The sequence below is a fragment of the Nocardia sp. NPDC056000 genome (assembly GCF_042269265.1).
Lineage (GTDB): Bacteria > Actinomycetota > Actinomycetes > Mycobacteriales > Mycobacteriaceae > Nocardia.
The window spans coordinates 459829-684912 of sequence record NZ_JBHJXS010000003.1 but is presented as its reverse complement, the minus strand read 5'-3'; the positions used below and the strand labels follow the sequence as shown (position 1 = coordinate 684912).

Below are 225084 nucleotides of genomic sequence, written 5' to 3'. Positions count from 1 at the left end.
AGCAGCCCGGCGGGTGAATCGGCGATCGCCGGGGCCAGCGTCTGCGGACGGGTGGAATGGATGCCCGCGTAACCGGAGGTCTCCTGACTGCTCCAATCCCGCATGGCGGCCAACTTCTCCTGATCGGCCGCACTGTAGGCGGAGCCGTCATCGCCCCAGGCCGGAATGGTGATCGGGTCATTGAGATGGATGCCCGCGACATGTTCGGTGTCGATGCGACCCAGCTGCGGTGCGATGAAGGAACCCGCGTCGCCACCCTGCGCGCCGTAGCGGGTATAGCCCAGTGCCGCCATGAGTTTCGCGATCAGTTCGGCGCTGCGCTCGGTGGCGGCCTGACCGGGCTCCCGGGTGGGACCGGAGAACGCGAAACCGGGCAACGTCGGAATGACGAGGTGGAAGGCGTCTTCCGGACTGCCGCCGTGCGCGACCGGATCGGTGAGCGGGCCGATCACCTCGGTGAAATCCTCGAACGGCCAGCCGTGCACCAGCACCAGCGGCAGTGCGTTCTCGTACTTCGAGCGAATGTGCAGGAAGTGCACACGCTGCCCGTCGATCTCGGTGACGAACTGCGGCAGGCGATTCCGGGCCGCCTCGTGGACGCGCCAGTCGTATTCGGTGCGCCAGTACTCGGCGATTTCGCGAACGTAGGCGGTGGGGATGCCGTAGTTCCAGCCCACACCGGGCAGCTCATCCGGCCAGCGGGTGGCGGCGAGGCGGGCATTGAGATCGTCGATGTCGGCGGCCGGGATATCGATGCGGAAGGGCTCGAAAGTGGTCATGACTCAACGATAGAAATCGGTTAGGTCAGGATCGGTCCTAAGCGCGTGCGAATCTGTAGGCATGCTCGAAACCTCGGCCAGGCTGCTGCGCCTGCTGTCCCTGCTGCAAACCCACCGTGACTGGTCGGGCGCGGAGCTCGCCGAACGGCTCGGCGTCAGCTCGCGCACGGTGCGCCGCGATGTCGATCGGCTGCGCGAGCTGGGCTATCCGGTCGACGCCATGCAGGGCACGGCCGGCTACCGGCTCGCCGCGGGCAGTCACTTGCCACCGCTGCTGCTCGACGACGAGGAAGCTCTCGCCGTCGCGGTCGGATTGCGCACCACCACCGGCGGCACGGTCACGGGGATCGAGGAGGCGTCGCTGCGGGCGCTCAGCAAGCTCGAACAGGTGCTGCCGTCGCGATTGCGGCATCGTTTGCAGGGACTGCAACGATCGGTGGTGCGGGTGGAACCCGGTGCGCCACGAGTGGAACCGGAGACGCTCATCGCGCTGTCCGACGCATGCCATCGCCATGAACGGCTGCGCTTCGACTACACCAATCACGCGGGCGGACAATCGATCAAGGAGGTCGAACCGCACGCGGTGGTGAACTTCAACCGGCACTGGTATCTGGTGGCGTGGGATACCGGGAGCGGGAGCTGGCGCACCTATCGGGTCGATCGGCTGCGGCCGCGCATTCCGACCGGGCCGCGCTTCGCACCCCGCGATCCACCGGACGGTGATGTGGTGGCCTTCCTATCGCACCGATTGTCCTCCGCCAGTTGGCCGTATCGGGCCACCGTCACCCTGCATCGTTCGGCCGCCGAGCTCGAGGACCGAATCTGGAGCGGTATGGGTGTTTTGGAGGCCGTCGACGATTCGAGTTGTCTGCTGCACGTCGGCGCGGATTCACCGTGGGCGCTGTCCTGGATGATCACCTCGATCGATACCGATTTCACGGTCGTCGAGCCGCCGGAATTGGTCGAGCAGATCGAGATATTGGCCCGCCGCTGCGCGAATGCGGTGGGGTCGAGGTCGAACCCTGCTGCGTCACAGTGACGTTCGAGGAATAGGTATCGGCGCGTCGGGGTGCGAAGTTGCTTGCCCACTGCCGCCGGTCCGCGCGGAGCTCTAGGCTGTAATGAGCGTCTCCGGCGGCCGCATCGCAGCGGCCCCAGCGAAGGGATCGGCATTGTGACCACCGCGTATCCACCGGGCCCCCGGTTGCCGAGGATCGTCCAGACGACAGTGTACGCAAAGTGGCGCGGTGCGCTTTTGCAGTCGGCGGCCCGCAAATACGGGGATACCTTCTCGCTGAAGTTGATTCCGCCGTACTCCGAGCACGTGGTGGTGTTCTCCCGGCCCGAACATATTCGCGAGATCTTCGCCGCCGATCCGGCCGATCTGCATGCGGGCGAAGGCAATCGGCTGCTGGTGCACATCATGGGCGAGCATTCGCTACTGCTCACCGATGAGGCCGAACACGCTCGCGCCCGGCGGCTGCTCATGCCGGCCTTCGCCGGATCCTCGTTGCGCGGCTATCGCACCCTGGTGGAATCGATCGCGAAATCGCATATCGATCGATGGGCGAACGGCACGACCGTCCCCACCCTGGACAGCATGAACGAGCTCACCCTCGACGTCATCATGCAGGTGGTCTTCGGGATGACCGATGAGCGCCGCCGCGGTGAGCTCGCACCGCGCCTGCGCCGGATCGTGAATATCAATCCGATCATCTTCTTCGGCTGGAAATATCCGTGGCTGGACCGGCGCGGGCCGTGGAAGCGCTTCCGCGAGAACCAGCACGCCATCAACGAACTGCTGTACGGCGAGATCGCCCAGCGTCGCGCACATCCCGATCTCGAACACCGCGCCGATGTGCTGTCCCGGCTGCTCGCGGTCGGATCCGGGGAGAACCCCTCGGACACACCGCTTTCCGATGCCGAACTGCGGGATCAGCTCATCACCCTGCTGCTCGCCGGACATGAGACCACGGCCTCGGCACTGTCCTGGGCCTGCCATGAGCTCGCGATGCATCCCGAGGTGCAGGACGCCGCGCGGCGGGCCGCGCACGACGGTGATGAGAAGTATCTGGAGGCGGTACTCAAGGAGTCCATGCGCCTGCGCACGATAATCGCGGGGACCGGTCGGCGGCTCACCCGCGATATGACCATCGGCGGGCAGACCCTGCCCAAGGGCACGGTGGTGTCCACTTCGATTCTGCTGGCGCACAGTCGCACCGAGAACTTCCCGGACGCCGCCGCATTCCGGCCCGAGCGGTTCCTGGACGGTTCGGTCACGCCCAATACCTGGTTGCCGTTCGGCGGTGGGGTGCGGCGCTGCATCGGTGCGGGTTTCTCGCTGATGGAGGGCACGGCCGTACTGCGCGAGATCCTCACCCGCTATCGCCTATCGCTGCCCGAGGGAGTCACCGGCGAGCGGTCCCGGATCCGGAATATCACCCATGTTCCGGCACACGGTGCACCGGTTCGGGTCACCCTGCTCTGAGCTGGCGCGGGAGTTCCGAATCCGCCCTGGTGAATTCGGAACACTCGGGACATTCGGCGATGACCGGATGACTGCACTCGGTCAGGTGCGCGAGAAAACGCTCGGTGGCCTGCAATAGCAGGACCTGCCGCTGGATTTCGGCGCGCTTGCCCGCGATCAGGTCCTGTCTGTCATCGCAGGCGCCGACACCCAGTTGGCGGATCTGGCTCAGTGACAGCCCGGTTCGCTGGAGCAGTCGGATGAGCCGAGCCACGTCCAGGGTGTTGGAGTCGTAGCTGCGGTGTCCCGACGGGCTGCGCGGTGGATACAGCAGACCCACCGACTCCCAGTGCCGCAGCACATGCGCCTCGATCCCGAGTGCGGCCGCCGCATCGCCGATCCGCAGGTCCTGCGCGGTAGTCATCATTCGCCTCTTTACTTCATGTCGACGTGAAGTTTTAGCCTCTCGGCACTCCCGGCGACCGACCAAGGTTTCCGGGCACCGAACAGAGAGTGCAACCAATGTCGGATCCCGTGCGTTCCCCCAGTTTCGCCCAATGCTGCGCCGCGGCAACCGGTCTGCTGCGCGGTATGGTCCGTCCGCGCCCGGTCGACGAGCGTTTCCTGCGCTCGATCACCGATGCGGGCCTGCCCACCCCGAGTCGCACGGTCAAGGTCACCGCACTGGCGCAGGCACCGCGTTCGGTGCCGACGGTCATGGTGGTGGAGGGTTCCTTCCGGCCGCGCCGGATCGCCAATTCGCTGACCACCTTCGTGGTCCAGCATCCGGATGCGACCTTCCTGGTCGATCCGAGCGTCTGCCTGGACGCCGAACACCGGGCCATCGCACAATTGCCCGCGACACTGCGCGGCATCGTGCGCCCGCCCGCCGAAACCCTGGCGACCGTCACCGCGCTGGGCCTGGAACCCGATCTGCCCGCACCGGATTTCGCATTGCCGACGCATGCGCACTGGGATCACGTCTGCGGTCTGCTCGATCTTCCCGGGCTGCCCGTCCACCTGCATCGTCCCGAATACGAGTGGATCAGTTCCGGTCCGGTCGCACCGGTGGGCGGTGTCCGCGACTCGCTAGCGGACCGTCCCGTCAGCCAATTCGAACTGGACGGCCCGCCCGTGCTCACCTTCACCCGCAGTCGTGATTTCTTCGGTGACGGCAGCATCGTGCTGGTCGATCTCCCCGGCCACACCCCCGGGAGCATCGGAATCCTCGCCTTCACCGAACGCGGCTGGATTCTGCTGGCCGGTGATGCCGCCTGGCATGAGCTGCAGGTCCAGCAGATTCGCCAAAAGTCGGCGTTCCCAGGCAATTTCGTGGACACCGACCGCGATCTGGCCTTCAAGACCCTGCATCGACTACATCTGGCGCGCGAGTTCGCCGCCGTGATCCCGACCCACGACCACGACGCCACCCGCACGCTGGCTACCGCATCGGATTCGGCTACTGCGGGGCGGTGACCGGATGGACCTGTAGGTGGCAGGTGTCGATCCGCGCGGCGACGGTCACCGTATCGGTGGTGTTCGGTGCGGTGACCCGCAGATCGGTGTAGGTGGCGCACTGGGTGCCGCTGTCGTCGAACGCGACGCCCTCGACAACGGCCTGTGCGCCGTGAGCGGCATCGAGGACCACCGTCGGTGGAGTGTCGGTACCGGAGGGGAGCCCGCCCATATATCCGCGCGGGGTGCGTTCGGCATGCAGTAGCGGGCCACCGGCACCCGTATCGACCCCGGGATATCCGGTCAATGTGCACGCCTGGCTGTCCCGGGCGGCCGAGAAGTTCAGGCGCACACCGCGATGCCCCATACCGGGCGACATGATCGTCGCGTCCACCACGACCTGGCCGTTGCCACACGGCGCGGGTGCGGTGGAGGTCGTCGGCGGGGAGGTGGGCAGGACAGATGGCGCGCCGCCGGTGCTCGGCGAGGGCGATACCCGGGCGGCGACCCCGGTGTCAGTCGGCGGTGTCGCGGACGACTGCCCGGAATCTGTCGAGTTGCTCGCGCATCCGGACAATCCCAGTGCCACGCAGCAGACGGCCATTCCCGCGTATCGTGCTGTCCTCGTACCCATTCCACTCCCCTGCCGTGTAGCGGTCGATGGTCATATTGTCGCGTGCCGTGCACCCGGTGTTGCGGGCGCGAATCGGACACCGCCAGTACGGTGAGGAAATGGAGATCACCGTGCGTCAGGCCCAGCGTTCGGATATTCCCACTCTTGCCCGGGTACTCGGGATCGCCTTCGCCGATGATCCGATCTTCTCCTGGCTGCTGCCCGATGAAGCGTCCCGGACGCGGCGCGCCGCCATCATGTTCGCCGCCCTGGCCAGATATGACCGCATCGACCACGGCGGTGTCGATATCGCGATCGACGACTCCGGGACCGTGGTCGGCGCGGCCATCTGGGAGCCGCCGGGTTACTCCGAAGGTCGCAATAGTCTGCGCGCCCTGCCCGGCTTCCTTCGCGCCTTCCGGACGCGGCTCGGCATGGCGGGGCGCATGGCGGAGAAGATGGCCGCGGTGCATCCGCACGATCCGGCGCACTGGTACCTGGCCGCCATCGGCACGCTGCCCGCCGGGCGCGGCAAAGGTTATGGCAAGGCGTTGCTGGCATCGCGATTGGATCGCTGTGATGCCGAAGGACTTCCGGCATACCTGGAATCAAGCAAGGACTCGAACGTTCCCTACTACGAGCGCTTCGGTTTCGAGGTGACCGGCGAGATCGATGCCACCGACGGCGGCCCGCTGCTGTGGCCGATGTGGCGTGAGCCCCGCACCTGACACACCGTCCGCTCAACCGTTCGGTGCGCAAACCGGGCGTTACGATCTGCGACATCGGCCGATCCGGCCACCACGAAGGAGTTGGTCATGAGTCTCATCGGCGGAGTGCTCGGATGGCTGTTGACGGCATTCATCGTGCTGATGCTCGCGCGCATGGTGCTGGATTGGATCGCGGTGGCGGGCAGCCCGCCGGACTGGGCGTACAAGGCACGGACCTTCACCCACAAGTGGACCGAACCGGTGATCGCGCCCGTGCGCAAGGTGCTGCCGCCGCTGCGCGCGGGCGGACTGGCCATCGATCTCGCGTTCACGATCGTTTTCATTGTCGCGCTGGTGCTGCGTTCGGTGGCGTTCAGCCTGTAGTGCGCCCGGAAGCGGTGCGCTTCCGGGCGCACCGCTTCAGCGGGTCGCCCGTCCGGCGCGCAGGAGCGCCGCCGCGAAACATCCCAGCGCCGCCGTATTCACCAGTGCGCGAGCGATATTCCAGGCCACCCACGGCCCTTCGAACTTCTCCCGCACCGCGGCCGGATCCGCGATGGTAGCGGGATCGCCCGCCGCGGCCAGCTGATCATTGAGCGGCACATTCGCCCCCGTGGTGATCGCGAACATCACGACGTAGCAGGCGAACGCGGCGAGCGTCCAATACCGCACGGCGGGATCACCGGTGCGCCAATTGGTCACCACCGCAGCCAATCCCACCGCGAGCCCGCCCATGAACAGCGTCATGAACAGCGGATTCAGAATCGCCGCATTGATGTTCTGCATGACCTCGATGAACGCCGCGTCGCCGCTGCGCTTCAGGCCCGGCATCACCGCGTAGGCGAACCCCGCGAACAGGCCCGCCATCAGCCCGGTGACTATCGCGGCGGTGACGAGGCTGATGGTGCGAATGGATCTCATCGCGGCGACTCGTCCCACATGCCAGCGGCCGCGGCGGCGCGGGCGAAATCACCGAAATCGCGTGCGCCCCAGCCGAGTGCCTCCCGCACGCCGTCATCGATGCGCGCATTGCGGCCGTCCAGCACCGTGGTGAACAGGTAGAGCAGGAACTCCACCAGATCCGCGGGCAGACCGTCGGCGGTCAGCGCGGCACCGTACTCGTCCGGGGTCACCTCCACGTAGTCGATGGAACGTCCGGTGGCAGCGGAGATTTCGGCAACCGCCTCGGCGAAGGTGAGCAGGCGCGGCCCCGTCACCTCGTAGATCTTGCCGCCGTGCCCGTCCTCGGTGAGCGCGGCGACCGCCACGTCGGCGATATCCTCGATATCGATGAACGGTTCGGGCACCGCGCCGACCGGCAGGATCAACTGACCGTCCCGAATCCCCTGTGCGAATTGACCTTCGGTGAAGTTCTGCGCGAAGAAGCTGGAGCGCACCACCGTCAGTTCCGGGCCGGTGTCGGCCAGCAGTTTCTCGGCCTGCTGCGCCTCCTCCTCACCACGACCCGAGAGCAGTACCAGCCGCTGCACTCCAGCCGTCGCCGCCATCTCACCGAAGGCCCGCACCGCCTGCGGGGCACCGGGCACCGCGAGATCGGGCTGGAAGCTCACGTACGCGGCCCGCACATCCTCTAGCGCGGGTGCCCAACCAGCCGGATTCTCCCAGTCGAAAGGTGGTGTGGCGGTGCGAGATCCGATCCGGACGGGCACACCCAGCGCCTCGAGTCGCTGCGCCACCCGGCGGCCGGTCTTCCCGGTGCCGCCGAGCACCAGAACGGTCTGCTTGTCATTCACGGCAATCCCTCGTTTCATTCGGCCATCTGCCTGATTCGAGGATCAGCGCCGCGGCCGACGGGAACAACGACTCATGTGTCAACGGTTGTACTGCTGCGCTCAACGATCGACTTGGAGGGTTCGTGGAACGGTACGAGATCGAGGCATTCCTCGCGGTAGCCGAGGAGTTGCACTTCGGCCGGGCCGCCGGACGCCTGCGGGTCTCCACCGGCCGCATCAGCCAGACCATCAAGGCCATCGAACGTCGTTTCGGCGCACCGCTTTTCGAACGCACCAGCCGCCGAGTGGCCCTCACCCCGATCGGTCGCCAACTGTATGAGGACCTGGCTCCCGGTCTCCGTCAGGTGCAGCTGGCGCTGGACCGCGCAGCCTCCTCCGGCCGCGGCACCGACGGCATCCTCGATGTCGGCTTCGTCGGCGCGGCCGCGGTCTGCCCGCTCATCATGGACACCATCAAGGAGTTCCGCGCCGAACATCCCGGTGCCGAAGTCCGCTTCCGCGAAGTCCAGCACACCGACGGCCTGGAGGGCTGGCGGAGCGAGGAATACGACATGGTGTTGATCAGTCGCCCTGTCAGTGAACCCGATCTGGTGACCGGGCCCACCCTGGTCAGCGAACAACGCATGCTGGCGCTGCCCCGAACGCACCCGCTGGCCGCCAAAACCGCACTCTCCCAAGAAGACCTGGCAGAGATAACTCTGCTGCGCATGCCCGGCACAATCCCCGCTTCGGTCCGCGACGACCGAACCCCGGCCCGTACCCCGAGCGGCCGTCCGATCGCCCACGGGCCCATCGCCTACACCTTCCAGGAACTGCTGGCCCTGATCGGCGCGGGCGAAGGCGCTTTCGTCGTGGGAGCTCGAACCGCGCACTTCTATCTCCGCCCTGACATCAGCTACCTTCCGATCGACGACGCGCTACCCATCGAATGGGGTTTCGTCTGGCGGGTATCCCGCGAAACCGCTCGCGTCCGAGCCTTCAACGACACCGCGCTGCGGGTAAGCAAGATCGCGGACGATCGGTGATCGCACAGCCTCGACAGACGAGCGCCCGGACCGGTGATTTCACCGGTCCGGGCGCTCAAATGCCTTATGCCAAGGCCGAATACGGCGTCAGGGCTTACGTGCGAGCCCGGAGACGACCATCTCTTCCCAATCGCTGAGCTGATGTTCACCCTTACCGGGTTCCGGACGCCACTGGGCGCACGGGACGATACCCGGTTCGAGAATGTCGAGATCGCCGTAGAAGGCGCGGATCTCGTCATCGGTGCGCCAGCGGCCACGGCCGAAGGCTTCCAGGATCTTGCGTTCGGTGGCCTGGGCCTCGCGGGTACGACCGGTGCGGAAGTGCGCGATGTAGACCTGGCTCCGAGACGGGACCTGATCGGTCCAGAACTTCACGACGCCCGCCGGATCTTCCTCGTCCTCCAGGAAGCTCAGCGTTGCCGCGTAAAGCACACCGACCGGCTGGTCGAAATCGATGAGCCGCTCGACCGCCGGATGTTCACGAATCCACGCGGCCTTGCCCACATCGCCCTCGACCACATCGATGCCCTCGTCGACGGCGAGCAGTGCGCGGCCATGGGCGACCACGAACGGATCATTGTCCACGTAGACGACCCGGGCATCGGGATGCTGCCGGCGCGCGACCTCGTGGACATTCTCGGTGGCGGGCAAACCGCAACCCATATCGATGAATTGGCGAATGCCATCGGAGGCCATGCTGTGTACAGCGCGGAGGACGGCTTCGCGGTTGGTGATCGCGAGTTGTTCGGAACCGGCCAGATCACTCATGAAGTAGTCGCCGACGCTCTTGTCCACGCCGTAGTTGTCTCGTCCACCGAGTACGTAGCTGTACACACGCGCCACACTCGGCCGGGATTGCCGTGCTCGCATGGCGTTGATATTCAAGTGACACCCCTTTACCTTCCGTGCCCCGGCGGTCTCCGACACACGGTAGTCCTGACGGCCAGAACCGTTGATTGAAGATCATTCCAGATAGGGTCTGCGCCCGAGCGCTGTTTTCCCCCTGACGATACCGCCGCTGTGCCCTTCAAATCACCGGCATCGCTGCACGTTCCGATGTCATTTCACTTGTTGCGAACGGCGGTGCGTGCATCGATCCGTGACGAACCGGTCGGTCAATCGCCAACTGTGCTCTTCTCGGCCACCGGGCGGCGTGTCGCGATCATTGCGTCCAATTGCTGTTCGGCGCGTTCGGCGCGGGCCGAGATCTGCTGGCGGGCATCGTCGAGGGCGGCGATGCGGGCGGCCGACTCCTGGCGCGCTCGATCCAGTGTCGCCGCGGCTTCGGCGCGCAGGGCCGATATATCGTCGGCGGCGCGCTGCCGGGTGGCGGCGGCCTCGGTGCGGACGCGTTCCAGTTCTGCTCGCACCCGCGTCAATTCGTCCCGGGTCTCGGCGACCACCTGATTGCGTTCGGCCGCAGCCTGTTCCGCGCGTTCGATGGCGCGGTCGGCATCGGCGGCCCGCTGGACGGCCAGATCCCGCTCGGCAGCGGCCGCCGTGATCTTCTGACCGCTCTCGCGGCGCACCTGCTCCACCTCGGCGGCGGCCTTCGATCGGGCCAGTTCGATCTCCTCGCTCGCCTGCTGACGCGCCCGCTCCACATCCTCGGCGGCCTCGCCCCGCACCGTGCGAACTTCCTGCTCCGCTTCGGTGCGCGCGGCGAACACATCATCGCCCGCCTGCTTGGTGATTCGCTCCACCTCGCGCAGCGCGTCATCGCGCGAACTCATCGCCTCGGCGATCCGGGCCTCGGCCTGCTCGGCGGCACCTGCCGCGTCCTCGGCCGCCGATTCCGCTGCCGCCCTGGACTCTTCGGCGTCCCGCCGTGCCTTCTCGGCCGCCACCGCGGCCATCTCGGCCTCGGCGATCCGGCGAGCCGCATCCGCCTGCACGGCCTGGACCTGCGCCTCCGCAATGGAAGGGTCTGCCAGCGTGGACAATTCGGCGACCGCCCCCGAGAGCGTATTCCCCAGCTGATCAGCCAGCGCCCGGAACTGAATCAGCAACTCATCGGCCCGCATTCGAGCCACGGTCACCGGCCCCTGTTGTGTCACAGTGACGTTCGCGGCCGGTACCTCGGCCTCCTCCTGTAACCGCCGCTGCCGTTCCCGCCAGGCCCTCCATCGCGTGTGATCCGGGTGCCCACAGTATTCCGACGGCCGCCCCGGCCCTCCGCCCTTGGTAATCGGCTTGCTGCATCCCGGGTAGTTACACACGCTCGACATGGCCAAATCGTAGCGTTGGTTCCGTCATTTCCAACGCAACAACACGAAACGAATCCTTTTGCGCCCCAATCAGAACCCAGCCGTCCTGACCACCGATAAGTGAACGTTATCGGATGTCAGGCTCCCCGATTCCCTCAATCTACCTGCAATTTCAATACGTTTAGTTTGGTCGCACCAAACGAAACGTAACTCCAACAGAACTCATCAAAAACTGTGCACCCTTCGAACATCGTTCGATTCGGACGATGCCCGCACCGCCGCGCAAGCGGTTGGCTGGAGGTCGATACGCCCCGCTCGAGGTGAGGGAGGATCGAGATGACGCCAGCTGCTCCGCGCGGGGTGCTGCTTCCGCTCGCGTTGGCGCAGTTCATCTGTAGCTTCGCGGGCTCGAATATGAATGTGATGATCAACGACATCAGCGTGGATCTGGGCACCACCGTCCAGGGTGTGCAGGTGGCGATCACACTGTTTCTGCTGGTCATGGCCGCGCTGATGATCCCCGGGGGCAAACTCGCCGACCGGTATGGGCGTAAGCGCTGCTTCCTGGCGGGTCTGTTGGTGTACGGCGTCGGTGCGGTGGCGAGTGCGATCGCACCGGGGCTGGGCGTGCTGATACTGGGCAATTCGATACTCGAGGGCATCGGCACGGCGCTGCTGATTCCACCGGTCTACATTCTGACGACGTTGCTGTTCACCGAAACCGTCGCGCGAGCAAAGGCGTTCGGGGTCATCATGGCGATGGGCGGGGTCGGCGCGGCTGCCGGACCGCTGATCGGCGGGCTCATCACCACGGCGCTGACCTGGCGCGCGGCGTTTCTGTTCCAGGCTGTGGTCGTCCTCTTGATCGCGCTATTGGGCAGGCGGATCGAGGATCCGTTGCCGCCGGATCCCAGCGCGCCGTTCGATATCAGCGGGGCAGTGCTCTCGGCCGCGGGCCTGATTCTGATCGTGTCGGGAATTCAAGCCGCTGACAACGATATTCGGCTGATGGCCCTACTGCTCGGGCTCGGGGCGGTGCTGTTGACCGCGTTCGTGCTCGGTGTCCGCGCCAAGGAACGCCGCGGTGTGGAGCCGCTGATCACGACCGCGATGTTCGCCTCGCGCACGGCCAATCTCGGCTTGATCACCCAACTGCTGCAGTGGTTGCTGCTCATCGGCACGTCCTTCGTGGTCGCCACCTACCTGCAGGTCGTGCGCGGGTACAACGCCGTCCAGACCGGCGTAATCTTCACCGCGGCAACGGCGGGACTGCTCGTATCCTCGCTGGCCGCAGCACGACTGGCACGCAGAAGATCGCAGCGCACCCTGATCAGAACCGGATTCCTCACCAGTGTGCTCGGGCTCGGCGTACTCATCGCGCTGGCCGACCGTTCACTGAATCCTTGGACCTTCGCACCCGGACTTCTGCTGGTGGGCTTGGGAATCGGAGCCATGCTCACCCCGTCGGTCACCGTCGTGCAATCCGCTTTCGGCGCGGACGACCAGGGTGAGATCTCCGGCCTGTCCCGCAGCGCCTCCAATCTCGGTTCGGCGCTCGGCACCGCGGTGGCGGGAACGATTCTCGTCGCCGATCTCACCGGGCACGCCTACGCCATGGCGACCATCGCGCTGGCCGGTATCGGACTCGCGGGCTTCGTCGTCGCCTCACTGCTGCCCGATCAAGCGGGCGATACCAGCAGATCCACCCGGTAGGTGGTGGGCGGAATCTGCTGGTTGGTGTGGCGGCCCGGGCGGACGGCCTGTAGTTCGATGCGATAGCCGTTGGTCGACGCGCTGCTCTCGCGCGGATTGGGGTGCAGGCCGTAGCGGGTTTCCGTCGCATCGACGGTCGCCGTCACGGTGACGGTGATATCGCCGGCCCAGGCACAGGTGACATCCTCGGGACAGCGGCTGTCACCGGAGACATCGGTGAGGGTTACCACCAGACGACCGGTGTCGAGCCGGGCGGTATCGCCGATGGCCAGGGTGAAGGTGGTGCCGGAGGTGGCGGTCACGGTGGTCGGCGGTGCGGTGGTGAGCTCATCCTCACCGCACCCCGCCGTACTGAGCAGGGCGGTCGCCGCCATCCCCCACTGGGCAAAACGCAAGGCTCTCATGGCAATCCATCCTTGCAGCGAGTCACGCCAGGCACCACGAGGTTATGAACACGCAGAAGGCGGTGAGCACGAGAGCGATCGCCAGCGCCTTGGCGAGCCAGGGACGCCAGGTGTGCAGGGCTTCCACCGCGATGTACAGCCAGCCGACGAGGATGATCGGGATTACGGCCGGGATGACCAGGGCCACCAGCGGACCGATTATCCAGCCCGCGATGCGGAATCTGCCCCAGGTGAGGCCGAGGAGCAGCGGTATGACAATGGCTCCGGAAACGCCGCCGATCAGTTTGTGCAGTGGGCCGTCGCCCATCCAGGGCAGCCCGACACCCGGAATGTCGAACAGATCCAGGGTGCCGAGGACACCGAGCAGCAGAATCAGCAGCAGGGTGCCCCAGAGCGCGATTCGATAGTGCCACTTCTGGATTGGGGACCAGTCGACCTGACGACCCTCGTGCATGGTGGCGACCGTGACCGCGGACCAGACCAGCCACCGGCGGATCAGCCCGGTGCCGGTCTTGGCCATGGCATCGCGAAAGATGCGATCGGCTTCATCGCGGTGGATTTCGCGTTCGGCGATGTAGCTGGCGGGTTCGCCCTTGGCAAGGACCAGGCCGTCGTGCAGGATCGCGGCGGGCAGGTGCGCGCCGGTTTTGGGGACCAGCCAGGTCAGAAACGGCGGGACCGAGGTCAGATCGGTGGTCCAGTGTTCGAGATCGGCGGGGACCTGGATGATGCCGACGCCGCCGGGAGCGTCGTCGACATAGCCGATGCGGCGCAATAGGCGGAATTCCTCACGGCCGCTGGCGGTGTCGTAGAGGCGCGCCAATTCGATGGTGAGATCGGGGGTGGGTTCCGCTTCGGGAGCCGGAGGGGCGGGCGGTGGTGGCGGTGCGGGTTCGGAGTTGACCACCACGGCCTCGGGGGAAATCGCGTCGGCGGCGACTTCGGCGGGGGCTTTACCCGCGTCGTAGAAGGATCCGCCGTTCTGCTCAACGCTGAGCTTCATACCCTCAGGATGACAGGAACATGCAGTACAGACGGGGTGCGGCGGGGTGACGATTTGGCATATCAACCAAAAGACTTCGTACATATGCACATTGACTGTTAGTGACCGATCGGTTGCAATCATGGGGTGAGCTACGACACGATCATCAAAAGCGGCCGCTGGTTCGACGGCACCGGCGCGCCCTCCGCTATCCGCCATCTCGGACTGCGCGGTGATCGCGTCGTCGCGGTCTCGGCGCAACCGCTCGATGAAACCGGCTGCGATAACGTCATCGACGCCACGGGCAAATGGGTGACACCCGGCATGGTCGACATCCATACCCACTACGACGTCGAAGTGCTGAAGGCTCCGGCGCTCACCGAATCCGTGCGGCACGGGATCACGACCATCATGCTCGGGTCCTGTTCGCTCTCGACCGTGCATGTGCAGCCCACCGATGCCGGTGACCTCTTCGGCCGCGTCGAGGCGATCCCGCGCCAGCACGTGATCGAAGCTGTCACCGGGCAGAACTGGGGGTCGGCGCGCGAGTACGTGGCCGCACTCGAGGAACTCCCCCTCGGCCCGAATATCGCCGCGATGCTGGGACATTCGGATATTCGCACCGCGTTGCTGGGCCTGGATCGAGCCACCCGCAAGAAGGTGCGCCCCACCGCCGCCGAACAATCGGCCATGGAGGCCGCCCTGCACGAGGCGCTCGATGCCGGATTCGTCGGCATGTCCGCGCAGCAGCTGCTCTTCGACAAGCTCGACGGCGATGTCTGCCGCTCCCGCACCCTGCCCTCGACCTACGCCCGGGCGAAGGAACGCCGACGCCTCAATGCGATTCTGCGGCAACGGGATCGCATCCTGCAGGCGGGGCCGGACATCACCTCGCCGCGCAGTATCGCGGCCATGACCTTCAGCAGCGCGGGCCTGTTCCGCCGCAAGCTCAAGACCACCCTGCTCTCGGCGGCGGATCTGAAGGCCAACCCGTTCCTGGTGTACATCATGGGTCCGCTCGCGCGGCTGGTGAACGCCCTGGGCGGTGATTTCCGCTGGCAGCATCTGCCGGTCCCGTTCGAGGTGTATGCCGACGGCATCGATCTGGTCATCTTCGAGGAATTCGGATCCGGCGCCGCCGCACTGCATCTGGCCGATCAGGTGCAGCGCAATGCCCTGCTCCAGGATGAGAGCTACCGCAGGCGTTTCCGCAAGGAGTACGACGCGAAGTTCGGTATGCGCGTGTGGCATCGCGATTTCTTCGATGCCGAAATCGTCGACTGCCCGGACGACTCCGTCATCGGCAAGACGTTCGGCCAGGTCGGGGTGAGCCGCGGCGGCCTGCATCCGGTCGACGCCTTCCTCGATCTGGTGGTCGAGCACGGCACCAAACTGCGCTGGCGCACCACCATCTCCAATCACCGGCCCGAATTCCTCGACAAACTGAGCGCGAATCCCGGTGTGCAACTGGGCTTCTCCGATGCGGGCGCACACCTGCGCAATATGGCCTTCTACAACTTCGGCCTGCGCTTCCTGCGCCGCGTGCATCGCGCGGAGCAGGCCGGACGCCCATTCCTGACCCTGGAGCACGCGGTGCACCGCATGACCGGCGAGCTGGCCGACTGGTACGGCATCGACGCCGGCCGCCTGCGCGAGGGCGACCGCGCGGATCTGGTCATCATCGATCCGGCGCACCTGGATGAGTCCCTGGACACATACGCCGAACAGGTGGTGCCCGAGTATGACAACCTGTCTCGCATGGTGAATCGCAATGACGCCGCGGTATCGGCCGTCTTCATCGGCGGCGAATTCGTCTTCGGCGACGGTGTTTCCGCACCCGTGCTCGGCACCCGCCGCACCGGCCGCTTCCTGCGGGCGGGAGGCCGATGACGGCCGTCACCGGTCGCCGCACACAAGCCGAACGCAGTGCCGCCACCCGGGCGGCACTGGTCGACGCCACCATCGAGACGATCGCCGAGATCGGCTATCACAATGCCTCGCTCGGCGAGATCAGCCGCCGCGCGGGCATTTCCAAGGGCGCGATCTTCCGGCACTTCGATTCCCGCACCGAATTGGTGGTGGCGGCCGCCGATGAGGTCAGTCACCGGCATATCGAGGCGGTGCAGATACTGCGCCGCACCGAGGCCACCGATCAGCCGATCGATCTGGCCGACATCATGCTCCGGGTGCGCGGTCAGATTCGCGATAAGACCAATACGGTCTGGTTCGAACTGCTGGTGGCCGCCCGCACCGAACCGGAATTGCGTGAACGCCTCGAACCCGTCGCCCGCGCGCTGCTCGACGCGGTGGAGGAGTTGGCGGTCGCCGCCCTCACCCCGATGGTCTCCCCCGAGACCGGCAAACTGCTCGCGACCTCGCTCATTCACATGTTCGACGGCGAGGCCATCTTCCGGTCCACCTATCCGCGCCCCGAACTGGAGGATTCGCGAATCGAGCGCCTGGTCGCGGTCTTCCCGCAGGTGCGCACCGCTTCCGAGCCGGGGTGATTCGGACCCATAATCTGGATGCCATGCCGCCGGATCAGCATCTCAGCCTCGACTACGCGGACTATCCGAGCATTGTCATTCCGCTCGATTCCGCGACCGGTCTGCTGGCGCATAGCCATCCGCAGCATCAACTGACCTGGGTGCCCGACGGCGTGCTCACCATGGAGACCCGGGATTCCCGGTGGGTGGTGCAGCGCGCGCGAGCGCTCTGGATTCCCGGCGGCACACCGCATTCGGTGATGCCGAGCTCATCGTGCGAGATGCTGTCGCTGTACTTCGAACCCGGGGATTCCCCGCTGGATTGGAAACAGCCGACCGTGGTGGACGCTTCCGGATTGATCGGCCCGCTGCTGCGGTACCTGTCGGATCTGCCCAATGCGCAGTCGGAGCAGCGAGCGCGCGGGAACGCGGTGCTGTGGGATCTGATGATCCCGATGGCGGTGACGATGATGCCGGTGGTGCTGCCGACCGATCCGGGTGCGCGGCGGGTTGCGCTCGCGCTCAAGGAGAATCCCGCCGATGCGCGCGGACTCGATGCCTGGGCCCGCGAGCTCTCGGTATCCACCCGCACGCTCTCGCGGCGCTTCCGAGCCGAGACCGGAACCAGTTTCGAACGCTGGCGCGCACTGGAGCGGTTGAACTCCGCACTGCCGCTACTCGCTGCGGGACAACCGATTTCGAGGGTCGCGCGGACCGTCGGTTACACCACCGCGAGTTCGTTCATCACCGCGTTCCGCCGCGAGATCGGCACCACCCCGGCCGTATTCTTCGGCGGGAGCGGTACCGATCTCGGCCGGGCTAGCGACGGATAGCGCGCCACTTCTCGGCCGCGAAGGCGAGCGCCGCCACCAGGGTGGCGGCCAGGCCGACGACCGTACCCAGCGTGAACAGCGCGTTCAGCCCCTCGATCGAGGCCGTATGCGCGGTCTCGGTCAATAGCGGTGTTGCCGAGGCGAATTCCGGTGGCACCGCTCCCGCCAGGTCGGTGCCCGCTCCGGCGGCGACCCCGTCGAGGAATTGGGTGCGCAATTCCGGCGTCACAGTGACATTGTGCGCGGCAAGGAGATCCAGGCCCCGACCCGCCTCCGCACGCGCGCTGTGGCTGAAAATCGCGCCGAGTCCCGCCACACCGATCGCCATGCCGACCTGCCGCAGCGTGCCGAAGGTCGCGCTGGCCATACCCGCGTTCGCATCCGAGGCGAAGGTCAGCGCGGCAGCCTGATTCACCGTGGTGATCGCGCCGAGCCCGATACCGCCGACGATCATGCCCGGCACGAAATGCGTCCAGGCATCGGCGCTTTCGACATTGCCCAGCAACCACATACCGAGCACGACCAGCCCCATGGTGAGCGGCAGCGACACCGCGGTCGGCACCCGCTTGGCCAGCACCGCGCCGAGCGGTGCGGCGACCAGCGCCGCGATGCTGATCGGCACCAGCCGCAGGCCCATCTGGAGCGGAGTGAATCCCATGGTGTTGATCAGGAAGATGGCCAGATAGTTGGAGGCGGCCATGAGCGTGGCCATATGCGCGACCGCGATGATCGCGATACCGGCGAATCCCGGCTTGCGCAGCATGGAGACATCGAAAAGCGCATGGGGAGTGCGGAATTGCCACGCCATGAACAGCGTCAGCAGCATTGCTGCGGCGATGCCGAGTGCGATGATCGTCCCCGAGGTCCAGCCCAGGGCATTGCCGCGGGTCAGGCCGAGTACGCCCGCCAGCAGTCCGCCCGAGAGCAGCACCGAACCGAGCCAATCCGTGCGGCGATCGAGATGCCTTGTGGTCTCGGGCATCCGGAGCAGCGCCAGCGCGAAGATCAGCACACCGATCGGCACATTGATGGTGAAGATGGACCGCCACCCGAACGCGGTGACCAGCGCACCGCCCAGGACCGGACCGGCAACGGTCGCACCCGCCATCACCGCGCCGTAGACACCGATCGCCCTGGCCCGGGCATGCGATTCGGGATAGGCCACCGCGAGCAGCGGCAGTGCCGTCGCGAAAAGCATTGCCGCGCCGATACCCTGCACCGCACGCAGCACATTGAGTTGCAGAATGCTGCCCGCGAGCACCAGCGCCAGCGAGGATGCGGTGAACACCGCCATACCGCTGAGGAATACCCGCTTGCGCCCGAACCTGTCACCGGCCGAGCCGAGGGTCAGCAGCAATCCGGCCAGCGGCAGCGCGTAGGCGTCGATCACCCATTGCAGGCCGTCGATGGAGGAGTCGAAGTCATCGCGAATATCCGCCAGCGCGGCGGAGACCACGGTCGCGTCGAGCATCAGCATGAAGATCGCGGTGCACACCATGAACAGCACCAGCCCCGGACGGGCGGTCGCGCCGACTGTTCGCCTCGATGGCTCGAGACCCGCGCCGGCAGTCGTCGTAGTCATTTGAAAACCTCTGATCTGGTCGGACGCGCAGCGCATCGAGCTGCCGCGTCCCTGGCGATTCGGTGGACGCACCCCGCCGGCCAGGGTGCGCCACCAACGCTAATGACGTCCCGACCTGTCGGAAAGACAGAATCGAGACAGCCGATTGCGCGTATCGGACACCGTTCGTGACCCGGGTCCGGGGAACCGCCTGCACCGCCCCGACCTCCGGCGGGATAGATTGCCCGGGAGCTCGCGGTAAACCAGCAGTCAACCCATCGACCCTTCAGGGACGGAGTCCGGACGTGTCCGACGCAGCACCGATCAGCTGGGACCACCTCAAATCCCGGCAGCCCACCGACGCCGACCGCGCCGCGCTGCAAACAGAACTCGTCACCCGCGCCCGCGCCGTGCGCCAGGACGGCTGGGCCGACCACCGCACCGAATGGTCTCCGAGCGAGGTCGCCGGGGTCGCCTACCTGCTCCAGGACACAGAGGTGCTGGAGGAACTCGGCGAACAGGAAGGCTCGGTGCTGACCGTGTTCGCGGGAAACCTGTACGGCTTCAACGGAGCTCGCAAGGACATCGAGGCCGGATTGGTCGGCACCCAGGCCTGGTTCGACGCCGCCCGCGCGGCGCTGGGTTCCTGAACTACCCCTCCTTCACGCGTGGCGGGGCACCGCGTCGGAGATCCGGGCGACCAGCTGCCACGGCCGGGAGGTGTCCGCCGTGGCCTTACCGCTGGTGAGGATTGCGCCCGACAGGCCCCGTGCGGGATCGGACCAGCCGTACTGGGTGGTCAAACCGCTTCGGCCGAAATGGGATTCGGTGTGGCGGCCGAATTTGGAGCGGCGTGCGCCCAGTTCGTATCCGGCCACCGATACTCGGCCCGCCGCGCCGGGAATCCAGCGGGCGGGCTGGACGGCCTGCCGCACGGTTTCCGGGCGCATGATTCGGACGCCGTCCAGTTCACCTCCGCGCGTGAGGATTTCGTAGAACCTGGAGAGTTCATACGCGGTGGTGACCAGGTTGCCCGAGGGGAGTTCGGCGGTGAGGAAGGCTCGGGTATCGGCCTCGGGGTTGGGGCCGGTGAGACCACCGCCGAGGGCTCTCCCCGCCAGATGACGCCAGATCCGGGAGGGGCCGGGGCCCACCTTGACGCTCGGGACGACCGCGTCCACATCGGCGGGATCGACGCCGAAGTTGTTCCAGCGGAAGCCCAATGGATCCAGGACCTGTTCGCGCAGATGGTCGCGCATGGGCTTGCCGGTGGCGCGGCGCACCAGCAGGCGCTGGATCAAACCGCTGGTGAGCGCGTGATAGACGCGGAATCGGCCGGGCTTCCAACTGGGGACCAGATCGGCGAGACCCCGCACCGCCAGCTCTTCGTCGAGGACCATCGCGGTGCCGGAGTAGGGCGCGGAGATGAAGGGGACGCCCGCGGAATGCGAGAGCACATCGGCGATGGTGATGCGTTGCTTACCGTTGGCCGCGAACTCCGGAATGTACTGGCTGACCGGATCATTCAGCGCGAACGCGCCCTGTTCGATGAGCATGAACATGAGTGCGGCGGCGACGCCCTTGGCGGTGGAGAAGCCGCAGAACGGCATATCGGGGGTGATGAGCTGTTTGGGTGTCTCGGCGGTGTCGGCGGGGCCATTGCCCCAGCCGTGCCCGATGGCCCGATTCAACAGGATCTTGCCGTCGCGGCGCAGACAGATCTGAATGGCCGGGGTGGTGCCCATGCGGTACCAGTCGCACACCGATTCCCAGATCGCCTCGACCGCGCGCGGATCCACCCCGAGCGCGGCGGCATCGTCCTCCGGTCTGGTGGTGGTCACCGTCTCGAGTTCGGGGTCGATCGGCACCATCGCTATCGCACCTGTGCTCATCCGACCAGGATAGTGAGGACCATTCGGTAGTTTCTGTGACGCGTCTGGCCGGAGTGTGGCAGCGCTAATCGGAACTGCTGCTCGAACTGCTGGAACCCGAATCGCTCGAACTGGAACCGGAATCGCTGGAACCGCTGCTGCCGCTGTCGTAGCTGGAGCCACCGCTGTCGTGACTCGAGCCGTGACCGCCGTGATCGTGGGACCAGCTGTGGCCGTGATGGCTCTGGTCCGAACCGCCGTGGTGACCGGAATCCCAGTCGCGATGGTGGTGACCGTGTTGCTGGTGGCCGTAGCCGTCCGAACCTTCCCAGGACGGATCGCCGGGCTGCCAGGGCGCGTTATTCGAGCTGTCATCGAAGAACGCGTGGGTCCAATGCTGATCGGAGTTCCGCCCCGGCCCCTGACCCGGAATCGGCAGTCGACGGGGTGAGCTACGGGTGACGAGCACGATCACGATCACCACCGGCACGACGATCACGCACAGCACCGCCGGGATCAGTACGAGCAGAATCTCCATGCCCGGATTATCGATGCTGGAAGCGGGTTTCGTGCGCCGAGCCCGCGACGCTCAGAACGACCAGATCAGCGGCACGACGCCGAGTGCGACCACGAGGTACAGCGCCAGCACCGGGAGCCCGAACCGCCAGTAGTCGCCGAAGCGATAACCGCCCGGACCCAGGATCATCAGATTCGCGGGTGTGGCGATCGGTGTCAGCACGGCAGCCGCGGCCGCGATCGCCACGCACATGAGCACCGGGCGCAGGGAGATCCCGGCATCGGCGGCCGCGGATACCGCGACCGGGACGATGACCAGTGCGGTGGCGGTATTACTGATGAATTGCCCCAGCAGCGCGGTGATTACGAATAAACCGAGCAGCAGCAGGATGCCATTGCCGCCCGCCGCGGACACGACCGTATGCGCGACCTGATCCGCGGCGCCGGAATGCTGCATGGCGATCGAGAGCGGGAACATGCCGCCGATGAGAACGACCGTGGTCCAGGAGATACTGCGATACGCGCCACCGGGATCGAGGACGCGCAACACCACCATGGCGCAGGCCGCGAGCAGGACCGCCACCGCCGCCGGAACCACTCCGGTCGCCATCAACAACACCATCACCGCGACGACCCCCAGCGCCCGCCACGCGCGCGGACCAGGCGGCACCAGTTGGCTGCGCAGCGCACCGGGCGACTCCACGCTGAGCACATCCGCGCGGCGATCGGCCTTGCGCGCCAATGCATCCCACGAACCGTGCAGCAGCAGGGTGTCCCCCGCCGCCATGCGAATGTTGCCCGATTCGCGGTCCCGCCCGTCCCGGCGCACACCGAGCACGACAACATCACCCACATCCGAGGACATGCCCGGGAACACCCGCTGCCCCACCAGCCGCGAGCGCGGGCTCACCACGACTTCGAGCAGACCCGTCTCGGCATTGAGCAGCAGCGGAATCAGTTGATCATCGTCGGGTGCGGTGCGCCGCTCCAGATGCTGTTGCCGCGCAAAGCTGTTCACGGCATCCGGTGCACCGCGCACGACGAGCAGGTCGCCGCGCTCGACGGGGTCTTGGCCGCGGGTCTGTTCGTCCGCCGTCAGCACGGTCACCGGGAACACCCCGGGCGGCTTGTGATCGATCAAGGTGTCGGCGGGCAGACCGACCAGCGGCGAGTCCCCGCGCACGCGCAAAAGCGCTGCGCCGCCGGTGAGTTGGTAGTCATAGACCAGGGTCCGCGCGTGTTCGCTCAGATCGGCGGGCAGGGTTTCGGGATCGCGGTCGGGCAGCAGCCGTTCGAGGAGCAGCGCCAGCGCGATGGTCCCCGCGACGAGTGGAATACCGGCGACCGCGAAGTCGAAGAACCCGAACTTCGGCACGCCCGCGGCTTCGGCGGCCTCGTTCACGAGCACATTGACCGGGGTTCCGGTCAGCACCAACAGGGTTCCGGCGTGTGCGGCGTAGGCCAGCGGCACCAGGAACTTCGACGGTCGCGCACCGAGTGTGATGGCCAGCGACACCGTCACCGGCAGCAGCGCGGCCACCGCACCGTTCTGGGTCAGCAGTGCGGCCAGCGCGGCGGAGACCAGCATGGCCAGCACCAGCGCCCGACGCTGCCGCCCACCCGAGAGCGCGACGATCCGGCGGCCCGCCCAGCCGGTGATACCGCTGGCCTCGAGCGCACCGCTGACCACGAACATGGCGGCGATGAACACCACCACCGGATCACCGAATCCGGCGAACACCTGATCGGAATCGATGAGCCCGAGCGCGTAGACCAGCAGCGCCGAACCCAGGGCCACGATCTCCACCGGGAGCCGGTTCCACAGGAACAGGGCGATCACCACGCCCAGCACGATCAGGCACTGCGTCGCCTGGCTCACGGCGTCATCCCTTCCGTCGGCAGGGAATCTCTTTCGGTGTCAGGCGATTTCGCCGATATTGCCGATGACGCGGTGCAGATTGATGCGGCCGTCGGCGAGTTGGTAGGTGACGCAGGCGATGGCGCATTCGCCGGCCGCGACGCGTTCGGAGATGATGATCGAGCGCTGCATGAGCACCCGTGCGGTCTCCACCACGTGCCGGGCTTCTAGATCGTCGACCTCTTCCAGGCCCTCGCGGCGGCCGATGAGGATGGAGGGCGTCACGCGTTCGACGACGCTGCGAATGAATCCGCCTGGGACATCGCCATTGTCGAGGGCATCGATGGTGGCGCGCACCGCCCCGCAGCTGTCATGCCCGAGCACCACGATGAGCGGGACGTTGAGCACGTGCACGCCGTATTCGATGGATCCGAGCACCGAACTGTCGATGACGTGTCCGGCGGTGCGCACCACGAACATATCGCCGAGGCCCTGATCGAAGATGATCTCGGCCGCCACCCGGGAGTCACCGCAGCCGAACAGGATCGCGTGCGGTTGCTGTCCGCCGACGAGTTTGGCGCGGGCGGCAGCGCCCTGACTGGGGTGCTGGAGTGTGCCTTTGACGAAGCGCTCATTGCCTTCACGCAGCGACTTCCAGGCACCGATCGGATTGGAGTGCGGCATGCGCCCTAATCTTCCACAGTCGCCCCGGGCCGATGGCCGCAATTCAGTTACGGTCTAGCAAATCAGTGCGTGTGGAAGCGGCCCGCGCGGCCCGATATTCGATGAGCGCGCATGGTTGCCACCGGAATGATCGACGTGGGCGCTACACTCTTGGCGCTATGGAACATATGTTCGAGTCGAGTGCGGACGGCCGCCCGGGGAATCGCCCCGAACGGGCGGCGATTCTGCACGCCGACCTGGACTCCTTCTACGCCTCGGTGGAACAGCGCGATGATCCGCGGCTGCGCGGGAAACCGGTGCTCGTGGGGTCGGGGGTGGTGCTGGCGGCGAGCTATGAGGCCAAGGCGTTCGGTGTTCGGACGCCGATGAATTCGCGGCAGGCGCTGCGATTGTGCCCGCATGCCATCGTGGTGCCGCCGCGCATGTCCGCGTACGCGCAGGCGAGCAAGCTGGTGTTCGAGATCTTCCGGGATACCACGCCCGAGGTGGAGGGCATCTCGATCGATGAGGCGTTCCTGGATGTGAGCGGGCTGTGGCGGATCGCCGGGACGCCGGTGGAGATCGCGCGGGGTTTGCGGGAGCGCGTTCGGCGCGAGGTGGGGCTGCCGATTTCGGTGGGGGTGGCGCGCACCAAGTTTCTGGCGAAGGTCGCCAGCGCCGTTTCCAAACCCGATGGGCTGCTGGAGGTTCCGCCGGATGGGGAGCTGGAATTCCTGCATCCGCTGCCGGTGGAACGGCTCTGGGGTGTGGGCGAGGTGACCGCACGAGAACTGCGTGAGCGCGGAATCACGAAGGTCGGGCAGTTGGCCGAAATGGGTGAGGGGCCGCTGGCCGGGGTGCTCGGATCGGCGGCCGGACGGCATCTGCACGCACTGTCGTGGGCGCGCGATCCGCGGCGGGTCGAGACCGGGCGCAGGCGGCGATCGATCGGCGCGCAGCGCGCGCTGGGCCGTCGTACCCGCACCGATGATGAGATCGAGGCGTATCTGTTCGGCCTGGCCGATCGGCTGGGGCACCGGCTGCGCAAGGCGCGCCGAGTATGCCGAACCGTGGTGCTGCGCTTGCGATTCGACGATTTCGGCCGCGCCACCCGCTCGCATACGCTGGCCGAGGCCACCGATAACGGCGAGGTCATTCTGCATGCGGCGCGCACGTTGCTGGCCGCGGCGCTGCCCATGATTCACGAGCGCGGGCTGACGCTGGTCGGTCTGGCGCTGACCAATCTCGATGACGCGGACACCATGCAGTTGTCGCTGCCGCTGGAGCATCGCGCGGAATCGACCCTCGATTCGACGCTGGACGAGCTCCGCAATCGATTCGGCGCGGGCACGGTCACGCGCGCCGCCCTGCTGGGTCGTGGAGAGGGACTGTCGGTTCCGATTCTGCCGGATTGAGCAACCGATGGTTGCGCGTTCGCCGATCGAGGACTACCGTCATACGCAACCAAACGTTGCACATGGAGGCCGGTATGACGAGTCTGGAATTCGGAAGCATTGAACGGGAGATCCACGTCGACGCCCCGCCCGAGGTGGTGTTCGAGGTGGTCAGCAGCCCTGAGCACATTTCGGAGTGGTGGACCGACGATGCCTCCTACGAGGTGAAACAGGGTGCGGTCGGCGAATTCGTCTGGGGTGATCGGGTCGATGTACTGGCGATGACGGTGGTCACCGTGGAGCCGCCGCGCCTGTTCGCGTTCCGGTGGTGCTATCCGGACAACGAGGTCGACGATGCGGTGAATTCGATGCTGGTCACCTTCGAGCTGACGCCCACCGATACCGGCACCACCATCCGCATGGTCGAGACCGGATTCCGCGAAATGGGCTGGGAGGTGGCCAAGTTGGAGGCGCAGTACAACGATCACGTCTCCGGTTGGGATACCTATATTCCGCGCCTGGGCGAATACATCGGGAAGCTGGTGTCCGCGCTATGACCACCGTGGTCGACGACGACCTGTGGTCGGCCATCGGCGATCCGACCCGTCGGCGCATGCTCGACCTTTTGCTGGTCGACGGTGATGGCACGGCCACCAGTCTCAGTGAACGACTACCCGTCACCCGGCAGGCCATCGCCAAACATCTCGGCGTCCTCGACCGCGTCGGCCTGGTGCACGGCACACCCGCCGGGCGCGAACGTCGCTATCGCGTCGATGAGGCCCAATTGGCCCGCGCCGTAGCGCAATTGGCCCAGGTCGGGTCGGAATGGGATGCCCGATTGCGGCGCATCAAACGGCTCGCCGAAGCGATTCAGCGCGCCAAGGAAAAGCACGACGCACAGCAGTGACCGAACACGGCAAGATCAAGCACAGAAGGAAGAACGACAATGGTGGACATCCTGCACCAGGTAGGAATCAAATCGCCCAAGGCCGAGGTCTATTCGGCGCTGACCAGCGTCGAGGGCCTATCGGGCTGGTGGGCCAGCAATACCTCCGGCAAGGGCAATGACGTCGGCGGTGTACTCGAATTCCGTTTCGGCCCCGGCGGAATCGATATGAAGGTCGTCGACCTCGTCTCGGACAAGCGGGTGCTCTGGGAGGTCGTCGACGGTCCGGAGGAATGGATCGGCACCCATGTCGAGTTCGAGCTCGAACAGGCCGACGAGTACGCCAATGTGATGTTCCGGCATCTGGGCTGGAAGGAGCCCGTACCGTTCATGCACCATTGCAGCACGAAGTGGGCGGTATTCCTGGTCAGCCTGAAGCAGCTGATCGAAACGGGTACGGGCGCACCGGATCCGCGCGATATCAAGATCGACAGCTGGAACTGATCCGCCCGATCCCCCGCGGCTAGTTGCCGGTGGTCAGCGATCGTTCGATACCCGGCCAGGCTTGATGCAGCGCGTCCTGCCAGTACGGCCACGAATGCTGACCGCCGGGGACATAGGTGTAGGTCGCGGGTATGCCCAGTTGCGTTGTGCGCTTATCCAATTCGTGCGTACAGGTGTCGACGACCGATTCGAGCGCTCCGCCGCCGGCGGCGGTATGCGCGCGCCCGGTGGGGTCCGCCGCTCCGCCGTCACCGGCGGAGATGTGCAGATCGATCCCGCGCAATTTCTCCAGATTCTCCGGGGTGGACGGATCGTTGGCGACCCAGCCCGGCGCTCCGTCCACGCCCCACATATTCCACGGGTTGCCGCCGCCGGAGAGCACCACCGCCTGCACATACCGTCGGCCCGGATCGGTACTGGTTTCGGCGCAGCCGCTGAACGAGCCGACGCTGCGGTACAGCTCGGGCGCGGATTCGGCCAGGGAAAGCGCGGCGGTGCCCGACATCGACACTCCCACAATGGCATTGCGGCCGGAACCGTTCAGTTCCGCATCGAGCAACGGCGGCAGTTCTCGCGTCAGGAAGGTGGTCCATTTATTGCGACCCAGGTTCGGATCGTCGGCGATCCAATCGGTGTAGTAGGTGTAGCGGCCGTCCAGGACCGTCACGGTATTGACGTTCTTATCGGCCATGAAGTCGGCCAGATCGGTATTGGTCTCCCAGGAGGATTCGACGCCACTCGCGTCGACACCGTCCTCCGCGCCATTGAGTAGATAGAGCGTCGGTTGCGGGCGACTGGAATCGGCGGCCCGGATGATGCGCAAGCCGATCACCCGGTTCATGGCGGCCGAGTACACGTAGATGGTTTCGCGCCGCTCATCGGTGCGCACCACATGATCGATATGCGAGCCGTCCCCCGCTTCGGCCGGGGCGGCCGCCCCGGCGGGCGCCGCCACCAATGCCGCCGAGGCGGCGCATACCGAAACCACGACCCATCTACCGATCTTGCGACGCTGCACACTCATCCGATCACCTGACGTCCACTGCCGAATCACTGGGCCAACGCCCAAGATCGTTCCCGCGTTCCCCACTCGAAAAATTGCCCCGCATAACCCGATTCACAGCGTTTTCCCAGCTAGAGGCCAGTCTCCTCACCGGCTCGGCGGCGAGACTCCCGCGGTGACCGTCACCACCGCCGAGTCCGCGCCGCCCGTATCGACGCCGCCCGCCGAGACCGCAACGGCCCTGCTGCCACCCGCCCGCAGATGGGAGCGGCTGGGGTTGGCCGCGCTTCTGCTGGGCACCGCCGTGGCCTACCTCTGGAATATCACCGTCAATGGGATGGGCAATGGGTTCTATGCCGCCGCGGTGTGGTCGGGCTCGGACGATTGGAAGGCACTGCTGTTCGGGTCCCTGGATCCGGGCAATTTCATCACCGTCGACAAGCCGCCGGTGTCGCAATGGGTGATGGCGCTCTCGGGTCAGATCTTCGGCTTCAGCAGTGCCAGCATGCTCGCGCCGCAGGCGCTCATGGCGGTGGCCGCTGTCGCGCTCATGTACGGCGCGGTCACCCGGGTCACCGCGAATCGCGGAGCCGGATTGCTCGCAGGCGCGGTCCTGGCCGTGACACCCGTGGTGGCGCTGATGTTCCGTTTCAACAATCCCGACGCGGTCATGGTGCTGCTCATGACCGCGGCCGCCTACTGCACGATTCGGGCGCTGCCCAGGGCGAGCCTGCGCTGGCTGCTACTGGCCGGAGTCGCACTGGGTTTCGCGTTCCTGGCCAAGATGCTCGAAGGTTTGATGGTGCTGCCCGCGCTCGGGCTGGCCTATCTGGTGGTCGCGCCGACCTCCCTGCGTAATCGATTCCTGCACCTGCTCGCCGCCGCGGGCGCACTGCTGGTCTCCTCGGGCTGGTATGTGCTGCTGACCATCCTGTGGCCGGAGTCCTCACGGCCGTATCTGGCGGGGTCCAAGGACAACACGTTCATGGATCTGGTGCTGGGCTACAACGGATTCGCGCGCTATCTGGGCCACAACCATATGGGCGGACGCAATCCGTTCCAATTGCCCGAGGGCTATCAGATCCCGCACAGCGTCGAACAGCATTTCGGGCCGGGCGGATTCGGGTCGGGACGCACCCGCATGTTCACCGGTGAGATCGGCTTCGAGATCTCGTGGCTGCTGCCTGCGGCGCTGCTGGCGTTCGTGCTCGTCCTCATTGCCCGCCGCAAGGAGCCCCGCACCGACCTGATCCGTGGGGCCGCACTGGTTTTCGGGCTGTGGCTGATCATCGACGGTGTCGCGTTCTCGGGCATGCAGGGCGGTATGCACGCCTATTACACCCTCGCCGTGGCACCGGCCATCGCCGGGGTGTTCGCGCTCGGCGCGCATGAACTGTGGCAGCGGCGCACGACGGCCTTCGGCCGAATCGGCGGGGCCGCACTGATTCTCAGCATGGGCGGCTGGGCCTTCGTGCTGTTGCAGCGCAATCACGCGTGGCAGCCGTGGCTGCGCTGGACGATTTTCACGCTCACCGCGGTGACGGTGCTCGGCTTGATTCTGGCGGCGCTGCCGCCCGCCGCGAAACGCGCCCGCACCCGCGATCGCGCCACCTCGCTGCTGCTCATCGCGGGCATTCTCGCCGGGCTCGCGGGCTCGGTCGCCTATACCGCCGCGACCCTGCCGCAGTCGCATACCGGCGGCGGACCGAGCGTCGGCCCACCGGCCCCGCCCCGAGACTTGGGTGCGCTCAGCGCTTTCCGCAGTCAGATGAGCATGATGATGGGAAACGGTGACGTCGATCCGCAATTGGTCGCCCTGCTGAAGGCCACCGATACGAAATGGTCCGCCGCCATCGACCGGTCCGGTCCGGCGGCCGGGCTCGAATTGGCCACTCGCACCTCGGTGATCGCCATCGGCGGGTTCACCTCCGAGGATCCGGTGCCGACGCTGCCGCAATTCCAGCAGTATGTGCGCGATCGCCAGATCGGCTACTACATCGTCCCCGAGGTGAAACTGCCCGACTCCTGGCGCACCGATAAGAAGCCCGCCGATCCGACAGCGCCTGCGGCACAGCCGAATCCGGCGCAGCCCAACTCCGAGGCCGGGGTGTGGCGGCCCGCCGGGAACAAGCAGATTCTGGACTGGGTGATGGCCCACTACACCGAACAGCACGTCGGCAATCTCGCGGTCTTCGACCTCACCGCACCGGCGCACTGACTGTCGCGGCCCTACTGCCCGGTCTGCGAGGCCGCGGCGGTGGGGTCGAGATCGGCCAGTGAGAGTGGGTGGCGGGGTGCGGAATTCATGATGATGTGGGACGTCACCCGCAGCGCACCATCGACATGCAGGAGTTCCCCGGGCGCGAGCGCACGCCAGCCCGGGTCGGGATCCATGCGCTCGGTCGCGATAACCACGGCCGGATGATCGGTGAGTTGTGCACTGGCCGCGTGGATTCCGGTGCGCCCGCCATGCTCGAGATGGTGAGTGCCGTCCGGGCCGCCGGGATCTCGCTCCAGTACGAACAGATCGTGGGTGTCGGGATAGCGCAGCGCCCACAGGTCGGTGGCGGTGGTCAGGATGATATTGAGCGCGTAGACGGGCAGGTTGTCCGCGATCCAGCGCACCGCGTCGGCGATGCCCGCGCTCACGTCTCCCCCGTGCCGATCCGTGCGCTGGGTGATGAGCGCGAAGAACCGTTCGGAATCGGTGTCGCCATGGACCAGAGCGCGGTAGTCACCGAGTTCCGCCTCCAATTCGGGCAGGCCCTGCAATACACCGTTGTGCGCGAACAATCGATCGTGCTGTTCGAATGGATGCGTATTGTTCGGTTGCAAACCGCCGGTGGACGCGAAGCGGACGTGGGCGATGAATGTGGCCGATTCCCGCTCCCGCGCTTCCCTGGTGAAGTCCGCGTCCCGATACGCCGCGATCGGCTGCTTCTCCACCACGGGTTTCCCATCCGCGGTGAAGGTGCCCAGCCCGACCCCGTCCGGTTCCCGATGGCTCTGCTGCTCCAGACTGTCCGGGGCGTTCACCAACCAGAATGTGGCTTTGACCCGCTGCGGTGCGGCCGAAAGTCCGAACAGCCTGCACATGGCGTCCTCCTCGAAAGTCGACGACCCTCCGAAATATTCTGCATCGCGGCCAAGTTGGTAGAACGCATGGCCGATGAAGCACGTCAGCAGCTCAACCAGAAGATCATCGACGAATTCCGCGCGAATTCGGGGAAGCTCGGGGGTCAGTTCGCCGGAATGGACCTGCTGTTGCTGACCACGATAGGCGCGCACAGCGGCGAAGCGCGCACCTGGCCGCTCGGTTTCCATCGCGACGGCGAGGACATCGTCATCTTCGCGGCCAATGGCGGTCGCCCCAATCGGCCGGGCTGGTACTACAACCTGCTGGCGCATCCGGACGCCACCATCGAGGTCGGTGCGGAAACCCTCCCCGTCCGGGCGGCCGTGGCCAGTGGCGACGAACGCCAGCGCCTGTGGGACACCGTGCTCACCCCCTTCCCCTTTCTGGCCGACTTCCAGGCCAAGGTCTCCTGGGAAATCCCCGTGATCACGCTGTCCCGCAACGAGAACTGATCGCGGCTACCGTGGCGGTGTGACTATCACCGCAGGGGAAAGTGTGATCGATCGCCGCGCCCTCACCGGCTGGAGCCGCACGGCTTCCACAGTGGCGCAGGTACTTTCGACCGACGATATCGATCGGGTGGCGCGCGCGGTCCGGGAGGCGGGCCCGCGCGGCGTTATCGCCCGGGGCCTGGGCCGCAGCTACGGCGATCCGGCGCAGAACGGCGGCGGCCTGGTCGTCGATATGACGGCGTTCGCCCGAATCCACAGCGTCGACCCCGAGTCCGGCGTCGTCGATGTGGATGCCGGGGTGAGCCTGGACGCGCTCATGCGCACGGTGCTGCCGCACGGCCTGTGGGTTCCGGTGCTGCCGGGCACGCGGCAGGTCACCGTGGGCGGGGCCATCGCCTCCGATATCCATGGCAAGAACCATCATTCGCACGGCAGCTTCGGCAATCACGTGCTCTCGATCGAATTGCTGACCGCCGACGGAACGGTGCGCACACTCGAACCCGAAGGGCCCGAATCGGAACTGTTCTGGGCGACCGTCGGCGGTATGGGCCTGACCGGCATCGTGGTGCGCGCGCGAGTGCGTTGCAAGCACACCGAAACCGCGTATTTCATCGTCGACAATGACCGCACCACATCCCTCGCCGAGACCATGGAATTACTGACCGGTGGATCCGATGACGGCTACGACTATTCGATGTCGGTGCCGGACACCATCAGCACCGGTGCAAGACTCGGGCGGGCCGCGTTCAGTCGCGGGTCCCTGGCCAAACTTGACGAGCTGCCGATGAAGTTGCGTGGGAATCCGTTGAAATTCGATGCGCCGCAGCTGTTCACCGTGCCGGATATCTTCCCGAACGGGATGGTCAACAAGGTGACCGCGCGGGTGCTCGCCGAGGTGGCGTATCGGGCGTTCCCGAAGCGGGCGCGCGGGCGGATTCAGAATTTGACGCAGTTCTATCACCCGCTGGATCTGCTCGGGGAATGGAATCGGGCCTATGGGCGGCGCGGGTTCCTGCAGTATCAGCTGTCCATGCCGTTCGGGGCGGAGGATCAGCTTGCCGATGCGGTGCGTGCGATCGCGCACTCCGGGCATCCTTCGTTCCTGAATGTATTCAAACGGATGGGGCCGGGTAATCGTGCGCCGCTGTCGTGGCCGCATCCGGGTTTCATGTTGAGCCTGGACTTTCCGATCGCGCCCGGACTGGATCGATTGTGCGCGGAATTGGATGAGCGGGTGCTTGCCGCGGGTGGACGGCTGTACTTCGCGAAGGATTCGCGGACCACTCCGGAGATGGTGCGGGCGATGTATCCGCGGCTCGCGGAATGGCAGCGGGTGCGGGATGCGGCTGATCCGGAGCGGGTGTTCGTGTCCGATCTGGCTCGGCGCGTCCGGCTCGTCGAGGGCGAACCGGTGAGTGCGCGCCGCTAGTCTCGCCGAAGGCATACCTAGACGCAGGTAGTACCGGTCCGCAGGCATGGCAGGCCGAGCGGGCCGGCCGGAAACGCAGGGGAGATTTCATGCTGGAAGTCGCGCATCTGGTGCGCCGATTCGGCGAGAACATCGCCGTGGATGATGTGTCGTTCACCGTCCAGCCGGGCGCGCTGACCGGATTCGTCGGCGGTAATGGCGCGGGTAAGACCACGACCATGCGAATGATCATGGGTGTCTTGGCCACTCACGACGGTGAGGTGCGGTGGCAGGGGCATGCGGTGACGGCGGCGGATCGGCGGTCGTTCGGATATATGCCCGAGGAACGCGGTCTGTATCCGAAACAGCCGGTGTTGGATCAGCTGGTGTATTTGGCGCGATTGCGGGGGTTGACCGCGGTCGCGGCGAGAAAGCAGGCGCAGGAATTGCTGGAACGGTTTCAGCTCGGCGATCGCGGTAAGGACAAACTCGAATCGCTGTCGCTGGGCAATCAGCAGCGGGTGCAGATCGCGGCGGCGGTGATCACCCATCCGACGGCGTTGATTCTCGATGAACCGTTCTCGGGGCTGGATCCGATCGCGATCGATTCGATGGCCGAATTGCTGGGTGAGTATGCGGCCCAGGGGGTTCCGGTGCTGTTCTCCTCGCATCAGCTCGATCTGGTGGAGCGGCTGTGCGATCACCTGGTAATTCTCGCCAAGGGGCATGTGGTGGCGCAGGGCGCGGCCGCCGAATTGCGGAGTTCGGGTCCGGCGCGGTATCGGCTCGGATTCACCGGTGACACCGACTGGCTCGGCACGCTGTCCGGGGTGCGGATCGTGGAGAACAATGGAGCGGGCCTGCTGCTGGAATTGACCGGTGTGACCACCGATGAATTGCTCACTGCCGCACTGGCGCACGGTTCGGTGCGGGAATTGGCCGAGGTGCGGCCGTCGGTGTCGGAGATCTATCGAGAGGTGACAGCATGAGCACCGAAACCGACCGCACCGCAGCCGATTCCGCGCCGTCGGGGGTGTGGCGGATTGTCGCCGCACGGGAGATCGCGGTGAAACTGCGGGACCGGAATTTCCTGGTCTCCACGATTCTGACCGTGCTGGTGATCGTCGCATCACTGGGTATCAGCGCATTCGTGGGCAGCCGCGCCACCACCGTGGATGTCGCCATTGTCAGCGCGGACGCAGCGCCGATCGTCGCGGCCGCGAATGCGCTGGCGGACAATGCGAACAAGAACGTCACCTTCACCGCGCACCAGGTCGCCGATACGGCGACCGCCGATCAGCAGGTGAAGGATGAGAAGGTCACCGTCGGCCTGCTGCCGGACGCGAACGGTTGGCGACTCATCGGAAAGTCCGCCAAGAACGACGACGCCTCCACCTATCTGACCGCGGCGGTGCAGCAGATCACGTTGCAGCGCAATGCCGCCGCGGCGGGCACATCCATCGAGCAACTGTCCCGGGGCAGCGCCGTGGGTTACGAGCTCATCGACAAGGCGGCGGTCGATCCGGCACTGGCCAAAGTGGTGACCATCGTCTTCGCGTTCCTGTTCTACCTCTCGTCCATCCTGTTCGGTATGGCCATCGCGCAGAGCGTGGTCGAGGAGAAGCAGAACCGCATCGTGGAAATCCTCGCCAGCGCGATCCCGCTGCGCCAGTTGCTGATCGGCAAGGTGGCCGGCAATACCGTGATGGCGTTCGGGCAGCTGGTGCTGTTCGGCGGGGCCGGGCTGATCGGCTTGGCCGCGATCGGCAAGGGCGATCAGGTCACCCAGATCGCCGGGGCCGCAGGCTGGTTCATCATCTTCTTCGTGGTCAGCTTCCTGGCGCTGGCCAGCCTGTGGGCGGTCGCGGGCGCGCTCGCCACGCGCAACGAGGACCTGCAATCCACCTCGACGCCGCTGTCGATGTGCATCATGCTGGTGCTGTTCGCGGGCATCTTCCTCACCGGTACCGGCCGCGTCATCGCCTCGTACATCCCGATTGTCAGCGTCGTGGCCATGCCCGGCCGCCTGGCCGACGGTTCCGCCGCCTGGTGGGAACCGTTCATCGCACTCGCCATCACCGCGGTCGCCACCTACGCCATCGTGCTCATGGCCGAGAAGCTCTACCGACGCTCGCTCATGCAGACCCAGGGCCGCCTCACCATCCGCCAGGCCCTCAAGGTGGAGGATTGACCGCTAGCCGGTCGGGCGGCTGACGTCGTAATTGCCGGACTGGTCGGTGATTTGGACGGAGACGTGTTTGGGTTCGCCGCCCACCTTGAGGGTGCAGGTGTAGACGGCGTTGAGACGTACGGGCATGGAGTTGGGACAGCGGACGGTGGTGATGTCGTCGATGCCGTAGTCGCTCTGCAGGACGGAGACGATCTCCGAGGCGACTTCGGTGTGGTCGAGCGTGCTGGCCGATGCGGTGGTCGTCGGCACGACCGTCACGGGCGGGGGCGGCGCGACGGGTACGACGGGAACTACGGGTGCGATGGCCGCCGGAGTCGGGGTCTTCGACGTGGTCTTGGTGGCCGCTGCGGCATCTTTGCTCGGGCCTATCGTGCTCACGACCACCACCAGCATGAGACCGGACACGGCTATCGCGCAGACAGCCAGGGTGATCAGGAGGACATTCGGTCTTGGACGCGGCTCGGTCATGCCCGCGATCTTTCCCCGAAGTGCCGTGCTCCGGAAGTGATTCGGTGGTTCGTCCCGATTTCGGTGGCCGGAATGGCGGCCCGGGTGTTCCCTGTCGGCACGCATCCGGTGCCCTAGACTCGGCGGCGTGACCAGTGCCGAACCCGCCGCCGCCATCGGTGGACGGCAGGCGCGCTGGCAACCGCACAATGACGAGCGGCGTGAGCGGATTATCACCGCCGCCATCGAGTTGCTCGATGAGAACGCGCCCGGGGTCGAAGCGCCGATGCAGCAGATCGCCGAACGGGCCGGGCTCGCCAAATCGGTGGTGTATCGCCAGTTCTCCGGTCGGGACGAATTGGATCGGCAGGTGCGCACCGCCATCTGCGTCGAATTCGCCGCCACCGTGGATACGGCGCTCGATATCGGGGCCGGATCGATTCGCGAGATCCTCGCGCGCGCGGTCGGAGCGGTTGTCGACTGGATCGCCGAACATCCGCGCCGCGATGAATTCGTCCGCCGCGGACCGGGGGTCGGGGATCCCGACAATATTTCCGCCATGGTGGGGCTGCAGGCCGAGATCGCGAGCCGCGCACGGCGATTGGTGTCCGGGCTGGCCGGGGTGATCGGCGTCGCCGACGAACCGGCGATCGACACCATGACCTTCGCCATCGTCACCATGACCGAATCGACGGTGAGCCGCTGGACGCGCGATCCCGAACCCGCGCTGACCCGCGCGAAACTCGTTGCGGCCGTTGCCGGTTACGCCTGGAGCGTGCTCGACGGGGTGGCCCGCGAACACGGACTCACCCTCGATCCGGAGCGCCCGCTGCTGACCGTCCTGAACGAGCTGGCGGCGAACACCCCGGAATGAGTCAGGCGACCCGGCGTTCGGGTTCGCTGCGGTAGCGCGAGGCCGGGCCGTCGATCTTCATCAGCGACCACAGCTGCCGCGCCACCGGATTCATCAGTCCGAGATCGCGTGCGAGTGAACGCATATCGCCGAAGTAGCCGGACAGGATCTGCCGCGAATGCGGACCCTGCCAGAACGCCTCGCGCATGACCTCGTCCGGGATATCGAACCGGCGCGCGAACGACTTCGACGGTGCCATGATCTCGCCCGCGAGCCAGCGCATCGCCAGCGGGAACGCCACCGAGCACACCGCACGCCCGGCGGTGCTCATCCGGGACAGGTGCGCGGCCAGGAATTCACCCGCGAAGGAGATGTGCCGGGCTTCCTCGGCGATGTGAATCTCCATGGTGCGCAGGACCGCCGGGGGCACATTGCCGCCGTGCCGGATGAGCGCCTTCTGATAGTGGTCGATCGGCTCCTCGCCGCCGAGCACCCCGATCAGCAGAATCACGTGCGCGTAGCCGCCCGCCACCCCGATGAACGGGGACAGCATCCGGAACAGCGGCCGCATACCGGGCACATCCACCCCGATGCGGTTCACCAGCTCCTGGAACATCTGAATGTGGTTGCACTCCTCGGTCATTTCGTGGAGGCAGTAGCGGAACTCCGGCGACCCGTTGGGCAGCTTCATGATGTACTGCATCATCCCGCGGATCAGCACGCTCTCGAAAGCCGCGCCGACCTTGATGACGTTCGCGATCCGCCAGCGCCCGATCTCGATCTGCCTTTCCAGCGGCAGATCGCGGTACCACTGCGTGGCGCCCAGCGGATCGTATTCCGGGGCCAGCACCCAGCGCGGATCATTCGGATCCAACTGGAAATCCGGTGCATCCCAATCGATATCGAGATAGGGGTCGAACTTGCGGTGCACCGAGCCCTCGGACAGGGTGGCCAGCGCCGCGCGGTAGTCGGCGTCGAAGAAGTCGGTGCGAACCGAATCTGACAGCGTCATCGATGTCTCCTCGTGCAGGCGGGCGGCGTGTGACCGCCCGCACTCTTTCGAGGATATATGGGACTCTCGGTCCCACACAATAGTTCGACGACTCCAATCACCGATCACGGAAGGTGCGGCGCAGGTCAGCGACCCATTCGTCGGGGATTTCCCAGGGGATGAAGTGGCCGCCGTAGTCGTGGGCGGTGAGGTTGACGTGGTTGTACCAGGGGGCGCGGTCGGTGGTGAGGAAGTGGGCGACGCGGTTGTCGGTGGTGATGCCGGGTGGGTTCTCGTGGGCTACGAAGGTGATTCCGGTGGGGGCTTCTATCGCCGGTTCGCGGTTGTGGGAGGGGGTCCATGGGTAGCGGTTGTGATTGGCGTAGATGCGCATCGAGGAACCTATGGAGTTGGTGACCCAGTAGATGGTGGCGTGGGTGAGCAATTCGTCCTTGGTGAAGACGGTTTCGATATCGCCGTGGTTATCGCTCCAGGAGGTCCAGCGCTCCATAATCCAGGACAGCATGCCCGCGGGTGAATCGGACAGGGCGTGGGCCAGGGTGCTCGGGGCGAGCATATGGGCGGCGAGGTGGACGGCGAAACGGTGGTCCAGCTCCACGATTCGGGCGTGCACATCGGCGGGGAGGCCCTCGGGGATCGGGCGGCCGCCGCTGAGGTCCCAGGCGCGATCGCCGGTGAACATATCGAGTTTCTGGCCCGAGCCGATGTGGATGCCGTACAGCTCATCGGCGTATTTGTGGCCGAGTTGGCCGGTGACCAGCGCGCCCACATCGCATCCGGCGGCCGCGTACTTCTCGTGGCCGAGCACCTCGGTCATGAGGGTGTGCCAGATATCGGCGACCTTCCAGAAATTGAGGTCGGGGCGATCCTGGACGGGCGTGGAGAAGCCGAAACCGGGGAAGGACGGGACGATTACATCGAACGCCTCGGCCGGATCACCGCCGTGCGCGCCCGGATCGGCGAGCGGATCGATGACCTTGGACCAGTGCCAGAAGGTCCAGGGCCAGCCGTGTGTGAGGATCAGCGGCTTCGGATTCGGGCCCACGCCGGGTTTGCGCATGAAATGCACCGGCACACCGTCGATTTCGACTCGATAGTGTTCATAGGCGTTGATCTCGGCTTCGGCGGCGCGCCAATCGAAACCGGTCTGCCAGTACTCGACCAATTCCTGCAGATAGGCGCGCGGGACGCCGTACGAGCCGTCGGCGTTGCCCGCGTCATCGGACCAGCGGGTCAGCGCCAGTCGCTGCCGCAGATCGTCGAGGGTGTCATCCGGGACGTGAATCGGTGGCTGCCGCAACGGAAATGAACGATCCGGGCGGGTGGTTTCGATACTCACACTGGCCTCCTGCATCGGCACGAATACGCGCGCCCGACCTTACTGTCGCGCGTTCGGACGCGGACACGGACCGGTGCCGTAGGGTCGATTCATGGCCGAAGGGCGGGAAGCGCAGACCGAACAGCACGGTGGGGTGATCGCCGTACCCGATGCGGTGCGCACCGAACTGCGGCGCGGGGTGCGCAGCGTGCTGGTGGATACCGCTGCGCTGCACCTGGTTCGGGAACGCTTCGACGATGAGCAGGCCGGATCGCTGCGGCGGTATCTCGAGGCGTCACAGTCCGCGAATACGCTGCGGGCGTATCGCACCGACTGGATCGCGTGGGCGGCCTGGTGTGTGGCCGAATCGCGGCAGGCGCTGCCCGCCGATGCGCTGGATGTGGCGGTGTATCTCGCTGCCGCCGCCGACGCACGCCGTCCGAATGGTGAATGGGCTTTCAGCGCAGCCACTCTCGAACGCAAGTCGGCGGCGCTGGCGGCGGTGCATGCCGCGAATGGCCTGCCCTCCCCCACGCGCGCCGATGTCGTGCGCCTGACCCTGCGCGGTATCCGCCGTACTCGGCGCACGCAGCCCAAACGTAAACGGCCGGTACTGCTGCACACCCTCGATCAGCTGCTGGCCGAGCTGCCCGAACCCGGGTGGCCCACCGAACCCGCCCGCCGTCGCGACACCCTGCTGCTGCTCGTCGGATTCGCGGGAGCGCTGCGCCGCAGCGAGATCGCGGGCATGGCGATCACCGATGTGCGGGTCGACACCGATCACGCCAGCGGTGAACCACTGCTGCTGATTCATCTGCCCACCACCAAGACCGACCCCACCGGTATCGCCGGACAGCGGGTGGTGCTGCCGCGCGGGCAGCGGCCGCACACCTGCCCGGTCTGCGCGTTCGCTGATTGGATTCGACTGCGCGAAAAGCACCTCGCCGATCCGGCCGCGCTGCCCGCATGGCTTGCCGAGCAACCCGCGGACTCGCGTATCCATCGCTGTCACGGGTTCACCGGGACCACCCTGGTCGAACCGAATGTGCCGCTCTTCCCGTCCATCTCGCGGCACGGCGGCATTTCCGACTCCCCCATGTCCGGGCGTGCGGTGGCCGAACTCGTCAAGCGTTATGCCGCACGCGCGGGATTGGACCCGGATCTGTTCTCCGGACACTCCTTGCGTGCTGGTTTCGCCACCCAGGCCGCATTGGGCGGGGCGAGCGATCGCGAGATCATGCGGCAGGGCCGCTGGTCCAACCCGCGCACCGTGCACGGTTACATCCGCACCGCGAACCCGTTGGAAGACAACGCCGTAACCAAACTCGGTCTCTGAGCAGGGTGCGCGGCGCTATTTCGTGCGCACGATTCGGCTGACGCCATTGTCGAATTCGGCGACTATCCGCGAGATATCGCCGGGGCGTTCCGGATCGAACCACACCACGACTTCGGTATCGATCGCGATCGGTTTGGCCGGAACCTGGTAGGCGGTCGGGGTCAGCCATCGCTCGGTGCCGTTGTCATCGATGAATCGGACGGTCAATGTGGCGATCTTCGGGTTGGGGGTGGCCGGGAAGTCTTCCAGCCCAGTGGAAGTCACCACGCCGCGGGTGCGGGTTCCGCGCTCCCGAACCCCCGCCGCAACGGTGCGGCGGTGCGTCCGGTGCAGTTGGGCGAACACCGCCACGGTCAACAGCAATACGGCGAAGGCCAGCAATCCCGTACCCAACCGATGGGATAGGCGCGTACCGCCCGGATCGGACAGTACGAGGCCGGACACTGCCGACACCGCGAACAGGTATTCCACCGGACCGACGGTGCGCGCGAATCCCGCTACCGCCGTGCGCGTTCGCCACGCGCTCACGACGATCAGGCCGATCATCAGCACCCACAGGGACGGGATCAGCGCGGCCAGCCACACCGGTTCCGGCCCGATGCGCGGGGCCGAATAGGCCAGCAGGCCACCGGAGAGCATGCCGGCGGCCATGAAGATCGCCTGCTTCACCACCGATGGCCCGGTGCGCGCGCCACGCCGCTCGGCGAGAGACCGGGGCGGGACTGTGCTCATCCGCCCGAGACTAGCCGACCGTCCGGTTCAGCAGTCCCGCCATGTCAGTCCCGCCCATGGGGGCACCGGCTAACTGGTGAGGATCACCAACTGCCGGGTGGCCCTGGTCATCGCGACATAGCGGTCGACCGCGCCTTCGATGCCCTGTCCGAAGCGCTCCGGATCGATGAGCACGACCAGATCGAACTCCAGGCCCTTGGCCAGCTCCGGGGTCAGTGAACGAACCCGGGCCGAGCCCTCGAACGCCGGATCGCCTATGACACAGGCGATTCCCTCATCGTGTTCGGTGAGCCAGTCGGACAGGATCGCATCCAGATCCGCGGTGGAGCCGTGCACGACCGGCAGACCGCTGCTGCGAATCGAGGTGGGGACGTTCGCATCGGGCAGTGCGGCGCGAATGACCGGGGCGGCCTCGGCCATGACCTCCTCGGGGGTGCGGTAGTTGATGCTCAACGGCGATACGGTGATTCGGTCGAGGCCGACACGTTCCAGACGTTCCTGCCAGGTTTCGGTGAAACCGTGGCGGGCCTGGGCGCGGTCGCCGACGATGGTGAAACTGCGAGAAGGGCAGCGCTGCAACAGCATCTGCCATTCGGCATCGGTCAACTCCTGCGCCTCGTCCACCACGACGTGGGCGAACGGGCCCGCCAGCACGTCCGGATCGGTGGTGGGCAGGGCGCTGCCGTCGACCAGATTGTCCTTGAGATCCTGCTGGCGCAGCATGGTCATCAGGCCCTCGCCGTCATCGTGGACGGCGGAGGCGATCAGGTCGCCGATGACATCGTCCATGCGCGCCCGCTCCGCGGCGACGGTCGCCGCGTACTGGCGTTTGCGGCGGGCCGCGTCCGGATCGCCGAGGCGCTGCCGGGCGGCGTCGAGCAGCGGCAGATCGGAGACGGTCCAGTTCTTGGCGTCCGCGCGCTGAAGTGTCCGGACCTCGTCGGCGGTGAGCCACGGTGCGCATTTGCGCAGGTACGCGGGGACGGACCAGAGGTCACCGACCAGATCGGCGGCTTCGATGATGGTCCACGAGTTATTGAGGGCGGTGCGCAATTCACGGTTGCGCCACAATGACTCTCGCAGCGCGCCCGCCGGAATGTCGTCGTCGTGTTTATCTTTCAGGATCGCGCACAGCACATCCCAGATCTGCTCGTGCGCTTCATTGTGCGGGGTGCCGGGTTCGGGGGCCTCGAACGCTTCGGCCCAATCGTCGGTGCTGAGCCAGACATCGGCCCAGTCGGTCGAGACCGTCATGCCCTTCTTCGGCGGTTGTTCGTAGAACTCGACGGCGGTCTCGATGGCGCGCACCAGGTTCGCGGAGGACTTCAGGCGGGCAACCTCGGGATTCGATTCCGCGGCTGCGGTCGCGCCCTCGGTGACCAGGTCGCGAAGCGTGCAGGATTGCACGCCTTCCTCACCGAGGTTGGGCAGGATGTCGGCGACATACGAGAGGTAGGGACGGGACGGGCCGACGAACAGCACGCCACCCCGGCGATGCTGCAAACGCGGATCGGCATACAGCAGATACGCCGAACGGTGCAGGGCCACAACGGTTTTACCGGTACCGGGACCGCCGTCGACCACCAGCGCGCCACGTGAGCCCGCACGGATGATCGCGTCCTGATCGGCCTGGATGGTGCCGAGCACATCGCGCATGCGCGCCGAACGGTTGCTGCCCAGGCTGGCGATGAACGCGGACTGGTCATCGAGGGTGGCGTTGCTCTCCAGGCCGTCGGCGGTGAAGACCTCATCCCAGTAGTCGCTGATGCGGCCCAGGGTCCAGCGGTAGCGGCGTCGGCGGGTCAGGCCCATCGGGCGGCCGTGGGTCGCGGCGAAGAACGGTTCGGCGGCCGGGGAACGCCAGTCCACCAGCAGGCGCTCACCGGCGCTGTCGGTCAGGCCGAGGCGGCCAACGTAGACGGGTTCGGGATCGCCCTCGCGGACGAAGTGCCCGAGGCACAGGTCCAGGCCGAAACGGCTCAGGCCGCGCAGGCGGCCGGTGAGCTGGCGCACTTCCTGATCGCGCTCGACCGCCTCCTGGCCCAGTGAGACCGGGGCCTTGCGGATGGTGTCGAGACGATTGGTCAGGTCCGTGATCGATTGCTCGAGGCTGTCGGCGATGGCGGCGAAGTGCCGCCGGTCCTCGGCGATCAGGACCGGGTCGGCTTTGGCGGCCAGCCGCTCGGGCAGGTTGAACGCATCGACGGTCAGCGGATTCACGTCAGTCGCACCCATTCACAACTCCTCATATCCGCAGGTTCTGACTTCGATGAGCGATTCTGCGGCATCACCGGGGTCTTGCCGCAAGCCCCGGGGTGCGATATAAGTTGAGAGTGGGAGGGGACTTACGCTCGTGCTTCAGCGTGTTCTTTGAGGGCTCTGAGTGTCTCCGGGATGCCGTGGAGAGCGTGATTGTCCCGAGTCTGACCGAGAGGTCCGGACCAGCGCAATAGCCGGTTGAATGCGGACGTGTAGGACCAATCTCGGTATTCGGTGACGAGTGTGCCCTCGGGGACCGGCGCGAGGCGGTAGCCCCAGCGCGGGCCGACGATGTGCACCTGGAACTCGAAGTGTGTGAGCGGTTCGGCGACCGTGATCTCACACGGGGTTGCCCACAGCACCGGTCCGATGCGGTTGAGGCCGACGAACCACGCACCCACTCGCGGTCCCGAACCGCGGATGTAGCGGCCGCGCCGATTCTCCGTGCTCCACCGGCCCATGCCGGTGATATCGGTGACCAGGTCCCAAAGTTGTTGTGCCGGTGCGTCGATGCGGATCGTCATCGCATCGGTCATGCCGTGATCGGTGCGGGTGCGGATCACGCCTTCCGGTGGTCGCAGAAATCGCTGAACCGTTGCTCGTGTCTCGCCGGGCATAGCCACCCCTCACTGTCTGGGACAAATCTCAGGCTAGCCCTGAATCCCGCACGGACGCAATGCCACTCACCGTGACGTGCCATCCGGTGCCGTCGCGCCCGCCGCTATGCTCTCCGCCATGGGGAGAAATTCCGCAATATGCACTGTTTTCGCCGCCACCATGATCGTCGCGGGTTGTGACAACGTCAGTGGTCTCGACACCGACCCGCCGAAACCGGCTCCGAAGACGACGACCAGCACCGCGGCTCCGGCGACGACTCCCCCGGCCGCTCCCACCACCACGGTGACCCCCGCCACCGCGCTGTTGCCCTGCCCCGATAAGGATTCGGGCAAGCCGCTGCCGGACTGCACACTGCAATCGTCCGACTCCGCCGATCTCACGTTCACCGTGCGGCGCACCGGAGCGGGCGATAACGGCACCCTCACCGTGGCCATCACCACCCCCAATGGCGTTGCCGCGCAGACGATCACCGAAAAGGGTGTGGACGCCGCCCGCTCCCGCCCCGAACTGATCGACACCGACGCCGACGGCCGCGAAGAGCTCATCATTCCCCTCGCCACGACCCCGTCCGGCACCCGCTACGCCGTCTACCACGCCACCGGCACCGCCACCGAATTCACCCGCAGCGGCGAATTCACCGGCACCGCAATCGATTACTCCCCCGACGGCTTCACCGTGACCTCGGCCGACCTCCCCGCCAACAAGGGCCGCACCCACACCTTCTGGACCTACGAATCCGACAAACTCGTCCCCGCCGCCACCGTAGAAGTCCACACCACCCCCAAGGAATGCATCCTCTCCACCCCCACCACCCTCTCCCTCACCCCCTACGCCACCAACTCCGCCGCCCGCACTCACTTCTGCGCCCAACCCGCCGCCACCAACTGATCAGCCCCACCACCGAATGGCCAAACTCCTCGTCCTGATCAACGGGCTGCCCGGCTCCGGCAAGACCACCCTGGGCGGCCCCCTGGCGAAGGCCCTGAACGCCCACTTCCTCTCCAAAGACGCCGCCAAAGAAGCCTTTTCACCCCACATGGCCGATCACTCGACCCTGGGCAGCACGGCCATGACGGCGGTCTGGGCCCTGGCCCGCGCAATCCCCACCACCGTCGTCATCGACTCCTGGTGGTTCAAGCCCAGAGACCTGGCCTTCGCCCAAGCAGGCATCGAGCACTCCCACGCAACCCACGCGATCGAAGTCTGGTGCGATATCCCACCCGCCCTCGCCAGACGACGCTACGAAAACCGCCACCGCCCAGCCTTCTACCAGGACGCCGAGCGCCTCGCCCAGGACTGGGATCTCTGGGCCGCTCAGGCAACCCCCTTGGGCCTCACCCCAACCGTGCTCGTAGACACGACAACCCCGGTGAACCACCCCGACCTCGCCGAACGAATCCGCGAGGCGGCCGCCCGGTGAAATGAGCTCGGGTGAGCAGTCCTCGCGCGCGACGTTGCGCTACATCGAGGACTGCCGACCCTCCCCGGGTGCTGTCCGGCATGCCAGCTGCCGACAGTGGACCAATCCTCCAGCAGGCGAGCGGGTCACGACCAGAGCTCTACCTATGGCTCTACCCATACGCCGCGGCAGGAAGATGGGGGTATGACCGATTGGGCGTGGGGTGTTGATCGGATCGGCTGGGACGAGATTCCCGCTCGGGTGCGTGCGGAGATCGAGGCGCGTTTGGGTGCTCGAGTGGTAGGAGTTCGCGTACCTGCGGGCGGGTTCAGTCACGGGATGGCGGCGGTGCTCGAACTCGATGATGGGCGAAGGGTTTTCGCCAAGGCCATCGCGGGCGGGGATCGCCTGGCCGGGCACTATCGGACCGAGAGCGCGACGGCGGGACGGCTGCCGAAGGGGGTGCCGACGCCGCGGATGCTGTTCGCTCTCGAAGCGGAATCGTGGATCGTTACCGTATTCGAGGAGGTGGTGGGGCGACATCCGCAGCTGAATCGGCCTTCGGAGTTGGCCGCGGTGGTGCGAGCCGTCGAGCAGCTCGCGGAGATGCTCACGCCGAACCCGCTCGATGGGGTTCCGACCATTGCCGAGTCTTTCGGGGAAGACCTGACGGGGTGGCGGCATTTCGCTCGCGACGGGGTTCCGAGTGACCTGGATGGGTGGAGTCGGCGCAATGTACGGGCGCTGGCCGAGCTGGAATCCACCTGGGTTTCGACATCCGTCGGCAATACGTTGCTACACACCGATATTCGGCCGGACAATATGATGCTGCGCGCCGATGGGACGGTCCTCGTGGTGGACTGGGCATGGCCGTGCGTGGGTGCCGCATGGGTGGATGTGGTGACGCTGGTGCCGTCGATGCTCGGTGCGGGGGTCGATCCCGGGCCGCTGCTGGCGACGAATCCGCTTACCGCCCACATCGATTCGGCGGTTGTCGATGCGTTCGTATGCGCACTGGCCGGGTATTGGGCACGGAACAGCAGGCTGCCCGCACCACCTCGATCGCCGATGCTGCGCACACATCAGGCGGAGAAGGCTCGCGTCACCATCGCATGGTTGGCCGAAAGATTGGGATGGCGGTAAGGCTCGGGAGCACCGGGCCACCCGCATTCCCATAGGCCGCCGATCCTTCCAGCGCTTCGCCGCGACCGGGCGACCGCCGCGAAGCGCCGAGGTGGAGGCTATTTGGCGGGGACGAAGGGGGTGTTGATGGTGGTGAAGTATTGGGCGGCGGCGAGGATGGCTACCGGGGCGGTGATGAAGAGTTGGCCTACGAGGGTGCCGAGGAAGCCGATTACCGAGAGGCCGGCTATGCAGCCGACGATGGCGCCGGGGAGGGCGCCGAACATGGCGGAGAGGGCGCCGGTGAGGGTTGCGCCGGTGGCGCCGCCGATTAGGCAGCCTATGGCTGCGCCGGCGATGCCGCCTACGGCGGTGCCGATGGTGGCTCCCGCGCTGATGGTGGAGGCGAGGCGGTTCCAGGCGGCCTGTTCGCGGTCGTATTCGGTTTTCCAGGGGGCCTGGCTCTCATATGGGAGGGCCACGGGCTGGTAGGTGGCGTGGTCGAGGTCGAAGCGGGGGGTGAGGGTGGCGCGGTGGTCGGCGATTTCGGCGGTGATGGGGAAGGTGAAATCGTCTACGCGGAAGGACAATTCGGTGCCGCCGAGGACGGTGCCGTCGGTGGCCTTGATCTTGAAGACGCCGTTGTCTGCGGTCATGGTGCCCGCGTCGGTGCGGATTACGGTGGCGGTTTCGGTGTTGGTGGCGGTGAAGTTGACGGGGGTGGCAGGGTCGGCCTGGGCGGTCGCGGACGCGTCCAGGATTGCCAGGGTGGTGGCCAGTACGGTCACGGTGGCGGCGAGGGTTCTCATCTGTGGCTTTCTGCTGCGGGATCCGATGCGGCGCTGTCGGTTCGCGCCGGGATTACCGTCGCCGAGGCGCGGGGGCGGCAGGCGGTGAGGTAGCAACTGCTTTCGGGCGATCGTCGTTTTCTATCGCCCGGGTCGGCGGTGGTACGGCGCATCGAGACTGAGCGCATGGCTCGAGTACAGATCGACGCGGTATCGAAAGAATTCGGTGCGCACCAGGCGGTGCGGGAGGTGACCCTCGATATCGCCGACGGCGAATTCCTGGTGCTGCTCGGACCCAGCGGATGCGGTAAATCCACGCTGCTGCGCCTGCTCGCCGGACTCGAATCCCCCACCGCCGGAAGGATTCTGCTCGACGAACGGGATATCACCGAGATGTCCCCGCAGCGCCGCGATCTGGCCATGGTGTTCCAGAGCTATGCGCTCTACCCGCATTTGACGGCGGCCGGGAATATCGGGTTTCCGCTCAAGTCGCGGCGCGAGTCCAAGGCGCGTATCGCCCAGCGCGTCGAGGAGGTGGCGGTGGTACTCGAACTCGGCGCACTGCTCGATCGCCGCCCGGCCGCGCTCTCTGGCGGGCAACGCCAGCGAGTAGCTCTGGCGCGCGCCATGGTTCGCGATCCCGGGGCGTTCCTGATGGATGAGCCGCTCTCGAACCTGGATGCCGCGCTGCGCAGCGCCACCCGCGCGGAATTGATCGCACTGCATCAGCGCCTGGGCGCGACCTTCGTCTACGTCACCCACGATCAGGTCGAGGCCATGACCATGGCCTCCCGGATCGCGCTGATGAACGCCGGTCGCATCGAACAGGTCGGCACTCCCGAGGAGCTCTACGATCGCCCGCGCTCCACGTTCGTCGCCGGATTCCTCGGCTCACCCCCGATGAATCTGTTTCCCGCCGAAGCGATCTCGCGCGACGGTGAACTGCACGTGCAGGCCGACGGCATCACCGCGCCGCTGGGTCTCGAGGCCGACACCCACGCCGGCGTCACCGCCGTCACCGCGGGCATCCGCCCCGAACGCCTGCGCATCGACCCCACCGGCCGCATCCACGGCCGGGTCCGCATGGTCGAGAACCTCGGCAGCGAGGAACTCGTGCACATCGACGTCGGCGCGCACAGCCTGTGCGCCCGCCTCCCCCGCCCCGCCGGGGTGCGCCGCGGCGAACAGCTCACCCTGCGCGCCGATCCGGCCGATATCCATCTCTTCCACCCCGATTCCGGTCTGCGCCTGCGCTGGCAGTCCGACGCCCTCTCGGCACCGGCCGCCGTGCCGGTGTCCTGACACCTCTCATCGAACCCAGGAGAATCATCGTGAAACGCACTCTGCCCCGGCTGGGCCTGATGTGCGCCGCCGCCGTCACGCTCAGCGCGTGCGGACTGGGCGGCAGCACCTCCGGCGACTCGACCGTCGCGCAAATCCCGGAATTGCGCTCCGATCAACAGGTTTCGATCGTCTTCGAGTCGTACAACTACGGTCTCGCCGGACCGTGGACCGATACCTTAAACACCCTCATCACCGATTTCGGCCGCAAATTCCCGAATATCAAGGTGACCGCGCAGAAGCCGCAGGGCAATAGCCCCAACCCGGCCAGCGACACCATCTCCAGCATTCAGAATCAGCTGGTGGCGGGTTCACCGCCGGATGTGGCCCAATTGGGTTTCAGCGACCTGGATTTCACCGTTCATCAGTTGCAGGCCAAGCCTCTGGACGTGCTGGTCGGCAAGGATGAGGTGAAGAACAATTTCGAGGGCACACTGCCGTTCGCACCGCGCGCCCGCACCCTCGACGATTGGGACGGCCACACCTACGGCGTCCCGTTCGTGTTCTCCACCCCGGTGCTGTACTACAACGCGAACCTGTTCGCCCAGGCCGGACTCGATGCGAGCAAACCCCCTGCCACCTGGGCCGAGGTCGGTGACGCGGCCCGCGCCATCGCGACCCGCACCGGTCAGGGCGGTGCGTACATCGACTGCCTGACCAAGAGCGCCAAGGACTGGTGCTTCCAATCCATGGTGCGCTCCAACGGCGGTCGCGTGGTCTCCGACGATAGGCGCACGCTCGGTTTCGCCGATGACGCCGCGGTCCAGGTCACCAAGATGGCACAGGATCTGGTGAACACCGGAGCCATGCCGAAGCTGAATCAGAAGCAGGGTTACGAGGCGTTCGCGCGCGGCGAGATCGGCATGATTCTCGAAACCAGCGCCATTCAGGGCACCTTCGTCGCCGGTGCCAAGGATAAGTGGGATCTGCGCTCGGCCACCATGCCGCGCTTCGGCGATAAGCCGGTCGTCCCCACCAATTCCGGTGCGGGACTGCACATTCTGTCGTCGGATCCGGCCAAGCAGCGCGCCTCGTGGGAACTCATCAAATTCCTGACCAGCGCCTCGGCCTACACCACCATTTCGCAGAACATCGGCTACCTGCCGCTGCGCACCGGCCTGCTGGACAAGAACAATGCCCTGTACGACTGGTCGCAGAAGAATCCGCTGCTGGCCCCGAATGTCGCGCAGTTGGCGGCGATGGAGCCGTGGGTGTCGCTGCCCGGCAATAACTATCTGCAGATCCGCGACGGCATGATGGACGCCGTCGAATCGATCGTCTTCCAGGGCAAGGATCCGCAGTCCACGCTCACCGCCGCCCGCACCGAGGGCGCCAAACTGCTGCCCGCCTCATGAGCGATCTCACCGTAATCCAGCTCTCCGACACCCATATTCGCCCGGCGGGCGAACCGATTCCCAACGGCGTGGACAGCTACGCCAATCTCACCCGGGTCCTGGATCGGCTGCGCGCGGCGGGCGGGCGCATCGACGCGCTCGTACTGTCCGGCGATCTCACCGATACCGGGGACGCGGCGTCCTACCGCCGCCTGCGCGAGGCGATCGAACCGGCCGCAGCGGAATTGGGCGCGCAGATCGTCTATGTCATGGGCAATCACGATGAGCGCGGCGCGTTCGGCACCGAACTGCTGGGCCTGGGGCTCTCCCCGGACCGACCGCACGATTGTGTGCGCGAAGTGGCGGGCCTGCGCATCATTGCCCTCGACAGCACCATTCCCGGCCGCCACGACGGCCGCCTGGAGCCGTCCCAATTGCAGTGGCTGGCAGACGAACTCAGAACACCCGCACCGCGCGGGACCCTGCTGGCCGTGCACCATCCGCCGTTGCGCTCGGCATTGGCGGCCGCGCGCATCCTGAAACTGCACAACACCGATGACCTCGCCGAGGTGGTCGCGGGCACCGATGTGCGGATGATCGTCAGCGGGCACCATCACCTGACCAGTGCGGGTTCGCTCGCGGGCATTCCGGTGTGGATCGGACCCGCGGTGGCCTATCGCATCGACGCCATGGCCGCCGCCGGACGCCAGCAGGCCACCGACGGTTTCGGTTTCACCCGGATCGACATCATCGGCGACGCCTTCGTGGCCACGGCGGTGGAGGTCACGCCCGCCACCCAGCTCTACGACCGCGACGAGGCGGCGGAGCTGGCCCGCCTGGCCGTCCTGACCCCGAACCATCGGTGACTCGTGTTCGTCATCGATACCCGCGCCGAGATCGGCCCGGTCGAACCCGACAGCACGGCGGGGAGCATCGAATCCAGTGCAACGAAGCATGATTCGACGCCTGCTGGTTCACCGGGCCGCGGCGAGGGCGGTGGGGGGGGGGGGGGGACCCTCCCGCCCCGCTCCACCCCCCCCCCCGGGGGGGCCCAATCTAAACCTGCCAACCCACGCCGCATCGGCCGCGTGGGGGTCCCGGGGGCGGGGGGGGGGGGGGGGGGGGCGCGGGCCCCCCCCCCCCGCCACCGTGGCGGCAGCGAATCCGGCGGCGCCTCGGCCGCACGGTGGTGCCGTACCTCTACCTCGCCCCGGCGCTGATCCTGCTCGTGGTGTGGACCTATCGGCCGCTGGTGCAGGCGGTGCAGCTGTCCACCTATTCGTGGAACCTGCTGCCGACCGCGCCGATGAAGCCGGTCGGCACCGCGAATTACGAACGCCTGGTGGAACTTCCGGCCTTCTGGGATTCGGTCGGGCGCACCGGGGTGATGATTCTCGGGCTGCTGCCGTTCACGGTCGTGCTGCCGGTGCTGCTGACCTTCGCGGGCCGGCGCATCGGCAGGCGCGCGCGGGCGGTGTATCAGGCCATGGTGTTCGCGCCGTTCCTGGTCGCCCCGGTGGCCGCGGCGGCGGTATGGCGCTGGCTGCTGCATCCGGGCAGCGGATTCGTCGACCGGATGCTGGGGTCGGACCGGAACTGGGTATATGACTCGGCAACAGCGCATTTGGTGATCATCGGGATCACCGGATGGCAGTTGCTCGGGTTCGCGCAATTGGTGGTCTCGGCGGGCGTGGCCGCGATCAGCGGCGATTACGAGGAGGCCGCGCGCGTCGACGGCGCGAGCAGCGGGCAGATCCGGCGCTGGATCACATTGCCGCTGCTTTCACCCACCCTGGTCTTCCTGGTGCTGACCACGGTGCTGTTGAGTCCCACGCTCACCTTCCCGCTCATCGATTCCATGACCCAGGGCGGGCCCGCGCAATCCACCACGAATATCTACTACCTGTTGTGGGAGTACGCGTTCCACAGCTTCGACGCCGGGCTCAGCGCCGCGGCGGGTGTGCTGCTGTTCGTCGGCTTCGCCGCCGTCGCCGGGGTACTGGTGTGGCTCTCGGAAAAGGTGACCTTCCATGATGATTGACCGAATCCAGCGGGTCGGCGGGCATCTGCTGCTGGGTGCGACGGCGCTGGTGTGCGCGTTCCCGATCTACTGGTTGTTCGCCACCAGCCTGCGCCGCCCGCAGGACGTGTCCTCGCTGGCTCCGCTGCCGTGGCCGCTGTCCACGGCCAGTTACGCCGATGCGGTGGACAAGGTGGATCTGCCTCGGCTGCTGTGGAATACGTTCCTGATGGCGGCGGGTTCGGCGGCCGGGCAGCTGCTCATCGCACTGCTGGCCTCGTACGCGTTCGCCATGTACACCTTCCCGTTCCAGCGGCTGCTGTACCTGGCGTTCGTGGGCACCTGGCTGGTGCCGTTCCAGGTGTCGATGCTGCCGAACTACCTGCTGCTCAGCAGGTTGGGGCTATTGGACACGCTGGTCGGGACGGTGCTGCCGACGCTGTGCTCGGCGCTGGCGATTCTGCTGCTGCGCCAGCATATGGCCGCATTCCCCAAGGAATTGGTGGCTGCGGCGCGGGTGGACGGTCGCTCGTCCTGGTCCATTCTGTGGACGGTGGTGGTGCCCAATCTGCGGCCCGCGCTCGCGGCGCTGGGCATTCTGCTGTTCATCAATGCCTGGAACGAGTACTTCTGGCCCGCGATCGTACTGCGGCGCTCCAATGCCGTTGTGCAGCTGGGGCTTCGGAGTTTCATGGGCACCGAGGGCGAACAGTGGGGTCCGCTCATGGCGGTGGCCGGTGCGGCGTGTCTGCCGGTGCTGCTGCTGTATCTGGTGTTGCAGCGTCAGATCGTGGACGGATTCGTGCGATCGGGATTGAAGTGAGTCAGGCCGGAATACGGGCGGGCTCGGGGGCTTCCAGACAATCCAGGAACAGCGAGACCGCCGGATTGTCCTCCTCGGCCCGCCACACCGCGTACAGATCCAGGGTCGGCACCGGGTCCACCAGTTTCACCGCGATCGAGCTACTGCCGGGCGTACCCATACCCATGGAGATCGCGCGCGGCAGTGAGGCGAATCCGACCATCGGCCGCACCGACACCATATGCGCGGTCGCACCCGGATCGTCGGCGTAATGCCCGACGGTCAGACTGATCCGGGTCTGGGCGGCCGCGCGGAAGATCACGTCGTACATGGCGGGGCACTGCTCGCGCGCGAACAGCACGCACTCCTGCCCCGCCAATTCCGCGAACGGCACCCCGGCGCGCTCGGCCCAGCGATGCCCGCGACCCACCACCGCCACCAGCGGAACCCGGTGCAGCATACGGCGATACCGGAATTCAGCGGTGCTGGGATGGCCGTACACCAGCGCGACATCGAGGGTGCCGTCGGACAGTCCGTCCAATTGCGGCCCGGTGCGCTTCTCCCACAGCGATACCGCGATATCGGGATGGCGTTCGGTCATGCGCACCAGTGCGTCGGGAAGCACATGACGGCTGGCGGGCACGTTGTAGCCGACGTTCACCGTTCCGGAGCGCCCCTCGGCGGTGGCGCGCGCGGCGCGGGCGGCCCGCTCCACCTGGGCCACGATCTGCCGGGCCTGGATCTCGAATTCGCGCCCGGCGGCGGTGAGGCGAACCTCGTGCGAATTACGGGCTACCAGTTGCGCTCCCACCGATTTCTCCAGTTTGCGCAATTGCGCGCTGAGACTGGGCTGGGTGATGTGCAGGCGCAGCGCGGCCCGGCCGAAATGCAATTCCTCGGCCAGCGCGATGTACGACACCAGATGTCGCAGCTCCATGGCGACGACTCCTTCCCTCTCGGGGGTCACGCTAGCCCCGGCGGATAACCGCCGATGAATCTCATCCGCACATCGGTGGCCGATCCCATTGCGGGCGGGTGAACGCTGGTACCCGGCTGCCCGATCGAGGTCGGCGCGGCAACCGAAGTGCCTGTCACACGGCAAACTTCGGGCCGTTTCGTGATGTAAAGCTTTCCTTGACAAGGCTATTCATGTAAAGGCAGCATTTACATATGAACGATCCGCAGCACCGAGACCCCGCCGACGAACGCGCGGTCCTCGCGAAACTCCTGTCCACCAATGCCGCCTTCCTGGCCGAGGTCCTGCACCCCGCCGAAGGTGCGCCCACCCCCTCGGTCATGGCCGCCCTGCGCGCGGCCCGCTCCCTCGACAGTGTCGTGGACGATGTCCTGCGCTCACTGGTGCAGCAGGCCCGCGATGAAGGCCGCACCTGGGCCGAGGTCGGCGAGGTCTTCGGCACCTCGCGCCAGGCCGCCTTCCAGCGCTTCGGCACCGGAGGTATGCCCATACCTCCCGCGCCGCCCGCGCCCCACTTCCCGAAGATGCCCGATATGCCGCCCATGCCAGAAATGCCGAAAGTGCCGCCGATGCCGCACATTCCGGGCTGGCCGCCCACCCCGCCGACACATCAGCACCCCGGCCCCTGATCGCCCCGCGCCGAATCCCCGTGATGGATACCGCCGACCCGGTCCCGCGCACGGCGACCCACCGCCGACTCCTGGCCGCGGCCCGCTGCCGATTCGCCGAGGATCGCCTCGCGGACGCCGTGAGCGCGGGCATCGGCCAGCTGATCCTGCTCGGGCCCGCCCTGGACACCTTCGCCCGCCACAACCCCTATCCAGGACTCCGCGTCTTCGAGGTGAGATCCGATCTCTTCACGCGGACAACAGTTTTCAACCCGCCGGGCGCTCTCACCCCGCCTGACCTCGAATTCACGCTCCCGGCAACGGATTTCGATCTCCGAGCACCGGTTTTCATAGTCGGGTTGGGAGCTCGGTCCCGATCCGGGGACTTCGCGCCCTGCGATTTCGGTTCACTCGCTCGCAGCGCAGCTTCCCTCGGCACCTTTGCGACCGGGTCGGAGGTTGTTCTCGACTACCTGCCCGGAGGCCGTCCGCCCGTCGCCCAACTGCTGTGCGACACGGGGTTCGAGGTGCTGGAGGATCTCGGTGCGACGGCATTAGCCTGCCGCTATCTCGATCGCCCGATCGAGCCGGGGCATTCGGGCGAACCCCGTGTGATTCGGGCACGGGTCCGCAATAATGCTGGACGCCCGCTCAGTTCGATTGCTCTCGCCTGAGGAGATCCATGCGCCAGTACACGCGCCGTCACGCACTCGCCACCCTGGCCGCCGTCGCGACCGCACTGGTGGCGACCGGCGCACCGGCGCAGGCGAGCCCGGCGGGTGTGCCGGGTATGGGCGACGGGTTCTACTGGGGTGTGGCCTCGGCCGGATTCCAATCCGAAGGGCATGCGCCGGACAGTAATTGGCTGCGCTACGCCAACTCCCATGCCGACTATGACCGATACGGGGACAGCGTCGATTTCTACACGCGCTACGCCTCCGATATCGCGCTGGCCAAGAGCCTCGGGGTGAACGTCTACCGGATCAGCGTCGAATGGGCGCGGGTGCAGCCGCAGCCCGGGGTGTGGGACGAGGCCGGATTCGCGTTCTACGACAGCGTGATCGCGGCCATCCGCGCGGCCGGAATGCGGCCGATGCTCACGCTGGACCACTGGGTGTATCCCGGCTGGGAGGCCGATCGCGGCGGCTGGGCCAACCCGGGCATGGTCGATGACTGGCTCACCAATATGCGCAAGGTGGTGGATCGGTACGCGAGCGCCGATCCGCTGTGGGTCACCATCAACGAGCCCGCCGCCTACATGATGAACGAGGTCCGCAATGGCGGATTGCCGGTCACCGACATCCCCGTCATGCAGGATCGACTCGCCCTGGCGCACAACAGCATCTACGACCATATCCATCAGGTACAGCCGGGTGCGATGGTGACCAGCAATGTCGCCTACATTCCCGCCGTCGATCCGGCGGTGAACGGGGAGATGCTCGACAAGATCGGGGCCAAGCTCGATTTCGTGGGCATCGACTACTACTACGGCATGTCTCCCGAGGTGGCGGCGCAGTTCACCGCGTACGCGCAATCGGCGCTGTGGAGCCTGCCCTTGCAGGCCGACGGCATCTACTACACACTGCGGCATTTCGCGCGGCTGTTCCCGGGCAAACCGCTCTACATCATCGAGAACGGTATGCCCACCGAGAACGGGCTGCCGCGATCGGATGGCTACACGCGCGCGGACGATCTGCGCGACACCATGTATTGGCTGCAGCGCGCCAAGGCCGACGGTATGAACATCATGGGCTACAACTACTGGAGTCTGACCGACAATTACGAATGGGGTTCCTACACACCCCGTTTCGGGATCTACACGGTGGACGTGCTGACCGATCCCACCCTGACCCGCCGTCCCACCGATGCCGTGGATGCCTACCGGCTGATCACCCGCGACGGCGGGGTCGCGCCCACCTATCTGCCGACGCGTGCGCCCGCGGCCTGCTCACTGGTCGACGCGCTCGACAGCTGCGCGGATCCGGTGACACTGCCGCGCTGATTCCCGCCCGGCACGGCTCCGGGGCCGCATTCAGGTCGCGCGCCCGGTGTGCGCTGTCGTAACACACGTCACATCCGCATCATGCGACACGCAAGTCGTGAGCGAATTTTCAGCTATCCGCCGGTTAGGCTCCGAATCGGGACATTCCGACCACGGGTCCCGGAGGAGGAGCTTCGATGCGCACACGGCTGCACCGTCTCGTCCTGGCCGGGATCGCCACGGCCTCGACACTGCTGCCGGTCGCCGCGGTGGGATCCGCGACACCGCCCGCACCGACGGCCACCGCGCACGGATCGCTCGGGGAGAACTTCATGTGGGGCGTGGCCGCATCGGGCTTCCAGTCCGAAGGTCATGCGCCGGACAGCAATTGGGAACGGTACATCCAGAACAACCCCGATTGGGACCGGTACCGCAACTCCATCGACTTCCGCTCCCGCTACCCCAATGACATCGCCCTCGCGGCCGGACTGGGCGTGAAGGTCTTCCGCATCGGCATCGAATGGGCGCGCCTGCAACCCACCCCGGACACCTGGGACGAGAACGGCTTCGCCTTCTACGACTCGGTCATCGACACCATTCTCGAGAACGGCATGCAACCCATGCTGACCCTGGATCACTGGGTGTATCCGGGCTGGGCGCTCGATCGTGGCGGCTGGAACAACCCGGGCATGGTGCAGGACTGGCTCACCAATATGCGCAAGGTCGTGGACCGGTACGCGTCGCGAAATCCGGTGTGGGTCACCGTCAATGAGCCCGTGGCGTACATCATGCACGAGGTGCGGCAGAACGACACCGTCGCCGATCACATGCTCGACGAGGTCGCCCAGGCGCATAACGAGATCTACGACTACATCCATCAGGTGCAGCGCGGGGCGCTGGTGACCAGCAATGTCGGCTATGTCGCGGGCGCGGAGAACAAGGTCAACGGCCCGCTCATGGAGCGCATCGGCGCCAAACTCGATTTCATCGGCGTCGACTACTACTTCGGGTACGAGCCGCCCTCGAACTCGGTGTCCCAGCCCGACGGTTCGGCCGCGGCGCCCAAGGGCATGTGGGAGCTGCCGGTGCGGCCCGAGGGCATCTACTATGCGCTGCAACATTATTCGGAGAAGTTCCCGGGTAAGCCGCTGTGGGTGGTGGAGAACGGTATGCCCACCGAGGACGGTAAACCGCGCGCGGACGGCTACACCCGCTCCGATCACCTGCGCGACACTGTGTACTGGTTGCAGCGCGCCAAGGCCGACGGCATGAACGTGGTCGGCTACAACTACTGGAGCCTGACCGACAATTACGAATGGAGTTCGTACACACCGCGATTCGGGCTCTTCACGGTGGATGCGAAATCCGATCCGAATCTGAAGCGCACGCCGACCGACGCGGTGGACTCCTATCGCCGCATCGTCGCCGCCAACGGGGTGCCCTCCACCTACGTTCCGGTGCGACTGCCCTCGGAGTGCGGGCTGGTCGATCCCCCGGCCAGTTGCGATGATCCGGTCACGGTTCCGTAGGTCAGTCCTCGAGTTCGCGCACCGCGCGCTCGATCTCGGCCGCCAGGGTCGCCCCGCCCACCTCGCGCGCGGCGGCCCGGTAGCGCTCCTGGAAGCGAATCAGGTCCGGGCGCACGCCTTCTCCGCCGTAACTGGTGCCGACAGCGTCACGGAAGGCACGCACCATCTCATCGGCCAGATCGGCGATACGGGTGCGGATCAGCGTGCGCAGGGTGCCCGACAGCGAAATATCGGTGCCCACGTCATAGAGGACCAGGGCGCCGGTGAGCATGGCGGGCTCGGGAATTCGCCAGCGCTGACCGTGCGGTTGCACATAGCCCGCGCTCACCAGTTCCTCGAGAATTTCCGGGCGGCGATCGCCGAGTACTTCGCTGAGTTGGTCGTCATCGATGACCGATCCGGGTTCGGTATCGGGATTGCGCGGGTCGAACAGTTCACGCCAATCCCCGTCCGCAGAGACCTCGGCATCGAGCACCTCGCGAATGGCGTCCAGGCGCAGGCCGCGCGCCTGCATGGCCGCGATCGCCTGCAACCGTTCCAGATGATCGTCCCCGTAGACCGCTTCCTTACCCGCCCGGCCGGGCTTGGGCAGCACACCGAGCGAGTGGTAGTAGCGGATGGTGCGTGCGGGCACCCCGCTGAGTTCGGCGAGCTGGGAGCGGCTGTATCGATCCACGCGATCAGCATAGAGTCCGCAACCCGCCTACGTTGACAGTGGAAACTGTCCGCGTTAGCGTAACCGCCGCCACACTGTCGACGACGACAAGGGAGTTTGCGATGAACCGACGCGAGACCGATTTCGATGTACTCATCGTCGGATCCGGATTCGGCGGCAGCGTCACCGCGCTGCGCCTTACCGAAAAGGGTTACCGCGTCGGGGTACTGGAAGCCGGTCAGCGTTATGCCGATGACGAGCTGCCCGATACCAGCTGGGATCTGCGCAAATTCCTGTGGGCGCCCAAGCTCGGCTGCTACGGCATCCAGCGCATTCATCCGCTGCGCGATGTGCTGATTCTCGCGGGCGCGGGCGTCGGCGGTGGGTCACTGAACTACGCGAACACCCTGTACGTGCCACCGACGCCGTTCTTCGAGGACGCGCAGTGGCGCGATATCACCGACTGGCGCGCGGAACTGCTGCCGTACTACGAGCAGGCCAAGAAGATGCTCGGGGTGGTGCAGAACCCGCACATGACTCCGGCCGATGAGGTGTTCAAACAGGTCGCCGAGGATATGGGCGTGGGCGACACCTTCGTGCAAACTCCCGTCGGTGTGTTCTTCGGCGAACCGGGCAAGAAGGTCGCCGACCCGTATTTCGGCGGCGCGGGGCCCGAGCGCACCGGTTGCATCGAATGCGGCGAGTGCATGACCGGCTGCCGCCACAACGCCAAGAACACCCTGGTCAAGAACTACCTATATCTCGCGGAAAAGGCGGGGGCACAGGTGGTTCCGATGACCACCGTCTCGGCGCTGCGCCCGCTGCCCGACGGCACCTGGGATGTGGACACCGTGCGCACCGGCAGCTGGTTCCGTAAACAGCCCAAGACCTACACCGCCGCGCACGTGGTGCTGGCCGCCGGAACACGCGGCACACAGAAGTTGCTGTTCGCCATGCGCGACAAGGGAACTCTGCCGAATCTGTCCGAGCGCCTGGGTGTGCTGACCCGCACCAATTCCGAATCGATCGTCGGCGCGGCCACTCGCAAGGTGAATCCGGATCGCGATTTCACCCGCGGTGTCGCCATCACCTCCTCGATCCACCCCACGCCGGACACCCATATCGAACCGGTTCGCTATGGCAAGGGTTCCAATGCGATGGGCCTGCTGCAAACCCTCATGGTCGACGGCGGCGGGCGGATGCCGCGCTGGCTGCGGTTCCTGTGGACGGTGATTCTGCATCCGTTGACGCTGTTGCAGTTCATGTCCGTCAAGGACTGGAGTGAGCGCACCGTCATCTCGCTGGTGATGCAGAACCTCGACAATTCGATCACCACGTTCACCAAGCGCGGACTGTTCGGGCGCACGCTGAGCTCCAAACAGGGCCACGGCGAACCGAATCCGACCTGGATTCCGGCAGGCAACGAGGTCACCCGCGCGGTGGCCGACAAGATCGGCGGCGTCGCGGGCGGCTCCTGGGGTGAGGTCTTCAATATCCCGCTGACCGCCCATTTCCTCGGCGGTGCGGTAATCGGCGCGGATGCGAGCAGCGGTGTCATCGACCCGTACCATCGCGTCTACGGCTACCCGACTTTGAGCGTGGTCGACGGTGCGGCGGTCTCGGCGAACCTGGGTGTGAACCCGTCGCTGACCATCACCGCGCAGGCCGAGCGAGCGGCGGCCATGTGGCCGAACAAGGGTGAGGTCGATACCCGTCCCGAGCCCGGCACCGGCTATCAGCGCATCGCACCGGTGACCCCGAAGCAGCCCGTGGTCCCGGCCTCGGCTCCGGCCGCGCTGGTGCTGCCGATCGTGGAGATCCGCACCGGTTCCTCCGAATCGGCCTGATTTCCGCCCGCTTTCCGCGAAGCCCCGATCCCATCTCGGTATCGGGGCTTCTATCTGCGGAGATGCTCCCTGTATTCTCGAAGTGTGGGTTACGAGTGGCTGCTCTCGGCAGCGATGAACCTCAGCGGCGGTCTCACCACCGATGAGGTGCTCCGGGCACTAGCCGACGCGGAACACCGCTGGGTGCAATCGGTCTTCACCAAAACCGGTGCCCCCGGCCTGTCCGTGTGGACTCGTACCGCCACCGGGAAGCCCATCCTGGTGGTGTTGCGCCCACTCGGCGGTTTCGATCATCAGATCGTCTTCGCCGCACCGATGACACCCCACCAGGTGACCGCTTTCGAGGAATGGGAGGCGAACCAATGAGCAAGCGCAACAATGAGTTCCGCGACCTGGCCGAAGCAGAGGATCTCGCCGCGGCCGCGGCCGCCGGCGAATTGATCTACGGCGCGAGCGTGGACGCCGACGACGTACTCCCCCCGCCCGCCAAAGTCCCCGACAGCGCCGAGGACACCCTCGTGGTCACCACGGTCCGCCTCACCGTCCGCCAGCGCCGCCGCGCCGAGGAAATCGCCCGCAAACGCGGCACCGACCTCACCGCCCTCATCCGCGCCTGGGTCGACGAAGGCATAGCCGAGGACAGCGACGACTACAACGTCTCCGCCGCCGAGGTCAAACGCCTCCTCGCCGGCCTGCGCCGCATCGCCTGACAGCGCAGTGCGGTGCCCGGATCGCCCGCGCACCGATCGCGATCTCACGCGGTGCGAAACGCGCTCGGCGCGGTTCCCGTCTCGCGCTGGAACATGACCGAGAACGCGGCCGGAGTGTCGTAGCCGAGGTCCATGGCGACCGAAGTCACCGTGGCCCCGCCCATCAGCGCGTGCATGGCATGCGCGACACACGCCCGCTGCCGCCACTGCTGAAAGGTCAGCCCGGTCTCGGCCCGGAACCGCCGATTGAATGTCCGTGTGCTGACCCGCATCTGCCCCGCCCAGTCATCGGGCGTGGACCTGATCGTCGGGGCATGCTGGAACCCCGCACACAATGCCCGCAACTCGGCCGATACCGGCAGTGGAATCTCGAACGGCACCGGCGTCAGCGTCCGCAACTCGTAGAGAATGAGATCGCTCAGCGTGCCGTCCCGGCCGCGAATGTTGTACTCGGGCACCATATCCACCGCCGCGAAGATCAATTCGCGCAGCATCGCCGACACCTCGACCACCTGACAGCGCGCCGGAAACCACGGCACCGCGGCGGGTTCCAGATACAGGCTGCGAGTGCTGACACCCTCCATCAGCACCTCGTGATCGACGCCGGGCGGAATCAGCACCGCGCGCCGGGTCGGCACGGTCCAGGTGCCGTGCGCGGTATCGACCCGCATGATGCCGGTCGCGGCGTACAGCACCTGCGCGCGTCGATGCCGATGCGCGGGCAGCAGATGCCGCGCCGGGTAGTCGGTGCCGATGGCCAGAATGGCGCGCTCGATCGAATCGACCTCGGCCACCGGCACATTCCGCACGCCCGCCACCCTAGCCGGTGTCGGATTCTCTAAAGATGGTGGCGATTCCTCGAATGCACGTCACCGTGCTCTGGCCATACGGTGCCAAGGTGTCGACGATCTTGATCTTGCTGCTGGCCGGGTGTGTCATCGGGGCCACCACCGTGCTGTTCGGATTCGGCGGTGGATTCGTCACCGTTCCGGTCGTTTACGCGGTCTCGGCCACCACCGGCACCGCCGAGGCCATGCACGTGGCGGTCGCGACTTCGACGGCCGTCATGATCGTGAACGCCGTGATCGCGACCCTCGCGCACGCCCGTTCGGGACTGCTGCGCCGCGAATACCTCTGTCCGCTGGCGGGATTCATCGCGATCGGCGCGGTCATCGGGGTACTGGCCGCGAATCTCGTGTCCGATCAGGTGCTGCGGCTGCTGTTCGTGGCGTATCTGGTGGTCGCTATCGCGGATATCTGTCTGCGCCGCGGATTTCTCACTCGGGCGGTGCCTGCCGATATTCCGCCCATGCCCGTCGGCAATGCGATGTCGATATTCGGTGGTATCGGCATCGGGGCGGTCGCGGCATTTCTCGGGGTGGGTGGCAGCGTTTTGACGGTGCCGCTGTTGCGGCGGCGCGGGCTGGCGATGGCCGAGGCGACCGCGCTGGCGAATCCGCTCAGCGTGCCCGTGGCCGTCGTGGCCACCGTCATGTATTCCCTTGCCGCGCCCGCGACTTCGCGCACCGGGCTGGTCGGGCACGTCGATGTCGTGGCGGCGGTCGCACTGCTGGCGGGGTCACTGCCGACCATCGCGGCGACCAAGCGGTCGCTCGTCAAGATTCCCGATCACGCGCATGCGATCGGGTACCCCCTGCTGCTGACCGTCGTGCTGATCGCGATGGGCGCGACCATCATCGGGTGATCGGTCAGCGGGCGTGGATGTGGGCTATGCCCATCGGGGAGGTTGGGGGTGGGACGTCGCCCGCGGGGGCGCGGAATTCCTGGAGGGCGGGCAGGACGTCTATGTGGCGGGCCGCGTAGCAGCGGACCTGTGGGAGGGCGTAGCCCACTTCGGTGCGTTCGAGGGGTTCGGCGTCGATGTAGCCGACCTGGTCGAGGTTCACGCCGAGGGTTTGGGCGATGCGGGTGATGGCGGCGGATTTCTTGCCCCAGCCGACCTCCACGGCGGCGAAGCGGTCGTGCAGGCCGTGTTTGCGTAGTTGCGCGACCGTCCAGGAGAGTTCGCCGCGGCTCGCGACGGCGTGCATGACGCCGCGTTCACGCAGGATGCGCAGCGCGCGCACCGCTTCGGCGCGCAGCGCGCCATCGGTGGAATCGCAGACCACGCCGTCCCACAGGGAGTTGTCCACCTCCCACACAAGACATTTCACCGTCGGTGTGTTCATCGTGCCCCTACAGTCGTCCCAGCCTCAGCCACATCCGGTTCCCATGTGCAGGGCGGCCCCCACTTTCGAGAACCGCCCGGCCGTGACATCGTAGGGTCCGTCTGGGCCAATACACCAGCGCTGGCAAATCCGAGACGATGTCCCCGGAGTGCCGACGCGGTGGGCGTGAGCGTTCGATAATGGGCGCTGACGTGGTCCGATACGATCGCGAGTAAGGGAAAGGGGCGTGGCCGATGCGGCAGCGCTGGAAGCTCACCGGTGGCCTGCTCGCGCTGGCGGTCTCGCTGAGTGGTTGCGGAGCGGCCGAGGAATCCTCCCCCGTGATCGTCGGATCGCTCAGCACCACCGTGCCCATCCCGGCGGCCGCACCGCCGCCGGCCGCCGCCACCGGACGCCCCATCGCCGATCCCACGGTGTCCCAACTGCCCGCCGTCGACGCGTACGCCGACCGGAATCTCATCGACCGCACCGAATGGACCGATGCGGTCGACGGCCGCCGACTACTGGTGTACCCCACCGACGCCGGACGCAAGGACACCTTCCCGACCGCGGGCGAGCGCGCCTGGCAGGAAGTGCTCACCGACTCCCCCGATGCCGACACACCCGGTATGCGTGATCAATTCATCTGCCACTGGGAGTGGGCGCGCCTGGTCGCACCCGATAAGCCGAGCTGGAATCTGGAGCCGTGGCGGCCCGCCGTCGGCTATCAGGCCACGGTGAACGCCATGTGCAATCCGGGCGGACCCGAACGCTGACGCCTCCTTCGCGGCGGTAACGAGTATTTTCCGCGAAACCGCTTGCCCGCGAGAACCTTCGAGCCGATCTGAAAAATTGCGTATCGTTGGTGGCGTCCAGCGCCAACTCCTCGGAGGGAGCGGCACGGTGCGGTCCTGTGCGCATTCGTCCACCGCCGGGCCCCCCGCCCGGGAACCGGCGCTGTCGCGCCGCATGTTCCCCGCGCTGCGCGAAAGCGGTGAGGTGTATCTGGATTCGGCGTCCACCACGCAGAAACCGGAATCGGTGATCGCGGCGATCAGCGAGTATCACAGCGCGCGCACCGCCAATGCCGGGCGCGGTGCGTACGCGTGGTCGACCAGTCTGACGCGCGAGATCGAAGGTGTGCGCGAGCGCATGGCGGGATTCATCGGCGCGCACACCGACGAGGTGGTGTTCACCGGCGGATCCACCGCGGGATTGAACGCGATCGCGCTGTCGTGGGGGCTGACCAACCTGCGCGACGGCGATGAAATCCTGTACAGCCCACGCGATCACGCCTCGAACGTGTATCCGTGGGTGCAGTTGCGCCAACTCCTGGCCGGATTCGGTCGCACGATCACTTTGGTGCCGTATCGGATGAACGCGCTCGGCGAAGCCGATATCGAGGACATTGCCGCGAAGGTCGGCCCACGCACCCGGATGATCACCGTCGGGCACCTGCATCACGTGTTCGGGGCGCTCAGCACGCTCGAGGAATTGCGCGGGCGCATCGATCCGTCCATCGCACTGTGTTTCGACTGCAGCCAGTCCGGCGGGCATCTGCCGGTGCGGGTCGGCGATCTCGACGCCGATTTCGCGGTCTTCGCCGGACACAAGATGTTCGGTGCGCCCGGCACCGGGGTACTGTACTGCCGCCGTCGTCGCCATGGCGAGCTGTCCCCGTTCCTGCCGGGCGGCAATTCCGGTGTCACCCTGGATGATTCGGGTCTGCGCGCGGGCCCGATGCCGCAGCGCATGGAGGGCGGCACCCCGAATATTCCGGGCATCCTGGCGCTCGGCGCGGCCCTGGACGTGCTGGACAATATCGGCCTGGACACCATCCACACCCATAACCGGGCGCTCACCCAGCGGCTCATCGCGGGCCTGCGCCCCGTCCCGGGCCTGGAGTTCGCGCCCGGCCCCGCCTATGCCCCGTGCGAAACCGGTTACGGCATAGTGTCTTTCACGCTCGCCGGGATCAGTGTCAACGATCTCGGCTTCGTCCTGGGTGAACTCGGTTTCCTGGTGCGCTCGGGCGCACACTGCGTGCCCGCGAACAACGCACCGGGAGAAGAGGATTCGGTGCGGGTCAGCACCCACATCTACAACACCCTCGACGAGATCGACCGCTTCACCCACAGTGTCGCCACGATTGCCGAGGAGGTCTCCTCATGACGACCAATGGTCACGAACCACGCTACGACCGGCGCGCGGCCTCGCGTGTACTGGCCGTGCTGGCCCGGCCGGGCCTGTTGGCGGGGGTCACCACCCCGGCGGGCGGGCGCATCGAATACACCTGCGCGCCACTGCGTCCGGAGCCGGGATCGCATCTGACGCTGTCGCAGCGGTTGTATCTGGAGCGCTTCATGCGCCCGTGCCGGGCCGATCAGGTCACCAGCGCCACCCACCGCATCGCCTGGACCGACAGCGACGGGATCCCCAATACCGGGCACTTCCACTCCGGCGGACTGGGGCCGATCGTGCCGATCGCCATGCGCGAGACGGTGCTGACGCTGTGGCACGCGCTCAATGCCGATACCGCGCTGGCGCACCGCATTTCCGACCTCACCGAGCGCGAGCGCGATGTGCTCGAGGGCACCACCACCGATCATGAACCCCTCGATATCTTCCGGGTCGGTATCGAGGCGTGCGGGCGCGCGCTGGCACAGCACGCCCTGCTGGCACGCTGGACCCCGTACCGCACCCCGGTCGAATTCGCGCTCGGCATGCGCGATTCCGGCATCTACAGTGCGGTCGCGACCCGCTGGTTCTGGGAGCTGCAAGCCTCGAGCTATCGGCGCGGCATGATCGCGGTCACCCTGACCACCCAGCCCGATGGCACGGTGCGCTATTCGGCCGAATCGGTGGCGACCCTGCGCGCGATGAAGGATATGACCATCGAGGACGCGCACCGGGTCATGCGGCGCGCCACCCACACCGAGGGATTGAGCGTCGGCGAGGCCATCGCCAAGTACCACGATGAACTGGATCTGATCTCGCGCCAGTACGCGCTGCTGCCGCCCGGCACCCGCCCCGCCTGTCTGGCCGCCATGCCGCATCAGCTCGACGGCGCGCACTACAGTCTGCTGCCGCTGGTGGTGGACCGGTTCACCGAGGTGTTCACCGCACTGGCCGATCGGCTCACCGTGGCCGAGGAACCCGTCGAAACCGCGTCGGACAGCGCCGAACTCGCCGCCGAGGAGCAGATCTTCTACGTCCCCGATATGACCTGCAAGCACTGTGTGCGCACCATTACCGGGGTGCTGGAGTCGATGGATATCGGGGTGCACGATATCGACCTGATCTCCAAGCGGGTGCGCGCGGAATTCCGCAGTCCGCGCAATCGTCAGCGCGCGTTCGACGCGCTGCGTGACAGCGGCTACAACCCCTCCACCGCTCGCCCCGCGACCGCGGAACCCGTATCCGCCACCGAAACCGCGGTATGACCGCTCGGACTCCGCCGCGCTTGCCGGCGAAGATCGATCCGCTGGTGCGCGCCTTCCTGGCTGCCCCCGGCGCGGCCCAGGCCGCCCTGGACACGTACTCCTCTCCCGCGCATCTGGTGTTCCCGCAGGTGTTCGCCGAGAATTTGGGGCGTTTGCGGGCGGTGCTCGACCGCGGGATGCCCTATCGGATCTGCTACGCGCACAAGGTGAATCACTCGCGGGCGTTCGCCCGCACCGCCGAGCGGGCCGGGATCGCGATCGATGTGGCCTCGCGCGCCGAACTGGCCGGGGCGCTCGGGGCGGGCTTCGATCCGTCACGTGTCGAGGTGACCGGACCCAAGGGTGAGGGTTTCCTGCGCGATCTCATCGGCACCGGGGTGACCGTCAATGCCGACAATATCTGGGAGTTGACGCGGATCGCCGAACTCGCGGACGCCGGTGCGAGAGTGCCGGTGCTGGTGCGGCTCTCGGGTTTCGCAGGCACCCCGGTGAGCCGATTCGGTATCCCACTGCGCCAGGTCGACGAAGTGTTCGAGGTGCTCACCGCCCGGCGCGACCGGATCGCGTTCCGCGGCTTCGCCTTCCATATCGACTCCGGCGAACCGGGTGAACGCCTGCGCGCGGTGGAGGCGTGCCTGGAACTGACCGAACGCGCTTACGCGCACGGCCTGGCCCCGACGGTGATCGATATCGGCGGCGGTTTCCGGCAGGTGTTCACCGATGACGCCGACGCCTTCGACGCCTATGTGCTGGCCCTGCGCGAATCACTGCTCGGACGCGGCGAGCCGATGGCGTGGGGCGGCAATACCTTCGGCTTCCATCTCGACGGCGGCGCGGTGCACGGCACACCGGTGTTCCACAAGTACGCCAATACCGTGCCCGCCGATCGCATGCTCGCCGATCTGCTCGATGCCGGACTCGACGCACACGGCGGGCGCAGCTTCGCGCAGCTCGCCGCGGAGAATCTGCTCGAGGTCTGGCTCGAACCGGGTAAGGCGCTGGTCGATCATGCGGGAATCACCCTCGCCCGTGTCGAGTTCGTCAAGGAGACGGCCGACGGCAGCGTCCTGGTCAATCTCGATATCAGCCGCGATACCGTCACGCCCGCCGATCAGGAGGTGATGGTGGATCCGCTGCTGCTGCCGGAGAACCCGCACGCGAATTCCGGTGCGACGGGAGTGTTCCTGGCCGGACGGTTATGCCTGGAACGCGATCTGATCACCAATCACAAGGTGTGGTTCGCCCAGCGCCCGCAATCCGGCGATATCGTCGCCTTCCCCAATACCGCTGCCTACCATATGGATTTATCGGCAGCGCGTGCGTCGATGCATACCCTGCCACCCAAACTCGCCGTGGTGCATCGGCCGGGGAAATCCGCCGGTCCGGGCGGTTTCGAGATCTGCCACGATACGGAATACGAGCCCGAAAACCTTGCGGTGCCGCAGCCGTCGAGTCCGGAATGGCACGGGGTGCGGTAATGCGCTACGACCACATCACCGAACTCATCGGCAATACTCCACTGCTGCGGCTGGATCCAGCCGTACACGGACTCGGCAATGTCGAGCTGTACGCGAAACTGGAGTTCTACAACCCCTTCGGCTCGGTGAAGGACCGCGTCGCCTGGGGCATGATCCGCGATGAACTCGATGCGATCATCGCGGGCGGGCAGACTCTCATCGAAGCCTCGAGCGGCAATACCGCCAAGGCGCTGCGCATTCTTGGCGCCATGCACGGAATCGGGTTGCGCGCGGTCACCAATCGCATTCGGGTGAACGAAGTCCGCGATCTGCTCCAGCTTTTCGGCACCGATATCGAGGAACTCCCGGGGTTGTCCGAATGCCCGGACCCGACCGCGCCCAATGACGTGTACTCGGTCATCGAATCGACGATGGCGAAAACGCCGGGGGCGTGGCATCACCCGTCGCAGTACACGAGTGAGAAGAATATCGAGGCCCACTACGAGGGCACCGGCCGGGAAATCCACGAGGACCTGTCACGTGACGGGATCACCCGCGTCGACTTTCTCATCGGCGGTTTGGGCACCACCGGCTCCACCCGCGGCGCGGCAACGTTTCTGCGCAAACACAATCCGGAGTTGAAGGCCATCGCGGTGGTCTCCGAGCGCAGCGATTTCATTCCCGGCATCCGCTCGGAAACCGAGATGTGGGATGTGGGCCTGTTCCAGCCCGACTTCTACGATCGCATCATCGCGGTGGAAGCCGGAATGGCAGTCGATGCAACGGTCGAACTGGCCACCCGGCACGGCGTTCTCGCCGGTCCCACCAGCGGAGCCACCTACGCGGCGGCACTGGAACATTTGCGCGCACTGCCACTTTCGACCGATCAGCCGTATACGGCGGTGTTCATCGTCTGCGATCGCATCGAGCCGTATCTGTCCTACATTCGCAAACGCCGACCCGAACTGTTCGGCCGCAGCAGTCGGCCCGCCGCACCCGATGTCGCCGAACTGGCTGCCACACCGACTCTTTCCCCCGAGGCATTGGAAACCCTCGACCGCGACGCACGTCCCACCATTGTCGACACTCGCGGCGCGATGGCCTATCGCATCGCCCATGTGCCGGGCGCGATCAATATTCGCGATGACCAACTCGACGACATGCTCGTGCAGGGTGTGCCGTTCCCGCGCTCGCGTCCGGTGGTATTCGTCTGTCCCGTCGGCGAATTGTCCTTGCGGTTCGCGGCCCTGGCCCGTCGCGCGGGCTACGAAGCCTTCAGCCTCGCGGGCGGAATCGCGGCCTGGCGCGATAGCGGTAAACCCATGGAGTCCGCACCGCGCGCCCGGACCTGACCGGCATCCGATGATCGGCCGCGCCCGCAAGTGCCTGGTCAATCGATCAGCACGGTCGGACACACCCCGCCGATGCGCGAATCGGACACTCGCCCTGGCACGATAAGCCTCGTGGAGTTGGCGTTCGGGCTCGTCGTGCTGGTGGCGGTAGCGGTCGCGTTGGCGGCGCTGGCCCGTCGCATGGGTATGGGTGAGCCCTTCGTGCTGACCATCGCCGGGGTGGCGGCCTCCTATCTGCCGTTCGTGCCCGAGTTCGATATCGAACCCGAACTCGTGTTGCTGGGTCTGCTGCCGCCGCTGCTCTATACGACCGCGATCCGGACCTCGCTGGTGGACTTCCGGCCCAAGAAGGTCTCGATCACCATGCTCTCGGTCGGATTGGTGCTGTTCACCGCGTTCGCGGTGGGCGGGGTCGTGTATTGGCTGCTGCCGGTGCCGTTCTCGGCCGCGATCGCCATCGGCGCGGTGGTGGCTCCACCCGATGCGGTCGCGGCGACCGCGGTCGCGCGCCGGGTGGGTATGCCGCGACGGCTGGTGACCCTGCTCGAGGGTGAATCGCTGTTCAATGACGCGACCGCGCTGGTGACCCTGCGCACCGCGATCGCGGCCATGGCGGGCGCGATCACCATGTGGGAGGCGGGCGCGGATTTCCTGGGCGCGGCCGGCGGCGGTGCGCTGTTCGGTGTGCTCGCCGCGCTGGTGCTGGCATTCCTGCGCCGCCGCATCAACGATCCGGTGCTGGACACCAGTGTGTCGCTGCTCGCGCCGTGGATCGCGTATCTGCCCGCGGAATCGCTGCACGCCTCCGGGGTGATCGCGGTGGTCACCTGCGGGTTGATCCTGGGTCACGGTGCGCCGCACTGGCAGTCCGCGGCCTCGCGCATCGCCGAGCACACCAATTGGAGCACCATCCAGTTCCTGCTGGAGAGTTCGGTCTTCCTGATCATCGGTTTGCAGGTGCGCCATATCGTCGAGGCGGCCTGGAACAGCGATCTGCCGCATTCGACCCTGTTGATCTCCTGTGTCGCGGTCCTCGCGACGGTGATTGTGGCGCGGCCGATCTGGATGTTCCCGGCCACCTACTTCTCGTGGTCGGTGGAGGGTCGACGCCAGGGCAAGGACAAACCGGCCTGGACCGGGCCCGCGGTGCTGTCCTGGGCGGGTATGCGCGGCGTGGTCACGCTGGCCGCCGCGCTGCTGCTCCCTGCCGACACGCCGGAGCGCGCCACGCTGATTCTGCTCGCGGTCGTGGTGGTGGCCGGAACATTGCTGCTGCAAGGGCTCTCACTACCGCTGCTGGTGCGCACCCTGCGCCTGCGCGGACCCAGCCATGCCGAGGATCTGCTGCAGGAGGCGAACCTGCTGCAGCAGGCCACCGCCGCCGGGCTCGAGGCCTTGGAAGCCAATATCGGTGAGGAGACCCCGCCCGATATCGTCGATCAGCTGCGCTCGCTCGCCGTGGCCCGATCCCAATCGGCGTGGGAATTGCTGGGGCGCTCCGAATCCCAGCGCATCACCCCGAGCGGCGAATACCGGCGGCTGCGCCTTGCCATGCTGGCCGCCGAACGCGAAACCGTGCTGCGCGTGCGCGATGCGGGACTGGTCGAACATGAGATCCTGCAGGCGGTGATGGCCACCCTGGACCTGGAGGAATCGACCATCGAGCGGGTCGCCGAGGCCGATGACGACGGCCGCGAATTGCTCATGATCGCACCGGCTTCCGGCGGTTGCGAACATCTGCGCGAGGCCCCGCACACCAAGGTCCCCGACACCCCCGACGCCTGCGCCGAATGCCTGGACGAGGGTCTGGTGTGGGTGCATTTGCGCATGTGCCTGACCTGCGGGCATGTGGCCTGCTGTGATTCCTCGCAGGGCAATCACGCCACCAAGCATTTCAACAACACCGGACATCCGGTGATGCGCAGCGTGGAGCCGGGCGAATCCTGGCGCTGGTGCTATATCGACGAACTGCTCGGATAGCGACCGATTCGCAAGAGATCGCGCGGGTCGTTGGGCCGCAACGCAATTCAGAACGAGTAGTCCGATACGCGCGTGTCGCGACCCCTGAATGCCGACACTTCATATATGCGCCGGATCGCGGCGCACGTAGTATTTCACCCTTCCTCAGGGGAGATGATCGATATGATCCGATCTCGAAAACCAGTTCTGGCCGCGAGCGCGGTCGCCGCCTCGGCGCTGGCACTGGTGCTGGCCGCACCCGATGCGTCGGCGTACGTCACCAGCGTCTCGATCTCGTCCGGCTCGCTGGGCAATGGTTACGGCACCAACTGCTCGTACACCGTCACCGTGAACGGCAGTCCGAACGAGTACATCTGGCTGTATGACAGCAGCTCCTCGACGTTCAGCCCGCAGCAGGTGAGCCTGGGCAGTGGCGGCACCGCGACCTCGAGCTGGACTCCCACCTCCACTGGCACGCATTATGTGCAGGCCTGGAGCTACAACGGTTCCCAGTGGGCCACGGTGCAGGTCGGCACCGGTATCAACCTGGGCAGCGCCTGCCTGGTCAGCTGATCGGTTGCGCGGATGCTCGGCGGCGTCCGCGCTGCGTACCGGGGCACTCCGGCGCCGGGTGCGCACACGTGCCCGGCGCCGGGCACTACCCTTGACCCGGTGCAGACAGGCCAACCACCCTCCGACGCCGAACCTCGTATCTGGGGCGGAACCACCCTCACCGAACGCCGTGAGGCCCGGCGCGCCACGCTGCTGGACGCCGCCCTGGATCTGATCGGCGAGTCCGGGGCGGGCGCGGTCACCATGCGCGCGGTATGCCGCACGGCCAATCTCACCGACCGGTATTTCTACGAAAGCTTCACCAGCCGAGACGAATTGCTCGATGTGCTGTACCGGCAGATCGCTGAGGAGTTCCTCGAGCCGATGACCGCCTTCGCGGTGGCCGATGGTCCGGACCGCGATCGCGCGCTGTCCGAGGTGCTGGTCGACAAGGTGCTCGAGGATCCCCGCAAATCGCGACTGTTCCTGGTCGAGCCGTATTCCTCGACCGGACTGGGCCAGACCACCATCGCGGTGATGCCCGCCTTCACCCGGTTGATTCAGGATCACCTGTTCGCCCATATCGACGATCCGGTGCGACGGCGGCTGGCGGCGGTCACCATGGCCAGCGGTAACGCGGGCATGTTCTCGGCCTGGTTGAACGGGACACTGCGCGCTTCACGCGATCAGATCGTGGATCACCTGGTGCAGACGATCGCGGCGTACCGCTCCATGTATCGCTGATCGCGCCGATTTCGACGGCATTCCCGCACGTCATCATCATGGTACGGACATATCACTTATGTGGTACGTTTCTACCATCAACGGTGATAAGGGGAGGCCATGGCCAAGATCGGACGATTCAAGAACGACGCCGCGCGCGAGAACTTCCTGCGTGCCTACACCGAGGCGGAAGCACTGTGGCCGCTGCCCGCGACCACCATGGATATCGCAACCTCCCTGGGCACCACACATATTCGCCGTTCCGGTGCGGGCGAAGGCACCCCGATCGTGCTGCTGCACAACTTCGGCGGCAACGGCCTGATGTGGCACGGGGTGATCGAGACCTTCGCCCGCGATCGAGTCGTGTACGCCCTGGACACGGTCGGGACCGCCGGTCGCAGCGTCCAAACCGCGCCGCTGACAAAGGAATCCGACTTCGCCACCTGGCTGTACGACGTCCTCGAAGCGCTGGATCTGGAGCGGGTGCACCTGGTCGGCTATTCGCATGGCGCGTGGCATGCCGCCGCGATCGCACTGCACGATTCGAGCCGGATTGCCAGCATCACCCTGATCGAACCCGGCGGCGTATTCACCAAACCGGCGTGGAAGATCCTGTTTCAGATGATCCGATTCGGCGTGGGTGGCAAGAGCGAGGAGAACCTGCGCAGGATGATGGAGTGGCTCTCCCCCGGGGTCACCCTCGATCCGCTGGAGCAGTCGCTGGTCGGACCGGCGATCGAATATCGCATGAAGATCGGCTGGGCGCGGGTGCTCACCGATGCCGAACTGCGAAGTCTCACCGTCCCGTCATTGACCATCTTCGGGGAGGATTCGCTGGTCGCCAATCTCGAGGCGACGTCCGCGCGTATCGGCGAACACCTGCCGAACGGGGAACTCGTGACCTATCCGAATACCGCGCACGGCATTCTGTTCCAGATTCCGGAGCGGATAGCCACTCGCACCATGGAATTCATCGCCCGGCACGATCGCGCATCCGCGGCGCGCTAGCTCATACCGCTTCGCCGAAAAGCTGTGCGGCCATAGCCAGGGAGCTGTCGATCGTCGCGAAACCCCTGGGGAGCATGACGGATTCGTAGGCGGCGACGGCTTCCCGTAGTGAGTGGTGACCGGCGGCGGCCGCCAGCAATTCGGTGGCAAGGGTTTGCGCATCGCACAGAGCGGTGTTCGCGCCCACCCCGCCGGTCGGGGGCATGGTGTGGATGGCGTCGCCGAGCAGGGTCACCGGGCCCGATTCCCAGGGCGGCACCGGTTCACCGGCGCGCAGGGCGATGGGGAAGAAGGATTCGGGATCGGCGTGGGCGAAGAGTGCGCCGAGGGCCGGATGCCAGTGGGCGGTGGCGGTATTCGCGAGTTTCCAGAGTTCGTGCGGGGCGAGGCGCTGGAGTTCGGCGTGCGGTACGCCGAGGTGTTCGGGGGTCGCGAGCAGGGTGATCATCAGGTAGTCGGCGGCATCCGAGGGTAGGTTGCGGAAGCGCAGGGGTGCGAAGCCCGCGCCGCAGCCGGTGCCGTCCGATACCCAGTTGAAGCCGTGTTCGAGCTCGGCGGGCAGCAGGGCCCGGGTGGTGTCGGTGAGGGTCATGCGGCCGTAGAGGCAGTGCACGCCGAGGTCGCGGATCGTGGCGTGCGGTAGGAGTTCGCGGCGTACGGCCGAGCCGACGCCGTCCGCTCCGATCAGCAGATCGCCCTCGGCGACAGCGCCTTCGGCGAACCGGACCTGTACCCGGCCGGAGTCGGTGATCTCGTAGCCGGTGAGGGTATGCCCGAAGTGGACGCGATCGCCGAGGCCGGTGAGCAGTGCGCGCCGGAAGGTGTTGCGGTCGACGTTGGTGATCAGCTCGTCGGTGATGCCCGGAAACTGTTGTCGCAGTGTCGGATCGAGCTGCTCGGTATACATCCCGAGCACATCGTCATTGGTTCCGCTGCTCGCGCGCACCAGGTCGAACACCGCCGGTTGCAGGCAGGTGCGCAGCGCGGTGTTGCCGTCGGCGTCGATGTGGATGCGGAAGCCCTGATTGCGGATTCGAGGTGTCGGGTCCTGTTCGTAGACGGCCACTTCCAGACCGCCGTGGTGCAGCGCCTGGGCGAGGGCGAGCCCGCCGATGCCCGCGCCCACGATGAGGATTTTCGGTGATTTCGCCATGTGCGTGCCCTTGTTCGGCCGGGTTCGGACCACCCGGCGAGGTGATTCCAGGGTCCGATCCGGCGAGCGAATCTGTCAAGTGTTTGTTTGATTAATGCATAATTCTGCTTGAATCAGCCAGGTGAATGTATGATCCGAGCGTGCCCGAACCGAAGCCCCGCAGGTCGCCCAAGCCGCAGGATCGTCAGCGCGATCCCGAACGCACCCGCGCGCTGATCCTGGACGCCGCCGCCGCCGAATTCGGCGCGCACGGGTACGCGGGCGCGCGGATCGCCGCCATCTCCGCGCGCGCCGGGGTGAACGTGCAGCTCATTTCGTATTATTTCGATGGCAAAGAGGGCCTCTACCAGGCTGTTTCAGAGCGATGGCAGCAACGCCAGGCTGAACTGGTTCCGCCCGGCACTCCCCTGCCCGAGCAGTTGCGCACCTATGCCCTCGAGGCCCTGCACAATCCCGACGGCGCACGGTTGCTGGCCTGGACCGGTCTGCAATACAGCGCACCCGCCGACGATCCCGATCATGAACCGCGCGCCCGCATGCTTACCGAGAGTGTCGAGGAGTTGCGGGTCATGCAGGCGGCGGGGCAGTTGCCCGCGGACCTGGATCCGGCCTACCTGCTGGTCATGCTCATGGGCGCGGCCATGGCACCGACCACGCTGCCGCACATCATCGAGGGTGTGTGCGGGCAGGATCCGCGCTCGCCCGAATTCCTGACCCGCTTCGCGGATCAGATCGCAGCGCTCGTGCGCCATCTCGGCGCGTCGGACACCGAGTAACAACCGACCGCGCGGAACCCGTTGCACACCTGAGGAATTACGCCGAATCCGTTGCTTCAGCACTATCTTAAGATATATCTTCAGCGGGTGGATCCGAGACGTTTGGCCGACTTCGCCGGTATCGGGCCCGGCAGTGGCCGGTTCTTCGGCACCGGTGAATTGCGGCTGGCGCTGCTGGCATTGATCGCCGAACAGCCGGGTCACGGATATGAGTTGATGTCCCGATTGGAGAAGCGCTGCGGTGGTGCGTACCGGCCCAGCGCGGGCGCGGTGTACCCGACCTTGCAGCAGCTCGATGACGAAGGTTTGGCCACGCTCGAAATCGACAGTGGCCGAAAGGTTTTCCATATCAGCCCGGCCGGGCGAACCGAGGTCGATCAGCATCGCGAGGCGATCGCGCGCATCTGGGCGCGCGCGGATGAGCGCGGTGAATGGGGCCTGTTCGGTGATCCCGACGCCGCCGAGATCATCAAACCGGTACTGCGCCTGTTCAAGGCGGCGGTATCGGTGGTGGTGCACGCGCACGGTGATCCCGCCGTGGTCGATCAGGTGCGCGCGATTCTCACCGATACCACTCGTGAACTGCAGCATCTCAAGACCGACGTGAAACGTCGGCAGCATCGCCGGCGGCGCGGCCGGCATATCGATTGACCCTTTCCGAATCGAAGGTATTGCCATGGCGCACAGTGACAATCAGGCGCGATCCCACACTGACGAACAATCGCGACCACCCGCTCCTCGCCGCTCGCGGGACCTCGGCGATCTGCTGCTGGACCGGTTCTTCAGCACCGGCCACATTCTGGAAACCGAACCGATCGCCGCCCGCATGATCCGGGTGCGCATCAGCGCACCCGCCCTGCGGAACACCCGATGCCTGCCCAGACAGCATGTGCGGATCGCCATCGGTGATGCCGCGGGCGGGCTGCTGGCGCGGGTCGGCGATCTGCGCACGTACACGGTGTGGCAGTTCGATCCCGAGCGAGGTGAGTTCGATCTGTGCGTCATGGACCACGGCGATGGACCGGGCTCACGCTGGGGCCGCGCCGCCGAACCGGGCGCACAGGTCATGTTCCGTGGACCGGAAGGCTCGTTCGTCGTGAACGATGACGCGCCGTATCACCTGTTCGCGGGTGAGGAGACCGCCTCGGTGGCGTTCGGGGCCATGCTCGCCGCGGTCCCGGACCATATCCCGGTTTACGGCGCGGTCGAAACGGCCACGCCCGAGGATCGGCTGCCCTTGCCACGGGCCGCGGCGCTGGCCGCACCGGTGCGCGGGGACGCCTCCGCCGCGCGGTCGCAGCTTCTGCTGGACGCGGTGCGCGAGCTGGAATTGCCGTCCACCCCGGGTGTGGCCTATCTCGCCGGTGAGGCCCGCACCATTCAGATGATCAGCAAACACCTTGTGCACGAGCGTGATTGGCCGCGTCGCGCGATTCGCACCAAACCGTTCTGGACTCCGGGTAAGCGCGGTATGGACTAGCGCGCCCGGCTGGTTTGCTCGTCGCATTCACGCCACTGCGATCCATGTCACAAACCTCTTGAACTCGCTGATGGCCGCCCCGCCGATCGGGGCGCGCCGTCGACGTTCAGGTTTGCTGGCCACACCATCGGGTAGCCGCAATGCGGGCGCGTCCTGATCTTTCGGGCCCGCGCGACGCATTTACGCGATGGAGAGGACCGGCATGACCAGCGGTGACCCGCACTCGACACAGCAGACTCGGTCGGTGGCCGCCGCTGCCATGGGCAATGCCACCGAATGGTTCGACTACGGCGTGTACGCCGCGGCCGCGACCTACATCACCGCCGCGTTCTTCCCCGGACATCTCGGTTCACTCGGCACCATGCTCGGTTTCGCGGTGTCATTCCTGCTGCGTCCGCTCGGTGGCATGGTGTGGGGTCCGCTCGGGGATCGCATCGGGCGCAAAGCGGTGCTCGCGACCACGATTCTGCTGATGGCGGGCGCGACCGGCGCGATCGGCCTGCTGCCCAGCCATGCCACCGCCGGGGTGCTGGCCCCGATCCTGCTGATCCTGCTGCGGGTGGTGCAGGGCTTCTCCACCGGCGGCGAATACGGCGGTGCGGCAACCTATCTCGCCGAAACCTGCAGTGATCGCAAGCGCGGCTTCCTGGGCAGCTTCCTGGAGTTCGGCACGCTCGGCGGTTTCGTCGGCGGTTCGGCGGTGGTGCTGGCTTGTCAGCTGCTGCTGGGTTCGGACGCCATGTACGAATGGGGTTGGCGGATCCCGTTCCTGCTAGCGGTCCCGCTGGGTCTGATCGGCTGGTATCTGCGCTCGCGCCTGGACGAATCGCCGGTGTTCACCGAGATGCAGGAGGAGGAGCAGCCCGCGGGTGGTTTGCGCGTACTGCTCACCGAATACCGGCGCGAGCTGCTCACCCTGGCCGGGCTGGTGGTGGCGCTCAATATCGTCAACTACACGCTGCTGACCTATCAGCCCACGTATCTGCAGCACACCCTCGGTGTCGCCGAATCCACGACCACGGCGATGATGCTGATCGGCCAGTTGGTGATGATGCTGACGCTGCCGTTCTTCGGCCGCCTGTCCGATCGGGTCGGCCGCCGCCCCATGTGGCGGTTCTCGCTGCTGGCCCTGGCCGCCCTGGCGGTGCCGATGTACTGGTTGATGGCGCGCGGAATCGTGTGGGCCGTAGTGGCTTTCATCGTGCTGGGCCTGCTGTATCTGCCGCAGCTGTCCACCATCACCGCGACGTTCCCGGCGATCTTCCCCACGCACGTGCGCTATGCCGGGTTCGCCCTGGGCTACAACGTGTCCACCGCGCTGTTCGGCGGCACCGCGCCGCTGGTGAACGAGGCGGTCATCGAATCCACCGGCTGGAGCTACTTCCCGGCGTTCTACATGGTCGGCGCGTGCGCCGTCGGCCTGGTGGCGTTGATGTTCCTGCGTGAAACCGTCGGCGCTTCACTGCGCGGCACCGAGGTCCCGGTGACCGATGAGATCCCGGTGCTGGCGAAGTAGCTACATCAGTTCGACCTCGTCGAACCGGACGGTCAGGGAGTGCCTCCGCTCGCGCAGGACGCCGCCTTCGCGATGCGTGAGCCCCTCCCCGAATTCGATCCGCAGTTCCGCGCGCCGGTCGAACACCTCGCGCACCACCGCGCAGACGCCGTAGAACGGCCCGTCGGGAAACCAGATGACATCTCCCGGCCCGAACTCTGTAATCCCCACGGCGACACAGTAATCCATATTCGCGGGGCCGGGGCGGGTCAGAGGCCGCCGATGCCTTTGCCGAGCACGACCGCGCCCATCACCAGCAGGACGAGCGCCATGACCGCGTGATTGTTGTCCTGCAACCATTTTCGGGCGTTGTCGAGGCCGGGGCGCACGCGGTCGGCGGCGATCGCGTAGCCGAGCACCACCGCCGCCACGCTCGCCGAGGCCAGGAGGGTGAACACGATCAGGGCGGTGATCTTGCCGCCGGCGGTGATCGTGCTCGATCCGATCGCCACGCCCGCGGACACGCACAGCAGCAGGTTCTTCGGATTCACCGCCGACAGCAGGACGCCCAATCCGGCGGCTCGGACCGGGGTCAGCCGATCGAGGGCGTTCATCCAGTCCGGCGGGGTGGTGTCGGTGCGCTCATGCCATTGATTGGCGGCCAAGACGACCAGGCCGAGCCCGAGTACAACCTTGATCCAGGATCCGGTCGTCGAGGGTTCCCGACCGTCGGTGATGCCCACCGAACCGGCGATCACGCAGATGAGAGCGGTCGCCGTCACGACGCCGAGCACCCAGCCCGCGAGGAAGCCGTTACCCGCCCCGGAGGCGTTTCTGGACAGGATCATGAGGATGGCGGCCACGATGGGAATCGGCGATATCGCTACACCGACACCGAGCGGCAATAGGTCTCCGATGACTGCGCCCATCCATTCAAGCTATTTGCTGGCAACCATAATTCGGGCAGCGACACGGATAAGACCGACCGGCGAATCATCGGCCGCGCCGGATGCGCTCGAGGTGGGTAGCGGCCCGGACCGCGCGGCGCGGGCAGGAAGTTGCGCTCGTCACATGGGTTGCCCGCGACCCGTGCCGGGGTGTTTACTCGCTGACACAAGGTGCCGTCGTTAGCTGAGGCTCCTCTGCGGATATAGGCCGGCGACCCCGAACGTCGAGAGACGCCCCGGGTCAGGACAGGTCTCCCCGGATTAAGGGGTGATCCCGACCGGCTCCCACACCCGATGTGGGTTACGCCGTGGAGTGCTGAAGGTCTTACGAGGGGTGGTTACCGTTTCCGGCCGTCCAATGCCGGATCCACTCCCTGGTGGCGCGTTCGCGTAGTGGGTGTGGAGGTGATCGTCGTGCCCGATGGATCGGACAGAGTTCCGTTAGCCAATCGTTCACCAGGCGACACTTCTTTTCTCCGCTGCGGGCTGGTTTCCTGCCTGTAGCGTGCCTTGACGAGTGCGCCGACCTCTTAGTTGGAGGGCGTCATGACCACGTGGGAAATGTTGCTGCGGCTCGGCGCGGGTGTCGGGCTCGGCGCGGTGATCGGGTTCGAGCGCCAGTACCGGGCACGTATGGCCGGACTGCGCACGAACGCGCTTGTCGCGGCCGGGGCCACCCTGTTCGTGCTGTTGTCCGCGCACGGGTTCAGCGGTAAGGACGCTGACCCGACTCGTGTTGCGGCACAGATTGTTTCGGGTATCGGCTTCCTGGGCGCGGGTGTGATCCTGCGCGACGGGTTCAATATCCGCGGACTCAATACCGCGGCCACGCTGTGGTGCGCGGCCGCGGTCGGCGCACTGGCCGGTGCCGGGATGTACAGCACCGCCGCGGCGGGCACGGTGGCGGTGGTGGTGGTCAATACCGCGCTGCGGACCGCGGCGCGCGCGGTGGATCGCCCGGCCGAGGGTGTGGTGGAGGCGCTGTACGCGTTCACCGCACGCACCGATGACGATCACGAGGCCGCTGTGCGTTCGCTGCTGGTGCAGTCACTGGCCCGCACCGATTTCCGGCTGGTGTCGATCTCGAGCCACAACATCGAACCCAATCGGGTCGAGGTGCGCGCGGAGCTGACCGGGGATCGCCGCGATGATCGGCAAATGGAGTCCGCGGTGAGCCGGTTGAGCCTGGAGCCGTCGGTGACCAGCGTGGGCTGGCGCACGGTGCCGCAGACCGAGGTGGAGGCGTGAGCACCACCTACCCCAGCCGGGGTGTGCTGGATCGTCCGCGTTCGCGCTGGGCCGATATCGCGGTGTTTGCGGGCGCGGCGGTGCTGATCTGGCTGGCGGTGCGGGTGTCGGCGGGCATGGATGTGCCGTTCAACGATGCCAGCGCACCGTCCAGCATTTCCACCGATCCGGCCGAGCTGCCGTACTACGCGGCGCGTTCGCTGCTGCGCATGTTCCTGGCGCTGGGTCTCTCGATCGCGTTCACCTTCGTCTTCGCCACCGCGGCCGCGCGACTGCCGCGCGCGGAGAAGGTGCTGCTGCCGCTGCTCGACATCTTGCAATCGGTGCCGATTCTGGGTTTCCTGTCGGTGACGGTGACCGGGTTCATCGCCTTGTTCCCAGGATCATCGCTGGGGTTGGAGGCGGCCTCGATTTTCGCGATCTTCACCTCCCAGGCGTGGAATATGGCGTTCGCGTTCCATCATTCGCTGGTGTCGCAGCCGCGCGAACTCGATGAGGCCGCCCGGAATCTGAGATTGTCACGCTGGCAACGGTTCTGGCGACTCGATGTGCCCAGCGGCATGTTCCCGCTGGTGTGGAACGCGATGATGAGTTTCGGTGGCGGCTGGTTCTTCCTGACCGCGGCCGAGGCGATCAGCGTGAACAATCGCCAGTACGCGCTGCCGGGCATCGGCTCCTATGTGGCCTCGGCCGCCGCCGAAAGCGATACGCCCCGAATCCTTTTGGCGATCGTGACGATGGTGGTCATGGTGATCGGGTTGAATATCGCGTTCTGGCGTCCGATCACGGTGTGGGCCGAGCGTTTCCGCAATGAGGAGACCGAGGCCGCGAACGCGCCGCGCAGTCTGGTGCTGGATCTGTTGCGCCGCTCGCATATTCCGCCGCTGCTTGGCAAGGTGTTCGGGCCGCTGGTATATCCGATGGACCGCATCATGCGGGTGTTCGGGCTGGCCGAGCATCAGCTGTATGTGCCCGAAAAGCGCCGTCGCGCAAACGATGTGCTGTTCACCGCGGTGGTCGCGGTCGCGCTGGCGGTGGGCTGTTTCTACATGCTGCGCTATATCGACACCACCGTCGGCTTCGGTGAGGTCGCGCACGCGGGGTATCTGGGCGTGATCACCCTGGGCCGGGTCATCGTGCTGCTGATCTTCGCGACCGCGATCTGGGTGCCGATCGGGGTGTGGATCGGGTTGAACCCCAAGGTGTCCCGGATCGCGCAGCCGATCGTGCAGGTGCTGGCGAGTTTTCCGGCGAACTTCCTGTTCCCGCTGGTGACCGCGGTGCTGGTGGCCACGGGTGCGAGCCTGCAGTGGGCGGGCATCCTGCTCATGGCCCTGGGTGCGCAGTGGTACATCCTGTTCAATGTGATCGCGGGCGCGGCGGCGGTCCCGAACGATCTGCGCGAGGCGGCGGCGAGCCTGCGACTGCCGCGAAAGCTGTGGTGGCGCAAGCTGATTCTGCCCGCCATCTTCCCCAGCTATGTCACCGGTGCGATCACCGCGGCGGGCGGGGCGTGGAATGCCTCGATCGTCGCCGAGATCGTCCCGTACGGGGACACCACGCTGGTGGCGACCGGTTTGGGCGCGTACATCGCCGAGGCCACCCGTGACGGTGACAGTCCCCGCATTCTGGTGGGCGTGCTCGTGATGAGCGCCTACGTGGTCGGCATCAACCGCCTGTTCTGGCGTCGCCTCTACGCCCTGGCCCAGCGCCGCTATTCGCTCTGACCGAAAGGAACTCTCATGACGACCGCAACCACCGGAGAGGTCCTGATCGACATCGACGATGTCGGCATGTCCTTCACCGGCGCCGCCGGGGAGCGCCTCAATGTGCTCGAACATGTGAATCTGCAGGTGCGCGACGGGGAGATCGTGGCGCTGCTGGGCCGTTCGGGCTCGGGCAAATCGACGCTGCTGCGCACGGTGGCGGGGCTGCTGGCTCCCACCAGCGGGCAGGTTCGCTATCGCGGTAAGCCGCTCACGGGCGCGAATCCCGGTGCGGCCCTGGTGTTCCAGTCGTTCGCGCTGATGCCGTGGCTGACCGTGCAGGACAATGTGGAGCTCGGTTTGGCCGCGCGCGGTATCGCCCCCGAACGCCGCCGCCAGCTCGCCCTGGACGCCATCGACCGGATCGGCCTCGATGGTTTCGAATCGGCCTATCCGAAGGAGCTGTCCGGCGGTATGCGCCAGCGCGTGGGTTTCGCGCGCGCCCTGGTGCTCGAACCGGACCTGCTGCTCATGGATGAACCGTTCTCGGCGCTGGATGTGCTGACCGCGGAGAATCTGCGCACCGAACTGGTGAATTTGTGGGCCACAGACGATTTCCCTACCCGCGCGGTCTGCATCGTCACCCACAATATCGAGGAGGCGGTGCAGCTGGCCGACCGCGTGGTGGTGCTCGGCGCGAATCCGGGTCACATCATCGCCGAGGTCACCGTGGAGTTGCCCCGCCCGCGCAATCGCCGCGCCCCCGGTTTCATCGCCCTGGTCGATCAGATCTACGGTCTGCTCACCGGCCGCGATACCGAAATCGCCGCCACCGCAACCGATAACGGCACCCCCTTCGTCACTCCCCTGCCCGATGCCTCGGTCGGCGGTATCGCCGGTCTGCTGGAATTGGTCTATGCCCAGGACGGCCGCGCGGACCTGCCGGTCATCGCCGACGAACTCAATTTCGAACTCGATGATCTGCTGCCCCTGGTCGATGCCGCGGCCCTGCTGGGTTTCCTGATCGCCGATTCCGGCGATGTCATCCTCACCAATGTCGGCGCGAACTTCACCACCGCCGATATCCAAACCAGCAAACACGTTTTCGCCACCCAGGCCCGCCGCCGCGCACCCTTGGTCCGCACCATCTGCAGTGCCTTGGTCGGCAGCAGCGACGGCAGCGCCCGCGCCGATTTCTTCGCCGATCTACTGCGCCGCGGCTTCTCCGACGAGGATGCCCGCCGACAACTCGAACTGGCCATCGACTGGGGCCGCTACGGCGAGTTGTACGACTACGACACCGATTCGGGCCGCATCACCGCCGACCCCGCCGGGCTGGCCGCGACCTCCTGAGTGCTCGGCTGCCGCCGATCCGGCTCGGCGGCAGTCCCTTTCACGCTGTGACCGGAACGGGTGCGGGGGCTCGGGTCACCTGCTAGCGTGCGGCGGCGGTGCACGTTAGGAGAGATCATCATGGCCATTCTCGGCAAACTGCTCGCGAATCGCAGGGCCGGTGAGCGCACGCTGGCCTGGCATCGGCCGAATCTGGCCGGGGACGGCGTATTCGAGCTCACCAGCCCCGATTTCGAGCACGAGTCGTTCCTGACCACGCCACACGCCGGGAAACGGGTGGGCGGACAGGATCGCTCGCCCGCGCTGGCCTGGTCGGCTCCCCCGGCCGGGACCGCCCAGTTGCTGCTGGTGGTCGAGGATCCCGATGCGCCGATGTCCAAGCCGTTCGTGCACGCGGTCGCACTCCTGGATCCCGCGCGCACGGAGCTGGCGCAGGGTGCCCTCGACGGCGCGGAAACGGTTGCGGGCGTACAGGTGCTGCGCTCGGGATTCGGGCGCGGCTACATGGGCCCGTCTCCGATCAAGGGCCACGGCCCGCACCGGTATGCCTTCCAGCTCTTCGCCCTGGCCGAGCCGATCACCACCGTGAACGGGGCTCCGGTGGCGAAAGCGAAGCCGCCCGCGGTGCTCTCGGCCGCCCGCGCACTGGGTCGTGCCCGTATCGACGGCTTCTACGAACGTTCTTGAACAGCACAGCGCCCCCGCCGAATGGTTCGGCGGGGGCGCTGTGTGTGGTGCGAAAACCTCAGTGCGCGACGACGACCGGGGTTTCGGCGAGTTCCGGGTTCTTGGGTTTGGTGCGGGGTAGGAAGAACGCCGGGATGAGGGTGACGGCCAGGAGCACCAGGGCGACCACGAAGGTGTGGGCGAAGGCGGTGGCCGCTTCGTCGAAACCGGTGGACAGTGCGCCCGGGGGCAACTTTTCGGCGATCTCCGGGTTGGAGCGCGAGCCGATGGCGGCTCCGGCGAGGGGGCGGTTGTTGAGCAGATTCGTCAGGACCACGGAAATGGTTGCGGTGCCGATGGATCCGGCGGTCTGGTTGACGATGTTCATCAGGGTGGAGCCGCGCGCCACCTGGGCGTGGGTGAGGGTTTGAATGGCGGCGGTCATGGTCGGCATCATGGTGCAGCCCATGCCCAGACCCATTACGAACAGCGCCCCGCACAGTGCCACGTAGGAGGTGTCCGCGCTGACCTGGGTCAGGAACGCCATGCCCAGCACCATGATCGAAATACCGGTGAGCACGATCTTGCCCGGGCCGATCTTGTCGACCAGGCGGCCCGCGACCGGCATGGTGAGCATCGCGCCCAGGCCCTGCGGTGCGATGAGCAGACCGGCCATCAGGGTCGATTCACCGCGCACCTGCTGCAGATAACTCGGCAGCAGCAGACCCGAACCGAAGAACGCCATGGCGAACAGGGTCATGGTGAGCACCGCGTAGCGCAGCGACGGGTTCTTGAACAGGCGCAGATCGATGAGCGGATGTTCGGTGTGCAGCGCCCGGTACACGAACGCCACCAGCAGGATCGCGCCGATGATCGCCGGGATCAGCACCTTGGCCGAGGCGACGGTGCCCTCCCCGGGAATCGAGGAGACACCGAACAGGAACAGCGCCAAACCCGGTGAGGCCAGCAGCATTCCGATGAAGTCGAAGGACTCCGAGGGTTCGGGCCGGTCCGCGGGGAACACGATGAACGCCAGCGCCAGGGCGATGATGCCGATGGGCAGGTTGATCAGGAAGATCCAGTGCCAGGAGAAGCTGTCGATGAGCCAGCCGCCCAGGATCGGGCCCATGATGGGGCCCAGCAGCATCGGCACGCCGAGTACGGCCATGACGCGGCCGATCCGCTGCGGTCCGGCGGCGTGGGTCATGATCGTCATGCCCAGCGGCATGAGCATGCCGCCGCCCAGGCCCTGGATGACGCGGAAGGCGATGAGCGACTCGATATTCCAGGCCGTGCTGCACAGGATCGAGCCGAGTACGAAGAAGATCAGCGCCGCCATGTAGAGGCGTTTGGTGCCGAATCGGTCGGCGGCCCAACCGGTCAGCGGGATGACGGTGGCCAGCGCCAGGGTGTAGCCGGTCATCGTCCACGCCGCGATGGCGTAGGTGGTGTCGAAGGTCTGCTGGAATGTAGGGATGGCTACGGTCACGACTGTCACGTCGAGGATCGACATGATGGCGCCGAGCACGACGACGCCGGCGATTTTGAGGACGCCGGCGTCCAGTTTGTCGTCGGCCGTATTCGTGGCCGGTATATCCGGAGGGGTGGTCACCGCTTAAGCCTGCCAGCTCGGGGGCCCGGGAACCAGTATTTTCTCACCTCGACGCGCACGGGCATATTCTCGGCACCTTTCACGAGTGCGGAAGCGGCCGACGCGAACTCGGGCCGCGCTGCGGCATCGGAAATGATACCGATGGGTAGCAAAAATGTAGTTATCAATTTGGTCGCGAAATCCGACCGCGCGGTCCAACTATTGCCGGATTACGCAACTACCCTGGCAATTCACCGCGAATGCGAGGAGTTGCCCGAGATGTCCGACCCGGTGCTGGGACTGACCGGTACGCTGACCACGCCGATCCGGGGCGCACACAAACTCGGAGAGGTTCTGGTCGCCATCAGAGGGGGAACCGAGCTCTACATCGCGCGCGCCGACCAAGCACTCGACACCGGCACCCCCGTGCTGATCGTGGCGGTGCATCCGGGCCGGATCGTGGATGTGGTGCCGTGGATACCGCTCCCGGGCGACCATCGTGGGGAAATCTGAGACATCAGAAGTCTGAGACATCAAGGGAGGCAACAGTGCTCGGATACCATGTGCCCGATCCGGACGAGGCCATGCTGGTCAGCGGCGGGGGCACCAAGGACAATGCGCCGTTCCGCGTGGTCATCGGCCACGGCGCCTGGGTGATGCCGTTCTTCCGCAAGGTCAGCTATCTGTCACTGGCCATGTACGAGGCCGAGATCCAGGAACGCTGTGTCACCAAACAGGCCATCCAGCTCGATGTGCGCGCGGTCATCGCGTTCAAGGTCGCCAATGACACCGCCTCGATAGTCAATGCGGCACAACGGTTCCTGTCCGAACAGGAGCGTGAGATGTCGGTGCTGACCGGTCGCATCTTCTCCGGGCATCTGCGCTCGATCGTGGGCTCGATGACGGTCGAGGAGATCATTCGCGAACGCCAGAAACTGGCCGATGAGGTTTTAGTCGCCTCGAAGGTCGAGATGAGCAATATCGGACTGTGGGTGGATTCGCTGCAGATCCAGTCCATCGATGACGGCAACCTCGGCTACATCACCGCCCTGGCCGCCCCGCACAATGCCGCCATCCAGCGCGACGCGCAGATCGCGCAGGCCAGCGCCGCGCAGCTGGCCGCGCAGGCCGAACAGGAATCCCAGCGCCGCCAGGCCGAATACCAGCGCGAGACCGCACTGCTGCGCGCGCAGTATCAGCGCGATATCGACAAGGCCAATGCCGAAGCGGCACAGGCGGGTCCGCTCGCCCAGGCCACCGCGCTGCAGGAGGTGCTCACCGCGCAGGCCATCCAGGCGCGCAAACAGGCCGAGTTGCGCGAACAGCAGTTGCAGACCGAGGTGGTCAAACCCGCGCTCGCCGAGGCCGAACGGGTGCGCATCCTGGCCGTGGCCGAGGCCGATCGCACCCGCATCCAGGCCGAGGCCGCGGCGTCCAATAACCGCATCGCGCTGGATCAGCTTCTGATAGAACAGCTTCCGGAGATCGTGAAGCAGGCCGCCGCGGGGTTGTCCAATGCCAATCTGACGGTGCTCAACGGTCCCGAGGGCGTGAGCGAGATCGTCAATGGCATGGTGGGACAGGGATTGACGGTGTTCAATTCGTTGCAAAAGGCACTTTCTTCCAACAATGATCGTGCCGCGGACTAGAGTTACCGCAGAGGGACGCGGCGTACGAGGAGCGGGTGTTTAGGTGTCCATCGGGAAATTGGTGTCGTTCGACAGCTCGCGGGGTTTCGGTTTCATCCGTCCGGAAGACGGTGGGCCGGACGTGTTCGTCCATGTCAACGACATCGGGCTGGACGAGGATGAGCTGCGACAGGGGCGGGTGTTCGAATTCGATGTGACCGAGGGGGATCGCGGGCCCAAGGCCATCAATCTGGCCCTGGTCGCCGGCGCTCCGCCACCGGTGCGCGCGCATAAGGCCAAGGATCGCGCGCCGGGCGGGCAAATGAGCGCGGGCGAGCATCGCCGCCTGATCACCGAACTGCTCCTCGATGCCAGCCCCGCGCTCACGGCCGGGGAAATACTGACCATCCGGGACAGGCTGACCGCGTTCGCCGATCAGCATGGCTGGCTGGAAAACTGAGCAGTACCGCAAAACCGACCAGTACGGCATTACGATCTTCTCTGGACGCGGACCGGTGAATTCTCACCGGTCACGTCGTCTACCTGGGTGAACCAACCCGAGGAGGTCGTGTGGAGCTGCCCGTCATGCCGCCCGTGAAACCGATGCTGGCCAAATCGGTCTCCGAACTTCCCCGCGAGCCGGGGCTGCGCTATGAACCCAAATGGGATGGGTTCCGGTGCATCGTGTTTCGCGATGGGGACGAGATCGAACTCGGATCCCGCAATGATCGCCCCCTGACCCGGTATTTTCCCGAACTGGTCGAGCTGTTCGCCAAATCTCTGCCCGAGAAATGTGTGATCGACGGGGAGATCGTGGTCGTCACCGAGAACGGCCTGGACTTCGACACCCTGCAGCAGCGCCTGCATCCGGCGGCCTCGCGGGTGAACAAGCTCGCGGTGGAGACACCGGCCAGTTTCGTCGGATTCGATCTGCTCGCCCTCGGTGATCAGGATCTGACCGGGGAACCGTTCGCCGAACGCCGCCGCCTGCTGGAAACGATCCTGGACAAGAACACCGGCGGCGCGTCCGACAGCGGTGTCACCCGCATTCACCTCACCCCGCTCAGCGATGACCCCGACGTCGCGCAGGACTGGTTCACCCGGTTCGAGGGCGCGGGCTTCGACGGGGTGATGGTCAAGGCCGCGGATCTGCCGTATCTGCAGGACAAGCGGGTGATGTTCAAGGTCAAACATGAGCGCACCGCGGACTGCGTGATCGCCGGATTCCGCTGGCACAAGGACGGTGAAGGCGTCGGATCGCTGCTGCTGGGCTTGTTCGACGCCGACGGCAACCTGCATCACGTCGGGGTGGCGAGCAGTTTCACCGCCAAACGACGCAAAGAACTCGTCGAGGAGCTCGCGCCGCTGCGGGTGAACGCGCTGGAGAACCATCCGTGGCGCGAATGGGCCGATGCCGCCGCGCAGGCGCGCGCGGACGGGAAAATGCCGGGCGGAGTGAGTCGTTGGACCGGCGGTAAGGATCTGTCGTGGGAGCCGCTGCGCACCGAATTGGTGGCCGAGGTCCGCTATGAGCATGTGATGGCGGGACGATTGCGCCATGGCGGTCGCCTGGTGCGCTTCCGCACCGACCGCACCCCCGAATCGTGTACGTACGCGCAGCTGGACGAGGTCGCGCCAGCCGAACTGTCGGCCATTTTCGATGAGGCGAAAGGGACCGCGCGGTGAGCGATTCGGTCGAACTCGAGGTCGACGGGCGCACCGTCACCCTCTCCAATCCGGACAAGATCTACTTCAACAAGCGCGGGGAAACCAAACTCGGTCTGGCCAACTACTACCTGTCGGTGGCCGGGCCGATCATGAACACCATCGGCAACCGGCCGGTACTGCTCGAACGCTATCCCGATGGGGCCTCGGGCAAATCCTGGTTCCAGAAACGCGTCCCCAAATCGGTGCCGGACTGGTTACAGACCACCGTGGTCACCACCCCCAACGGCACCACCAGCGATGCCCTGGTCGCCGCCGATATGGCGCACATCCTGTGGGCGGTCAACCTGGGCTGCTTGGGTTTTCACGTCTGGCCCACGCACGCGGGCGCCGAACTCGAGGCCGCCACCCCGCAGGTCGAGGACGCCAACGGGGATCTGCTGCCCCCGACCGGCATCACCGACGAACTGCGCATCGACCTCGATCCCTCCCCCGGTATCGGATTCGATGATCTGCGCGAAGCCGCAAGGCGCACAAGGGATCTGTGCACCGAACTCGGTATCGACGTGCGCGTGAAAACCTCGGGCTCACGCGGCCTGCACCTGTACGCGCTGCTGGAACCGAACTGGGACGGCTACCAGGTCCGCGCCGCGGCGGTGGCATTGGCGCGCGAACTCGAACGCCGCCACCCCGACACCATCACCGCGGCCTGGTGGAAAGAGGAACGCGGCTCCCGCGTCTTCGTCGACTTCAACCAGAACGCCCCGCACAAAACGGTTTTCGGCGCGTGGTGCGTACGCCCCAAGGTCGGCGCACAGGTCTCCACCCCCATCGATTGGGACGTACTGGACACGGTCACCAACGACCAGATGACCATCGCGACGGTCCCGGCGTGGGTGGCTGAACACGGCGACGCGTGGGCGAACCGCATCCCACAATCGCTGACTCCCCTGCTGGAGATGTCGGAAAAAGATCTCGCCTCGGGATTGCTGGACGCCCCGTGGCCGCCGCAATATCCGAAAATGCCGAACGAACCCCCGCGCGTGCAACCCTCGCGCGCACGTAAGGAGAACGATCCGGGTGAGGGTTGAGCACGACCCGGCATGATCGGTGCGCGCGGCCGCCCGCAGGGGTGATGATGGCAGGGTGGGAAGCGAACGGATCCAGGTGCGCTGCGTTTTGGTGTTCGGGGACGCCGATTCCGCGGTCGCCTACCTCGAAACACCCTGGCATCCGGCGCGATCGCCGATGTCGTGGGCGGCGAAGGAGATAGCGACCCAGGCCGGACTGCCCGCCAATGAGCTGCCAGGCCGCGAATTCTGGGCCTACGCCGAACGACAACCCGACGGCACCACCCGACTGTCGGGATTCCAGCTGGTCTTCGATCCGCGCCTCTAGCCGAGAGATTCGGCCCGTCGCCGCTATTCGGGCCGACGCACCGTATCGCCGAATACTGGTGGCCGTCATGCGAGGGCGCGGTAGTGGATCATTCCCGGCACGGGCGGTGGCATCGCGGCAGGAATGATCCAGGCGCAAGCGCAGTGCCAGCGGCCGCAAGTGTGCGGTAAGGGACGCCAGTCACGATCGGTTGGTGTTGATTCGCGGTCGGTGGGGAGAGTCCGCCGCGTATCGACCGGCCGGACCGACTTCCGCATCCACGCATAAGGAGCGCCCATGGCGAGCATTCGAGCCGAACTGTTGACCGTAGTCGTGCGCGCGCTGCGGGTGCGGCGCAAATACGATGGGCCGCAACGGATTCGGGCAACCATCGCGGCCGATCGGGCGAAGGGTCCGGCGGTGCCGTCGGCGAAGATTCGGGGGCGGGTCTCGGTGCGGGAGATGGATTTTCGCGGGCGCAGGGTCTTCGTGTTGAGTCCGCGCACGGCGGTTTCGGGTCCGGTCGCGATCTATCTGCACGGGGGTGGATGGGTGGAGCCGATCGCGGATCCGCATTGGGAGTTGATCGAGGCGTTGGTGCGGCGGCTGGATCGGCCGATCGTGGTGCCGATGTATCCGCTGGCTCCCGAATGCACCGCCGATGAGGTTTTCGCCTGGCTGCTGCCGTTCTACGCCGATATCGCCGGAGGGGACGCGCCGGTGCTGCTGGGTGATTCGGCGGGTGCGAATCTTGCGCTGTCACTGACAATTCAGGCCATTGCCGACGGATTGACGGCGCCCTCGGCTCTGGTGCTGGTCTCGCCGTGTCTGGATGCCACGCTCAGTGATCCGCGGCTGGCCGAGATCGAACCCCGCGATCCGATTCTGCCGGTGCACGGGGTTGCCGAGCTCGCGCGACTCTACGCCGGGGAACGCGCGGTCACCGATCCGCTGATCAGTCCGTTGTTCGCGGATTTGACCGGGGTGCCGCCGATCGCGCTGTTCACCGGCACCCGCGATATCCTCAATGTCGACGCGCACCGATTCCGTTCCCGCGCAGCCGAATTCGGTATCGAACTGGACTGGCACGAATATCCCGGCATGCTGCACGCCTGGCCGTTGTTCCCGATCCCGGAGGCCGAGCGCGCGATCGGTGAGATGGTCGACTTCCTCACCGGCGCACTCGTGCGTTGAGGACACCATCGCCGATACGAACCTCACAGCGCCGCACGGCATCTCACCGTGCGGCGCGTCCCGAGGGGTTGCGGTCAGACGCGTGCGGTCAGTACCGGTGCGAGGGCGCGCAGGTCGCGCACGTAATCCTCGCCGAGTACCTGCAGCGCTACGTGATCCGCGCCCGCGCGCAGGTGTTCGGTGGCGGCGTCGGCGATCTGCTCGGCGGTGCCGTGCAGGACCAGCGCGTCGACGAGGCGATCGCTACCGGGCGGGGTGAGGTCGGCGTCGTGGAAACCGGAGCGGCGCAGGTTGTTCACGTAATTGCTCAGTGACAGGTAGAAGCTGGTGGAGTTGCGGCCGAGTTCGCGCGCTCGGTCGACGTCGGTGTCGAGTACGACCTTGTGTTCGGGCGCGATGAGGGTGTCCGGGCCGAGCAGCTTACGCAGGGATGCGGTGTGCGCGGGGGTGGACAGGTACGGCAGCGCTCCGGCGGTGCGGTCGCGCGCGAGTTCGGCGACCTTGGGGCCGAGCGCGGCGAGCGCACGCCGCTCCTTGGGTACCCCGGCGGCGTCGAGTTCGTCGAGGTACTGCACCAGTGCGTCATAGGGTTTGGTGTATTCGCCGGTGTGTTCGCGATGTCCGGCCCCGATTCCGAGCAGGAATCGCCCCGGGAACCGGGCGTCGAGGCGGTGGAAGGTTTCGGCGGCCTGTGCCGCCGGGGACGCCCACACGTTCACGATGCTGGTGCCGAGGGTGATCGTGTCCGATCCGGCCAGCAACGCCTCGTAGCCGTCCCAGTCCGCGGGCGGCGAACTGCCCAGCCAGACCGCGCCGTAACCGAGTTCCTCCAGCTCACGCACCTGTTCGGGGGTCACCATCGAATATGGCCGCCACACACCGAACTTCCCGAGTTGATCATTCGCCATACCTGCGGGCAACAGCCTCGATTCGGATCGCATTCCCCGGCCCAGCCCCGACTATTGCCGTCATGTTTCCGAACGGAAGCGTCCCTAGAGTGAGCCGGGATCGATATCAGCAGTTCCACGAGTTCGGCAATCGAGAGGGTACGACATGTCCTTCAGTTCTTTGTCGCGTGTTCTGATCTGTGGTTTCGCCGGTGCCGCAGCACTTTTCGCGTTCACTCCGGCCGCGCAGGCCGATCCGCCCGAATGGGAGGTCGCCAAGAGTTGCTCGGGGGTGTACCTGACCACCGACGGTGCGGCCGAGGTGCAGTCCTGCGTCTACCAGTACGAGGGCGTGCTCAAGGCGTACGGCAGCCTGACCTCCAAGACCGGCGGTTCGACGATCGATAATTGCACGATGGTCGTGAAGATCATCGACAAGGACGCCTACCGCACGCAGTCGAACGAGGAGGTCGCGGTCAGCAGGGATATGCCGTGTTTCAACGGCAGCTATCCCTCCCCGCCGCTGGCGACGAACACCGCGGCGGTGGTCGCGGGTCACCACTACGTCAGCTACACCGAGATCACCCATAACGGCCAGGGCGTGGCACGCATCTACAGTCCGGAACTGATCCCGTAAATCCGATACGCGGCTAGTTGACGGTGTCGAAGCTGGCACGGGCGGCGAACACCTCGTCCATGTTGGCTTCGGCCCATTCCTTGAGCATGGCCAGGATAGGCAGCAGACTGACCCCGAGCGGGGTGAGTGAATAGTCCACGCGCACCGGAACCTGCGGGGTCACCTGCCGGTCGAGCAGGCCGTCGCGTTCGAGGTTGCGCAGGGTTTGGGTGAGCATCTTATTGCTGATACCCGCGACGATCGCGGCGATCTCACCGTAACGGCGGGGTCCGTCGGACAGGCTCGCCAGCAGCAGGCCGGTCCATTTATCGCTGAGGGTGTCCAGGAGTTTATTGGTGGGACAGGCGGCGATGAACGCGTTGTACGCGGTTTTGCGTTCTTCGCGCTGCTGGGCGACGGTTCGGGTGGGCATCGGAACTCCTCGGTGGGCTAGGCACTTCCCGGTGCCTTCTTCTCACGGGATGGGGCCGGATCTACGTTGGTGATACGCCCCGCCGGTCATGATCCGGCGGATCGCGTTCCACCGGTGGATAGTCCAACCCTTCTCATACTCAGGAGCATTCCGATGCGTGCTGTGGCATTCCGCGAATTCGGCGGGCCGGATGTGGTGAACATTCTCGACCTGCCCGAACCCAAACCTCAGGCGGGACAGGTGCTGGTGAAAGTTGTTGCGGCCCCGGTGAATCCGATCGATACGGCGTCACGGGCCGGATATCTGGCCGCGATCCTGCCCGCGCGGGAGGTGTATGTGCCGGGGATCGAGTTCTCCGGTGCGGTGGCCGCGCTGGGTGCGGGGGTCACCGGATTCGAGGTGGGGCAGGCGGTGATCGGGTTGCTGCCGTGGCTGACCGATCCGGTCGGCGCGGCGGCCGAATACGTGGTGATCGCGGCGAACGCACTGGCGGCCGCGCCGAGTTCGGCCGATCCGATCGCGGCGTCCACATTGCCGTTGAACGGGATCACCGCGGATCTGGCGGTCGCGGCGGCCGATGTGTCGGCGGGGCGGACCGTCCTGGTCACCGGCGCGGCCGGTGGTGTGGGCGGTTATGTGACCCAGCTGGCGGCCGCACGTGGTGCGCGTGTGATCGCGGTGGCCGGTGCGGGTGATGCCGAACTCGTACGTTCTTTGGGCGCAACGGATTTCGTGGATCGCGAACGAGCGACGATCGAGTCGCTGCGCGCACTGGACCCCGATGCGATCATCGATGCCGCGGTGCGCGGACCGGAAGTGATCGGCGCGCTGCGCGATGGCGGCCGGTTCGTGGCGCTATTGCCCACCGGCGCACCGGATTCCGAACGCGGTATCACCGTACATACCGTGCAGCAGGCTCCGGACGGGGCGCGACTGGCAGCGCTCGCGGACCTGGTGGACGCCGGAACCCTGACGCTGCGGGTGGCCGAGACCTTCCCGCTCGAACAGGCTGCCGCCGCGCACACCCGCTTCGAGAAGGGCGGGGTGCGCGGGCGGCTGGTGTTGCTGCCCTAGGCCAGGGCGGCGGCCGGTGCGGGACGCGAATCCAGCACGGCCGCACGCATTTTCGCCAGTGACACGATGTGCAGGGTCAGCATGATCGGGACGATGACCGTCGGGATCAATACCAGCGGCAGCAGACCGTTGGCGGCGGTCGTCGGCGTCACAGTGATGATGCGGGTGGGACCGGGAGCCGCCAGGAAACCCAGCGTCATCGCGATAACGAGGTCCATCAGTCCCAGGATGTTGAACCAGAGCAGTGCGCGCCGCCCGACCGTGCCGCGGCGCAGCATGCGCGTCAGGACGATCGCCTCGAGGCCGATGCCCAGATCACCGATGCCGGCGGGGAGCGCGAAGATCGCCGGGAGCGAGCCCAGCGCGAACGCGGTCAGGAAAACGGTGCCGCCGGTGACGCGCAGAATATGCGGCGCGGTCAGTCGCCACGGTGCGGCCGGATCGGTGAGGATGCGGGTGATCGCGGGAATTCTGGTGCAGGCCACCGCGATCGCGGTGGCGGCCAGTGCGGCGACGCCGATCAGCGGGTTGGGAGTGTCCGGGGTCAATCGGTACGCGCCCGCGTCGGCGAGCAGCCCGCTCACCAGAGCCCAGGCGGCCCAACCGAATCCGGCGGCGACGCCGAGCCGGAGATTCCCGGCGCGCCGGAAGCCCTCGAACAGCAGTAGCGCCAGGCCGAGAACGCCCGCGATCACGATCAGCCATACGACAGTTGGGAAGGGGTACATGCCGCCCTCGTTTCCTACGAGATATTTCGAACAGCGAATCTGTTTCCGAACTCTGTGTTCGATTATGCTCGAGGGGCTCCGGTGCAGGTCAACAACCAAATCCGGGTACCTGTACGGTTCCGGACACCTCGCGCGAATTGTCCGGAAACAGCGAGGAGGCGGCTATGGGCGACCAGGACCGGCGAGTGCGGCGCACCCGCAGAACACTGCACGAGGCGTTCCTGTCACTGGTGCTCGAACAGGGGTATGAGCAGACCACCGTGCAGGACATCCTCGATCGCGCCGATATCGGCCGCTCCACCTTCTACGCGCACTACCGCGATAAAGAAGCGCTGCTGACAACGACTTTCGACGATATGCGCGCACAGCTGGAGACCGAATTCGATCGGATGAGTTCCGCGCATAAGCCGATCGAGGTGGACCGGCCCGCGGCGCTGATCTTCGAACACGCGCACCGCAATCAGCGCGTGTACCGAGCCATGTGCGGGCGTCCCGGCGGCAACCTCGTCCACCGGCATCTGCATCAGGTGATCGTGGAACTATTGCGGGATCGCTTGCCGCCGAACGTATTCGGTGACGGGCCATCCAATGAGGTGATCGCCCAGTTCTATGCCGCGGCCACGGTCGGCGTGCTGGCGTGGTGGATCGATGACGATTTCCGGGCCGACCCGGCGCGTTTGGCCGCGGACTTCCGGCAACTGGCGACCCGGGGCACCGGCGCGCTGACCTAGCATCCGCCGACTCTCCGGCACGGGTTCTCCGATGTCCGCGATTCCTTTGCGCCGCGACTCGGGTCTACCTGAGAGGAGCGGTCACCGAACCGTTCTCGATCATGACCTCGAGCAGGAATGGGACCGATGATGACTATCCCCGTGACGATGCGCGCGCTGGAGCAGACCTCCGGCGACGGCCCGCAGGATATGCGCCTGATCACCGATGCGCCGGTTCCGTCCCCGGGTCCGGGCGAGGTGTTGATCCGGGTGGAGGCGGCCGGGGTCAATTTCGCCGATATCTCGCGGGCGCACGGGACCTTCGGAAATGGTCCGCGGCCGCCCTATATCGCGGGTTTCGAGACTGCCGGGGAGATCGTGGCGGTGGGTGCGGAGGTGAGCGGGCATCAGCCGGGAACCCGGGTGGCCGGTATCGGGGACGGCGTGTTCGCCGAGTACGCGCTGCTGCGCGCGGCCGCGATGATTCCGGTGCCACCGGGGTGGACGTCGGCGCAGGCATTGGGGGTGATGGTGAACTGGCCGACCGCGCTGGCCGCGTTGAAACCGCTGGGCGAGCTCACCGCCGGGCAGACCGTGGTGATTCCGGCGGCGGCGGGCGCGACCGGTCAGGCCGCGGTGCGCATAGCCAAACACTATGGGGCCACGGTCATCGCCACCGCCGCAGCGGGCAAACACGACACGGTACGGGCACTGGGCGCAGACCATGTACTGGATTCGCGCGGCGGCGATTTCACAGCCGAGGTATTGCGCCTGACCGACGGCCTGGGCGCTGATCTGGTGCTCGAATGCGCGGGCGGAGCCGGTTTCGACGCGAGCCTGGCCGCCGCCAAACGCGTGACCGGCCGGGTGGTGGTCTACGGGGTGGCGGGCGGTACGGCCCCGCTCACCAATTGGGATCTGGTGTATCGGCACCAGATTCACCTCATCGGCCTCAATATCGGGGTGCTGGCACAAACCGCGCCCGATATCTTCGGCGCGGTGCTGACCGAACTGTTCGGCCTCATCGGCGCGGGCGTGCTCGTCCCCGCCGAACCGACCACCTACGATCTGGCCGATGGGCCGAAAGCGCTCGCGGAGTTGGAAACCCGGGCCACCGTCGGCAAACTCGCACTGCTGCCCTGAGCATCGGTATTCCCATGCGAACCCGTCCGCCTAGGCTCACGCTATGACCTCGCGGGTGCGCACCGCAGCGGATCGAGACGCGTTCGCCGCCGAGACCGCACCGTTTCGGCGCGAATTGCTCGCGCACTGCTATCGCATGGTCGGCTCGGCACACGATGCCGAGGATCTGGTGCAGGAAACCTATCTGCGGGCGTGGCGACACTATGACGGGTTCGACGGTCGCGCTTCGATTCGCACCTGGCTGTACACGATCGCCACCAATGTCTGTCTGAGCGCGGTGCGGCCGCGACCGATTCGGGTCCTGCCTTCGGGACTGGGCGGTCCCTGCGAGGATCCGGACCGGATACCGACTCCCGTTGCATCCGGCGAGGTTTCATGGCTGGAACCGCTGCCGGATCGCTGGCTCACCCCGGATGTCGATGATCCGGCGGCCGTGGTGATCGCGCGCGAGTCGGTGCGGTTGGCGCTCATCGCGAGTTTGCAGCGACTGCCCGCACGCCAGCGCGCGATCCTGCTGCTGCGCGAGGTGCTGGCGTTCTCCGCCAGCGATACCGCCGACATCCTCGATACCACCGTCGCGGCAGTCAAGAGCGGTCTGCAACGCGCCCGCGCGAAACTCGACGAATCCTCGCCCGAACCCGCGGGTCTGCTCGAACCTGCCGATGAGCGTGCCCGCGCACTCCTCGACGGCTATATCGCGGCCTTCGAGCACGCCGATGCCGCACTGCTGGAACAGGTGTTGCGCGCCGACGCCACCCTGGAAGCGACACCCTTCCGCGAATGGCGGGCCGGGCGCACCCTGTGCATTCAGCTCCTCGCCGCGTTCGTGTTCGGCGCACCGGGTCAGTGGCGACTGCTCCCCACCACCGCCAATGGCCGGCCCGCCGCCGCGGTCTACCGTCGGCACTCCGGCGGTGAATTGCGCGCCAACGGCATCGTGGTGCTCGCGGCGACCGACACCGGTGTTGCCCGCGTGATCGCCTTCGAAAATCCCACCCTGGTGCCGATATTCGGATTCCCGCCGGTGCTCACCGACTGACCGGCGATCGGTCCCGGTGCGCCGTCGATGTGTCGACCGCGCACCGGGACCGAAATCAGATCTCGCCGTTGACCTTCGGGAACGACTGCGTGATCAGCGTGGTGAGGGTATCGGCCAGCAGGTCGTGCACCTGCGGGCGATCCAGGGTGCCGCGCACGATCCACTCGCGGCCCGCGGCCTTGACCAGTCCGCCGTAACAGCGCACCAGGGCACGCAATTCGGCACTGTGCAGCGAATCGCTCAGGCCCACCATCTGTACGACGCGTTCGGCCGCGGCATTATCGGCCTCGTCCAGAATGCGTTGTACGTCCGGATCGTCGCCGATGCCTTCGAGCCCGGTGACCTTGACCCACGTGGTGCCGTGCTCACCGATGGTGTCCAGCAGCCATGCCACGCTCGCCTCCACCCGCTCCCGGATGGTCCCCTCGGGGGCGACCATGTAATCCGGGCGCGGCAGCGTCACCATGCGGCGCACGACCGCCAGATACAGATCGCGCTTATTGCCGAAGTAGTGATTGATCAGCCCGCGCGCCACACCGGCGCGCTGCGCCAACTCCGCGGTGGAGACAGCGGCGTACGGACGTTCGCCGAACATGTCGATGGCGCAGGACAGGATCTGCGCGCGGCGCTCGTCGGGCTCCAGTCGGCGCCGCCGGGACGTGGTGTCCTCGGCGGGTACCGGCCTGGAGTCGGTGTTACCGCCGGTCTTCGACGGTGCTGGGGTACTAGAGTGAGCGGGCAATGAGGTCCTTCATCACCTCGTTGGCGCCCGCGAGGATCCGCAGGATCCGGGCGCCGGTGTACAGCTGGGCAATCGGATATTCGGTCATGTAGCCATAGCCGCCGAAGAACTGCAGGCAGCGATCCACCACATTACCGAGTTGGTCGGTCAACCAGTACTTCGACATGGCAGCGGTGGGAATGTCCAACTCCCCGCGCAGGTGTTTGGCGATGCAGTCATCGAGGAACACCCGGCCCACCCTGGCGATGGTGGCGCATTCGGCGAGCTCGAATTTGGTGTTCTGCATGGCGAACAGCGGTTTGCCGAAAGCCTCACGGCCCTTGGTGTATTCGACGGTCAGCTCGACCGCCTTCTCCGTCATCGCCACCGCCAGAATCGCGGTGACCAGGCGTTCCTGGGCCAGCATCTGCATCATCTGATAGAAGCCCTGGCCCTCGGCCTGGCCCAGCAGATTCGAGGCGGGCACGCGCAGGCCGTCGAAGAACAGCTCGGCGGTGTCCTGACCCTTACCGCCGATCTTGGACAGGATGCGACCGCGGGTGAAGCCCGGGGTGTCGTCCCCGACCTCGGCGAAGATCAGCGAGACGCCCGCCGCGCCCTGGGTGGGATCGGTCTTGACCGCCAGGATGATGCCGTCGCACAGCCAGCCGTTGGAGATGAAGATCTTGGATCCGGTGATGATGTACTCATCGCCCTCGCGCACCGCGCGGGTCTTGATGTTCTGCAGATCCGAGCCGGTACCGGGTTCGGTCATACCGATGGACAGCAGCATCTCACCGCTGGCAGCCTTGGGCAGCACCCGCCGCTTGAGCTCTTCCGAGCCGAACTGGTGGATGTAGGGCGCGATGATCGAGGAGTGCACCGACATGCCCAGGGCTCCGTCGCCCAGGTGCGCCTGCGCCTCGATGATGGCGGCCTCGTGCGCGAATGTGCCGCCGCCACCACCGTATTCGGCCGGGATCGCCGCGCACAGCAGGCCGAGTTCACCGGCCCGGTTGTACAGGGCGCGGTCGGGATGGCCCTGTTCGATGAACTTCTCCTCGTGCGGGATCACCTCCTTCTCGAAGAAGGTGCTCGCCAGTCCTCGTACCGCTTCGACCTCGTCGTCGCTCCATGCGGGGCGTGCCATCGTCGTTCCTTCGCTTGTCCTGCGCGCACTCACGCGCGCCTCGAGACCAAGGGTGCACGGCTATTGGCAAAGTGTCAACAGTGTGTCAGGACTCGGCCGAGCGCGCCTGATTGACCTCGGCGAAAGTCGCGAAAATCGGCGTGTCCGGATCAGCGGCGATGCCCTGGCGGCGCAGGAAACCATCGATCAGACCCCACACCAATTCCGTCGCCTGATCGATGAATTCGGCCGTCTGCTCCGCCGACGGGCGATCCGAATCCGAGAGCCACAGATCGGTGATCGCCACCACCGCACCCACCAGCGCGCGCGAAAGATATTCCAGCCCCGAGGTTTCCAGCGGCACCGCCTCGGCCACCGAACGCGCCATCTTGGTCAGCTTGCCCGCCGCCTCGCGGCCCAGATCCAGTTGCAGCACACCCGAACCCGACTGCTGCGCGGGCGACTGGCCCAGAAAACGAAAAACGTTGGGATGCTCCAGAATTCCATTCGCGTAATCGGTGAACACACGCTGTAGCGCCGCACGCGGGGGCGCGAGCATGAGCGTCATATCCGAACCCGTGGCCGAAAAAGCGCGCCGCGTCATGCGATCCGCGATCTCGGTGAACAGATCACCCTTATCCGCGAACTGGCGGTACAGCCGCGGTTTGGTGATCCCGGCCTCGCGGGCGATGTCATCCATGCTGGGACGCGGACCGTCACGATCGATCACCCGCACCGCCGCATCCACGATGTCGTCACGGGTCACCTGCGGGGCGGATCCGGCACTGATTCGAGCCACGCGGGCAGTGTACACGTACCGGCGGTACGAGTGCTCGCAGTGAAATCTTCGCCGTTAACCGCGCTTGTTACCGGGTAGTCAAGTGATCGAAGCCACAACCCAGGTCAGCCCACCGGCATTGCTTTCACCCAGAACGTACTGCCAGTATCGAATCCCGTACCGGCAGTACGATCGACCCGGAAAGACACCCGATGTCCCACGCAGCACGCCAACTCGCCGACACCCTGCGCGCACCCCTGCCCGCGGACTTCGACCGGCTCCCCGAGACCGACCTCACCGAACTCGACCGACTCCTGCGCGCCGCCCTCACCCGCCGCGGCGACAACCTCGACGCCGCCATCGCCAGCTCGCTCGACTTCGTCCCGCGCCTCATGCGCCCCGCCGTCAAGAAAGCACTGGGACTATGAGCGAACACCTCGTCGCCGTCGCCGAAACCACCAAACTCGCGCGCCTGCTCGGCATCACCGACCCCACCGAACTCGACTTCCTCGTCGACCTGCCACCCGCCGCCATCCGCGAATTCCGCGAACGCGCCACCGACCTGCTCTTCGACCGCGACACCAAACGCCTCAAAGGCGTCGCCGCCGGAGCCAAACTCGTCCCCGTCACCATCAGCGCCAAAGTCGCCGAACGCGCCTTCGGACCCACCCTCTGCGCCGCCGTCGCCAGCGCCGTCGAACCCCACCGCGCCATCGACATCGCCAAATCCCTGCCCGCACCCTTCCTCGCCGACTGCGCCGTCCAACTCGACCCCCGCCGCACCGCCGCCATCATCGCCGCCGTCCCCGCCAAACTCGTCGTCGACGTCGCCCGCGAACTCCTCGCACACGGCGACCACATCACCATGGGCCGCTTCGTCCACGTCGTCCCCGAACCCGCACTGCGCGCCGCCGCACCCGTCATGAGCGACACCGACCTCCTGCGCATCGGCTTCCTACTCGAAGACAAAACCGCCATCGACAACGTCCTGCACATCGTCGCCGACCGCGTCCCCGGCGTAATTCGCGCCGCCGCAGCACAATCCATGTGGGCCGAAGGCATCGACCTGCTCGACTCCATCGCACCGCACAACCGCGCCTGGATCGGCAACATCACCGCAGGCCTCGGCGACGACGTCCTCGACGCCCTCATCAACGCCGTCTACGAACTCGACGCCTGGACCACCCTGCTGCCCATCACCAGCGCCATGAACCACGACAGCCTGCGACTGTTCGCCGAACGCCCCGCCGTCCACGCCGAACCCATCCTCGCCGCCATCATGGACACCGCCCTCGACGGCGGCCAATGGGTCAACCTGCTCCCCCTCGCCGCCCATCTGCCCGGCGCCCAAATCGAATTCATCGCCGCCCGCGTCGCCGCCGAAACCGACACCCGCCTCGGCGAACTCGTCCGCGAAGCCGACGCCGCCGGACTCTGGGACGCCCTCATCCCCATCGCCCTGGCCATGACCGACGACAACCGCCGCCGCATGGCAGCACTACCCGTCCTGTCCGAACCCGACGTCCTGCGCGCCGTCATCACCAGCACCGCCGAACACGACCTCTGGGCACAGGCCCTGCCACTGGTCGACGCACTCCCCGACACCGTCAAACCCATCCTCGCCACCTGCATCGGCGACCTCGACCGCGAACAACTCCTCGCCGCCGTACTCACCGCCTCACGCGGGGACAACATCCACACCCTCGTCGATATCGCCCTCGCCCAAGACCAGCAGGGCCGCGCCCGCATCCTGGAAATCATCGACGGCATGGACGACCTCGAAGAATTCCTCGCCGCCCTCACCGTCGAAACACCCGAAATCGTCTGGCACGCCCTCATCGAAGTCCGCGCCGAAATCCCCACCGGACTCCTGACCCAGCTCGCCGAACGCGCCCGCGAACTCGGCCGCGACCACGACGCCGCCGAACTCGAACCCCTCGGCGCCACAACCGAATAGCCACACCCCACCCGTGCCCCGCCACCACACCACGGCGGGGCACCGGCGTATCCCACTGTGCCGCGCGCCATATCCGCACGTGGCCGTGGCGAACCCACCCCGCCACCGATGCGACAATGGACGACGCCCACCCGCCCACCGCACGAAGGCAGCAACTCCCACCGATGGCCACCAACACCGCACCAGCGCACGACACCGAGACCACGGCCATCGACGCCGACGAACTCGCGATCTGCCTGCGGGTCCTCGAACAGGCAGCACAGCTGGACAAGGACCACCCCGACTCGGTGACCGTCCAGCACGCGGTCGGGCACATGTTCAAAAAACTCAAGCAGCGCCGGCGCATCGAAGCCCGCGACACCATCTCCGAAGCCGATAAAGCCGTCATCGCGGCCACCGCCACCGGCTCACCCAATCGCATCGACGACGAAACCGCGGGCATCCCCATCAGCTCCAGCACCACCGGCGTCGCCACCGCGGGCACCCTGCTGCGCGCCCGCCCCTGCTACATCTGCAAACAGAAATACACGCAGGTCGACGCGTTCTACCACCAGCTCTGCCCCGAATGCGCGGCGCGCAGCCACGCCAAACGCGACGCCCGCACCGACCTCACCGGCAAACGCGCACTCCTCACCGGCGGCCGCGCCAAAATCGGCATGTACATCGCGCTGCGCCTGCTCCGAGACGGCGCGCACACCACCGTCACCACGCGGTTCCCCAACGACGCCATCCGCCGCTTCGCCGCCCAGCCCGACAGCGCCGACTGGCTGCACCGCCTGCGCATCGTCGGCATCGACCTGCGCGACCCCGCCCAAGTCCTCGCACTCGCCGATGACGTTGCCGCACAAGGGCCCCTGGACATCCTGATCAACAATGCGGCCCAAACCGTGCGACGCTCCCCCGGCTCCTACAGCGCGCTCATCGAAGCGGAATCCGGGCCGCTGCCCGCGGGCGAACTCCCCGACGTGGTCACCTTCGGCAAAACCATGCAGGCGCACCCGACCGCGCTCACCGCGTCACTGACACCCAGCCTCACCGCGGCAGATATCACCGACCTCGCACTCATCGCGGGTTCCGCTACGCCCGAACGCATTTCGCAGGGCGTCGCCATCGACGCGGGCGGCCTGGTGCCCGACCTCGCGCACACCAACAGCTGGGTGCAGACCGTCGGCGAAGTCGACGCGACCGAACTCCTCGAAGTGCAGCTGTGCAATTCGACCGCGCCGTTCATTCTTATCTCGCGCCTGCGCCCCGCCATGGCCGCCGCGGCCGCCCGCCGCAAGTACGTCGTGAACGTCTCCGCCATGGAAGGCGTCTTCGGCCGGGCCTACAAGGGCGCGGGCCACCCGCACACCAATATGGCCAAGGCCGCGCTGAACATGCTCACCCGAACCAGCGCCCGCGAAATGTTCGAAGCCGACGGCATTCTCATGACCGCCGTCGACACCGGCTGGATCACCGACGAACGCCCGCACTACACCAAGATCCGCCTCGCCGAAGAGGGCTTCCACGCTCCCCTCGACCTGGTCGACGGCGCGGCCCGCGTCTATGACCCCATCGTCCGCGGCGAAGCCGGCGACGACGTACACGGAGTCTTCCTCAAGGACTACGAGTCCTCCGCCTGGTAACCGACACCAAATCGAAAGAGGGGCCGACCAGTTCGGCCCCTCTTTCATGGGCAGATCTTTTTTCCTTATGGCTTGTCGACTACCGCAGCTGGACAAATGAAGTGGAATACATGCGTAGATGCGCATAGTGCCGTATAGGTATGTAAATGGACCAGAGTTGCTGATCTGGGCCTTAACGAAGACGGCAGCCCGCTTACCCCACTCCGGCCTCTTGGCCTTGACCGAAAAGGTCACTTCCCCACCGCCTTCCGGGGTACACGACTCCCCCGACTTCACATGCGTTGATGCGCATATCGACGTGTTGATATGCGGCATACTCCCGCTCCCCTCCCCCGATACCGGCCCTATGCTGGGGGCATGCTGTATCGGCTGCTGGCCGACGTCACCGCGGTCGTGCACTTTCTGTTCGTCGCCTACGTGGTGGTCGGCGGTTTCATCGCGTGGCGCTGGCCGCGCACCGTCTGGCTGCATCTCGCCGCCGTGGCCTGGGGATTCAGCACCATCCTGTTCGGATTCGACTGCCCGCTCACCGATTTGGAGAACTGGGCCAGGCATAGGGCTGGCGACGCCGGCCTACCCTCCACCGGCTTCATCGATCACTACATCACCGGCGTCCTCTACCCGCGCGACGCCCTCGATCTGGTGCGAATCCTGGTGGCGCTGTGCGTGATCGGCTCGTGGGCGGGCCTGGTATGGCTCTCGCGCCGCCGCGGCACCGGAACCGCTGCCGCGAGATGACACGTATCCCGTGGTCGGACGATCGGCTGATGGTGATGCGGGTGTGCGAATGGATTCCCTTACATGAACGACGCGCACATTTCGCCGATGAGGTGGCTCGGGGCGTTGGTATTGCCGCCGGTGATGCTCGGCATGATCGAGGCGTCGGCGACCCGTAGGCTCTCGATGCCGAGGACCCGCAGCCGGGGGTCGACCACGGCACGTTCGTCGACTCCCATACGGCAGGTGCCGACCGGGTGATAGACCGAATGGATGCGGTGGGGCAGCTCGCGGCGCAGCGCCGCGGGATCGGCGAAATCGGAGCCGGGGTGCAGTTCACCGAGGCAGTCGTGCTCGAACTCCCGGTGCCGCATGATTTCCCGGACCATGGAGATTCCCTCCAGCAGTACTTCCGTATCGGTGGGATCCGACAGGTACGCGGGGTCGATGAGGGGAGCTTCAAGAGGGTCTGCGGAGGCCAGTCGCACGGTGCCCCGACTGCGGGGATAGATCATGGTCGGCATGACGGTGAACGCGGGCCGGGGGTCGACCCGGTGCACGACGTCACGGTCCTGATTGGGCGCGACGTAGCTCCACGGCAGCGTGTGCAGCTGCAGATCCGGGATCGTGTCGGCTCGGGAAGTCCGCACGAATCCGACTCCTTCGAGGAAGGTGCGGCCGAACCAACCCGATCCCGGACGCCGGGTCTCGGTAGCGAGGCCGCTCAGGAAGTGGCCGAGCGTGCCTCGATGCGGGGAGGTCTTCATGACGAAGGTCAGCGGCACGAACAGATGGTCATGCAGGTTGTCGCCGACCGGCAGATCGGCGATCACGTCGATGCCGTGCTCACGCAGGTGCGCGGCCGGGCCGATTCCGGAGAGCATGAGCAGTTGCGCCGAACCGATCACACCGGAGGACAGCACCACCTCGGCGTCGGCCCGGATGAGTCGAGTTCTCTTGTCGTCCAGCACTTCCACGCCGACCGCGCGGCCTTTGTCGATCACGACGCGCGCGACGTGGACTCCGGTCTCGATGTGCAGCTGCGACACATGGGGCCGGTCGGTCAGGTAGCCGCGGGCCGCGCTGTAGCGCACGCCACCGCGGGTGCTCTGCTGGAACAGCGATAACCCCTCCTGGGACTCGCCGTTGTAGTCGTCGATGATCGGCGTGCCCAGTGTGTCCGACGCGGCGGTGAGGAAATCGCGGGTGGCGGCGCTGATTTCGGTGGCACGGGTGACCGCGATCGGACCGCGCGCACCGCGCAGCCGACTCGATCCGCCCTCCCAGTCCTCCATGAGTTTGAAGGCGGGCAACACCTCCTCGAAGCTCCATCCCTGGCAGCCCTCGGCGGCCCAACCGTCATAGTTCGCACTGTTGCCGCGCACGAACACCATGCCGTTCACCGAGCTCGAACCGCCCAGCACCTTGCCGCGGGTCATCGGGATACGACGCCCTGCGGCGTGCCGTTGCGGCACCGAATACTGCTTCCAGCACAACCGGGCTTTGATCTGCGGCACCGTGTGCACCATGAAGGTCATTCCGGGGACTCGGACCAGCCGGGTGTCGTCCTTGCGTCCGGCCTCGAGCAGGACAACGCTGGCGCCCCGCTGTGCGAGTCTGCTCGCGACGATCGCGCCGGCGCTGCCCGCGCCGACGACGACATAGTCGTAGCTGTCGACGTCACCCATTGCGCCGCTCCGCTGGCAGCATGAGCAGATGCTCACGTCCGTGGATTGCGAATTCGACTGCCAGGCTGTGCTTGTCGGCCGCGGTGAGCGGCGTGTAGCAGACTGGTGGACGGCCCGACCATCGATGGACGGGGTCGTCGGTGTCCCAGCGGTGCTGCCGCAGTACGTGTTTCATGATCTTGTTCGATCCGGTTGTCGGCAATCGGGTCGATATCCGCAGCAAGCGCGGAATTCCCTTGCCGCCGATGTCGTCCTGCGTGCTCAGATAGCCTGCCAGGGCTTCGAGATCGAGGCACGCCGGGTCGCGCACCTCGATGGCGGCCATGAGCAGGTCCCCGGACCGTGGATCGGGCACCGCGTACGCGGCGGCGGCGAGAATCCCGGGGTAGCGGCGCAGCACCCGTTCGGTAACCAGGGTGGAGGTGTTCTCGCCGTCGACTCGCACCCAATCACCGTGTCGGCCTGCGAAATACAGAAAGCCGTCGGTGTCGATATAGCCGAGATCGCCCGACCAGTACCAGCCGTTCCGCAGGCGTTGCGAGTCGGCGGCATCGTTGTCGTAGTAGCCCTCGAAGCTCGGAGAGCCCGTCTTGTCGACGATCTCGCCGATCGCGAGGTCGGCATTGATCACATGCCCGCGCTCGTCGCGCACCGCGCGTGGACACTGCCGCAGATTCGCCGGGTCGACAATCGCCACACCCGCATGCGCGGGCCTCCCCAGCGCGGCGGCGGGCGCATCGGGATCCGGAACCGCGACGGCGCCGCCCTCACTGGAGCCGTACCCCTCGTACAGTGGCGCCCCGAAGCGGCGCAGGAACCGCGAACGGTCCTCGGGCGACGCCTCGGTCCCGAAGCCGCGAGTGAGACGGTTGTCGCCGTCACCGGGTTGGTCCGGGACAGCCAGAATGTAGGCGATGGCCTTGCCGACATAGGTGAAGTACGTCGCACCGAAGTACTTGATATCGGATACAAATCGAGAGGCGGAGAATTTCGGCGTCAGGCAGACGGTCGCACCGACCGCCAGGGCGGGAGCCCACAATGCCATCAGCGCATTACCGTGGAACAACGGCATGCAGCAATAGTCGACGTCCTCACGAACGTGCCCGAACTTCCCGACCGCCGTATAGGCGATGTTCGCCAGCCTGCGCTGCGTGCAGCGAACGGCCTTGGATCGACCGGTGGTGCCGGAGGTAAACAACAGCAGCATAAGCGAATTCGCGGCTCCGGCGGCTACCGGTGGGTGGGTACCGGGTGTTGCCGCGAGCAACTCGCGATAACCGTGCGACTCGATGTCGATGACGCGATCGGGCGGCAGCCCGATATCGAGACGCTGCAGCCGGGCCGCACCGTGGGTATCGGTGACGATCAGCCGGCAGTCGGTTTGGCGGATTTCGGCGGCCAGTGTGTCATCGTCCCGGGTGGGATTGATGCCAACGACGGTGGCGCCGGTGAGTGCCGCGCCGCCGAGCCAGAACACGAATTCCGGTACATTGCCGAGGAATACGCCGATGTGCTGCGGGTCGGGCAAGCCGAGGCGGGCGGCGAGCGCCCCGCGGCGGTTCGATTCGGTGACCACCTCATCCCACGTCCACTCCCGTTCGCGCGTTCGCAGTCCCGGATGGCTGTCGCCGATCCGGTCCAGCAGCATGGCCGCTATGTCGGGTCTGCGTCCGGAGTCGCTCACCGCACCCTCCGGACCTGCTCTGCCGATGCGACGGTCCGGTCCATCAGCAGATCGACTGTCGCGATGATGTGCTTGCCCAACGCGCAGGTACCGGTCACCGCCACTGACACCTGTTGTCCGGAAACAGTTTTCACCTCGCCGGTGATGACGAGCGTGTCGTAGGCGTACCAGGGAGCACCCAGACGCAGCTTGATGGCGAGTATCTGCGCCCGCCGCCCGGCCCAGTCGGTGACGAAGCGCTGCACCAGGCCGGTATCGGTGATGATGTTGGCGAAGGTGTCACGAGAGCCGCGGGCACGCGCGTAGTCACGGTCGTGGTGGACGGGCTGGAAATCGCGGGTCGCGAGGGCCGCCGACACGATGAATGTCGGGGTCGCCTCGAGTACCAGATCCGGCAGTCGATCGCCGACCCGCGCCACGGGCGGCCTCGCGGGCACCGGCCTTCGCGGAGCGCCTCCGTATCGAGCGTTCCCGGCGGTCGAAGACCCACGCGCAGAAGCGGTCTCGGCATCCGTGGCACGCGTCCGGGAATCGTCGGTCCGCTGCGCCGGACGGAATTTGAGCATCCGGAAGTCCATCTCGGCGACGATCTCCTCCCCCACCGTCCAGATGCTGCGCACGGTGCAGAACCACCCTTCGCCGAGGGCGGTCTGCTTGGGCCCGTCGAACCCCGCCAGCGTGGCATGCAGCGAAACCTGGTCGCCCAGCGCCAGATAGCGGTGGTAGACGGTGTCGCAGTCGGTGGCCAGCAGCGAGGTGTAGCCCGCCGCGTCGAGCAGTTCGAAGAGCCGTACCGTCGGATGATCGTCGCTGCGTTCGGCGCCGAGCGCGGGCATGGTCCAAGCCTGCGCCATCGCGGGCGGGACTGTCACGGAATCGAATCCGGCTTCCTTGGCGGCGATCTCGTCGACATAGATCGGATTCGCGTCCCCGAGGGCCTCGATCCAGGTGTTGATCATCGGCTGGTTGACGGGGTCGCGGCCGACGCGCGGGGCGCCGGCGTCCGCGCCCATCAGACGCTCCCCCGCAGCGCGCAGATCCGATGACGACAGTGCCGGTTCACTCATGATTTTCCTCGAGCAGGAGAGAATGCGATATCGGGTAGGCGAATCCGGGCGGCGGCTGAATGGATTTCACCTCGAGGAACTCCTCGAGACCCCACCGCCCGAACTCCCGTCCGATACCCGATTGTTTGAATCCGCCGAACGGCGCGGACCGATTCCCGTTAAGCCCGTTGATGTGCACGCTGCCCGAACGGATCCGCCGGGCCACCGCTACCGCACGGGCCTGGTCCGCGCCGAATACCGCGCCGCCCAACCCGTAGCACGTGTCGTTGGCCAACCGTACGGCGTCGTCGTCTCCGGAATGGGTCTGCACGACCAGCACCGGGCCGAAGATTTCCTCGCGCACGATCCGCATCGACGGCGTAACCCGGCCGAACACAACAGGATTCAGGTAGTAGCCGTGTGGCGGACGAGGCGGAGCGGGCTCCCCATGGATGACCTCCGCCCCCGCGTCCACGCCCTCGCGCAGGAACCCGGTCACCCGCTCCCAGTGCGTCGCCGAGACGAGCGGACCGAGATTCTCCCCCGGCACATAGGTCGCGGCGAGCTCACGCAGCAGCGCGGCCGCGTCCGCGTATCGCGTTGCGGGAACGATCATTCGGGTCCAGGCCGCACAGGTTTGCCCGGCGTTCATCAAGCAGAAGCGCAGACTGGTAGTGACGGCGGTCGCGAAGGCGTCGTCGTCGAGGTCGTCGAGCAGTACGCTCGGCGACTTGCCGCCGAGCTCGAGGGCGACCCGCGCCAGCCGGGCCCCCGCCGTGGCAGCGATGGACCGCCCCACCTCGGTCGAGCCGGTGAACGACACCACCTCGATGTCCGGATGTTCCACCAGGGCTCGGCCGGTCACCTCGCCCCGGCCGGCGAGCACCGACAACCACCCGGCAGGTACGCCCGCCTCGAGCGCCACCTCCGCCAGCAGGTACGACGAAAGTGGTGTCAGCTCGGAGGGTTTGAGCACGACCGGGCAACCGCACGCCAACGCGGCACCAACCTTGCCCAGCGCCTGATGCAGTGGGAAGTTCCACGGCGTGATCGCCGCGACCGGCCCCGCCGGCTCGGCGATCACGACCGAGTCGGCGACGGTCTCGGTGAACCGAAAGGTGGAGGCCGCCTCGACGATTCCGCGCAGGGTACTCACCGCGGTCCCGACCTGTCCCTGCCGCGCGAACGCGGGCGGGGCCCCCATCTCCTCGGAGATGATGTCCGCGAAATCCTCGACGCGACGCTCGATGATCTCCGCGAGGCGCGACAGCGCACGAAGGCGATCGGGCAGGGGCCACTGCGGCCCGTCGTCGAAGAGTCGCCGGGCCGTCGAGACGGCGGCATCGACATCCACCGCATCGGCGCAACGCACTACGGCACTGGGTTTTCCGTCGCGGGGATCGATCAAAGTGATGTGCTCGGTACCGTGTGGCTCGGTCCACACGCCCCCGATCCATATGTGCTCGAGAGATTTCAGCATCGGCGCTCCGGGAATTCGGTGTGACTGCAACCTGTCACGGCACACACGCCGTCACATCGAATTCGGCTAGCCAAATGCCCCTACCGCCGAGCCGGATGGACGGTTAGTGTCGCGCAACGACGTGAGGCAACCTCGGTGAGGAGGGCGTGGCGCATGACCGGCCTCGTAGCGGGCGACTCGGTGCCCGTGCACATCCTGCGATTCTTCGACGCACTCACCTGTGAACGCGCGTCCGCCGCCCATGTCGTGGCGGCCACCAGCCGCTGGCTGGGCCGTGCCGTCGCGGTGCGATACGCCGGGACGGTGCATGCCGCCGACGGCACCGGCAGCGCCGGACACAGCTGGCCCGAACACATTTCGGCGACGTCGTCGACCGCCGACGGTGTGGTCGTCGGATTGGGCGGAGCGGCCGATGATGAGGACTGGGCGGTGCTGCAACGACTCGCCCTGTGCGTGACGCTGGCGCTGGACGAGGCCGCCCGGCACGGATCGCTGATGTCCGAGCAACGCACGGTCGATGTGCTGACCACGGACACCGAATCCCGGGCCGCCCGCCGCAGCGCGGCGGCCCACCTCGGACTGAGTGCCGAGCAGCCCGCGCGGGTGCTGCTCGCGCACGGACCGGCGTCCCGCATCACCAGACTCGCCGAAGCGCTTCGGCGCGGCGGAGTGCGGGTGATGAGCGCGCCGCGACATCAGCTCACCGTGATGATCACGATCGGGCCCCGGGTCGCCACGCTGTTGCAGCAGGGTGTGCCGACCGGCGTGCAACTCGGTATCAGCAGGGAGCTGCCGGTGATCGACGCACCGACCGCAGTGGTCGAAGCCCTTGCGGCACTGCGGTTCAGCCAACCCAGCCCACGCGATCGGGGACCGTATCTGATCGAAGAGGGCGTGGCCTTCGAGTACTGGCGATTACGCGGATACGAGGCGCTCGCCGAGGGTATGACTCCCGAGCTCATCGACCGGATGCACGATGTGCGGGCGCTGGATCGGGTGCTGGCCGAGTCCGGGCCGGACATGCTGCGCACTCTCGACGTGGTGGTCGCCTCGACCTCGATCCGTCAGGCCGCACGCGCGCTGGACACCCACCACAACACCGTCGCGCACCGGGTCGCCGCCGCCGAGTCGGTGTTCGGGTTCTTCCTGACCGACTGCTACGGACGCGGACGCCTCTACCTGGCGATCGTGTTGCGGCGGCTGCGAGAGTCGCACCGTCTCACCCACTGACCGCCGCCTAGCCACCTGCCCGATCCAGCTGTCCGAATGGCCTGGCGACAACGGTCCGCATCCGTCGTGACTCTGCTGAAGTTGCCCTGTCAGCATGCAATTCCGACAGGAGGCGAGACAGCCGCATGGAACTGGATGCGTACACGACCGAATTCCTGCGACGACTCGAAGAGTCCGGGCGCACACCATTACACGAGTCCACGCCCGAACAGGCCCGCGCTCGCAATGCCGCACTCACCGCGCTGCTCGGCGAGGGGCCGCGCATGGCGACGGTGCGCGACACCCACATCGATGTGCAGGGCGGTTCGATCGCGGTCCGCATCCTGCGACCGGTCACCGATCCGGCCGGAGTGATCGTCTACTACCACGGCGGCGGTTGGGTCATCGGCGATCTCGACGGCTTCGACACCCTGGCCCGGCAGGTCGCGGCACGCACCGGGTGCACGGTCGTGCTGGTCGACTATCGACTCGCCCCCGAGTATCCGTATCCGATTCCGGTCGAGGACTCCTGGGCCGCGCTGCTGTGGGTGGAACGACACCGCGACGTCCTGGCCGTCGACCGGGCACCGCTGATCGTCATGGGCGACAGCGCCGGCGGGAATCTCGCCGCGGTGATGACCCAGCGGGCCCGTGACCGCGGCGGTCCGCACATCGACCATCAGGTGCTGATCTATCCGATCACGGACGCCGATTTCGATCGGGCCAGCTATACCGCCGCCGCCAATCAGCTCATGGTCGATCGTGCCGCCATGGCGTGGTTCTTCGATCATTACACCGGCGACCGCGAGGTCCGCTTCGACCCGGCCGTGAGTCCGCTTCGGGCGCAAGACTTTTCCGACCTCCCGTCCGCGACCGTACTGCTCGCATCCCACGATCCGCTGCACGACGAGGGGCGCGCCTACGCCGCCGCGTTGGCTGCGGCCGGGGTCGCGGTGCGGATCAAGACCGCCGAAGGTCAGATGCACGGCTTCTTCCACATGGTGGGGCTGCTGCCCGGGGCACAGAGCGGATTGGCGTTCGTAACCGAGCAGATCGCCGGTGTCGTCTCCGCGCGGGGCGCGGTCGATGCCGTCGTCATCGGCGCCGGATTCTCCGGGCTCTACATGCTCGAGCGGCTGCTGGATCTCGGTCTGCGCGTACGGGTTGTCGAGGCAAACGACGATGTGGGTGGCACCTGGTATCGGAATCGATATCCCGGGGCCCGTTGCGACGTCGAAAGCGTCTACTACTCATACGGTTTCGACGCCGAGCTCGAACAGGAGTGGACCTGGACCGAACGGTACGCCTCCCAGCCGGAGATCCACGCCTACCTCCGCCACGTCGCCGATCGATTCGCGCTGCGCGAACACATCACCTTCGGCACGACCGTCACCACGGCGACCTGGGATGAGCCATCCGGAGAGTGGATCGTTGTCTGCGACAGCGGCGAAGTCATCCGGTGCACCCATCTGATCTCGGCGGCGGGCTGCCTTTCCGCGGCGCGGATACCGGACCTGCCGGGGCTCGACGATTTCGAGGGCGATGTCGTGCACACCGCCGCCTGGCCCGCCGCGGACATCGCGTTGAGTGGACGCCGGGTCGGTGTGATCGGTACGGGATCGACCGGCATCCAGATCATCCCGCAGCTCGCCGCACGCGCGGAACGGGTCACGGTCTTCCAGCGGACCCCGCACTTCTCGGCTCCGGCGGGGAATCGACCGCTCGCCGCGGACGAAATCGCCAGGGTCAAACGCGAATACCGGGCGATCCGCGCCAAGTGTCGCGTCAATCCGGCCGGTACCGAGCTGGCCAAGTCCGACACGACCGCGGCGGCGCTGTCACCGGACGAACACGAGCGGCTGTTGGATCAGAAGTGGGACGCCGGTGGTCCCGGAATCATCGCCGTGTTCGCGGATGTGCTTCTCGACCACCGAGCCAATGATGTGGTGGCGTCGTACTTTCGGCAGCGGATCGCCGAGACCGTCACCGATCCGGCCGTCGCGGCGCTGCTCACGCCCTCCGGTTATCCCATCGGCACCAAGCGGATCTGCGTGGACACCGGCTATTACGAGACCTACAACCGCGACAATGTCGAGCTGGTGAGCGTGCGCGACACCCCCATCGAACGTGTCACCGCCTCGGCGGTGGTTGTCGACGGCGTCGACTATCCCGTCGACGCATTGGTTTTCGCGACCGGCTTCGACGCGATCACCGGCCCGCTCAACCGGATCGATATCCGCGGGCGCGCTGGGTCCGCGCTGCGAGACGAGTGGGCCGGCGGACCCCGGGCCTACCTCGGCGTGGGCGTGGCGGGGTTTCCGAACTTCTTCATGATCACCGGACCGGGCAGTCCCTCGGTGCTGGTCAACATGGTCACCGCGATCGAGCATCACGTCGAGTTCATCGCCGATATCGTGAAATACCAGCGAGACAAGGGTTTTCGCACGATCGAACCCACCACCGGCGCACAGGACGCCTGGGTCGAGCGCGTCGACGCCGCCGCGAACCTGACGCTGTATCCGCAGGCCGCCTCCTGGTACATGGGCGCGAACATCCCCGGCAAGCCCCGGACCTTCATGCCGTTCGTCGGCGGGATGGGTGCGTTTCGCGAAATCTGCGACGGTGTCGTCGCCGACGGATATCGCGGCTTCATCGCCGATCTCGAGCAGCCCGGAGAAAGCGAAACCACCGATGCCACAGCCTGATCCGACGCCGGTCCGCGCGGCCGTGCTGAGCAGCGCTCCCGGCGCACTCGCCCTGGAAACCCTGCTTCTGGACGACATTCTCGAACCCGACGAGATCCGACTACGCGTCAGCGCGTGCGGACTGTGCCACAGCGACCTGCACATGCTCGACGGTGATCTACCCACGGCCTTGCCCACCGTTCCCGGCCACGAGATCTCCGGCATCGTCGAGGCGGTCGGTGCGAACGTCCACGATCTGGACGAGGGCTCCCCCGTGGTCGCATGCCTGTCGATGTTCTGCGGCGAGTGCGCCTACTGCCGGGCGGGGCGATCGTGGCTGTGCGACAGGCGATCCGACCTCGGCCGCGCTGGGCGACCCCGGCCCCGATCGACCCGTGTGAGTGGCGAGCCGGTCGGTCAGGTCGCCGGTCTGGGTGGTCTGGCCGAGGCGATCATCGTGCACCGCAACGCGGTTGTCGAGGTTCCCGCCACCATGCCCCTGGATCTCGCCGCCCTGCTGGGGTGCGCGGTCCTGACCGGTGTCGGTTCGGCGATACGCGGCGCCGGTGTGCGCTTCGGCGAGACGGTGGCCGTGATCGGCGTCGGGGGTGTCGGCCTCAATGTCATCCAGGGTGCGAAGCTGGCCGGTGCGCGCACGATCATCGCCGTTGACACCCACCCCGCCAAACTCGAACTCGCCGCGTGCTTCGGCGCCACCGACCTCGTGGACGCCGCCACCGACCCTGTCGCAGCGGTCCTCGAGCTTACCGGCGGCGTGGACCACGCCTTCGACGTCGTCGGCCGCTCCTCGACCGCCACCCAGGCCGTGCAGATGCTGCGCCCCGGCCAGACCGCGTGGATCATCGGAATCCCGCCCGTCGGCGCACACCTCGAGGTGCCGGGCACGCACTTGGTGACCTCCGCCAAGGGAATTCGCGGCTTGCTCATGGGGAACAACCGCTTCACCGAGGACATCCCGCTCCTGGCCGAACTGTACCTACGAGGCCGCCTGGAACTCGACGCTCTGCTCTCGCAACGACTCACTCTCGACCACGTCAACGACGGATTCAGCCGAATGCGCACCGGAGCCACAGCGCGAACCGTGATCTGCCTCGACAACACCCGCACACTCCCGCCAACCGACTGAAACCCCGAACTCCGGCCGGTTCATGGTCGACCCGACCGCACAGCGCCCTGGATCTGGTGCGCTGGACGGGCCTGGCGCTGCGCAATCGCCCGCCGGTGCGGGCATAATCGCGCCGACTGTTCACCTCGACACAGGAGAAGGTATGGGCGGCAAGGGGATCGGCGCGGAGATTCGGGAGCGGGGCGGGCGGGCGTTGTCGATGGCGCGAATGGCGCTGGGGCTGCGCAGGTTCGAGCGGACCGGGCAGTTCGGGGATGGGCGGGAGGCGGCGGCGCGGGACTTCGTGCTGGCCAATGCCATTGCGGGGGATCCGGAGAGTGTGCTGGCCACCGCCGACGAATTCGCCCGTAAGCGGGACATGCTGGTGAATGTCGGGGATGAGAAGGGGCTGCTGCTGGATGCGGCCGTGACCAAGGCCGCGCCGAAGCTGGCGCTGGAGTTGGGGACCTACTGCGGTTACAGCGCGGTGCGGATCGGGCGGCTGTTGCCCGCGGGTGGGCGGCTGGTGTCGGTGGAGTTCAGTGCGGCCAATGCCGAAGTGGCGCGGGCGATCATCGCGCACGCGGGGCTGGCGGATCGGGTGAGCGTGGTCGTCGGGACCATCGGTGACGGCGGGGAGACCATGCACCGGCTCACCGGTGATCACGGATTCGATTCCGGCACGGTCGATTTGATCTTCCTCGATCACGCCAAGGAGGCGTATCTCGCGGATCTGCGATCGATCATGGCGGCGGGCTGGATCCATCCCGGCACCATCGCGGTCGCGGACAATGTGAAAGTGCCCGGCGTTCCGGACTATCTCGCCTACATGCGCGCGGAGCAGGGTACGACCTGGCGGACCGTCGAGCACGACACCCACGTGGAGTACCAGTCCATGTTGAAGGATCTCGTGCTCGAGTCCGAATACCTCGGCTGAGCCGGGGATCTATTTCAGCCGCGCGGTCACCAAATCCGCCAGGATGGACGTGTTTTCCGGTAGATCCAGGTAAAAATGCCCGCCCGGGAAGGTGTTTACCTCGAAGGAGCCCGAGGTGTGCGCGGCCCACTCCCCCGCCTGCGCCACCGTGGTGGTGGGGTCCGCATCGCTGATGAGCGCGGTGATCGGGCCGCGCAGCGGAGCACCCGGCTCATACCGGTAGGTCTCCACGGCCTGGTAGTCGCTGCGGAGGGCGGGCAGCACCAATTCGGCCAGACTCGGTTCCTCACGCAGGATGCGCACCGAGGCCGGATCATTGGACAGCAGTTCCAGCTGACCGATGAGATCGTCATCCGACCCCAGGTGCAGGCGGCCGGTCTCGGCCAGATCCGGTGCGGGACGCCCGGATACGAACAGCCGGGCGAGGGTACGGCCCGCCGCCTCCCAGCGCCGAGCCGCCTCGAAGGCCACGGTCGCGCCCATGCTGTGCCCGAAGATGGCGACGGGCGTATCGGCGGCCCAGCTCGACATATCCCGTACGGCCTGTTCGGCGAGCACGCCGAGGTCGGGAATCGGCTTCTCGCCCAGCCGATCCTGGCGGCCCGGATACTGCACCGCGTACACCGCGATGCCCGCGCCGAATCGCTGCGCCAGGCTCCGGTAGGCGGTGACCGATCCCCCGCCGGGCGGGAAGCACACCAGTACGGCGCGTGGATCGGTGTCGGCGCGCAGTACGCGCAACCAGTCGGTGCCGGTGAGATTTACCACCACGGGCGAGCTCCTTCGACGGCTAGTGTCGGACGGGTGAGTGGCTACGCAGCGCTGGTCCATGAGTACGAGTCCGGGGCCGGTATCACCGGGTCGAGTATGCCCGCCGTCGATCCGGGGGCGAATCTGGCTGCGACGCTGCCGGTGTGGGAACTGGCAGGTGGGTCGGTGGCGAGCTTCGCCGCGGCGGCCGATCGGCGACGGCGGGACCACGGTCTGACACCGTTGGACAGTGTGCTGGATCCAGCGCGTATCGCGGCGGCGTTCTCCAGTGAGCGGCTGTTCCGGATCGACGGCGCACCGGCCGACGCCTTCGCAGAGCTGTCGGGCTTCTTCAAGACCGCGGATGGCTGGGTGCGAACGCACGCCAACTATTCGCATCATCGCGTCCGGTTGCTGGCCGTGCTCGGACTGCCCGCCGATGCGGATCGAGCGGCCGCGGTGGCGCGGATCGCGGAGCTCAGCGCGGCCGAAATCGAGGACCGGGCGGGTGAATCCGGTGCGATCGCGGTGCGCGTGCGCACCGAACAGGAGTGGGCGGCGACCCCGCAGGGTAAGGCCGCGGCCGATGGCCCGCTGGTCGCGATCGAGCCGCGCGCGGATCGCGGCGTCGCCGAATCATCCGCCGCCGCAACACAGATGCTGCCGCTGCGGGGTGTCCGGGTGCTGGATATGACCCGTGTCATCGCCGGTCCGACGGCCACGCGCGCGCTGGCGCTGCTGGGCGCGGAGGTGCTGCGGATCGATCCGCCGCAGTTGCCCGAGATCGGCTGGCAGTTTCTCGATACCTGTCAGGGCAAGTACTCCACACTGCTTGATTTGCGTACCGAACTTCCCATTTTCCGGGAGCTGCTGCGCACCGCGGATGTGCTCGTAACAGGTTACCGACCGGGCGCTTTGGAAAGAATCGGTGTACATCCGGGAGAAATTCGGCCTGGAATTGTGCACGGACGGGTTTCGGCGTGGGGTGAGCGCGGTCCGTGGGGGGATCGGCGCGGTTTCGACAGTATTGTGCAGGCTGCATCCGGAATTTCGCTCATCGAAGGCGCGCACGGCAATTCGCAGGGTGCGTCCCCAGTGGGCGCACTGCCCGCACAGGCGCTCGATCACGGCAGCGGGTATCTGCTGGCGGCCGGTGTGCTGGACGCGCTCACCGCCCGCGAACGCGACGGGATCGGCCGGGATGTGCGAGTTGCGCTGGCGCGCACCGCATCCTGGTTGCTCGCAGCGCCGGGCCGTACCCCGGATCACGCACCGGCGAACTTCCCGGGATCGGAGTTCGCGGTGGAGCACGCGGGGGTCGTCACGGCCGCCCCGGTGCTCAGCGAATATCCCGATCATCCCTGGCCCGCTTCGCAGTACGGCACACATGCACCAAACTGGACACTCCGACCGGCCGGTATTTAGCTGTCCCGAGGCATCGCGACCGCCTGCACGCACACCCGCAAACACATCGGCGAATAGTGCGAATTCCCTTCGTACATATCGTTTTTGTGTCGTTAATAAGTGAGATGCTGGGACCGACATCGATATTGTCGGCAGTTGTGCCGGCGTGCGGATGGAGGACGTCATCGTGGACACACCAGGTCCCTTGCTGAGCACTACGGCAGCAGCTCGTTACGGCAGAGTGGGACGCCGGGAATGGGCGGGACTTGCGGTACTGGCACTGGCCTGTCTGGTGTACTCGATGGACCTGACCGTACTGCATTTAGCGGTGCCCCAGATCAGCATGGAGCTGAGACCTACCAGCTCCCAATTGCTCTGGATCATCGACGTTTACGGGTTCTTCGTGGCCGGGCTGCTGCTCACCATGGGCACCATCGGCGATCGGATCGGCCGGCGCCGACTACTCATGGCCGGGGCGGCGGCCTTCGCCGCGGTGTCCATCATCGCGGCGTTCGCCCCCTCGGCCCCGGTACTCATCGGCTGTCGCGCCGTGCTCGGCATAGCCGGGGCGACGCTGGCACCGTCCACACTCTCGTTGATTTTCACCATGTTTCCCGATCCCGGTCAGCGTTCGGTGGCCGTCGGGGTCTGGGTCGGGTCGTATTCGGTCGGCGGGTCCATCGGGCCGCTGGCGGGCGGGTTGATGCTGGAGCATTTCTGGTGGGGTTCGGTATTCCTGCTCGCGGTGCCGGTCATGGTGTTGCTGCTGATTCTCGCGCCCCGGGTGCTGCCCGAGTTCCGGGATCCCAACGCGGGCAAGATCGATCTGCTCAGTGCGCTGATGTGCACCAGCGCGGTGCTGCTGGTGGTCTTCGGCATGAAGAAGATCGCGCAGGACGGTCCGGTGCCGATCGCGGTGGGCGCCTTGGCCGCCGGGCTCACCGTAGGCGGGATCTTCGTGCGCCGTCAGCTCACTGCCGCCGAGCCCATGCTGGATCTGCGGCTGTTCCGGCTGGCCAGTTTCCGCACCGCGCTGACGATCAATATGGTCGCCATCTTCGCCGCGTTCGGATATTTCCTGTTCGTCGGCCAGTATTTCCAGCTGGTGCTGGGCATGTCGCCGCTGCGCGCCGGAATCGCCACCATCCCAGCGGGTTTGGGGTTCATGATCGGCTCGCAGCTCGGGCCGCGACTGAGCCGGGTGGTGCGGCCCGCCTACATGATCGGGGTGGGCATGACCATGGCGGCGGCCGGGCTGCTGCTGTTGACGCGCATCACCGAACAGGGCGGGGTGGGGCTGACCATCACCGCCTCGCTGCTCGTATCGTTCGGGCTCGCACCGGTATTCGGCATCACCACCGAATTGATCGTCGGCACCGCACCGCCGGAACAGGCCGGCGCGGCCTCCGGACTGGCCGAGACCGGCGCGGAATTCGGCGGGGCGCTGGGCATCTCGATGCTGGGCAGTCTGAGTATCGCCATCTATCGGGGTGAGCTGGCCGATACGCTCCCCTATGGATTGCGTGATGCCGATGTGCACAGTGCGCGCGATACGCTCGGCGCGGCCATGGAGGTGGCGAACGCGCTACCCGGCAAACTCGGTGCGGCCGTGGCGGAGGCGGCCAAGCACGCGTTCCTCATCGGCATGCACCTGACCTCCGCCATCGCGGCCGGAGTGGCATTACTGCTGGCGGTGATGGCCATGATCCGGTTGCGGCACATTCACACGAGCTGAGGACCGCATCCGCGCGACACCGGTCAGCGTCCGCGCATGGCCTCGACGGCGGTCGATAGATCGTCACCGTCGAGCAGGTCAGCGCCGGGCGCGATCATCCACTGCATGGCCATGCCCTGGAACAGTACGAAGAGCGTCTTCGCCACGGCGTGCGCCTGCGCGTCGGTGAGGTCGGGGTGCGCCTCGCGCACTCCCTGGGCTATATCGGCGTGGGCCTTGCCGGTCGCATCGGCCATATAGACCTGCATTTCCGGATCGCGGGCGATCTGGATGCCGTTCTCCAGGCTCAGTTGCAGATTGTCGCGGTTGCGCTGGATGACATCGACCAGGCCGTTCCAGGTGGGTCCGAGCGCGTCCCACAGTGACAGCCCCTGCCCCGCGTCCTTGATGGCGGAATCGATCTCATCGCCGAGTTCGGTGCCGACGCCCTCGGTGAGCGCCTGCATGACCAGGCGGTCCTTGGAGCCGAAGTGGTAGCCGATGGCGGCGAGGCTGACCCCGGCGGCGGCGGCGATATCGCGGGCGGTCACCTTGGCCATGCCCCGCTCGAGGATGGCCTTACGAGCCCCCGTCAGTAGATCTTCTCGGTTTCCCATAACCCCACCGTACCAGCGTTTTAGACATTTGTTCTAGACAAGCGTCTCAGGGTCTGTTAGACATATGTCTTAGACGGACGTACTTCACCACACCGGGAGTCACAATGAGCGCCACCACCAACCTCCGCATCCTCATCGCCGGCGGCGGCATCGCGGGCAATTCCGTTGCCCTGCAATTGCTTCGGGCCGGAATCGCGGTCACCATCGTCGAGCGCGCCGCTGCCCCGCGACCGGGCGGCCAGGCCGTCGACCTGCGCGGACCCTCCCGCGAGGTGGCCGAGCGCATGGGCTTGATGGAGGGCATTCGCAAGTACCTGCTGCACGAGAAGGGCATGCGGGTCGTCAACGCCGAGGGCGGCGACGTGTACCGCTGGTCCATGGAGATGTTCGACGGTAAGGGCCCGGTCGCCGATATCGAGATCAGCCGCGGCGATCTCAACGGTGTCCTGCTCACCGAACTCGCCGGTGTCGCAGGCGATCTCGACTATCGCTACGGCGAGTGGATCGAGACCATCGACCAGGACGCGGACGGTGTCACCGTCGGATTCCATTCCGGCGCGAGCGAACGGTACGACCTGGTGATCGGCGCGGACGGCGTGCACTCGCGCACCCGCAAACTGGTCTTCGGCCCCGAGGAGCAGTTCACCACGTTCCTCGGCGGATACATGTCCTTCTACACCGTCCCGACCCCGGCCGAGGCCGAGCAGGACTGGATGTCCATGCACGTGGTGCCGCGCGCCTCGATCGGCATCCGGCCCGATTTCGATCCGGCGACCGCCAAGGCCATCATCACCCTGCGCACCGACCAGAACCCGGCCCTGCGCGGCGATATCACGGCCCAGCGCAAGCTGATTCGCGACATGCTCACCGAGGCGGGCTGGCTGGCACCGCAGGTGCTGGCCGAACTGGAGCAGGCCACCGATTTCTACTTCGATGAACTGATTCGGGTGGATATGCCGACGCTGTCGGCGGGCCGGGTCACACTGCTGGGCGATTCGGCGTTCTGCGGTTCGCCGATGACCGGTATGGGCACGGCCATGGCCATTGTCGGCGCGTACCTGCTCGCCGGTGAAATCGCCGCCACGCCGGACGATCTCGCCGGTGCGCTGGCCCGGTACGAGGCGCAGGTGACGCCCTTCCTGGACAAGGCGAAGGAGCTGCCCGGCGGCGGTATCAAGATGATGCTGCCGACGTCCAAGTTCGGGCTCAAGGCGATGCAGCAGGTCGGCAAGCTCATGGCCACCCGGGCATTCCGTCCGGTCATGATGAAGATGCTCGATCAGACCGAGGACTACGTGCTGCCGACCTACTGAGCACGCGGGTCTAGGCTCGAACGGTGCGGCAGAAGATCATCATGGATAACGACACCGGTATCGATGATTCCCTGGGACTGCTCTACCTACTCGCCTCCCCCGAGGCCGAGATCATCGGAATCGCCTCCAGCGCGGGCAATGTGCCCGCGCCCCGGGTGGCGGCCAATAATCTCGCGCTCCTCGACCTGTGCCGGGCGCCCGAGCTGGAAGTCGCGCTCGGCGCGGCGGAACCGCTGGCGATTCCGCTGCGCACCACCGAGGACACACACGGGCCGCAGGGTGTGGGGTACGCGGAGCTACCGGTGTCAGAGCGCAGGCTCTCGGATCGGACCGCGGCGCACATGTGGGTCGATCTGGTGCGGGAGCATCCGGGTGAGGTGGTCGGACTGTGCACCGGTCCGCTGACCAATCTCGCGCTGGCGCTGCGCATCGAACCCGAACTCCCCCGGCTGTTGCGACGGCTGGTGATCATGGGCGGGGCGTTCAACCATCCCGGCAACACCACACCCACCAATGAGTGGAATGTGCACGTGGATCCGGAGGCCGCCAAGGAGGTCTTCGACGCCTTCTCGGCCGCGCCCGCGGATCGGCGGCCGATCGTGTGCGCCCTGGATATCACCGAGACCATCGAGATGCGGCCCAAACATCTTGCGCTGCTTGCCGAACGGGCCGGGAGCACCCCGGTGGAGCTGGTGCGCGAGAGCGATCCGCCGGAACAGCGGTCGGCGGCGAGCAATCCGCTGGTGCGGTTCCTGACCGATGCGATCCGGTTCTACTTCGATTTTCACAAGCTCTACGACCAGGGTTATCTGGCGCATATGCATGATCCGTTCGCGGCCGCCGTCGCATTGGACACCGCACTCGCGGTCACCAAGCCCGCGATCGTCGATGTCGAACTGGCGGGGACCATCACCCGCGCCACCACCGTCGCGGACTGGGCGGGGATGTGGGAGCGGGAACCCAACGCGGACATCGTGATCGGGACCGATCCGGAGCAGTTCTTCGAACGGCTGATCAGCCGGGTCGGGGATTACGCGCGCACGGTGTATCCGGAGGTGTCCGCGTGAACGATGCGTTCGTGACCGGCTTCCGGGAGCGACTGGGCCTGTCCTCGATCATCGACGTGCACACGCATTTCATGCCCGAACAGGTGCTGCGCAAGGTGTGGGGGTATTTCGACACCGCCGGGCCGCTGCTCGGACATCGCGAATGGCCGATCACCTATCGCGATGAGGAGCAGGTGCGGCTCAAGACGTTGCGCGGGTTCGGGGTCAGCGCGTTCACCTCGCTGGTGTATCCGCATCGGCCGGATATGGCGGCCTGGCTCAATGAATGGTCTGCGGATTTCGCCGCGCGGACCCCGGATTGCCTGCACACCGCGACGTTCTACCCCGAACACGGGGCGGACAGCTATGTGGAGGCGGCGCTGGACGCGGGGGCGCGGATTTTCAAGGTGCACGTGCAGGTCGGTCATTTCCATCCCGGTGATCCGCTGCTCAATCAGGTGTGGGGCATGCTGGAGGATTCCGGGACACCGATCGTCATCCACTGCGGATCCGGGCCCGCCGCCGGGGAATTCACCGGTCCGGAGCCGATTGCCGAACTGCTGCGGCGGTTTCCGCGGCTGCGGCTGGTGATCGCGCATATGGGCGCACCCGAGTACAGCGAATTCCTGGATCTGGCACAGGCTTACGACGAAGTGCTGTTCGACACCACCATGAACTTCACCGACTTCTTCGAAGCGGCCGATCCGTTTGCGGTGCATGAGCGGCCACGACTGCTGGACCTGGGCGATCGCATTCTGTTCGGTAGTGATTTCCCGAATATCCCGTACACGTACGGGCATGCGCTGGAGTCGCTCGAGCGGCTCGAACTCGGCGACGAGTGGCTGCGGCTCGTGTGCCATGACAATGCCGCACGCGTATTCGGGCTCGACTAGCGAACGTTCGACGCCGGATTCCAGCGATCCCGACCGACCGGTCGCCTACGCTCGCAAGGTATGAGCACCGCCGCTGACATCAATGCCGTGACCAATCTGATCGCCCGGTACGCCGAGTTGATCGATGCCGGAGATTTCGCCGGCGCGGGTGCGTTGTTCGCGGACGGCGTGTTCATCGGCAGCGGGGCGTCGGTGCGCGGCAGTGCGGCCGTCGAGCGGATGTTCGGCGCCATGGTGATTCGCTACGAGGACGGCACCCCGCGCACGCACCATGCCACCAGCAATATCGCCATCGACTTCGACGAGGCGACGGACACCGCGATCGCGCGTTCGTATTTCACCGTCTTCCAGGCTGTTTCGGACTTCCCATTGCAGCCGGTGGTGGCGGGGAACTACCGCGATCGCTTCGAGCGGCAGGACGGGCGGTGGCGATTCGCCGAACGCCAGGTCCGAATCACGCTCACGGGCGACCTCAGCCGTCATTTGCGGATGCCTGCCGCTGTCCGAGACTGACGGTCCGGCCACACAATTCGGGCATTCCGGCTCGATTAAGGGACTTTGGGCCATCCCCGGACGTCGTGCGCGAGGCTATGTTGATCGCAGGACCCCGAGAGATGGGACGGGCCATGATCAATGTGTTTCTGGTCGACGATCATGAGATCGTGCGACGCGGACTGATCGATCTGCTCGAAGGGGATCCCGAACTGACCGTCGTCGGCGAGGCGGGTGATGTGGCGCAGGCACTGGCCCGGATTCCCGCCCTGCGGCCCGATGTCGCGGTGCTCGATGTGCGACTACCCGACGGCAATGGCATCGAACTGTGCCGGGAACTGCTGGACAAACTCGATGATCTGCGCTGCCTCATCCTGACCTCGTTCACCGATGAGCAGGCCATGATGGACGCGATTCTGGCCGGGGCCAGCGGCTATGTGGTCAAGGACATCAAGGGAATGGAATTGGCCCGCGCCATAAAGGAAGTCGGTGCGGGGCGCTCACTGCTGGACAATCGCGCGGCCGCCGCGCTGATGGAGCGATTGCGCCGCAGCACCCAACCGGACGGCCCGCTGGCAGGACTCACCGATCAGGAGCGCCGACTGCTGGACCTGCTGGGCGACGGACTCACCAACCGGCAGATCGCCGAGCGCATGTTCCTGGCGGAGAAGACCGTGAAGAACTATGTGTCGCGACTGCTCGCCAAACTCGGTATGGAGCGGCGCACCCAGGCCGCAGTACTGGCCTCCCGATTGCGATCGGGTGCGCCGCACTCGAAGTGAGCGTCAGAGCCACTCCCGCGCGGCGTTCAGGAAGGCCGGGTAGTCGTCGTGGTGGATGACGTGGCCCGCACCCGGCACGGTGTGCACGTGGAAACCCTTGGCGGTCAATTCGACTGCCTGATCGGGGGTCACCACATTGCTGGGGTCGGCGAGCAGCAGCAGGGTGCGAGCCGACGGCGGAGCCGGAGTGAATCCGGTCAGCGCCGGGATGATTTCCAGGGTCGCCTCATCCCACAACGCCAGTGATTCGAGCTTGTTCACATGCGCTTCGGGGGTGAATCGCGGTGCGGCGCTTCGGACATCGTCCAGCGTCCAATGCTTCTGCGCACGGAATGCCTCGGCGATGGACGGATGTCCCGGGCCCCAGGCGGGATCGATGTAGATGACGCGCTCCGGTTTGATCTCCTCCACCGCGGTCGCAAGCAACAGCCCACCGAGCGAATGGCCGATCGCGAGTTCGGGCGGGTGCGGGATGCTGTCGGCGAGGGCGCGGGCCAGGGATTCGACCGAATAACCCGCGGCGCGTGCGCTTTTGCCGTGACCGGGCAGGTCGGGGGCGATGACGTGGTATCCGCGCTCGGCGAGTTCGGGACCGAGCCGGAGCCACGTGGTCGAATCGGTGGTGATGCCGTGTACGAGCAGGGCGATGCGGTCGCCCGCGCCCCATTCTCGCGTGTACAGGTCGGTCATACGGCCAGCCTAGCGAGATTGTTCAATAGTTGACCAACTATCGAATCATGCTGAGCAGAAAGGCGATTCAGCCCTCGTGCGCGGATTCCTGCGCCGCCTGACCTTCGGCGATATCGGCCGGTGTGAAGCGCATACCCAGTACTACCAGGCCGGTGGCGGCCGCGATACCGGCCGAGCAGAGGAAGGCGACGCCGTAACCCATGGCCAGGGCGTGCAATTGGGCATCCGATGCCACTGCGGCCGGATCGGTGGTGCCGCCCTCGGCGCGCACCCGGGTGGCGACTGCCGCGCCGACCGCCACCAAACCCAGTGCGCCGCCGAGACTCTGGGCAACCTGTGCCAGGGCGGTTAGCGGGCCGATATCGGCGGGGCGGACACCGGCGATCGAGGAGAGGGTTAGTGGGATCACCGCGAAACCGAATCCGAAACCGATGATGACTGCTGCCAGGACGATGACCGGGAAGTACGCGGGGTCGGTGTCCACGATCGTCGAGGCGTAGACGCAGCCGGTGAGGATGACCGCGCCCGCGATGATCACCAGCCAGCGCGGTTGCACGCGCAGCACCAGGCGCGAGGAGAGCGTCGCGCCTACGGCGAGGGATACGGCGAAGGGCAGCACGGCCATTCCGCTCTGCAATGGCGAATAGCGCAGTACGCCTTGCAGGAACATGGAGATGAAGACGGACAGGCACATCATGATCGCGCCGGACAGGCCGATGGCGATGAGTGCGGCGACGCGATTCGGGTTGTGGAACAGGCTGAATGGCAGTAGCGGATTGGGGGCGCGGCGTTCGACCATCACGAAGGCGGTGAGCAGGACGACCGCGACGATCGCCGGGATGTACACCAGCGGCCGGGTGACGCCGTTGCCTGCCTCGTTCAACGCGAAGACCGCGAGGGTGACGCCGCCGGTGGCCAGTATCGCGCCGGGGACATCGAGGGCGGTGCGCTCGCCGACCGATTCGCGCAGGCATACCAGTGCGCCCACGGTGACCAGCACACCGATCGGGACATTGATGAGAAAGACCAGCCGCCAGGAGATCTCGGTGAGCACACCGCCCGCGATGAGACCCGCCACCGAGCCGACGCCGGTGAGCGCGGCGAAAACCGCGAATGCCTGACTGCGCGCCTTACCGGGTGCGTAGGTGGTGGCGACAAGCGCCATTGACGTCGGAGCGGCGATCGCGGCCGCCATTCCCTGCAATGCTCGCGCGCCCACCAGAACCGCTGGGTCCCAGGCGATTCCGCACAGCAGCGAACTCAGCGTGAACATGGCGACGCCGAAGGTGAACACCCTTTTGCGCCCGAAGGTGTCCCCCAGTCGCCCGCACAGCAGCATCAGCCCGCCCAGTGCCAGCACATACGCGGTGACGATCCAACTGCCGCCCGCCTCGGACAAGCCGAGCGCCTGCCGAATATTGGGCAGTGCCAGCGCGACGACCGTTCCGTCCAGCACCACCAGCAGTTGTAGCCCGCCGAGCACGAATATGGGTGCGCCCCATACCCGTTCCTGTCCGATGGTCGCGGGCCCGGCCGCGGAGACGATCATGGGAGCCGACCCTACCCAGCGCGGGTCGGCGACGGCAGTGCCTGCGCGGGGTTCGTCCTGCATCCCGAGGGGGTCGTCGCACAGCCTGCGGCATTCGCCGTACGGCCCCGCCTACCCCGCAGGGGTCCTTCGCACAGCCTGTGCGGGTAGCCGAATCCACCCCTGGGGTGCGTAGTTGCCGCGGCGTGCCGGTCGCAGACTCGATGCAACGATCACGTCGAGGGAAAGCGAACCCGATCATGCTGGCAATTGTGCTTCCCGCACTGGTACTGCTGCCGATACTCGCGGTGCTCGCGGTATGGGTGCGGCGGGTGCGCAGTGGCGAATACCGGCGGCTGTGGCGGCCTTTCGAGACCGCGCTGCGGACCGGGGAGCGTCCGGCGTCCATCGCGCCCGCGGCATGGGCGGAATTCGTGGCCGCGCGCCGTACCGGGCATCGGCGCGCGATTTTCATTCTGGGTCCGGCGGTGCTGGTCTACGTGGTTTTCGTGGTCGCGAGCGGTGCGCTGCCCGCCGGGATTCCGCATCTGACCGCGGTGTCCGCCCTGATGTTCTATCTCGGCTACCGCCTGACCCGAATCGAGCGGCTGGCAATCGATTCCGTCGCGCCGGGGCATACCGCACCGCTCGCGGACTGATGATCGGTCTCAGTCGGCGCGGATTCGGGTCTGCCACCACAGGCTGTCGCAGGCTTTGAGCAGATGTTCGCGGATCGTGCCCGCGGCGGTGGTGTGGCCATCGCGCGGACCGGCGACGGTGGAGTCGTCGAGCAGGGAGCGCACGAAGCCGTCGCGGGTGTCGACGCCGAACGGGCGGACACCCAGGATCGCGAAGGGTACTGCGGGAATTCGGCCGATTCGCTGCAGGACCGGAGCCTTGGGTTCGGGGTCCGGATGGCCGCCCGCGCGCATGCCGTGCAATAGCATGCGGAACGCCTCATCCTCGGATTCCTGTGCGGCGACGAGTATTTCGCGCCAGCGGCCGCCGTCGAGCAGCTGGCCGGTGGACAGCACTTCGCCCAGGCCCCACGGTGAGGAGATCATGCCGTCGGTGATCGAGAGCAGTTCGCGGTGCTCGGGGTGCAGTGCGCCCGCGACGGCGCTGTCGAGTTCATCCAATTCCGCGTCGGAAGCGCCCATCTCGAGCACGACCGGATGTTCCGGGAAGGCCAGTGCGGATAGTTCGGCGATCTTGGCGACGATATCGGCCATCGAGGGCGGGTCCTTGCGGATATCGCGGCCCCAGGTGTCGGAATGCGGTCCGAGTTCGGCGGAGTCGGCGAAGGCGCGCAGCTGGGGTAGTTCATAGGACAGGTACGAGTACAGGTCCGGCCAGATGGTGTCCGATCCGATGTCGAGCGGGAAGACGCCACCGGCCGGGCCGCCCGGTGTGTCCTGGAGCAGCAGGTACAGATGTGAGGCGTAGCCGTTGTCGTTATCACCGATGGATTGGCAGACGGCCGGATCGTCGGGAATGCCGAGGTCCGCGGCCAGGACGCCCGAGCTGTTCTCCATGAAGATCTGCAGGGTCTCCTCGGCCGCGAACCAGCGGTCGCCGGTGCCGAGGTCGTCGGTGCCGAGTAGTCCGGAGCCGAGGAAGTATTCGTCCCAGCCATTGGCTACGGTCAGGAATTCGCGGTAGTGCGGATCGAGCGGGTGGCCGAGTCGTTCCTCCGCGGCGCGCAGTTCGGCTGCTGTCGCACCGGGTTTCGGCAGCGTCAATGGCCGGTAGAGGTCGTCGGCCGCGGCTAATCGGCGGCGCTGTTCGATCAGCTGGTCGATCAGTTCTCGCCATGCCTGCTGTCCCACGGGTGTCGCCATGACACTCCCTCCCGCCGACCCGTATCAGTGAGCTATTTCGTAGCTATCGTAATTGGCGGTCGGCGGTCTTGCGCGTTGAGCGCAGACCCGGGCGATATGTCCGAGTCTGAGGGTTTGGACTGAATTTGGCCGAGGCCGCCCACCGATGAGTCCATCCGGTTGACTGATCGGTAAGGTCGAGAATCGCGCGATGTCGCCGGTCGCCCGGCTGACACTGTGCGCGACAGATGTTTTCGACGATGAAGGATGAGCAGTTGACGTTTTCGAAGAGTGGACGCATCGCGATCGGCGCACTCGCCCTGGTTTCGGTGCTCGGACTGTCCGCGTGCGGCAGCGGCGACAAGCATGAAGGCAAGCACGCGGCCACCACCACCGCCGCGTCGAAGGCGACCACCGCCGCCGCTCAGACCAACTACCCGCCGGTGCCGACCGCCGATGACCTCAACGCCGCATTCCAGAAGGTCGTCGACCCGAGCACCCCCAATGAGGCCAAGCTCGAACTGATGCAGGGCGTCTCCTCGGACCCGTCCCTCCCGCAGCGCCTGAGCGACGTCTACACCCAGAACAACGTCTCGGTGAAGGTCACCAACGTGACCGACCTCGGCAACGGCACCCTCACCGCCGACGTGCAGCTGGCCCTCAACGGCGGCACTCCGCAGAACGCGGTCGTCCCGTTCATCGCCGAAGACGGCAAGTGGAAGGTCCAGAAGGAATGGATCTGCAACATGCTCTCACTCGGCAACCAGACCTCCCCCGCCTGCAGCTGATTCGGGAGTCGCATCCACCGGCCGGGGTGTCTGTTCGAGATACCCGGTCGGCTGGAATTCCAGCGCGGTACGGCCATCGGCCGCCTGCACCACCGCGCGGCAAGTGAGACCGCAATCGGCGGCCATTCGGGTCAGCTCGTCGATGCTGCGCTCGCGACCGGCGAAGCACATCAGCATGAACAGGTTGATCGCGGTATTCGCGCCTGCGCCGCGGATTGGTTCCAGTACCACGACAACACCATTCGGTCCGGCCGCACGAGCGCATTCGGTGAGGATGGCGCGAGCGTGTGTGTCGTCCCAGTCGTGCAGGATGTCGGACAGAATGTAGGCATCTGCCCCTTCGGGCAACGGTTCGAAGAAGTTGCCCGATATGACCGTGGCACGGTCGGTTAGCCCTGCGGCCGTTAAGGTTTCGATGGCTGTCGCCGCTGTCGGTGCCAAATCCAAGAGCTGTCCCCGCACGCCGGGATGCGCTCGGAGAATTGCCGAGAGCAAGGTTCCGTCACCGCCGCCCACGTCCAGGATGTGGGTGAAGCGACTCCAGTCGAAACGTTCGGCGATCTGGCCTGCCAATGTCCGGAATCGCCATGTCATCTGAGCGTCGAACGATTTCCGCAACGCGGGCTCGGCGTCCAGATCCGCCCAGAAGGATCGGCCGTACCGCTGCGGATACGCGGGCGCACCGGTGACTATCGTTCCCAGCAGTTCGACGAACGCCAATTCGGCTCGGCCACCGGCACTGTTGATATCCAGCAGAATCTTGAATCCTTCGGGAGCATCGGCCCGCATCTGATCGCCGAGACGCGTGGCTCGATAGCGACCCGACTGCCGATCGAAGTCGAAGACGCCGACGGTGACCAGGTGGTCGAGCAGCGGTTCGAGGGTAGGCACGAAAGTTCCTGAGCGAGCGGCCAGTTCAGCCACGCTCGCCCCTTCATCACCCGCCAGTTCCGCCAGATCGAGTGTTGCGGCGACCCGAACGGCCATCGGGGTGGCGAGATCGGCCAAAGCCATTATCGAAGGCGAATTCTCCGGCGCATTCACCCCCGAACTCTAACCACCTGTAATGCGGGCGGCCTCTTCCGCGATCTGCCCATGACCGCATTGGGGAGAGTGATGGTAGCGAAAAGTTCAGCACCGCAAGGCCGTCGGCGATTGAACTGGTTCAAAATCATCCGCCACACCGCCGGCGTAATCGCCGCCCTCACCCTGTTCATCGCCGGCCTCCTGGCAATGAAGGCAACCCCGGTCCCGTCCCCCACCACAAATCCGCCTGTAGTACAGCTCCCCGCGATCTCGGAGCCCCTACTCCCGAAGTGGCTGGAACCCTCCCCCACCTGACCCCTCCGCCATCACCCCCGCACACCACTCCCCGAGCACACCGAAATCACACCGCCGCAACCCCACCCGCGCATCCACCCGATACAACAACGCCCGCCCACCACAGTTCTCCGCCACCCACTCCACATCCCGCTCACCGATCTCATCATCAACCCAAATGAACGGTCTCCCCCGGGCCCACTCCACCAATGTCCGCGTCTTCCAATGCAACCCGAACCATTCATCAATCCCGTCCCCAGCGTCCTCCGGCCACTCGACAACCCCCAGCGCCCCCAACCCCAGCCGAGGACTGATGACCTCATTGGCCTCATGCATCCAGGTCGTGGCCCACACCAATTCACAAGGAAGCGCCTCGAGCAGCGGCCTAACACCCGGATCCAGCCGCGCCACAAGCGGATTCCCGAAATCGTCACTCTCCCCCACCGGCCCGGCGAACGGTATCAACGGCCCATCGACATCCAGAAAGACCAGCGGGCGGTACCGAGCCTCCGTCACATTCGCAGCGTAGCCGGTTCTCGGCCGATGGCCGACCTTCCAAACCAGCGGGATTGCTTGCGACTGTTCACGAAACGCCCCGGGATGCGCATCGGAATCAATGAACGACTTGATGCATTCCTCACTGACCACGAAACGTCGGCCTAGTACGGAGAGCTATAAGAACGACGGCTCGGAGTGGAACGGCAAACCATCAACTCAAAGCGCTTGCCACGTCCAGGGTTTCGGCACCAGTCCGCGAAGGCACGCTATCCGGTGCGACGCTTCGGCCGCAGCTGTCGAGCTCGCATCCGACCGGCTGACCGCGAAAGCGACCCATCGGAGCTCTTGGATATCCGCGAGTACCCGATAGCCCGCCCACCGGGTGATGTCGTAGCCGCCATAGGCGTCAACAAAGCTCTGATACTCGTCGTCGGTGATCCGTTGGAAGTCGGTGTAGTCGGCCGCCAGCTGAACGAGATCCCATTCACGCCATCCCACGGATACGCTGTCGAGGTCGAGCACTGTGGGATCACCGGCGCGGGGTACCACGAGATTTCCCTGCCAGGCGTCGCCGTGGATGACACACGGCGGCAACGGATTCCCTAGTTCGTCGTAACGTTGACGCAGCCGTAGGTACTGCGCCGAAAGCCATGCACGGTCGTCCTCATCGATCTTGGCTGCGGACTCGAGACGTTCTCGCAAGCCATCGAATGGCGCATAACTCGGAAGCTGGAATTCAGTTGGGGGTATCAACGTGTGCAACTCCCGGAGCACGCCACCCAACTCTCGAGGTGTGGATGGCCTATGGTCCGGTATCAGAGTCCACCAGGTCACAGGTCGGCCGTCCACGACGGTAGGCTGCGGAATCGATTCCACCGCACACACGGTCGTGATGCCATTTCGGTTGAGCCACTGCGAGATAAGCAGTTCCCGCTCGGCCGCCCCGAAGCTGCCCGGCTTGCCGATTCGTGCCACGATCCCGTTGGGTAACTCGAAGATCGCGTGGGAACCTTCTCGGATTTTCACCGCATCATGGATGTCGACATCAACGAGGGCCGCCGCTCGGCCCAACACATCGGCGGACGTGACCTGCCGGCTCACGAGGACACCCCGTGTTGCTGGCGGTTGTCGGTGAGCACCCCGTAGAGCTCGTTCACCTCAGGGATGTCGAGATGCTTGATGGATGCCCGGGCCAGCGCCTGCAATTCGTCGCGAATGCGTTGGGAATGAAGCTTTTTCGCTTGCCGCACAGCTTGTATTCCGAGGCCGGCCGCTTCCCGCGGATCGCCAATGCGCATGGTCAACATGGCCAGTCGTGTCAGCGAGAAGGTTTGGGACCGAGGATAGCTTCTGGATTGACGCCGGATGGCTTGGGCGATTCGAGGTGCGGCCAGCTCCTTCCGATTTCGCGCCAATGCAACCGGAATGAGAGCTTTTCCGGTGCTGCCCAGGTGCTCGGCTTCGTCGTAGTAGCACATCCAGGGTGCGTTTTCGCCGGGCGCACTGTCGGCGAAATAGTCGTCCGCGCGCGCTACCTCGTCCAATGTCTCGTCGGTACGACCCAGCACGGCCAAGAACTGCGCGCGTAGTGTGCTGAGCATCGCGCGCGTAGTAGCTGAGAGTCGGTCGGAGCGAACCTGTGCGAGTTCGATGAGGGACAGGGCATTGTCAGCGCCGCTGGTATAGGCCGACATTCGAGCCATGTCGGCGAGCACACTCGCCCGCAGTTCCCACGACCCTGCGGAGTCCGCACACCACAGGGCGAAGCGCGAGTGCTGTTCCGCGGTTACGAAGTCCGCGATATCAAACGCGGCAAACGCCGCGACGCTACTCAAGTTGCCGACAGCCTCGAACATCGCCCGACGCGTTTCGGGTGCGGTCTTTCCTCGCACGAGCGGCGCGAACGAGTACAGCTGCTGGCTTGCGATGGAATTGGCCGATCCACCTCCGTGCAGATTCTCCGTGTTCGCTGCGCGACGGGTGGCCTCTCGCACTTGTTCGACATCGGACCACGTGACAATTCCAGTGCGCCAGGGTTCTGGTGCGTATCGAGCGGGAACAGCCTCCAGATCGAAGGGGCTGAACACGTTGGCGGTGAGCGTCTTACCGGGCTCAACCGAACCATCGAGCGAACCCGTGTCGATACCCTGTCTGGTCTGCCGATCACTATCCGCCTGGGCCCGCAGGGCAACAAGGGTTCCGGCCGCTCCGAGGGCGCTGTCGATCGCCGCGACAATCTCATGTGAAGGAAGGCTGGAATCCTCCCACTCGGTCATGGTGACGTACTGGCGTGAGTAACCGATCCTTGATGCCAGTACGCGCTGCGAGATGTCCGCTTCTTTTCGGAGGCGTTTGATTTCGCGCGCCAACTGATCGGCTACCGATATCGGTTGCCCAGCAAGCTCGATCGTCGAGTCACCTTCACCCCTCACCATGGGTTCATTCTGGTCTACGGCAGTGGTGTGGCAAGTCCGCTTTCCGCGTGACTTGCCACCTTTCTTGCCCGCCGAGCGCCACGGTTTGCTCGTCGTGAACGACGCCGCGCACAGTGCGGCTCACACCGAGCAATGACGGAGTACTGATGAACCGCGGCAGCAGGGTCTTCAGATTCCCAGGCGGCGCATTCGAGCTCCGGACAGGAGTGGCGCCTGAGGACTGTCCGGGGTTCTACCTAGAGTTTTCCAAGTTCGACGAGGGTACCGACGACCGCTGGCCAACGCGAGAAGGGGCTGAAATGGACTATAAGCCAACATGTTTGGGCTATATCCGGACCGATGTGTCAGGAATGGCGCAACAGTGGGACCAGAGTCAGATCCGTAAGCTCGCCACACGCCTGGGGTACGACTTCGCCGATATGGTCATCTACGACCCGAGGTTCGGGCGGCCGCCGTTGGCGCGGCTGAGAGCTCAGGTGACCCGCTTGGATGCTGAAGCGGTGATTATCCCGAGCCTCGAACATTTGGAGCGTGGGGAGATTCCCGAGTCCCTGGTGCGGCAACTCGACGTGATCACCGTGAGCCCGGAAGCAACCTACGCCCGGCGAACAATGCCGCCACTGCCGTCAGGATCCGAACTCCCTGGGACGGAACGTCATTGAACAGACTGTGGTGTTGAGGAGGCAGCGACTCGAGCGAACTTCGCGACGGCTTGCTCGGTGATCGGGGTGAAGAGGTTGATCAGGTTGCCGTCGGGGTCGCGGAGGAGGAGGGAGCGGTTGCCCCAGGGCATTGTGGTGGGTTCGTTGACGAAATCGGTGAAGGTCTCGTGTAGGCGCGTGTAGGCGGCGTCTACGTCGGGGACCAGGAATTCGATGATCGCGGTTCGGTTGTCGGCTGGGCGGGCGCTGTTGGGGGCGAACAATGCGACGGTGCGGGTGGTGCCGATCGCCAGGGTGCCTGCCGGGGTGACGAATTCGGCGAAGTCCGGGGTGCTCCATGCGGCTTCGATGCCGGTCAGATGCTGGTAGAAGGCGACCATTCGCTGGATGTCATCGGTGATCAGTCGGATGGAAACGAGGTTCATCGTGTACTCCTCAGCTGGGATATGGGCGGCGGTTGCGCCGTCGAATGCCACGGTAGGAGCTATACCGGACAGTTTCCGCCCGGTATTGATGAGAGAATTTCCCGATGACGCGTCCTACCGCCCGAGTGCTCGCGCTGCTGGAGCTGTTGCAGACCGGCGGCACCCACACCGTCGGCGAGCTCGCCGGGCGGCTCGGCGTGGATGAACGCACCGTCAGGCGATACATCACCCATCTGACCGACCTGGATATCCCCATTCGATCGCTGCGCGGCCGCTACGGCGGCTACCAGCTCGCGCCCGGATATCGAATGCCACCGCTGATGCTGACCGATGACGAAGCGGTGGCCGTTCTGCTCGGGCTGCTCACCAGCCGCAACGGATCAACAGTCGCGCACGCGGTCGACAGCGCCACCGCAAAACTTCGCCGCGTCCTGCCCGCACGCCTGACCACCCGCTTGGAAGCGCTGATCCATACCGCCGAATTCACCGCCGCCGACCACCCCGAAGTCACCGTGGCGACCGCCGTTCTCCTCCGCGTCGCCGAGGCAACGCGCGAACACCGAACGCTCGCAATCACATACACCGACCGCAACGGGCGGCACAGCGAGCGAACCGTGCACCCTTACGGGCTGGTCGCACACTCCGACCGCTGGTACCTGACCGGCAGGGACAGTCGCAGTGATGAGGTGCGCCAGTTCCGGCTCGACCGCATCACCACCGCCACCGTGCTATCCGAAACCTTCACTCCCCCGGAAGAATTCGAGCCGAGCGCCCATCTACTGGCCGCCCTTGCGACAACGCCCTACCGGCATGAGGTATCGGTCCGCGTCCAGGGCACGGCCGCCCAGATCCGCTCGCTCATTCCGGAAGCGATCGCGACCCTGCATGACATCAACTCATCGCGCACCGATCCCGAACCGTGGGTGCGAGTGCGCATTCAAGCCGAACAACTCGAATGGATTCCCCCGCTCCTGGCTGGCCTGAACCGCCCATTCGTTATCGAGCACCCCGCCGAACTCAACGATGCCGTGCGCGCCCTCGCGAATCGGCTCACCGCAGCCGCCGATGGCCGCACCGAATCACCGAGGTAGTGAACCGAGTTCAGGGCTGGATCGTCAGCGGTTCAGGTTCGCCAGAGCACGTGCTACATGAAGGTTGTCGACATCCTGAAGATCGTTCACGGCGGCCGGTCGCACACCTGAGCTGCGGCACGCATCGAGTAGTCGGATGTGCACCGCCCAGGTCAGCAGTGGCGGTTCGGAAAGCAAGGGCAGTAGCGGTTCGACGCGGTCGCCGAGGAGGGTGACCGCCTCGGCGCGGATGCCCTCCCGAAGATCGTCGCGCGCCAACTCGATCAGACGGTCTTCGAGGTCGCCGGGTGGGGTGTGTGCGGCGCAGGCGACCAGCGTCTCCTGTCCACGGGTACCGGCCACCTCACCGGAGGCGATCAGATCCCATGTGAGCGTAGCGATCTCGTGCGAACGCGGCACGAATCGGAAGTTGAAAACCGCTGATTGCCGTACCCCCTCATCTGGATCATGAGCCAGTGCGAGCAACGAATCCACCTCGTACCAGCTCGACAATGCCCAGCAGCACAGCGCGCGCACCTGCGGGTCCGGATGGCCGGAGAGAAACGCGGCGAGGCCACGGCGGTCGCCGTCAGGCATGGCATCCCAGCCATTGCCGATGACGCGCCTTCGCATGACGGCCAGTTTCGGCTCCCACGGACCGTCCGGATCGGAGTACAGGGTGATCAGCTCCGACGCCGATGGAATTGGGAACCGCGACCGCAGTGGACCGGATTGCCTAGGCGCGGCGTCGATTTCGGTAGCGGCCCCGAGTTCGGGCGCGCCGAGCAGATCGGCGACCGGCGCGAGCCATTCACCGATGTGTGATCGCTCATCCTCGAAGTCGCTGAGCAATCCGGCAGCGGCGATGCGTGCTTCCGTCGCTCGCGCGTCATCGCCCCGGGCCAGGTCGTGTAGCAGCCGCAACGTGGCCCTGCTGCTGTAGTACCGCAGCGAATCGATTGCGGCACACGAGACATCGGCCGAGCTGTCGTTCGCCGCAACCCGGTGCAACCCAGGTTCAGCCGCTACCGGCTCATCCCATCCCAGCTGATAGGCGGCCGTCCGCCGCACCGCCGGGTCGGGGTTATCCAAAGCGGCGATCTTGAATCGCTGCCAGTGTGGTTCCTCGAACGTGGACCCGATTCCGACCAGCGCGTCCCGGTGCAGCGGATGGCGTGGATCGCTCAGAACCGGTTCGAGCAGATCCGCCTCGCGGCGTGTGGCCTGCCGCAGCACACAGCCGCGAACCAGGTCATCGCCGGTATCCCACCAGTTCCGCAGTCCCGGGCCCGCCGGAAAGATGTCAGAGCCCTCCAACGCCCACAGCGCGGCGCGGCGCACTTCGTCCGGCCGGTCGCGGTCACGCACAATTTCGGTCAGCGGCCCCACCGCACGGGGATCGGCGAGCCGTTGGAGCGCGTAACCGATCTGCTCCCGCTCCGCTTCTCCGACACCACGATCGTTCAGCATTCGAATCAATTCGAACGTCGCCGACCGATCCTGCTCCTCGGTAATCCGATCCAACTCCGCCAGCATCCGCACCGCCACATCCTTGCCGAGGCACTGCGCGGCTTCCACCGAGATTTCTCCGATGGAATCGCTTCCCTGACGCCGACGAAGTCCGGCGGTCTTATCCCTTCGTGCTGCCCGGCGCGCGGAGCAGCCAGCGCCAACGCGGAAGTTCGGCAACCACGGTGGCGCATGCCAGCACGGTCACGAGGACGGCGACCCACGGGTACCAGGCGATCCAAGCGCTGACCACTGCGGCGACGAGTTGGAGGACAACCAGGGCGATCGTCACGATGCCCGGAACCGGCAGGAGGGTCTGCTTCTTGTCCCCGGGTGTGGAGAACGCGGTTGGCAGGCCGATGAGCACAATCACCGAAAGAACCGCCAGCACTACCGAATGTTCGGCCAGAGCCCAAGGGGTTGCGATCCAGGCGATGAGTTCGGTGGTGAAGCGGAGGACCGAGGGGATGCGGCCGCGGTCGGTGAGGTTGGGCGAGACGGTTGCGGGGTCGAGCATGGCGGTCAGCTTAGGTGGGAAGCCAGGTGTATTCGAGTTCGGTGAGGGTGAAGCCCTGGGGGAAGTGGGCGGGGCGGCGGTCGGTGCGTTTGCCGCCGTGCCGTTCGTAGAACGCTATGGCCGGGGTGTTGGCTTCGAGGACTTCGAGGTAGAGGGTGCGGCCGGGGTGTTCGGTGCTGACCCAGGTTTGGGCGTGGGCCAGGAGGCGGGTGCCGGTGCCCGAGCGTTTGAGGGTGGGGCGGACGTGGAGGTTGTCCAGGAGGATGCGGCCGTCGGATTGTGGTGTGAGGTAGACGAATCCAGTCAAGGTGGCCGCGTCCGTGGCGACGAATAGGGCCGCGCCGGGGGTGGGGGTGGTCAGGCGGTGCTGCCACAGGGCCAGTCGTTCTTCGTAGAGCGGCCCGTTGAGGTAGTCGGCGGGCATGATGTCCGCGTAGGCGGTGCGCCAGCTCTCGGTGTGGAGGGTGGCGACCGCCTCGGCGTCGGCGAGAGTGCCGAGGGTGATGGTCATCGGCGCTCATTCGTGATGGTCATCGGCACTCCCGGTGCTGGTCATCAGTGCTCGTCGAAAGCTCGGAGGAGTTCTTCGGCGGCCAGTGCCGGGGTCAGCGAACCCGCGCGGACCTGCGATTCGACCTGGGCGCGAACGGATTTGACGTTCGGGTTGTCGGACAGGCGGCGCAGCAGGCTGTCGTTGACCATGGTCCAGGTCCAGTCGATTTGCTGGCGGCGGCGCTTCTCGGCGAATTCGCCCGCCTCGGTGAGGACCTTGCGGTGGGTCAGGACGGTGTCCCAGAACTTGTCCAGGCCAACGCCGTTCAGGCCGCTCATGGTGATTACCGGTGGGTGCCACAGGGAATCGCGGGGGTGGATGAGGCGCATGGCCCCGGCCAGTTCACGGGCGGCGGCCTTGGCTTCGAGTTCGTGTTTGCCGTCGGCCTTGTTGACCGCCACCAGGTCGGCCAGCTCCAGGACGCCCTTTTTGATGCCCTGCAACTGATCTCCGGTGCGAGCCAGGGTGAGGAAGCAGAAGACGTCGACCATATTGGCGACCGTCACCTCGGACTGGCCCACACCGACCGTCTCGACCAAAATCACGTCGTAGCCCGCCGCCTCCAGCAGCACGATCGTCTCGCGGGTCGCCTTGGCGACACCGCCGAGCGTGCCCGCGGTGGGCGACGGACGGATGAATGCGTTGCGCTCCACCGAAAGTCGCGCCATCCGAGTCTTATCGCCCAGGATCGAACCGCCGGTGCGGGTCGAGGACGGATCCACCGCCAGCACCGCCACCCGATGCCCCTGCTCGATCAGCGACATGCCCAGCGAGTCGATGAACGTCGACTTACCCACGCCCGGAACACCGGTGATACCAACACGATTGGATACCACCGCATCCGTCGCGGGCGTCAGGCGCAGCAGCAGCTGCTGCGCCAGTTCACGATGATCACTCCGGGTGGATTCGACGAGGGTGATGGCGCGCGCCAACCCGGCCCGCTCCCCCGCCCGCACCTGCTCCGCGAGCTGATCGACATCGACGGCCCGCTTCACACCGCGCGCCGCGGCCTGGGGCCCGCCCGCTGCGCGGACCCCGGCGGTGGTGCCCAGCCGCGGGTGAGGGTCACCCGCGGCCGCACGCACGGCGTCGCTCATTCGGCCGCGCCGGTGCCGATCTCATGGCCCAGTGAATCGGCCAATTTCTTGATCAGATCGATTGCGGCGTCGGCGATTACGGTGCCCGGCGCGAAGATCGCCGCCGCACCGGCCTCATACAGCTCGGCGAAGTCGCCGGGCGGGATGACGCCGCCGACCACGACCATGATGTCGGACCGGCCGACATCGGCCAGCGCCTGCCGCAGGGCGGGCACCAGCGTGAGATGGCCCGCCGCGAGCGAGGAGACGCCGACAATGTGCACGTCATTGTCGGCGGCCTGCTGGGCCACCTCTTCGGGGGTCTGGAACAGCGGGCCCACATCGACGTCCATGCCGAGGTCGGCGAACGCGGTGGCGATCACCTTCTGACCGCGGTCGTGCCCGTCCTGACCCATCTTGCAGACCAGGATGCGGGGACGGCGGCCCTCGGCCTCGGCGAACTCGTCGACGAGCTCAATCGCCTTACTGATGTTCGACACCTTGCCGGCCTCCTCGCGGTAAACACCGGAGAGCGTGCGGATTTCGGCCTGATGGCGGCCGTACACCTTCTCCAGCGCGTCGGAGATCTCACCGACGGTGGCCTTGGCGCGCGCCGCCGCGATCGCCAGCGCCATCAGGTTGTTCTCCATACCGCCCTCGGAAGAGGCTGCGGCACGGGTCAATTCGGCCAGCGCACGTTCACATTCGGCGGTATCGCGCTCGGCGCGCAGGCGCACCAGCTTCTCGTTCTGCTCGGCGCGCACGCGCGAGTTCTCGACCTTGAGGACCTCGATCTCCTGGTCCTCTTCGGCCTGGTACTTGTTCACGCCGATGACGGCCTGCTGGCCCGTATCGATGCGCGCCTGGGTACGGGCCGCGGCCTCTTCGATGCGCAGCTTCGGAATGCCTTCCGAAATCGCCTGCGCCATACCGCCGTGCGCCTCCACCTCGGCGATATGCGCCCGCGCGCGCTCGGCGAGCTGATGGGTCAGCCACTCCACGTAGTACGAGCCGCCCCACGGGTCGATCGGCCGCGTGGTGTTGGACTCCTGCTGGATCAGCAGCTGGGTATTGCGCGCGATACGAGCGGAGAAGTCCGTCGGCAGCGCCAGCGCCTCATCGAGTGCGTTGGTGTGCAACGACTGGGTGTGCCCCTGGGTGGCGGCCATGGCCTCGACACAGGTGCGCGCCACATTGTTGAACACGTCCTGCGCGGTGAGCGACCAGCCCGAGGTCTGCGAATGCGTGCGCAGTGACAGCGATTTCGCGCTCTTGGGCTCGAACTTGGCGACCAGCTCACTCCAGAGCAGCCGTCCCGCACGGAGTTTGGCGACCTCCATGAAGAAGTTCATGCCGATGGCCCAGAAGAACGACAGGCGCGGCGCGAACTTGTCGACCTCCATACCGGCTTCGATACCGGCCCGGATGTACTCCACGCCGTCGGCGAGGGTGTACGCCAGCTCCAGATCGGCCGTGGCCCCGGCTTCCTGAATGTGGTAGCCGGAGATGGAGATCGAGTTGAACTTGGGCATCTTGGCCGAGGTGTAGGCGAAGATATCGGAGATGATCCGCATCGACGGCTTCGGCGGATAGATGTAGGTGTTGCGGACCATGAACTCTTTCAGAATGTCGTTCTGAATGGTTCCGGCCAGCTGTTCGGGCTTGACGCCCTGCTCCTCGGCGGCAACGACGTACAGCGCCAGAATCGGCAGCACCGCGCCGTTCATGGTCATCGACACCGAAACCTGGTCCAGCGGAATCTGATCGAACAGTTCCCGCATATCCAGGATGGAGTCGATGGCCACACCGGCCATACCGACGTCACCGGTCACGCGCGGGTGATCGGAGTCGTACCCGCGGTGCGTGGCCAGGTCGAACGCGACCGACAGACCCTTCTGACCCGAGGCCAGGTTGCGGCGGTAGAAGGCGTTCGAGTCGGCGGCGGTGGAGAAGCCCGCGTACTGGCGAATCGTCCACGGCTGATTCACGTACATGGTCGGGTACGGACCGCGCAGGAACGGCGCGATACCCGGTACCGAGTCCAGCGGATACCCCTCGGCCACAATGGCATCGCGGTCCGCCTTGGTGAATACCGGTGGCACGTCGATGCCTTCGGGCGTCGCCCAGGTGAGCTGTTCGGGCGCATAGTGATTGGCGGCCGCGGCCGCGGCCACGAACTCCTCGACCTGCGCGGCCTCCACGGGGGCGCTATCGGGCTCCCCGAGCGGAACCTCGGCGAAATTGCCGATCAGATGCTTGATATCGCTCATCTCTATGCTCCCAGCTTCTCCAGCAGGCCGGACAGCGCCGTCACCGCATCCATCCGCGCCGTCAGGAATCCGTCCGGACGCTGTGCGCCGGTCAGGTCGGCCACCGCTTTCTCGGCTCCGGCCAGCAGCACGGTGGTGACACCGGCCGCGCGCAGGGCGTCGACCGCGGCGGCGGCATCGGTGCCGTAGCGCGGGTCCGAACCACACAGCACCGCGACCGAGACACCGGATTCGGTTGCCGCCGCGCCGATTCCGTCCGCGCTCAGCACGCCCGGGTTGATCGGTTCGATACCGCCCGAGGCCAGTACGTTCGCGCTGAAGGTGACGCGCACATTGTTCTCCGATACCGGGCCCAGCGGTACGAGCAGGGCCTTGGGCCGTGCGCCGTTCGCCGCCAGGTAGGCATCGGAGCGGTTGCGCAGCGCCTCGAAGGCCGCGCCGTAGCGGGCGATCGGGCTGGCCGCGCGCGCCGCCTCGGACAGCGGCTCCTCGTTCAGGTTCGGGAATTCATTGACGCCGGTGACGGCCGTCTTGCGGTGTGCCACATCGGAATCGCGCTCGGCGCGGGTCGCCTCGATGCGTTCGGCGAGCAGGCCCGCCTGCAATGCGGCGAGGTATCCGCCCGCGGCCTCGATCTCCTGCATGAACTCCCATGCCTTGGCGGCGAGTTCATCGGTGAGCGATTCGACGTACCAGGAGCCCGCGCCCGGGTCCTGCACATGTCCGAGATGCGATTCCTCGAGCAGCAGCAGCTGGGTGTTGCGCGCCATGCGCTCGGTGAATGCCTGCGAGACACGGAGTTCCCCGGCGGGCAGCGCGTCGTCGAAGGGCAGCACGGTGACGATATCCGCGCCGCCGACGCCCGCGCCGAACGCGGCGAGGGTGGTGCGCAGCATGTTCACCCAGGGATCACGCTGGGTCATCATGGCGGCGGAGGTGACGGCCTGCTGCGGGGCATTGCCGTAGTCGGGCGCGCCGACAACCTGCGCCACGCGCGCCCAAAGACGGCGGGCCGCACGGAATTTGGCGATGGACTCGAACTGGTCGTCGGTGGCCGCGAAGCGGAATCCGAGCTGATCCAGCGCATCGGCGATATCCGCGCCCGCATCGGTGAGCGCGCGCAGGTATTCGAGTCCGGCCGCCACGGCCGCACCGAGCTCCTGCGCGGCGGAAGCGCCCGCATTGTGGAATGCGATGCCGCATACGGTGATCGCGCGAATATTCTCCGGCCGCGCCACCGCCTGCTGCGCCAGGGTGATGGCCCCGTCCAGATCGATGGCGGAGGAACCGGCGAACAGGCTGGTCAGCGGAGTAGCGCCGAGCGAGACCTGAATTCCGGTGCGATCGGCCACTTCATAGCCGTCGAGCACCGAGAACAGTTGCGCCGCAGCCTCGGCGGCGGCCGGACCGGCGTCCAACGCGAGGGGTGCGAGCTCGAACAGCAGTCCGTTGAGCGCGGCGGGAATCTCCGCCACCGGAACACCGCGGTCCGCGACACCGAGCCATACCGCACTCACGCCGTTTTCCAGCGCGTCGAGTATCTGCCGGTTTACAGTGGCCCCGTCGGATCCCCCGAAGCGCTGGCTGACGAACCAGCCGCGATGCACATCGCGTGTGGCGTCACCGCCGCGCACGAACGGGAAGGCGCCCGGCAACGGCTGCTCGGGCAGCTCATCGCGACGGGTGTAGAGGGGGTTGACGGTAAGACCGTCATAGGTGGTGACCGCGAGCAGCTTCTCCGGCTCTTCCGGGAGTTCCGAGGCCTCGACCCTGCGGGCCTTGGCCAGCACTCCGGCAACACCCTTGCGCCAGGCGGCGTACCCGGGCACCGGATCGGTGTCCGGGTCTGAAGCAATCGGCATAGCTGCTGTTCCTTCTTCCACTCACTGACCAAACGACCGGTTTGTAATGCATCCGCACTGCTCAGAGGTCATTTCGGTTAACGAGCATTCCTCGTCTTTCCCCTGATGCTAGCGGGATGGCTGTGATTCCTGTCCACTGAGTCTCACTACCAGTGAGTAACCTGGCAAGTTGCCAATAACCCTTCCCGCCCGGGCGAGATCGGAATCCGAACTGTTCAGCATGGGTATCACCATCCTTGCGGAGCCAGCCACAGCCGCGCCGCGCGCGGTCGGTAAAGTCCGCATCCGACCCATGGTGCGCACGAGGAGGACGGCGGCATTCGCGAAGTAGTGAGCGGTATGGCCGGATTGCTCGGCCGACTGCGCCGGCCGCGCGTGTTGGCGACGCTGATCGGTATCGCCGTGCTGTTCGGATTGGCCGCCTTCGCACCGCATCCCGCACCGCAGCAGATTCGCGACTGGGCCGATTCGGTCGGGCCGCTGCTGCCGCTGGTGTTCTTCGTGGTCCACACTCTGGTCTGCGTCGCACCGTTCCCGCGCACCATTTTCACCCTCAGCGCGGGCATGCTGTTCGGGCCATGGGAGGGCCTGGCATTGGCGGTATCGGCCACCACGCTCAGCGCGGTGCTGGCATTGCTATTGGTGCGCGCGCTGGATCAGGATCGGGTGCGCGCGCGGCTGACCCATCCGGCGGTGCGGGCGGTGGACGCGCGCCTGGCGCGACGCGGCTGGCTGGCGATCGGCTCGCTGCGGCTCATCGCCTTCGCGCCTTTCTCGGTGGTGAATTACTGCGCGGGCCTGTCGTCGGTGCGGATGAAGCCGTATCTGGTCGCGACCGTGCTCGGGATTCTGCCCGGGACGGTCGGCACGGTGCTGCTCGGTGACGCGCTCACCAGTAAGACCTCGCCGGGGCAATTGATACTCACCGCAGCCTGTTTGGCGGTGGGCGTGCTCGGGCTCGTCATCGATGCGCGGGTCGCGGTGCCCGAGCCGGAGGTCATGCCGGAGTCGGTGTAGGCCCCGGGGTCTCGGCCGAACCGTCGGACTCGTCCGGACGCAGCGGCCAGCGATCGATGCGCCGCAGCGGGCGCACCCCACGGCGTACGGAGCCGGGAGCGGTACGCAGCGTATGCGCCGCGCGGTCCGAATAGGTCTGTGCGAAGCGCGCATCCGGATACAGTTCGCGGGCGTGCGCCAGCCATCCGGTGGCCTGGCGCAAAACCTCCGCCGCCTGGGCATCGCCCGCCGGATCGAGCAGATGCGCCCCGAGATCGGGATCCAGCACCGCCACCGAGCCCAGATGCTGCAGACAGCGCCCGACACCGAGACGATCATCGAGCACACGCCATTCGTTCAGCGCCTCCTGCCACGAGCGCAGCGCGCGACGGGGCGCGCCCACCGCCCAGTCGAGAATGCCGAGCACCTCGTGCGCATGCGCCAGCCCGGCCGGATCCCGGCCGTCCACCGCGAGGGATTCGGCGAGTTCGAGGCGATCGCGCGCGGCGTCGAGGCGGCCCTGGCGCAGATGCACCAGGGCCAGATTCACCAGCGCACAGACCTCACCGGCCACGTCCTCGCGCGGCAACCGCCACCAGGCGGCCTCCAGCGCGGTCGCGACGCGGTCCAGTTCCGGTGCGGTGGAATTCAATTCGGCCAGCGCCCAGCGGTGACCGGCGCGGGCGCGCAGGTTGGTCAGCAGCGGGCGCGGGCGGATACGGGACGGCGGGGTGTACGCGGGGTCCGCGCGGATTCGGGCCAGTTCCGCGATCGCGGGGAACCCGGCCCGCGCCGAACCGCCCACGGGCGATGGCGGACTCCCCGGCGGTGGCGGACCACCGCCTGGCGGTATCGGATCCCGGCGCGGGTCAGGTGCGATCCGGATCATCACCGTCGCGGTACCGGAATCATTCTCGCCCTTGCCGATTCGCGCGTACCAGGAGTCCAGCGCATCGGCGATGACGGCGAGTTGCGGCACCGTCATCCGCAGCCGCCGCAACTCCGGGGTGTCCGCGCACCGCTCCAGCAGGCGGCGCAATCTGGGCTCCTCGGTCCGGAACCAGCGCCGCGCCACCGCCGACCGCTCCGGATCATCCAGTGCCGCAGCCCATCCCGCCGCATGCTCGGCCCGGCGGCGAATGAGTTCATTGCAGCCCGCACGCCATTCCGGCAGCGACCGGACCGCGGCCGTCCCGGGTTCGACGGGAACCCGAGCCAATCGGCAACGGCCCGATGTCAGCTGTTCGAGTACCCCGCGCCGCACCAATTCGGCCGATATCTCGGTGGCGGTGCGATGCTCCGGCAGAGTGGATCCGGCGGGCAGCCGAGCGCGGGCGGTGCCGATGGCCGCGAGCACCTCGAGCAGAATGCCGATCTCGAAGTCCCGCGCGGGAAGCTCACGCAGGACCGCGGCCTCCCGATAGCCGTCCAGGGCCGCGTCCTGGACGGGGTCGATCGGTTCCGGCCACGGCGCACCCGGTTCGGGGAGTTCCCCGTCGCGTTCGCGATGCTCCGCGGCCATCGCCGTGGTGGCCCGGAAGACCAGGATCAGACCGGCGATGACGACCAGGGGCATGAGCACCCAGCCCAGTACACCGGACAGCAGCGTCACCACGACGTTCTCCTTGAACGCGTCGGTGATCGAGATCCGGCCGAGCTCACCGATCAGACCGGTGCCCAGCACCATCATAGCGCCCAGCATGCGTTGCAGCACACCGGATTTCGGGGTGGCGATGACATTGGAATCGGCGTCGCGCGGGGAGGTCATCGCACCGCTCCCCCGGTCAGGCCGGGCACCAGCCAGCGTCGCCAGAACAGCAGCAGCAATGTCACCGGGACCACCGCCGACACCAGCGCACCCGCCGCGAGTTGTGCCGCGTTCTGGTCGAATTGGCGGGTGTCACCCCACAGCAGCAGTGCCCACGGGCTCGCACCCGCACCGCTGATCAGCAGGCCGATGAAGAAGTCGTTCCAGACCTGAATGAACTCGAGGACAGCCACCGCGCCGAGGGCCGGGCGGACAGCGCGCAGAACCCGACCGGTGACCACCCGCGCGGGTGCGAGACCGTAGAGCGCGTCCGCGGCCGGGGTGTACGCGGGCGCGAGCAGCGCGCCGCGAAGAATGAGGATCGCGATGGGCAGTCCGGCCGCGGCATGGGTGAAGATCAGCGGCACCCGGGTGCCCGCGAACCCCCATGCATTGATCACATCGTGCAACGGTCCCAGATACATCTGTGCGGGCAGCACCGTCAGAAACACCAGGCAGGGCACCACGATTCGAGCCCCGATACCGGTGCGCACCGCGGCCAGCCGATGCGCGACCTGCACCGAGACCAGCAGCACGATGAGCGTGACGAGTACCGCGACGCTCGCGGTGATACCGAGCGCACGCCATAGGCCGCCGTCATGCCCGATCGCGCGCAATTGCGCGCGCACCGAGCGGCCGGAGCCACCGAGCGCCTCCCACGCCAAGATGCCGATCGGGATCAACGAGACACCCGTCAAAACCAGCACCGCCAGCCATTGCGCGAAACCCGTTCGCTCCCTGCCCGTTTCCGGAATTCGCGTGGACGCCGTCCAGCTCATTCGATGTCCGCGAATACCGGCCTGCGCCCACAGCGCGGCCAGGCCGAGCGCCACGGCCAGCGGCAGCGCGTAGGCGGCGGCCTCACCGCACCACGGACCGCATGCCGCCGAGGTGCGCCACCAGTACACGGTCGCGCTGTCGATCTGGTACTGCATGGAGCGCGGCACCGAGGCCAGGATGGCGTCGAACACGCGGGCCGCCGCCACACCGACGACCAGCATGGCGATCAACCACACCGGTTGCACCAGCCGCAGCAGCCGAAATACCAAGTGCGGCCGGGTTTCCTGATAAAGCTCGCCGGCTCGCACCTCATCGGCCTCGATACCGAGCAGGGCCGCGCGGAACAGGCCGGTGAGCAAGCCGAGCCAGGTCCACGCGAAGGCCAGCACCAGCAGCACCCCGAAGGCGATGCGATAGGCGATGACGCCGCCGAGTTCGCGATTCTCGGTCAGGTGGTCGAAGAGCAGGCGGAACGCGATGCCCGCGGTGAACGCCGAGATACCGAACGGCACGATCAGCGGCCGCCACATCCAGCGGAGTCGGCGGGTGAACCAGGCGATCGCCAGCGCCAGCAGCACCAGCAGCGCCGCGACGATCACCCATCCGACGGTGTACAGATAGGCACGCACGCCGTCCGGGGTCAGGCCGCGGCCGATGAGGATCACGCCGACGGCAGCGACCACGACGGTCCAGGTGATCGCGACCGGCAGCACGGCCGGTAGCCCCGGGTAGCGGCGCTTGATATCTCCCGCGATGGCCGGTGGGATCGCGGCGAGCACCAATAGACCGCAGCCGAGCGTCAATCCGGGCCGGGCCCGCGCCGCGAGCCAGACGGTATAGAGCGACGGGGCCACGATGAAGACCGTGATCAAGCCGAGCGCGGGCAGCAGAATGACCGCGCCGATCCATTTGCGCGGATGCCTGCCGGGAATGAGTGGACCGGACAGGCGGCGCGGGGCCAATTCCAGGTCGAGGCCGTGCGAATGCAGTGCGTCCATGATCTCAGTCGCGCCGCCGTCGTTCGAGTTCATCGATGGCAGCGACGGTATCGCGCACAGCCGTATCGATGCCCTCGGTATCGAGTGCGGTCAGAAAGTCGGTCAGCGCTCGCCACAGGTCGAAACGGCCACCGCTGGAACCGATTCGGTCGCCGAGGTCGAAGGCGGTCCAGTCGCGGAAGCGCGCGGCGACCGGTGCGATCAGTGGTGAATACTGCTGTGGGGTGGCCTGATTCGCGGCGACGAAACCGCCGTAGCGGGTGATCCAGGGCAGCGCGGCTCGCGGTTGCGCGAGCAGGGATACCAATTGCGCCGCGGTGTCTTTCGCGGATGCGGTCACCACCATGACGTCGCCACCGGCGATCAGCGGCGCACCGCGGGCACCGCCCGGGAATGGCGCGACACCGACCGCGCTCTCCAGCGAAGCGGCCGAAACGCAGGCGCGCACGATCGGCTCGGCGAAGTCCGGGGCGACCACCATGAGCGCCGAATGACGCTGGAACACATCGTGAATCGCGTCCGGGAACTGCCGGGTGAGAGTTTTGCCGATATCGCCGGGAAAGGCGTGCCGATGACCCCACACCGCCGCCAGATCGCGCAGCGCCGAGCCGAGATCGGCGGGCGGTTGTCCGCTCGCGTCCAGCCACAGCGCCGGATTCGCCAGCCGGTCATAGACTTCGGGATATTCCGCCCACAGCACGTTCTCGAAGAAGTCGGTCAGCACCCAGCCGTCCGCCGCGCCGAGCGCGAGCAGGCTCATCCCCGCATCCGATACCGCGTCCATATGGCTCGGCCATTCACGAAATGACCAGGTGCCGGGGTCCGGCAGTCCCAGTTTCCGCAACCGCTCCCGGTCGTACCAGATGAGCGATTTGCACGCCTGTTTGAACGGTAGCCCGTACAGCCGGTCACCGGCGGAGGGAATTCGCAGCAGCGATTGCCAGCCCGGGGCATACTCGGCGGCTCCCCCGGCGGTCCACAGCGCATCGTCGAGTGGCCGTAACCGCTTGTCCTCGGCCAGTTTCCGCACCTGCCCGGCCTGCGGGAGCATGACGATATCGGGGGCCGAACGCCCCGCGCCGAATACCGTGCCGATATCGTCCCCGAGCGGTATCACCTCGGTGGGATGCCCGAAATCGACCGCGGTGAGCACACTTTCGAAGGCATCGAGCTCCGAGCCACCCCAGGAGACCGCGATTCGCACCGCATCCGAGCGCGCCCCGAATCCGGGCGCACACGCCGCGGTCACGGGCAACAGCACACCCGCTCGCAGCACCGCTCTCCGTGTCGCCATACCCGCCCCGCCCACCCCGGGCCGCGCTTCGGCCGTACCGGTGAGCATGTAAAACCTTACTGCCCGAGCACGTTCCGAGCGGGGACTTACCCGAATCGGCAAGAGTGCGCGGCACTCCGGCGTATCGCGCCCAGCGGTCCCTCCCGCCAATTCGCCCCGACGGCATACTCTTCGTCGCCATAGCCACCGCGGCGCGCGTACCGGCCGCTGCGGCTCTATCCACTAGCGGAGCGCGTCGAGCAAGCCTTCCTTTTGCGCTTTCCTCAGGCCGCGACGAGCCAGGAAACCGTTCGCGAGCAGTAGCAGGGTCTTGTTCGGGGGTGCGGCGAAGCCGGAGGCGGTGTGCGGGGCGTACGTGCCCGTTTCACCGTCCGCCTCGAGCCAGCCGGTGTGCTGACGCGATTCCAGGCCGATCAGTTTGGGCCGGTAGTCGTGCGCGAGCAGCCCCGCTCGGCGACCGCCGCCGGGAGCACCGGCCGCGATGGCGAGGCTCAGACCTGCGGGACCGGAACCGCTGATATCGACCGGGACGATCGTTGGGTAGCCGTCCGCCTGCCGATAGGACAGCAGCCGGAAGGGCAGACGGTCGGCCGTGGCGGCGGCCTTGTCCACCTCGACCCGCGGCGCGGTGCCGCCCGCGGGTGGCTTCTGCGAGGGCGCGCTCCCGGTCGGCAGTGGTTCACCGAAAACCTCTGGAGCCCCGGTGGTTTCGAGGTCCGGCCAGACCACGATGCGATGCACCGCGACGGTCACCACCACGCGGTCCGCGTAGTACGCGCTCAACCAGCGATCCCAGAACCGGCCCTGTTTCGGCGGTCCCATGAACGGTACGACGCGTGCACCGATGTCTTCCATGGTGGCCCGATCCGGCGTCACGTCGAATGTCGCGGTGCCCTGCACCAGCACATACCGCGCGTTCGAGAAATCACCCAGACCGTGCTTGCGCGAGTGGAAGGCAAGCGCCACTTGCGGATTGCGCTTCATCCGCTCCAGCTTGCGCCCGAAGCCGAGGGAGGTGGTGAAGCCGACCGTGCCCCGCTCCCGATCCCGCAGCCCGATCGGCGCGACCGCCGAGACCACCGCACCACCCGCCGGGGTGAGATAGGCCAGCGCGCAGGTCAGATCACCGCCGAGGACCTCGTCCACCTCGTCCGGCCAGGTCACAACAGTCATACAGAGGAGCGTAGGCCGCCATATCCGACACCGGGCCGTGACGAGATAACGCTTGGATAATGGCTCCGCACACGCCGCGCGGCGGCTGGACAGCCGCGCGGATTGCCGCCGATCGCAACGCCACTGACGGTTCGGCCGCACATACCGGGCGCGGTGTCGGCCACCGACACCCGTCCGGTTGCCGCCGAGGTTGCCCGGCCGCTGCGATGACATGCCTGCCGACCCGGAGAACGCACCGGGGCGGCGGATCGCCCACCGCGCTCGTCGACGTGCGCTCAAACGCACGCACTTCAAATCACGGTGATCGTGTATCTGGGCAGGACCGCGCGCGGGGGAAAGGATCGGGCCGGACGGTTATGGCCCCTCGACGGGAGGCGGCCGACCGCGACGGCATCGGAGGACGGGCGGCATGATCAGCATCGGGGCGACCCGAACCGCTACGCGCGCAGCGGAACTCGGCACAGCGCAGACCACCGGCCGGTCCGGGCGGGTGCGCGGGATCGGGGTGCGGGTGCTGTCGCTGGCCGTGCTGCTGGGGCTGTGGTGGGCGATCAGCGCGGCGAAGATCGTCGATCAGCAATTCCTGCCGACGCCCGGGGCGGTGTGGCGGGCATTCGTGCGCGCCAACAGCTGGCATGAGCTGGCTCCGGGTGTGCCGCGAGAAGTGCGCGGCGAGCAGAACTACTTCCTCTGGGAGCATCTGCTGGCCAGTTTGCAGCGTATCGGCGTGGGTGCCGGAGCGGCCGTAATCCTCGGTCCACTGGTGGGTTTCGGTCTGGGGACCTCGCGCACGCTCGCCACGATCGTCGAGCCATATCTGAACTTCCTGCGCGCCCTCCCCCCGCTCGGCTATATCGGCCTGCTCATCGTCTGGTTCGGCATCGGTGACACCTCGAAGATCTGGCTGCTGTTCCTGGCCGCGTTCCCGCCGCTGGTGATCGCCACCATGACCGGCGTGCACGGGGTTTCGGCGGACCGCGTCAACGCGGCACGCTCCCTCGGCGCGAATCGCCGTCAGGTCATCACCCGGGTTCTGTTGCCCGCCACCCTCCCCGAGGTCATCGGCGGCATCCGCGTGGCCATCGGATTCGCCTGGACCACCGTCGTCGCCGCCGAACTCGACAACGGCATTCCGGGCATCGGCGGTCTCGCCTATCTGTCCGGTCAGCGCCTCGACACCCCGCTGACCATGGCCTGCATCATCGTTATCGGTCTCACCGCGCTCGGGTTGGACGCGGCGATCAAGCGGATCGGCGACCTCGCCGTCCCCTGGAAAGGCAAAGCATGAAACGCAAACTTGTCGCATTGGCACTGGCCGGGGTCCTCGCCGCCGCCCTCTCGGGCTGCGTGGAGTCCGGACGGACCGATCAGTCACGCGCGGGCGGCGACAAGGTGGCGTGCCCGGTACCCGTCGACGAATCCTTCACCGGCACAGTGCGACTGGGGTATCAGGACATTCCCAATGGTGCGCTCGTGGTGAAGGATGCCGGGCTGTTGGAGACCTGCTTGCCGAAGGCGAAGATCACCTGGAGCAAGTTCGCGTCGGGGGCGACGGTTATTCAGGCGTTCGGGTCCAATTCGCTTGATTTGGGACTGCTCGGGAGTGCCGCTGCAGCGCGGGCGATTTCGGCTCCGCTGAATATCGATATGAAGGTGGTGTGGATCCACGATGTGATCGGGTCCGCGGAATCGCTGGTGGTGAAGGATCCGGCGATCACCTCGGTGGCGGGGCTGCGGGGCAAGAAGATCGCGGTGCCGTTCGCCAGCACCTCGCATTACAGCCTGCTCGGGGCGCTCGCGGCGGCGGGAATCGAGCGGGATGTGACGCTCGTAAACCTCACGCCCGACGCGATTCTCGGCGCGTGGCGCGATAGCGGTATCGACGCGGCGTTCATCTGGGAGCCGACGCTGACCGAATTGCTGAAGAACGGGCATACCGTCACCACCGCGGCCGAGACTGCCAAGGCCGGGAAGCCGACGTTCGATCTCGAGGGTGCGCGCGGCGATTTCGTGAGCGCCAATCCGAAGTTCCTCACGGTGTGGACCGCGGCGCAGAACTGGGCGGTGCATCAGCTCGCCAATGATCCGCAGGCCGCGGCCACGCACATCGCCGCGCAGCTCGGCATCTCGGTGGACGCGGTGCGCAAGCAGCTGCCGGGCTATGTCTTCCTCGATGCCGCGACGCAGGCGGGCGCGCCCTACCTGGGTAAGCAGCTCGGCTCCGATCTGCAGGGTTCGGCGCAATTCCTGTTGAGCCAGGGCGAGATTCAGGGTCTGGCCGCACCGGAGAAGTACGCCGGGGCGGTCTACGCCGATGCCGCGACGGCGGCGAGCGCCAAGTGAGTTCCGCTGTCGCACAGCGTGATCGGGTCGTACTGAGCGAGGTGTCCAAGACCTATGACACCGCGACCGGATCGACGGTGGCGCTGTCCCCCACCGATCTGGTCATCGAACCCGGCGAGTTCGTGAGCGTGGTCGGCCCGTCCGGTTGCGGTAAGACCACGCTGCTGCAACTGCTCGGCGGCTTCCTCACGCCGACCACCGGCGCGCTGCTGGTGGGCGCGGACCCCATCGCGGGTCCGAGCCCGGAGCGCGGTGTGGTGTTCCAGGCCCCGACGCTCTACCCGTGGCTGTCGGTGCGCGGGAACATCGAGTTCGGGCCCAAGTGCCGAGGTGTGGACAAGCGGACCCGCCGGGCGGAGTCCGATCGCCTGCTGGACCTGGTCGGCCTGGGCGATGTGGGCGGTAAGCGGCCCTATGAGCTGTCCGGCGGTATGCAGCAGCGCGCGCAGATCGCCCGGGTGCTGATCAACGATCCGCGCATCATCCTGATGGATGAGCCGTTCGGGGCCCTGGATCAGCTCACCAGGGAGCGTTTGCAGGTCGAACTGCTGCGACTGTGGCGGCAGGCGGGCAAGACCGTGGTCTTCGTGACCCACTCGGTGGAGGAGGCCGTATTCCTGTCCACCCGGGTGCTGGTCATGAGCGCCCGGCCCGGCCGGATCATCCTGGACCGCCGGATCGACCTGCCGGGCGATGACGCGGACGCCGTGCGCGAGCTGCGGGTCACCGCGACCCCGGAGTTCCAGGCGCTCAAATCCGAACTGGCACAGGCGATCTACGACGCCCACCGCTAGCGATACAGACGCGAAATGGCCCCGGATCGCCATTGATCCGGGGCCATCGTCATGCTTGGTGCGCCGGTCGAACCGGCAGCGCGCGGTACCTTAGAGGTACGCGCCGCAGTGCGGCCACGCGCCCGCGCCCTGACCGGCGAGCACGTTCTCGGCCACGCGGATCTGCTCCTCGCGGCTGGCGTTCGCGGCATTGCCCGCGCCGCCGTACGCGTTCCAGGTGCTCTGGGTGAACTGCAGGCCGCCGTAGAAGCCGTTACCGGTGTTGGCGGCCCAGTTGCCGCTGCTCTCGCACTGCGCGACGGCGTCCCAGTTGCCCGAGGCAGCCGAGGCGGTGCCGGTGGACATCGCGAACGGGACAGCGGCGAGGATGCCGGTGGCGGCGGTGGCGACGAGCATGCGGGTGCTGAACTTGCGAGTCATATGGGATTCCTGGCCTGCGCCCAATCGGCCCGCGCTCTCAGCAGCGGGTCCCCGTCCCCAGGGATGTCGGTTTCGTTCGAACCGCGGGACGGGGTTGCCGGTGTTCGGCGGTTCGATTTCGGACTCGGTGATTCGAGCCGTGAACGACGGTAACGGAACAATCACAACTAATCACGGGGCGATCACGGACGGTTGACAAATTGGCGTCGACCGCACTCGCGGAGTTTATGCAGACAGCACCGGACGAATGGTGAATTACATTGTTCGAATTCATCGCCGATAATGTGACGGAGGCCACTCGAAAATAGTGACCCGGGTCGCGTAATAGAAATAGTTTTTCGCCGATGCGCGATCTTCCCGAGACCCCGTTCGACCTGCTTCTCGAGACCTGCGATCGGGGTGCGCACAACCATTGCCGCCGGTCAGAGCCATGGTCATAGTTCCGGGACTACTGTTTCGTCCCCGCAGGAGGATCCATGGCCACCGAGGAACCACGCTCCGGAGCACGCGCGGTCGACCGCGCGATCGGGGTCTTGAGCTGCTTCGAAGGCGATCCCGAACTGTCGGTGAGCGAGCTGGCGCACCTGGCGGATCTACCCGTGAGCACCGTGCACCGGCTCGCCCAGGCGCTCGTGCGCGGAAGGCTGCTCGAACAGGACCCGGCGACGGACCGTTACCGCATCGGTCACGGCCTGGCATCGCTGGCCCGGCCCGCGCTGGGCCGCCTCGGCCTGGACTCGGCCGCACCCCACCTGTACGCGCTGGCGGCCGGTATCGGCATCACCGTGAGCGTGAGCATGGCCGAGGACCGGGACGCGGTCACGGTGTTCCAGGCCAGGCCACCGGTGTATTTCTGCCCCAACCAGCTGCCCCGGGACCGGCGGCCGCTGCGTGACAGCGCGGCCGGGCACGCGCTGCTGGCCTTCTCCCCCTTCGACACCATCGCCGAGGAGCACGCGGCCCGGCGTGATACCCGCCCGGCGCGGACCGCCGGACTGCACACCGATCTCGATCGCGTCCGGCGCAGCGGCTTCGCCACCGAGTTGATGCCGACCGACGACCCCATTCGCGCGGTCGCGGTCCCCATCGTCGGACCGGACAAACGCGTGCGCGGCGCGCTCGCGGTACAGGCGCGTTCGGCACGGCTCAATGCCGAGCTCATACGAAATATCGTGCCCGCCATGCGGATCACGGCCGGGCGCATCGCACCCCTGTTCCAAACTGTCGGCGGGCCAACGGATTCCGCCGAATTAGAATCACGCTGATTTCCACATCGTGAAAAGACGATTGCCGCGCGCTCTCGGCGTCGACACCATCTGATCAACCGATCATTCCTGAATACGCGTTACCGCGTACGCGTTCATCGAAAGAATCACTATGGCTTCCGCTTCCAGACCCGCACGGGCCTTTCGAACCGCACGAACGTTGCGAATCCTCGCCGCCGCGTTGGCGATTACCAGCGCGGTCGGGGTTCTCACCGGTTGCGGTAAGTCCGAGCCCGCCACCACCGCCGACGGGAAAACCGTTGTGCGCTACCAGGGCACGACCGGACAGGTGACGCCGTACGAGCTCGCCGCGGATCTGGGCTATTTCAATAAGATCAGCCTGCACTGGGAGGGCGATACCACCAGCGGCCCCGCCAATATCCAGGCCGCCGCGACCAAACAGATCGAATTCGGCAGCGCTTTCAACGGTGCGGTCATCAAGCTGGTCGCCGGTGGCGCACCGGTCACCGCCGTGCTCAGTTCCTATGGGGCGGACGAGCAGTCGTACACCGGCTACTTCGTACGGGACGATTCGGGCATCACCTCGGCGCGCGATCTGATCGGCAAGAAGGTCGGCGTCAACACCCTGGGCGCGCACCACGAGTTCGTCACCCGCGAGTGGCTGCACCAGCAGGGACTCAGCGATGCCGAGATCAAGCAGGTGCAGCTGGTGGTGCTGCCGCCGGCCAACACCGAGGACGCGCTGCGCAAGGGTCAGATCGACGCGGCGGCGCTGGGATCGGTGTTCCGCGATAACGCCGTCGATCGCGGCGGACTGCATCCGCTGTACACCGATAAGGATCTGTTCGGCAAATTCGATTACGGCACTTACGTTTTCCGCAATGACTATCTGAAGTCGCAGCCCGACGCGGTGGCCGACTTCGTGCAGGGCACCGCGCGCGCCACCCGCTGGTTGCAGGTGACCCCCCGCGATCAGGTGGTGGCCCGCTTCGAATCGATCATCACCAAGCGCGGCCGCAATGAGAACACCGGACTGCTGAAGTATTACAAGAGCTCGGGCATCCCGGTGCCGGGCGCGGTGGTCGAGGACCGCGAGTTCCAGGTGTGGATCGACTGGCTGGTGCGCAATGGCGAACTGCCCGCGGGCAAGTTCCAGGCCAAGGATCTCTACACCAATAAGGACAACCCGTACAGCAACGGCAAGTATCCGGCGGGCGCAGGGCCCAGTGGTGAAGCGGCGGCGGCGAAATGAGCGGGGTCAAGCTCGCGCTGAGCGGTGTGCGCAAGGACTTCCCGGTGCGCGGGGAGAACGCCGCCTTCACCGCGCTCGAGGACATCACGGTCGATGTGCGGGACGGGGAGTTCCTGGTTCTGGTCGGCCCCAGTGGTTCCGGTAAGTCCACGCTGCTGGATCTGCTGGGCGGCCTGAGCAAACCAACCACCGGGCAAATCCTGCTGGATGGCGCGCCGATCACCGGACCTGGGCTCGATCGCGGGATCGTCTTCCAGCAGTACGCGCTGCTGCCGTGGCGCACCGCCCGCACGAATATCGAATTCGGCTTGGAGGCCAAGGGAATTCGACGCCGCGAGCGCCGGCAGATCGCCGAGCACTACCTCGAATTGGTCGGTCTGGCCGGATTCGGCGACCGCTATCCGCATGAACTCTCCGGCGGTATGAAACAGCGCGTCGCCATCGCCCGCAGCCTGGCCTTCGATCCGGAGGTGCTGCTCATGGACGAGCCGTTCGCGGCCCTGGACGCGCAGACCCGGGAATCGTTGCAGGACGAGCTGCTTCGCATCTGGAAGACCACCGGCAAGACGATTCTGTTCATCACGCACGGCATCGACGAAGCCGTCTACCTCGGCCAGCGGGTCGCGGTGCTCACCTCGCGGCCGGGCCGGGTCAAGGCGGTCGTCGATATCGCACTGGACCGTGACGGGGACGCCGATATCCGATCCAGCGAGAGCTTCCGCGAAGTGCGGCACCACATCTGGTCGCTGCTGCGCGATGAAGTCGCCCGGGCGCAGGGCCAGGAGACCGCCGCGCTCGCCGCCACCGACAGGAGAGCCAGCCATGTCTAGCGCACTTCAGGTCACCGCAACGGCCGGACTGAGAGGGTCCGACGTCGACCGCGATACGATCGCACCATCGGGCGCGGTCTCGTCCTCGAACGGCGAGACGGTAACGCCTACCGAGCTCGCATCCACCCGAGCTGTTCCCGCCCCGACGGTTTCCACAGCGCGCATTGCCAGGGTCGCCGGGCGGTGGGCGTGGCGGATCATCAAGCCCAGCTTGGCGATTGTGCTGTTCCTGATCCTCTGGCAGCTCGCACCGCGATTCGGGTTGGTGGATCCGGTCTTCCTGCCGCCGTTCTCGGATGTGTGGTCGGCGGGGCTGGAGCTGTTCCGTTCCGGTCAGCTCGGCGAACACGTGTCGGCGAGCCTGACCCGCTCGGGCATCGGCTTCTCGATCGCGGTGGCCTCCGCCATTCCGGTGGGCGTGGCCATCGCCTGGTATCGGCCGGTCGCGGAATTCATTTCCCCGATTCTCGAACTGTTCCGCAATACCGCCGCGCTGGCGCTGCTTCCGGTGTTCGTGCTCATTCTCGGCATCGGCGAGACCTCCAAGATCGCGCTGGTGGTGTACGCCAGCTTCTTCCCGATCCTGCTGAACACCATCAGCGGTGTGCGCAGTGTGGATCCGCTGCTCATCAAATCCGCTGTATCGCTTGGTTTCTCACCCATTCCGCTGTTCGCCAAGGTGGTGCTGCCCGCGGCCGTGCCCGCCATCTTCACCGGTATCCGAATGGCGGCCTCGGCCTCGATCCTGGTGCTGATCGCGGCCGAAATGGTCGGGGCGCGCGCCGGTCTCGGCTATCTCATCACCGCGGCACAGCAGAACTTCCAGATTCCCGCCATGTACGCGGGCATCGTCACCATCTCGCTACTGGGACTCGCGTTCAACGGCCTGCTGGTCGCGCTCGAACGCCGACTGTCCCGCTGGCGCGTCCAGTCCGACCGCTGATTCGAAGGAACACTCTCCATGTCACGCAAGACTTTTCACATCAATGCCTTCCTGATGGGCGTCGGGCATCACGAGGCCGCCTGGCGGCACCCGCGCACCCGGGAGCATCAGGTGCTGGAGGTGGGTCATTTCCAGGAGCTCGGGCGGATCGCCGAACGCGGCAAGCTCGATTCGGTGTTCTTCGCCGACGGCCTCGCGGTCGGACCGCGCATCAAGCGCAATACCCTCGCCGTGTTCGAACCGGTCACCCTGCTGGCGGCCATCGCGACCGCGACCGAACACGTCGGGCTCATCGCCACCGCCTCGACCACCTATAACGAACCCTTCAATCTGGCACGCAAATTCGCCTCGCTCGATCACATCAGCGGCGGGCGCGCGGGCTGGAATATCGTCACCTCCGGCAATGAGGAGGAGGCGTTCAATTTCGGCTACGACTCCATTCCCGAGCACGCGCGCCGCTATGAGCGGGCACAGGAGTTCGTGGATGTGGCCGTACAGCTGTGGGACAGCTGGGAGAGCGATGCCATCGTGCTGGATCCGGAAGACGGCGTCTTCGCCGATCCGGACAAGGTGCACACCATCGACTACCGCGGTGAGCGTTTCCAGGTGCGCGGACCGCTGAACTCCCCGCGCAGTCCGCAGGGCCGTCCGCTGCTGGTGCAGGCCGGATCCTCGGAGAGCGGAAAGGAATTCGCGGCCCGCTACGCCGAAGCGGTCTTCACCGCACAGCGCACGCTCGAGGAGGGCCAGGAGTTCTATCGCGATCTCAAGTCGCGCCTGGCCAAGTTCGGCCGCTCCGCCGATGAGCTCAAGGTGCTGCCCGGTCTGGTGCCGTTCATCGCCGATACCGAGGAGCAGGCCAAGGACCTGGAGCAGGAGTTCACCGATCTGATCTCCCCGGATTACGCACTGCGCCAGCTCTCCTCGCTGCTCGGCATCGATCTCACCGAACACGCCCTGGACGCGCCGCTGCCCCCGCTGCCGCCGGAAAGCGAGATCGAGGGCGGTAAGAGCCGCTTCACCCTGGTCAAGGAACTGGCCGAGAAGGAGCAGCTGACCGTGCGCCAGCTCATCGGCAAGCTCGGCGGCGGCCGCGGCCACCGCACCCTGGCGGGCACGCCCGAACAGATCGCCGACGATCTGCAGAGCTGGTTCGAGGGCGGCGCCGCCGACGGATTCAACATCATGCCGCCGTACCTGCCCGGCGGGCTCGAGGACTTCGTGGACAAGGTCGTCCCGATCCTGCAGGAACGCGGGCTCTTCCGCACCGAATACACCGCCACCACCCTGCGCGGTCACTACGGCCTGGAGCCGGTGGAGAGCCAGTTCGCGCTGACCGAAATCCAGGCCACCGCCTGAACTTTCCGTTATCCCGATTACGAAAGGCACGATCATGACCACTTTCGCCGATACCGGCACGCTGCGCGTCACTCCGGTCGCCGGGCATATCGGGGCCGAGATCACCGATATCGATCTGCGCGCTGAACTCAGCGATCAGCAGGTCGCCGACCTGACCGCGGCACTGCACGAATACAAGGTGCTGTTCTTCCGCGGCCAGGACATCGGGCATGCCGAGCACATCGCGTTCTCGCGGCGGTTCGGCGCGGTCACGCCCTCGCATCCCTATGACACCGACGCACCCACCGAGTTCCCGGAGATCCTGGCCGTGGACAGCCGGTTGTACGAGAAGCGGTTCGGGCGGCGCAAGTTCAGCTACACCAATCATTGGCATACCGATGTCTCCCCGCTCATCAATCCCCCGGCGGCCTCGCTGCTGCGGGCCGAGATCGCGCCCGAGCGCGGCGGTGACACCCAGTGGACCAATCTGGCGGCGGTGTACGAGGGTCTGCCCGATTCGCTCAAGTCGTTCCTGGACGGGCTGCGCGCCGAACACCGGTTCGGCGGTAAGCAGCCCGCCTGGGATGCCGAGAGCGATTACGCCAAGAAGGTAGCCAAGGCGCCGCTGGTGACCGAGCATCCGGTGGTCCGGGTGCATCCGGTGACCGGGGAGCGGGTGCTGTTCGTGAATCCGGGCTTCACCACCCGCATCGTGGGGCTGAGCCCGCGCCAGAGCGATGCCCTGCTCGACCTGCTGTACGCGGAGCTGTCCGATAGCGCGTACACGGTCCGATTCCGCTGGGAGAAGGGCAGTCTCGCGTTCTGGGACAACCGCGCCACCGCGCATCTGGCCCCCAGCGATCTGGACCACCTCGATGTCACCCGGGTGCTCTACCGCACCACCCTCGAGGGTGAGGTGCCGGTGGGCGTCGACGGTGAGCCCTCGCGCGCCATCGCCGGAGAACGCTTCGGAGCGGTTGCCGGCTGATACTGTCCGATCCATGCCGAGGGCCTTCGACCACGCACAGTCGAGGGCCCTCGGCCTGTGCCGTTCATGTTCCCGGCATCTCGGGCACGCGCTCGCCCACCTGCGGCAACCTTGGGCCTACGGACCTTCATACGGCGATCATCCGGCGATCACCGAATGTTCCTGTCCGGCTGCTGTACTTCGACGTATGGTCAACGTCTCTCGAAGGCGGCTGCTCGGCTCGGCGGCGACCATCGCGGCGGGCGCGGCGGCGGCCTCATTACTACCGTCTTCGCTGCACCGAGCCATGGCGGCACCGGTCCGAGCGGGCGGATTGGGCGCGATCGAACATGTCGTGCTGCTCATGCAGGAGAACCGGTCGTTCGACCACTATTACGGGTCGCTCGCCGGGGTTCGCGGGTTCGGGGATGAGACCCCGCTACGATTGCGCAACGGTAACAACGCGTTCCGGCAACCGCGGGGATCGAACGGTGAGGTACTGCCGTTCTCCGCGCGAGCGGCGGCCGCACGCGCGGGGCGGCCGGACGGCGATATCCAATATCTGGACAGTCTCGACCACGAATGGAACGGCAGCACCAAGGCCTGGGGGCAGGGCTGGTGGGATCGCTGGATCGAGGCCAAGAGCCCGGCCACCATGGCCTATTACGATCGCCGGGATCTGCCGCTGCAATACGAGCTGGCGGACACCTTCACCATCTGCGACGCCTACCACTGTTCGATGTTCGGCGGGACCAATCCCAATCGCAATTACTTCTTCACCGGCACAACGGGATTCGAGCCCGGCGGGCGCAAGCGGGCGGTGGACAACGCCGCCTACGACGCCCGGCATCGCGGCTACGACTGGACCACCTATCCCGAGCGACTCGAAGCGGCCGGGGTGTCGTGGCAGATCTATCAGGAGTGGGACAACTTCACCGATAACCCGATCGAGTACTTCCTGCCGTTCAAGCGCATCGGCAGCAAGGTGCTCGACAGTGTGCGCGGGCAGTATCTGACGACCGAGAAGTTCTACGAATCCCTGTCCGGGCGTTCACTTTCCGATCAACAGCGTTTGCTGCGACAGTTGAAAGCCGGGCGGGACAAGCTGACTCCCGCCGAACGCAGCCTGTTCGATCGCGGCATGTTCCGCGGTGAACCCGACAGCCTGCTGCAACGCTTCGCCGATGATATTGCCGCAGACCGGCTTCCGGCGGTGAGCTGGCTGGTGCCGCCCGCACGCTATTCCGAACATCCGTCGGAGTCGACGCCGGTGGGCAGTGCGTCCTTCATTCACAAACTCCTGGACATCATCGGGTCGGATATCGACACCTGGTCCAAGACGGCGATATTCCTGACCTTCGACGAGAACGACGGCTATTTCGACCATGTGCCGTCACCGGTGCCGCCGCGACCCGCCTCGGGCAATGGCGACGACTGGTACGACGGGAAGGCCATCGGGCTCGGGGTGCGGGTGCCGATGACGGTCATATCGCCCTGGACCATGGGCGGATTCGTCTCCTCCGAGGTCTTCGATCACACCTCGGTACTGCAATTCCTGGAACTGTGGACCGGGGTGCGCGAACCCAATATCAGTTCCTGGCGGCGCACCGTCTGCGGCGATATGACCTCGGTCTTCGATTTCACCGCCGCCGGAAAGCGGCCGCGGCTGGGCACGCCCGGGAGCGTGCCCGCCGCGACCTCCCGGTGGAAGGCGGAACCACCGGGCGCGCAATCGCTTCCGATACAGGAACCCGGGACGCGCAAGGCGCGGCCGCTGCCCTATCAGCCCGCGGTCTCGAGCACACTGGACGGATCGACACTGTCGGTGACGCTCACCGATACCGGCCGGGCCTCAGCGCATTTCACGATCTATCCGTTCGCGGGAGTATCGGGCGATCCGCGGCATTACGACGTCGCGCGCACCACCACCGAAAAGTTCACCGTGACAGGGAAATACGACCTCGTCGTGCAGGGACCGAATCGGTTCTGGCATGAACTGCGCGGTGACAGCACGGGGGCCGCGGCCGGAGTCCGGGTCGGGGCCGAACCCGGCACCCGAGGTACCCTCGCACTCGCGCTCGCCAATCATGGTGGGCGCGTTGTTGTTTTGACGGTCACCGCGCGGCGCGGTGGTGGCGATCCACGCCGGATCGAACTGGCACCGGGTGCCGATCAGCGCCTGGAATGGCCGACCCACGACGGCTGGTACGACCTGGAGATCACCGCCGAAGGCGATGCCGATTTCCGCCGTCGCGTCACCGGGCGCATCGAGGACGGCAATCCGGGCGTGAGCTCGGACTGATCCGCACCGGGCGCGGTTGGTGTGCTGGCACGTACGACCGTGGGGGTAGGACCGACTCCGGGAGTTACCGGATAGTCAGGGGTGTGCTCTTTCTCTAGCGTCGAAACCGTCGTGTAAGACATGACTTCGGTGGCGTGTGGAGAGGGGTAACAGCGTGGGTGGCAGTATCTTCCGGCGGCGGGGCGGGTACGCGATTGTCGCGGCCGCGGCGCTGCTCGCCACGGCGGGCTGTGATAGCGGCGCGGCGCAGAGTCCGGCCGCATCACCCACGACGCAGGTCTCCGATGCGCTGACCACGCTGGTTCGGTCCGGAATGCCCGGTGCGCAGGCGGTGGTGGACGGACCCGACGGACAGCGAACCTTCGCCGCGGGCGCGGGTGATCTGAGCACCGGAGCGCCGTATGCCGAGGGCGCGCATTTCCGAATCGGCAGTGTCACCAAGACTTTCGTCGCCACGGTCGTATTACAGCTCATCGCGAACCGCACCATCGAACTCGAAGCGCCCATCGAGCGATACCTTCCGGGTGTGGTGCAGGGCAATGGGAATGACGGCAATCGCATCACCGTGCACCAGTTGCTCCAGCACACCAGCGGGCTCGCGGATTTCGCGCCCGAGGATCCCTCGCACAAACTCCCGCAGCAGCTCGATCAGACCGGTGACGGTAAGGCGTATCGCGATCTCACGCCGCCGGACCTGGTCGCCATCGCGATGACCATGCCGCCGCAGTTCGCACCGGGTGCGCGATTCGAATACACCAATACCAACTATGTGCTGCTGGACATGCTGATCGAGCAGATGACCGGCCGCTCACTCGCCGATGAGATCGGCAGCCGCATTCTCGAACCACTCGGATTGCGCGACACCTATTTCCCGTCGGCGGGTGACACCGAGCTGCGCGATCCCCATCCCCTCGGCTACCGCAAGCTCGACAACACCTGGGTCGATGCCACCGATACCGAGGCCGCCTGGGCGGGAGCCGCCGGGGCGATGATCTCCACCGGAGCCGATCTGAATCGATTCTTCACCGCGCTGGTGACCGGAAAACTGCTGCCCGCACCGCAACTCGCGCAAATGCAGCAGACCATCCCGATGGCGCAGTCCACCGCGATGGCCTACGGACTCGGCCTGATCCGGCTGCGACTGCCCTGCGGCAGCGATGGCAGGGATGTGAAACAGGTTTGGGGGCATGCCGGTGGGATTCCCGGCTTCAGCACCCTGGCGGTCGCCACGCCCAAGGGCACCGCGGCGGCGGTCAGCGTGAATACGCATCAGACCAATGAGCATTTCTCGACGACGCTGACCGCGGTCGCGTGCACGATCGCGTGAGCTGAAACGCCGAAGGTTCGGTGATCGTGATCACCGAACCTTCGGACGGTCTGCGAGCTAGCGGCCCAGCGGGCGTCCGGGCGGCGGGGGCTGCTGCCAGCGCTGATCACCGGGCGGGTCCTGCCGATATTGCTGCTGCGTCGGCGGATCCGGTTGCTTGGCCTCCGGCTGCTGCTGCGGACGTGCCGGTGGCAGTTGGGTTTCCGCGCGCGGCCGGGGCTGCGGCAGTGCGGACGGGTCCGACGGAGTGCGGGCATCGGCCTCGGCGGCACGGACCGCGCGTTCGGCGGCCGGGTCCGTGGCGGTGCTGAACCAGTCGGCTACCTCGTCGGTGTCGTCCTCGGGGCGTTCGGCGGGTTCGGTGTCCGCGACCGGTTCGTAGCGGAAGGTGCCGTCCTTACCCTCGGTGGCGAAATTGCGGGCGAAACCCTCCAGCGCCTTGCCGAAATCGCTCGGGACCAGCCACACCTTGTTGGCATCGCCCTTGGCGACCTGCGGCAGGGTCTGCATGTACTGGTAGGCCAGCAGTTCGGGGGTGGGTTTGCCGTTCTTGATGGCGGCGAACACCTTCTCGATGGCCTTGGCCTGGCCCTGCGCCTGCAGGTAGGCGGCCGCGCGCTCACCCTGGGCACGCAGGATGCGGGATTGCCGCTCACCCTCCGCGGACAGGATCGATGCCTGTTTGGAGCCTTCGGCCGACAGGATGGACGCCTGCTTCTGGCCCTCGGCGGTCTTGATCGCGGCCTCGCGCTGACCTTCGGCGGTCAGGATGATGGCGCGCTTCTCGCGGTCCGCCTTCATCTGCTTCTCCATCGACTCCTGAATCGAGGGCGGCGGATCGATGGCCTTGAGCTCCACGCGCGATACCCGCAGACCCCAGCGGCCGGTGGCCTCGTCCAGCACCCCGCGCAGCTGATGGTTGATCTGATCGCGGGAGGTCAGCGTCTCTTCCAGGGTCATGCCGCCGACCACGTTGCGCAGCGTGGTGATCGTCAATTGCTCAACGGCCGCAATGTAATTGCTGATCTCGTAGACCGCGGCCTGCGGACTGGTGACCTGGAAGTACACCACCGAATCGATCTGCACGGTCAGGTTGTCCTGGGTGATGACCGGCTGCGGCGGGAACGACACCACCCGCTCGCGCAGATCCACCTTGGCGCGGACCCGGTCCGCGAACGGCACCAGGAATGTCAGCTGACCGGATACGGTGCGCGAATAGCGGCCCAGTCGTTCGATGACGGCGGCCTCGGCCTGCGGCACCAGCGCCACCGACTTGAAGACGACCACCACCACCAATAGGACCAGTACCACGGCGACTATCAGTACAGCCATCTAAGGCCCCTTCCACACGACGACATGAGCGCCGTCGATCCTCATGATGTAGACGGTCGTGCCCTCGGGATAGTGCTCCTGCGGATCGAACGCGCGAGCGCTCCACACCTCACCGTCGAGTTTCACCCGGCCGCCATGCTCGTCGACCGCTTCCAGCACGCGTGCGGTCTTACCCGGCAGCGCGTCCACACCGGTGGGCGTGGGCGGCGGAGTCGCGTAGCGGCGCAACAGAAGTGGGCGAACCAGAAATATGAGTGCGATCGCGGCGATACCGAAGACCACCGCGTCCACCACCAGCGGAGCGCCGGTCACACCCGCCACACCCGCTGTGATCACCGCGGCACTGCCCAGCATGAGCAGCGTCAGATCACCCGTGAGCATCTCCGCCGCCGCGAGGAGTAGCCCCGCGACCAGCCAAACGATTGCGGCCACGACAACCACAGTAATCCTTCTCGCGCGGGGCTGCGCAAGATCGCCCGCGCCGGCCCCCGAATCGCTACTCGGATCGAAAACGCGCGTCGGAGCGGGGAGTTTCCCGGCGCACCCGGTACCTTCGATGCGGTGAACGGGCGTGACATCTACAGCGGCGACATCTTCTCCGGGCATGCGCGAACCCGAAAGCGCGAGATACCGAAGGTGATCGCCGAACGCGATCTCGTCGCCGAGGACGCCGCCAGCGGATTCTGCGGCGCCGTAATCGGATTCGAGCGGACCTATGACGGGGACTTCGTCAAACTCGACGACGGGCGCGGGCGGGTGCGGTTGTTCGCGTTGCGCGAGGCGGCATTTCTGATCGACGGGGAACCCGTCACGCTGGTGCGGCCGACCGCCACCGCACCCAAACAGCCCACGCGCTCGGCCTCGGGTTCCACTCGCGTCGAAGGCGCTCGCGCCCGGGTGGCCAGGGCCAGTCGCATCTGGGTGGAAGGCGTGCACGACGCGGCGCTGGTCGAACGCGTGTGGGGGCATGACCTGCGCATCGAGGGCGTGGTGGTCGAACAGCTCGAAGGTTTGGATCATCTCGGCGCGCGGCTCGCCGAATTCCGGCCCGGGCCCGGGAGTCGCGTGGGGGTGCTGGTCGATCACCTGGTCACCGGGTCCAAGGAGACCGGGCTCACCCAGGGGCTCGGACCGCATGTCATGGTGACCGGGCATCCGTATATCGATGTGTGGCAGGCGGTTCGGCCGTCCGTGGTCGGGATCGACGCCTGGCCGGAGGTTCCGCGCGGTGAGGATTGGAAGACCGGCATCTGTCAGCGGCTGCGCTGGGGTACGCCGCAGGAGGGGTGGCGGCGGGTCTACAACGCGGTCAATTCCTATCGCGATCTGGAGACGCCGCTCATCGGGGCGGTGGAACGGCTCATCGATTTCGTCACCGAGCCGGAATAGCGTCAGCGGCGAACCGATTGCGACGCAGTCGAATCGGGTTGGTCCAGCTTGATCGGCCCGCGCAGTTGGCGTGCCGCTGCCGGACCCCAGCCGAGATCGTACTTGCCGCCGCTCCGATCGAACTTCTCCCGCAGCTCGTACCAGCGCAGGCCCGGATGACGGTGGTGCACGCCGTGCAGATTGAAGCTGAGGGCGAAGCGTTCCAAGGTGCGAGGCAGGCGCAGATTCAACGCCTCCAGCGGGGCGTCGAGATCGGTGCCGTAGTGATAGGCGTTGTCGGACAGGGAAACAATCATCGCCCGGCCACCCAGCGCGGCCAGCAGCATCCACCCGTGCCTGCCGTAGGCGACGAACGCGGCGGGGAACAGGATCGCGATCGCCGCCGCATCGGTGCGGAACTGCCCGATAAGTCTCGCCTGCGCGATTCGCTCGAACAGCAACCCCGCCACCGAATCCGGTGCGTCCACGCGGCGACCGAATAGCCGAATCGCACGCGCGGGCAATACCGCCAACGGCACCGCGGCGACCTCCAGCACGTACAGCCCGCCGAACAGACGCAGGTAGTACCCGGGCGCGAACCGGATCCAACTCGACGTGGCCGGGTCGTAGACCTCGGCGCGTTCCCGCGTGCGACTGAACCGATGATGCAGCAGATGCCCGGTCTTCAACATCGCGAACGGCGATCCGTACAACACCGCCAACCCGCGCCCGCACAGATCATTTCGCCGCCGATCGGTGAGCAGCGTGCCGTGAATCGCCTCGTGGATCAGTGACCAGAACGGCGTGGTCCCCAGCACCCCGGCGACCAGCACCCACCCCCACCGCGCATCATGCGGTAGCAGCGTCAACGGCAGCACCACCATCTGGAAGACTCCGAAAGCGAACGCGCCCCCGACCAACCATCCGTTGATCGCCCGCGCAGGCGAAACCCGCGATCCCACGACCCGTTCCCGAGTACGCACACCGGCCATTGCCCCGCCCTCGTTCTACTCCGAAGCGCCTTCCCGTTCATCGTGCCACCACCGCAAAACATCGGCAGACCTCGAAATATGCTGTAGACCAACAGCACTCGATCCCGTCACCAATTGGCGAACCCCCGTTCACCTGGGGGCGTCGGACGGGTCGTTCGAGCCATCGGAGTGCGCGCCGACGGCGCTCAGTCGACGTTGAAGTCCAGATTCACCGGGCGGTCCGGGAATTCGTCGTCGTTGAGGAGTTCGGTGGCGGTGGCGGCGATATCGGGACCTACGGGTTCGAGGTCCATATCGCTGAGGCGGGCCTCGCCGGAGCCTTCCAGGAGTAGGCCGAAGGCTATGTACTGGGCGGTGTCGGGGACGTCGGTCACCACGTGGTGCTGGGTCCAGCGGGTGGTGCCGCGAATGCGGCGGTCCTCCATATTGTCGAAGCGGAGGATTTCGCCCTTGCCGCCGTTGACTCGGATCCACAGGGCGACAGCGGAAGTGGCGGGGGCGGCGGTTTTGACGTAGGCGGACAGGCGAATGCGTTTGCCTCGGTACTGTTCGGCCTTGATCATCTGCATCAGGGTGCCGAAGCCGGTGGCGTCGGGGCGGGAGCGGACATAACCGGCGGGGCTGTGCCGACCGCGCACCGTGCGGTCGATGCCGATTTCGTATTTGCCCGGATCACTTTCGCTCAGTACCCATCCCGTGAGGAGCTTGCCCTCCGAGGACGCGAAACCGGGCAGCGCCTTGGCTTCCAGGAACGTCTTGGTGGTTTCGATGCGCACGCGTTGCGTCTCCGCCACCAGTTTGCGGGTTTCGGCGGCGCTGCGCTCGCGCGTGGTGAGGTAGGTGGCCAGGGCTACACACAATCCTCCGAAGAGGGAGGCGACCAAGCCGAGCACTATGGAACCGTTCATCTCCCCGGCCTTCGATCGTCGAACATCGCTGCCCATTGTCCCGAAGGCGGGCGAATCGTGCCGTCGAACGGTTGATCGATTTCCCCCCTGAACCATAGTTCCCGGCCAGTTATCCTCTAAGGATGAGTACCCCGAGCGCGACGCTGACGGTCTGGGCAGGCTCTTGGCTTGCCGGCCGCAGCGCCCCTGACGATGTGCTGGATGCACTGCGCGCCTGGGCGCCCCGCCAAACCGTTGCCGCCGGGGACCCCGTCACCGGCGGCCACACCGGATTACCGTGGGCCGCCGACGAGTCCTCCGAGCCCGCGGGCGCCGGGATCATGGTGCTGCTCAAACTGATTCGCGAGGCATCGACCGGTCCGCAGGCCCAGGTGCGCCTGGTACTCCCCGTCCCCGGCGATGTGCGCGGCGTCCCGGTCGGCACCGAATTCGCCGCCGCCGCAACCGAAGCGGGCGAGGGCCTGTTCGTCGGCGCGCCCGGCAGCGACGGCACCGGCCTGGTCCCGATCTGGACCGACGACGACACGTTGCAGTGGCGCGTCTACTCCACCCCCATCCCCTACGCCATCGAACCCGATATGCCCCTCGGCGAAGCCGAATACGCCATGCGCCAAGCCGTCCGCGACGCCGCCGACGCCCTCCAGCAACTGCACACCACCACCGTCGACTCCAACGGCCCCAGCCCCCGAGACCTCATCGAAGACGAACTCGCAGCCCTCTCCCAACACCAATACCCCGACTCCCTCCCCCTGCGCGCCCGCCGCATCCTCGACACCGCCGACCAGGTAGCCGCCATCCTCACCGTCGCCGAACGAGCCCCCGCCTCCGCCCCCACCTCAGCCACCGCCATAGCCGCCCAGGAAACCCTCCTCCGCCCCCTCTGGAACGCCATCCGCTCCGCCCGCCTAGCCGCAATCCACGCCCGCGACTAGGCAATCGCCAGCGAAACCCTCACTCCGCGAAGATGTCCCCGGCCTTCGACACCTCGAAGGCCCGGTCGAACCACGTCTGTAGCGCAGCGAGATCCGCAGATGCCAGGACTTGTGCGCGGATTTCAGCCGGAACATCCAATCCGCGCTTCACCAGCACCCCGAGCACGGCCTTTCGCAATTCTTCGATCCGGCCCTCGTCACGACCTTCATTGCGCAGTCGCTGCGAGGTCTCCGAGCGGAAGAAGGACAGGTCCACAGCCATCAGTTGCCTCCAGATATCTCCTGCGGGTGACGCTCCCAACCCGAGTTCGGTAAGTTCGGCGAAGACGCTCGCGGTGACCCCATCGATAGTCTTCAACGCGGCCGCCAACACTGCCAGTATCCCATCAACCTGCGGATTCCGAGCGTGCGTGACCGCCGAGAACATCGCCAGGGGTATGTCGCGAGTCGCGATTGCCAAGTCGGTCACGATCGGCACGTTGTGCGGCCCCAACACCATTGGCCGCAGGATCAACGCGGCCCAGATGCGCGGCCCCATGATGAAGTTTCGATCCGCCCATGCAGCCGTCTCGCCGTCCTGACAAACGACCAGCAGGACGCACGGAAGACTGTACTTGGACTGTAGGTATGCGAGGTAATAGGTCCACGCATAAGGCTTTTCGTCACTGCGTCGGCCCTGCGACTCGACCACCAGCAGGTAACTGCCGTCGGCTGCGGTATCGATTTGCAGGACCGTATCCGGTCGACGCTCGAGCGGCTTGTGCTCGGTCAGGTCCGTCGACAGCAGAGCTACCGCAACCGGGTCCGGAATCGGTAGCCCGAGCACTCGGAAGGCGCGTGCGAACACTCCTGGATCTTCCTGGAAGATGCGATGCATCACCTCGTGTTGGGATGTGACCATGCCACCGGACGCTAGGACGATATTCGCAAGGATGTTCGATTTCGGGCGAGAATCCGCCGGTCCCACGGTGTGGTGGGCGGCTCGCCAGGGAGTGTGGCGGGGACATGCCGGTGTCCGATTTGTTCAAGACGGGGTGGGGTGGGCGGGCTTACGGTTCGGGTATGACTTTTCAGATTGATCTTGTGGGAATTGTTGTTGCGGATATGGGGGCTGCCGTGGGGTTTTATCGGCGGCTCGGGGTGGAGTTCGGGGAGGGGGCGGAAGGGGAGCCGCATGTGGAGGCCGCGCTTGGGGGTGGGGTTCGGTTGGCGTTGGATACCGAGGGGACGATTCTTTCGTTTCATCCCGAGTGGAAGGGGGGAACCGGGCGGATGGGGTTGGCTTGCCGGTGTGAATCGGCGGCGGAGGTTGACGCTAAATTCGAGGAATTGGTGGGTGCGGGGTATCGGGGGGAGTTGAAGCCGTTCGATGCGTTTTGGGGGCAGCGGTATGCGACCGTGCTCGATCCGGATGGGAATGGCGTGGATTTGTATGCGGCGCTGGGTTAGCGGGCGAGTAATTCGGTGAGGGGCATTCCCGCGAGATCACGGATTTCGCGGGAGAGGTGGGATTGGTCGGAATAGCCTGTGCGGAAGGCTGTTTCCGCGAGTGGGGTGCCCGCGCGGGCCAGGGCCAGGGCGCGTTGCATGCGCAGGATTCGGGTGAGGGTTTTGGGGCCGTAGCCGAAGGCCGCCAGGGAGAGACGGTGCAGGCGGCGGGGGCCGAGGCCGAGATCGGCGGCGAGGTCCGCGATCGTGGTCGCGCCGGAGCGCAGTTCCGTCACGATACGGGGAACGATCGGGTCGACGGGGGCCGTATCGGCGGCTCGCCATTCGGCTATCGCCTCGAGACCGGCGGTCGATGAGGGCGCGGATTCCAGGAGTGCCAGGGCGCGACGGGACTGCGCGGGGGTCCACAGGTCGGAGAGATCCGGGCGGCCATCGCGGAGTTCATTGGCGGGGACGCCCAGCAGTGCGGGCGCCGCTCCGGGAGCGAAGCGAATGCCCGCGATTCGGGCGGTGGGGCCTATGGTCGGGTGGTACGCCCGGGTGTCCGGGCCCGCCACCGTCAGGCGGCCGTTCATCCAGAGCAGATCCATACAGCCGTCCGGGAGAACCGGGGCGGTGGTATCGACGGTGATATCGCGTACCCACACGGTCGCACCCGGGATGCGCGAGGGACGCTCCCGATAGCCAAGGGGCACACCGCTATCCGGTTCTTCCGGCGAATCGCCAGTTCGCGGGGCACGAGAACCGTTGAAACACACGTTGTTCGGCAGTTCGTGCGTGAATGCAGTTCGCGCACAATTGCACTCACTGCAATCTTGCATAGCCTGCCGCCGCGGTGTCGTGTTCATCAGTGCTTTCGGACGACCCGCTCCGGCTGACCGGGCTTCCATACGGTGACATCCATATGCCCGTCACCGACTTCCACCGAGGACGCGCCCGTCAGATCGGCGGCATAGAAGTGGTCGAAGTCGCGCCCGCGTAGATCGAAGCCCGATTCGGCATAGAGTGCCTCGGCCCAGCGCTGATGCAGGGCGGGATCATGCACATCACGCACCGTGCCGAACAGCTTCGCATCACCGTCGGCGACATGGGTGTCGACGGTGGCGGTGTGCAGGCAGAAGCGCGGATCGCGTTCCAGATCCTTGAATTTCGTGGTGTCGGGCATGCCCACGAGCCATAGTTCGCCCTCGAAGAGCGCGGGTTCCAGCGGGCTGATGCGCGGGAAGCCATCCGAGCGCAGGGTGGCGAGCATGCACAATTTGCCGGTGGCGGCGTGACGACGGGTGAAGATCTCGGCGATCCGCGGCGCTGCCTCGGCGAACTCATTCCAAGACGTCATACGGCCGACGATACTCAGCCGCACCGACAGCTCACAGCCCACGCGGAGCACGGCTCGGTACAGTGCGGGAGTGTCACTCCCCCGCCGTATCGCGGCATTGACCACGGTGTTCCTCGGGTGCACCACCGCGCTGCCCGCCGGCGCGGTGATCGGCGGCGCGCAGGTCGATACGGGTGCGTATCCCTGGCTGGTCGCGGTGGGCAGTCCGATATTCTTCGATCGGCCGTCCGGCCAGTTCTGCGGCGGCGCGCTCATCGCACCGGATCAGGTGCTGACCGCCGCGCACTGTGTGCCGCTGGCGGCATTGCTCCCCGAAGCGCTGACGGTGACCTTCGATCGCACCGACCTCGGCTCGGGTACAGGATTCACGGTGAGCGTCGTAGCGGTGCGCGTGCATCCGAACTTCCGGCAGGACACCGTCGACGGGGTCGACGTCTACCACGACGACATCGCGATCCTCACCCTGAAACACGCGCAGACGCGGCCGCCCATCCAAATCGCCGCACCTCAGGGCACCTCGGCCACGGTCCTCGGCTGGGGCGCGACCTCGGACGGCGATACCTCGAACACCCGATTGCGTGCCGCCACCGTGCCCATGGTCGAGGACGCGGACTGCGCTCGCGCGTATCCGGGCGCGTTCGATGCCCGGGAAATGGTGTGCGCCGGATCAACCCGGGCCGATACCGGCGAATACGACAGCGGCGGGCCACTACTCATCGACGGCAAACTGGTCGGCCTCACCTCATGGGGTCGGGGTGCCGCGCAGCCCGGATACCCCGGCGTCTACACGCGACTGCCCGCGCCGTTCTGAATCAGCACTTGGTCACCGACTGGTCGAAGGCGAAAACGTTGTGCGGATCGTACTTCTGGGCGGTCCGCCGCAACCGTGGCGCGTTCCCGCCGTAATAGGCATCCGCCCAGTTCCCCAGATCCTGATCGATGTAGTTGACGTACGCGGTATTGCCGGTGAGATCGCCGAGCGCGTCCCGCACCTCACCCACCCCGGCACGGGCGTCCGGCGTGGTCGCGCCGACATAGATCTGCGCGGTGGCCAGCGCCTCGCGATGCGGGAACGCGGTGTCCGCGACGCCGATTCGGCTCGCCGCCCCACCCAGGCTGTCGAGCAGGATGTCCATACCCGTGCGGCCGGTCAGCAGCGCGGTGAGCTTGCCGGGATCCGATAGCGGCCCGGTGAGCACCCGCGAGGACGCCATGAACGATTCACGTCCGAGGACTCCCGCGCCATTCCAGGACGGATGGCATTGCTCCGCCGTGTAATTCGCGCAGCCGCCGAAATACATCATCGCGGATAGATAGTCCTTGGATAGCGAGTACCGATTCGACGGCTGACATCCGGTCGCCGCGATCAATTTGTCGACCAGCGTGTTCAAATCGCTCTCGGAGCCGACATAGCAGCCGTTGATGCGACAGGTCGGCGGATTTCCGGCGGACACTCCGAGGGTGGACCAGAATTCATCCGGCGCGGATTGCGTAAATGACTGCCAGCCACCCATCACCTCGGTGAAAGCACCTGCCGGGAATCGCAATTGGAAGACCGCCAATTGCGGAGCCGCCACGGTCCGGAAGGTGAATGAGGTGACGACTCCCAGGTTTCCGCCGCCACCCCCGCGTAGCGCCCAATACAACTCCGGTTCCGATTCCGCGGACGCCGTGCGCAGCACCCCGTCCGCGGTGACCACCTGCGCCGAAAGCAGCGAGTCACAGGTCAATCCGTACTTGCCGGTGAGCACGCCCAATCCCCCGCCGAGCGTGAGCCCGGCGATCCCGACCGTCGGACACGATCCGCCCGGCAGGCAGCGCCCGGCCCGCGCCAGACCCGAGTACACATCCATCAGTCGTGCGCCCGCGCCGATCACCGCCGTGCCGTCGGCGGCGACCTGCACCGAATTCATCGGCCCCACATCGGCGATCAGCCCGCCGTCCGGGGTGGAGTAACCCGCATAGCTGTGCCCGCCACTGCGCGCGGCGATCCGCACATCGGATTCGGCGGCGACGGCGACGCACCGCTGTACATCGGAGACATTCGCACAGCGCGCGATGGCCGCCGGTTTCCGATCATCGAAGCGCGGGTTGTACGCCAGCTTCGCGCTCGCGTAATCCGTGTCGGCGGGCAATATCAACGCGCCCGCCAGCGCCTGCCGCAGGGCATTCCAATCCACCTGTCCGGCAGCCGATTCCGGCATACAGCCGGACAGCGCCCCCAGATCCACGACCGACAACGCTACTCCGAGCGCGGCCGCACGCAGCACAGACCGACGATTCATCGCCATGGCGATGTCCTCCCCCGAGGCCGCGCCCGGCGGTGCGCCGAGCGCTGATTCAGAACGTCCCTACGACCGGTATATCGCGGCCGTCAAGCGTCCCGTTTCGACCTCAGGTCAGTAAATCGTCGGCAATCCGCGCCCATTCGGCGAGAACCTGCTTGCGGCGCAAGCGATCTCGCCCCACCATCTCGTCGAGGGTGGCGCCGCGCACCAGGTTGATGGTCAGCCAGAACGCCGATTCCAGTCGCGCCCTGGGGACTTCGATGCGCGCACCGCACGCGTCGAGCAACTCCACGGTCAGGTCGTGCTGTACGCGCAACATATTGCGCCGCAGCTCTTTCTCATTGGCGATGCCGACATACAGTTCGACGGCCGCCTTGCCGAGCTTGCCCGCGAATGGCGCGGTCACCAACTCGACCAGGATCTCCCCCGGCGATGCTCCCGGCGTACGCGCCTTGCGCTGCAACGCTTCCCGCTGCCGCTGCGTCAGATGTTCGATGGTCTGGGCGAACAATTCCTGCCGGGTGTGGAAGTGGTGCAGCTGCGCGCCCCGGGTCACGCCCGCCCGCGCGGTGATATCGGCGATCGACGCGCTGGCGTACCCCACCTCGGCGAGGCTGTCGATGGCAGCGTCGAGCAGCAGCGCCCGCGTGCGCAGGCTCTTCTCCTGATGCTTGTTCGGGGGCAGGGCGGATACCACCGCGTCAGTCTAGCCAACCCTCGAAATTGCGTGCTGCCTTGCACGCAATTGGATGCTGGTCGTAATGTGCAGGCTGATGCCGGTGGCGTACGCGCCGCCGTCCGGACCCCTCGGAGAATGGAAGCCATGCCCGTCGACCGCCTGCTCCCCACGCCCGAAGCCCGCGACCTCATCGAGCTGACCCGCGATATCGCGGACAAGGTGCTCGAGCCGATCGCCGCGCAGTACGAGAAGCAGGAGCGGTACCCGGACGAAGCGTTCCGCGCGCTCGGGCAGGCCGGGCTGCTGAGCCTGCCGTACCCGGAGGAGTTCGGCGGTGGCGGGCAGCCCTACGAGGTGTACCTGCAGGTACTCGAGGAGCTGGGCGCGCGCTGGGCGGCGGTCGCGGTGGCGGTGAGCGTGCACAGCCTGTCCTGCCATCCGCTGTTCGTGTACGGCACCGACGAGCAGAAACAGCGCTGGCTCCCGGATATGTTGTCCGGCAATCTGATCGGCGCGTACAGCCTGTCCGAGGCGCATGCCGGTTCCGATGCCGCCGCACTGCGCTGCCGCGCCACCGAAACCGACGGCGGCTACCGCATCACCGGCAGCAAAGCCTGGATCACCAACGGCGGCAAGGCCGATTACTACACGCTGTTCGCCCGCACCGGCGAAGGCTCGCGCGGCATCTCCAGTTTCCTGGTCCCCGCCGACACCCCCGGCCTGTCCTTCGGCAAGCCCGAGGAGAAGATGGGCCTGCGCGCCGTCCCCACCACGACCGCGGCCTACGACGACGCCTTCCTCCCCGCCGACCGCCTCATCGGCGACCCCGGCCAGGGCCTGTCGATCGCGTTCAGCGCCTTGGATTCCGGCCGCCTCGGCATCGCCGCCGTCGCCACCGGCATCGCCCAGCGCGCCCTCGACGACGCCATCGCCTACGCCAAGGACCGAGAAGCCTTCGGCCGCCCCATCATCGACCATCAGGGTCTGGGCTTCGTCCTGGCCGATATGGCCGCCGCCGTCGACTCCGCCCGCGCCACCTACCTCGACGCCGCCCGCCGCCGCGACGCCGGCCTCCCCTACTCCCGCCAGGCCAGCGTCGCCAAACTCATCGCCACCGACGCCGCCATGAAGGTCACCACCGACGCCGTCCAGGTCTTCGGCGGCTACGGCTACACCCAGGACTTCCCCGTCGAGCGCTACATGCGCGAAGCCAAAATCACCCAGATCTTCGAGGGCACCAACCAGATCCAACGCCTGGTCATCGCCCGCAGCCTGTAGAAAACGGCCGCTCGGCACCTCCCCTGTTCGAGGAAGTGCCGAGCGGTGTCGAGAGGTCAGGAGGCGGCGGCGAAGCCCGCGCGGAGGTCGGCGAGGATGTCGCCGATGCCTTCGATGCCCACGGCCAGGCGGATGAGGCCGGGGGTTACGCCCGCTGCGAGCTGTTCTTCCGGGGTCAGTTGGGAGTGGGTGGTGGAGGCGGGGTGGATTACCAGGGAGCGGACGTCGCCGATGTTGGCTACATGGCTGTGCAGGGTGAGGGCTTCCACGAAGCGTTTGCCCGCGTCTACGCCGCCGGTGAGTTCGAAGCCGATGATGGCGCCTACGCCCTTGGGGGCCAATTGCTTTCCGCGGTCGTACCACGGGGAGGAGGGCAGGCCCGCGTAGGAGACGGTGGTGACTTCATCTCGGCCGGTGAGGAATTCGGCTACCGCCTGGGCGTTGGCGACGTGACGTTCGAGGCGCAGGCTGAGGGTTTCCAGGCCCTGGCTGATCAGGAAGGCGTTGAAGGGGGAGATGGAGGAGCCCAGGTCGCGGAGGAGTTGGACGCGGGCTTTGAGGGCGTAGGCGGGTGCGCCGAGGTCGGCGTAGACGACGCCGTGGTAGCTCGGGTCGGGTTCGGTGAAGCCGGGGAAACGGCCCGAGCGCCAGTCGAAGGTGCCGCCGTCGACGATCACGCCGCCGATGGCGGTGCCGTGCCCGCCCAGGTATTTGGTGGCTGAGTGCACGACGATATCGGCACCGTGCGCGAACGGCTGGATCAGGTACGGGGTGGCGACGGTGTTGTCGACGATGACCGGAATGCCGGAACCGTGCGCGACCTCGGCGATGCCGGGAATGTCGAGAATGTGGTTCTGCGGGTTGGAGATGGTCTCACCGTAGAAAGCCTTGGTGTTCGGGCGAATCGCCGCCCGCCACTGCTCGAGGTCGTCGGGATCCTCGACGAAACTCACCTCGATGCCGAGCTTGGGCAGCGTGTACCGGAACAGGTTGTAGGTGCCGCCGTACAGTCGCGGACTCGACACGATGTGATCACCGGCCCCCGCGATATTCAGAATCGCGAAGGTCTCCGCCGCCTGCCCGGAGGCCAGCAGCAGCGCCGCCACACCGCCCTCGAGCGCGGCGACCCGCTGCTCGACCGCGTCCTGCGTCGGATTCATGATGCGGGTGTAGATGTTCCCCGGTTCGGCCAGCCCGAACAGCGCGGCCGCGTGCGCGGTATCGCGGAACGTGTACGAGGTGGTCTGATAGATCGGCAGGGCCCGGGCGCTGGTCGCGCCGTCGGGCGTCTGCCCGATATGGACCTGCTTGGTCTCGAAACTCCAGTTGGCGGTCGGATCTTCAGGCAGCTCGGTCGTCATACCCGGTGAAGCTACGACCCCGCCACCTGCGAAGACGACAGTTCCGCTCGCCGTGAATACAACACTGTCCGCCCGCGCGTCCGCAACGATGAACACCTCATCCCGCCGCCCACCGATGAAATTCCCTCCCCCACCCGGTCCACTCTTCGACACCGTGGACAGGAGCGAACGATGGACCTCTTCACCATCATGTGCGTGCGCGACCGAACCGAGTCCGTCCGCTGGTACGAAATCTTCTTCGGCCGCCCACCCGACCGCACGGTCGGTCTCGAATCCCTCTGGCAGGTCGGCGAGAACGCCTGGATCGTCGTCGACGACCGCGAGGTCCGCGCGAAACGAGTCGGCGGTGCGATGGTCACCCTCTCCGTCACCGACCTCGACATCACCCTCGCCCGCCTGACCGCCCACGACATCCCGCACGGCCTCCTCGAAACCTACGGCAACGGCGTCCGCCACGTCGAAGTCCTGGACCCGGACGGCAATAGCCTCTCCCTCGCCGAACCACCGGCCGCCCCCAACTATGCTCGGGAATAGCGCAACCCTGAACGGATCATCACGCCCGCGGATAGTCACTCGGAAGAGGAGGACCGCATGAAGGCCGTGCAGTACCGAACAGTCGGATCAGCGCCGGAGGTCGTGACCCTGCCCGATCCGGAACCGGGGCCAGGTCAGATCCTGCTGCGGATGACCGCCGCCGGGGTCTGCCACTCCGATATCGCGATCATGAGCCTGCCCGCCGAGGCCATCCAATTCCCGCTGCCGCTGACCCTCGGTCACGAGGGCGCGGGCACCGTGGCCGCGCTCGGCGCGGGCGTCAAGGGCGTCGAGATCGGTGCGGCGATGGCGGTCTACGGCCCCTGGGGTTGCGGTGCGTGCGCCAAATGCGCTGTCGGAAAAGAGAATTACTGTCTGCGAGCCCGGGAGCTGAAGATCTTCCCACCGGGCCTCGGCGCACCCGGCGCGATCGCCGAATACATGATCGTCGACGATATCCGGCATCTGGTGCCGCTGGGCGACCTCGATCCCGTCCGCAATGTGGCCCTGACCGATGCGGGCCTGACCCCCTATCACGCGATCAAACGCTCCCTGCCCAAGCTGGTGCCCGGCAGTACGACCGTGGTGCTCGGTGCGGGCGGCCTGGGCCACGTGGCGATCCAGCTATTGCGCGCGATGTCCGCGACCAGGGTGATCGCCCTCGACGTATCCGACGATAAGCTCGAGCTCGCCCGGCAGGTCGGCGCGCACGAGGCGCTCCTATCGGATTCCACTGCGGTAGAACACATTCGAACCCTGACCGGCGGCCGCGGCGCGGAATTGGTGCTCGATTTCGTCGGCGCGCCCGCGACCGCCGATATCGCCACCGGCGCCGCCGCGATCGAATCCGACATCACGCTGGTCGGTCTGGGCGCGGGCCGAGTCTCGGTCGGCTTCGGCTCCCTCCCCTATGAGACGACCGTGACCTCCCCGTACTGGGGCACCCGCGCCGAACTCATCGAGGTGCTCGATATAGCCCGCGCCGGTGATGTCGAAGTCCACGTCGAAACCTTCGCCATGGACGACGCCCCACTGGCATATGAGCGCCTGCACGACGGAAAGATCAACGGCCGCGCCGTTATCCTCCCCAATGGCTGACCCGCGCGCGACGCATCGGAGACGCCATTCGTTGGGTCGTTGCGCGGCGCGCGCGAATCCCCGGGTGATACTGCTGCGGTGACCAGCAGCTCGGAGAACACCAGTCCCGATGATCAGGTCCCCGCGTGGGCGCGGCGGACGGCCGGGGAATCGCGGTGGCTGGCCACCGCGGCGATGGTCGGGTTCCTGGTGTTGCAGGCCGTTATGCCGGATTGGTTGCGGCTGGGAGAGTGGTGGACGGTGCCGTCCATCGGTTTCGTGCTGCTGTTGATTCTGTTCGCGGCCAGCCCGTTCCGGATCGATCGCGAGGAAGTATGGCTGCGGCGGGTGGGGCTGTGCCTGATGGGGCTGCTCGCGTTCGCCATGGTGTGGGCGGTGGTGAATCTGGTGCGCGGGTTGATCGACGGGCAGGTGAGCAATAACGCGGCCGGGCTGCTCGGTTCGGGTGTGGCGGTGTGGCTGTCGAATTTTCTGGTGTTCGCGCTCTGGTATTGGGAATTGGATCGCGGCGGCCCCGCGGCCCGGGCGCACGCACGCAAGCCGTATCCGGATTTCCTGTTCGTGCAGATGCAGAATCCGGAACTGGCGGACCCCGATTGGGAGCCGCAGTTCCTGGATTACCTGTATCTGTCGTTCACCAATGCGACCGCGTTCAGCCCCACCGATGTGATGCCGATGTCGCGATGGGCGAAACTGACCATGATGGTGCAGTCCGGGATCTCACTGATCACCGTGAGCCTGGTCATCGCCCGCGCGGTGAACGTCCTGAAATAGCTACCGGTTGATCCACATATCGAGCACCACCATGACCACGGCGATCACGACCAGGATCACCGCAAGCGACATGGACTGCCCGATGGTCATGCAGATGCCGGCGGCCAGGAACAGGCTGAGCACCGGCGCCCAGACGAAGTAGTCGGGTGCGCCCAGCGCACGCTTCTTGGTCGCCGTCCCACGGGAGTTACCGGCACCGACACCTCGGTCACGCTCTACGCGACCACCATTAGCCCTGTCCACCTGCGACACAATACATTTGACCGGGCCCGTGCGGGCGGTGAGGGTCTCAGCCCCGGCGCAACAGGACACCGCGGACAAACGCGGCCTGGCCGGAGTGCTGAATATCGTCATCGACGACGCTGATGAGCCGCACGCCCAAAGTGACCGGCGGATTCCACCGGGTGTCGACAATGCGCGGCAGATCGGCATCGACCAGCCCCGAGACATAGCCGATGGTCTGATCGTGCACGGCGTCGTAGTACCCGAGCAGCAAATCCGCCGAGATACCGGACAATTGCGCTACATCGGCGGAATCATGACCGTAACCCGTTGCGGCGTCATCGAAGACGAGATCGAATCGCTTGGCCCACCCCTGCGCGGTCCAGACCTGCTCCAGGCCCGCCACATCGGCGATATGGTCGTCCTGCACCCGGGTGAGATGCCAGATGAGCCAGGCGATGGAGTTCGCACCGGCCTCCACCTGCTCGGACAGCTGCGCATCGGTCAAGCCCGCGACCGCGCCGTGCACATTCTCCTTGACCCGGCCGAAGGCGTCGACCAGCAAATCAGCACTTGTCATGCCTGCATCCAAGCATTCCGCGCGCGGAGAAATTCCCCGATCGCGCAGGACGCGCCGCTATCGCTGCGGGCGCGCGGGCAACTCGCAACAGCCCGGGAGACAGGGCATTCCATTGCGGGTGCAGCCCAGGCTGGGCATATCGCTCAACTTGACCGGTTCGGCACCGGTGAGCCGCTCCTCGACGAGATCGACCACCATGCGGGCGAAACGCGCATCCGCACCCGCGGTTCCGGCGCGCGCGAACGCCATATCCAGTTCGGCCGCACGCTGTTTCGCCTCATTGTCGAGATCCCAGATGACCTCGAGATGATCGGAGACGAACCCGATCGGGCACACCACGACCGCCCGCACCTCTTGTGCCGCAAGCGCATCCAGGTGATCGACGATATCGGGCTCCAGCCACGGCACCTGCGGCGGTCCGGACCGGGACTGCCAGACCACGTCGTACTCACCGAAACCCGTTGCGGTGGCGGCTAGTCGAGCGGCCTCGGCGATCTGACGGCTGTACAGCCCCTGCTCCCCCGGCGGACCGGAGGCGATATCGGCAGAGACCGGAATCGAATGCGCGGTGAAGACCAGCCGGGCCTCGGCACGCCGCTCGGCGGGCAACGATTCCACGGCCGCGCGAATCCCGTCCGCCACCGATTCGATGAACAGCGGATGATCGAAATACTGTCGCAGCTTCACCAATTCGGGCGCGTTCAGCACATCGGCGCGCGCCCGGGCGATGTCCTCGTGATACTGCAGGCAGCCGGAGTAGCCACCCCACGCCGAGGTGGGAAACACCAGGGCGGAACGGATTCCGTCCACCCGCATCCCCTCGACGGTGTCCTCCACCATCGGATGCCAATTGCGATTGCCGAAGTACACCGGCACATCGATTCCGCGCGAAGCGAATTCGGCCTCGACCGCCTTGATGATGTCGAGATTCAAGGCATTGATCGGCGAGACCCCGCCGAAGTGCAGATAGTGTTCGGCGACTTCGGCGAGGCGTTCGGGCGGTACGCCCCGGCCCCGGGTGACGTTCTCCAGGAACGGCATCACGTCTTCGGGGCGCTCGGGGCCGCCGAAGGACAGCAGCAGCAGTGCGTCCACTTCATCAGTAGCGGGTTCCCCGGCATCGATGCCGGGATTCTGCACTACCACCGCCGTAATCTCCTTCAGCTAGTTGTTGAAACCGTCGGCCGGGAACCAGGTGTTATGGCTGGCCCCGCCGTCGACATAGATGATCGATCCGGTGGTGCCCGGCAGCCAATCGGACAGCAGGGTCACCACGGACTTGGCCACCACCGTCGGGTCGTCGACATCCCAGCCGATCGGGGAAGCGCCGTCCCAGTAGGTGTTCAGCATGTTCAGCTGCTTGGCGTCATCGGTGGCGGTGCCCGCGATGGCCTTGGCGGCGAGGGTCTTGATCGGACCCGCGGCGACCAGGTTGGAGCGAATCCGCTTGGCCTCGCCCACCTCTCGCGCCACGTACCGGTTCACCGACTCCAGCGCGGCCTTGGCCACACCCATCCAGTTGTAGTACGGCATGGCGGTGCGCGGATCGAAGTCCATGCCCACGATGGAGCCGCCCTCGTTCATGGCGGGGAGCACGGCGCGCGCCAGCGAGGCGTAGCTCCAGGCCGAGATCTCGAACGCCTTGGCGGCATCCGGGCCCGGACCCTCCAGGAACGGCTTGGCTTCGGGACCCATCAGGGTGCGCGGGGCGAAGGCGATGGAGTGCAGGACGCCGTCCACACCCTCGGGCGCGAGCTCGGCCAGCTTCCCGGCCAACTCGCCCAGGTTCTCCTCATTGGTGACATCGAGCGCGATGGCCGGGGGAACCTCCGTCGGCAGGCGCTTGGCGATCCGGTCGATCAGCCGCAGCCGCTCCGGAATACCGGTGATGATCACCTTGGCGCCCTGCTCCTGCGCGACCGCGGCCGCGTGGAAAGCGATGGACGAATCGGTGATGATGCCCGTGATCAGAACGGTCTTGCCTGCAAGCAATCCACTCATGGGTTAGTTGGTTCTCCTCGTTGAAAGTACTGGTGGCCTGTGCGATCGGAGTCCGGCTGAGCCGAAAGGCTCAGTGGCCCATGCCCATTCCGCCGTCGACGGGGATGATGGCCCCGGAGATGTAGGACGCGTCGTCGGAGGCCAGGAAGCTGATCGCCGCGGCGACATCCTCGGCCTGGCCGATGCGACCGGCGGGGATGAATTCCAGTGCCTTCTCCCGCATCTCGGGAGTCATGTCCTCACGGGTCATATCGGTGTCGATGAGGCCGGGTGCGACCACGTTCGCGGTGATATTGCGCTTGCCGACCTCACGGGTGATGGCGCGCGCCATACCGACCAGACCGGCCTTGGCCGCGGCGTAGTTGACCTGGCCGGGCGCGCCGACCTGGCCGACGACCGAGCCCAGGAAGATGACCCGGCCCCAGCGGCCCTTGAGCATATTGCGGTTGGCGCGCTGGGCAACTCGCCACGCACCGGTGAGGTTGGCGTCGATGACCTTGGTGAAGGAGTCCTCGCTCATCCGCATGAAGAGCGTGTTGTCCACGATGCCCGCATTGGCGACGATGACCTCGACCGGACCCTGGTGCGCCTCGACCTCGGCGAACGCGCGATCCACCGACTCCGCATCGGTGACATCGCATTTCACGCCGAAGAGACCTTCGGGCACACCCGAACCGCGATGCGTGACGGCGACCTTGTGACCGTCGGCGAGCAGACGCTGTGCCACCGCGAGACCGATTCCGCGGTTGCCGCCGGTCACCAGTACCGACCGGGATGTGATGTTCGACATAGAGGGAAACCTATCTGTTCGTGTTCGGGACTCGGCGCGCGGTACCGATTTACGGCAGACGCTGACGATAGAGCAGTGCGGTCACCACACCGGCGGCGGTCACCAGCAGACCGAATATCAGCCAGGGCCTGCTCGCATCACCCATCGTCATCTCGTACCCGATTTGCTGTTCCAGAGTGTCGTAGACGGCGTTCAATTCTTCCAGGCTGGAGGCGGTGTAGAAGTCACCGCCGGACAACTTGGCGATCTCGCGCAGTGAATCGTCATCAACCGGAACCCGTACCCGCTGTGAGCCTTTGCCGTCCTGATCCGGAATCTCGACGGTGCCCCACGTCGTACCGAACGAAATGGTCGACACCGGAACGCCTTTCTCCTTCGCCAGACGCGCGGCGGTGAAGCCGTGGCGGGGATTGTCGACGTCCTTGTCGTCCGGGACGGTCTGCTTACCGTCGGACATCAGCACGATGCGCGCGGGCGGCGGGGTTTCCGCGCCGCCGAGCACCGAGGCGAGCGTATCGATCGATTGCAGCGCGGTGAGAATGCCTTCACCGGTGGCGGTGCGCTCGGCCAGCTTCATATTGTCGATGGCGGCCTTGACCGCCTGCCGATTGGTCGTCGGCGACATCTGCACCGACGCGGTACCGGCGAAGGTGACCAGGCCCAGATTGATACCGGGGGTCAGACCGTCCGCGAATTCCTTGGCCGCCTTCTTGGCCACCTGAATTCGGCTCGGCGGCACATCGGTGGCCTCCATCGACAGCGATACGTCGATCACCAGAATCACGGTCGCCCGGTTGCGCGCCACCTTCTTGGCGGCGGTCGGACCGGCGGCGGCGAAGGTGAGCAGCATCAATCCGACCAGCAGCAGCGCGATCGGAACATGCCGGAACCAGCCCGGCCGGCTCGGCGCGACCTTCTCCAGCATCTCCATATTGGAGAAACGCAGGACGTGTCTGCGCCTGCGCTGCTGCACCAGCACATACACAAGCGCCATGATCGCGACCACGGCGAGGAAACCCAGCCACCAGGTGTGGGTGAAATTCGAAAGACTCACTGTCGTGGCACCCGCCCGGCATTCGAGGCGCCGAAGGTATGGCGCCGGGTGGACACGAATCGGACCACATCGGTGATCCAATCCCGGTCGGTACGCAATTCCATCACCGGCGCACCACAACTGCGCAATGCCAGCTCCACCTGTTCGCGGTGGCGCTGCGCGGCATTGGCGTAATCGGCGCGCAGGGTGGGGGTCACACTGAATTCGCGAGTGCGGCCGGTCTCCGGATCGTGCAGCACCACATCACCGAGATCGGGCAGCTCGATATCGCGCGGATCGAGCACCTCGACCGCGAGTAGATCGTGGCGGCCGGAAATGGCGCGCAGCGAACGCTGCCAATCGATATCGCCGAGGAAATCCGAGATGACCACGGCCAGACCGCGTTTGCGCTGCGGACGGCGCAGCGATTCGATCGCGCCCTGTAGATCGCCGCGCACACCGTCGCGGGCGTGCGGGGTGGTGGCGATCTTGCGCAGCATGGCCGTCGCGTGCACGCGACCGCTGCGGGCCGGAATGCGAATCAGCTGTTCGCCATTGGCGATGACCGCGCCGATCCGATTACCGCCGCCACTGGTCAGATGGGTGACCGCGGCCGCGGCCGCCACCGCCAGATCACGCTTCTCGCACAGCGCGGTGCCGAAGTCGAGACTGGCGGACAGGTCCACCACCAGCCAGGTCTCCAGTTCGCGGTCCGCGATGGTCTGGCGCACATGCGCGTGCGTGGTGCGGGCGGTGACCGACCAATCCATCTGGCGCACATCATCACCCGGCTGATACATGCGCGCATCGCCGGCGTCCGAACCCGGGCCGGGGATGAGGCCGAGGTGATCACCGTGCAGGACGCCGTCCAGGCGGCGGCGCACGGTGAGTTCGAGGGTCTTCAACGCCGCCGCCAGACGCGGGTCTGTCAGCTCACCCTGCCGGAATGAGGGCGGGGCGTGTGAGGAACCACTGGGATTTGAGATCGTCACGGGCGCAACCGAATCCGGGCCTCGCCTCACTTGGGCTGGGGCTGGCCGGGAATCCCGGGCACCTGACCGTTAGGGGCCTGCGGAATCCCCTGCGGCGGCTGCGGAATGCCCTGCTGACCCTGCGGCGGCTGCGGGATCCCGGGCGCACCCTGCGGACCCATGACCGGCGGCGCGGCGGGCATCGGCGCGGGCTGCCCACCCGGGGCGACGGCCTGCGGGGCGACCTGCGGCAGGCCCACGGTCTGCAGTACGCGCTTGATCACGTCATCGGGCGAAACCTCGTCGGCCAGTGCGTCGTACGAGAGCACCAGGCGGTGCCGCAGCACATCCGGGATCACCTCGACCACATCTTGCGGGACCACGTAATCGCGACCGCGAATGAGCGCCACGGCGCGCGCGGCGGCGATGATGCCCAGGCTGGCACGCGGCGAAGCACCGTAGGAGATCCACCCGGCCACATCGTGCATACCGAAATCGGCGGGCTTACGGGTGGCGGCGATGACCCGGACCACGTAATCGACCAGAGCGTGGTGCACGAAGGTATTGGCGGCGACCTTCTGCAGGCGCACCAGCTCGTCCGGATCGAGCACCGGCTTGGCCTCGGGCGGGGTGACGCCCATCCGGTAGATGATCTCGCGCTCCTCCTCGACGGAGGGGTAATCCACGACCACCTTGAACAGGAAGCGGTCGCGCTGCGCCTCGGGCAGCGGGTACACGCCTTCGCTCTCGATGGGGTTCTGAGTCGCCATGACCAGGAACGGGTTAGGCATCGGGTAGGTCTTGCCGCCGATGGACACGTGCCGCTCGGCCATGACCTCGAGCAGCGCCGACTGCACCTTGGCGGGCGCGCGGTTGATCTCGTCGGCGAGCACGAAGTTCGCCACGACCGGGCCGAGTTCGGTATCGAACTCCTCGCGGCCCTGCCGGTAGATGCGGGTACCGACGAGGTCGGTGGGCACCAGGTCCGGGGTGAACTGCACGCGGGAGAAGCTGCCGCCCACCACCTTTGCGAAGGTCTCCACGGCCAGGGTCTTGGCGATACCGGGCACACCCTCGAGCAGCACGTGACCGCGCGCGAGCACACCTACCAGCAGCCGTTCGACCAGCCGATCCTGACCGACGATCACCCGTTTGACTTCGTAGATCGCCTTTTCCAGGGTCTGGACATCGCGCTCGAGGGTGTTCGGCGGCGGCGCGTCCTTCACCGTACTTACCCCGCTCACACCATCAGTCGAAGTCACCAACATCCCCGCTTTCGCTTTGGTCCAGTGCGTTGCCGCACCAACTATTCCAGGTATCCGGCGCGTTCGCCGCACCCGGTTGGGTCAAATGCCGATGTCGCGGCGCGGGCGGATCGGCGCATTCGTCCGATCATCGCCCGTTCACGCCGATGACCTGGCTATTCTCTCTCGAAACTGAGAATTTCCAGGGAACTTCGATGCTCCGGGTATTCGCATTCCGCGCCGACTTCGCGCACCTGTACCCGGCGCGCCGGGCCGGGCGGCCTGGAATCGGATCGCACCTCCCACAGCGAACAGCGGGTGCTCCGTACACTCCGGCGCATGCGACTGAGTACCCGAAATCAGCTCGATGGCACTGTCATTTCGATTACCCGCGGTGAGGCGATGGCCGTTGTGCGCATTCGACTCAATGGCGGGGATGAGATCACCTCATCGATCACCCGCGATGCCGTGGATGATCTCGGTCTGGCCGACGGCACCGCGGTGAAGGTGCTGATCAAGTCGACCGAGGTCACCCTCGGAATCGAATAGGGTTCACAGGCCGGGGCGACCCTGGATCGGGAGATTGACGAAACTGGGGTCGGCCGGGTCCAACAGGATGTGCTGGGGGCGGTAACCGCTGTCGCGAGCCGTTACCCCGATCGGCAGGGCGCGCGGGATGCTCGCGGCATAGATATCGATGCGCAGCCGATGACCCGGCTGGATGACGGCGTCGGTGGCGAGCAGGCCGATATCGAGAGTGGTTGGCACGCCGGGGGTTTGCGGATCGCGGGCGGTGACGTCCAGCGGGTGGTACGCCTCGATATAGTCCCCGTTCGCGCTGCGGGAGCTGCGTTGCGGGTCCACCGCGCGCAGGGCGGCGGTGAGCTGACCGCTGGAGATGACCGTCGAGGTGCCGTCGGGAGCGACATCGTTGACCGAGACGTCCCAGAAACCGTCGGTGGCGTCCAGGAGCGTGTTCAGGTGCAGGTTCATCTGCCCGGATAGCGCGGTCGGCGATTCGGCGGCGGGGGTGGTGAAGGTGAGCGCCTCGGCTTCGGCGAAACGCGAATCCCATTCACACCCCGAACCCAGGATCAGGGCCAGGCCCGCGGTGCCCTCGGAGGCTTGCCGTGAGCACAGACCGCGCACACCGGGCGCGACCGTCAGCTGTGCGGCGGCGTTCGGAGGTGCGCTGCTCAGGCTGCCGTCCGCGAGTGCGTGCGGTGCGGTTCCGCTGGAATCGGCGGTGAGATAACGGCGTTCGTAGTTCACTCCCCCGCGCGGGAACGTGTCGGCGGTCGTCCAGCCGCCGCCCTGCTGGAAGAGCGTGACAGGGCCGTAGCCGTCGATGCCGTTGTCGATTCCCTTGAGCCATTTGTCGAACCACGCGCGCTGCAAAGCGGGGACCGCCGGGGGTCCGGCCGGTGTGCCGAAATCGGCGGTGGCGGTGACGTGATAGCCATTGCCCATGACGAGCTGCTTCTGACCCGGCGGCAAGGGAATCGCGTTGTAGATGCGGGGCTCGCTGTAGGCGAAGATATCGTGCCAGCCGCCGATCACGAAGGTGGGCACGGTGATCTGCGTCGGATCGGATTGCCGTTCGCGATACCACTGGCTGTACCCCGCGAGATCGACCGTGGCCGGAGGCAGACTGGACAGATCCGAGACGGTCAGCGCGTCGAAGAGTTGCGGCAGCATGGTCGCCGGATCCGACAGTCGATCCGACAGCCACTTCGCGTCGAATCGCCCCTGTAGCAACGCCTGTAGATCGGGCAGCCATTTGGTGCCGTTGACAATGCTCAGCCACATGGGCATGAATCCGATGCCGATCGCGCCGCCGGTGCCGACGATATCGCGGAACAGATCCGAGCCCGGAATGATCGGCAGGATCGCTTTGAGCGCGGGCGGGCGATGCGCGGCCGCCTGCACCGCGGTGATGCCGAGGTAGGACGCTCCGGTCATGCCGATTCGCCCGTCCGAGAAGGGCTGGCGCGCAGCCCAATCGATGACCTCGAGGGTGTCGGCCTGTTCGCGCGGGCCGAGCACGTCCCATACGCCCTCGGAGAATCCGGTGCCGCGCACATCGGCGACCACCTCGACATAGCCGCTGCGCACCAGCTCCGGCGTGATGCCCATCTGACCGGCCATCGCGCCCTTGGATTCGGCGCTCAGATCGCTCATCAATTTGGTGTACGGGGTCATGGTGACGATGGTGGGGAACGGTGTCTCGATCGCGCGGCCCTGATCGTCCGCGGGCCGATACACATTGGCCTTCAACACGATTCCGTCGCTCATGGTGACCGGAACATCGTGGTCGACGGTCATTCCGGGATAGGTGAGCTGCTGGGAATCCGCCGCCCAGCCCGGTGCGCTCACTCCGCCGGGATCATCGGCGTGCGTGGGCGGTGCGAATGCCGCGACCACCGCGATGGATACAGCGCCGATCAGGATTCGCCAGTGCGGAGCAGCCACGTCGTACCACCAGAACTTCCAAAGTTGTTGTGCGTCACACCGTTACCTCCGGTGTGACGCGGACAACCCTGACACAGCTTTACTTCAAAGTAAAGCATTCTCACCAGGCGATACGCTGAGGCCGATGCCACCCACACAGCGCCGCCCCACCGATGACGAACTACTCGACGCCGCCTGCGCGGTGTTCGCCGAGCACGGCTATCGCGCCGCGAGCATGGATGCCATAGCGCGCCGGGCGAATTCGACCAAGCCCACGCTCTACGCGCATTTCGGCTCGAAACCGGAGCTGTTCCGGCGGCTCTTCCGGCGCGAGGCCGAGGTCATGCAGGCCACGCTGCTGCCGGTGTACGAAACCCTGCCCGGCCGTGAGCTTTCCGATATGGTCCAGGCCGCGCTCGGCGCGGGATTGCGCTACGGCGAGGAGCATCCGCACGGTGCGGCGGTGGTCGGCGCGGTCATGAACGGCGACGGACCGGATCCCCAACTCGGGCACGGCCTGCTGGATACCCTCATCGACGCCATCGCCTCCGTCGTGGAGGACACCCTGCGCCGCAATAACCGCGATCCGGGCCCGCTCGGACCGGTGCTCGCCGCGCTCATGTGGGGTTCGGCGATCGAGGCCAGCCGGGTCGCGCATCGGGTCGAGATCACCGGACCCGAGCTCGTGGATTGGATCACCACGTACACGATCGGCGGACTACAGGCGACCCTGGCGCGCAGTCTCGCCGACCGGCGGCGGACGATCGACGCGGCGAGCGAAAACGGTGCGGCACCAGCCTGATTCAGCTATCGCGGCGTATCCGGAACGGCGATGAGGAACCGTTCCAGCCGCTCGGTGAAACCCGGCGCCGCCGCGACGAAATGCCCCGCACCCGGTGCGATCAACCGCTCCGCACCCAGGGCCGCGGCGAGCCCGTCACAGATTCGCTCCAGCCCGGCCGTATGCGCACCCGAGACCACCAGCGCGGGAATGCCGCCGGCGCGCAATGCCTCCAGATCGATCCGAATCTCACCGGGCAGCCGCGCGTACTGCGCGCGCCGCACGGCCGCCCGCACCGGCTCGGGCAGTGGTCCGGGACCGATCCCCGGGGAACCCGCGAGCGTGAGGAACTCGCGCAGCGAATCCGGTTCGGCGGCAAGACCATCGGTGAGCACGGCGTCACCGATACCGCGCAGCCGGACCACATCGGGATCATCGGGCGCGACGAAATACAGCGGCGGTTCGATAATCGTCAGCGACCGCACACTCGCGGGATCACGGGCCGCCGCCAACAGCGTCCCGAGCGTCCCATACGAATGCGCCACCACATGCGGGCGATGCGCCCGGAACAGCGCCGCGAGATCCGCGGCATCGACCTCGAAATCATGCCGCTCGCACACCGGCGGACTGGGCTCGAACCCCCGCCGATATACCGACAGCACCGTCCAGCGCTCCGCCAACGCCGCCATGCCCGCCCACGTGGTCCTCGGCCCCGCACCGCCGTGCACCAGCATTACCGCCGGCCCCCGGCCCACCCGCTCCACCACGAGATCATCCATGCGCCCCAGTGTCGGCCCGTTAGGCCATTCCGTCGAGCACTCCTGCCGGGTTCGCGCTCACTCCCCCATCATCACCGGATACCGCACCCATCGGAAACTCGTGAATTCGATATCGCGGACATAGGCGAAATCCGACCACAGCAAACGCCCGCCCCTGAGTGCGAGCATCGGCCGCACCCGCCGCCGAACCTGTTCGAGCTCAGCCGCATTCGCCAATCGCTTGGGGCCCACCGTGCCGTACAGCCGCACCCCGGGCGGTGTCCGGAACCGGCCCGTCAGCAGCGACCGGAACCAGAACAGCGAACCGCTGTCCACCGCCAGCAGGCACACTCGCGAACCGGCATCCACGTTGCGCGCCAACGCGTTCGTGTACTGGTCGAAGTAGAACCCGCTGCGGTCATCCCGCAAAAACACCGTTCCGACCGGCGTCACATTCGGCATCCCGTCATCGTCCACCGAAGCGATCGCGAAATGCCCGGTCGTCTTCCGTCCGCGGGTGACAACCTCGCGTATCGAATCCCACTGCTCGGCGATGTCCGCCATCACTCCCCCGAAATATCGAAATAGCTACCGGCGCAACATAGACCACGTGGCCGGTGACCGGATCACGGCCTGCGCACGCGGGATCCCGGGGTATGGCCGAGGGCTTGGCGGTAGACGTCGATGAAGGCGCTGGGGGTGGACCAGCCACAGCGATGAGCGACCGTGGAGACGGGGATGTCATCGGCGAGCAGTTGTACCGCGTGGTGCAGCCGCAGGCGAGTTCGCCACTGCGGATAGGTCAGGGCGAATTCGGTGCGGAAGAGGCGGGCCAAGGTGCGCTCGCCCGCGCCGACCCGGCGGGCGAGGTCGGGCAGCGACCACGGGGTCGAGAGGTCCTCCTCGACCAGTGCGCAGGCAGCGCGAAGGCGTTCGTCACGGGCGGCGGGGAGCTGTAAATGCTGGTCGGGGCTGCGGCGGATGCGATCGAGCAGGACTCGGCGGAGGCGGGCCAGTTCGTCGGCGGGCAGGTCTTCGGGGTCCGAGCAGGTCATGATCAATTCGCGCAGCAGGGGTGACACCGTGATCACGGTGGGGGTGCCGCGATCGGGTCCGTCGGGGGCGAAGCCGACGCAGTGGAAGCTGGTGGGGCCGTGGAAATGGTGTTCGTGCCAGCAGCCCGCGGGAATCCATACGGCCCGGTCGGCGGGGGCGATCCAGCGACCGCGATCGGTGTGCACTTCGGCCGCGCCCGAACTGGGATAGACGATCTGGTGATCGAGATGGCGATGCCGATCGATCCGCGCGCCGCCGCGCAGATACTGCGCCGCGGTGGCCTCGGGATCGTATTGGCCGATTATCGACATACTCCGGCATTTTATCGGAAGCCCGACAGCCACCGGAATTCCTACGCTGATCCTCGACCATCGAGGAAGGGGCGGTTGTGACGAGTACGGAAATCGGCGTCGAGCAGCGGGATTCGGTGCGCTCGGCATGGAAACGCATGCGGCACTGGGTGATCGCACACGCGGTGGACGACTTCTATCAGGGGCTGGTGCCCGCGAGCATTCCGTTCTTCGTGCTGGAACGGGAGTACAGCTATGTCGCCGCGTCCGGATTGGCGCTCGCGGCCACGCTCGGAAGCGCTCTACCGCAACCGCTGCTGGGCCTGATCGCCGATCGCTGGCGGCTGACCTGGATGGCACCCGCCGGACTCGCGCTCGCGGGACTGGGCGCGGGGCTCTCGGGTGTCGCGCCGAGCTATCCGATGGTGTGGCTGCTCCTACTGCTGTCCGGACTCGGAATCGCCGCATTCCATCCGGCCGCCGGGCGGGATGCGCGCCGGGACGCGGGTGCGAGCGCCACCGCCATGAGCCTGTTCGCCGCGGGCGGCAGTATCGGATTCTTCCTGGCCCCGGCGCTGGCCACACCCGCACTGGTCTCACTCGGAGTAGGTGCGACCGCGCTGTTCATCCCGCCCGCGGCCCTGATGGGTTTCGTGCTGTGGCGATATCAGCAGCGTCCGGAGCGAAAGACGTTCGCGGCGAACACTATCGACGGCCGCGACCGCTGGGCCCCGTTCCTGCTGCTGACCGCCGTCGAGGTGGTCCGCTCGATCATATTCTTCGGCGTGAACACCTTCATCGCCCTGTACTGGATCAACCATCTGGGCTCGGGTCAGACCCTGGGCGGTATGGCCCTGACCGCATTCCTCACCGGTGGCGTCCTGGGCACCCTGACCGGCGGCCGCCTCGCCGACCGCGTCAGCATGCTCCGAACCATCCAATTCGGCAGCGCCGCCGCCATTCCCGCCTTCACCCTGCTGCGCGTCACCCCCAGCCCAGAACTGGCCCTGCTACCCGCAATCCTGGTCGGCATCACGGTCAACATCCCCTTCGCGGTCCTGGTCAAACTCGGCCAGGACTACCTCCCCACCAAACCCGGCACCGCCTCCGGCGTCACCCTCGGCCTGGCCGTCAGCGCGGGCGGCCTCTTCGTCCCCCTCCTGGGCGCACTGGCCGACCGCCACGGCCCCGAATCCGTCCTCACCGCCCTGTGTTTCATTCCCCTGCCCGCGGTGGCCCTGAGCCTATTCCTGCCCCCGCCCACCCCGGCAACGGCTCACAGCGCGAAAGCCAGTGCGGTGGAGGACTACTCGACTCCGATCGGGCAGCCAGAACCCCGCCGATAATCGCGCAGGTGGTGTCGATATCACCACCCGCCCCCGCAGCCGTCCAGCAGGCTTGTTCGAAGGAATCGCTGTGACGGGCGACCACCCAGAGGCAGAACGGAACGGTATCGAGAGCCGAGGTCTTGTGGCCGACCCCCAATTCCGCTGCGGCCGTTGCGGAATCGCGCAGGGCCCGGGCGTGCTGAATACCCTCGCGAACGGGGCCCGAAGGTGTGCGAGCGGCCACCGCCGCGAGGAGTTCATCGCCTCGCACCTCCGGCCGGGCTGCCACAATGGCTGCGGCAATGGCCACGGCGATCGCGCCGGATACCGCATCAGGATGGGTATGGGTGACTTCCGCGGAGGCGGCGGCCTCGGCGACGACCCGATCCGGATCATCGGCGAAATAGGCCCCCAACGGTGCGATACGCATGGCAGCGCCATTACCCCAGGAACCGCTCCCGCCCCGCGCCAACGGCGCGAGTTCCCGCCAGGGCTCACCCTTCTGGCGGATCCGGCGCAGAATTCGGCTGGTGCCGGGACCGTAACGGCGATAGATGTCGTAGTGCTCGGCGAAGGATTTCGCCAGCGCGTCCTGGTCGATCCGGTCGTGCGCGTCCAGGATGGCGAAGATCGAGCATGCCATCTCGGTGTCATCGGTCCAGAGCCACGGGCCGGGCAGCAGTGCGCGCGAGCGCAGCGCGGGGTGGTTGATCGGGTCGTCGAAACATGCGCCGAAGGCGTCGCCCACGGCCAGTCCGCGCAGCGACGCCAGGGCGCGTTCCCTGCGGGTGCTGATCACCTGGACAGTGTGTCAGCACTCGCAGGGTTCGCTACCGCCAGGCGGTCGCGCTTGCCGGTCCAAGCGGGAGAACGATTTTCGAGGGGAAACGGGCGGAGTGTTCGATATTGACCGTCGAGCCGAGCAGGCCCGGGATATCCAGCGGGTGCGGCATGGTGGCCGGGAAGTTACTGCTGGAGATGCGGATTCGCAGGCTGTGGCCCGCGTCCAGCTTCTGGACCGTGGGGAAGACTCGGACTTGGAATTCGGTCACCTCACCCGGGACCAGCGGCTGGACCGAGGTGGAGGTGTTCTGGTGCACGACGGCGTAGAGGGTGCCGTCGGCGGTGCGCCAGGAACGGTCCTCGTCGACCGCGCGGCGGGTGGCGGTGAGCGCACCCTCGGTGAGCTGGCGGACACTGCCGTCGGGGGCGACGTCCTCGACGGCGACGTCGAAGGCGGCGTCGGTGGCGGTCGAGCTGGCGAACAGGTTGGCGGTGATCGGACCCGCCAGGGTCATGGCCTGATCGAATGGCGCTGTGCTGTAGGTCAATCCGTTCTGCGGGCCGACTTCGGTCTGTGCGCACGGGTCGTGCAGATTGCCCAGGGACAGCAGGTTGAGCACGAAGTCCAGGATGCCGCCGGTGGCCTTGCTGAACTCCCGGCTGCACGGATTGTTGATCAGTGAGTAGTCCCAGCGATCCGGCGTCTGATCACCGCTCGGCGGACTGCTCGACAGCCGGTTGCCGTCCAGGTAGTAGCTGGTCGGCGTGGTTTCGGTGAAGGGATACACGCTCGTGCTGAGCGCGTTGCCGTTCGCGTCGATCACATTGAGCGGGACGCTGTTTCGATCGACGCCATTGTCGATGTCCTTGAGCCAGTGATCGAACCAGGCCGCGGTGTGCTCCTCGGTGCGGATGCGTCCGGTCGGCGCGAAACCGGTGGTGACATGCGGCCACGGACCCTGCAGGATCTGGTAGCGCGGATCGGGTTTCGCGTTCGCGGGCATCGGACCGTACGGATCGCGGCCCGCCGCCGCGTTCTGCAATGCCGAATAGAGTTTGAACGTCGCGCCCTGGAATATATCGGCGTCACCGCCGACGGCGTACACCGCGACATCGTTGTGCACGATATTCGCGATATCGTTCGACAGCAGCCGCGGCCCGACAATCGGATTATCGGCGTTCAACCCCGAGGTCAGCAGATTCGCGGCGATTCCGAGCACACCCTGGCCATTGTCGCCGATCAGACCCCGCAGCCGATCGATGACAATGCCCAGGGCGCGCTGCGGTTCCACCAGCGCCGCCTCCCACAGATTCGCGTACTGCAACCACAGACCCGGCCAGATCACCACGAACAGCGAGATCAGCGGCGCCCACTGCCCGTCCCCGAGCACATCCTGGAGCAGGTCGTAATCGGTGTTCATCGCGAAAATCGCCTTCAGCGGCGAATTCTCACCGATCGTGGTGGCCGCGTGCATGGCCTCCACGCCCGGGAACGAATAGCCGAACATGCCGACCTTGCCGCTGGAATTCGGCAGCCGTGAACTCCAGTCCACCAATTCCTTGATGTCCTGGGCATTGCGATCGCTGATCGGCGACCACTGGCCATTCGACGCCCCGGTACCGCGCACATCGGCGATGACATTGATGTATCCGCGATTGACCAGATCGACCGGTGCGCTCACCTCCTGCGATACCGAATTGATCACCCCACCCAGATCACCCGGCACCGGCAGGTTGTACTCCTCGAACACCCCGCCGATCGCGGACACCAGCAGCCCGTTGTACGCGCCGTACGGTGTCACCGAAAGCACAACGGGGAACGGGCCTTTCGCGGGCTGCTGCGTCACCGGATCCAGCGGATAGCGGATCGAGGCGTGCAATTCGACGCCATCACTCATCCGGACGTTCTGCGCGATGTCATACCCGGTCTGATACGGACTCGGGCTCGGCACGTACCCGGCGGGCAAACCGAATCCGGCGGGCGCGGGCAGTGCGGGCCCGAGAATCGGGGCGGCCTGCGCGCGGCCGGACGGCAGCACCGCCAGCACCACGGTGACCACCAGCGTGACCGCCACCAGAATCCAACCGTCCCGGGCGGTGAACCGCCCCCTGCCCCCTCGCGCCGAGGGGACCGCGCACCATTGCGTCGTCATATGCACAACGGTTCCACGCTGGGTTTTTCCCTACTATTGGGAAATGCCTAGCGTTCCCGAGCCCGCATTGTGCAACTGCAACCCCGCCGCCTCATGATCGAAATTCCGGAGGGATTCGCGCACAGCACGATCGCGCGGGAGGGCGAGGCCGGGCGGGCGTGGATCGCGACCCTGCCCCGGATGGTGGATGAGCTGATGTGGCGCTGGCACTGCGCCCCGGACGGTCCGGTATTGCACGGCATGGTCGGGGTGGTGGTGCCGGTGCGCCATCGCGGAGCGACCGCCGCGGTGATCAAGGTCTCCTTCCCACATCCGGGCAACGCGCATGAGCCGGACGCCTACACCGCATGGGACGGGCGCGGAGCGCTGCGGCTCTTCGAACGCGATGACGAGCGGTTCGCGATGCTGTTGGAACGCGCGGAGTTTCGCACCCTCGCCACGGTGCGCGATCCTGAGCGAGCCGTGCGGATCCAGGGGCGGCTCTCGCGTCGACTCGCGGTCGAGCCGCCCTTCCCGCTACCGCGGCTCTCGGATCAGGTGGGTCGCTGGGAGGACGAGATGCTCTCCACCGCAGCGGAATTCGATCACCCCATCCCGAGCACCGTCCTCGATGCCGCCCTCGCCACCCTACGCGAACTCGGCCCGGATCAGCCCGGCCTGCTCGTGCACGGCGACCTGCACGACGGGAACATTCTGGCCTCGGAGCGGGAGCCGTGGCTCGCGATCGACCCCAAGGGCCATATCGGCGATCCGGCGCAGGACGCGCTCAATGTCATTCGCAGCCCGCGCTTCGAGTCCCTGCTGCGCGCACCGGATTTGCGGGCGGGCGTGCTCCGGCTGCTCGATATCTATTGCGCGGCAGCCGAGATCGATATCGATCGGGCCCGGCGCTGGACCCAGGCCGGTGCCGTCCGCGAGGCGCTGTGGGGGCGGCGGCACGGCGATCCGGAGTGGCTGATACAGGCCACCGACAGTCTGGCCGCGGCGCTGACCTGAAATCGGAACCGGTGCATTCCTGTCAGCGGCGTGAACTAGGCTTCGGGACACTGTGACAGCCGGTACCGGACGCATTAAACTTTTCGGCGCACCCGCCCGTACTGCGGAGATGCGCCGAAAGTCCGGATCGGCTTGGCTTCCAGTGGTTTTCCAGCGGTAGCGTAGAAACTGTGCCGGTCGATGGAGTCCGGCGGTACGGGATGTGGGTGCGAAGTGTGGGATTTCGAGGTTTCTCCCCGGCAATCGATCGGCGGATCGGTGCTGACCGAACTACAGGCGAAAGCCGAGACCGATGCGGTCGCATTGCGCATCGGCGTCGTGCTGGAGAACAACGGCGCTGTGCTGTTGCTGGAGCGCGAGGAATACGTGGCGGGCCGCCGGCCGCTGAACCTACCGGGCACAACGGTGCGCCCCGGTGAAGCACTAGCCGCCGCGGTGGCGCGGGCGGTACTCGAGGAGACCGGACTCACGGTCACCGACATCACCGCGCACGTCGGCAGTTTCGACTATCTGGACAATGCCGGAAAGCCGGTCCGCCGCGAACATTTCGCGGTCGAAGTGGCGAATGTGGCCCCGATCCGGCTCACCAACTACGGCGGCTACCGCTGGATTCCGCTCGATGGCGAACTACCGGTCACCTCGTCGATCCACCGCATCCTCACCGCCTACGGCGAACTGCGCTGATTCATCCGGAGCCACCCCGGCCACGATCTCCCGCAGTGCGGCGATGTGGCCGAGGAAGGCTTCCCGCCCCGCATCGGTCAACCGGGCGCGCACCTTGCGGCGACTGCCGTCCAGGCGGCGCTCGGTACCGATGTAGCCCGCTTCCTCGAGCGTCGCGAGCTGTTTGGACAGGGCCGAATCCGAGAGCCCCAGACGATCCTTGAGGAAGGCGAATTCCGCCCAGTCGGCCGCGGCGAGGGTCGCGACCAGCGAGAGCCGGGTGCTGGGGTGAATCAATTCGTCGAACCGCGCCTCGGTCATGCGCGCGCCCAGCGACGCAGCACCCGCAACAGCTCCGGCCCGCCGAATCCGATGATCGCCGCGACGATCACCGCCGCCCAGATGCCCGGATGCCGCGCGCCGTCGGCATTGAGCGCGAACGCCGAACCGATTGTCACGCAGACGAATCCGAACAGCATGACGATCACCACGAGGGGCGTGCGCCGCCCGGCCACATCCGCCGACACCCGCACGCCGCCGGTGCGCCGCCGCCCGTCCAGCAGTCGCGAGGCCACGAACGCGTGCCCCGCGCCGAAGACGAGCGTGGCGACCGATACCAGCCATTCCGGCCCGAGATCGCCGATCACGCCCAGCACGATCCAGCCGGCCGCCATTCCCCACCAGTACGCGCGCGGCAATCCGACCTCATCGGCTACCTGACGCCGCGCTCGCTCGGCCGCCTCGAGAGCGGCGCGAGCCTGATCCGGAGCAACGTTCTCCATGACGATTCCCTACTTTCCTATCAGGAAAGTAGAGTCTCACTTTCCCGGTAGGAAAGTCAAGGGTTCGCGCCGATACCTGCGGGTCGCGATGACAACCTCACTCGGCAATCGGCCAATTCAGTTCCGTACGAAGATCATTCGGATCCATCTCCGGCGACGGCTCGGTCACGTACACCTCCCAGCGCTGATCCGCGCCGGTCAGTCCCTGACTCTCGACCCACGCCACGAGCCGGGCCCACGAAGCGCCCAGCCCGTCGAAGCCACCCAGGTGCACGAGCCGCGCGACCCGGCCGCCGGGCAGCGCACCCGCGAAGACCGCGCCATCGGGCTCCACCGCGCCGTCGACCGCGAATCCCACCTCCACATCGATCGGATCCGCGACCGGCCCGCGATAGAGGCCGAATGCGGGACCGGCGATCCCGACCTGCTGTGCGGCGACGGTCTTGGCCAGCGCACCGAACGAGGCATCGTAGAAATCGCGCAGGCCCGCCATGGGCACGGTCGCGCGGACGGCCGCCGTGACGGCGGGATCGAGGGTGACGAGTTCGGGGGCGGGTACAGCGGTCATGGTTCTCCTCCGTAAGGAATGGACGTGCTCACCACTTGCGACGGAACGGCGGAACGAAATTCATCGGTCGTGGCGGCCGCGATCGACGGCCACCGATCAACCGGGCAGTCCGATCAGGTCGGCCATGAGGTTCATCTGATGGTCGAAATAGTCCCCGACGGCATTGATCGTGCCGCCGAGCCGCCCGAAGATCTCGAAGGTGACGAGGCCGAAAAGCTGTGTCCAGCCGAGGAATACGCGATCGAGCACCTCCTCGGACAGTCCCGAACCCTGCTCGTCGATGAGGATGCGGAGATCACCGCGCACGGTATCGGGCAGGCCGGTCGCGAACACCGGCGGTGACAACCGGCCCGCGCCCTCCGCGGCGGCCGCGATCTCCGCGAGCAGCAGGACCACGGTGGCGGCGGGCACGATGGTGTCGCGCGGGGCGTCATAGCCCGGGATGGGACTGCCGTAGAGCAGGCCGTATTCGGCCGGGTTGGCGGTGGCCCACTCCCGGACCGCCGCGCACACGGCGAGCCACCGAGCCCGATGATCATCGGCGGGCACCGCCGCACACGCGGCCGTGGCCGCCGCACCGAGCGATTCGTAGCTCTCCAGGATGAGCGCGGTGAGCAGGTCGTCGCGACTCGGGAAATACCGGTACAGCGCCGAGGCGACGATGCCCATATCGCGGGCGACCCCGCGCAGCGAGAGCCCCGCGCCATCCGTGGCCAGCCGTTTGCGCGCGGCGACCTTGATTTCCTCGATCATTTCGGTGCGCACGCGGGCGCGCAGGGATGCGGCGGACATCTCCGCAGTATAGAGAACAGTCGACGAGTTCGAGAACGGTAGATGGTTGAGAGAACACTGTTCTTGACTCCGAACGCCGTGCTCGCTTACCGTTGAGCCATCCCGAGAACAGTGTTCTCGGAACAGTCTTCCCCGAACGGATCGAGCACCTCATGCCCCTGCACATCGTGATCGGAGCGGGCCCCGTCGGCACCGCCACCGCACTCCAACTCGCGACCGGCGGTGCGCGGGTTCGCCTGCTCACCCGCCACGGTTCCGGCCCCGAGCATCCGGGGACCGCCTGGGGCAGGGCGTGGCATGTGCCGTCCGCTCCCCCGGTGTCGGTGCGCGCTCTCGCCGATCTGCTCGCGGCGGTCGCGGGCGTGGCACCGGCCAGGGTGATGCGGATGCCCGCGGCGCTGCTCTGGTCGGCGGGCCTGTTCGTTCCGGCCGCCCGTGAGATGCGGGAGCTGCGCTATCAGTTCGACCGCCCGTTCATCATGGATTCCGCCTCCGCGACAAAGCATTTCGATCTCGAAGGGACCCCGCTCGAGGAGAGCATGCGCCGGACCGTCGACGCTTTCCGTGGCGACACCGCCCAGCGGGGAATGGAGCCGCGGCGATGACCACGTCGACGTCTCCGGCTCGGATAGCGATCCCGATCGTGGCGGCCGTGCTGAGCATGAACGCCGGATTCATCGGCTTGGGCGCGGTGTTCGACTATCCGAAGGTGCTGTCCCGTCCGAGCGAGGATGTCCTGGCACTGTTCCGGGCGCACGAGACCGCCGTGGTGTCCTGGTTCTCGCTGCTGGCGTTCGGTGCGGCGCTGTTCATCCCCATCGCGATCATGATCGGCCGTCTCGACGACTCCCCGCGCATGCGCTGGGCGGTGCGCGCCGGAATCGCGGCGGGCCTGGTTCAGCTGATCGGCCTGCTGCGCTGGCCACTGCTGGTGCCGACCCTGGCCGACCGCGCCACACACGCGGCCGAGAACGCTTCCGCGACACATCAATTCGAGCTGGCGAATCTGATACTCGGCTCGGCGCTGGGCGAGACCGGCGGCTACGCGTTGACCGCCGCATGGACCCTGCTCGTGGCAACGGCGCTGTCGCGCAACGGTTTCCCGCGCTGGTTCATCTATTCGGGCATCGCCGCAGCGGCCCTCATCCTGACCGGTATCGCCGCACCGTGGCATATCCCGGGCGCACAGCAGCTCAATTTCCTCGGCTATGTGCTGTGGAGTCTCTGGATGCTGGCGCTGGCCGCATTCACGTTGCGCGGTATCACCCGGCGGACGCACCGCCCACCGCCGCGCCCAGCCGCTGCAACCAGAATTCGATTGTCGCGGTGAGGATGCTGCTGGATCGGCCGGGCGGGGTCAGCCCGGTCACGCCGCCCGCCGCCAAGCCGATGCCCGCGGCGAGCACACCGTGCACCCCGTCCTCCAGCAGTTGCCCGGCTTCGGCCGCGCTCTCGGGCAGATGGTCCAGGATCAGCACCCGGCCCGAATCCACCAGTCGCTCACACGCTTCGACGGCGCGGGCCTGCTGTGCCGGATCGCGCAGCACGCTGATGCCGTATTCGGCGGCCAGGATCAGGGGCGCGTTATCGTTGACCAATTCCCGGTCCCACCAGGTGGCGATGGCATCCAGCCGCTGTTCCAGCGATCCGTCGGTGGCGGCGATCGAATTGGCCAGCCGCGACATTCGCGCCGTCGCCCAGCTGCGCAGCACTTCGAGGCAGAGCGCCTCCTTGCTGTCGAAATTGCTGTAGACCGCACCGATGGTGCGACCGGCCTCGGCGGCGATCGCGGCCAGGGAGGTGGCGTGGTAGCCGTCGGCGTAGAACAGGCGTTCCGCGGCCTCGATCAGCTCTTCCCGCGTCAGTGCCTGGCTTTCGGCCCGGGTCAGCACCTTTCGAGCGGCCACACTTCCTCCGTTGTCAGTCATGGGCGGGCGGGAATACCGCGCATTCCAGGTACTGACATTATCCGGATTTGTGCAATTGGCCAACGCCACGCCGGTCGCTGTGTTCACACGCCCTTTCCGGCGCTCGCCCGCCGCGCCAGCGTGCGGCCGATCTCGGTGACCGGTTCATCGCCGTAGACCCACTCCCGGGCGATGCGATGCCAATTCCGGGTCGCCACCAACTGCCCGAGAAGTCCGAAGGTCAGGAAGTCCGCGCGCCGCGAGAACACATGCTCGGGCGGCAGCATCTGATGCCGCATACCGCTGAACTCGGCCAGGCGCGGATCCACCGCGGCCAGCAGCGCCCCGGTGGCCAGATCGGGGGTGACGGTGAGCTCCTGATCGGCCAGATTCCATTCCGATGCGGCCCAGATGTATTCGAGGCACTGCACCGGATCAACCCCGGCCGCCGGATCGACGATGCCGCGCGCCAGCAGCAGCGCGTAGAGATCATCGGCGCGATGCTCCACCGCCGCCCGCGCCACCTGTCGCTCGAATTCGATATCGGCGGGACCCATGCGGTTGTAGAGACCGAAATCGATGAATCCGACCCGTCCATCGGACGCCAGCAGCACATTGCCGGGATGCGGATCTCCGCAGAACTCACCGCGCTCGAACAGCGATCCGATATAGAAGCGATAGATCACCTCGCCGATATGGTCGCGGTCGGCGTCAGGCAGAGTTTGCATGTGCCCGAACGGTTTCGAGGTCAGGTACTCGGTGACCAGAATCCGATCCGAGCAGTGTTCGAGCACACTGTCCGGCACCACGATGTACGGGTGCCCGCGATAGTGCTCGGCCACCAGACGCTGTGTGCGCGCCTCACGGCCGTAGTCGAGTTCGGCCTCCAGGTTGCGGGTGATCTCGTCGATCAACGCGCTACTGGACAGCGCCGGCCACATGGACTTCCAAAGCTTCACGAACAGCGCGAGATTGCGCAGATCGGACCGGACCGCCTTCTCCACCCCCGGATACTGCACCTTGATCGCGACTTCGCGACCGTCGCGCAGCACCGCCCGGTACACCTGGCCGATCGACGCCGACGCGATCGGATCCTCGTCGAAATCCCGGAAAACCCTGCCGAGCGAGCCGTATTCGTCCTCGAGCACGCCGCGCATAGTCGAGAACGGCATCACCTGGGCCTGATCGCACAGCAGCGCCAGCTTGGCGCGGAACCGCTCCCGATGCGATTCGGGCACCAGATCCAGATCGATCACCGCGAGCATCTGGCCGAGTTTCATGGCCGCGCCCTTCATATTGCCGAGCACGTCGACGAGCTGTTCGGCACTGTCCAGGGTCGAACGACGCGAGAGCACCTCACGGGCGTGTTCCGAACGGCCGATCATGGACAGCCGGGCGGTCGCGCCGCGCGCGGCCTGCCCGGCCGCGAGCATGCCGAGTTTGCGACCCCGGGCCACCCGGCCCTTCGGAACCCGCTTGACCATGGGCATCTCCTCGAATCCTGCTGTCGGTACAGCGCTTGGCCGCGATGCTCGGCGCTCGCGGAGCGGCTGTCAATTGTGCAATTGCCCGGTGCGCGGCCGATCCGCGAACGCGATCAGCCGCTGGACCGAGGCGGCTCGGCGCTCAGTGGTGGCGGCCTGTTCCAGGGTCGCGGTGCTCGGCAGGTCCGGCGCGCCCGCCAGCACCCGCGCGGTCTCATCGGACAGATATCCGACGACATCGAGCAGTTCCGCGATGGCCCCGGCGTTGACAGCGAGACCGCAGATACGCGAAACACCCTCGGCGTCTTGGGTTTCGAACAACATCCTGCTCATCGGACCGGCGAACTCGTCATCCACCCGGGCGAGCAGCGACAGCGCCGCGACCAGGACGTCGGGCTTCCCGGACGCGCCCAGTGCGACAACTCGCGCCCGCCGCTCGGGTGACACCGTCCGCAGAATGCTGTTCAGGACCTCCGTGCGCGACACCATGGCCCCGGTGAACACGATGGCCTCATCGTCCTGGACATGGTTTTCGAACGCCCGGATCAAATCATCGGTGGCATGTTCGACGAACCGCGCGGCGGTGAGGTAGTCCCGGCGGCGCAGCAGTTCGTCGGCGGCCGGAATCAGCAGCGCGAAAGGCAATTTCGGTGCGAAGAAGGGGATTACGCGCGGGTCGACATAGGGTGCGGCATCGGCCAGGTAGCCCGGTGGCATCCTGCCCATCAACCCGGCCGCCCGGTGCTGATGATCCATTCCGATCGCGCCACCGCCGCGGCCCGCCACCTCCGGCGGAATCGCCTTGACCGCCACCGTCGCGGCGACCGCGTCCGGCACCAGCGGAGCCAGCTTGCTGACCCGGGCGAAAACCGTTGCCAGCGAATCGAACAGCGTATCGGACATGCGCTTGCGCAGTGCCTCGACCTTATCCGCGCCCAGCCGTTCCAGACCGCTCAGCGCGGCGGGTTCGACATCGAGGAGTTGGGCCAGCATCGTGATCTGGGCGCGAGTCACCAAGTCTGCCATGGCTTCTCACTTTCCGAACAGAATCGAGCGGGCCGGGATCCGCAGGAAGCGCGGCAGCACCTTCATGGCGTCGTCGATCGCGTGATCGAGACTGCGGCGTTGCGCGGTTCGCGCGTGCCGCAGCAGCCCCAGCAATTGCTCGGATTCGGCCGCCGTCAGCGCCGCCAGTACCTCATCGTCGGGTCCCCCCAGTGCGGCCCGCAACGCGGCGTGCGAATCATGCACCGCCATACCCCCTTCCGCGATCAGCCTCGATGCTTAAATAGCATCACTATTCACATAGCAGTATTATACCGATAGTGGGTGGCGTCAACCGGGAAGGTCGTGAATCGTGGGTGGCCGAAAGGTATTGACGCGAGCCGAAAGTCAGGCGCGTACCAGGGAGAATCTCCTCGACGCCGCCGAAGAGCTGTTCTTCACCCGGGGCTATCACGCCACCTCGATCGCGACGATCGCCGCGGCGGCCGGGCGCACCATCGGGGCGCTGTACAGCAATTTCGACAATAAGGAAGCGCTCTGCCTCGAGGTGATTCAGCGCGGGCTCGCCAGGGAGGTCGCCAAACTCATGCCCGCGCTCATGGCCGCACCCGAGGACGCGCACGCCCGCATGGATGTACTGACCCGGTGGTGGGCGAGTTCCTCGGCGAACAACCCGCTGCTGGCCCTGGGCGCGGAATATCTGATCAGCATCCTGCGGGACGCACATCAGCGCGCGACCACCGCGCAGGCCATCGAACGATTCGTGGCCGCCGGGCGCGTCCCGCTGGAAGACTTTCTGCCCGAGGACATTCCGACGACCGGACCGGCGGCCGAGGCGGCGATCCGCGCCATCGCCGCCACCGGAGCGGGCCTGGCAATCGGCAGTGCCGCCGAGGTGATCACCGCCGAGGAATCCGCACAGCTGCTCGGCGATACCGTCGAACTGTGGATTCGGCGAGTGCGCGACACCCTTCAGCCGCCATCAGGGGACTGAAGGGTGGTGCGCCCGAACCCTATTCGCGTGCCGCGCGAACGGGTTCGGGCGACGCGCCATTGGAGCTCGCGGCGGAATCCACTGCGGCAGAGATGGATACAGCCCGGAAGGTGTAGTCCTGCCGCGGGTCGAAGCACTCACTGTGGTCCCAGAGCGAATCCCGGAAGCCCCGGGACGGGCGCAGAATCGGGGCCTCACCCCGGTCATTGAAGAAGTAGCTGCGCACGTGATGCCGCTTGAACTGCCGTTCGACCAGATATTCCTGCGCGACCTGCGTGAAGGGGCTGTCGATCATCATTTCATGCCACACATCGTGCGCCCGCTGTGTCACCTCGGCGACCTGTGTGCCCTGATCGCGCGCGGCGGCGATGACCCGGGCCGCGTGCAGCGCCGAGCTTTCCATCATGCTCACCCACGTCACGCCGTTCCACCCGTACGGGCCGTAGAGGAACCAGCGGTTCGGCAGTTTGGGGATCGTCACCCCGGCATACGCCTGCATTCCGTTGGCGCGGTAGAACTCTCCCAGATCGAACCCGTCGCGGCCGGTGACCGCACCGACCGGGAACGCCTCGGGATCCGAGGCGACGTTGAATCCCGTGGCCAGCACGACCATGTCGTAGTCGCGATTCACGCCGTCGGTGGTGCGGATACCGGTTTCGGTGAAGCGTTCTATCGGGGTGGTCAGCAGGGTGCCGTTTTCGCGGCTGAAGGTTTGCAGAAATCCCCGGCCGAAGGTCGGCATATTGGCCATCAGGCCGTGCTTGGGCACCAGGGCGCGCCGGGCCTCGCGATCGGTCACCTGGATTTTCAGGTACAGGCTGTACGCCGCGCGCAGTACGGTTTCGAGGCCGGTGATCAGCGCCATCGCGGCCCACTTGGGGATGCGCTCGGCCCCGACGACCAGCGCTTGGTACACATACCAATTCGCCATATAGGCCAGGGTGTGGAAGCGCGGTGACCGCATGAGCCGCTGGCCGATACGGCCGAAAGCGAAGTCCGGCTTGGGAAAACACCAGGTCGCGGTGCGCTGGTAGACATCGAGCTGGGCCACGTCCGGCGCGATCGACGGCACGATCTGCATCGAGCTGGCCCCGGTGCCGATGACCGCGACGCGTTTGCCGCGGTAATCGTAGGAGTGATCCCATCCGGCGGAGATCATCACCTTGCCGGTGTACCGCTCCACATCGGGTATGCCCGAGTTCGATCGGGGTTCGAGGAAGAATCCGGTCGCGTTGAGGACGTAGCGCGCGGTCAGCGTCTCACCGCCGGTCAAATGCAGTGTCCAGAAACCGTTTTCGTCATCCCACACCTCGCGTTCCACCGAGGTGCCGAAGCGCGCGCGGTCGTACAGTCCGTGTTCGCGCGCGACGCGCTGGCAGTACTCGCGCACCTCGTCACCGGGTGCGAAGACCCGCGACCACCGATTGGGCGCGAAGGTGAACTCGTACGAGGTGGACGGGACGTCGAGTGCGACGCCCGGATAGGTGTTCGCGATCCAGGTGCCGCTGAAATCGCTTCTGCGGTCCAGGATTACGAAGTCGTCGATACCCGCTCGGCGCAGCTGGCAACCTGCGGCGATACCGCCGACACCCGCTCCGATCACCGCGGCTTCGACATCGGGCACGGCCCGCGCTACCGCTCGTTTTCTGGTGTTAGACGCCAATGTCCTGACTTTCCTGATTGACCCTCGCTCGTCGCCCGGCGGATCCCGAGGCGATGAGCCTGCCGCAGGGGCGCTCACACCGCCCGAACAGTCGACATATTATAACTATCCGAATAGTTGCTCAATCCGTATTTCATCGCTATCCGCTAGGTCGCCCGGCCGGCACCCCGCAACACTCTTGTGATGTCATTACTATCCAGATAATCTCGATATCCAGTTACTCGGATGGCCATCGAGAGCTTCCGGGGCTTCAAAGGAGAGTTCTGCAATGTCGCAAGCCCTTACCCGCCGATGGCCGACCAGCCACGCGACGATCGATCTGTGCACTCTCACAGGCGTTTTCGCCCTCTCCGGCGAGTGGAGTTGATGCGAAATGACCACGAACATCGACTATCCGCAGTACGAGGTCGCTGTCATCGGGGCCGGACCGGGCGGTATCGCGGCCGGGGCGAAACTGCGTATGAGCGGAATCGACGATATCGTCATCCTCGAGCGTGCCGATGACGTCGGCGGCAGCTGGCATGAGAATCAATATCCGGGCATCGCCGTGGACGTGCCGTCGACCACCTACCAGTACTCCTTCGCGCGAAACCCCAACTGGTCCAGGTTCTTCGCCTACGGGCCGGAGGTGAAGCGGTACCACGCCGATATCGCGCGGCGGTACGGGCTGTACGAGAAGACCCGCTTCAATTCCGATGTGGTGCGCGAGATTTGGGACGATGCCGGGAAATTCTGGGCGCTACATCTGCAGGACGGCTCGATCGTCACCGCGAGATTCCTGATCAGCGCGATCGGCGCGTTCGTGCGCCCCAAGGACGATGTCGGCATCCCGGGTGCGAATTCGTTCCGGGGCAAGGTCCAGCGCCCGACCTCGTGGGATTACGACTACGACATGGCGGGCAAGGCCTTCGGCATCATCGGCACCGGGGCCAGCGCGGTGCAGATCGTGCCCGCCATCGCACCGGAAGTCGGCACGCTGACGGTGTTCCAGCGCACACCGGTCTGGTCGGTTCCCAAGCCGGACTTCGTAGTGCCCAAGGCCATGAAGGCGGCGCTCGCCGTCCCCGGTGTATCGGCGACCATCAACGGTGTCGCGTTCGTCGTGGTGGATCTGTTGCTGCGCATGGTCTCCCGTTCACCGATGCGCGTATTCCGGCCCGCCGCGGACAAATTCGACGCGTGGATGATCGCGGGCTACGGCTGGTACGTGCGGCAGGTGGTCAAAGATCCCGACACCGCCGCGAAACTGAGCCCCGGCTTCGGCGTCCTCGCCAAGCGCCCGACCATGTCCACCGGATACCTCCCCGCCTACAACCGGGAGAACGTCACCCTGATCACCGACCCGATCGCCGAAATCACCCCGACCGGCGTCCTGACCAGAGACGGCGTACTGCACCAGCTCGACGCCCTAATCCTCGCCACCGGCTACGAGGTCTTCTCCGATCCCGAAACCTACACCCCCGGAACGATTATCGGCCGCGACGGCTTCGACCTGGCCAAGTTCTACCGAGAGGAAGGTCTCCAGGCATACCAGAGCGTCTCGGTCCCCGGCCTCCCCAACCGCTGGACCCTGGTCGGCCCCTACTCCTGGAGCGGCACCAGCTGGCACGCCTTCGTGGAAACCACAGCCGACCACGCGGTGCGCGCGATTCGCGAAACCCGTTCGCGCGGTGCGGATGTCTGCGAGGTCCGCAAGGAGGCCGCCGACGCCTACCACCGCAGGATCTACCGGCAGGCCGAAGGCGTCCGCTACTACCTCTGCGAGCTCAACGCCCACGTCCCCACCTACTACCGAAACTCCCAGGGCGACAGCACGTATATCCGCCCGGAAAGCTTCTTCGCCGCCCGCCGCCAGACCCGCGAGTTCCCGCTCGACGACTACCGTTACGAGACAGCCGATTCCGGCGCTTCGGTACCGGGTTGAGCCCGCGCGCCGAGCACCCGCGCGCGCATCTGAACCGGGGTCAGCCCGTAATACTCCCGATAGGCTTCCCGGAATCGGCGCGTGCTCGGAAAGCCTTCCTCGAAGGCGATCCGGTCCATATCGATCGGTAACGCCACCGACAGTCGCCGATGCGCACGCTCCACACGGATCGTGCGCAACAGCGCACCCGGCGACGGATACCCGGAACTCTTCATCACCTTGTACAGCGTTCGCTCACCGATCCCCAGCATCGCGGCAATGGCCTCCGGAGTCACCCGGGGATCATGCGCGTGCGCCTCGATCAGACGGCGCGCGCGTTCGGCATCCAGTGCCCGGCGACCGGATCCGACACCCGGCGACGGATTCAGCGCACCATCGAGCAGGGTCAGCGCGCTGGTACAGGCAACGCTGAAATCCGCTGCCGTCCAACCCTCTTCCTCGACCAGCATGCGCACCTGACTCCGGAGCGCGCGCACCAGTGGACGCTGCTCATCCAGCGCGAGCGGCCCGCTCTCGGCGCGAGCCGGATCAACCGATCGCTCCGGCACCGTCAGGATCAGCGCGCTGATGGTCTCGCTGTGCGTCATCCACAGTGGCCGGCCCCAGTGGAAGAAACACACCCGCCCCGGCTCGAAGATCTCCCGAGATTCCCCCTGCTCGAACATGAATCGCCCGTCGAGCGGTATCAGCAGGCGATAGCTGTTGTCCCCATCGCACCGCACATCCCGCCGCGACCGCTGATAATCGAGCGCGCCCGAGGTGAACCGCACGACTTGAAACTGTCCGACATTCTGCGCGTACGCATCCGAATTGAACTCCCCCGCACCGAATCCCAGCCCCACCGACCCCTGCCGCCGGTACAGATAGTCACTCCACGACCCCGCCGCATCGTCGGCATCGGTCGAAAACCGCTCCGACAGATACTCCGCGTCCGCCGCACCGCCGTTCTCATGCACGCGCGGCAGCATAGCGGGCGGAAAACGACCGTGACTGGGCAGGAAAACGGTAGAACCGCCGAGTCGACGGAACCTAGTGTTCGAGAGGCACTTTCGATTCCGGCCAGCGAACGATTTCTCGGCCTCCGTCCGGAGGGGAAGGTCGAGGAACAGCCGAACAGCGGTGCCCGCCCGCGATACCGCGCGCGGGCACCCTGCCCGCTCCCACCCTTTCACGACCCGGCTCGAAGCATGACGATCGCCGTATCCTGGTGTGGGCCGAGGTCGGATCAACGGAATGATCGTGAATGAAGCGGGGTGGTGCGGTATGACTCGCATGCGGGTATCGCGTGTCACCGGTGTGCTGGAGCGCGGCAAGCAGGATCGGGAGACGGTGGCGAATGCCGTCGAATTGGCGCGACGCCTGGGCACGGTATTGCCCGGCCTCGACCCGACTGTCGCGGGATTGCTGCGGCTGCTGGCACGACGATTGTCCGAACAACGACAGTACGAACAGGCCCTGGCCGCCGTTGAAGAGGCGGTGGCGCTCTGCCGCCGCGAAACCGCTACTCGGAGAGCTCGTTTCGATCTCCAGCTGGTGTGGGCGCTCATCGTGCGGGCGGATATCCAGGACGACCTTGGGCGTGGACACCAGGCGGCGGCAGCGGGCCGTGAAGCGGTGGCGCTGTGTCGATATCGGCTCCCCGACGACCCGCGCCGCTTCGGACCCGCTCTGCTCGCCGCACTGGATATCGTCGCCAGATCCCTGAACGCGGCCGACCAGCCCCACGAAGCGCTGCCCTTCGGCGAGGAGCATGCCCGAATCCTGCGCCGCCTGGCCTCCCGTCGCCCGCAGTACAACCTCGCCCTCGCCGCGGCCCTGCACCAGCTCAGCGTGTACTCGGCGGGCACCGGAGAGAACGCGAACGCATTACGCGCCATCGATGAATCCATCGGGATCTACGAGCGTATCCAGGATCGAGAACCGGGTTCAGTCACAACGCAATTGGTCACGGCCACCGAGAACCGCGAGCTGTTCCTGGATCGGCTGGCGCGATCCGGGCACGTGGTTCTCGGCCCGTACCCGCTCTGCGCCCGCTGCGAACAGACCAACGGCGGCCTGATCGCCGTCGAACATCGCCAACTCCACGTCCGGGCCGCGGGACGTGAGTCCTGCGTCGACCACCGCCTCAGCGAGATCATCCCCGCCCTCTGGAATCGCGGTTGCGACACCAGATCCTCCTGCCAGGACGCGAACGGCGCGGCAATGGTCGTCCCCGTCGCCGGACAAGCCGAATTGGCCGTACACATCCTGTCGGACTTGGGCATTCACGCCGATTCGCTGGACGGCGAGGTGTACTTCCCCCTGCCACCCGCCCCGTGAGATCCGGGTGCTGCGGCAGTCCGGTCAGGAGATGAGGCGGACGGCGTACGGCATGATGCCGTCCTCTCGGACCGCGGAAACCCGGACCACGTCGCCGGATTGCGGGGCTTCGATCATTTTGCCGTCGCCTATATAGAGGGCGACGTGCTGGGAGCCGCCGGGGCCCCAGAAGAGCATATCGCCGCGTTCGCGGTCGGAGACGGGGACTCGGGAGCCCATGGTGTATTGGTAGCCGCTGTAGTGCGGGAGCGAGACGCCGATACCGGCGAAGGCGTAGATCATCAGGCCGGAGCAGTCGAAGCCGGTTTTGTTGTAGTCGCCGTAGCGGTCGGCGGTGCCGCCGTCGCGGATGCCGAGGGTGGCGCCGTCCTCATCGCCACCACCCCAGGCGTATTCGACGCCGAGCTGGGCCATGGCGCGGTCGACGACGGTTTCGACGAGGTTGGCGCGGTTACCGCTGGGGCGGGTGAGGGTGTAGCGGGGCGGGGGCGGGGAGTTGCCGAGCTGGGTGTGCGGGCGGTGGCCCGATGCGGCAAGGGAGGCAAGGTCATTGGCGGTGCGGTCGGCGTTGACGCGGGCTCCGGCGGCGACGGCCGCGGCGCGGGCCGCGGCTTCGTCCTTGCGGCGCTGGTCATCCCACGCCAGGTAGGCATCGCGCTGGCCCTGCAGGCCGGCGACCTGGGAGCGGGCGGTGTCCAGTCGCTGCTGGGCCGAATCACGTTGGGACAGCAGGGTGTTGCGCTGTGCCGCCTGCTGGTCGAATTCGGATTGCGCCGCGGCGACGGCGTTCTGGGCGTCGGTCTTCTTCACCTCGGCATCGGCGGCCGCGGCATCCGCGGCCTGCTGCGCCTGCTTGGCGAGTGAGGTCTTGTTGGCCTGATCCACCTGCGCGCGCCGCAACCCCTCGACCACCTGCTGCTGGGTCTGCGAGGCGATGGTCAGCACCTGCGCGCGGGCGAGCGCGATCTCCGGACTCGGCGCGGCCATGTAATTGATCAGCGAGGTGGAACCGGGTCGCATGTAGACCTGGGCCACGTACCTGTCGAATTGCCGGTGCGCGTCACCCACGTGCACTCCGGCATCGGTGAGCTCGCGCTGGCAGCCCGCGACGGCCTGTGCCGCGGTATCGGCGGCATCGCGCGCAATCTGTAAATCGACCAGCGCCTTGTTCACGGCTTCGCGGCGCGCGGCGACGGCGTCGTCGAGCAGTTGCAGCTGTTGTTCGGCGGTGGCGACCTGATTGATCAGCGCTCCCACCTCGCCGACGGTGGCGTCGACGTTCGCGCCCGCCTGGGCGATCTCACTATCGCTGGGATTGGGCGGTGGCGGCGGCGTGGCATGGCCGGTGGTCACTCCGACCGTCACCACGATCATCGCCGCCAGCAATTCCGTGGCGACTCGAACCGGGCGCATGTGTCGTTTCGCCGGTTTTCGCATCGCACCTCCCTGGTTCCCGCTCTGGCCCCGGGGAACACCTCACGAGTCTCATGGAACATTCCTCTACCACTGGAAACTCGAGACCCGCCTGACACTTCTTCCCCAACAGCGTCGTTGCGAAACCGTACGACACTTCAGCCACAGGGTGAATCAGCCACGCGGGAATGACTTGAAGGCAATTCAGACGTTGCCAGCCATTAGCCGGTTTGGGCTGGGATTACCACACGACCGGCGGCCGACCGGCCGGAAAAACCTTCCGGCCGTCAGCGACGCACCCGCGAATGAGACTGGGCCCTGGCTCGAGTCGGCCGGGCGGCACGATCGAGCACAGGGCCCAGATGAGAAGGAGGGGAAATCAGGCGACAGGGGTGCGCGGACGCTCCGGCGCGGGCACCGGCGGCTTATCCGCCCCGGCCCGCTTGACCTTCACCGCGTACAGCCCGCCGATCATGGCGACCAGCGCGATCACCGCGACCAGCGTGATCACGGTCCAGGACACCGTCTCGGGCTGCTCCAGCCGATCCACGAACGCCTGCGCGGCATCGGTGGTGTGATCGGGTCCGCGATATTTGGACTTGTCCTCGGCCCATTCCAGCCGCGCCCGCGCGAAACTATCGCTGAAGGTGCCGACCCAGTCGTCGCTGAAAACCACCACGGTGCCGTGCTGGGTCTGCCCCACCTCGGTCGCCAGATCGCGCAGATTCGCTTCGATGCCCGGGTTGCCCTGCACCACAACGATGTTCAGATCGATGCCGTGTTCGCGCGCATCGGCGGCTATGGCCGCGAGCGCATCCTGCTTGCGATCCTTGGGTGCGGCGACGTGATTGTCGGCCAAATCGAGCAGGATCGACTTCAGGTCTGTGTTGGGCGGTAGTTCCGCCTTCATAGGCGTGAAAACCGAGGCGCGCGGAACGGTCACGAACGCACAGTACTGGACTACATGTCCCATCACCGCACCGCGGCACGCCGTAAGCTGCGACTGTCCCGCTGAATGAACCTCGCACCACCGCGGCGCAGGACCCGGGTGAACGGCTCCGGGCCGCTCGGGGACCTCCCCGATGCGCTCACAGGACAAGCGTACTGTTAGGGTGAAGTACGGACGAGGCCTGCGCCTCGACGAGCCACCGGCACAGCCCCGCCGATGGCCCTCCCATTCACAGACGAGTGGAGCTGACAGTGACGAGTATTGATTCCTTCGGCGCCAAGGGCACCCTCGAGGTCGGAAGCAACTCCTACGAGATCTTCCGCCTCGCGGCCGTACCCGGCACCGAGAAGCTGCCCTACGCCCTCAAGGTTCTCGCCGAGAACCTTCTCCGCACCGAAGACGGCGCGAACATCACCGCGGACCACGTCCGCGCGCTCGCGAACTGGGACCCGTCCGCCGAGCCGGACACCGAGATCCAGTTCACCCCGGCCCGCGTGATCATGCAGGACTTCACCGGTGTGCCCTGCATCGTCGACCTCGCCACCATGCGTGAGGCCGTCACCACCCTCGGCGGCGATCCGAGCAAGGTGAACCCGCTCTCCCCCGCCGATATGGTCATCGACCACTCGGTCATCCTCGACGTGTTCGGCACCGCCGACGCCCTCGAGCGCAACGTCGACCTGGAGTACCAGCGCAACGGCGAGCGCTACCAGTTCCTGCGCTGGGGCCAGGGCGCGTTCGACGACTTCAAGGTCGTCCCGCCGGGCGTCGGCATCGTGCACCAGGTGAACATCGAATACCTGGCCCCCACGGTCATGGTCCGCAACGGCCAGGCCTACCCCGACACCTGTGTCGGCACCGACTCGCACACCACCATGGTCAACGGCCTGGGCGTGCTGGGCTGGGGCGTCGGCGGTATCGAGGCCGAGGCCGCCATGCTGGGCCAGCCGGTCTCCATGCTGATCCCGCGCGTGGTCGGCTTCAAGCTGACCGGTGAGATCAAGCCCGGCGTCACCGCCACCGACGTGGTGCTCACCGTCACCGACATGCTGCGCAAGCACGGCGTGGTCGGCAAGTTCGTGGAGTTCTACGGCAAGGGCGTGGCCGAGGTTCCGCTGGCGAACCGCGCCACCCTGGGCAATATGAGCCCCGAATTCGGTTCCACCGCAGCGATCTTCCCGATCGATGAGGAGACCATCAACTACCTGCGCCTCACCGGCCGCAGCGATGAGCAGCTCGCGCTCGTCGAGGCGTACGCCAAGGAACAGGGCCTGTGGCACGACGCCGACAACGAGCCCGCGTACTCGGAGTACCTGGAGCTGGACCTGAGCACCGTGGTGCCGTCCATCGCCGGCCCGAAGCGCCCGCAGGACCGAATCCTGCTGTCGGACAGCAAGAACGCGTTCCGCAAGGACATCCGCACCTACACCAACGATCCGGTCCCGCACACCGCGCTGGACGAGGCGATCGAGGAGTCCTTCCCGGCCAGCGATCCGGTCGCCTCGGGCACCGCGTTCGATGACAACAGCGTCGAGTCCGCGGCCAATGGCAATGCGGGTCGTCCGTCCAAGCCGGTCAAGGTCTCCGATCCCGAGCGCGGTGACTTCGTGCTCGATCACGGCGCGGTCGTGGTCGCGGGCATCACCTCCTGCACCAACACCTCGAACCCGTCGGTCATGATCGGCGCGGCGCTGCTGGCCCGCAACGCGGTCGAGAAGGGCCTCGCGTCCAAGCCGTGGGTCAAGACCAATATGGCCCCGGGCTCGCAGGTCGTCTCGGATTACTACGAGAAGGCCGGCCTGTGGCCGTACCTGGAGAAGCTGGGCTTCTACGTCGGCGGTTACGGCTGCACCACCTGCATCGGCAACACCGGCCCGCTGCCGGAGCAGATCTCGGCCGCGATCAACGACAACGACCTCTCGGTCACCGCGGTGCTCTCGGGCAACCGTAACTTCGAGGGTCGTATCTCCCCCGACGTGAAGATGAACTACCTGGCCTCCCCGCCGCTGGTCATCGCGTACGCGCTGGCGGGCACCATGGACTTCGACTTCGAGGTCGACGCCCTGGGTCAGGACTCCGACGGCAACGACGTCTTCCTGAAGGACATCTGGCCGTCCCCGCAGGAGATCGACGACACCATCAAGTCGGCGATCAGCCGGGACATGTTCACCAGCTCCTACGCCACCGTCTTCGACGGCGATCAGCGCTGGCAGGGCCTGAACACCCCCGAGGGCGACACCTTCGCGTGGGACGAGAACTCGACCTACGTCCGCAAGGCGCCGTACTTCGAGGGCATGTCGATGGATCCGAGCCCGGTCACCGATATCAAGGGCGCTCGCGTGCTCGCGCTGCTCGGCGATTCGGTCACCACCGACCACATCTCCCCCGCCGGTCCGATCAAGCCGGGCACCCCGGCCGCGCAGTACCTGGACTCGCACGGTGTGGCGCGCAAGGACTACAACTCGCTGGGTTCGCGTCGTGGCAACCACGAGGTGATGATTCGCGGCACCTTCGCGAACATCCGTCTGCGCAACCAGCTGCTGGACGACGTCTCGGGCGGTTACACCCGTGACTTCACCCAGGAAGGCGGCCCGCAGGCCTTCATCTACGACGCCTCGCAGAACTACCAGGCCGCGGGCATCCCGCTGGTCGTGCTGGGCGGCAAAGAATACGGGTCCGGCTCGTCTCGTGACTGGGCCGCCAAGGGCACCAGCCTGCTGGGCGTCAAGGCCGTCATCACCGAATCGTTCGAGCGCATCCATCGCTCCAACCTGATCGGCATGGGCGTTGTGCCGCTGCAGTTCCCGGTCGGCGAGTCCGCCGCGTCGCTGGGCCTGGACGGCACCGAAACCTTCGATATCGAGGGGATCACCAAGCTGAACGAGGGTGTGACTCCGAAGACCATGAAGGTGACCGCCACCAAGACCGACGGCACCAAGGTCGAGTTCGACGCTGTCGTGCGCATCGATACCCCCGGTGAGGCGGATTACTACCGCAACGGTGGCATCCTGCAGTTCGTGCTGCGGAACATGATCCGCGGCTAGTTCGGCTCCACACGACTCGGCTGGGAAGGGCTGTTTCACGGCCGAGTCGTGGTGGCGGGCAACGGTTTTCCGTGATCCCGCCGCGCGGTCCGCAAGGGCCGCTTCGCTCGTCGCTAGTGCGGGATTTCCGCACCGGTCGTTCATGATCGGTGTGGAGATCCCGCACATCCCGTTTCGGAGGAGTCCATGCCCAAGGTCAGTGACGACCACCTCGCCGCCCGCCGCAGCCAGATTCTGGACGGAGCACGCAGCTGTTTCGCCGAATACGGTTACGAGGGCGCGACCGTGCGTCGGCTGGAAGAGGCGACCGGTCTGTCCCGGGGCGCGATCTTCCATCACTTCCGCGATAAGGACGCACTGTTCCTGGCCCTGGCCCAGGAGGACGCCGGTCGCATGGCCGAGGTGGCCGCGAACCAGGGTCTGATCCAGGTGATGCGCGATATGCTCGCGCGCCCCGAGGATTTCGATTGGCTCGGAACGCGTTTGGAGATCGCGCGCCGCCTGCGCAACGATCCCGAATTCCGCGCCAACTGGGAGGAACGTTCGGTCGAGCTGACCGCCGCGACGGTCGCGCGCCTGGAGCGCCGCAAAGCCGAAGGCGCACTGCGCGACGATGTCCCCACCACGGTCCTGCTGGGCTACCTGGACCTCGTACTGGACGGCCTGATCGCCCGCATCGCCTCCGGCCACGCCAATGACAACCTCTCGGCCGTCCTGGATGTCGTGGAAGCCTCTGTGCGCCGCAAGAATTGACGCCCTAGTCGCCGCGCTCCAGATCCGCCAGCAACAATCGGGTGATTCGATCCAGATCCTTGCGATCCTTCGCGGAGAGCACCGACAGGATGCGGGTCTCGTTGTCCACGTGTTCGGTGATCACCAGATCGATGAGTTCGAGGCCGCGATCGGTGAGCGCCACCCGGATCGCGCGGCGATCGCCCGCGTCGGCGATGCGGCGCACCAGTCCCGCCTGTTCCAGGCGGTCAAGGCGGCCGGTCATGCCGGCGCGCGAGAGCATCAGCGTATCGGCGAGCACCGAGGGGTTGAGCTCATAGGGCTCCCCCGAACGGCGTAGTGCCGCAACCACATCGAACTCGCCGCGCTGTAGGCCGTGTGCGGCGAAGACCTCTTCGATCTGCCGCCCGGCCACGATGGAGAGCCTGCCGAGCCTGCCGATTATGGCCATGGCCTCCAGGTTCAGGTCGGGTCGTTCGCGATGCCACTGCGCGGTGATGGTGTCGACCGCATCGGATTTCGTCTCACCCATGGACAGCATCTTATTCGCTCCTATATAGTTCGATAGCGAACTATAACCCATCGAATAATTCGGAGCTTGCCATGAACACCACCTCCCGCCCCGTCGCCATCCGCCAGCCGCACGAGGCCGAGACCCTGGGCACCGACAGCGTCACCATGCGATTGATGCTGGACGCGAACGAGACCGGCGGTTCGGTCAGCACCCTCGAGGTCACCATGAAGCAGGGTGCGGACGGTGCGGCCCCGCACTTCCACACACTCTCCGATGAGCTGTTTTACGTCGCCGACGGCGAACTGCAGGTGCTCGCGGGCGATCGCATCGTCACCGTCGCGGCGGGCGGCTCCATCGTGGTGCCCAAGCTCATGCCGCACGCCTTCGGCGCGACGCCGGACAGTTCGGCCCGCATCATGATCGCGCTCATGCCGGGCGTGCAGCGTTTCGAGTACTTCCGCACCCTGGATCGGATTGCCAAGGGCGAATCCGGTTTCGAGGAACTGGCGAAAGCGCAGGAGGAGTTCGACAACCATTTCGTGGACGCCCCGCAGTGGTGGGCCGAGCGCAATGCCAACCGCCGCTGAACGTTGCGCGGCCGAACATTGAACGCATACCGGTCGGCCGCCCGCGCTCCCGCCCGACCAATTGCACAGCGGCGCGCCAACCTGCGGCAATACACCCGCGGCGATATCGGCCGCGGGTAGCCCGGCAATCGCCGGATTGTGCCGCAGACCACTGAATTTCCGGAATGCGCGACCGAATGCCCGGGTTGTTCGGTTCATGGCTTTCTCCGTACCGGTCACCGTTCGCGGCTATGAACTCGATATCAACGGCCACCTCAATCAGGCCGTGTACCTGCAGTACGCCGAGCACGCGCGCTGGGAGATGTTGCGGGCGGCCGGGACGCCGGGCGAGAAGCTGGTCGCCGCCGGGATCGGACCGGTGGTGCTGGAGAACAACATCAAGTACTTCCGGGAACTGCATCTCGGTGATGAAGTGACCGTGAGCTGCGAATTCGAATGGCAGGGCGGCAAGGTTTTCACCATGCGCCAGCTGATCCGCAAGCTGGACGGAACGGTGTCCGCGGAGATCACGGTGATTGCCGGGATTATGGATCTGAAGGCTCGCAAGCTCGTTTCCGATCCGGGTGCCGCACTGCGAGGACTCGCCGAATCGCCCGGGACACTTGGACTCTGATTCGCGCTCGGGGTAGCGAAAAAGTCTCAGGCTGAGCGGTTTCCGACGCCTCGGTAGGGTTTGCCGGAGCGTTGGAAATATTTCGTTGCGAACCGTTTCAGCGGCGTCGCGGGATATGATTCAGATCAAGCTCGGCCCCGCAGCAAATCCCGAGCAGATCGGAGTTAAGCATGACCGGCGCCCTCCATCACCTCGCGTCAGCGCATATCGACGCCACCGCGCCACCGCTATCTGGCTATCTCGTAGCATCCACCGAGCGGTACATCAGTGTGCGCGTCTCCGACGGCACCTGGACCTTCCGCAGGGCAGATGTTCTGGACCTCACCGCAAGGGAAGTTGTGGCGCCGCAAGGAATCTGCGAGGGCAGCCCGGTTTTCGTGCGAGTACGCAACGGCACCACAGCGGATTTCACGCAGCGGCGCCGCGTCGAACTCACCGAGCGCCCGCCCACCATTCCGGCCGATTACTCCCCCGCGCGCGGTGACGAGGAACTACAGGCGCTCACCGAGGCCTGGGCCCGCGGCCTGGAACTCACCGCTCATCCCGGCGTCGGCGGCGCCACCATGACCTGCTGCCAAACCCGATCGCTGCACGGCAGCGATGACGGCATAGCCGCCGACAGTCTCGACTGACGGGGCCCAGATGCCCGCCCGCACAACGGGTTCGGTACTCGTAGTCACCGAAGCCGACGACCTGCACGGCGATGCGCTCGCCGCCACCCTGCGGAAGCACCACGCGCTCAGTCCGATTCGACTCGATATGCGCGACTTCCCCCGGGAGAACGGAACTTTCCGGGTGAGCCGGGACGGTACCTCGCGCAGCCTCTCCCATGTGCTCGGACTCGACGCGGTCTCCGCGGTCTGGTGGCGACGCCCGCATCCGACCGCGGTGCCGGGCAGTCTGCGCAGCGAGGACGACGCCTACCGGCAGGCCGAATGCGATGGCTTCCTACAGGGTCTGCTCTGGTCCATGCCCGCGCTGTGGGTGAACGATCCGGGGGCCGATCGGACCGCGAATCGTAAACTGGTGCAATTGGAAACGGCCTACCGCGCCGGTTTCGCGGTGCCGGAGACGCTCATCACCAATGATCCCGACGAGGCGCGCTCGTTCATCGATTCGCGGCCCGGGCCGGTGGTGTTCAAGCGCACCGGCACCGGCCGCGGCGCGTTCACCGAGACCCGTTTGGTGACCCCGGCGGATACCGATCTGCTGCGCGGAATCCACGACTCCCCCACCATTTTCCAGGACTACATCCACGCCGAATGCGATCTGCGGATCGTCTGGGTGGACGGTATCGAGTGGGTGGTGCGGATCGATTCGCAATCCGGTGTGGGACGGGTGGATTCGCGCCTGGACACCTCGGTGGCCTTCACCGCGGATCGCTTGCCCGCCTCGGTGAGCAAATCGCTGACCACGCTGATGGGCGCGCTCGGATTGGCTTTCGGCGTGCTGGATCTGCGCGTGGGCCGGGACGGCGAGTTCTGGTTCCTGGAGGTGAACCCGCAGGGCCAGTTCGCCTATCTCGAGATAAAGACCGGTCTGCCGATCTTCGAGAGCCTGGCCAATCTGCTGGTGCTGGGCGACGGAACCGTCACCGACTAGCGGCCGCGTGCGTCGCGACCGCGGCCATGCCGGATCCACCGGTGTCCGCGATATCGATGAGCGGCCGTACCACCTCGCCGGTGGCCGCACGATATCGCAAGTGGTCGAACGGTTTTCACCGCCGACCCACTTCCGACCCGGTGTCGATTACTTGCTGCCGGCCTTCGCCGCCGCCTTCCGGCGGTTCGCACCACCGCGGCTGCGGAGTTGCACATGCGACTCCACCAGCACATTGTGGATGAAACCGTACGAGCGGCCGGTCTCCCGGGCCAGGGAGCGAATGCTGGCCCCCGCTTCGTACTGTTTCTTGAGCTGGGTTTGCAGGCGGTCTCGCGACTTTCCCGTCACGCGTGTGCCTTTACCCAATACGGCTTTACCCTGTGCGGGCCTGTCACTCATGACTTCCTCCGAGTCGCCGTGGGCGCCTCATTCCAGGTTAGAGACTCGGACGGCTGTGATCAATGAATCATTGTGATCGGAGTCACCTCAGGTCTCGGCGATCGGATCGGGCAGTACCCATCGATCGGTGGCGCGCGGACGGAGATAGCCGAGGTAGTAGGCGAATCCGAGCACCAGCGTGACCCCGGCGACGACCAGTTGCGAGGCCGAATCGCGACCCAAACTATAAGCGGCATAAACCATCACGCCGATGACGAGCAGCGGCGGCAGCGGCCACAGCGGCATCCGATAGGTGCCCGTGGCCCTTTCGCGGCGCACCCGCAGCGCCGCCAGCGCGACGAAGAAGTAGACCACGATCAATCCCGCGCCGGTCGCGGTGATCAACCAGTTCAAAGGCAGTGTGGCGGCGGCGATCGCGGCGATGGCTCCGGTGACGAGCGTGGCGGCGACCGGTGTCTGCCAGCGCGGGTGCACACCGCTCAGGGCGCGGTCGATGGGATCGGGCCAGCTGCGATCGCGGGCGGAGGCGAAGACCAGGCGCGCGATCTGCAGGATGATGGCGATGACCGCGTTCACGATGGCGATCGCGATGGCGACGCTCACCAGGGTGTTGATCACCGAACCGCCGCGCGCGGTCAGGAAATAGTTCAGTGGGGCCGCGCTGGTGAGCAATTCGTCCATCGACGGCGCGCCCAGCACGACGGCCGCGAGCGGCACGATCTCGATCACGACGGTCGCGGCCAGGCACACCATGATGACCCGCCCGATGGTCCGGGAGGCGTTCTTGGTCTCCTCGGCGTAGTAGACCGCGGCCCCGTAGCCGTTGAATGCGAACAGCGCCACAGGAATCAGCGGCACCAGCGCGCTCGCCCCGACGTGTTCGAGCCCGTTCGTTCCGGCGGTCGTCGCCCGAAACCATTCGGAGGGACCACGTTCCACATTCGCGAAGCCCAGGAAGACCAGGACCGTGATGGCCGCGACCTCGATGGCCAGGAACACCCCGGTGACCCAGGCATTGGTCTTGATATTGAGCACCGCGACGCCGGTCGTCACGACGATCACCCCGACGCCGACCCATTTGCCGCTCAATTGTGAAAAGGCCACGCCCAGATAGTCTCCGGTGCCCAGCGCGATCACCGCGATGATCAGCACGCCGTTGACCAGCGTCAGCAGGAACAGCGCGAATCCCATGGGCCGTCCCAATAGCCGTGCCGCCCAGGTGTATTCACCGCCGGTGATCGGATAGCGCGCCGCCAGTTCGGCATAGCACAGCCCGACGAAGACCGAGACGATCGCGGCGATGCCCAGGGTGAGCACCGATGCGCCGCCGACCGCCAGCAGGATCGCCGGAATGATGATGAACACGCTGGAGGCCGGTGTCACCGCGGACAGGGTGATGAGGATGTTCTCGCCCATGCCCAGGGCACGCGAGAGTTGCTGACGGTAGCTGGTGGTGGTTTCGTCGGCATCGCGACCGGCGGGAACGGGAGTGGTCATGACCGGACCTTTCTTTGACTTACAATCAAAGAATGAGCTGGAGTCGCTGGCAATACCTGGTTTTCGACGTAACAATCACTTAACTGGCTGTCAATGAATACAGCGGGAGGGCAGTTATGGCACGACGGAA

The 225084-nt window shown here is 66.4% G+C and carries 223 protein-coding genes, 1 pseudogene and 1 riboswitch (2 of these 225 cut by a window edge); of the genes and pseudogenes, 123 read left to right on the top strand and 101 right to left on the bottom strand.

Annotation, left to right across the window (positions count from 1 at the left end; translation table 11 throughout):
• Positions 1 to 779: the 5' portion of an epoxide hydrolase family protein gene (locus tag ACFC4D_RS11810; protein ID WP_376062686.1), read on the bottom strand. It extends 358 nt beyond the left edge of the window; only the first 779 of its 1137 coding nucleotides appear in the window; its start codon is at positions 777 to 779; its stop codon lies off the left edge, out of view.
• A gap of 61 nt (positions 780 to 840) precedes the next feature.
• On the opposite strand from ACFC4D_RS11810, the gene ACFC4D_RS11805 reads away from it, so the two are divergent.
• Together ACFC4D_RS11805 and ACFC4D_RS11800 are read left to right on the top strand one after the other, a co-directional pair.
• Positions 841 to 1818: a helix-turn-helix transcriptional regulator gene (locus ACFC4D_RS11805; RefSeq protein WP_376062685.1), complete on the top strand. Its 978-nt coding sequence runs from the start codon at positions 841 to 843 to the stop codon at positions 1816 to 1818.
• A 135-nt stretch (positions 1819 to 1953) separates the two neighbouring features.
• Positions 1954 to 3267 (top strand): cytochrome P450, encoded by a 1314-nt coding sequence (locus ACFC4D_RS11800; protein WP_376062684.1) that lies wholly within the window; start codon positions 1954 to 1956, stop codon positions 3265 to 3267.
• Here ACFC4D_RS11800 and ACFC4D_RS11795 read toward each other — a convergent pair.
• Complete coding sequence (locus ACFC4D_RS11795) at positions 3254 to 3670, bottom strand: MerR family transcriptional regulator (RefSeq protein ID WP_364634646.1); 417 nt, start codon at positions 3668 to 3670, stop codon at positions 3254 to 3256. The two genes, ACFC4D_RS11800 and ACFC4D_RS11795, sit on opposite strands and share 14 nt — an antisense overlap.
• 98 nt (positions 3671 to 3768) lie before the next feature.
• Between ACFC4D_RS11795 and ACFC4D_RS11790 the strand changes: the two genes are divergently transcribed.
• Positions 3769 to 4722, top strand: coding sequence for an MBL fold metallo-hydrolase (locus ACFC4D_RS11790; RefSeq protein WP_376062683.1), 954 nt, complete (start codon positions 3769 to 3771; stop codon positions 4720 to 4722).
• Here ACFC4D_RS11790 and ACFC4D_RS11785 read toward each other — a convergent pair.
• Positions 4706 to 5335 (bottom strand): DUF4232 domain-containing protein, encoded by a 630-nt coding sequence (locus ACFC4D_RS11785; RefSeq protein ID WP_376062682.1) that lies wholly within the window; start codon positions 5333 to 5335, stop codon positions 4706 to 4708. The genes ACFC4D_RS11790 and ACFC4D_RS11785 overlap by 17 nt on opposite strands.
• 98 nt (positions 5336 to 5433) lie before the next feature.
• Here ACFC4D_RS11785 and ACFC4D_RS11780 point away from each other — a divergent pair, with 98 nt between their 5' ends.
• Positions 5434 to 6042, top strand: a complete 609-nt coding sequence (locus tag ACFC4D_RS11780; protein WP_376062681.1) for a GNAT family N-acetyltransferase — start codon at positions 5434 to 5436, stop codon at positions 6040 to 6042.
• An 87-nt stretch (positions 6043 to 6129) separates the two neighbouring features.
• Positions 6130 to 6405: a YggT family protein gene (locus ACFC4D_RS11775; RefSeq protein ID WP_364634659.1), complete on the top strand. Its 276-nt coding sequence runs from the start codon at positions 6130 to 6132 to the stop codon at positions 6403 to 6405.
• 36 nt (positions 6406 to 6441) lie between these two features.
• On the opposite strand, the gene ACFC4D_RS11770 is transcribed toward ACFC4D_RS11775, so the two are convergent.
• Positions 6442 to 6942, bottom strand: a complete 501-nt coding sequence (locus ACFC4D_RS11770; RefSeq protein ID WP_375952144.1) for a DUF1772 domain-containing protein — start codon at positions 6940 to 6942, stop codon at positions 6442 to 6444.
• The gene (locus ACFC4D_RS11765; RefSeq protein ID WP_376062680.1) at positions 6939 to 7793 is read right to left on the bottom strand and encodes an NmrA family transcriptional regulator; all 855 of its coding nucleotides are present in this window, start codon (positions 7791 to 7793) and stop codon (positions 6939 to 6941) included. The genes ACFC4D_RS11770 and ACFC4D_RS11765 overlap by 4 nt, the downstream gene beginning before the upstream one ends.
• A gap of 104 nt (positions 7794 to 7897) precedes the next feature.
• On the opposite strand from ACFC4D_RS11765, the gene ACFC4D_RS11760 reads away from it, so the two are divergent.
• Positions 7898 to 8800: a LysR family transcriptional regulator gene (locus ACFC4D_RS11760; protein ID WP_376062679.1), complete on the top strand. Its 903-nt coding sequence runs from the start codon at positions 7898 to 7900 to the stop codon at positions 8798 to 8800.
• 87 nt (positions 8801 to 8887) lie between these two features.
• On the opposite strand, the gene ACFC4D_RS11755 is transcribed toward ACFC4D_RS11760, so the two are convergent.
• Both ACFC4D_RS11755 and ACFC4D_RS11750 read right to left on the bottom strand, forming a co-directional pair.
• The gene (locus ACFC4D_RS11755) at positions 8888 to 9670 is read right to left on the bottom strand and encodes an SAM-dependent methyltransferase (protein ID WP_375952152.1); all 783 of its coding nucleotides are present in this window, start codon (positions 9668 to 9670) and stop codon (positions 8888 to 8890) included.
• Positions 9671 to 9915: 245 nt separating this feature from the next.
• Complete coding sequence (locus tag ACFC4D_RS11750) at positions 9916 to 10824, bottom strand: hypothetical protein (protein WP_375952155.1); 909 nt, start codon at positions 10822 to 10824, stop codon at positions 9916 to 9918.
• A 519-nt stretch (positions 10825 to 11343) separates the two neighbouring features.
• Here ACFC4D_RS11750 and ACFC4D_RS11745 point away from each other — a divergent pair.
• The gene (locus ACFC4D_RS11745; protein ID WP_376062678.1) at positions 11344 to 12720 is read left to right on the top strand and encodes an MFS transporter; all 1377 of its coding nucleotides are present in this window, start codon (positions 11344 to 11346) and stop codon (positions 12718 to 12720) included.
• Here the strand turns inward: ACFC4D_RS11745 and ACFC4D_RS11740 are convergent.
• Together ACFC4D_RS11740 and ACFC4D_RS11735 are read right to left on the bottom strand one after the other, a co-directional pair.
• Positions 12687 to 13124: a hypothetical protein gene (locus ACFC4D_RS11740; RefSeq protein WP_375952159.1), complete on the bottom strand. Its 438-nt coding sequence runs from the start codon at positions 13122 to 13124 to the stop codon at positions 12687 to 12689. The genes ACFC4D_RS11745 and ACFC4D_RS11740 overlap by 34 nt on opposite strands.
• A gap of 22 nt (positions 13125 to 13146) precedes the next feature.
• Positions 13147 to 14127, bottom strand: coding sequence for a DUF1353 domain-containing protein (locus ACFC4D_RS11735; RefSeq protein ID WP_376062677.1), 981 nt, complete (start codon positions 14125 to 14127; stop codon positions 13147 to 13149).
• 126 nt (positions 14128 to 14253) lie between these two features.
• Here ACFC4D_RS11735 and ACFC4D_RS11730 point away from each other — a divergent pair, with 126 nt between their 5' ends.
• From ACFC4D_RS11730 to ACFC4D_RS11720, 3 genes are read left to right on the top strand one after another with little or no spacing between them, the layout of a single operon-like run.
• Complete coding sequence (locus ACFC4D_RS11730; RefSeq protein WP_376062676.1) at positions 14254 to 15996, top strand: amidohydrolase family protein; 1743 nt, start codon at positions 14254 to 14256, stop codon at positions 15994 to 15996.
• Complete coding sequence (locus ACFC4D_RS11725; RefSeq protein WP_376062675.1) at positions 15993 to 16613, top strand: TetR/AcrR family transcriptional regulator; 621 nt, start codon at positions 15993 to 15995, stop codon at positions 16611 to 16613. Before ACFC4D_RS11730 ends, ACFC4D_RS11725 begins: the two co-directional genes overlap by 4 nt.
• 23 nt (positions 16614 to 16636) lie before the next feature.
• Positions 16637 to 17425: a helix-turn-helix domain-containing protein gene (locus ACFC4D_RS11720; RefSeq protein ID WP_376062674.1), complete on the top strand. Its 789-nt coding sequence runs from the start codon at positions 16637 to 16639 to the stop codon at positions 17423 to 17425.
• On the opposite strand, the gene ACFC4D_RS11715 is transcribed toward ACFC4D_RS11720, so the two are convergent.
• Positions 17412 to 19007, bottom strand: a complete 1596-nt coding sequence (locus ACFC4D_RS11715; RefSeq protein ID WP_376062673.1) for an MFS transporter — start codon at positions 19005 to 19007, stop codon at positions 17412 to 17414. The genes ACFC4D_RS11720 and ACFC4D_RS11715 overlap by 14 nt on opposite strands.
• Positions 19008 to 19291: 284 nt before the next feature.
• On the opposite strand from ACFC4D_RS11715, the gene ACFC4D_RS11710 reads away from it, so the two are divergent.
• Positions 19292 to 19636: a hypothetical protein gene (locus tag ACFC4D_RS11710; protein ID WP_364634691.1), complete on the top strand. Its 345-nt coding sequence runs from the start codon at positions 19292 to 19294 to the stop codon at positions 19634 to 19636.
• Between the two features lie 12 nt (positions 19637 to 19648).
• Here the strand turns inward: ACFC4D_RS11710 and ACFC4D_RS11705 are convergent, their stop codons facing one another.
• The 4 genes from ACFC4D_RS11705 to ACFC4D_RS11690 form a co-directional block, all read right to left on the bottom strand.
• Positions 19649 to 20878: a serine hydrolase gene (locus ACFC4D_RS11705; RefSeq protein WP_376062672.1), complete on the bottom strand. Its 1230-nt coding sequence runs from the start codon at positions 20876 to 20878 to the stop codon at positions 19649 to 19651.
• A 64-nt stretch (positions 20879 to 20942) separates the two neighbouring features.
• A complete protein-coding gene (locus tag ACFC4D_RS11700) occupies positions 20943 to 21395 on the bottom strand; it encodes a hypothetical protein (protein WP_376062671.1) in 453 nt (150 codons plus the stop codon).
• Positions 21396 to 21446: 51 nt separating this feature from the next.
• On the bottom strand, positions 21447 to 23252 hold the full coding sequence (locus ACFC4D_RS11695; RefSeq protein WP_376062670.1) for an SLC13 family permease: 1806 nt from the start codon (positions 23250 to 23252) through the stop codon (positions 21447 to 21449).
• A gap of 39 nt (positions 23253 to 23291) precedes the next feature.
• Entirely contained in the window at positions 23292 to 23915 is a 624-nt protein-coding gene (locus ACFC4D_RS11690) for a carbonic anhydrase (protein ID WP_364634702.1), read from the bottom strand.
• A 167-nt stretch (positions 23916 to 24082) separates the two neighbouring features.
• On the opposite strand from ACFC4D_RS11690, the gene dinB reads away from it, so the two are divergent.
• The 4 genes from dinB to ACFC4D_RS11670 all read left to right on the top strand — a co-directional run bounded on the left by dinB (position 24083) and on the right by ACFC4D_RS11670 (position 26678).
• Positions 24083 to 25309, top strand: coding sequence for a DNA polymerase IV (gene dinB / locus ACFC4D_RS11685; RefSeq protein ID WP_376062726.1), 1227 nt, complete (start codon positions 24083 to 24085; stop codon positions 25307 to 25309).
• 74 nt (positions 25310 to 25383) lie between these two features.
• A complete protein-coding gene (locus ACFC4D_RS11680; protein WP_364634705.1) occupies positions 25384 to 25845 on the top strand; it encodes an SRPBCC family protein in 462 nt (153 codons plus the stop codon).
• Complete coding sequence (locus ACFC4D_RS11675) at positions 25842 to 26195, top strand: ArsR/SmtB family transcription factor (protein WP_376062669.1); 354 nt, start codon at positions 25842 to 25844, stop codon at positions 26193 to 26195. Before ACFC4D_RS11680 ends, ACFC4D_RS11675 begins: the two co-directional genes overlap by 4 nt.
• Positions 26196 to 26234: 39 nt before the next feature.
• Positions 26235 to 26678: an SRPBCC domain-containing protein gene (locus ACFC4D_RS11670; RefSeq protein ID WP_376062668.1), complete on the top strand. Its 444-nt coding sequence runs from the start codon at positions 26235 to 26237 to the stop codon at positions 26676 to 26678.
• Between the two features lie 19 nt (positions 26679 to 26697).
• On the opposite strand, the gene ACFC4D_RS11665 is transcribed toward ACFC4D_RS11670, so the two are convergent.
• Entirely contained in the window at positions 26698 to 27702 is a 1005-nt protein-coding gene (locus ACFC4D_RS11665; RefSeq protein ID WP_376062667.1) for an alpha/beta hydrolase, read from the bottom strand.
• 154 nt (positions 27703 to 27856) lie between these two features.
• Between ACFC4D_RS11665 and ACFC4D_RS11660 the strand changes: the two genes are divergently transcribed.
• Complete coding sequence (locus tag ACFC4D_RS11660; protein WP_376062666.1) at positions 27857 to 29899, top strand: ArnT family glycosyltransferase; 2043 nt, start codon at positions 27857 to 27859, stop codon at positions 29897 to 29899.
• An 11-nt stretch (positions 29900 to 29910) separates the two neighbouring features.
• On the opposite strand, the gene ACFC4D_RS11655 is transcribed toward ACFC4D_RS11660, so the two are convergent.
• The gene (locus ACFC4D_RS11655) at positions 29911 to 30777 is read right to left on the bottom strand and encodes a class II glutamine amidotransferase (RefSeq protein ID WP_376062665.1); all 867 of its coding nucleotides are present in this window, start codon (positions 30775 to 30777) and stop codon (positions 29911 to 29913) included.
• A 66-nt stretch (positions 30778 to 30843) separates the two neighbouring features.
• Here ACFC4D_RS11655 and ACFC4D_RS11650 point away from each other — a divergent pair, with 66 nt between their 5' ends.
• The 4 genes from ACFC4D_RS11650 (at position 30844) to ACFC4D_RS11635 (ending at position 34868) form a co-directional block, all read left to right on the top strand.
• Positions 30844 to 31269, top strand: coding sequence for a nitroreductase family deazaflavin-dependent oxidoreductase (locus ACFC4D_RS11650; protein WP_364634722.1), 426 nt, complete (start codon positions 30844 to 30846; stop codon positions 31267 to 31269).
• Between the two features lie 25 nt (positions 31270 to 31294).
• Positions 31295 to 32698, top strand: a complete 1404-nt coding sequence (locus ACFC4D_RS11645) for an FAD-binding protein (protein ID WP_376062725.1) — start codon at positions 31295 to 31297, stop codon at positions 32696 to 32698.
• A gap of 89 nt (positions 32699 to 32787) precedes the next feature.
• Entirely contained in the window at positions 32788 to 33666 is an 879-nt protein-coding gene (locus ACFC4D_RS11640; RefSeq protein ID WP_376062664.1) for an ABC transporter ATP-binding protein, read from the top strand.
• On the top strand, positions 33663 to 34868 hold the full coding sequence (locus ACFC4D_RS11635; protein ID WP_376062663.1) for an ABC transporter permease: 1206 nt from the start codon (positions 33663 to 33665) through the stop codon (positions 34866 to 34868). The genes ACFC4D_RS11640 and ACFC4D_RS11635 overlap by 4 nt, the downstream gene beginning before the upstream one ends.
• A gap of 3 nt (positions 34869 to 34871) precedes the next feature.
• Here the strand turns inward: ACFC4D_RS11635 and ACFC4D_RS11630 are convergent, their stop codons facing one another.
• Positions 34872 to 35336 (bottom strand): DUF4333 domain-containing protein, encoded by a 465-nt coding sequence (locus tag ACFC4D_RS11630; protein ID WP_376062662.1) that lies wholly within the window; start codon positions 35334 to 35336, stop codon positions 34872 to 34874.
• A gap of 127 nt (positions 35337 to 35463) precedes the next feature.
• On the opposite strand from ACFC4D_RS11630, the gene ACFC4D_RS11625 reads away from it, so the two are divergent.
• On the top strand, positions 35464 to 36189 hold the full coding sequence (locus tag ACFC4D_RS11625) for a TetR/AcrR family transcriptional regulator (RefSeq protein WP_376062661.1): 726 nt from the start codon (positions 35464 to 35466) through the stop codon (positions 36187 to 36189).
• A 1-nt stretch (position 36190) separates the two neighbouring features.
• Here the strand turns inward: ACFC4D_RS11625 and ACFC4D_RS11620 are convergent, their stop codons facing one another.
• Positions 36191 to 37180, bottom strand: a complete 990-nt coding sequence (locus ACFC4D_RS11620; protein WP_375952218.1) for a diiron oxygenase — start codon at positions 37178 to 37180, stop codon at positions 36191 to 36193.
• Between the two features lie 97 nt (positions 37181 to 37277).
• The gene (locus ACFC4D_RS11615) at positions 37278 to 38519 is read right to left on the bottom strand and encodes an epoxide hydrolase family protein (RefSeq protein ID WP_376062660.1); all 1242 of its coding nucleotides are present in this window, start codon (positions 38517 to 38519) and stop codon (positions 37278 to 37280) included.
• A 91-nt stretch (positions 38520 to 38610) separates the two neighbouring features.
• Here ACFC4D_RS11615 and ACFC4D_RS11610 point away from each other — a divergent pair, with 91 nt between their 5' ends.
• Complete coding sequence (locus tag ACFC4D_RS11610) at positions 38611 to 39834, top strand: site-specific integrase (protein WP_376062659.1); 1224 nt, start codon at positions 38611 to 38613, stop codon at positions 39832 to 39834.
• Between the two features lie 15 nt (positions 39835 to 39849).
• On the opposite strand, the gene ACFC4D_RS11605 is transcribed toward ACFC4D_RS11610, so the two are convergent.
• The 3 genes from ACFC4D_RS11605 to ACFC4D_RS11595 form a co-directional block, all read right to left on the bottom strand.
• A complete protein-coding gene (locus ACFC4D_RS11605) occupies positions 39850 to 40566 on the bottom strand; it encodes a hypothetical protein (protein WP_375952226.1) in 717 nt (238 codons plus the stop codon).
• Positions 40567 to 40635: 69 nt separating this feature from the next.
• Positions 40636 to 42801 carry an RNA polymerase recycling motor ATPase HelR gene (gene helR / locus ACFC4D_RS11600; protein WP_376062658.1) on the bottom strand — a complete coding sequence of 722 codons (2166 nt, stop codon included), beginning with the start codon at positions 42799 to 42801 and terminating at the stop codon, positions 40636 to 40638.
• A gap of 110 nt (positions 42802 to 42911) precedes the next feature.
• Positions 42912 to 43442, bottom strand: a complete 531-nt coding sequence (locus ACFC4D_RS11595; RefSeq protein ID WP_376062657.1) for an SRPBCC family protein — start codon at positions 43440 to 43442, stop codon at positions 42912 to 42914.
• Positions 43443 to 43560: 118 nt separating this feature from the next.
• Between ACFC4D_RS11595 and ACFC4D_RS11590 the strand changes: the two genes are divergently transcribed.
• From ACFC4D_RS11590 to ACFC4D_RS11580, 3 genes are all read left to right on the top strand, one after another.
• Entirely contained in the window at positions 43561 to 44331 is a 771-nt protein-coding gene (locus ACFC4D_RS11590) for a hypothetical protein (protein WP_376062656.1), read from the top strand.
• 16 nt (positions 44332 to 44347) lie between these two features.
• Entirely contained in the window at positions 44348 to 44863 is a 516-nt protein-coding gene (locus ACFC4D_RS11585) for an AAA family ATPase (RefSeq protein ID WP_376062655.1), read from the top strand.
• Between the two features lie 183 nt (positions 44864 to 45046).
• On the top strand, positions 45047 to 45985 hold the full coding sequence (locus ACFC4D_RS11580; RefSeq protein WP_376062654.1) for a phosphotransferase family protein: 939 nt from the start codon (positions 45047 to 45049) through the stop codon (positions 45983 to 45985).
• A 98-nt stretch (positions 45986 to 46083) separates the two neighbouring features.
• On the opposite strand, the gene ACFC4D_RS11575 is transcribed toward ACFC4D_RS11580, so the two are convergent.
• On the bottom strand, positions 46084 to 46773 hold the full coding sequence (locus tag ACFC4D_RS11575) for a hypothetical protein (RefSeq protein WP_376062653.1): 690 nt from the start codon (positions 46771 to 46773) through the stop codon (positions 46084 to 46086).
• A gap of 165 nt (positions 46774 to 46938) precedes the next feature.
• Between ACFC4D_RS11575 and ACFC4D_RS11570 the strand changes: the two genes are divergently transcribed.
• From ACFC4D_RS11570 to ACFC4D_RS11550, 5 genes are all read left to right on the top strand, one after another.
• Entirely contained in the window at positions 46939 to 48054 is a 1116-nt protein-coding gene (locus tag ACFC4D_RS11570; RefSeq protein WP_376062652.1) for an ABC transporter ATP-binding protein, read from the top strand.
• 29 nt (positions 48055 to 48083) lie between these two features.
• The gene (locus ACFC4D_RS11565; RefSeq protein ID WP_376062651.1) at positions 48084 to 49448 is read left to right on the top strand and encodes an ABC transporter substrate-binding protein; all 1365 of its coding nucleotides are present in this window, start codon (positions 48084 to 48086) and stop codon (positions 49446 to 49448) included.
• Positions 49445 to 50293: a metallophosphoesterase gene (locus tag ACFC4D_RS11560; RefSeq protein ID WP_376062650.1), complete on the top strand. Its 849-nt coding sequence runs from the start codon at positions 49445 to 49447 to the stop codon at positions 50291 to 50293. Before ACFC4D_RS11565 ends, ACFC4D_RS11560 begins: the two co-directional genes overlap by 4 nt.
• A 296-nt stretch (positions 50294 to 50589) precedes the next feature.
• Positions 50590 to 51468, top strand: a complete 879-nt coding sequence (locus tag ACFC4D_RS11555) for a carbohydrate ABC transporter permease (RefSeq protein ID WP_376062724.1) — start codon at positions 50590 to 50592, stop codon at positions 51466 to 51468.
• Positions 51458 to 52270 carry a carbohydrate ABC transporter permease gene (locus ACFC4D_RS11550; RefSeq protein WP_375952251.1) on the top strand — a complete coding sequence of 271 codons (813 nt, stop codon included), beginning with the start codon at positions 51458 to 51460 and terminating at the stop codon, positions 52268 to 52270. Before ACFC4D_RS11555 ends, ACFC4D_RS11550 begins: the two co-directional genes overlap by 11 nt.
• 1 nt (position 52271) lies before the next feature.
• Here the strand turns inward: ACFC4D_RS11550 and ACFC4D_RS11545 are convergent, their stop codons facing one another.
• Positions 52272 to 53186, bottom strand: a complete 915-nt coding sequence (locus ACFC4D_RS11545) for a LysR family transcriptional regulator (protein WP_376062649.1) — start codon at positions 53184 to 53186, stop codon at positions 52272 to 52274.
• 233 nt (positions 53187 to 53419) lie between these two features.
• On the opposite strand from ACFC4D_RS11545, the gene ACFC4D_RS11540 reads away from it, so the two are divergent.
• The 4 genes from ACFC4D_RS11540 (at position 53420) to ACFC4D_RS11525 (ending at position 57343) form a co-directional block, all read left to right on the top strand.
• Positions 53420 to 53854: a hypothetical protein gene (locus tag ACFC4D_RS11540; protein ID WP_364634772.1), complete on the top strand. Its 435-nt coding sequence runs from the start codon at positions 53420 to 53422 to the stop codon at positions 53852 to 53854.
• A gap of 23 nt (positions 53855 to 53877) precedes the next feature.
• A complete protein-coding gene (locus tag ACFC4D_RS11535; RefSeq protein ID WP_376062648.1) occupies positions 53878 to 54507 on the top strand; it encodes a class I SAM-dependent methyltransferase in 630 nt (209 codons plus the stop codon).
• An 8-nt stretch (positions 54508 to 54515) separates the two neighbouring features.
• Entirely contained in the window at positions 54516 to 55835 is a 1320-nt protein-coding gene (locus ACFC4D_RS11530; protein WP_376062647.1) for a family 1 glycosylhydrolase, read from the top strand.
• 176 nt (positions 55836 to 56011) lie between these two features.
• The gene (locus ACFC4D_RS11525; protein WP_375952260.1) at positions 56012 to 57343 is read left to right on the top strand and encodes a family 1 glycosylhydrolase; all 1332 of its coding nucleotides are present in this window, start codon (positions 56012 to 56014) and stop codon (positions 57341 to 57343) included.
• Between the two features lies 1 nt (position 57344).
• Here the strand turns inward: ACFC4D_RS11525 and ACFC4D_RS11520 are convergent, their stop codons facing one another.
• On the bottom strand, positions 57345 to 58019 hold the full coding sequence (locus ACFC4D_RS11520) for a MerR family transcriptional regulator (protein ID WP_376062646.1): 675 nt from the start codon (positions 58017 to 58019) through the stop codon (positions 57345 to 57347).
• A 101-nt stretch (positions 58020 to 58120) separates the two neighbouring features.
• Here ACFC4D_RS11520 and ACFC4D_RS11515 point away from each other — a divergent pair, with 101 nt between their 5' ends.
• From ACFC4D_RS11515 to ACFC4D_RS11505, 3 genes are all read left to right on the top strand, one after another.
• Positions 58121 to 59845 carry a GMC oxidoreductase gene (locus tag ACFC4D_RS11515; protein ID WP_375952266.1) on the top strand — a complete coding sequence of 575 codons (1725 nt, stop codon included), beginning with the start codon at positions 58121 to 58123 and terminating at the stop codon, positions 59843 to 59845.
• Positions 59846 to 59929: 84 nt separating this feature from the next.
• Positions 59930 to 60211 (top strand): hypothetical protein, encoded by a 282-nt coding sequence (locus ACFC4D_RS11510; RefSeq protein ID WP_364634790.1) that lies wholly within the window; start codon positions 59930 to 59932, stop codon positions 60209 to 60211.
• Positions 60208 to 60555, top strand: coding sequence for a regulator (locus ACFC4D_RS11505; RefSeq protein WP_375952269.1), 348 nt, complete (start codon positions 60208 to 60210; stop codon positions 60553 to 60555). The genes ACFC4D_RS11510 and ACFC4D_RS11505 overlap by 4 nt, the downstream gene beginning before the upstream one ends.
• Positions 60556 to 60599: 44 nt before the next feature.
• Here ACFC4D_RS11505 and ACFC4D_RS11500 read toward each other — a convergent pair whose 3' ends face one another.
• Positions 60600 to 61364, bottom strand: coding sequence for a helix-turn-helix domain-containing protein (locus ACFC4D_RS11500; protein ID WP_376062645.1), 765 nt, complete (start codon positions 61362 to 61364; stop codon positions 60600 to 60602).
• Between the two features lie 89 nt (positions 61365 to 61453).
• On the opposite strand from ACFC4D_RS11500, the gene ACFC4D_RS11495 reads away from it, so the two are divergent.
• The gene (locus ACFC4D_RS11495) at positions 61454 to 62260 is read left to right on the top strand and encodes a sulfite exporter TauE/SafE family protein (protein WP_376062644.1); all 807 of its coding nucleotides are present in this window, start codon (positions 61454 to 61456) and stop codon (positions 62258 to 62260) included.
• Between the two features lie 4 nt (positions 62261 to 62264).
• Here the strand turns inward: ACFC4D_RS11495 and ACFC4D_RS11490 are convergent, their stop codons facing one another.
• Positions 62265 to 62708, bottom strand: coding sequence for a hypothetical protein (locus ACFC4D_RS11490; protein WP_376062643.1), 444 nt, complete (start codon positions 62706 to 62708; stop codon positions 62265 to 62267).
• Between the two features lie 269 nt (positions 62709 to 62977).
• On the opposite strand from ACFC4D_RS11490, the gene ACFC4D_RS11485 reads away from it, so the two are divergent.
• The 9 genes from ACFC4D_RS11485 to ACFC4D_RS11445 all read left to right on the top strand — a co-directional run bounded on the left by ACFC4D_RS11485 (position 62978) and on the right by ACFC4D_RS11445 (position 73217).
• Positions 62978 to 63499, top strand: a complete 522-nt coding sequence (locus tag ACFC4D_RS11485; RefSeq protein ID WP_375952281.1) for a DUF2599 domain-containing protein — start codon at positions 62978 to 62980, stop codon at positions 63497 to 63499.
• A 127-nt stretch (positions 63500 to 63626) separates the two neighbouring features.
• The gene (locus tag ACFC4D_RS11480) at positions 63627 to 64895 is read left to right on the top strand and encodes an aminotransferase class V-fold PLP-dependent enzyme (protein ID WP_376062642.1); all 1269 of its coding nucleotides are present in this window, start codon (positions 63627 to 63629) and stop codon (positions 64893 to 64895) included.
• Positions 64892 to 66166: a heavy-metal-associated domain-containing protein gene (locus tag ACFC4D_RS11475; protein WP_376062641.1), complete on the top strand. Its 1275-nt coding sequence runs from the start codon at positions 64892 to 64894 to the stop codon at positions 66164 to 66166. The genes ACFC4D_RS11480 and ACFC4D_RS11475 overlap by 4 nt, the downstream gene beginning before the upstream one ends.
• The gene (locus ACFC4D_RS11470; RefSeq protein WP_376062640.1) at positions 66163 to 67644 is read left to right on the top strand and encodes a decarboxylase; all 1482 of its coding nucleotides are present in this window, start codon (positions 66163 to 66165) and stop codon (positions 67642 to 67644) included. Before ACFC4D_RS11475 ends, ACFC4D_RS11470 begins: the two co-directional genes overlap by 4 nt.
• A complete protein-coding gene (locus tag ACFC4D_RS11465) occupies positions 67644 to 68975 on the top strand; it encodes a pyridoxal-phosphate dependent enzyme (RefSeq protein ID WP_376062639.1) in 1332 nt (443 codons plus the stop codon). The genes ACFC4D_RS11470 and ACFC4D_RS11465 overlap by 1 nt, the downstream gene beginning before the upstream one ends.
• Before the next feature lie 111 nt (positions 68976 to 69086).
• Positions 69087 to 70955, top strand: a complete 1869-nt coding sequence (locus tag ACFC4D_RS11460; protein WP_375952294.1) for a Na+/H+ antiporter — start codon at positions 69087 to 69089, stop codon at positions 70953 to 70955.
• Between the two features lie 162 nt (positions 70956 to 71117).
• Positions 71118 to 71507 carry a hypothetical protein gene (locus tag ACFC4D_RS11455; protein ID WP_364634815.1) on the top strand — a complete coding sequence of 130 codons (390 nt, stop codon included), beginning with the start codon at positions 71118 to 71120 and terminating at the stop codon, positions 71505 to 71507.
• A gap of 99 nt (positions 71508 to 71606) precedes the next feature.
• Complete coding sequence (locus ACFC4D_RS11450; RefSeq protein ID WP_376062638.1) at positions 71607 to 72230, top strand: TetR/AcrR family transcriptional regulator; 624 nt, start codon at positions 71607 to 71609, stop codon at positions 72228 to 72230.
• A gap of 99 nt (positions 72231 to 72329) precedes the next feature.
• Positions 72330 to 73217: an alpha/beta fold hydrolase gene (locus tag ACFC4D_RS11445; protein WP_376062637.1), complete on the top strand. Its 888-nt coding sequence runs from the start codon at positions 72330 to 72332 to the stop codon at positions 73215 to 73217.
• Position 73218: 1 nt separating this feature from the next.
• Here the strand turns inward: ACFC4D_RS11445 and ACFC4D_RS11440 are convergent, their stop codons facing one another.
• A complete protein-coding gene (locus ACFC4D_RS11440; RefSeq protein ID WP_376062636.1) occupies positions 73219 to 74370 on the bottom strand; it encodes an FAD-dependent oxidoreductase in 1152 nt (383 codons plus the stop codon).
• 140 nt (positions 74371 to 74510) lie between these two features.
• Here ACFC4D_RS11440 and ACFC4D_RS11435 point away from each other — a divergent pair, with 140 nt between their 5' ends.
• The 4 genes from ACFC4D_RS11435 (at position 74511) to ACFC4D_RS11420 (ending at position 78142) form a co-directional block, all read left to right on the top strand.
• Positions 74511 to 75146, top strand: coding sequence for a TetR/AcrR family transcriptional regulator (locus ACFC4D_RS11435; RefSeq protein WP_376062635.1), 636 nt, complete (start codon positions 74511 to 74513; stop codon positions 75144 to 75146).
• A gap of 87 nt (positions 75147 to 75233) precedes the next feature.
• Positions 75234 to 75797: a PadR family transcriptional regulator gene (locus ACFC4D_RS11430; protein ID WP_364634828.1), complete on the top strand. Its 564-nt coding sequence runs from the start codon at positions 75234 to 75236 to the stop codon at positions 75795 to 75797.
• Positions 75798 to 75822: 25 nt separating this feature from the next.
• Positions 75823 to 76626 (top strand): siderophore-interacting protein, encoded by an 804-nt coding sequence (locus ACFC4D_RS11425; RefSeq protein ID WP_376062634.1) that lies wholly within the window; start codon positions 75823 to 75825, stop codon positions 76624 to 76626.
• Between the two features lie 202 nt (positions 76627 to 76828).
• On the top strand, positions 76829 to 78142 hold the full coding sequence (locus ACFC4D_RS11420) for an MFS transporter (protein ID WP_376062633.1): 1314 nt from the start codon (positions 76829 to 76831) through the stop codon (positions 78140 to 78142).
• Here the strand turns inward: ACFC4D_RS11420 and ACFC4D_RS11415 are convergent, their stop codons facing one another.
• A complete protein-coding gene (locus ACFC4D_RS11415) occupies positions 78143 to 78352 on the bottom strand; it encodes a hypothetical protein (protein WP_376062632.1) in 210 nt (69 codons plus the stop codon).
• 38 nt (positions 78353 to 78390) lie between these two features.
• A complete protein-coding gene (locus tag ACFC4D_RS11410) occupies positions 78391 to 79050 on the bottom strand; it encodes a GAP family protein (protein WP_376062631.1) in 660 nt (219 codons plus the stop codon).
• Positions 79051 to 79237: 187 nt separating this feature from the next.
• A riboswitch (M-box (ykoK) riboswitch) is annotated at positions 79238 to 79411 on the top strand.
• A gap of 203 nt (positions 79412 to 79614) precedes the next feature.
• Between ACFC4D_RS11410 and ACFC4D_RS11405 the strand changes: the two genes are divergently transcribed.
• The 4 genes from ACFC4D_RS11405 (at position 79615) to ACFC4D_RS11390 (ending at position 84062) form a co-directional block, all read left to right on the top strand.
• The gene (locus tag ACFC4D_RS11405) at positions 79615 to 80316 is read left to right on the top strand and encodes an MgtC/SapB family protein (protein WP_364634842.1); all 702 of its coding nucleotides are present in this window, start codon (positions 79615 to 79617) and stop codon (positions 80314 to 80316) included.
• On the top strand, positions 80313 to 82043 hold the full coding sequence (locus ACFC4D_RS11400; protein WP_376062630.1) for an ABC transporter permease: 1731 nt from the start codon (positions 80313 to 80315) through the stop codon (positions 82041 to 82043). The genes ACFC4D_RS11405 and ACFC4D_RS11400 overlap by 4 nt, the downstream gene beginning before the upstream one ends.
• Before the next feature lie 15 nt (positions 82044 to 82058).
• A complete protein-coding gene (locus tag ACFC4D_RS11395) occupies positions 82059 to 83375 on the top strand; it encodes a nitrate/sulfonate/bicarbonate ABC transporter ATP-binding protein (protein ID WP_375952325.1) in 1317 nt (438 codons plus the stop codon).
• Positions 83376 to 83495: 120 nt separating this feature from the next.
• A complete protein-coding gene (locus ACFC4D_RS11390; RefSeq protein ID WP_376062629.1) occupies positions 83496 to 84062 on the top strand; it encodes a YbhB/YbcL family Raf kinase inhibitor-like protein in 567 nt (188 codons plus the stop codon).
• A 58-nt stretch (positions 84063 to 84120) separates the two neighbouring features.
• Here ACFC4D_RS11390 and ACFC4D_RS11385 read toward each other — a convergent pair whose 3' ends face one another.
• Positions 84121 to 85653, bottom strand: coding sequence for a DHA2 family efflux MFS transporter permease subunit (locus tag ACFC4D_RS11385; RefSeq protein ID WP_375952331.1), 1533 nt, complete (start codon positions 85651 to 85653; stop codon positions 84121 to 84123).
• A gap of 258 nt (positions 85654 to 85911) precedes the next feature.
• Between ACFC4D_RS11385 and ACFC4D_RS11380 the strand changes: the two genes are divergently transcribed.
• The 7 genes from ACFC4D_RS11380 to ACFC4D_RS11350 all read left to right on the top strand — a co-directional run bounded on the left by ACFC4D_RS11380 (position 85912) and on the right by ACFC4D_RS11350 (position 91496).
• Positions 85912 to 86145 (top strand): hypothetical protein, encoded by a 234-nt coding sequence (locus tag ACFC4D_RS11380; protein WP_364634854.1) that lies wholly within the window; start codon positions 85912 to 85914, stop codon positions 86143 to 86145.
• A gap of 35 nt (positions 86146 to 86180) precedes the next feature.
• Entirely contained in the window at positions 86181 to 87281 is a 1101-nt protein-coding gene (locus tag ACFC4D_RS11375; protein WP_364634857.1) for an SPFH domain-containing protein, read from the top strand.
• Positions 87282 to 87342: 61 nt separating this feature from the next.
• Positions 87343 to 87720 (top strand): cold-shock protein, encoded by a 378-nt coding sequence (locus tag ACFC4D_RS11370; RefSeq protein ID WP_376062723.1) that lies wholly within the window; start codon positions 87343 to 87345, stop codon positions 87718 to 87720.
• A gap of 110 nt (positions 87721 to 87830) precedes the next feature.
• Positions 87831 to 88946: an ATP-dependent DNA ligase gene (locus tag ACFC4D_RS11365; RefSeq protein WP_375952339.1), complete on the top strand. Its 1116-nt coding sequence runs from the start codon at positions 87831 to 87833 to the stop codon at positions 88944 to 88946.
• A complete protein-coding gene (locus tag ACFC4D_RS11360; RefSeq protein WP_376062628.1) occupies positions 88943 to 90016 on the top strand; it encodes a DNA polymerase domain-containing protein in 1074 nt (357 codons plus the stop codon). Before ACFC4D_RS11365 ends, ACFC4D_RS11360 begins: the two co-directional genes overlap by 4 nt.
• Before the next feature lie 55 nt (positions 90017 to 90071).
• Positions 90072 to 90323 (top strand): hypothetical protein, encoded by a 252-nt coding sequence (locus tag ACFC4D_RS11355; protein ID WP_375952345.1) that lies wholly within the window; start codon positions 90072 to 90074, stop codon positions 90321 to 90323.
• 276 nt (positions 90324 to 90599) lie between these two features.
• Positions 90600 to 91496: an alpha/beta hydrolase fold domain-containing protein gene (locus tag ACFC4D_RS11350; RefSeq protein ID WP_376062627.1), complete on the top strand. Its 897-nt coding sequence runs from the start codon at positions 90600 to 90602 to the stop codon at positions 91494 to 91496.
• A gap of 74 nt (positions 91497 to 91570) precedes the next feature.
• Here the strand turns inward: ACFC4D_RS11350 and ACFC4D_RS11345 are convergent, their stop codons facing one another.
• The gene (locus tag ACFC4D_RS11345; protein ID WP_376062626.1) at positions 91571 to 92404 is read right to left on the bottom strand and encodes an LLM class F420-dependent oxidoreductase; all 834 of its coding nucleotides are present in this window, start codon (positions 92402 to 92404) and stop codon (positions 91571 to 91573) included.
• A gap of 145 nt (positions 92405 to 92549) precedes the next feature.
• Between ACFC4D_RS11345 and ACFC4D_RS11340 the strand changes: the two genes are divergently transcribed.
• The gene (locus ACFC4D_RS11340) at positions 92550 to 93020 is read left to right on the top strand and encodes a hypothetical protein (protein ID WP_376062625.1); all 471 of its coding nucleotides are present in this window, start codon (positions 92550 to 92552) and stop codon (positions 93018 to 93020) included.
• A gap of 13 nt (positions 93021 to 93033) precedes the next feature.
• Here ACFC4D_RS11340 and ACFC4D_RS11335 read toward each other — a convergent pair whose 3' ends face one another.
• Positions 93034 to 93432, bottom strand: a complete 399-nt coding sequence (locus tag ACFC4D_RS11335; protein ID WP_376062624.1) for a winged helix-turn-helix transcriptional regulator — start codon at positions 93430 to 93432, stop codon at positions 93034 to 93036.
• Positions 93433 to 93585: 153 nt separating this feature from the next.
• On the opposite strand from ACFC4D_RS11335, the gene ACFC4D_RS11330 reads away from it, so the two are divergent.
• Positions 93586 to 94506, top strand: coding sequence for an NADP-dependent oxidoreductase (locus ACFC4D_RS11330; RefSeq protein WP_376062623.1), 921 nt, complete (start codon positions 93586 to 93588; stop codon positions 94504 to 94506).
• Here ACFC4D_RS11330 and ACFC4D_RS11325 read toward each other — a convergent pair.
• Positions 94503 to 95234: a hypothetical protein gene (locus tag ACFC4D_RS11325; RefSeq protein WP_376062622.1), complete on the bottom strand. Its 732-nt coding sequence runs from the start codon at positions 95232 to 95234 to the stop codon at positions 94503 to 94505. The two genes, ACFC4D_RS11330 and ACFC4D_RS11325, sit on opposite strands and share 4 nt — an antisense overlap.
• Before the next feature lie 164 nt (positions 95235 to 95398).
• Here ACFC4D_RS11325 and ACFC4D_RS11320 point away from each other — a divergent pair, with 164 nt between their 5' ends.
• From ACFC4D_RS11320 to ACFC4D_RS11310, 3 genes are all read left to right on the top strand, one after another.
• Positions 95399 to 95965 carry a TetR/AcrR family transcriptional regulator gene (locus ACFC4D_RS11320; RefSeq protein WP_376062621.1) on the top strand — a complete coding sequence of 189 codons (567 nt, stop codon included), beginning with the start codon at positions 95399 to 95401 and terminating at the stop codon, positions 95963 to 95965.
• Between the two features lie 126 nt (positions 95966 to 96091).
• Positions 96092 to 97087, top strand: coding sequence for an NADPH:quinone oxidoreductase family protein (locus tag ACFC4D_RS11315; RefSeq protein WP_376062620.1), 996 nt, complete (start codon positions 96092 to 96094; stop codon positions 97085 to 97087).
• A gap of 43 nt (positions 97088 to 97130) precedes the next feature.
• Positions 97131 to 98126: an RNA polymerase subunit sigma-70 gene (locus ACFC4D_RS11310; protein WP_376062619.1), complete on the top strand. Its 996-nt coding sequence runs from the start codon at positions 97131 to 97133 to the stop codon at positions 98124 to 98126.
• 55 nt (positions 98127 to 98181) lie between these two features.
• Here the strand turns inward: ACFC4D_RS11310 and ACFC4D_RS11305 are convergent, their stop codons facing one another.
• From ACFC4D_RS11305 to ACFC4D_RS11295, 3 genes are all read right to left on the bottom strand, one after another.
• On the bottom strand, positions 98182 to 98769 hold the full coding sequence (locus ACFC4D_RS11305) for a TetR/AcrR family transcriptional regulator (protein WP_364636055.1): 588 nt from the start codon (positions 98767 to 98769) through the stop codon (positions 98182 to 98184).
• A gap of 82 nt (positions 98770 to 98851) precedes the next feature.
• Complete coding sequence (locus ACFC4D_RS11300) at positions 98852 to 99997, bottom strand: acyl-CoA dehydrogenase family protein (protein WP_364634895.1); 1146 nt, start codon at positions 99995 to 99997, stop codon at positions 98852 to 98854.
• A gap of 85 nt (positions 99998 to 100082) precedes the next feature.
• Complete coding sequence (locus ACFC4D_RS11295; RefSeq protein WP_376062618.1) at positions 100083 to 100775, bottom strand: TetR/AcrR family transcriptional regulator; 693 nt, start codon at positions 100773 to 100775, stop codon at positions 100083 to 100085.
• A gap of 191 nt (positions 100776 to 100966) precedes the next feature.
• On the opposite strand from ACFC4D_RS11295, the gene ACFC4D_RS11290 reads away from it, so the two are divergent.
• From ACFC4D_RS11290 to ACFC4D_RS11275, 4 genes are all read left to right on the top strand, one after another.
• On the top strand, positions 100967 to 101182 hold the full coding sequence (locus ACFC4D_RS11290; RefSeq protein WP_364634900.1) for a hypothetical protein: 216 nt from the start codon (positions 100967 to 100969) through the stop codon (positions 101180 to 101182).
• Entirely contained in the window at positions 101179 to 102711 is a 1533-nt protein-coding gene (locus ACFC4D_RS11285; RefSeq protein ID WP_376062617.1) for a hypothetical protein, read from the top strand. The genes ACFC4D_RS11290 and ACFC4D_RS11285 overlap by 4 nt, the downstream gene beginning before the upstream one ends.
• Positions 102712 to 102875: 164 nt before the next feature.
• Positions 102876 to 104339, top strand: coding sequence for an SDR family NAD(P)-dependent oxidoreductase (locus ACFC4D_RS11280; RefSeq protein ID WP_375955850.1), 1464 nt, complete (start codon positions 102876 to 102878; stop codon positions 104337 to 104339).
• 357 nt (positions 104340 to 104696) lie between these two features.
• Positions 104697 to 105077, top strand: coding sequence for a DUF2784 domain-containing protein (locus ACFC4D_RS11275; RefSeq protein WP_376062616.1), 381 nt, complete (start codon positions 104697 to 104699; stop codon positions 105075 to 105077).
• 59 nt (positions 105078 to 105136) lie between these two features.
• Here ACFC4D_RS11275 and ACFC4D_RS11270 read toward each other — a convergent pair whose 3' ends face one another.
• Genes ACFC4D_RS11270 through ACFC4D_RS11255 form a run of 4 tightly spaced genes read right to left on the bottom strand, consistent with a single transcriptional unit; the run spans position 105137 to position 110918 of the window.
• Positions 105137 to 106744 carry a GMC family oxidoreductase gene (locus tag ACFC4D_RS11270; RefSeq protein WP_376062615.1) on the bottom strand — a complete coding sequence of 536 codons (1608 nt, stop codon included), beginning with the start codon at positions 106742 to 106744 and terminating at the stop codon, positions 105137 to 105139.
• Positions 106737 to 108392: an AMP-binding protein gene (locus ACFC4D_RS11265; protein ID WP_376062722.1), complete on the bottom strand. Its 1656-nt coding sequence runs from the start codon at positions 108390 to 108392 to the stop codon at positions 106737 to 106739. The genes ACFC4D_RS11270 and ACFC4D_RS11265 overlap by 8 nt, the downstream gene beginning before the upstream one ends.
• Positions 108393 to 108424: 32 nt before the next feature.
• On the bottom strand, positions 108425 to 109495 hold the full coding sequence (locus tag ACFC4D_RS11260; RefSeq protein ID WP_376062614.1) for a MaoC family dehydratase N-terminal domain-containing protein: 1071 nt from the start codon (positions 109493 to 109495) through the stop codon (positions 108425 to 108427).
• A complete protein-coding gene (locus ACFC4D_RS11255) occupies positions 109488 to 110918 on the bottom strand; it encodes an aldehyde dehydrogenase family protein (protein ID WP_376062613.1) in 1431 nt (476 codons plus the stop codon). Before ACFC4D_RS11255 ends, ACFC4D_RS11260 begins: the two co-directional genes overlap by 8 nt.
• Before the next feature lie 189 nt (positions 110919 to 111107).
• On the opposite strand from ACFC4D_RS11255, the gene ACFC4D_RS11250 reads away from it, so the two are divergent.
• The 4 genes from ACFC4D_RS11250 to ACFC4D_RS11235 all read left to right on the top strand — a co-directional run bounded on the left by ACFC4D_RS11250 (position 111108) and on the right by ACFC4D_RS11235 (position 116910).
• Positions 111108 to 112184, top strand: coding sequence for a helix-turn-helix domain-containing protein (locus ACFC4D_RS11250; RefSeq protein ID WP_376062612.1), 1077 nt, complete (start codon positions 111108 to 111110; stop codon positions 112182 to 112184).
• Between the two features lie 125 nt (positions 112185 to 112309).
• On the top strand, positions 112310 to 114868 hold the full coding sequence (locus ACFC4D_RS11245; protein ID WP_376062611.1) for an alpha/beta hydrolase fold domain-containing protein: 2559 nt from the start codon (positions 112310 to 112312) through the stop codon (positions 114866 to 114868).
• Positions 114855 to 115994 carry a zinc-binding dehydrogenase gene (locus tag ACFC4D_RS11240; RefSeq protein ID WP_376062610.1) on the top strand — a complete coding sequence of 380 codons (1140 nt, stop codon included), beginning with the start codon at positions 114855 to 114857 and terminating at the stop codon, positions 115992 to 115994. Before ACFC4D_RS11245 ends, ACFC4D_RS11240 begins: the two co-directional genes overlap by 14 nt.
• 142 nt (positions 115995 to 116136) lie before the next feature.
• A complete protein-coding gene (locus ACFC4D_RS11235; protein WP_376062609.1) occupies positions 116137 to 116910 on the top strand; it encodes an O-methyltransferase in 774 nt (257 codons plus the stop codon).
• A 9-nt stretch (positions 116911 to 116919) separates the two neighbouring features.
• Here ACFC4D_RS11235 and ACFC4D_RS11230 read toward each other — a convergent pair whose 3' ends face one another.
• Positions 116920 to 117681, bottom strand: coding sequence for a thioesterase II family protein (locus ACFC4D_RS11230; protein ID WP_376062608.1), 762 nt, complete (start codon positions 117679 to 117681; stop codon positions 116920 to 116922).
• Between the two features lie 33 nt (positions 117682 to 117714).
• Between ACFC4D_RS11230 and ACFC4D_RS11225 the strand changes: the two genes are divergently transcribed.
• Together ACFC4D_RS11225 and ACFC4D_RS11220 are read left to right on the top strand one after the other, a co-directional pair.
• Positions 117715 to 119085, top strand: coding sequence for a CoA transferase (locus ACFC4D_RS11225; RefSeq protein ID WP_376062607.1), 1371 nt, complete (start codon positions 117715 to 117717; stop codon positions 119083 to 119085).
• A gap of 151 nt (positions 119086 to 119236) precedes the next feature.
• Positions 119237 to 120799: an MFS transporter gene (locus tag ACFC4D_RS11220; protein WP_375955853.1), complete on the top strand. Its 1563-nt coding sequence runs from the start codon at positions 119237 to 119239 to the stop codon at positions 120797 to 120799.
• A 23-nt stretch (positions 120800 to 120822) separates the two neighbouring features.
• On the opposite strand, the gene ACFC4D_RS11215 is transcribed toward ACFC4D_RS11220, so the two are convergent.
• Positions 120823 to 121395, bottom strand: a complete 573-nt coding sequence (locus tag ACFC4D_RS11215) for a TetR/AcrR family transcriptional regulator (protein ID WP_376062606.1) — start codon at positions 121393 to 121395, stop codon at positions 120823 to 120825.
• A gap of 104 nt (positions 121396 to 121499) precedes the next feature.
• Here ACFC4D_RS11215 and ACFC4D_RS11210 point away from each other — a divergent pair, with 104 nt between their 5' ends.
• The 5 genes from ACFC4D_RS11210 (at position 121500) to ACFC4D_RS11190 (ending at position 125921) form a co-directional block, all read left to right on the top strand.
• Positions 121500 to 122708 carry an FAD-dependent monooxygenase gene (locus ACFC4D_RS11210; protein WP_376062605.1) on the top strand — a complete coding sequence of 403 codons (1209 nt, stop codon included), beginning with the start codon at positions 121500 to 121502 and terminating at the stop codon, positions 122706 to 122708.
• A 41-nt stretch (positions 122709 to 122749) separates the two neighbouring features.
• Entirely contained in the window at positions 122750 to 123775 is a 1026-nt protein-coding gene (locus ACFC4D_RS11205; RefSeq protein ID WP_376062721.1) for a nucleoside hydrolase, read from the top strand.
• Positions 123772 to 124647 (top strand): amidohydrolase family protein, encoded by an 876-nt coding sequence (locus tag ACFC4D_RS11200; protein ID WP_376062604.1) that lies wholly within the window; start codon positions 123772 to 123774, stop codon positions 124645 to 124647. Before ACFC4D_RS11205 ends, ACFC4D_RS11200 begins: the two co-directional genes overlap by 4 nt.
• 60 nt (positions 124648 to 124707) lie before the next feature.
• A complete protein-coding gene (locus ACFC4D_RS11195) occupies positions 124708 to 125160 on the top strand; it encodes a nuclear transport factor 2 family protein (RefSeq protein ID WP_376062603.1) in 453 nt (150 codons plus the stop codon).
• Between the two features lie 113 nt (positions 125161 to 125273).
• Positions 125274 to 125921, top strand: a complete 648-nt coding sequence (locus ACFC4D_RS11190; RefSeq protein ID WP_375955859.1) for a response regulator — start codon at positions 125274 to 125276, stop codon at positions 125919 to 125921.
• Positions 125922 to 125924: 3 nt separating this feature from the next.
• Here the strand turns inward: ACFC4D_RS11190 and ACFC4D_RS11185 are convergent, their stop codons facing one another.
• On the bottom strand, positions 125925 to 126611 hold the full coding sequence (locus ACFC4D_RS11185) for an alpha/beta fold hydrolase (protein WP_376062602.1): 687 nt from the start codon (positions 126609 to 126611) through the stop codon (positions 125925 to 125927).
• A 67-nt stretch (positions 126612 to 126678) separates the two neighbouring features.
• Complete coding sequence (locus ACFC4D_RS11180) at positions 126679 to 128160, bottom strand: MFS transporter (protein ID WP_375952422.1); 1482 nt, start codon at positions 128158 to 128160, stop codon at positions 126679 to 126681.
• Positions 128161 to 128399: 239 nt separating this feature from the next.
• Here ACFC4D_RS11180 and ACFC4D_RS11175 point away from each other — a divergent pair, with 239 nt between their 5' ends.
• Positions 128400 to 128798 carry a hypothetical protein gene (locus tag ACFC4D_RS11175; RefSeq protein WP_376062601.1) on the top strand — a complete coding sequence of 133 codons (399 nt, stop codon included), beginning with the start codon at positions 128400 to 128402 and terminating at the stop codon, positions 128796 to 128798.
• 9 nt (positions 128799 to 128807) lie between these two features.
• Here ACFC4D_RS11175 and ACFC4D_RS11170 read toward each other — a convergent pair whose 3' ends face one another.
• The gene (locus ACFC4D_RS11170; protein WP_376062600.1) at positions 128808 to 129980 is read right to left on the bottom strand and encodes an SMI1/KNR4 family protein; all 1173 of its coding nucleotides are present in this window, start codon (positions 129978 to 129980) and stop codon (positions 128808 to 128810) included.
• A 254-nt stretch (positions 129981 to 130234) separates the two neighbouring features.
• Between ACFC4D_RS11170 and ACFC4D_RS11165 the strand changes: the two genes are divergently transcribed.
• Positions 130235 to 130747, top strand: coding sequence for a hypothetical protein (locus ACFC4D_RS11165; RefSeq protein WP_364634950.1), 513 nt, complete (start codon positions 130235 to 130237; stop codon positions 130745 to 130747).
• Here the strand turns inward: ACFC4D_RS11165 and ACFC4D_RS11160 are convergent.
• The 4 genes from ACFC4D_RS11160 to ACFC4D_RS11145 all read right to left on the bottom strand — a co-directional run bounded on the left by ACFC4D_RS11160 (position 130712) and on the right by ACFC4D_RS11145 (position 135000).
• Positions 130712 to 131761: a methyltransferase gene (locus ACFC4D_RS11160; RefSeq protein ID WP_376062599.1), complete on the bottom strand. Its 1050-nt coding sequence runs from the start codon at positions 131759 to 131761 to the stop codon at positions 130712 to 130714. The two genes, ACFC4D_RS11165 and ACFC4D_RS11160, sit on opposite strands and share 36 nt — an antisense overlap.
• Before the next feature lie 291 nt (positions 131762 to 132052).
• On the bottom strand, positions 132053 to 132715 hold the full coding sequence (locus tag ACFC4D_RS11155; RefSeq protein ID WP_376062598.1) for an HAD domain-containing protein: 663 nt from the start codon (positions 132713 to 132715) through the stop codon (positions 132053 to 132055).
• 66 nt (positions 132716 to 132781) lie between these two features.
• The gene (locus ACFC4D_RS11150) at positions 132782 to 133666 is read right to left on the bottom strand and encodes a phosphotransferase enzyme family protein (protein WP_376062597.1); all 885 of its coding nucleotides are present in this window, start codon (positions 133664 to 133666) and stop codon (positions 132782 to 132784) included.
• Positions 133663 to 135000, bottom strand: a complete 1338-nt coding sequence (locus ACFC4D_RS11145) for a helix-turn-helix transcriptional regulator (protein WP_376062596.1) — start codon at positions 134998 to 135000, stop codon at positions 133663 to 133665. Before ACFC4D_RS11145 ends, ACFC4D_RS11150 begins: the two co-directional genes overlap by 4 nt.
• Positions 135001 to 135299: 299 nt before the next feature.
• Between ACFC4D_RS11145 and ACFC4D_RS11140 the strand changes: the two genes are divergently transcribed.
• The gene (locus ACFC4D_RS11140) at positions 135300 to 135662 is read left to right on the top strand and encodes a hypothetical protein (RefSeq protein ID WP_376062595.1); all 363 of its coding nucleotides are present in this window, start codon (positions 135300 to 135302) and stop codon (positions 135660 to 135662) included.
• Here the strand turns inward: ACFC4D_RS11140 and ACFC4D_RS11135 are convergent.
• Positions 135656 to 136087 (bottom strand): VOC family protein, encoded by a 432-nt coding sequence (locus tag ACFC4D_RS11135; RefSeq protein WP_376062594.1) that lies wholly within the window; start codon positions 136085 to 136087, stop codon positions 135656 to 135658. The two genes, ACFC4D_RS11140 and ACFC4D_RS11135, sit on opposite strands and share 7 nt — an antisense overlap.
• A gap of 104 nt (positions 136088 to 136191) precedes the next feature.
• Here ACFC4D_RS11135 and ACFC4D_RS11130 point away from each other — a divergent pair, with 104 nt between their 5' ends.
• Entirely contained in the window at positions 136192 to 137178 is a 987-nt protein-coding gene (locus ACFC4D_RS11130) for a helix-turn-helix transcriptional regulator (RefSeq protein ID WP_376062593.1), read from the top strand.
• Between the two features lie 24 nt (positions 137179 to 137202).
• Here ACFC4D_RS11130 and ACFC4D_RS11125 read toward each other — a convergent pair whose 3' ends face one another.
• Genes ACFC4D_RS11125 through ACFC4D_RS11100 form a run of 6 tightly spaced genes read right to left on the bottom strand, consistent with a single transcriptional unit; the run spans position 137203 to position 144944 of the window.
• On the bottom strand, positions 137203 to 138735 hold the full coding sequence (locus ACFC4D_RS11125) for a hypothetical protein (RefSeq protein ID WP_376062592.1): 1533 nt from the start codon (positions 138733 to 138735) through the stop codon (positions 137203 to 137205).
• A 52-nt stretch (positions 138736 to 138787) separates the two neighbouring features.
• Complete coding sequence (locus tag ACFC4D_RS11120; protein WP_376062591.1) at positions 138788 to 139183, bottom strand: hypothetical protein; 396 nt, start codon at positions 139181 to 139183, stop codon at positions 138788 to 138790.
• Positions 139184 to 139193: 10 nt separating this feature from the next.
• On the bottom strand, positions 139194 to 139694 hold the full coding sequence (locus ACFC4D_RS11115) for a GNAT family N-acetyltransferase (RefSeq protein WP_376062590.1): 501 nt from the start codon (positions 139692 to 139694) through the stop codon (positions 139194 to 139196).
• A 44-nt stretch (positions 139695 to 139738) separates the two neighbouring features.
• Positions 139739 to 140833 (bottom strand): methylmalonyl Co-A mutase-associated GTPase MeaB, encoded by a 1095-nt coding sequence (gene meaB, locus ACFC4D_RS11110; protein WP_375952464.1) that lies wholly within the window; start codon positions 140831 to 140833, stop codon positions 139739 to 139741.
• Positions 140830 to 143082 carry a methylmalonyl-CoA mutase gene (scpA, locus tag ACFC4D_RS11105; protein WP_375952467.1) on the bottom strand — a complete coding sequence of 751 codons (2253 nt, stop codon included), beginning with the start codon at positions 143080 to 143082 and terminating at the stop codon, positions 140830 to 140832. Before scpA ends, meaB begins: the two co-directional genes overlap by 4 nt.
• A gap of 2 nt (positions 143083 to 143084) precedes the next feature.
• Positions 143085 to 144944 carry a methylmalonyl-CoA mutase family protein gene (locus ACFC4D_RS11100; protein ID WP_376062589.1) on the bottom strand — a complete coding sequence of 620 codons (1860 nt, stop codon included), beginning with the start codon at positions 144942 to 144944 and terminating at the stop codon, positions 143085 to 143087.
• A 339-nt stretch (positions 144945 to 145283) separates the two neighbouring features.
• On the opposite strand from ACFC4D_RS11100, the gene ACFC4D_RS11095 reads away from it, so the two are divergent.
• Complete coding sequence (locus ACFC4D_RS11095; RefSeq protein WP_376062588.1) at positions 145284 to 145961, top strand: TVP38/TMEM64 family protein; 678 nt, start codon at positions 145284 to 145286, stop codon at positions 145959 to 145961.
• Here the strand turns inward: ACFC4D_RS11095 and ACFC4D_RS11090 are convergent.
• From ACFC4D_RS11090 to ACFC4D_RS11075, 4 genes are all read right to left on the bottom strand, one after another.
• Positions 145942 to 147708 carry a tetratricopeptide repeat protein gene (locus tag ACFC4D_RS11090; protein WP_376062587.1) on the bottom strand — a complete coding sequence of 589 codons (1767 nt, stop codon included), beginning with the start codon at positions 147706 to 147708 and terminating at the stop codon, positions 145942 to 145944. The two genes, ACFC4D_RS11095 and ACFC4D_RS11090, sit on opposite strands and share 20 nt — an antisense overlap.
• Positions 147705 to 149558, bottom strand: coding sequence for a hypothetical protein (locus ACFC4D_RS11085; protein ID WP_376062586.1), 1854 nt, complete (start codon positions 149556 to 149558; stop codon positions 147705 to 147707). The genes ACFC4D_RS11090 and ACFC4D_RS11085 overlap by 4 nt, the downstream gene beginning before the upstream one ends.
• Positions 149530 to 150867 (bottom strand): ABC transporter substrate-binding protein, encoded by a 1338-nt coding sequence (locus tag ACFC4D_RS11080; protein WP_376062585.1) that lies wholly within the window; start codon positions 150865 to 150867, stop codon positions 149530 to 149532. The genes ACFC4D_RS11085 and ACFC4D_RS11080 overlap by 29 nt, the downstream gene beginning before the upstream one ends.
• 174 nt (positions 150868 to 151041) lie before the next feature.
• Complete coding sequence (locus ACFC4D_RS11075) at positions 151042 to 151992, bottom strand: pyridoxamine 5'-phosphate oxidase family protein (RefSeq protein WP_376062584.1); 951 nt, start codon at positions 151990 to 151992, stop codon at positions 151042 to 151044.
• A gap of 409 nt (positions 151993 to 152401) precedes the next feature.
• On the opposite strand from ACFC4D_RS11075, the gene ACFC4D_RS11070 reads away from it, so the two are divergent.
• From ACFC4D_RS11070 to ACFC4D_RS11060, 3 genes are read left to right on the top strand one after another with little or no spacing between them, the layout of a single operon-like run.
• Positions 152402 to 153280, top strand: coding sequence for an ABC transporter permease (locus tag ACFC4D_RS11070; RefSeq protein WP_376062583.1), 879 nt, complete (start codon positions 152402 to 152404; stop codon positions 153278 to 153280).
• Positions 153277 to 154335 carry an ABC transporter substrate-binding protein gene (locus ACFC4D_RS11065; protein WP_375952487.1) on the top strand — a complete coding sequence of 353 codons (1059 nt, stop codon included), beginning with the start codon at positions 153277 to 153279 and terminating at the stop codon, positions 154333 to 154335. Before ACFC4D_RS11070 ends, ACFC4D_RS11065 begins: the two co-directional genes overlap by 4 nt.
• On the top strand, positions 154332 to 155129 hold the full coding sequence (locus ACFC4D_RS11060; protein ID WP_375952490.1) for an ABC transporter ATP-binding protein: 798 nt from the start codon (positions 154332 to 154334) through the stop codon (positions 155127 to 155129). The genes ACFC4D_RS11065 and ACFC4D_RS11060 overlap by 4 nt, the downstream gene beginning before the upstream one ends.
• Positions 155130 to 155219: 90 nt before the next feature.
• Here ACFC4D_RS11060 and ACFC4D_RS11055 read toward each other — a convergent pair whose 3' ends face one another.
• Positions 155220 to 155549, bottom strand: coding sequence for a transglycosylase family protein (locus tag ACFC4D_RS11055; RefSeq protein WP_364635025.1), 330 nt, complete (start codon positions 155547 to 155549; stop codon positions 155220 to 155222).
• Positions 155550 to 156025: 476 nt separating this feature from the next.
• Between ACFC4D_RS11055 and ACFC4D_RS11050 the strand changes: the two genes are divergently transcribed.
• From ACFC4D_RS11050 to ACFC4D_RS11015, 8 genes are all read left to right on the top strand, one after another.
• A complete protein-coding gene (locus ACFC4D_RS11050) occupies positions 156026 to 156814 on the top strand; it encodes an IclR family transcriptional regulator (protein ID WP_376062582.1) in 789 nt (262 codons plus the stop codon).
• Between the two features lie 112 nt (positions 156815 to 156926).
• Positions 156927 to 158027, top strand: a complete 1101-nt coding sequence (locus tag ACFC4D_RS11045) for an ABC transporter substrate-binding protein (protein ID WP_375952496.1) — start codon at positions 156927 to 156929, stop codon at positions 158025 to 158027.
• Complete coding sequence (locus ACFC4D_RS11040) at positions 158024 to 158857, top strand: ABC transporter ATP-binding protein (protein ID WP_376062581.1); 834 nt, start codon at positions 158024 to 158026, stop codon at positions 158855 to 158857. The genes ACFC4D_RS11045 and ACFC4D_RS11040 overlap by 4 nt, the downstream gene beginning before the upstream one ends.
• Positions 158850 to 159800, top strand: coding sequence for an ABC transporter permease (locus ACFC4D_RS11035; RefSeq protein WP_376062580.1), 951 nt, complete (start codon positions 158850 to 158852; stop codon positions 159798 to 159800). Before ACFC4D_RS11040 ends, ACFC4D_RS11035 begins: the two co-directional genes overlap by 8 nt.
• A gap of 18 nt (positions 159801 to 159818) precedes the next feature.
• A complete protein-coding gene (locus ACFC4D_RS11030; protein ID WP_376062579.1) occupies positions 159819 to 161159 on the top strand; it encodes an LLM class flavin-dependent oxidoreductase in 1341 nt (446 codons plus the stop codon).
• A gap of 34 nt (positions 161160 to 161193) precedes the next feature.
• Complete coding sequence (locus ACFC4D_RS11025; protein WP_376062578.1) at positions 161194 to 162126, top strand: TauD/TfdA dioxygenase family protein; 933 nt, start codon at positions 161194 to 161196, stop codon at positions 162124 to 162126.
• A 187-nt stretch (positions 162127 to 162313) separates the two neighbouring features.
• Positions 162314 to 164407: a phosphocholine-specific phospholipase C gene (locus ACFC4D_RS11020; RefSeq protein ID WP_376062577.1), complete on the top strand. Its 2094-nt coding sequence runs from the start codon at positions 162314 to 162316 to the stop codon at positions 164405 to 164407.
• 154 nt (positions 164408 to 164561) lie between these two features.
• Entirely contained in the window at positions 164562 to 165734 is a 1173-nt protein-coding gene (locus ACFC4D_RS11015) for a serine hydrolase domain-containing protein (protein ID WP_376062576.1), read from the top strand.
• Between the two features lie 57 nt (positions 165735 to 165791).
• Here the strand turns inward: ACFC4D_RS11015 and ACFC4D_RS11010 are convergent, their stop codons facing one another.
• Positions 165792 to 167066, bottom strand: a complete 1275-nt coding sequence (locus tag ACFC4D_RS11010) for an SPFH domain-containing protein (protein ID WP_375952516.1) — start codon at positions 167064 to 167066, stop codon at positions 165792 to 165794.
• Positions 167067 to 167498, bottom strand: coding sequence for an NfeD family protein (locus ACFC4D_RS11005; RefSeq protein ID WP_364635052.1), 432 nt, complete (start codon positions 167496 to 167498; stop codon positions 167067 to 167069).
• A 129-nt stretch (positions 167499 to 167627) separates the two neighbouring features.
• Between ACFC4D_RS11005 and ACFC4D_RS11000 the strand changes: the two genes are divergently transcribed.
• Positions 167628 to 168455 carry a DUF3097 domain-containing protein gene (locus tag ACFC4D_RS11000; protein ID WP_376062575.1) on the top strand — a complete coding sequence of 276 codons (828 nt, stop codon included), beginning with the start codon at positions 167628 to 167630 and terminating at the stop codon, positions 168453 to 168455.
• Between the two features lie 2 nt (positions 168456 to 168457).
• On the opposite strand, the gene ACFC4D_RS10995 is transcribed toward ACFC4D_RS11000, so the two are convergent.
• Positions 168458 to 169396: a fatty acid desaturase family protein gene (locus ACFC4D_RS10995; protein ID WP_376062574.1), complete on the bottom strand. Its 939-nt coding sequence runs from the start codon at positions 169394 to 169396 to the stop codon at positions 168458 to 168460.
• A gap of 215 nt (positions 169397 to 169611) precedes the next feature.
• A complete protein-coding gene (locus tag ACFC4D_RS10990) occupies positions 169612 to 170334 on the bottom strand; it encodes a hypothetical protein (protein WP_375952525.1) in 723 nt (240 codons plus the stop codon).
• A gap of 122 nt (positions 170335 to 170456) precedes the next feature.
• Between ACFC4D_RS10990 and ACFC4D_RS10985 the strand changes: the two genes are divergently transcribed.
• The gene (locus tag ACFC4D_RS10985; RefSeq protein ID WP_376062573.1) at positions 170457 to 171266 is read left to right on the top strand and encodes a hypothetical protein; all 810 of its coding nucleotides are present in this window, start codon (positions 170457 to 170459) and stop codon (positions 171264 to 171266) included.
• A gap of 19 nt (positions 171267 to 171285) precedes the next feature.
• On the opposite strand, the gene ACFC4D_RS10980 is transcribed toward ACFC4D_RS10985, so the two are convergent.
• The gene (locus ACFC4D_RS10980) at positions 171286 to 172167 is read right to left on the bottom strand and encodes a hypothetical protein (protein WP_376062572.1); all 882 of its coding nucleotides are present in this window, start codon (positions 172165 to 172167) and stop codon (positions 171286 to 171288) included.
• 161 nt (positions 172168 to 172328) lie between these two features.
• Here ACFC4D_RS10980 and ACFC4D_RS10975 point away from each other — a divergent pair, with 161 nt between their 5' ends.
• Entirely contained in the window at positions 172329 to 172715 is a 387-nt protein-coding gene (locus tag ACFC4D_RS10975; protein ID WP_376062571.1) for a VOC family protein, read from the top strand.
• Here the strand turns inward: ACFC4D_RS10975 and ACFC4D_RS10970 are convergent.
• Together ACFC4D_RS10970 and ACFC4D_RS10965 are read right to left on the bottom strand one after the other, a co-directional pair.
• Positions 172712 to 173410, bottom strand: coding sequence for a helix-turn-helix domain-containing protein (locus ACFC4D_RS10970; RefSeq protein ID WP_376062570.1), 699 nt, complete (start codon positions 173408 to 173410; stop codon positions 172712 to 172714). The genes ACFC4D_RS10975 and ACFC4D_RS10970 overlap by 4 nt on opposite strands.
• 152 nt (positions 173411 to 173562) lie before the next feature.
• Complete coding sequence (locus tag ACFC4D_RS10965; RefSeq protein WP_364635072.1) at positions 173563 to 174054, bottom strand: pyridoxamine 5'-phosphate oxidase family protein; 492 nt, start codon at positions 174052 to 174054, stop codon at positions 173563 to 173565.
• 70 nt (positions 174055 to 174124) lie between these two features.
• Here ACFC4D_RS10965 and ACFC4D_RS10960 point away from each other — a divergent pair, with 70 nt between their 5' ends.
• Positions 174125 to 174865 carry a trypsin-like serine protease gene (locus ACFC4D_RS10960; RefSeq protein WP_376062569.1) on the top strand — a complete coding sequence of 247 codons (741 nt, stop codon included), beginning with the start codon at positions 174125 to 174127 and terminating at the stop codon, positions 174863 to 174865.
• A 1-nt stretch (position 174866) separates the two neighbouring features.
• Here the strand turns inward: ACFC4D_RS10960 and ACFC4D_RS10955 are convergent, their stop codons facing one another.
• Entirely contained in the window at positions 174867 to 176345 is a 1479-nt protein-coding gene (locus tag ACFC4D_RS10955; protein WP_376062568.1) for an FAD-binding oxidoreductase, read from the bottom strand.
• Between the two features lie 103 nt (positions 176346 to 176448).
• Positions 176449 to 177039 carry a TetR family transcriptional regulator gene (locus ACFC4D_RS10950; RefSeq protein ID WP_364635078.1) on the bottom strand — a complete coding sequence of 197 codons (591 nt, stop codon included), beginning with the start codon at positions 177037 to 177039 and terminating at the stop codon, positions 176449 to 176451.
• A gap of 126 nt (positions 177040 to 177165) precedes the next feature.
• On the opposite strand from ACFC4D_RS10950, the gene ACFC4D_RS10945 reads away from it, so the two are divergent.
• Complete coding sequence (locus ACFC4D_RS10945) at positions 177166 to 178299, top strand: acyl-CoA dehydrogenase family protein (protein WP_376062567.1); 1134 nt, start codon at positions 177166 to 177168, stop codon at positions 178297 to 178299.
• Positions 178300 to 178355: 56 nt separating this feature from the next.
• On the opposite strand, the gene ACFC4D_RS10940 is transcribed toward ACFC4D_RS10945, so the two are convergent.
• The gene (locus ACFC4D_RS10940) at positions 178356 to 179660 is read right to left on the bottom strand and encodes a bifunctional o-acetylhomoserine/o-acetylserine sulfhydrylase (protein WP_376062566.1); all 1305 of its coding nucleotides are present in this window, start codon (positions 179658 to 179660) and stop codon (positions 178356 to 178358) included.
• 171 nt (positions 179661 to 179831) lie between these two features.
• Here ACFC4D_RS10940 and ACFC4D_RS10935 point away from each other — a divergent pair, with 171 nt between their 5' ends.
• The 3 genes from ACFC4D_RS10935 (at position 179832) to ACFC4D_RS10925 (ending at position 182066) form a co-directional block, all read left to right on the top strand.
• Positions 179832 to 180194 (top strand): VOC family protein, encoded by a 363-nt coding sequence (locus ACFC4D_RS10935; protein WP_376062565.1) that lies wholly within the window; start codon positions 179832 to 179834, stop codon positions 180192 to 180194.
• A gap of 57 nt (positions 180195 to 180251) precedes the next feature.
• On the top strand, positions 180252 to 181292 hold the full coding sequence (locus ACFC4D_RS10930; RefSeq protein WP_376062564.1) for an NAD(P)-dependent alcohol dehydrogenase: 1041 nt from the start codon (positions 180252 to 180254) through the stop codon (positions 181290 to 181292).
• A 78-nt stretch (positions 181293 to 181370) separates the two neighbouring features.
• Positions 181371 to 182066 carry a hypothetical protein gene (locus tag ACFC4D_RS10925; RefSeq protein WP_375952552.1) on the top strand — a complete coding sequence of 232 codons (696 nt, stop codon included), beginning with the start codon at positions 181371 to 181373 and terminating at the stop codon, positions 182064 to 182066.
• Here ACFC4D_RS10925 and ACFC4D_RS10920 read toward each other — a convergent pair whose 3' ends face one another.
• From ACFC4D_RS10920 to ACFC4D_RS10885, 8 genes are all read right to left on the bottom strand, one after another.
• Positions 182067 to 182309: a hypothetical protein gene (locus ACFC4D_RS10920; RefSeq protein WP_375952555.1), complete on the bottom strand. Its 243-nt coding sequence runs from the start codon at positions 182307 to 182309 to the stop codon at positions 182067 to 182069.
• A 46-nt stretch (positions 182310 to 182355) separates the two neighbouring features.
• The gene (locus tag ACFC4D_RS10915) at positions 182356 to 182868 is read right to left on the bottom strand and encodes a DUF664 domain-containing protein (RefSeq protein WP_376062563.1); all 513 of its coding nucleotides are present in this window, start codon (positions 182866 to 182868) and stop codon (positions 182356 to 182358) included.
• A 57-nt stretch (positions 182869 to 182925) separates the two neighbouring features.
• On the bottom strand, positions 182926 to 184008 hold the full coding sequence (locus ACFC4D_RS10910) for a ferrochelatase (protein ID WP_376062720.1): 1083 nt from the start codon (positions 184006 to 184008) through the stop codon (positions 182926 to 182928).
• Positions 184009 to 184032: 24 nt separating this feature from the next.
• Entirely contained in the window at positions 184033 to 184869 is an 837-nt protein-coding gene (gene inhA, locus ACFC4D_RS10905) for an NADH-dependent enoyl-ACP reductase InhA (protein ID WP_376062562.1), read from the bottom strand.
• A 70-nt stretch (positions 184870 to 184939) separates the two neighbouring features.
• Positions 184940 to 185659 carry a 3-oxoacyl-ACP reductase FabG1 gene (gene fabG1, locus ACFC4D_RS10900; protein WP_364635102.1) on the bottom strand — a complete coding sequence of 240 codons (720 nt, stop codon included), beginning with the start codon at positions 185657 to 185659 and terminating at the stop codon, positions 184940 to 184942.
• 49 nt (positions 185660 to 185708) lie between these two features.
• A complete protein-coding gene (locus ACFC4D_RS10895) occupies positions 185709 to 186713 on the bottom strand; it encodes a VWA domain-containing protein (RefSeq protein ID WP_364635105.1) in 1005 nt (334 codons plus the stop codon).
• Positions 186710 to 187678 (bottom strand): DUF58 domain-containing protein, encoded by a 969-nt coding sequence (locus ACFC4D_RS10890; protein ID WP_364636082.1) that lies wholly within the window; start codon positions 187676 to 187678, stop codon positions 186710 to 186712. Before ACFC4D_RS10890 ends, ACFC4D_RS10895 begins: the two co-directional genes overlap by 4 nt.
• A 32-nt stretch (positions 187679 to 187710) precedes the next feature.
• Positions 187711 to 188931 carry an AAA family ATPase gene (locus ACFC4D_RS10885; RefSeq protein WP_364635108.1) on the bottom strand — a complete coding sequence of 407 codons (1221 nt, stop codon included), beginning with the start codon at positions 188929 to 188931 and terminating at the stop codon, positions 187711 to 187713.
• A gap of 315 nt (positions 188932 to 189246) precedes the next feature.
• Here ACFC4D_RS10885 and ACFC4D_RS10880 point away from each other — a divergent pair, with 315 nt between their 5' ends.
• Complete coding sequence (locus ACFC4D_RS10880) at positions 189247 to 189456, top strand: molybdopterin-binding protein (RefSeq protein ID WP_375952566.1); 210 nt, start codon at positions 189247 to 189249, stop codon at positions 189454 to 189456.
• 3 nt (positions 189457 to 189459) lie between these two features.
• Here the strand turns inward: ACFC4D_RS10880 and ACFC4D_RS10875 are convergent, their stop codons facing one another.
• Positions 189460 to 191379: a CocE/NonD family hydrolase gene (locus tag ACFC4D_RS10875; RefSeq protein WP_376062561.1), complete on the bottom strand. Its 1920-nt coding sequence runs from the start codon at positions 191377 to 191379 to the stop codon at positions 189460 to 189462.
• A 124-nt stretch (positions 191380 to 191503) separates the two neighbouring features.
• On the opposite strand from ACFC4D_RS10875, the gene ACFC4D_RS10870 reads away from it, so the two are divergent.
• Positions 191504 to 192160 carry a TetR/AcrR family transcriptional regulator gene (locus tag ACFC4D_RS10870; RefSeq protein WP_376062560.1) on the top strand — a complete coding sequence of 219 codons (657 nt, stop codon included), beginning with the start codon at positions 191504 to 191506 and terminating at the stop codon, positions 192158 to 192160.
• A gap of 5 nt (positions 192161 to 192165) precedes the next feature.
• Here ACFC4D_RS10870 and ACFC4D_RS10865 read toward each other — a convergent pair whose 3' ends face one another.
• From ACFC4D_RS10865 to ACFC4D_RS10855, 3 genes are all read right to left on the bottom strand, one after another.
• Positions 192166 to 192918: an alpha/beta fold hydrolase gene (locus tag ACFC4D_RS10865; protein ID WP_376062559.1), complete on the bottom strand. Its 753-nt coding sequence runs from the start codon at positions 192916 to 192918 to the stop codon at positions 192166 to 192168.
• 57 nt (positions 192919 to 192975) lie between these two features.
• On the bottom strand, positions 192976 to 193461 hold the full coding sequence (locus ACFC4D_RS10860) for a pyridoxamine 5'-phosphate oxidase family protein (RefSeq protein WP_364635124.1): 486 nt from the start codon (positions 193459 to 193461) through the stop codon (positions 192976 to 192978).
• A 62-nt stretch (positions 193462 to 193523) separates the two neighbouring features.
• Positions 193524 to 194264 carry a helix-turn-helix domain-containing protein gene (locus ACFC4D_RS10855; protein WP_375952578.1) on the bottom strand — a complete coding sequence of 247 codons (741 nt, stop codon included), beginning with the start codon at positions 194262 to 194264 and terminating at the stop codon, positions 193524 to 193526.
• A gap of 137 nt (positions 194265 to 194401) precedes the next feature.
• On the opposite strand from ACFC4D_RS10855, the gene ACFC4D_RS10850 reads away from it, so the two are divergent.
• On the top strand, positions 194402 to 195589 hold the full coding sequence (locus ACFC4D_RS10850; RefSeq protein ID WP_376062719.1) for an MFS transporter: 1188 nt from the start codon (positions 194402 to 194404) through the stop codon (positions 195587 to 195589).
• Positions 195590 to 195620: 31 nt separating this feature from the next.
• Here ACFC4D_RS10850 and ACFC4D_RS10845 read toward each other — a convergent pair.
• Both ACFC4D_RS10845 and ACFC4D_RS10840 read right to left on the bottom strand, forming a co-directional pair.
• Positions 195621 to 196319 (bottom strand): annotated as a pseudogene (locus ACFC4D_RS10845) (ADP-ribosylglycohydrolase family protein); the annotation flags it as partial.
• 82 nt (positions 196320 to 196401) lie between these two features.
• Positions 196402 to 198507, bottom strand: a complete 2106-nt coding sequence (locus ACFC4D_RS10840) for a CocE/NonD family hydrolase (protein ID WP_376062558.1) — start codon at positions 198505 to 198507, stop codon at positions 196402 to 196404.
• 93 nt (positions 198508 to 198600) lie between these two features.
• On the opposite strand from ACFC4D_RS10840, the gene ACFC4D_RS10835 reads away from it, so the two are divergent.
• Together ACFC4D_RS10835 and ACFC4D_RS10830 are read left to right on the top strand one after the other, a co-directional pair.
• Positions 198601 to 199503, top strand: coding sequence for an aminoglycoside phosphotransferase family protein (locus tag ACFC4D_RS10835; protein WP_376062557.1), 903 nt, complete (start codon positions 198601 to 198603; stop codon positions 199501 to 199503).
• A 213-nt stretch (positions 199504 to 199716) separates the two neighbouring features.
• Positions 199717 to 200187 carry an NUDIX hydrolase gene (locus ACFC4D_RS10830; RefSeq protein ID WP_375952587.1) on the top strand — a complete coding sequence of 157 codons (471 nt, stop codon included), beginning with the start codon at positions 199717 to 199719 and terminating at the stop codon, positions 200185 to 200187.
• On the opposite strand, the gene ACFC4D_RS10825 is transcribed toward ACFC4D_RS10830, so the two are convergent.
• The 4 genes from ACFC4D_RS10825 to ACFC4D_RS10810 form a co-directional block, all read right to left on the bottom strand.
• The gene (locus ACFC4D_RS10825; protein WP_375952590.1) at positions 200131 to 200487 is read right to left on the bottom strand and encodes a winged helix-turn-helix domain-containing protein; all 357 of its coding nucleotides are present in this window, start codon (positions 200485 to 200487) and stop codon (positions 200131 to 200133) included. The genes ACFC4D_RS10830 and ACFC4D_RS10825 overlap by 57 nt on opposite strands.
• Positions 200484 to 200948 (bottom strand): hypothetical protein, encoded by a 465-nt coding sequence (locus ACFC4D_RS10820; RefSeq protein WP_376062556.1) that lies wholly within the window; start codon positions 200946 to 200948, stop codon positions 200484 to 200486. The genes ACFC4D_RS10825 and ACFC4D_RS10820 overlap by 4 nt, the downstream gene beginning before the upstream one ends.
• A gap of 97 nt (positions 200949 to 201045) precedes the next feature.
• Positions 201046 to 201516, bottom strand: coding sequence for a GyrI-like domain-containing protein (locus tag ACFC4D_RS10815; RefSeq protein ID WP_376062555.1), 471 nt, complete (start codon positions 201514 to 201516; stop codon positions 201046 to 201048).
• Positions 201517 to 201612: 96 nt separating this feature from the next.
• On the bottom strand, positions 201613 to 202308 hold the full coding sequence (locus tag ACFC4D_RS10810; protein WP_376062554.1) for a TetR/AcrR family transcriptional regulator: 696 nt from the start codon (positions 202306 to 202308) through the stop codon (positions 201613 to 201615).
• A gap of 152 nt (positions 202309 to 202460) precedes the next feature.
• On the opposite strand from ACFC4D_RS10810, the gene ACFC4D_RS10805 reads away from it, so the two are divergent.
• Positions 202461 to 202913, top strand: a complete 453-nt coding sequence (locus ACFC4D_RS10805) for a hypothetical protein (protein ID WP_376062553.1) — start codon at positions 202461 to 202463, stop codon at positions 202911 to 202913.
• Positions 202910 to 203638, top strand: a complete 729-nt coding sequence (locus ACFC4D_RS10800; RefSeq protein WP_376062552.1) for a DUF4386 domain-containing protein — start codon at positions 202910 to 202912, stop codon at positions 203636 to 203638. Before ACFC4D_RS10805 ends, ACFC4D_RS10800 begins: the two co-directional genes overlap by 4 nt.
• Here ACFC4D_RS10800 and ACFC4D_RS10795 read toward each other — a convergent pair.
• The 4 genes from ACFC4D_RS10795 to ACFC4D_RS10780 form a co-directional block, all read right to left on the bottom strand.
• A complete protein-coding gene (locus ACFC4D_RS10795; RefSeq protein WP_375952606.1) occupies positions 203571 to 204215 on the bottom strand; it encodes a TetR/AcrR family transcriptional regulator in 645 nt (214 codons plus the stop codon). The two genes, ACFC4D_RS10800 and ACFC4D_RS10795, sit on opposite strands and share 68 nt — an antisense overlap.
• A gap of 104 nt (positions 204216 to 204319) precedes the next feature.
• Positions 204320 to 205699, bottom strand: a complete 1380-nt coding sequence (locus ACFC4D_RS10790; RefSeq protein ID WP_376062551.1) for an ABC1 kinase family protein — start codon at positions 205697 to 205699, stop codon at positions 204320 to 204322.
• A gap of 69 nt (positions 205700 to 205768) precedes the next feature.
• Complete coding sequence (locus ACFC4D_RS10785; RefSeq protein ID WP_376062550.1) at positions 205769 to 206725, bottom strand: hypothetical protein; 957 nt, start codon at positions 206723 to 206725, stop codon at positions 205769 to 205771.
• Positions 206726 to 206731: 6 nt separating this feature from the next.
• Positions 206732 to 206956 (bottom strand): hypothetical protein, encoded by a 225-nt coding sequence (locus tag ACFC4D_RS10780; RefSeq protein WP_376062549.1) that lies wholly within the window; start codon positions 206954 to 206956, stop codon positions 206732 to 206734.
• A gap of 100 nt (positions 206957 to 207056) precedes the next feature.
• Here ACFC4D_RS10780 and ACFC4D_RS10775 point away from each other — a divergent pair, with 100 nt between their 5' ends.
• Positions 207057 to 207698, top strand: coding sequence for a TetR/AcrR family transcriptional regulator (locus tag ACFC4D_RS10775; protein WP_376062548.1), 642 nt, complete (start codon positions 207057 to 207059; stop codon positions 207696 to 207698).
• 19 nt (positions 207699 to 207717) lie between these two features.
• Here ACFC4D_RS10775 and ACFC4D_RS10770 read toward each other — a convergent pair whose 3' ends face one another.
• Positions 207718 to 209322: a flavin-containing monooxygenase gene (locus ACFC4D_RS10770; RefSeq protein WP_376062547.1), complete on the bottom strand. Its 1605-nt coding sequence runs from the start codon at positions 209320 to 209322 to the stop codon at positions 207718 to 207720.
• Between the two features lie 412 nt (positions 209323 to 209734).
• On the opposite strand from ACFC4D_RS10770, the gene ACFC4D_RS10765 reads away from it, so the two are divergent.
• Complete coding sequence (locus ACFC4D_RS10765; protein ID WP_376062546.1) at positions 209735 to 211285, top strand: flavin-containing monooxygenase; 1551 nt, start codon at positions 209735 to 209737, stop codon at positions 211283 to 211285.
• On the opposite strand, the gene ACFC4D_RS10760 is transcribed toward ACFC4D_RS10765, so the two are convergent.
• Complete coding sequence (locus ACFC4D_RS10760; RefSeq protein WP_376062545.1) at positions 211246 to 212241, bottom strand: helix-turn-helix domain-containing protein; 996 nt, start codon at positions 212239 to 212241, stop codon at positions 211246 to 211248. The two genes, ACFC4D_RS10765 and ACFC4D_RS10760, sit on opposite strands and share 40 nt — an antisense overlap.
• Positions 212242 to 212548: 307 nt before the next feature.
• On the opposite strand from ACFC4D_RS10760, the gene ACFC4D_RS10755 reads away from it, so the two are divergent.
• Positions 212549 to 213604 carry a hypothetical protein gene (locus tag ACFC4D_RS10755; RefSeq protein WP_376062544.1) on the top strand — a complete coding sequence of 352 codons (1056 nt, stop codon included), beginning with the start codon at positions 212549 to 212551 and terminating at the stop codon, positions 213602 to 213604.
• 24 nt (positions 213605 to 213628) lie between these two features.
• On the opposite strand, the gene ACFC4D_RS10750 is transcribed toward ACFC4D_RS10755, so the two are convergent.
• Entirely contained in the window at positions 213629 to 215041 is a 1413-nt protein-coding gene (locus ACFC4D_RS10750; RefSeq protein ID WP_376062543.1) for an NlpC/P60 family protein, read from the bottom strand.
• A 355-nt stretch (positions 215042 to 215396) separates the two neighbouring features.
• Positions 215397 to 215960 carry a DUF6676 family protein gene (locus tag ACFC4D_RS10745; RefSeq protein ID WP_364635175.1) on the bottom strand — a complete coding sequence of 188 codons (564 nt, stop codon included), beginning with the start codon at positions 215958 to 215960 and terminating at the stop codon, positions 215397 to 215399.
• A gap of 257 nt (positions 215961 to 216217) precedes the next feature.
• On the opposite strand from ACFC4D_RS10745, the gene acnA reads away from it, so the two are divergent.
• Together acnA and ACFC4D_RS10735 are read left to right on the top strand one after the other, a co-directional pair.
• A complete protein-coding gene (gene acnA, locus ACFC4D_RS10740; RefSeq protein WP_376062542.1) occupies positions 216218 to 219010 on the top strand; it encodes an aconitate hydratase AcnA in 2793 nt (930 codons plus the stop codon).
• A gap of 186 nt (positions 219011 to 219196) precedes the next feature.
• Positions 219197 to 219763, top strand: a complete 567-nt coding sequence (locus ACFC4D_RS10735) for a TetR/AcrR family transcriptional regulator (RefSeq protein ID WP_375952639.1) — start codon at positions 219197 to 219199, stop codon at positions 219761 to 219763.
• A gap of 4 nt (positions 219764 to 219767) precedes the next feature.
• On the opposite strand, the gene ACFC4D_RS10730 is transcribed toward ACFC4D_RS10735, so the two are convergent.
• Positions 219768 to 220274 carry a MarR family transcriptional regulator gene (locus ACFC4D_RS10730; RefSeq protein WP_364635184.1) on the bottom strand — a complete coding sequence of 169 codons (507 nt, stop codon included), beginning with the start codon at positions 220272 to 220274 and terminating at the stop codon, positions 219768 to 219770.
• A 71-nt stretch (positions 220275 to 220345) separates the two neighbouring features.
• Between ACFC4D_RS10730 and ACFC4D_RS10725 the strand changes: the two genes are divergently transcribed.
• The 4 genes from ACFC4D_RS10725 to ACFC4D_RS10710 all read left to right on the top strand — a co-directional run bounded on the left by ACFC4D_RS10725 (position 220346) and on the right by ACFC4D_RS10710 (position 223058).
• The gene (locus tag ACFC4D_RS10725) at positions 220346 to 220843 is read left to right on the top strand and encodes a cupin domain-containing protein (RefSeq protein WP_376062541.1); all 498 of its coding nucleotides are present in this window, start codon (positions 220346 to 220348) and stop codon (positions 220841 to 220843) included.
• Between the two features lie 196 nt (positions 220844 to 221039).
• Entirely contained in the window at positions 221040 to 221456 is a 417-nt protein-coding gene (locus ACFC4D_RS10720; RefSeq protein WP_364635187.1) for an acyl-CoA thioesterase, read from the top strand.
• A gap of 170 nt (positions 221457 to 221626) precedes the next feature.
• Positions 221627 to 222088, top strand: a complete 462-nt coding sequence (locus ACFC4D_RS10715) for a hypothetical protein (protein WP_375952644.1) — start codon at positions 221627 to 221629, stop codon at positions 222086 to 222088.
• Positions 222089 to 222098: 10 nt separating this feature from the next.
• Positions 222099 to 223058: a hypothetical protein gene (locus ACFC4D_RS10710; protein WP_376062540.1), complete on the top strand. Its 960-nt coding sequence runs from the start codon at positions 222099 to 222101 to the stop codon at positions 223056 to 223058.
• A gap of 147 nt (positions 223059 to 223205) precedes the next feature.
• On the opposite strand, the gene ACFC4D_RS10705 is transcribed toward ACFC4D_RS10710, so the two are convergent.
• Positions 223206 to 223457, bottom strand: coding sequence for a helix-turn-helix domain-containing protein (locus tag ACFC4D_RS10705; protein WP_364635196.1), 252 nt, complete (start codon positions 223455 to 223457; stop codon positions 223206 to 223208).
• 87 nt (positions 223458 to 223544) lie between these two features.
• The gene (locus ACFC4D_RS10700; protein ID WP_376062539.1) at positions 223545 to 224954 is read right to left on the bottom strand and encodes an APC family permease; all 1410 of its coding nucleotides are present in this window, start codon (positions 224952 to 224954) and stop codon (positions 223545 to 223547) included.
• Between the two features lie 116 nt (positions 224955 to 225070).
• Here ACFC4D_RS10700 and ACFC4D_RS10695 point away from each other — a divergent pair, with 116 nt between their 5' ends.
• Positions 225071 to 225084, top strand: the 5' end (the start) of a protein-coding gene (locus tag ACFC4D_RS10695; RefSeq protein WP_364635201.1) for a TetR/AcrR family transcriptional regulator. It continues 610 nt past the right edge of the window; the window shows 14 of its 624 coding nt (coding positions 1-14); its start codon is at positions 225071 to 225073; its stop codon lies off the right edge, out of view.

Excerpts from the sequence above, each read along its gene's own strand:
- ACFC4D_RS11320 (WP_376062621.1), top strand. The coding sequence starts at position 95,399 with ATGGGCGACCAGGACCGGCGAGTGCGGCGCACCCGCAGAACACTGCAC.
- ACFC4D_RS11425 (WP_376062634.1), top strand. The coding sequence starts at position 75,823 with ATGGCGCACAGTGACAATCAGGCGCGATCCCACACTGACGAACAATCG.
- ACFC4D_RS11315 (WP_376062620.1), top strand. The coding sequence starts at position 96,092 with ATGATGACTATCCCCGTGACGATGCGCGCGCTGGAGCAGACCTCCGGC.
- ACFC4D_RS10860 (WP_364635124.1), bottom strand. The coding sequence starts at position 193,461 with ATGGCGGACATCGCCGAGCAGTGGGATTCGATACGCGAGGTTGTCACC.
- ACFC4D_RS11275 (WP_376062616.1), top strand. The coding sequence starts at position 104,697 with ATGCTGTATCGGCTGCTGGCCGACGTCACCGCGGTCGTGCACTTTCTG.
- ACFC4D_RS10720 (WP_364635187.1), top strand. The coding sequence starts at position 221,040 with ATGGCTTTCTCCGTACCGGTCACCGTTCGCGGCTATGAACTCGATATC.
- ACFC4D_RS11740 (WP_375952159.1), bottom strand. The coding sequence starts at position 13,124 with ATGAGAGCCTTGCGTTTTGCCCAGTGGGGGATGGCGGCGACCGCCCTG.
- ACFC4D_RS11575 (WP_376062653.1), bottom strand. The coding sequence starts at position 46,773 with ATGAGAACCCTCGCCGCCACCGTGACCGTACTGGCCACCACCCTGGCA.
- ACFC4D_RS11380 (WP_364634854.1), top strand. The coding sequence starts at position 85,912 with ATGTCCGACCCGGTGCTGGGACTGACCGGTACGCTGACCACGCCGATC.
- ACFC4D_RS11130 (WP_376062593.1), top strand. The coding sequence starts at position 136,192 with ATGACGCGTCCTACCGCCCGAGTGCTCGCGCTGCTGGAGCTGTTGCAG.
- ACFC4D_RS11745 (WP_376062678.1), top strand. The coding sequence starts at position 11,344 with ATGACGCCAGCTGCTCCGCGCGGGGTGCTGCTTCCGCTCGCGTTGGCG.
- ACFC4D_RS11580 (WP_376062654.1), top strand. The coding sequence starts at position 45,047 with ATGACCGATTGGGCGTGGGGTGTTGATCGGATCGGCTGGGACGAGATT.
- ACFC4D_RS11680 (WP_364634705.1), top strand. The coding sequence starts at position 25,384 with ATGACGAGTCTGGAATTCGGAAGCATTGAACGGGAGATCCACGTCGAC.
- ACFC4D_RS11080 (WP_376062585.1), bottom strand. The coding sequence starts at position 150,867 with ATGCTCACCGGTACGGCCGAAGCGCGGCCCGGGGTGGGCGGGGCGGGT.
- ACFC4D_RS10880 (WP_375952566.1), top strand. The coding sequence starts at position 189,247 with ATGCGACTGAGTACCCGAAATCAGCTCGATGGCACTGTCATTTCGATT.
- ACFC4D_RS11260 (WP_376062614.1), bottom strand. The coding sequence starts at position 109,495 with ATGAGTGAACCGGCACTGTCGTCATCGGATCTGCGCGCTGCGGGGGAG.
- ACFC4D_RS10850 (WP_376062719.1), top strand. The coding sequence starts at position 194,402 with ATGCGGCACTGGGTGATCGCACACGCGGTGGACGACTTCTATCAGGGG.
- ACFC4D_RS11300 (WP_364634895.1), bottom strand. The coding sequence starts at position 99,997 with ATGGCACGCCCCGCATGGAGCGACGACGAGGTCGAAGCGGTACGAGGA.
- ACFC4D_RS11655 (WP_376062665.1), bottom strand. The coding sequence starts at position 30,777 with ATGTGCAGGCTGTTCGGACTTTCGGCCGCACCGCAGCGGGTCAAAGCC.
- ACFC4D_RS11560 (WP_376062650.1), top strand. The coding sequence starts at position 49,445 with ATGAGCGATCTCACCGTAATCCAGCTCTCCGACACCCATATTCGCCCG.
- ACFC4D_RS11290 (WP_364634900.1), top strand. The coding sequence starts at position 100,967 with ATGTCCCACGCAGCACGCCAACTCGCCGACACCCTGCGCGCACCCCTG.
- inhA (WP_376062562.1), bottom strand. The coding sequence starts at position 184,869 with ATGAGTGGATTGCTTGCAGGCAAGACCGTTCTGATCACGGGCATCATC.
- ACFC4D_RS11455 (WP_364634815.1), top strand. The coding sequence starts at position 71,118 with ATGATCCGATCTCGAAAACCAGTTCTGGCCGCGAGCGCGGTCGCCGCC.
- ACFC4D_RS11170 (WP_376062600.1), bottom strand. The coding sequence starts at position 129,980 with ATGGCGACACCCGTGGGACAGCAGGCATGGCGAGAACTGATCGACCAG.
- ACFC4D_RS10935 (WP_376062565.1), top strand. The coding sequence starts at position 179,832 with ATGGACCTCTTCACCATCATGTGCGTGCGCGACCGAACCGAGTCCGTC.
- ACFC4D_RS11020 (WP_376062577.1), top strand. The coding sequence starts at position 162,314 with ATGGTCAACGTCTCTCGAAGGCGGCTGCTCGGCTCGGCGGCGACCATC.
- ACFC4D_RS11335 (WP_376062624.1), bottom strand. The coding sequence starts at position 93,432 with ATGCCCACCCGAACCGTCGCCCAGCAGCGCGAAGAACGCAAAACCGCG.
- ACFC4D_RS10885 (WP_364635108.1), bottom strand. The coding sequence starts at position 188,931 with ATGTTGGTGACTTCGACTGATGGTGTGAGCGGGGTAAGTACGGTGAAG.
- ACFC4D_RS10975 (WP_376062571.1), top strand. The coding sequence starts at position 172,329 with ATGACTTTTCAGATTGATCTTGTGGGAATTGTTGTTGCGGATATGGGG.
- ACFC4D_RS11650 (WP_364634722.1), top strand. The coding sequence starts at position 30,844 with ATGGCCGATGAAGCACGTCAGCAGCTCAACCAGAAGATCATCGACGAA.
- meaB (WP_375952464.1), bottom strand. The coding sequence starts at position 140,833 with ATGAGCGACGCCGTGCGTGCGGCCGCGGGTGACCCTCACCCGCGGCTG.
- ACFC4D_RS11010 (WP_375952516.1), bottom strand. The coding sequence starts at position 167,066 with ATGGCTGTACTGATAGTCGCCGTGGTACTGGTCCTATTGGTGGTGGTG.
- ACFC4D_RS11445 (WP_376062637.1), top strand. The coding sequence starts at position 72,330 with ATGGCCAAGATCGGACGATTCAAGAACGACGCCGCGCGCGAGAACTTC.
- ACFC4D_RS11120 (WP_376062591.1), bottom strand. The coding sequence starts at position 139,183 with ATGCTCGACCCCGCAACCGTCTCGCCCAACCTCACCGACCGCGGCCGC.
- scpA (WP_375952467.1), bottom strand. The coding sequence starts at position 143,082 with ATGAGCGATATCAAGCATCTGATCGGCAATTTCGCCGAGGTTCCGCTC.
- ACFC4D_RS11640 (WP_376062664.1), top strand. The coding sequence starts at position 32,788 with ATGCTGGAAGTCGCGCATCTGGTGCGCCGATTCGGCGAGAACATCGCC.
- ACFC4D_RS11135 (WP_376062594.1), bottom strand. The coding sequence starts at position 136,087 with ATGAACCTCGTTTCCATCCGACTGATCACCGATGACATCCAGCGAATG.
- ACFC4D_RS10790 (WP_376062551.1), bottom strand. The coding sequence starts at position 205,699 with ATGGTCAAGCGGGTTCCGAAGGGCCGGGTGGCCCGGGGTCGCAAACTC.
- ACFC4D_RS10940 (WP_376062566.1), bottom strand. The coding sequence starts at position 179,660 with ATGACGACCGAGCTGCCTGAAGATCCGACCGCCAACTGGAGTTTCGAG.
- helR (WP_376062658.1), bottom strand. The coding sequence starts at position 42,801 with ATGGGTGCGACTGACGTGAATCCGCTGACCGTCGATGCGTTCAACCTG.
- ACFC4D_RS11095 (WP_376062588.1), top strand. The coding sequence starts at position 145,284 with ATGGCCGGATTGCTCGGCCGACTGCGCCGGCCGCGCGTGTTGGCGACG.
- ACFC4D_RS11700 (WP_376062671.1), bottom strand. The coding sequence starts at position 21,395 with ATGGAGATTCTGCTCGTACTGATCCCGGCGGTGCTGTGCGTGATCGTC.
- ACFC4D_RS11440 (WP_376062636.1), bottom strand. The coding sequence starts at position 74,370 with ATGGCGAAATCACCGAAAATCCTCATCGTGGGCGCGGGCATCGGCGGG.
- ACFC4D_RS11140 (WP_376062595.1), top strand. The coding sequence starts at position 135,300 with ATGGACTATAAGCCAACATGTTTGGGCTATATCCGGACCGATGTGTCA.
- ACFC4D_RS10755 (WP_376062544.1), top strand. The coding sequence starts at position 212,549 with ATGACTCGCATGCGGGTATCGCGTGTCACCGGTGTGCTGGAGCGCGGC.
- dinB (WP_376062726.1), top strand. The coding sequence starts at position 24,083 with ATGTTCGAGTCGAGTGCGGACGGCCGCCCGGGGAATCGCCCCGAACGG.
- ACFC4D_RS11065 (WP_375952487.1), top strand. The coding sequence starts at position 153,277 with ATGAAACGCAAACTTGTCGCATTGGCACTGGCCGGGGTCCTCGCCGCC.
- ACFC4D_RS11525 (WP_375952260.1), top strand. The coding sequence starts at position 56,012 with ATGCGCACACGGCTGCACCGTCTCGTCCTGGCCGGGATCGCCACGGCC.
- ACFC4D_RS11035 (WP_376062580.1), top strand. The coding sequence starts at position 158,850 with ATGTCTAGCGCACTTCAGGTCACCGCAACGGCCGGACTGAGAGGGTCC.
- ACFC4D_RS11750 (WP_375952155.1), bottom strand. The coding sequence starts at position 10,824 with ATGCGGGCCGATGAGTTGCTGATTCAGTTCCGGGCGCTGGCTGATCAG.
- ACFC4D_RS10700 (WP_376062539.1), bottom strand. The coding sequence starts at position 224,954 with ATGACCACTCCCGTTCCCGCCGGTCGCGATGCCGACGAAACCACCACC.
- ACFC4D_RS11325 (WP_376062622.1), bottom strand. The coding sequence starts at position 95,234 with ATGTACCCCTTCCCAACTGTCGTATGGCTGATCGTGATCGCGGGCGTT.
- ACFC4D_RS11735 (WP_376062677.1), bottom strand. The coding sequence starts at position 14,127 with ATGAAGCTCAGCGTTGAGCAGAACGGCGGATCCTTCTACGACGCGGGT.
- ACFC4D_RS11050 (WP_376062582.1), top strand. The coding sequence starts at position 156,026 with ATGGCCACCGAGGAACCACGCTCCGGAGCACGCGCGGTCGACCGCGCG.
- ACFC4D_RS10965 (WP_364635072.1), bottom strand. The coding sequence starts at position 174,054 with ATGACGTCTTGGAATGAGTTCGCCGAGGCAGCGCCGCGGATCGCCGAG.
- ACFC4D_RS10765 (WP_376062546.1), top strand. The coding sequence starts at position 209,735 with ATGACCACGAACATCGACTATCCGCAGTACGAGGTCGCTGTCATCGGG.
- ACFC4D_RS10980 (WP_376062572.1), bottom strand. The coding sequence starts at position 172,167 with ATGGTCACATCCCAACACGAGGTGATGCATCGCATCTTCCAGGAAGAT.
- ACFC4D_RS11795 (WP_364634646.1), bottom strand. The coding sequence starts at position 3,670 with ATGACTACCGCGCAGGACCTGCGGATCGGCGATGCGGCGGCCGCACTC.
- ACFC4D_RS11410 (WP_376062631.1), bottom strand. The coding sequence starts at position 79,050 with ATGGGCGCAGTCATCGGAGACCTATTGCCGCTCGGTGTCGGTGTAGCG.
- ACFC4D_RS10725 (WP_376062541.1), top strand. The coding sequence starts at position 220,346 with ATGAACACCACCTCCCGCCCCGTCGCCATCCGCCAGCCGCACGAGGCC.
- ACFC4D_RS11705 (WP_376062672.1), bottom strand. The coding sequence starts at position 20,878 with ATGAGCACAGGTGCGATAGCGATGGTGCCGATCGACCCCGAACTCGAG.
- ACFC4D_RS11530 (WP_376062647.1), top strand. The coding sequence starts at position 54,516 with ATGCGCCAGTACACGCGCCGTCACGCACTCGCCACCCTGGCCGCCGTC.
- ACFC4D_RS10730 (WP_364635184.1), bottom strand. The coding sequence starts at position 220,274 with ATGGGTGAGACGAAATCCGATGCGGTCGACACCATCACCGCGCAGTGG.
- ACFC4D_RS11075 (WP_376062584.1), bottom strand. The coding sequence starts at position 151,992 with ATGACTGTTGTGACCTGGCCGGACGAGGTGGACGAGGTCCTCGGCGGT.
- ACFC4D_RS11215 (WP_376062606.1), bottom strand. The coding sequence starts at position 121,395 with ATGGGAAACCGAGAAGATCTACTGACGGGGGCTCGTAAGGCCATCCTC.
- ACFC4D_RS11785 (WP_376062682.1), bottom strand. The coding sequence starts at position 5,335 with ATGGGTACGAGGACAGCACGATACGCGGGAATGGCCGTCTGCTGCGTG.
- ACFC4D_RS11100 (WP_376062589.1), bottom strand. The coding sequence starts at position 144,944 with ATGCCGATTGCTTCAGACCCGGACACCGATCCGGTGCCCGGGTACGCC.
- ACFC4D_RS10865 (WP_376062559.1), bottom strand. The coding sequence starts at position 192,918 with ATGGATGATCTCGTGGTGGAGCGGGTGGGCCGGGGGCCGGCGGTAATG.
- ACFC4D_RS11085 (WP_376062586.1), bottom strand. The coding sequence starts at position 149,558 with ATGAACTCGAACGACGGCGGCGCGACTGAGATCATGGACGCACTGCAT.
- ACFC4D_RS11805 (WP_376062685.1), top strand. The coding sequence starts at position 841 with ATGCTCGAAACCTCGGCCAGGCTGCTGCGCCTGCTGTCCCTGCTGCAA.
- ACFC4D_RS11395 (WP_375952325.1), top strand. The coding sequence starts at position 82,059 with ATGACGACCGCAACCACCGGAGAGGTCCTGATCGACATCGACGATGTC.
- ACFC4D_RS10945 (WP_376062567.1), top strand. The coding sequence starts at position 177,166 with ATGCCCGTCGACCGCCTGCTCCCCACGCCCGAAGCCCGCGACCTCATC.
- ACFC4D_RS10805 (WP_376062553.1), top strand. The coding sequence starts at position 202,461 with ATGCCCCTGCACATCGTGATCGGAGCGGGCCCCGTCGGCACCGCCACC.
- ACFC4D_RS11115 (WP_376062590.1), bottom strand. The coding sequence starts at position 139,694 with ATGACCATCACCCTCGGCACTCTCGCCGACGCCGAGGCGGTCGCCACC.
- ACFC4D_RS11025 (WP_376062578.1), top strand. The coding sequence starts at position 161,194 with ATGACCACTTTCGCCGATACCGGCACGCTGCGCGTCACTCCGGTCGCC.
- ACFC4D_RS11585 (WP_376062655.1), top strand. The coding sequence starts at position 44,348 with ATGGCCAAACTCCTCGTCCTGATCAACGGGCTGCCCGGCTCCGGCAAG.
- ACFC4D_RS11205 (WP_376062721.1), top strand. The coding sequence starts at position 122,750 with ATGGATAACGACACCGGTATCGATGATTCCCTGGGACTGCTCTACCTA.
- ACFC4D_RS10840 (WP_376062558.1), bottom strand. The coding sequence starts at position 198,507 with ATGACGACGCAATGGTGCGCGGTCCCCTCGGCGCGAGGGGGCAGGGGG.
- ACFC4D_RS11030 (WP_376062579.1), top strand. The coding sequence starts at position 159,819 with ATGTCACGCAAGACTTTTCACATCAATGCCTTCCTGATGGGCGTCGGG.
- ACFC4D_RS11690 (WP_364634702.1), bottom strand. The coding sequence starts at position 23,915 with ATGCCGCACTCCAATCCGATCGGTGCCTGGAAGTCGCTGCGTGAAGGC.
- ACFC4D_RS11250 (WP_376062612.1), top strand. The coding sequence starts at position 111,108 with ATGACCGGCCTCGTAGCGGGCGACTCGGTGCCCGTGCACATCCTGCGA.
- ACFC4D_RS10705 (WP_364635196.1), bottom strand. The coding sequence starts at position 223,457 with ATGAGTGACAGGCCCGCACAGGGTAAAGCCGTATTGGGTAAAGGCACA.
- ACFC4D_RS11590 (WP_376062656.1), top strand. The coding sequence starts at position 43,561 with ATGGGGAGAAATTCCGCAATATGCACTGTTTTCGCCGCCACCATGATC.
- ACFC4D_RS10930 (WP_376062564.1), top strand. The coding sequence starts at position 180,252 with ATGAAGGCCGTGCAGTACCGAACAGTCGGATCAGCGCCGGAGGTCGTG.
- ACFC4D_RS11605 (WP_375952226.1), bottom strand. The coding sequence starts at position 40,566 with ATGAGCACAGTCCCGCCCCGGTCTCTCGCCGAGCGGCGTGGCGCGCGC.
- ACFC4D_RS10915 (WP_376062563.1), bottom strand. The coding sequence starts at position 182,868 with ATGACAAGTGCTGATTTGCTGGTCGACGCCTTCGGCCGGGTCAAGGAG.
- ACFC4D_RS11340 (WP_376062625.1), top strand. The coding sequence starts at position 92,550 with ATGTCCTTCAGTTCTTTGTCGCGTGTTCTGATCTGTGGTTTCGCCGGT.
- ACFC4D_RS11470 (WP_376062640.1), top strand. The coding sequence starts at position 66,163 with ATGACCGCTCGGACTCCGCCGCGCTTGCCGGCGAAGATCGATCCGCTG.
- ACFC4D_RS11405 (WP_364634842.1), top strand. The coding sequence starts at position 79,615 with ATGACCACGTGGGAAATGTTGCTGCGGCTCGGCGCGGGTGTCGGGCTC.
- ACFC4D_RS10835 (WP_376062557.1), top strand. The coding sequence starts at position 198,601 with ATGATCGAAATTCCGGAGGGATTCGCGCACAGCACGATCGCGCGGGAG.
- ACFC4D_RS11535 (WP_376062648.1), top strand. The coding sequence starts at position 53,878 with ATGGATACCGCCGACCCGGTCCCGCGCACGGCGACCCACCGCCGACTC.
- ACFC4D_RS11040 (WP_376062581.1), top strand. The coding sequence starts at position 158,024 with ATGAGCGGGGTCAAGCTCGCGCTGAGCGGTGTGCGCAAGGACTTCCCG.
- ACFC4D_RS11715 (WP_376062673.1), bottom strand. The coding sequence starts at position 19,007 with ATGACTACGACGACTGCCGGCGCGGGTCTCGAGCCATCGAGGCGAACA.
- ACFC4D_RS11145 (WP_376062596.1), bottom strand. The coding sequence starts at position 135,000 with ATGGTGAGGGGTGAAGGTGACTCGACGATCGAGCTTGCTGGGCAACCG.
- ACFC4D_RS11775 (WP_364634659.1), top strand. The coding sequence starts at position 6,130 with ATGAGTCTCATCGGCGGAGTGCTCGGATGGCTGTTGACGGCATTCATC.
- ACFC4D_RS11175 (WP_376062601.1), top strand. The coding sequence starts at position 128,400 with ATGCTGGCAATTGTGCTTCCCGCACTGGTACTGCTGCCGATACTCGCG.
- ACFC4D_RS11390 (WP_376062629.1), top strand. The coding sequence starts at position 83,496 with ATGGCCATTCTCGGCAAACTGCTCGCGAATCGCAGGGCCGGTGAGCGC.
- ACFC4D_RS11090 (WP_376062587.1), bottom strand. The coding sequence starts at position 147,708 with ATGACCTCCCCGCGCGACGCCGATTCCAATGTCATCGCCACCCCGAAA.
- ACFC4D_RS10785 (WP_376062550.1), bottom strand. The coding sequence starts at position 206,725 with ATGGCAGACTTGGTGACTCGCGCCCAGATCACGATGCTGGCCCAACTC.
- ACFC4D_RS11070 (WP_376062583.1), top strand. The coding sequence starts at position 152,402 with ATGATCAGCATCGGGGCGACCCGAACCGCTACGCGCGCAGCGGAACTC.
- ACFC4D_RS11280 (WP_375955850.1), top strand. The coding sequence starts at position 102,876 with ATGGCCACCAACACCGCACCAGCGCACGACACCGAGACCACGGCCATC.
- ACFC4D_RS11190 (WP_375955859.1), top strand. The coding sequence starts at position 125,274 with ATGATCAATGTGTTTCTGGTCGACGATCATGAGATCGTGCGACGCGGA.
- ACFC4D_RS11720 (WP_376062674.1), top strand. The coding sequence starts at position 16,637 with ATGCCGCCGGATCAGCATCTCAGCCTCGACTACGCGGACTATCCGAGC.
- ACFC4D_RS11420 (WP_376062633.1), top strand. The coding sequence starts at position 76,829 with ATGACCAGCGGTGACCCGCACTCGACACAGCAGACTCGGTCGGTGGCC.
- ACFC4D_RS11790 (WP_376062683.1), top strand. The coding sequence starts at position 3,769 with ATGTCGGATCCCGTGCGTTCCCCCAGTTTCGCCCAATGCTGCGCCGCG.
- ACFC4D_RS11670 (WP_376062668.1), top strand. The coding sequence starts at position 26,235 with ATGGTGGACATCCTGCACCAGGTAGGAATCAAATCGCCCAAGGCCGAG.
- ACFC4D_RS11540 (WP_364634772.1), top strand. The coding sequence starts at position 53,420 with ATGAACGATCCGCAGCACCGAGACCCCGCCGACGAACGCGCGGTCCTC.
- ACFC4D_RS11185 (WP_376062602.1), bottom strand. The coding sequence starts at position 126,611 with ATGACCGACCTGTACACGCGAGAATGGGGCGCGGGCGACCGCATCGCC.
- ACFC4D_RS11595 (WP_376062657.1), bottom strand. The coding sequence starts at position 43,442 with ATGCCCGGCGAGACACGAGCAACGGTTCAGCGATTTCTGCGACCACCG.
- ACFC4D_RS11780 (WP_376062681.1), top strand. The coding sequence starts at position 5,434 with ATGGAGATCACCGTGCGTCAGGCCCAGCGTTCGGATATTCCCACTCTT.
- ACFC4D_RS11770 (WP_375952144.1), bottom strand. The coding sequence starts at position 6,942 with ATGAGATCCATTCGCACCATCAGCCTCGTCACCGCCGCGATAGTCACC.
- ACFC4D_RS11630 (WP_376062662.1), bottom strand. The coding sequence starts at position 35,336 with ATGACCGAGCCGCGTCCAAGACCGAATGTCCTCCTGATCACCCTGGCT.
- ACFC4D_RS11515 (WP_375952266.1), top strand. The coding sequence starts at position 58,121 with ATGAACCGACGCGAGACCGATTTCGATGTACTCATCGTCGGATCCGGA.
- ACFC4D_RS11665 (WP_376062667.1), bottom strand. The coding sequence starts at position 27,702 with ATGAGTGTGCAGCGTCGCAAGATCGGTAGATGGGTCGTGGTTTCGGTA.
- ACFC4D_RS11330 (WP_376062623.1), top strand. The coding sequence starts at position 93,586 with ATGCGTGCTGTGGCATTCCGCGAATTCGGCGGGCCGGATGTGGTGAAC.
- ACFC4D_RS11635 (WP_376062663.1), top strand. The coding sequence starts at position 33,663 with ATGAGCACCGAAACCGACCGCACCGCAGCCGATTCCGCGCCGTCGGGG.
- ACFC4D_RS11725 (WP_376062675.1), top strand. The coding sequence starts at position 15,993 with ATGACGGCCGTCACCGGTCGCCGCACACAAGCCGAACGCAGTGCCGCC.
- ACFC4D_RS11265 (WP_376062722.1), bottom strand. The coding sequence starts at position 108,392 with ATGCTGCTGGACCGGATCGGCGACAGCCATCCGGGACTGCGAACGCGC.
- ACFC4D_RS11550 (WP_375952251.1), top strand. The coding sequence starts at position 51,458 with ATGATGATTGACCGAATCCAGCGGGTCGGCGGGCATCTGCTGCTGGGT.
- ACFC4D_RS11620 (WP_375952218.1), bottom strand. The coding sequence starts at position 37,180 with ATGACGCTGTCAGATTCGGTTCGCACCGACTTCTTCGACGCCGACTAC.
- ACFC4D_RS10855 (WP_375952578.1), bottom strand. The coding sequence starts at position 194,264 with ATGTCGATAATCGGCCAATACGATCCCGAGGCCACCGCGGCGCAGTAT.
- ACFC4D_RS10780 (WP_376062549.1), bottom strand. The coding sequence starts at position 206,956 with ATGGCGGTGCATGATTCGCACGCCGCGTTGCGGGCCGCACTGGGGGGA.
- ACFC4D_RS10820 (WP_376062556.1), bottom strand. The coding sequence starts at position 200,948 with ATGGAGAACGTTGCTCCGGATCAGGCTCGCGCCGCTCTCGAGGCGGCC.
- ACFC4D_RS10815 (WP_376062555.1), bottom strand. The coding sequence starts at position 201,516 with ATGACCGCTGTACCCGCCCCCGAACTCGTCACCCTCGATCCCGCCGTC.
- ACFC4D_RS11485 (WP_375952281.1), top strand. The coding sequence starts at position 62,978 with ATGCGGCAGCGCTGGAAGCTCACCGGTGGCCTGCTCGCGCTGGCGGTC.
- ACFC4D_RS11610 (WP_376062659.1), top strand. The coding sequence starts at position 38,611 with ATGGCCGAAGGGCGGGAAGCGCAGACCGAACAGCACGGTGGGGTGATC.
- ACFC4D_RS11055 (WP_364635025.1), bottom strand. The coding sequence starts at position 155,549 with ATGACTCGCAAGTTCAGCACCCGCATGCTCGTCGCCACCGCCGCCACC.
- ACFC4D_RS11240 (WP_376062610.1), top strand. The coding sequence starts at position 114,855 with ATGCCACAGCCTGATCCGACGCCGGTCCGCGCGGCCGTGCTGAGCAGC.
- ACFC4D_RS10990 (WP_375952525.1), bottom strand. The coding sequence starts at position 170,334 with ATGAACGGTTCCATAGTGCTCGGCTTGGTCGCCTCCCTCTTCGGAGGA.
- ACFC4D_RS11245 (WP_376062611.1), top strand. The coding sequence starts at position 112,310 with ATGGAACTGGATGCGTACACGACCGAATTCCTGCGACGACTCGAAGAG.
- ACFC4D_RS11505 (WP_375952269.1), top strand. The coding sequence starts at position 60,208 with ATGAGCAAGCGCAACAATGAGTTCCGCGACCTGGCCGAAGCAGAGGAT.
- ACFC4D_RS10985 (WP_376062573.1), top strand. The coding sequence starts at position 170,457 with ATGAGTACCCCGAGCGCGACGCTGACGGTCTGGGCAGGCTCTTGGCTT.
- ACFC4D_RS11545 (WP_376062649.1), bottom strand. The coding sequence starts at position 53,186 with ATGGAGCTGCGACATCTGGTGTCGTACATCGCGCTGGCCGAGGAATTG.
- ACFC4D_RS11270 (WP_376062615.1), bottom strand. The coding sequence starts at position 106,744 with ATGGGTGACGTCGACAGCTACGACTATGTCGTCGTCGGCGCGGGCAGC.
- ACFC4D_RS11195 (WP_376062603.1), top strand. The coding sequence starts at position 124,708 with ATGAGCACCGCCGCTGACATCAATGCCGTGACCAATCTGATCGCCCGG.
- ACFC4D_RS11765 (WP_376062680.1), bottom strand. The coding sequence starts at position 7,793 with ATGAAACGAGGGATTGCCGTGAATGACAAGCAGACCGTTCTGGTGCTC.
- ACFC4D_RS11210 (WP_376062605.1), top strand. The coding sequence starts at position 121,500 with ATGAGCGCCACCACCAACCTCCGCATCCTCATCGCCGGCGGCGGCATC.
- ACFC4D_RS11160 (WP_376062599.1), bottom strand. The coding sequence starts at position 131,761 with ATGGCTTTGGCCGATCTCGCCACCCCGATGGCCGTTCGGGTCGCCGCA.
- ACFC4D_RS10870 (WP_376062560.1), top strand. The coding sequence starts at position 191,504 with ATGCCACCCACACAGCGCCGCCCCACCGATGACGAACTACTCGACGCC.
- ACFC4D_RS10825 (WP_375952590.1), bottom strand. The coding sequence starts at position 200,487 with ATGACCGAGGCGCGGTTCGACGAATTGATTCACCCCAGCACCCGGCTC.
- ACFC4D_RS10800 (WP_376062552.1), top strand. The coding sequence starts at position 202,910 with ATGACCACGTCGACGTCTCCGGCTCGGATAGCGATCCCGATCGTGGCG.
- ACFC4D_RS10810 (WP_376062554.1), bottom strand. The coding sequence starts at position 202,308 with ATGTCCGCCGCATCCCTGCGCGCCCGCGTGCGCACCGAAATGATCGAG.
- ACFC4D_RS11465 (WP_376062639.1), top strand. The coding sequence starts at position 67,644 with ATGCGCTACGACCACATCACCGAACTCATCGGCAATACTCCACTGCTG.
- ACFC4D_RS11045 (WP_375952496.1), top strand. The coding sequence starts at position 156,927 with ATGGCTTCCGCTTCCAGACCCGCACGGGCCTTTCGAACCGCACGAACG.
- ACFC4D_RS11345 (WP_376062626.1), bottom strand. The coding sequence starts at position 92,404 with ATGGCGAATGATCAACTCGGGAAGTTCGGTGTGTGGCGGCCATATTCG.
- ACFC4D_RS11310 (WP_376062619.1), top strand. The coding sequence starts at position 97,131 with ATGACCTCGCGGGTGCGCACCGCAGCGGATCGAGACGCGTTCGCCGCC.
- ACFC4D_RS10735 (WP_375952639.1), top strand. The coding sequence starts at position 219,197 with ATGCCCAAGGTCAGTGACGACCACCTCGCCGCCCGCCGCAGCCAGATT.
- ACFC4D_RS10750 (WP_376062543.1), bottom strand. The coding sequence starts at position 215,041 with ATGCGAAAACCGGCGAAACGACACATGCGCCCGGTTCGAGTCGCCACG.
- ACFC4D_RS11180 (WP_375952422.1), bottom strand. The coding sequence starts at position 128,160 with ATGATCGTCTCCGCGGCCGGGCCCGCGACCATCGGACAGGAACGGGTA.
- ACFC4D_RS11285 (WP_376062617.1), top strand. The coding sequence starts at position 101,179 with ATGAGCGAACACCTCGTCGCCGTCGCCGAAACCACCAAACTCGCGCGC.
- ACFC4D_RS11350 (WP_376062627.1), top strand. The coding sequence starts at position 90,600 with ATGGCGAGCATTCGAGCCGAACTGTTGACCGTAGTCGTGCGCGCGCTG.
- ACFC4D_RS11755 (WP_375952152.1), bottom strand. The coding sequence starts at position 9,670 with ATGCGAGCACGGCAATCCCGGCCGAGTGTGGCGCGTGTGTACAGCTAC.
- ACFC4D_RS11570 (WP_376062652.1), top strand. The coding sequence starts at position 46,939 with ATGGCTCGAGTACAGATCGACGCGGTATCGAAAGAATTCGGTGCGCAC.
- ACFC4D_RS10715 (WP_375952644.1), top strand. The coding sequence starts at position 221,627 with ATGACCGGCGCCCTCCATCACCTCGCGTCAGCGCATATCGACGCCACC.
- ACFC4D_RS10955 (WP_376062568.1), bottom strand. The coding sequence starts at position 176,345 with ATGGCGATGAATCGTCGGTCTGTGCTGCGTGCGGCCGCGCTCGGAGTA.
- ACFC4D_RS11220 (WP_375955853.1), top strand. The coding sequence starts at position 119,237 with ATGGAGGACGTCATCGTGGACACACCAGGTCCCTTGCTGAGCACTACG.
- ACFC4D_RS11675 (WP_376062669.1), top strand. The coding sequence starts at position 25,842 with ATGACCACCGTGGTCGACGACGACCTGTGGTCGGCCATCGGCGATCCG.
- fabG1 (WP_364635102.1), bottom strand. The coding sequence starts at position 185,659 with ATGTCGAACATCACATCCCGGTCGGTACTGGTGACCGGCGGCAACCGC.
- ACFC4D_RS10710 (WP_376062540.1), top strand. The coding sequence starts at position 222,099 with ATGCCCGCCCGCACAACGGGTTCGGTACTCGTAGTCACCGAAGCCGAC.
- ACFC4D_RS11235 (WP_376062609.1), top strand. The coding sequence starts at position 116,137 with ATGGGCGGCAAGGGGATCGGCGCGGAGATTCGGGAGCGGGGCGGGCGG.
- ACFC4D_RS11475 (WP_376062641.1), top strand. The coding sequence starts at position 64,892 with ATGACGACCAATGGTCACGAACCACGCTACGACCGGCGCGCGGCCTCG.